Source organism: Burkholderia catarinensis (assembly GCF_001883705.2).
Taxonomy (GTDB): domain Bacteria; phylum Pseudomonadota; class Gammaproteobacteria; order Burkholderiales; family Burkholderiaceae; genus Burkholderia; species Burkholderia catarinensis.
Genome location: NZ_MDEQ02000016.1, coordinates 1 through 179,250, shown reverse-complemented (window position 1 = coordinate 179,250; position 179,250 = coordinate 1). Strand labels below are relative to the sequence as shown.

Sequence of the window (179,250 nt, the reverse complement as noted above, 5' to 3'; positions counted from 1 at the left end):
TGTCCTGGCGTACGCCGTCGCCGCGGAAATAGCGCAGGCCGAGGTCGTAGGCGGCCTTCGGCTGGGTCTTCGCGGTTTGCTTGAGCGCGGCGATGCGCGGATCTTCCCGATCTTCCGAATCGCCCCTTTTTTGATAGGAGACCTGATCTTTTTGGCGATCGGAACAACCTGTGTCGTCGCAGATCCGTACCGTGTTGCTGGTGATGGACGGATCCTGCGCGCACGCGGCCAATAGCAACAGCAGCCCCGGTGCGAGTAAACGGCGATACATTGGTACTTTCCTCAAGTTTTATTTGCGCCGTATTGCTTCGAGCCACCCACCCCGTGGGCTCGTACCTGGTTGCGCGCGGCGCGGCGGATACAATCCGCCAACGCCGACACGCAGTCCAAGGCTCTCTCAGGCTCTCTCTTCGAATCGCTCCGTCACTGCTTCATTGATGTCGCTTTTCGCTGTGCCGATACTCGCCGGCATCGATCTCCAAACATGACGCAACAAACAATAGTGACGTGGTGAGCAATAATAATGGAGAAAAATGGCATGTCAAGGCCCTTCGCTCATTCAAAGTTTGCGCGACGCGTCAGTTTTGATATGCTCTTCCTCGCCAAAAACCCCTGGAGACCCCATCGAGATGTCCAACAGCGAACCGGCCAACGTCGATCTGATCACCGCCAACAAGGTGCGCGACCTCCTGAACCGGAACGGCATCCCGCCGCGCAGTCACAACACGACGATCGCGAATGTGCTCGGCCTCAGCTTCTCGGTCGTCACGCGCAAGATGAAAGGCATGATCCCGTGGAACCTGTCGCAGTTGCAGGACATCGCGACGCACTTCGGCGTGCCGCCCGCGATCCTGCTCGACGACAAGGGCGCGCAGCCGGCCGCGGCCGAGATGATCGACGCGACGCTCGTGATCGAATCGCGCCGCTTCCGCTGCCGGGCCGCGATCTCGGCGAAGGCCAGCAGCCAGATCGAAACGGACTTCGTCGCGCTGCAGTGGCAAGGCGAATGGATCATCACGGAACGGCAACATGCGCGCGAGGGCCGCACGTATCCGGTCGACGTCGTCGAGCTGCGCTCGACCCAGCCGAACGTGTATGCGGCGCGGATCGCCGTGGTCGACGATTCGCAGGATGTCGCCGAAACGGTATGTGAATATTTCATCGAAAAAGGCGTGAACGCGATTCCGTACTTCGACGGCGCGACGTTCCGCAAGGCGCTGGAGGTCGAGGATTTCGACGGCTACATCCTCGACTGGATGCTCGGCGACCAGACGGCCGCCGAACTCGTGCGCGGCATCCGTTCGAGCGAGAACAGCGGCGCGCCGATCTTCCTGCTGACCGGCAAGATCTCGACCGGCGAGGCGAGCGAGGACGAAATCGCGCACATCGTGTCGCACTACAACGCGCGCTGCGAAGAAAAACCGGTGCGCCTGCCGATCCTGTTCGCGGAAGTGGCGCGCGAACTGAAGCTCACGCTGCCGGCCGCGGCCGCCGCGAACTGAGACCGGAACGACAACCCGCCATTACAAGACCGAGGGAAAGACATGCGAGTTTCGACCATCTGGGCCAAGAGCCTGCTGACGGCCTGCCTGCTCGGCATGGCCGCCGCGACCTGGGCCGCTTCGTTTACGTTCACCGTCGACGGCAAGATCGACAAAAGCAACCAGCAGGGCAAGACGGCGTACGTCTTTTCCGAGCAGGCGCTGATGGCGCTGCCGCAACATACGATCGTCACGTCGACGAGCTGGACGCCGAAGGCGACCTTCACCGGCCCGCGCCTGTCCGACGTGCTGAAGACCGTCGGCGCGCACGGCACGCAGATCGAGTTCCGCTGCATCGACGAATACACGTTCACGATTCCCGTGTCCGACGCCGACCGATACGGCGTGATCCTCGCGCGGACGATGAACGGCAAGGTGCTCGGCAACGACAACTACGGCCCGCTGTGGATCATGTATCCGCGCGACCAGTATCCCGACGAACTTAAGACGCCGCTCGGCGAAGCCAAGTTCGCGTGGCAGATCATCGGCCTGACCGTGAAGTGAAATGAAGCGCCGGCGATGGAAAAATAGAAAAATCATCCTGGTCCTCGGGTCGCTGTGGATCACGGGGTTCGCCGCGTGGGCGTTCCTGCTGTGGGACCTCCTCGCCACCTCGGTCAACGAGGGCGTGCTCGAAGGGCCGCGCGAAGGCGTGTTCTGGACCGCCGCGCAATACCGGAACGTCTATACGCGGTTCGACCGGCAACTGATTCTTTACGCGACGCACGAGGACGACGACTTCGAACACGTGCAGATGCAGCTCGACAGCCTGTCGGTGTCGTTCGGATTCCTGCAGCGGCCGTCCGAAGTGTCCGAATACTGGCTGCGCATCGCGCGTGCGCGCAACGAGATCGACGCGCTCGGCGAATTCATGACGCGCCTGAAGCACGACGTGCCGTTGCTGCGCGGCGCGCCGAAGAACGCGCAGCAGGTGATCGACGAGGTCAATGCGTACTGGCCGAAGGTCAATGGTCTCGCGAACTACTTCCGCGCGATCGAGATGGCGCAGCGCGATTTCACGTTCCATCAGCTGAAGGAAAAGCAGCACGCGATCCTGATCCTCGGCATCGTGCTCGGCGTGATCCTGTGCGCGCTGTTCCTGCTGCTGTTCTATACGATGCGCACGCGCGACGACCTGCTCGAGCGGCAGGACGCGGCGCTCGACGCGGAACGCAAGGCGTCCGATCGCGCGTTCGAGATGATCGAGGCGAAGAACGCGTTCCTCGGCATGGTCAGCCACGAGCTGCGCACGCCGCTGCAGGCGATCTGCGGGTCGATCGAGATCCTGCTCGCGCGCCCGCAGTCCGACGCGAACCTGAAGACGATCCGGCGGCTGCAGAATTCCGCGCTGTCGCTCGAAGCGCTCGTCAAGGACCTGACCGACTACATCAAGCTGCGCTCGACGAAGCGCCTCGCGGAGCTGGAAGCCGTCGGCATCGCGCCGCTGCTCGCCGAAGTGTTCGAGCCGTTGCGCGAGAAGATCGCGGCCAAGCGGATCGCGGTCGCGCAGCAGGTCGAGCCGCACGACCTCGCGATCCGTTCCGATCGCAAGCTGCTGCGGCAGGTGCTGTCGAACCTGATCGAGAATTCGGTGAAGTACACGCTCGGCGGGTCGATCAACGTGTCGATCACGCTCGCCGACGCGCCGGCCGGCCAGCAGTTGAAGATCGCCGTGCGCGACACGGGCGCCGGCATCGCGAAGCCGCACCTGTCGAAGATCTTCGAGCCGTTCTACCGCGCGAACGACGCGGTCGGGCTGCACGTGGACGGGATCGGCATGGGGCTCGCCGTCGTGCGCGAAATCGTGACGACGCTGCGCGGGCACGTGGACGTGCGCAGCGTGGTCGGCGAAGGCAGCGAATTCGTCGTGACGCTGCCGGTCGAAGTGCCCGACACCGTGACGGCCGGCAATGCGGCGGGCGAAGCGCTCGCGCTGCCGCACGCGGCCGCGCACCGCGACCGGCGCGCGCTGGTGGTCGACGACAACGACAACGCACGCGAAACGCTCGGCGCGATGCTGTCGGCGCTCGGCATCGATGCCGACCTGTGCGGCACCGGGCAGGAAGGCGTCGCGCGCTTCGGCACGGGCCGCTACGACATCGTGGTGCTCGATCTCGAACTGCCGGACCTGAGCGGCTTCGAGGTCGCGCGGCGCATTCGCGCGGTCGCGCAGCCCGACGACGACGGCCGGCATCCGGCCATCCTCGGCGTCAGCGCGTATGAATCCGCGGCGCTGCGCGAAAACAAGCAGGTGTTCGACGAATTCCTGCCGAAGCCCGTCCACCTGCGCGAACTCGGCGCACTCGTCGAGAAGCTGCTCGCGTGAGCCAGGCGCGGCATCGCGCGTTCCCGCTCGCCTTCCCGCTCGTCTTCCCGTCTATTCGCCGATCAGATGCAGCACGATGTCGCGCCGGTGCGCCGCGCGGCGATGCTCGAACAGGTAGATCCCCTGCCAGGTGCCGAGCACCATGCGCCCTTGCTCGACCGGAATCGACAACTGCACCTGCGTAAGCGCCGTGCGCAGATGCGCCGGCATGTCGTCGGCCCCTTCGGTGTCGTGCTCGTAGCGCGTGTCGTCCTCGGGCGCGAGCGTCGCGAAATAGCGTTCGAGATCGCGCCGCACCGACGGATCGGCATTCTCCTGGATCAGCAGCGATGCCGACGTATGGCGGCAGAACACGGTGAGCAGGCCGGTGCGGATCGCCTGCTGGTCGACGAACGCACGCACCTGCGGCGTGAATTCGACGAGGCCGCTGCCGCGTGCGTCGACGCCGATATGCGTGAGTGCCTGTTGCATCGCCGTGACCTCAGGCCAGCGCGGCGAAGCCGTCGGCTTCGATCTGTTTCGCGTCGGCGGGGCGCACGACGCGCGCGACTTCGACGCCGTCGCGCAGGAACACCAGCGTCGGCCACAGTTTCACGCCGAACGAGCGGCCGAGCGGGCGGCCCGGGCCGTCCTCGATCTTCAGGTGCCGCACGGCGGGATGCGCGGAGAACGACGCGACGATATCGGGTTGCGCGCCTGCGCAGATCCCGCACCAGTTCGCGCCGAATTCGATGACGGTGGCACCGCCCAGTGCGTCGACTTCCGCGCGCGTCGGCGCGTTGGCGGTATAGCGTTGCTCGGTGTCCATCAGGCCCTCGTGTGCGTTGGCGGAACGTGGCCGCGCGTGCCCGCGTGGTGCGGCATGCACGGCCTGCGATTTCCCACTGTAGCGGAAAAGCGCGCGCGATGCCGACCGGCCCGTTCCGGCACACATGCCGCCTGCGCGCGCCGGAATGACACGACAAGATCCGGAGTGCCGCGCCGCCACGACAGGATCAGCATGCGGACTGATCCCTCGACGAAGGCCCCGACCATGAACGCTCCGCATTGCATCACCGAACCGAACATCCTCTATTTCGGCACGCCCGTCGTGCTGGTCAGCACGCTGAACGAGAACGGCACGGCCAATCTCGCGCCGATCTCGTCCGCGTTCTGGCTCGGCTGGCGCTGCGTGATCGGCATCGCCGCCAGTTCGCAGACCACCCGCAACCTGCTGCGTACCGGCGAATGCGTGCTAAACCTGCCGTCGTCGGCGCAGGCGCACGCGGTCGACCGGATCGCGCGCACGACGGGCACGTATCCGGTGCCCGACGGCAAGCGCGCGAAAGGCTATGTGTACGAACCCGACAAGTTCGGCACGGCCGGGCTCGCCGAGGCGGCGTCGCAAACCGTGTCGCCGCCGCGCGCGCTCGAATGCCCGGTGCACATGGAGGCGGTCGTCTCGGCCACGCACGGGGTGGGCGAAGAAGCGCCCGACCTGCGCGGCCACATCCGCGTGTTCGAGGTGCGCATCCAGCGCGTGCACGTGCATCCCGACCTGCTGATGGACGGGCACCCGGACCGCATCGATCCGGACAAGTGGTCGCCGCTGATTATGAGCTTTCAGAAGTTCTACGGCCTCGCGCCGCAGCAGGTGCACGCGTCGCGGCTCGCCGAGATTCCCGAGCGCGCGTATCGCAGCCCCGACATCGAGCGCTCGCGCGATGCTGGCGTGCCGGCCGGCGCCGGGCGGTAATGAAACGCGACGGCCGGCCCGATGCGGCTCCCGATTGTTGTCTCCTTCCGCGCGGCGATGCCTGACCTGGCGTGTGCTCTATGGTGTTCACCGATCGACAGGCCAGCGAGGAGCCCGCCGCCGATGGCCGTGAATGGATCGGGTGACGGTTGGCGGCGTCAGCATCGCCGATCCGCACCGGCCATCCTCGGCGCCATCCGGCGGCACCTCGCCGCGAATCGTTGCGTGATGACATAGGACCGGTCCTGACTCGTATGGGACTGGTCCTTTTTTCCTTTCAACGCTCGAGGGCCCGCGGTTTTCCCGCTTTCGCTTGATAAACTCGCCGCTTCATATCATGGCGGAATATATTTAGATGAGCGAAGCAGAACTGCGCGCGCGCAGCGTCGCTCGCGCGGATCGCTCCGGCTCGCACGAACCCGAATCAGGCACTCACACCCTCCAGCGCGGCCTGACCTGGAAAGACGCATTCTGGGTAACGAGCGGCGTGCCGGCAGGCGTGCTGTTCACGATCGGCGGCGTATGCGCGACGATCGGCCAGCCCGCGTGGGCGATCTGGATCGCCGCGATCACGATGGGGCTGATTCAAAGCGCGACTTATGCGGAAATATCGGGACTATTTCCCCATAAATCGGGCGGCGCGTCCGTATATGGCGCGATCGGCTGGGTCCGTTACAGCAAGCTGATTGCCCCGGTTTCCGTGTGGTGCAACTGGCTCGCGTGGTCGCCGATGCTTGCGCTCGGCTGCGGCCTCGCGGCGAGCTATGCGCTCACGAGCCTCTTTCCCGCCGACGCGGCGGTGCTGCACTGGCAGCTCAAGATTGCGGATCTCGGATTCATCAAGCCGGGTCTGTCCCTGCGGATCAATGCGACGTTCATCATCGCGACGATCCTGCTTCTCATCACGTTCAAGCTTCAACATAGCGGTGCATCGAAGGCTGCGCGCACGCAGCGCATTCTCGGCATCGCGTCGCTCACGCCGCTGCTGATCGTCGGCATCGTGCCGTTCGTCACCGGCGACGTGCCGATGTCGAACCTGCTCCCGCTGCTGCCACTCGGTCACGACGCGCACGGCAACCTCACGGCCGGGACGTTCGGCTCGTGGAACGGGCAAGGCGTCACGATGGCGCTCGGCGCGATGTTCATGGCCGGCTGGGCGTCGTACGGTTTCGAGACGGCGGTCTGCTACACGCGCGAATTCCGCGATCCGCGGCGCGATACCGCCAAGGCGATCTTCTGGTCGGGTGCGCTGTGTCTCGTCGTGATGACGCTCGTGCCGCTGGCGTTCCAGGGTGCGCTCGGCGCGCAGGCAATGCTCGATCCGTCGATCCGCGACGGCACCGGCGTGGCGGCCGCGATGGCGAAGATCGTCGGCGGCGGCGCGTGGGTCGCGAATGCGGTCGTCGTGATGCTGATGCTGTCGATCCTGCTGATCGTGATGACGTCGATGATGGGCTCGTCGCGCACGCTGTACCAGGCATCGGTCGACGGCTGGCTGCCGAAGTACCTGTCGCACGTGAACGAGCACGGCTCGCCCACACGCGCGATGTGGACCGATCTCGGCTTCAACCTCGTGTTGCTGATGATGTCGGATTACTTGACGGTGCTGTCGATCTCGAACGTCTGCTACATGCTGTTCGTATTCCTGAATCTTCAGTCGGGCTGGATCCACCGGATGGATCGCGGCAACTGGGATCGGCCGTTCCGCTGCCCGACGTGGCTGCTGGTCGCCGGCGCGATCTGCGGCTACGCGAACCTCGTCTATGCGGGCGCGGGCGCCGATCTCCAGGGCGAAGGCACGCTGCGCAACGGCCTGATCGCGATGCTGCTGATCGTGCCGGTGTTCGTCTATCGCCACTACTGGCAGGATCGTGGCCGGTTCCCGGAGCAGATGCAGCGCGACATGGAACTCGAAGTGCCGAAGCGCGCGATGTGGTTGAACCTGATGCCGTATGCGGCGCTGATCGGCGCCGTGCTGGCAGTCGGCGGCGCACATCATCTGGTCTGGGGACATTGAACGACGACCGGCCGACGGGGCACCACGCATCGTCGGCCGTCTCGCGCCCTCCGGCCGGGAAACGCGCCGCGACAGCGCGGCAAGCGCACTTGAATCAGACCGGTCTGATAGGCCCTGCCGCGCACCGTCCGTAAACTCGGGCGCATGATTGCTCCTATCCGGTCCACCTTCGACGCGATGTGCGATGCCGTCGCGCGTTTCACCCGCCGCCCTTCGTTCCTCCGCAACCTGGACGTCGCGGTGCTCGCGCTCATCGTCGCGAGCGTGCTCGTCGTGATGGCCGATAGCGTGCACGACCTGCACGAACGGTATGGCGATGCCCTCTACGCAGCGGAATGGGCGTTCACGCTGCTGTTCACGCTCGAGTATGCAGTGCGGCTGCTCACCGCGCGCAGGCCGCTGGCCTATGCACGCAGCTTCTTCGGGATCGTCGATCTCGTGTCGGTGCTGCCGACCTATCTCGCGTTCTTCTTCCCCGGCCTGCACGCGCTGATCGACGTGCGCCTGTTGCGACTGCTGCGCGTGTTCCGCATCCTCGGGCTGGCGATCTATCTCGAGGAAGGGCAGATGCTGATCCGCGCGCTCACGCGTGCGCGGCGCAAGATCTTCGTGTTCATCGGCGGGATGTTCGTGCTCGTGGTGATTCTCGGTACGGTGATCTTCCTCGTCGAGGGCCCGGAGAACGGGATCACGAGCATACCGGTAGGCGTCTACTGGGCCGCCGTGACGATGAGCACGACCGGCTACGGCGACCTGACGCCGCATACACCGCTCGGCCGCCTCATCACGTCGTGCGCGATCCTGCTCGGCTACGGCATCATCGCGTTCCCGACCGGCATCATGGGCGCCGAGCTGATCGCGTCGGCGCTGGAGCAGCGGCGCGCGGACGCCGACAAGGAAACACGGTGCTGCCCGCATTGCGGCGCGGCGGTGCCGCCGCCGGCGCATGCCGACATCGACCGGCCGCGACGCCCGGAATAAGACCCTTCCCGTTCAGCGTCATTTCCTGCCGCGCGCCGACAACGCGGGGCGGCATACCGTGGACGCGTCGCAACGCGATGAAGCCTGTGCGGCGCAGGGGATCGCAAGGGTTCAGGCGAAGCCTGATGTAACGCATTGGCCCGGATCTCGGCACGTCGAATCGATGCCGGGCCGCCCCCCTCGACCCGTCACCCCGCCTGCCCGCCGAGCATCTGCACGAACGCCGCCAGCCCCGTCAGCATGATCTGCACGCCCACGCACAGCAGCAGGAACGCCGACACCCGCACCGCCACTTTCGTCCCCTCGCCGCCGAGATAGCGCGCGAGCGTCGTGGCACGGCTGTAGATCTGCCAGATCGCGAACGCGACGAGCGCCGCGACCGCAAGCGACACCACGCCCGACACCAGATAGTCGGCGGCCGTGCGCGCGCGGTTCGCATGCAGCGCGATGCCGGCCGCGATCGAACCGGGGCCGATCGTCAGCGGCACCGTGAGCGGGAAGAACGCGCGCGCCATCAGTTTCTGCAGATCGTCGCCGTGCGTGGCACTGTCGCCGCCCGGCACGTCGGGCGCATTGAGCATCGACCAGCCTGCCACGGCCACCGCGAAGCCGCCGCCGATCCGCAGCGCTTCCATCGAAATCCCGAAGAAGTTCAATACCGGCGCACCGACAAAGAAGATCACGAGCAACGTGAAGAACACGTTCGTCGCGAGCCGTTTCGACAGGATCGCGCGCTCGGCTTCCGTCAGCGATTGCGTGCGTTCGAGAAACACGAACGCCATCCCGAACGGATTGATGATGCCGATCAGGCCCGTGAAGCCAAACAGGATTTCAGGAATCAGGCGGTCGATCTGCATCGCGATCGGGCTCCTCGATAACAGGCAGGGGATGAAGAAAAAAAGCGGCCAGTCGATGAGACCGGCCGCAAAAACGGAGACGACTCGCGGCCCCGCACGACAGGCGTGCCGGGCTGCTGAACTTCGATTGTCGGGGAAGCAGGCGTGTCAGGGAATCGGCCAAGTCCGATTCTGCGGTCGCGACCGGCGATGCGGTGCGCGTGTACGTTGTCGCGCGCAGCCGATCGGTATCGCGGTCTGCATCGTCGACGACAGGAAGGCGCACGGAACAGGAAGCGGCCGGTCTAAACGAGCGGCCGTCGAACAGAGGAGAACCTTCGTTGAATCGGCGCGGCATGCCGCGCGAACGCAACGCATGCCGATGCGCGGCAACAGCGGCCCCGAAGGGGCGCCGCCGGCCGCTTCGGCACGCAGCCGCTCAGTACGCGGTCAGGCGCGTATGGCTCGGCAGGTCGACCGAGAGATCGGTGCCTCCTGCGTCGGATCGGGCGGGTGCGGCGGCCGGTCGCGCGGTCTCGCGCGTCGCCGCCAGCCAGTGCGTGAACTCGGCGGCCGTCATGCCGACGGCTTGGGCCGCGGCCGGCGGCGCCTCGGCGGCACGCGCGGTTTGCACTTGCTTCGTCGCACCGCTGGCCGCGGCGGCTACGCTCGGCGCGGCATGCGCCGCCTTGTCGTGCGGTGCACCGGCCGGCTTCACCGCCGAACGCGTCGCCATCGCAGCCGCCGGCTTGTTCGCCGACGATGCGCGGCGGGCCCGCGGGGCCGCGGAATCCGCCGGCACCACGTTCGTTTCGACCACGACCGCAACCGCCACGGGCGCGCTCGCCGGCGATGCGCTGCCGGCCCGCAACGCCCGCGATGCCGCGGACGCGGTTTCCACCGCGACGACCGCCGCGGACGCCAGTTGCTCGTCCTGCCCCGATGCGCGAGCCGCTTGCGGGGCAGTCGATTCCGTCGGCTTGCCGGCCCTTGGCGTCACCTCCGCCGCGACAACCTCCGCCACCACCGCCGGCGCGACCGAGATCGCCGCCGAGTAGACGGAACCATGCTCCGCCGCATGCTGGCGCTCTTCGAAGAAATGCGTCGCGACGATGCAAGCCGCCCCGAATATCGCGCACGCCATCAACGTCAGCCGCCACTTGCGGCGCAACGGATGCGGCCTGACCCACGCCTGGTTGTCCGAACCGAAATCCCTGGCGCTCACGGCCTTGGCGACGTTCGCGGTTTTCTCGGGCGCGGCGGGCGGCACGCGCCGCGCGCCGTACAGATCAAACACGTTCGGCCGCTGCCGCCGGCTCGCCACGAACGGCCGGCGCCGCCGGCCATACGGCGGCGGCACATCCGAATACGGATGCGCGAGCGGAATCGCGTAATGCCCGGTGATGTCCTGCATGCTCATGATGTCGACGACGCATTGCGCGACATCTGTCGCCGCAATCCGTGCTCCCGTAGTTGATCGAATGGCGTCGAGTATCGCTCCCGGGCCGTGTTCGGTAAATCGGACTGCGTTACATCGAACCGGGGACGCAGTGGGCCCAGTCCTATCGCCGCGCCGATGCATCCGATCGGCCCGGCGTGCGCGGTAGTACGCGTCGACATGCAGCAGCAGCGCGTACGAACCGGCGCGATACGCATCGCCCGACAGCAGCGCGCCGCCCGTTCCGCCCTGCGCATCGACGGTCGCGGTGAGCAGCGCCACGTCGCGCTCGCCGTCGACACGCGACAGGTCGACCCGCATCCCGTCGGCCGCGACGCCATGCAACATTTCGACGATGCGGACCGTCAGGTCCGGCCGCGCGCGCGACGCCGGCCCGGCCGGGCCCGCGACCGCCCACGCGGGCGCCGACGCCAGCGCGCCTCCCGCCAGCGTCGCCGTCGCGAGCACGAGCCTGCGTCGGCCCGTATCGATGACGTCCTTCATCGCTTCCCCCTCCCCGGGCTTGCCCATCGTGCGCGCCGCGAGCGGGCGCTCAGAAGCGGCCGCGCAAGCCGATGAAGACTTCGTTCGACGACAGCTTCGACTTCAGTTGCTCGTCGCGCGCGTTGACGCGGTTCGCGAACGTGTTGAAGCCCGTCTCGACGTTGCCCATGTCGACATAGCGATATCCGAGGTCGATCGAGAAACGCTTGTTGATCGCGTAGCTGACACCCGCGCCGGCCGAGTACGCGAGGTTGGTCTGCGTCTTCGATGCGAAGCGGCGCGTGTCGTTGGTCTGCCAGCCGTCGGCCGACACGATCGCGACGCCGATGCCGAGCGTGCCGTACACGGAGAAGCCGCGGCCGAGGTCGAAGTCCTTGTAACCGTTCAGCATCAGGCGCTGTGCCGACACGTGGAATTCGTTCGCGTTCGCGTCGAACGGCGCCCAGTAGCTGGTGAAGTTGTTGGTGCGCTTGAACACGTATTCGCCTTCCGCGCGCCAGCCGTTGCCGAACTGGTAGCCGAGGCCGAGCGAGCCGGTGAGGTTCGACCCGGTCTCGGGGCCGCCGACGCGGCTCGCGACGCGCGGGCTCGTCAGTTCCATGTTCACCGCGTTGTCGAACGCGCCGACGATACGGCCGGTCGCGTAGTAGCCGGCGTCGCTCACGTCGGATTTTTTCGTTTCCGGTGCGAGCGCATCGGCGAACGCCGTGCCCGAGAACAACAGTGCGAGCGTGGAAGGCAAAGCAAAGCGCTTGATCATGATGAATGCGTGTCCTTGTCGATGAACGTCGAAGAAGCCGTCATCGTAGGAATCGCGCCGCGAACGTTGAACCCGTTCGCCTACGGGTTGCGCCTCCGTAGCGCTACGGAGGCTCTACGACGGCAAGCCGCCCGCGAATGCCGCGTAGTCGCGCACCAGCTCGACGAGCGAGGCCACCTGCAGCTTGTCGAACACGTTCGCGCGATAAGTCTCGACCGTGCGCGGCGACAGCCCGAGCGCGCGCGCGATCTCCTTGTTGCTCCAGCCGCGCACGATGCCGTCGAGCACTTCCCGTTCGCGCGCGCTCAGCGTCGCGACGCGTGCCGCGCGCGCCGGGTCCGCGCAGCCGTGCCCGCCCTGCTCGCGCTGCGCCGCGTGCCGGCGGATCGCCTGCTGGACCGCGTCGATCAGCTCGTCGTCGTCCACCGGCTTGCGCAGGAAATCGAGCGCGCCGCGCTTGAACGCGCGCCGGCACGCATCGACGTTGCCGTGCCCCGTCATCATGATCACCGGCAGGTCGCGCCGCGCGCGCAGTTCGTCGAGCGCGTCGAGCCCGCTCATGGCGGGCATCCGGATGTCCAGCAGCACGCAGCCGAGCGCCGCGTGGCCGGCGTCGGCCAGGAACGCCTGCGCATCCGCGTAGCAACGGGTCGGCAAGCCGACCGTGCGCAGCAGCAGCGCCAGGCCGTCGCGCACGGCTTCGTCGTCGTCGACGATCGCAACGACCGATCCGGCGGGAGCGCAATGAAGCGGTTGGTTCATGCTGCTTCCTCCGCCAGCGGCAACAGCAACGCAGCTTCGACGCCGCCGGACGGCAGGTTGCGCACCGTCAGCGTGCCGTCCTGCCGCTGCGCGAGCGTGTCGCACAGCGGCAGCCCGAGGCCGAGCCCCCGCGCGCGCGTCGTGAAAAACGGTTCGAACAGGTGCGGCAGCGCGTCTTCCGGCACGCCGGGGCCGTTGTCGACGACGCTGAAGCGGTAATGCCGGCCTTCGCGCGCGCCGCCGATGCGGATCTCGCCGCGCGGCGCGCCGGCCAGCGCGTCGCGCGCGTTCTGGATCAGGTTGTGCAGGATCTGCTCGACCGCGATCGGTTCGGCGAACGGCCGCGTGCGCGGCGCCGCGTTGTGCCAGGCAAGCGCGATGTGCTCGCGCGCGCATTCGTCGCGGTACAGGAACAGCAGCACGTTCATCACCGCGTCGGGATCGAGCGCGCGCCGCTCGCCGCCGCACGCGGACGTGACGGCCGCGCGCATCCGGTCGAGGATCGCCGCCGCGCGCTTGGCCTGCGCGACGCTCGTCTGCAGCGCACGGCGCACGCTGTCGCGTTCGGCGGGCTGGTCGAGCAGCCGCTCGGCCGCGCGCGTATGGCTGACGATCGCGGTCAGCGGCTGGTTCAGCTCGTGCGCAAGCCCGGCCGCCATCTCGCCGAACGTGTCGAGCCGGCCGAAGCGGTCGAGCCGCGCCCGCGCATCCTCGCGGCGGCGCGCCTCGCGCAGCCGCCACGCGCCGAGCGCGCCCGCGACGAGCAGCGCCGCGACGGCATTCCACAGCGCGATCGGCAGCCACGGCAGATCGGCGGGCGTCAGCGTGCGCGTCGTGTGCAGCACGAACGCCTGCGGTTGCGCGGGCAGGTGTTTCTCGAGCCGCATCGTCCAGCCCGGCTGCGTGTCGCCGGGTTCGCGTTGCAGCAGGTCGACACGGCGGTCGCGCAGCGCCAGCGCCGCCGACGAAATCGACGCGGGCCAGTCGCCCGGCTGGAACATCCGCCGTGGATCGACGCGCACGGCCCAGCCCGTATCGGCAACGAGCCAGTACGCGGCGGGGCCGTCGAACGCCAGCACGAAGGGCTCCCCGGGCCGCTGCCGGGGCGTCGCCGCGGGCACCGGGCCGCCGCCGGCCTGCCAGCCCGCGCCGCGCCGCCAGTAGGCGAGCCCGTCGAGCTGCGGCATGCGTTCGCGCAGGCTGTCGAGCATGTGCGCGGGCGGCGCCGTCAGCGACGACGCGCCGAGCGTCGCGAGAATCGCCTCGTGCTGCGCGGCCTTCTGGCCGAGCAGGCGGATCGCGATGCTCGAATCCTGAAAGAAGCGGTCGTAGGCGTCGGCGACGGATCGCGACACGACGAACGCGGTGCCGGCCAGGCTGAGGGCGAGCCACGCGGCAAGCGCGACGATGCGGACGGACGGTTTCAAGATCGATGGCAGTACGGAACGATAGGGCGAATGGCATGCGAGGCACCGTGCAACGCGCGAAGCAACGCGGGCCGCGAAGCCAACGGATGGTACGGGCCGGATCGCGCGAAGGCCGGTGCGGCCGCCTGATGCGGCATTGCGGCGACGCGGCCATGCCCGGCCGCCGGCGGGTCATTGTCCGCGCGCGGCGCTGCCCGTGGTCCCATAAGGCCCGCAAAAACAGTAGGCATGGTCCCAAAGATGCGATCGCCGGCCGCATGCGCCGTCTCCCGCACGATCGCCGGCACACCCGGTGCGCGCCGCCGCATTATCGGACTGGGCCGATTCCCTCGCCATCACAAAGCAACGACAATGATTTTGCCGACGTCTGCATGCTTGATGCGGGCTCCGGCTTCCATAGTTGGTTTTGTCCCGCCGCTCCGGCGGGATCTTTTTTTGAGAGATGCCGCCCCGCCCGGCAGATACGCATCGTGGCTGACACGTCCCAACTCTCGATCGCGATCCTGACGATCGATCATCCGTCGCATGGCGTATTCGACGACCGGCTGCGCCGCGCGGGACACGGCTACGATCGCCTCCGGATCGACGACATCCTGAGAAGGGCCGGCTACCGGCCGTCGCGATTCGAGTATCTGCCCGACCTGATGTCGGTCTGCGACACACGTCCGTTCGATCTGTTCGTCGTCCAGTGCGAATCGGCCTGTTGCCGCACCGTCAACGCGATTCGCGCGCTGCGCGAGCGCTTTGCCGATACCGCGCCGATCGTTTCCGTCAGCCAGGTCGATACGCCCGACGCGCAAAGCGCCTGCTTCGCCGCGGGCACCAACGAGCACCTGCCGTACCGGGCGCCGGCCCAGGCGCTGATCACGTCGATCTCGACGTGGCTCAGATGGTCCCATTACCGGACGACGCACCATCGACGCTGGCGGCTCGGCCCGTTCGACTTCGATGAGGCGACGCGCACGATCCGGGTCAGCGGCCGCGAACACGCGCTCACCGAAAAACATTTCCAGATCGCGTCCGTGTTCTTCATGAACATCGGACGGAATCTCGGCCGCATGGATGTCAGCCAGCTCGTCTGGGGTTCGCTCGTCGCAACCACGAGCCGGCGGCTCGATACGCACGTCGCCTATCTGCGCGACCGCCTCGAGCTCGACGGGCGGCACGGCGTGCGGCTGATGACGATATACGGCTTCGGCTACCGGCTCGTCCTGTGCGATCCGGGCGAGACCGTCGACGTCACCTGACGCGGGGTCGCGCCGGCAGCGCGCGGCGCGCGCCGCGCGTGCACGACGGCGGCACCGGCCGGCACGTGACGGAGCCGATAATCCGGCACGCCGGTCGGTTCGCGCCCATGCCGGCTCGCGAGGGGATCAGTCTCCATTATCATGTCGGAACCTTGGGCCCCCTCTCCATTCGTCGATGGACAACCGCGCCGCATCCGACCGATCACGTCCCGCCGCCGGCAGTCCGAGCCCGGACAGTCCGCGCCCGGCACGCATGCAGGTCGGTCGCCATCGGCGCGCGCTGCTGTATGGCGGTGGCATGGCCGTCACCGTCGCGATCCTGCTCGCCAGCGGCCTGATGCTCTATGCGATCGCGAGGGACGCGATCCAGGAGCGCTACACGGCGTTCGCGGTGCGCCATTTCCTCACCCAGTTCGAATTCAAGATGCGCCAGGCGGGCATGGATTCCCTCATCTCGCACGACGAAGGCGTGTGGCACGCGCGTGCGGTCGACCCCGCGCTGGTCGCCGCGCTGGCCCGCGAGCAGGGCCGGCTCGTACTGCGCGGCAACCCGCGCTTCCCGGCGATGCTCGTGCTCGCCGACCTGACGGCCGCGCGCCCCGCCGCCACGTATGCGCGCTATCTGGCGATGGCGAGCGACGCGAGCTACCGCGTCGGCGCGTTCGTCGCGAAGCAGCACACCGACCGGCCCGCGGCCGGTTACGTGTTCAGCCCCGATCGCCGCTTCGCGATGGTCATTCCGGAGCCCGCGCCCGACGCCGTGCCGGCCGCCGCCGCACCCGGCCACGCATCGGCACTGCTCGCGAAAGTCGCGGCCGATATCGAGATGCCCGCGCCACGGCAGTTTTCGTGGCTGGCGCCCGTCTACGATCCGGTCCAGCGGCGCGACGTATTCCGGCTCGTCGGAGCCGCATACGACGACACCGTCCCGCTCGAAGTGATCGTGTCGACCTTGCCGGTCGACGTGCTGCGCGCGCGGCTTGAAACGGACGACCCGGCCAGCGCCGCCGTCATCGTGAACCGGCGCGGAGACGTGCTGCTGCGGGTCGGCGCCGCGGCAAACGACACGGCGGCGGCCGCGACGCTCGCGCGTATCGGGGCGCGCGCCACGGCGCAGCGCAACGGCACGCGGGCCGGCTACGACGAACGGTTGTTCGCGCTGAGCCAGCCCCTCGCTGACACCGACTGGACGCTCGTGCAGGCATTTCCGCTGCGCGTGCTGATCGCCACCCTCGCCGTGCGCGCCGGCCTGTACACCGCCGTCATGCTGGCCGTGATCGCGCTCGTGTGGACGATGCTCGTGCTGTTCGATCGCAAGGTGCTGAAGCCGGACGATGCGCGCACGCGGCGCGTCGTCGAAAGCGAGAACCTGAACCGCACGATCGTGGAGGCCGCGCCGTCCGGCATCGCACTGCTGTCGCTCGCCGACGGCTCGGTGCTGCTGCAGAACGACACGATGCGGGCCTACGACGCACGTGCGGCGGCCGGCCCGTCGCTCGCCGCGCGGATGCTCGGCCGCCTCGATCGCTCGCCGCGCGCGGCCGCCGTGCAGCCGGATCTGCTCGTGTCGCTGCCCACTGCCGAAGGCGATGCGATCGACCTGCTCGTCAATCTCGTCCGCACGCGCTACCACGATGCGGACGTCGTGCTCTGCAACTTCTCGGACATCACGTCGCAGAAGAACATCGAGCGCCAGCTCGACGACGCGCGCCGTGCGGCGGATGCGGCGAACGACGCGAAATCGGCGTTCCTGGCGACGATGAGCCACGAGATCCGCACGCCGCTGAACGCGATTCTCGGCAATCTCGAGCTGATCGGCCGCGAACCGCTCAGCGACACGCAGCGCGAGCGCCTGCAAACGGTCGGGGGCGCGTCGTCGGTGTTGCTCGACCTGATCAACGACATCCTCGACCTGTCGAAGATCGAGGCCGGCCAGATGACGATCGAGGCGATCCCGTTCGATCTCGCCGAAACGATCCGGCAGACCGGCGCGATGTTCGAGCCGCTCGCGACGGCGAAGCGGCTCCAGTTCGACATCGTCGTCGACGATGCGCTCGCGCCGCGCTACGTCGGCGATCCGACCCGCATCCGGCAGATCGCCGCGAACCTGGTCGGCAATGCGCTCAAGTTCACGAACGACGGGGAAGTCACGCTGGAGGTGTACCTGCGCGACGACACGAACCCGGATTCGCCGATCGCGATCGGCGTCAGCGACACGGGCATCGGGATGACCGACGCGCAGCGCGCGGCGCTGTTCCGCCCGTTCACGCAGGCCGATACGTCGATCACGCGCCGCTACGGCGGCACCGGGCTCGGGCTCGCGCTGACGAAGCAGCTCACGCAGATGATGCACGGCACCGTCGACGTGAAGAGCGAGCCGGGGAACGGCAGCACGTTCGTCGTCACGCTGCCGTTGCGCGCGGCGACCGGCGCGGAGATCGCGCAGCACGATGCGACCGACGCGAACGCGGACGCGGACGCCGCGCTGCCGACGCTCGCCGCGCGCGTGCTCGTGGTCGACGATCACCCGGTCAACCGCAAGCTGCAGCAGAACCAGCTCGTCACGCTCGGCTACGACGCCGATTCGGCCGAGGACGGCGCGGCGGCGTTGCGGCGCTGCGCGGACACGCGCTACGACCTCGTGATGACGGATCTCAACATGCCGGGCATGGACGGCTACACGCTCGCGCGCGTGCTGCGCGCGCAGTATCCCGAACTGCCGGTGGTCGCGATCACCGCGCATGCGAGCGCGGCCGAGCATGCGCGCTGCGCGGAAGCCGGGATCGTCGCGGTGCTCGTGAAGCCCGTGCTGCTCGATACGATCGACCGGACCGTGCGGCGCTACGCGCATGCGCTGCCCGCGCAGGCGTCGGTGCGGCGCACGATCACCGACCTGGCAGAAGGCCCGCTGCCGCCGGACGTCCATGCGCTGCTGGAAGACAGCCTCGCGCGCTCGGTCGACGCGATTCGCGCGGCGCTCGCGCAACAGGATATGCCGACGCTGCGCCATGAACTGCATTCGCTGCGCGGCGCGTTCGCGACGATCCACGAGCATCGCGTGGCCGACGCGATCGGCACCCTGCAAGCCGCCGTGCTTGGCGGCGACCTGGCGTCATGCGAGCCGCTGCTGTCCGGCGCGGCAGACCTCGCGCGCGGCGCGCTCCAGCGGCGCGCGGCGAATCCGCCGTCGGCGTGAACACGGCTCGGCCGGCATGTGCCGGCCGGTCCCGCCTGACGCCATGCCGCTTCCCGACCTGGCCCTCTATGCCGCCTCCACGCGCGTAGGACTCGTCCTACGCCGACGCTATCTCGAATCAGCCCTGGACGACTGATTAGGACGAGGCCGATCTTTACCATCCTTTCATGTTTCTGACGAACTGAAAGGAGTAGCAAATGAACAAGTCATATCGCAACATCTGGAACGCGGCGACGAACACGTGGACGGCGGTGGCCGAAACGGCGAAGTCGCATTCGAAGGGCTCGGCGCGCGCAGCGCGTCAGGCAGTGGTCGCGCTTGCGCTGGGCGGCGCGTCGATCGGCGGCGCGTTCGCGGCCGACGCGTGTACGACGGCCGACGGAGCGAGCGGCTCGCTCGATGCGGCGGGCGCATGCCAGGCAGCACCGACCGCAGGCGGCGCCCGATCGATCGGCACGATGGCCGCGATCGACGACACGTACATCAAGTTCAATGGAACTGGGGCCGCCGCGACGGCAGGCCTCAACTCGCTCGCCATTGGTTTAAACGCACAGGGAACGGGCCAGAATGCGACCGCACTCGGCACCAACACCTCCGCAAGCGCGATGAACACCACGGCGATCGGCTCTAATGCATCGGCGACGGGCGCCGCCAGTACGGCGGTCGGCATGAGCGCCTCCGCCACGCAGAGCCATGCGACGGCATTCGGCGTTGGCGCGCAGGCGGTCGGCACGAATTCCCTTGCCGTCGGCGTAAACTCTCGCGCAGCCAATACGGGATCGATCGCCATCGGCGAAGCTGCGGCATCGACTCACGACGGCGCGGTGGCGCTCGGCGCAGGTTCGGCAACGGATCGAACCAACAGCGTGTCGGTCGGGACAGCCACGCAGCAGCGCCAGATCACGAACGTGGCTGCCGGCACGACGAACACCGATGCAGTCAACCTCGGCCAGATGAACACCGCGCTGTCGACGAAGGTCGACGACACGTACGTCAAGGTCCGTACGGGTAGCTATGCCAGTGCAGTCGCGGCACAGGCCGGCGACGGTGCGACCGCAGTCGGAGCGAACGCCAATGCCAATGCCATGTCGGCGGTCGCGATCGGCGGCAATACGACTGCGACCGCGCAGAACACCGTGGCAATCGGCACGCTTGCGAGTGCGATCGCTAAAGAAGCCACCGCAGTGGGTGTGGGTGCCGCGGCGGAAGGAGAGCACTCTTCCGCGTTTGGCCGCGCTGCGCGATCAACTGCCGACAACGCGGTCGCGCTCGGTTACGGATCCGTGGCCGATCGTGCGAATACCGTTTCGGTAGGCACGGCGACGGCGCAGCGCCAGATCACGAACATGGCTGCCGGCACGCAAGCCACCGACGCGGTCAACGTGGCCCAGCTCACGCCCGTCGTGACCGCCCTCGGCGGCGGCGCGGTGATCGACGCAACGACCGGGACGGTGACCGGGCCGACGTACACCCTTACGAACGGCGGCACGCAAACGACCGTCGGCGGCGCGCTCGGCGCCCTCGACGGCGCGCTGACCACCGCCAACGGCAACATCACCAAGAACTCGGGCGACATCACCGCGATCAACACCAAGCTGGGCTCGGTGGTCACGGACGACTACTTCAAGGTCGACACGGCCTCGGGTGCGACGGCCGCAACGGCCGGCACGAGTGCGCTCGCGGTCGGCGCGAACGCGCAAAGCACCGGGACTTTCGCAACCGGCGTCGGCAACAATTCTGTCGCCAGCGGCAACAATAGCGCTGCATTCGGCATGGGCGCCACGGCATCGGCCGGCGCAAGCAGCGCATTCGGTTCGTTCGCTTCCGCGACCGGCTTTCACGCGACGGCCATGGGCGAGGGCGCCAAAGCGTCGGGTTCCGAATCCGTTGCGCTCGGCGTCGGTTCGGTGGCCGACCGCAACAATGCGGTATCAGTCGGCTCGTCGACGCTGCAACGCCAGATCACCAACATGGCCGCCGGCACGCAAGCCACCGACGCCGTCAATGTGGCTCAGCTCACGCCCGTCGTGACCGCCCTCGGCGGCGGCGCGGTGATCGACCTGACGACCGGCGCCGTGACGGGGCCGACGTACGCCCTCGCGAACGGCGGCACGCAAACGACCGTCGGCGGCGCGCTCGGCGCCCTCGACGGCGCGCTGACCACCGCCAACGGCAACATCGCGAAGAACACGTCCGACATCACGACCATCAACAATCAGCTCGGCGATCTCGCAAGCGGCACGATCGGCCTCGTCCAGCAAGCCAAGGCGGGCGACGACCTCACGGTCGGCGCTAACACCGACGGCGCGGCCGTGAACTTCACCGGCACCGCCGGCGACCGCAAGCTGACGGGCGTCGCCGCAGGCACCGTCTCGGCGACGAGCACCGACGCCGTCAACGGCACGCAACTGCACGGCCTGTCGGACAGCGTCGCGTCAGCGATCGGCGGCGGTTCGACGGTCAACGCAGACGGTTCGATCTCCGCGCCAAGCTTCACCGTCGGCGACGGCAACGGCGGCACGACCACGGTCGGCAGCGTCGGCGGTGCGGTGTCAAACCTCGACGGCCGCGTGACGACCAACGAAGGCTCGATCTCGAAGCTCGCCGACCAGATCGGCAGCGGCACGGTGGGCCTCGTCCAGCAGGCTGGCGCAGGTGCGGACCTCACGGTCGGCGCGAGCACCGACGGCACGGCCGTGAACTTCACCGGCACCGCCGGCGACCGCAAGCTCACGGGCGTCGCAGACGGCGACATCGCCGCGGGCAGCAGCGACGCGGTCACGGGCGGCCAGCTCTACACGACGAACCAGGCCGTCGCGCAGAACACGGCGGATATCGCGGACAACCGCACCGAGATCACGAACCTCAACAGCCAGCTCGCGAGCGGCCAGATCGGCCTCGTGCAGCAGGACGCGACGACGGGCGTGATCACGGTGGCCGCGAACACGGGCGGCACGTCGGTGAACTTCGCGGGCACGGCCGGCGCGCGCACGCTGTCGGGGGTCGCGAACGGCGTGAACGACGACGATGCCGTGACGATCGCCCAGCTCAAGGCGACGGGCCTCGTCGACTACACAGGCAAGGAGATCGGCGCCGTCACGTACGACGACATCTCGCTCGACAGCGTGTCGTTCGGCGGGGTGGGCGGCACGACGCTGCGCAACGTCGCGCCGGGCCTGATCGCCGCGGGCAGCATGGACGCGGTGAACGGCGGCCAGCTCCACGCCCTGCAGCAGCAATTCGCCCAGCAGTACGGGCAGTTGAGCGGCCAGATGGACGACCTGACGAACCGCGTCGGCGACCTCGAGACGGGCAGTGGTAATCCCGGCAACGGCGGCGGCGGCGGCGTGAACCCCGGCGCGGGTGGCCCGGGTTCGATCGTGGTCGGCGACGGCTCGGCGTCGGGCGACAACAGCTCGGCCATCGGCCAGGGTGCGGTCGCGTCGGGCGGGAACGGCACGGCGGTCGGCCAGGGTTCGGTCGCATCGGGCGACAACAGCTCGGCGATCGGCCAAGGTGCGGTCGCGTCGGGCGACAACAGCTCGGCGATTGGCCAGGGTTCGAGCGCCACCGGCAGCGGTTCGGTCGCCATCGGCCAGGGCTCGATCGCGGATCGCGACAACGCGGTGTCGGTCGGTTCGGCCGGCCACGAACGGCAGATCACCAACGTCGCGGACGGCACCGCGCCGACCGACGCGGTGAACGTGCGCCAGCTCGACAGCGCGATGCAGTCGGTCGATCAGCGGTTCAGCGACACGAACCGGATGATCAACGACGTGGCCAAGAACGCGTACGCCGGTATTGCGGCCGCGATGGCGATGCCGAACATGACGCCGTCGCAGCCCGGCAAGACGGTCGTCGCGGTCGGCGCCGCGAACTTCAAGAGCGGCTCGGCCGTGGCCGCCGGTGCGACCTACCGGTCGCGCAACGGCAAGTGGCTGATGAACGGTGCGGTGTCCGTGACGTCGGTCGGCGACGCGGGCGTGCGCGGCCAGGTCGGCTACGAGTTCTGACCGGACGGCTCCGCCTCGCGCGGAGCGTCGAACCTGGGCGGGGGAGCGATCCCCCGCCCTTTTTCGGCCGACAGCCAGTGGCGATTCCGAGCGAGTCGCCACCGGCCGTCGGCGCGACGACCCCGCTTCCGGCCTGATTTCCGCCGAAGCCGATCCCGCGCCCACCCTGCAAGCCTGACTGATGCCGGTCGCGCATCGCGTGCCGGCCCCCATCGACATGAAGAGAAACTTCCCCATCCATATCGTGATTGCCGACGACCATCCGGCGGTCGTCATCGGCGCGCGCTACGAACTGTCGGCGTCGAATACGGTGACGGTGGTCGCCAGCGCGCACAACTCGACGGAGCTGATGGAGGCGCTCGCGAATCATCCCTGCGACGTGCTGGTGTCCGACTATGCGATGCCCGGCACCGAATACGGCGATGGCCTCGCGCTGTTCACGACGATCCTGAAGCGCCATCCGAACCTGCGGATCGTCGTGATGACGATGATGGAAAACGCGATCGCGATCCGCGCGCTGATCGATCTCGGCATCGCGTGCATCGTCAGCAAGTCCGACATGACCAACCACCTGACGATGGCCATTCACGCGGCCTATACGAACGGCCGTTACCTGTCGCCGTCGATGGACCGGCTCCTTCGCTCGGTCGGCAGCGTCGGCGGCCGGCCGCTCGCGCCGTCGGCGCGCGAACTCGAGGTGATTCGCCTGTTTGCATCGGGCCTGACCGTCAACGAGATCGCCGAGAAGCTGAGCCGCAGCAAGAAGACCATCAGCACGCAGAAGGGATCCGCGATGCAGAAACTGGGAATCGAGCGCGATGTCGATCTCGTCCGCTACGCGATTTCATGCGGGCTCGTATCCGATTACGGGTACGCGCCGGCGCAACCGGCCGGCGAAAAGGAATAACCAGGAATGACCGCGCCCGGCCGCTTCCGCGGCCGGCGCGCGCGGCGGCATCGTGCATTGCCGCGCCGCAACCTGCGGGAGGCCGGTCAGCCCTGACCGGCGCCCGCCTGCTCTCCTTCCTGATCCGCCACCTTCCCCTCGCTGCCCGATGCGGCGACGATCCCCTGCTCGATCGCATAGCGCAGCAGGTCGATATCCTTTTCCAGCCCGAGCTTCTGCATCGCGCGCGCCTTCTGCGTGCTGATGGTCTTCTTGCTGCGGCTCAGCTTCTCGGCGATCTCGTTGACGGTCATCCCCGACGCATACAGCCGGACGACCTCGATCTCCCGGCTGCTCAGGCTCGGCGCCTGGTCGACGATGCGCGTGCTCGAATGCGCGGACAGCGTGCGCACGATCTTGTCGACCGACGGCGAGTAGTAGGTGCCGCCCGTCGCGGCCGCGTGAATCGCGGGAATCAGGTGATCGATCGTGTCGGACTTGCTGACGATGCAGGCAATGCCGAGCCGCACCAGCGCGCCCACCACGGCCGCGTTGTCGAGCATCGTCAGCACGACGAGCTTCACGTCCGGATAGTTGCGCTGCAGGTAGGAGAACAACGCGATGCCGTCGCCATGCGCGCCGGGCATCGCATAGTCGGACACCAGCACCTGGCACGGCTCGCGGTCGAGCAGCGCAACGAGGTCGGTCGAATTGCCAGCCGTGCCGACCAGCTGGATCGTCGGCACCGACGACAGCCCGTGCTCGACGCCGACGAGCAACGCCGGATGGTCGTCGGCCAATACCACGCGTATCTGATAGCTTCCCATAGTCGTCCGAGTGTCCACCGGATCGCGGGGGCCGGCTGGCCGCCCGCTGGCCGGCAACGGCACAACCGCGCCGTCCCGGATCCTCCGTGGATCGTGATCGTATTTGGGCGCTATCTTCGCACGAAGTCGGGGGTGTCAACCATGCTCGGGCGGGCGCGGCGGGTTTCGGAGCCCGCGCCATGCAAAACGGGCCACCGGCTCGTGTGGAGCGGGTGGCCCGGCAGGTTCGCCCGGCGGGCGACGCGCGGCGCCTGGCCGCCGGTCGCCCGCCTGCCGGCTCGTGGCCGGCAGCGGCATGCTGCGCGATACGGTTATTGCCTGTCCATGCGGATTTCCACGCGGCGGTTCTGCGCGCGGCCGTCCTCGGTCGCGTTGGATGCGACCGGATCGGCGGCGCCCAGCCCCTCGGCAAAGAACGACCTCGCCTGCAGGCCGTTGGAGCGCAGGTAGTTCACCACGGTGCGCGCCCGGGCCGCCGACAGCGTCCGGTTGTGCGCGGCGCCGCCCGTCGAATCGGTAAAGCCCGTGATCGCGACACGGCTGAACTCGACGCCGCGGTTGGCGTCGATGAAGCGGTCGAGGCCGTTGCGCGCCTGGGGCGACAGCACCGCGCTGTCGGTCGCGAAGTTCGCGTCGCCCTGCAGCAGCACGCGACGCTGCACGACCGGCTCGGGTTGCGGTTGCGGTTGTGGCGGCGGCGCGGGTTGCGCGACCGGCTGCGGTTGCGGCTTGCCGCACATGAACGTGATTTCGCGCGGATCCTTCATCGGCGCGTTGCTGCGCACGCGATCGATCATTTCAAGCGGCGTGAAGCCCTGCCCGCGGCAGAACTGCTCCGCCGCGGCCGCACACGCGCCGGCGCTGCCGAGCAGCCCGTCGCAGCTCACGCGGAATACGCGATCCGGCTGGTTCGGCGCCGAGACGGCGCGAATGTCATAGGTGAGCCCTGATTGCGTCGTGCACGCACCGAGCACCATCGCAATGGCGCCGATCGATGCGGCGCGCAGAAACAGTGAAGTCTTGGTCATGATATGGCGTCCGCCCGCGGGCGGACGCTCCGTTTGAATGTGAATGGATGGGATAAACGGGGCAGACCCGGGCGGGGCGATTCGCCCCGCCCGCGCTTTACCACTGATATGACGCACCCACGCCCACGGTATTGCCGCCGCTCGACAGGCCCACGCCGGCCTTCATCTTCAGGTTCTGCGTGATGCGGGCCTCGCCGCCGAACGCCACCGCCTGATAGCCCTTGAAGGTCGCGCCGCCGACGCCGAACGACAGCGTCTTGCCGGGGTCGACGCCCGGGATCATCGTCAGCGCGGTGGCTGCCGCGATACCGGAGTACGCGTTGCGGGACAAATCGTTGACCTGGCCCTGCACCCCGCCGATCGCGCGGTCGAGCTGGCCCTTCGTCGCGCCGTCCGACGCGTTCACGCCGTCGGCGATGTTGACGATCCGGCGGTTGCCTTCGTCGGTGCCGTTACCGAACGACACGGTGTTCGCGTCGGTCGCCACCGAGCCGGAGCCCAGCGCCACCGAGTTCGCACCCGTCGCGCTCGCGCCCTGGCCGATCGCGGCCGCGCCTTCGCCCGAGCTCTTCGCACCCGAGCCGATCGCGACGCCGTTATCCTTCGTCGCGCTCGCGTTCGAGCCGATGACCGTGGCGTTGTTCGCGCCACTGCCGACCGTCGCGCCCGAACCGGCCGCCGTGTTGCCCGTGCCGGCGCCTGCATTGGCAGGCGTCGCGGACGCCGGATCGCCGACGTCGGTACCCGCGAAGTACGGGTTGTCGCCCGAACCGCCGCCACCGCTGCCATTACCCGGGTTCAGCTCCAGCGCGCCGACGCGGCCGCCCAGATCGTCGACGCGATCGTTCAGCGCGCTCAACTGGCCATAGTTCACCGCGTCGTAGGTTTTCACGCCGTCCGCGACGTTGGTCAGCACGACCGGAGCCGCCCCCGTTCCGCCGAGGGTCACCGAGCCGTAGTTCGGCGTGCCGTCCGCGTTCAGGTCGTAACGCACCGCGAGCGAATCGGTCGCACCGTAGGCGGCCGCCGCCTGGATGGCCTTCTCGACCGTCGAATAGCGGTTGCCGTTCACCTCAAACGCCGCATTCGCGAGCTTGCCGTCCGCATCGACCGTCGTGCCGCCGCCAAGCGTCGTCGCCACGCTATCCGCGAGACCGTGCAGTTGCGAACCGTTCACCGCGTCGGTGCTGGTCGCGTTCACCGCGCCGGCCTTCACGTTCGTCAACGTCGTGCCGTTCGTGCCGCCGAGCGTCGCGCGGTCCTTCGTCGCGTCGTCGTACACCACCGCCAGCGACGTCAGGTTGCCCTGGCCGTCGTCGCCGACCAGGCCCGTGCCCTTCAACTGGCCGACGTTCACCGCGTCGTGGCTGTCCACGCCGTCCGCGACGTTCTTCAGCACCACCGGCGCCGTCGCACTCGCACCGCCCAGCGTCACCGAACCGCGGTTCGGCGTGCCGTCCGCGTTCTGGTCGTACGTCACGGCGGCCAGCGTGTTGCCGTTACGGTCGACCAGCCCGCTGTCCGACAGACGATCCTTCAGGTCGGAAATATCGCCCGTGTTGGTCGTCGTGCGGCCATCCAGGTTCGCCAGCGCGTCGCCGACGTTGTGGTAGTCCGTGCCGCCCAGGTTGTACGTCGGCGCGCCGATCGTGCCGTCCGGCTGCACCGCCGCACTGCCGCCGAGCGCGTCGGCGACGCTTTGCGCCGTGCCGTGCAACTGCGAACCGTTGATCGCGTCCGCGCTCGTCGCGCTCACCGCGCCCGCCGCCACGTTGTGGATCGCCACCGGCGTACCCGCGTTGCCCAGCGAGATCGCCGCCTTTTTCGCGTCGTCGTACACCACCGCCAGCGACGTCAGGGCGCCCTGGCCGTTGTCGCCAACCAGGCCCGCATCCTTCAACTGGCCGACGTTCACCGCGTCGTGGTTATCCGTGCCGTCCGCGACGTTCTTCAGCGCCACCGGCGTACCCGCCTTGCCCAGCGACACCGAACCGTAGTTCGGCGTGCCGTCCGCGTTGCGGTCGTACGTCACCGCAGCGATCGACTTCCCGTCGTCGCCGATCAGCCCGGAACCCTTCAGCTGGCTCACGTTCACCGCGTCCATATCCGCCACGCCGGCCTTCACGTTCGACAGGATCGTGCCACCCGTGCCGCCCAGCGACGCGCGACCCTTCGTCGTGTCGTCGTACACCACCGCCAGCGATTCGCCCGTCACCGGATCGATCACGCCGCCCTTCGACAGCGAATCCTCCAGATCACCGACGCGCGTGTTCGTCGCGAACAGCTGCGAACCGTTCACCGCGTCCTTGCTCGTCGACGACAATGCGCCGTCCGCCACGTTGTGGATCGCCACCGGCGCACCCGCGTTGCCCAGCGAGATCGAGCCGTAGTTCGGCGTGCCGTCCGTGTTGCGGTCGTACGTCACCGCCGCGATCGACTTCCCGTCGTCGCCGATCAGCCCGGAGCCCTTCAGCTGGCTCACGTTCACCGCGTCCAGATCCGCCGTGCCGGCCTTCACGTTCGACAGCGTCGTGCCGTTCGCGCCCTTCAGCGTGACCTGCTGCGCACTGGCGTCGTCATAGGCGACCGCCAGCGCATTGCCCGGACCACCCGAATTGTCGGCAACGTACTTCTTCATCTGGCCAACGTTGACCGCATCGGTATCCGTGCCGCCCTCCGCGACGTTCTTCAGCTCCACCAGACCCGTCGCACCCGCACCGCCCAGCGATACCGAACCGTAGTTCGGCGTGCCGTCCGGGTTGCGGTCGTACGTCACCGCTGCGATCGCCTTGCCGTCGCCGCCGATCAGACCGGAGTCCTTCAACTGGCTCACGTTCACCGCGTCCATGTCCGCCACGCCGGCCTTCACGTTCGACAGGATCGTCCCGCCCGTGCCGCCCAGCGACGCGCGACCCTTCGTCGTGTCGTCGTACACCACCGCCAGCGATTCGCCCGTCACCGGATCGATCACCCCGCCCTTCGACAGCGAATCCTCCAGATCACCGACGCGCGTGTTCGTCGTATACAACTGCGAACCGTTCACCGCGTCCTTGCTCGTCGACGACAATGCGCCGTCCGCCACGTTGTGGATCGCCACCGGCGTACCCGCATTGCCCAGCGAGATCGCCGTCTTGTTCGCGTCGTCGTACGTCACCGCCAGCGACGTCAGGTTGCCCTGGCCGTCGTCGCCGACCAGGCCCGTGCCCTTCAACTGGCCGACGTTCACCGCGTCGTGGTTGTCCGCGCCGTCCGCGACGTTCTTCAGCGCCACCGGCGTACCCGCGTTGCCCAGCGACACCGAGCCGTAGTTCGGCGTGCCATCCGTGTTGCGGTCGTACGTCACCGCCGCGATCGCCTTCCCGTCGTCGCCGATCAGCCCGGAGCCCTTCAGCTGGCTCACGTTCACCGCGTCCATGTCCGCCGCGCCGGCCTTCACGTTCGACAGGATCGTCCCGCCCGTGCCGCCCAGCGACGCACGACCCTTCGTCGCATCGTCGTACACCACCGCCAGCGACGTCAGGTTGCCCTGGCCGTCGTCGCCAACCAGACCCGAGTCCTTCAACTGGCCGACGTTCACCGCGTCGTGGTTGTCCGTGCCGTCCGCGACGTTCTTCAGTGCCACCGGCGTACCCGTGTTGCCCAGCGATACCGAGCCGTAGTTCGGCGTGCCGTCCGGGTTACGGTCGTACGTCACCGCCGCGATCGACTTCCCGTCGTCGCCGATCAGCCCGGAGCCCTTCAGCTGGCTCACGTTCACCGCGTCCATGTCCGCCGTGCCGGCCTTCACGTTCGACAACGTCGTGCCGTTCGCGCCGCCCAGCTTCACGCTACCCTTCGTCGCGTCGTCGTACACCACCGCCAGCGACGTCAGGTTGCCCTGGCCGTCGTCGCCGACCAGACCCGCACCCTTCAACTGGCCGACGTTCACCGCGTCGTGGTTGTCCGCTCCGTCCGCAACGTTCTTCAGTGCCACCGGCGTACCCGTATTGCCCAGCGATACCGAACCGTAGTTCGGCGTGCCGTCCGAATTGCGGTCGTACGTCACCGCCGCGATCGCCTTGCCGTCGTCGCCGATCAGGCCGGAGCCCTTCAGCTGGCTCACGTTCACCGCGTCCATGTCCGCCGCGCCGGCCTTCACGTTCGACAGGATCGTCCCGCCCGTGCCGCCCAGCGACGCACGACCCTTCGTCGCATCGTCGTACACCACCGCCAGCGACGTCAGGTTGCCCTGGCCGTCGTCGCCGACCAGACCCGCACCCTTCAACTGGCCGACGTTCACCGCGTCGTGGTTGTCCGCGCCGTCCGCAACGTTCTTCAGTGCCACCGGCGTACCCGTATTGCCCAGCGATACCGAACCGTAGTTCGGCGTGCCGTCCGGGCTACGGTCGTACGTCACCGCCGCGATCGCCTTGCCGTCGTCGCCAATCAGACCGGAGCCCTTCAACTGGCTCACGTTCACCGCGTCCATGTCCGCCGTGCCGGCCTTCACGTTTGACAGCGTCGTGCCGGTCGCGCCGCGCAGGGCCACGACCTCGAGGTTGGGCGAACCGTCCGTATTCGTGCCATACCGCACCGCGAGCGGATCGGTGCCGCCGCCCAGTTGCGCCAACGCGTCGAGCGCCGTCCCCACATCGTGATAGGTCGCGCCGCCGATCGTATAGGTCGGGTTCGTGATGGTGCCGTCCGCACCGACCGCCGCATTGCCGCCGAAGGCCGCGACCGCACTCTTCAACTGGCTGACGTTCACGGCGTCCGTGTCGGCCGTGCCTCGCGCGACGTAAATCATCTGGCGCTGCTGCGCCGCCGAACCGACCGAGATCGAATTCGCCCGGTCGGCGACCGAGCTCGCGCCCAGTGCGACCGAGTTCGGTGCCGCACTCGTCACGTTGGACTGACGGCCGATCGCGATCGAGTTCGTCGCGAGCGCATCGACCTGTGCGGTCGTGCCGAACGCCATGGAATCGGCGGCGTTGGCCCGGGAGGTGTTGCCGAGCGCGAGTGCATTGAGACCCGCGGCGTGCGCGTTGAAGCCCGTGGCCACGGCGTTGTTGCCGCTTGCCACCGTGCCGTTGCCGAGCGCGAGCGCGCTCGTACCCGTCGCCTTGCCGGTGCCGAATGCAACCGCTCCCGTGGCCGTCGCCGACGCGCCCGCGCCGAGCGCGACCGAACCGGAGCCCGACGACACCGACTGCGCGCCGATCGCGATCGCCGTATCGCCGCTCGCGCTGGCTTCCGCGCCGATCGCCACGCCATAGGTGCCCGCACCCACAGATGCGTTGTCCTTGCCGTCGCCTGCGCCGTCCACCTGAACATACGGATCCGTGGAGGCGGTCGTGCCGATCGCGTCCAGACGGTTGTTGACGTCCTGCAGCGCCACTTGCGTCGTCGAGTCGATGCGATTGATGGCTGCCTGCGTGTTCGACGAGGAAACGCCGACGAGGTCGTTCACCTGACCGACGGTTGCCGCGTCGCTGTCGGCCTGGCCGGCCTGAACGTTGGTGATGCGACGCTGCAAGCCGGTCGCGCTGTTACCGACGGAAATCGTCCGAATCTCGTCCGCGACCGAGCCGAGACCAAGCGCCACGGCGTTGAGACCGGTCGCGCGCGCGGCATCGCCCGTGCCGCGGCCGCCGATATACGGGTTGCCGGTCGCGACGGCCTGTTGCACCTGCCCCAGGTTGACTGCGTCGGTCGCCGCAACGGCGTCCGCCACGTTGTGGATCGCCACCGGCGTACCCGTATTGCCCAGCGACACCGAGCCGTAGTTCGGCGTGCCGTCCGCGTTGCGGTCGTACGTCACCGCCGCAATCGCCTTGCCGTCGCCGCCGATCAGCCCGGAACCCTTCAGCTGGCTCACGTTCACCGCGTCCATGTCCGCCACGCCGGCCTTCACGTTCGACAGCGTCGTGCCGTTCGCGCCGCCCAGCTTCGCGCTACCCTTCGTTGTGTCGTCGTACACCACCGCCAGCGATTCGCCCGTCACCGGGTCGATCACGCCGCCCTTCGACAGCGAATCCTCCAGATCACCGACGCGCGTGTTCGTTGCGAACAGCTGCGAGCCGTTCACCGCGTCCTTGCTCGTCGACGACAATGCACCGTCCGCCACGTTGTGGATCGCCACCGGCGTGCTCGCGTTACCCAGCGAGATCGCCGTCTTGTTCGCGTCGTCGTACACCACCGCCAGCGACGTCAGGTTGCCCTGGCCGTTGTCGCCGACCAGACCCGCGTCCTTCAACTGGCCGACGTTCACCGCGTCGTGGTTGTCCGCGCCGTCCGCAACGTTCTTCAGTGCTACTGGCGTACCCGCGTTGCCCAGCGACACCGAGCCGTAGTTCGGCGTGCCGTCCGAATTGCGGTCGTACGTCACCGCCGCGATCGCCTTGCCGTCGTCGCCGACCAGACCGGAACCCTTCAGCTGGCTCACGTTCACCGCGTCCAGATCCGCCACGCCGGCCTTCACGTTCGACAGGATCGTGCCGCCCGTGCCACCCAGCGACGCGCGACCCTTCGTCGTGTCGTCGTACACCACCGCCAGCGATTCGCCCGTCACCGGATCGATCACCCCGCCCTTCGACAGCGAATCCTCCAGATCACCGACGCGCGTGTTCGTCGTATACAACTGCGAACCGTTCACCGCGTCCTTGCTCGTCGACGACAATGCGCCGTCCGCCACGTTGTGGACCGCCACCGGCGTATTCACATCGCCCAGCGACACCGAACCGTAGTTCGGCGTGCCGTCCGGGTTACGGTCGTACGTCACCGCCGCGATCGCCTTGCCGTCGCTGCCGACCAGGCCCGCGTCCTTCAACTGGCCGACGTTCACCGCGTCCATATCCGCCACGCCGGCCTTCACGTTCGACAGCGTCGTGCCGTTCGCGCCGCCCAGGGCCACGACGTCGAGGTTGGGCGAACCGTCCGGATTCGTGCCGTACCGCACCGCGAGCGGATCGGTGCCGCCACCCAGTTGCGCCAGCGCGTCGAGCGCCGTCCCCACATCGCGATAGGTCTTGCCGCCGATCGTGTAGGTCGGGTTCGTGATGGTGCCGTCCGCACCGACCGCCGCATTGCCGCCGAAGGCCGCGATCGTGCCCTTCAGCTGGCTGACGTTGACTGCATCGGTGTTCGCCGTGCCCGCTGCCATGTTCATGATCTGGCGCTGCAGTGTCGACGAGCCGACGGACACCGCATTGTTGCGGTCGGCCACCGAATTGACGCCAAGCGCAACGGATTCGGAACCCGACGCTTTCGCGCTCTGGCCCATCGCCGTCGAGTGAAAGCCGGTCGCGGAAGCGGACGAGCCGAATGCGCTGCTTGCGCCGGCCGATGCCGTGGCGCCCAAGCCGAATGCGGCGCTATTGTTGCCGCTGGCGACAGAATTGTTGCCGACGCCGGTCGCGTAAGTCCCGGTGCTTTGCGCGTTTGCGCCGACCGCGAGCGCACCCGTGCCGGCCGCCGCGGCCGCCGTACCCGAGCTCGTGTCGACCTTGAAGTAGTCGTTCGTGACCATCGACCCCAGTTTATTGTTGATCAGGGTGATGTCGGTCGTGTTCTTCGTGATGTTGCCGTTGGCGGTGGTCAGCGCGCCGTCGAGAGCGCTCAGCGCGCCGCCGACGGTCGTTTGCCTGCCGCCGTTCGTGAGGTTGTACGTCGGCCCCGTCACAGCGCCGGTCGTCGCGTTGATCGCCGCGCCGCCGCCGAGGGCCGTCACGACGGGCGTGAGCTGGGCCACGTTGACCGCGTCGGCGGCTTGCGTGCCGGCAGCCATGTTCGTGATCTGGCGCTGCGATGTCGCCGTGCCTACCGAAACGGTATTCGCACGATCGGCCACAGACCCGTAACCGAGCGCGACCGCGTTGTTGGCAGTCGATCGCGCACCGCGACCAAACGCGGAAGCGTTTGTCGCCTCCGCGGCGGCGCCCACACCCACCGCAACGGTGTCCGTGGCGACCGCACGCGCCAGCGTGCCGATCGCCACGCCGTTCTCCCCGGTCGCAGTCGTGTTGCCGCCGATCGCGACCGCCGACGTTGCATTGGCATTGGCGTTCGCACCGACCGCGGTTGCACTGCCGCCGGCCTGTGCCGCGACTGCGCTGGCATAGGTACCGGTATTGACCTTGATGTACGTGTTGTCGGCCTTCGTCGACAGCGCGGTGTTCATCTGGCCGAGGTTGACCGCATCGGTGTTCGCCGTGCCGGCGGCCACGTTCGTGATCTGGCGCTGCGATGTCGCACTGCCGACCGAAACAGTATTCCCACGATCGGCCACAGACCCGTAACCAAGCGCGACCGCGTTGTTGGCAGTCGATCGCGCAGCTCGGCCAAACGCGGAGGAGTTTGTCGCCTCCGCGGCGGCGCCCACGCCCACCGCGGTGGTCTCCGAGCCAACCGCACGCGCCATCGTGCCGATCGCCACGGCGTTCTGCCCGGTCGCAACCGTGTTGCCGCCGATCGCGACCGCCGACGTTGAATTGGCATTGGCGTTCGCACCGATCGCGGTTGCACTGCCGCCGGCTTGCGCGGCAATGTTCGACGCATACGTACCCGTTTGAATATTTACGAACGGATCGTCCCCGGCCGAAATGGCGGCGTTCAACTGATTGAGGTTGACCGCGTCCGTGCCGGCCGTACCGGCGGCCAGGTTCTGAATGCGGTTGTTCGTCATGCTGACGTTGTTGGAGAAATCAGCCGGTCCAACGAGGTGCAAGCCACTCCCGCCAGTCAGTACGAGGTGGCCGTCCTTGGTCCCGCCGACGCTAGCCAAAGTCGACGGTATCGGTACACCTGCTGTTGAACCGGTCGACTGACTAATATTGGAGAGTCCGAACGATATTTGATGCCCTTGATAAATAGGGTTGTAATCCGTTCGATCGCACCCGACCAAATTGGTGCTCGACCCGTATCCGATTCCCGTTCCGGTGGTCGGCCCGCACAGCGTCAGCGCGCCATTGCCGTTCGCCGCCGTCTGCGCCTCGGCGTCGAACGCAACCACGCCGCCGCCCATACCCGCCATGACCGCGACCGCGGCCGTCACCGACGAACGCATCGTCGAATTCGATTTCGTTCGGCCTCGCGCCGTTTCGGCAGCGGCGGCCCATGTGCCCGTCGTTGCATTCCAGACGGTGCGATATGACTTGTTCATGTTGATTGCCTCTATATGAAGATGGGAGACGAGATTCGAGTTACCTGAGGCAATATATTTTTTATAGTCGTCGCCGGTAATCAGACAGCCAGACGCGTCAAAACTAATTTTGTAAGACTGGTCCGAATATGACGATGCATGACAATCGGGCATGCGCGGCGGGTTCGCTGCTTCTGCTCATCGACGTTCGTTAGAACTGCAAACGACGTGGAATTTTACGAACACACGCGACAAATCCATTCAAATAGGACCCGTCCTAGCGATCTGATTGATCTATTTCGATCTGCCCTACATACTGATGGTCTCGCCATCTCGATAATTGGCCCGTCCCCGAGCTGGCGGCTCATCACCTGCCTGCCCACACGGCTCATGGACGTCGCTACGCGTCCCGGCTCGCACGCACCCCGTGTCGATCGCCCCTTTCGCGGCCTCTCGCTTTTTGCACCGACACGACGGTATTCGTCCCATGCCCATCCGACATCTGTTCAAGTCCCCGGCGAACGTCAGCGCGCCGTTCGCGTCGACCGGCGGCGAAGCGCGCGACCTGAGCCTGCTGAACCGCTATCAGCGCTTCACGCTGTATGGCGGCGCCGCCGTCCTGTCGCTCGTCATCCTGTTCGCGACCAGCATCCTGATCGCGGGATCTGTGCGCGACTACGTGTTGAAGCGGCGCGAACTGTTCGCGACGCACAAGGCGCTGGTGCAGCTCGAAATCGACTCGAAGCAGGCCTCGATGCGGCGCGCGATCATCAACGCGGAGCTGCTGTGGAGCAGCCACCCGCATCATTCGCGCAGCCTCTCCGACACGCTCCGTCGCGACGGGCACGTCGTGCTGGCGCCGTTGAACCAGTCGAGCGACATCTTCGTCGCCACGGCGCCGGACGGCGCAAGCGACAGCGACATCGACAAGTACGTGCAGTTGATGGAACGGCTGACGATCTCGGTCGCCGCGGCGGAGCGTCAAACCGGGCAGCCCGTCGCGGGCTACGCGTACAACCCCGCGCGCAACGTGATCGCGATCACGCCGCCGCCGGCGATGCCGTATGCCGACGTGCTGGCCCGGGTGGGCGCGCGCAACACGCACACGCTCATCGACCGCCTCGCGTTCGATGTCGCCGACTGGTCGGACCCGGTCGTCGCGCGCTACTGGCGCGATACGCGGCGCATCGCCTGGGAGGCGCCCACCGTCGATCCGCTGTCGGGCAAGAACACGTTTCTGCTCATCGAGCCGGCCTTCGAAGGGCAGCGGCATTTCATGACGTTCGTGAGCCAGCTCGACGCCGACGTGATCACCGACCGGCTGAAGCAGGCGCCCGAGGATGCGGTCGCGATGCTCGTCGACGAATCGGGCGAGGTCCTGCTGAGCGCCGATCGCACGCGCGCGTCGATCGACGGCGGCGCGCTGATGCGTCATGCGCTCGCCGAAAATGCGTGGCGGCGAGGCTTCGACCGCTTCGACGACAGCTATCTGCACGGCGTCTTCACGATCAGCGACCGGCTTTCCGATTCGGGCTTCGTGATCGTCTACGCGTATTCATGGCGCACGATCGCCATCGCGATCGGGCCGACGATGCTGCGGGAGCTCGGCGTGGCCGGGCTGTTGCTGTCGACGCTGTGGATCCTCGTGATCGCGTTCGACCTGAAAGTGTTCGCGCCGCTGTTCCGCCGTTCGCACCGCGTATTCGAAAGCGAGCATCTCAGCCGCGCGATCATTTCGACCTCGCCGTTCGGCATCGCGCTCGTATCGCTGAAAACACGCGAGGTGCTGCTGCGCAACCGGATGCTCGAGCTGTACGACGGCGCGCCCGGCCATCCGTCGCTGCACGAACGCCTGCTCGCGTGCTACCGCGAATGCGGGAACGGCGCGCCCGTCACGCTCGACGCCGAGCTGCGCGTCGCGCTCGCCGACGGCAGCACGCGCGACCTCGCCGTCAATTTCGTGCGCATGTGCTACGGCGACGACGACACGCTGCTGTGCGGCTTCTCCGACATCACGACGCGGGCCGACACCGAGCGCGCGCTCGACAGCGCGAACCGGGCGAAATCGACGTTTCTCGCGACGATCAGCCACGAGATCCGCACGCCGCTCAACGCGATGCTCGGCAATCTCGAGCTGCTCGACAAGGCGCCGGACGCGCGCCGCGAGAAGTCGCGCCTGCATGCCGTGACGTCGGCCGCGCGCATGCTGCTCGACATGCTGAACAACGTGCTGGACATGACGAAGATCGAAGCCGACCGGATGACGCTCGAGGCGACGAGCTTCCGGATCGACGAGCTGATGCGCGATATCGCGGAGCTGTTCGAGCCGGTGGCCGGCGCGAAGGGCATCGCACTGCGCATCGACGTCGATCCGGCCGCCGCCCGCGCGTATGTCGGCGATCCGCTGCGCGTGCGGCAGATCGTCGTGAACCTCGTCAGCAACGCGATCAAGTTCACCGATCGCGGCGCGGTCGCGCTGTCGGTATCGGCGCCGGCCGCCGATGCGACGCCCGTGACGATCCGCGTCAGCGATTCGGGCATCGGCATGACCGCCGCGCAGCTCGAACACGTGTTCGAGCCGTTCGCGCAGGCCGACGAGTCGATCGCGCGCCGCTTCGGCGGCACCGGCATCGGGCTCTCGCTGAGCCACAAGCTCGCGGAATCGATGGGCGGCGGGATCGCCATCGACAGCGTGCCGGGCGTCGGCTCGACCTTCGTCGTCACGCTGCCGCTGCCGCTCGACCTGCAACCCGGCGCGACGCCGGCGCATGCGGGCGGCAGCGCGCCGAACCCGCGCGTGCTGTTCGTCGACGACAACCCGGTCAACCGCTCGCTCGTCCATGACCAGCTCGACGTGCTCGGCTATCAGGCCGATGTCGCATCGAACGTGGCGGAAGCGCTCGACCTCGTCGAGCGCCACGACTACGCGCTGGTGATGACCGATCTCAACATGCCGGGCCTCGACGGCTATGCGTTCGCGCGCGTGCTGCGCGAGCGCGGCCGCGCGCAGCCGATCCTCGCGGTGACGGCCCATGCGGAGCCGGGCGAGCTGCGCCTCGCGCGGGAAGCGGGCATCGACGAGATCGTCACGAAACCGACTTCGCTGAAGTCGCTCGAACTGGCGATCACGAAATACACGAACCCGTGGCGGCCGCCGCAGCCGCACGCGCCGGCGCGCGCGCAAGGCGCGTTGCCGAAGGACCTGCATCGGGTGCTCGCCGACGCGACGCAACGCTCGAACGCCACCATCGCCCGTGCGCTGCACGACGGCGATCTCAAGACCGTGCGCTCGGAGATCCACAGCATGCGCGGCGCGTTTGCGATGATCGGCGAGCGCGAGCTGTCCGGCCTCTGTGCAGCGATGGAAGCGCTGGCGCTGGCCGGCGACGCGGCGGCGTTCGCGCGCGAGTTCGATCGCTATCGGCGCGATGCGAACGAGACCCTCGCGCGGCGAGCCGCGACCGAATCGAAGCCGCCAGCCGGTCTGACGTCCGGAACCTCCGCCACGAATGCTTGAGTCGCCGGCATCGGCGCGATACCTCGGCTGACGATCACGCCGATCGAGGAAGCGGCCTGCGACCATGGCGGGCAAGACGGATTGCCCGTCGTCGATTCCGCGACAGGTTTGACGCAATACCGGCAGTCGGTGGGAAAGGATCCGGATAGCGCCGGTTCGTGCCGATCGCGCGCCCCGACGGCACGAACCCGTGCCGTCGGGTTTCGATGTATCCAGGTAATCAGCTACCTGCCCCGTCATTGGGCCACGGCACCGATATCCGGCGCTGCCGCGCCCATCCCGGCACTTGCGATTCAGATCCGAACAGGAATGATCCGCGATATCGACGCGGAAACGGGTGGAGGCGGTGTTTGCCCGTCCTGGACGAGCAGCAGACAAGTCGATGACTCGCAATAACCACCCTCAAGGCACCGACAACGTGCGGCCGGCCCCGGGTTTCGACGATGCCCCGGAACTGTCGGCCAGGACGGCGCTCGCGCTCAAGCTCGACGCGCCGATCGACCCACGCGGCCTGAGCCAGACCGAGGCAGCGGCGATCACGGGCATGACACATGCCGAAGGTGTCCCAGGTGCGCCGCTACAAGCGCCGAAACATTTCGCTGGAGCGATTGATGCAGCCGCTGGTGTCGCTCGGCCAGCATGTGGAAATGTGGCTCGGCCTGCGCGACGCACACGCCCGGCAGGCGTTGCGGTTGCGGCCGGATCTTGATCGGCCATCCTGACGATGGCTCGCGGAAAGTAGTGTGTGGCAGCCGGAGCCTGCTCGACGCTCGCATGAGGCAGCGTTAGGAGTAGCGCTATCGAATAGCATGACTACGACCGGGCCCAGCGGTCGCCGCCGGGCGGCTTCGGCGCCACACCCATTCAGATTATCGGGATCCGTCGCCTTATCCAATCGGACTGGACTGATTCCGCATGCGCGGCCCGCTCTCGCATGCCGACCATAAAAAAAGCCGCTGCCGTCATCGACGGCAGCGGCTGACACGGCGATTCCCCGAATCCGCCGCGTGTCCCGGGGCACGCATTTATTGCTGAATCGCCGCCTGCGACGCGAGCTTCTCGACCAGCGCCGTCATCGCGCGCTGTTGCGCCTGCGCTTCGAGCTGCTGGCGCAGCACGTTCTTCGCGGCGTCGAAACTCGGCACGACGGTCGGCCGCTTTTCGTCGAGCTTCACGAACGCAAAGGCGTTGCCGAGCTGGATCGGCCCCGTGACGGCACCCGGCTGCAACGACGTGATCGCCTGCGCGAGCGGCATCGGCAGCTCCGCCGTATTGCCTTCGGCGAGCGGCGTGCGCAGTTCGGTCCATTGCGCGACGCCGCCGTTCGCGGTCGTGTTGTACTTCTTCGCGACGGCGTCGAACGCGACACCCTGCTTCAGTTCCGCCGCCGCCGCATTCGCGGCCGCCGCGCCGGCCACGGCCACCACTTCGGCACGGTATTCGAACTGCGCGGCATTCTTCACGATCGCGTCGTAGCGTTCCTTGACCTGCGCGTCGGTCACCGGCTGCGGGCGCACCGAATCGCGCAGGTACAGCGCCGATGCGGCTTCCGTGCGCGCCCGCATCGCCACGCGGATCGCTTCGGGGCGCTCGCCGTAGTTCGCCTTGTCGGCCGCCTGCCCGACCAGTTGGCGCACGATCAGGTCGCGCTTGACCTGGGCGCGCAGCGTCGGCGAATCGGCCTGGCCGGTTGCCTTGACGATCTCGTCGACCTCGGCACGCGGAATCGGTACGTTGTTCACGACCGCCTCGACGCCCGCCGGTAGCGGCGCCTCCGTTTTCGTGCCTGCGGCGCGTGCGAGCGGCGCGCCGCAGGCACACGCGAGTGCGATCAGGGTGTAAATGAGTGGGATGCGATGGTTCTTCATGACGATGTCCTTCATCGATGGGTGGATAGGCCGCACGCGGTGGCGGCAAGGGAGAAAACAGTGTCACGGCCGTGAGCAGCCGAAGGCGTCGGCACGCGATCCGCGGACAGGCGTGAATGCCCTGCGCCCGCATAAGGCAGCGTTGTCCCAACGATCGACCGGAGCGGTCGAGATGCGACCGGGCCCACCGGTCGCCGCAAGGCATTCACGCATGTTGGCCCGCCCCGTGTCGCGCGCGCCGAGTCGGCCACACAGGCAAAAAAAGGCGCTGCCCGAAACCGGGCAGCGCACCCAACGAAGCCAAGCTTCGGATACGAGGTATCGGGCGGACACCATGCGACCACCCGACCGATGCATTGTCGGAGGTCGAACAGGGCCCCCGCAATCAGCCTGGTCCTATTCCGCATGAATCGCGTCGCGGCCGTGACCGATATGGTGTCTTTCAGCAGATGATGCGCATGACTCATCGTCGGTACTCGGGATCGGGTGGAATGACTCGTATTAGAGTGGCGCGCGACATCGACCTCCATCAGACATGTCCTACTTGCACGGCGCTATCCGCCTAAATCGGACTGGGCCCACACGCAAGCCCTCCGATGCAGCGAATCAGACGCGCCGACCGCCCGCCGCCATGCCATTCGCGCCCTCTCCAGGCGTCGGCCGCGATTGCCGATTTGACATTTCCTGACCACGTCGGCCGGCCGTCCTATCGGAATGAGGCCCAGTCCGACACGCGGCACGGAACGATTGCCCTTCGTCCGATAGTGCGGCATCGGCATCACTCATAGACTCGTCGTACTCCCGAATACACCACGCGCCGCTTCAATCCTCCGCGCGTCGGCAACGATGGAATCGATATGAAATCAAGACATGCACCGGGACGCGAACTCGCCGTATGCGCGGTCGACGTGGGCGTCATCGTCGTGATCGCGGCACTCGTACATCACGGCGCGCTCCTGGATCCCGCCACGCTTCGGATCGAACTGATCCTGATCGGCGTCAGTGCGCTGCTCGCGGCGTTCCTGCTGCGGCTGGCGGCCATGGGGATCGATGGCCGCCCGCGCCCCGCCACGCGTTACGCGCTGCGCACGCTCGCGCTGTGGCTCGTCGTTCAAGGCTTCGTTTTCCTGAAGATGCTCGCGGTGACGAGCGTCACGATGATGCTGCTGACCTGGTACTTCGACTGGACGATCGGCGTGGCGGTCGCGCTCGTGGTCTTCCGGGTCGTGCTGAGCGTCATGCGCCGCCGCAGCCTGCGCGCGCCGGCCACGCCGGTCGGTGTCGCGATCGTCGGCAGCGGCGAGCGGATCGCACGAATCGTCGAATCGCTCGGCACGGCCGGCGCACCGCGCTACCGGATCGTCGGCGCGTATCGCACGACCGGCCCCGCGGCGACACTCGGTGACGGTGCGTCCGTCGCGACCGACCTCGCATCGTTCGCCGCCATTGCCCGCGGCACGCGCGCGGACGAGATCTGGATCGCGCTGTCGCTCGACGACGACGCAACCATCACGCGCGTGATCGACGAATTCCGCAACGACTTCGTCGAGCTGCGCCTGATGCCCGACATCAGCAGGCATGCGCTGTTCGGCAGTCATGTCGAGGAAATTCTCGGCGAACCGGCGATTTCGCTCGCCGCGCCGCCGCTGTCGCGCGGCGCGCGGTTCGTCAAGGCGATCTTCGACCGCACGTTCGCGGCCGCCGTGCTGATCGTGCTGATGCCGCTGCTGCTTGCGATCGCCGTGGCGATCAAGCTGACGTCGCCGGGCCCCGTGCTGTTCACGCAGCAGCGGCGCGGCGCGGACGGCCGCACCTTCGACATCTACAAGTTCCGTTCGATGCGGGCGCATGCCGAACAGCCCGGCACGGTCGTCCAGGCCATGCGCAACGACCCGCGCGTGACCAAGGTCGGCGCGTTCCTGCGCCGCACCAGCCTCGACGAGTTGCCGCAGTTCATCAACGTGCTGTTCGGCGACATGTCGGTGGTCGGCCCGCGCCCGCATGCGGTGGAACACGATGCGCAGTACCGCACGATCGTCGACGGCTATATCCACCGTTACCGGATCAAGCCCGGCATCACCGGGTGGGCGCAGGTGAACGGCCTGCGCGGCGCGACCGAACGGCTCGAGAGCATGCAGTCGCGCGTCGAGTACGACCTGTACTACCTGCGCAACTGGTCGTTCGCGCTCGACCTGCGAATCATCGGCGCGACGGTGTTCAAGGGGATCGTGCATCCCAACGCTTACTGAGCGGCCCGGCCGTTCAGCGCGGCGGCGTCACGCCGCCGCTTTCCGATTGACTTCGGCGCGGCTCTGTCCCGACGGGCCCGCCGCATGCCGCCGCATCGCCATGCGCGGCGCTACTGGAAGGAACCCATGAGCATTCCGATCGCATCGGCGGCCCCGCGCCGCCGCGGTGCGCTCGCGCTCGTTCTGACGGCCTGCGTCTGGCTGTCCGGATGCGCGCTCGCGCCCGGCATGAAAATGAACACGTCGTATCTCGGCTGGCTCGCGGATGAGCATGCCGACACGCTCGCATCCGCGCCGGCGGCCGGCGCCGGGTCGAACGACGCGCCCGCCGCACAACCGGCTCGCGTCGACGGCGGCATCGTCGCGGCCCAATCCGCATCGCCTGCATCCGCCGCGATGCCGCCGATCATCCCGGTCGATCCCGCGCTGATCGCACGCTTGCGCGCGGCACGCGACGCCGCGACCGCGTCGCTGGAACAACCCGCCGCGCCGCGCGCGCCGTCCTACCGGATCGGCCCGGGCGACGTACTGCAGATCACGGTCTGGGATCACCCCGAACTCGCCGCCGCGCAGGGTGGCGCATCGCAAACGCCGCCGCGCGCGGCGGACCCGGTAGCAGGGTTCGTCGTCGACGATCGCGGCAACCTGACGTTCCCGTACGCGGGCTCGATGAAGGTCGCGGGCCTGACTGCCGCCGACGCACAGGCGCGCGTGAAGCGGGCGCTCGGATCGGTCTATCGCGATCCGCAGGTCACGCTGCGCGTCGCCTCGTTCCGTTCGCAGCAGGTGATGGTCGACGGCGAGGTGCATACGCCGGGCGCGCTGCCCGTCAATGACGTGCCGATGACGCTCGCCAGCGCGATCGCGCGCGCGGGCGGCTTCACGCCGGCCGCCGACCAGAGCGACGTGACGATCGTGCGCGACGGCACGCCCGTGCGCATCGATCTCGCCCGCCTCATCGAACGCCATCGCGACGTGTCCCGCATCGTGCTGCGCGACGGCGACCTGCTGCGCATCGGCGCGCGCGACGACAACGGCGTCTACGTGATGGGCGAGGTCAATCGCCCGTCGCTCGCGCGGCCGAAGCGCGACGGCCGCCTCACGCTCAGCGACGCGCTGCTGCAGGCCGGCAGCATCAACTCGAACACGGCCGACGCCGCGCAGATGTTCGTGATCCGCGGCGCGCAAGACCGCGCGCCGACGGTGTTCCATCTCGACGCGCGTTCGCCGGTGGCGATGGTGCTCGCGAACCAGTTCGAGCTGGAGCCGAAGGACATCGTCTACGTCGACAGCAACGGCCTCGTCCGCTTCAGCCGCGTGCTGAGCCTGCTGCTGCCGAGCGTCAACACGGGCGTCGCCGCCGGGATCGCCGCGAAATGAGCGCGCGCCCGTTCCTGCTGGCCGTCTGCGAGGGCAACATTTGCCGCAGCCCGCTCGCGGCCGCGCTGCTCGCCGCGCGCCTGCCGCAGGCCGACGTGCGCTCGGCCGGCCTCGCGCCGCTCACGGGCCGCCCGGCCGATCCGCTCGCCGCCGAAATGGCCGAAGCGCGCGGGCTCTCGCTCGACACGCATGTCGCCGGCCCCGCCACCCCGGCCCTGTGCAGCCGGGCCGATCTCATCTTCGTGATGGATCACGCGCAGCGGCGCGCGCTCGAAGCGCGCCATCCGGTCCTGCGCGGCCGCGTGTTCCGCCTCGGCGAGCATGCGCGCGCGCTGGGCGGCCCGCACGCCGGCGTCGACATTCCCGATCCGTATCGCGGCACGCGACACGACTTCATCCATTGCGCGGCGCTGATCGACCTGGCGGTCGAGTGCTGGCTGCCATGCCTCGCGACGCGCTGGCCCGCCGCCGCGCCCGCCCTCTCCGTCCTGCCATGAACAACCTCTCTTCCCCCGAACGCGAGATCGACCTGGTCGGCGTGCTCGACGTGCTGCGCCACGCGCGCTGGACGATCGCCGCCATCACGGCGGCCTGTATCGCCGCCGGCGCGCTGTATGCGTTCGTCGCGCCGCAAACGTATCAGGCCGACCTGATGATCCAGACCGACGATGCGGCCGATGCCGCGTCGAAGAACCTGCTCGGCGACGCCGCGTCGTTCTTCAACGTCGGCTCGCCGGCCTCGGCCGAGGCGCAGATCCTGTCGTCGCGGCTCGTCGTCACGCGTGCCGTCGAAGACCTGCGCGCCTACATCGTCGCGAAACCGTCGCGCGTGCCCGTGATCGGCGCGTTCGCGGCCCGCTTCAACGACGGCGCGGTGACACCCGGCCTGTTCGGCTTCGGCGGCTACGCATGGGGCCAGGAGCGGATCGACGTCGACCGGTTCGACGTGCCGGCGCGTGCCGAGGGCGACACGTTCCACGTCGTGCGGCTCGACGAGACGCGCTACCGGCTCACAGGCGCCGACCTGAAGGCCGACGCGATCGGCACCGTCGGCCGCGAGGAAACCTTCGCGACGCGCTACGGCCCGCTGCAGATCGAGGTCACGGGCTTCGACGCGCTGCCCGGCACGCGCTTCGCGCTGATCCGGCAATCGCGCGCGGAAACGATCGACACGCTGCGCACCGCGCTCGACGTGCAGGAGAAGGTCAAGCAATCGGGCGTGCTCGTCGCGTCGCTGCGCGGCAACGATCCGGCCGAGATCAGCGCGACGCTCAACGCGATCGCGAACCGCTACATCGAGCAGAACATCGGGCGCCGCTCGACCGAAGCGGAACAATCGCTGAGCTTCCTGAACGGGCAGTTGCCGATCGTCAAGCAGCAGCTCGAACGCGCGGAAACGCGTTATTCGGAGCTGCGCAGCCGCACCGGCTCGATCGATCTCCCCGAGGAAGGCAAGGTCGCGCTCCAGCAAGGCGCCGAGCTGCAGACGCGCATGCTCGAACTGCGGCAGAAGCACGACGAGCTGTCGCGCCGCTTCATGCCGACCCATCCCGACATGGCCGCGCTCGACGCGCAACTGGCGACGCTGAAGCGCCAGCAAGGCTCGCTCGACACGCGCATCGCCCGCCTGCCCGCCCAGCAAAGCGAGGAAGTCCGCGCGCAGCTCGACGTGAAGGTCAACACCGACCTGTACACCGCGCTGCTGAACAACATCCAGCAGCTCGAACTCGTGCAGGCCGGCAGGACGGCCAGCGTGCGCGTGGTGGATGCCGCCGTCGCGCCCGCCGATCCCGTGCGGCCGAACCGGCCGGTCGTGATCGCGGCCGCCGCGCTGGCCGGTCTCGCGCTCGGCGTGCTCGCCGCGTTCGCGCGGGAACTGCTGTACGGCGGCCTGACCGCCGTCGACGAAATCGAACGCCATGCGTCGTTGCCGGTGCGCGCGGTGCTGCCTGCCGCCACGCGCCAGCGCAAGCTGATGCGCGCGGTCGACCGGCACGACCCGGGCCTGCACGTGCTCGCCTACGACGATCCCTACGAACCCGCGATCGAAGGGCTGCGCAGCCTGCAGACCGCGCTCCACTTCTCGCTCGCGGATGTCGCGCATCCGCTGGTGCTGGTCTCGGGCCCCGCGCCCGGCACCGGCAAGTCGTTCGTGTCGGTCAACCTCGCCGCCGTGCACGCGTCGGGCGGCCGCCGCGTGCTGCTGATCGACGGTGACCTGCGCAAGGGCTACCTGCACCAGTATTTCGGCCTCGAGCGCGGGCCCGGCTTCGCCGAACTGCTCGACGGCAGCATGCACGCCGACGACGTCGTGCATCGCGGCGTCGCGCCGAACCTCGACGTCCTGCCGACCGGCGCACTGCCGGCCGCGCCGACCGCGCTGCTGCAACAGCCGCGGGTGGGCGCGCTGCTCGCGCAACTGCGCGAACGCTACGACCTCGTGATCATCGACTCGGCGCCGCTGCTCGCGGCCACCGACGCCACCTGGCTCGACACGTACGCGGACACGACGCTGCTCGTCGCACGCGCGGGATCGACGCGGGCCGGCGACCTGGTCGAATCCGCCAAGCGGCTGCCGCAGCGGCCCGACGGGAAGCTCGGCGTCGTGCTCAACGGGCTCGACCCGCGCTCGGGCGCGTCCGCGTTCGGCTCGAAGTTCGGCGGCTATCGCTACGAAGCGTATCGCTATGTCTGCGAGACGCGCTGCGCCCATCTCGACCGCCTGCGTGCGGCACTTCGACGCCTGCTGAAGAGGTCCTCATGAGCGACATCGACATCCTCCCGCCGCAAGCGGATCTCACCGCGCCCCGCGATGCCTCGAACCGGACGATGCCTGCGGCGCGCGCCGCCGCGCCGCTGCGCGTCGCGCTCGTCGTCGAGGCGGCCGGCGGCGGCGTCGCCGTGCATCTGACCGACCTGATCGCGGGGCTGCGCGCGCGCTCGAACGTCGAGATTCACCTGATCGCGCCGCTCGGCGAGCGCTTCGACGACGCGATGCTGGCCGGCGCCGCCGGCCAGTGCGATGGATTCCACCGGCTGCCGCTGCGGCGCGAAGTGGGCCTGCACGACCTGCGCGGCGCGCTCGCGTTGCGCAGGCTGCTGCGCCGGCTGCGGCCCGACATCGTGCACAGCCACAGCTCGAAGGCCGGCGCGCTCGCGCGGCTCTGCCAGGGGCCGTGGAAACAGGTCTATACGCCGCATGCGGTCTATACGCTGAACCCGACGCTGTCGCCCGCGAAACGCATGTTCTACGGCAGCATCGAGCGCGTGCTCGGCAATGCATGCTCCGACGCCGTCATCGCGGTGTCGCAGGACGAAGCCGATCACCTGCATGCGCTCGGCATCGCGCGCCAGCGGATCCGGCTCGTCGAGAACGGCGTGACGCCGCCGCGCCTGCTCGCCGGCCGCGCGGCACGCGCCGCGCTCGGGCTGGCGGAAAACACGTTCGTCGTGGGCTTCGTCGGCCGCTTCGATCATCAGAAGGGCGTCGACCGCCTCGTGCGCGTCGCGCGCCTGCTTGACCGGCGTTACGGCAACCGCCTGCAGGTCGTCGCGATCGGGTCCGGCGATTTCGGCCGGGCGGCGGGCGACGAAGCGCGCGACCTGCCCATGAACCTGCATGTCGCGGGCCGCGTCGACGACGCGCGCCGCTACTTCTCCGCGTTCGACCTGCTCGCGCTGCCGAGCCGCTACGAAGGCTTTCCGTACGTATGCCTCGAAGCCGTCGCCGCGCACGTGCCGATGGTCGCGACGCAAGTCTCCGGCGCGACCGAGCTGATCGCCGGGCATCGCGTGGGCCTGACCGTGCCGAATCACGACGATCCCACCGCGTTCGCCGCGATGGTCGGCCGGCTGGTCGACCATCCGGCCGCCTACGGGTTGATGCGCGAGCAATGCACGCGCGCTTACCCGCATTTCTCGGCGGACGCGATGGTCGATCGCACGCTCGCCGTCTATCGCGACCTTCTCAAGGAACACGCATGATGAATCGCCCCGTTCATGTGGCGCTGCTGCACGCGTACAGCGCGCGCAATTCCGGCGACGGGCTGCTCGTCGAGCTGTCGGTCGCGCTGTTGCGCGACGCATTCGGCGCCGATACGCGGGTTTCGGTCGTCGCCGCCGATCCCGCATCGTTCCCCGGTCATGCCGACGTACGGCCCGCCCCCGTGCTCGCCGCCGGCGGCGCCGGGCGGCTGATCGGCGCGGCGATGGCGGCGCTGCCCGTCGGCGCCAATCCGGCGCTCGCGGATCTGCGCGCGCTGCTGCGCGACGCCGACCTGATCGTCGGCGTCGGCGGCGGCTACCTGCGCGCGCGCAACGCCGTCGAAGCGCTCAAGCTCGAAGCCGGGCATCTGGTGCAGATGCGCACGGCCCGCGCGGCGCGCAAGCCGGCCGTCTATCTGCCGCAGAGCATCGGCCCGGCGGCCGGCAATCCGGTGCTGGCCGGCCATCTGACGTCGCTGCTCGCGGGCTTCGCCACCGTGTTCGTGCGCGACGACCGCTCGGCCGCGTTTCTCGCCGCGAACACGAACACGCGACGCGCGCCCGATCTCGCGGTGCTCGAATTCGGCCGGCAGGCGACCGGCCTGCGTGATCGCGCGCGCTCGGCCGCTGCGACGCCCGCGCACGTCGCGCTCGTGCTGCGCCAGCCGCCCGCATGGAACGACGCGCAACGCGCCCGCTATCACGCGCAGACCGACGCGCTGATCGAGCGCATCGGCACGTTCTGCCGCGTCACGTTCGCGGTGCAGAGCACCGGGCGCGGCAACGACGATGCGGCGTACTACCGCGAACGCGGGCTCGACGCCGCCCGCTCGCTGAAGGACGTGCTCGCCAACGACACGCCCGACGCCGTGGTGTCGGTGCGCCTGCACGGCGCGCTCGAGGCGATCCTGCACGGCGTGCCCGCGTATCACCTCAGCTACGAGCGCAAGGGATTCGGCGCGTACGCCGATCTCGGCGTCGGCCACTGGGTCGCGAACGCGGCCGATTTCGACGCGAACGCCGTGTGCGACACGCTGTTCGCCCCCAATGCGCTGAGCCGTTTCTGGATGCAGGCCGAAACCGGCCTCGCACGGCGAGGACACGCGCGCGAGCAGATCGTCGACGCGCTGCGGGCCGCGCTCGCCGACGGGGTGTCGCGATGAACGCGGCCTGGTCCCGGCTGCTGTTGCGCGTCGGCGCGCTCGGCCTCAAGTTCGTGCTGACGATCGTCGTCGCACGCACGCTCGGATTCGACTCGGTGGCCGTGTACGGCTTCGCGCTCGCGGTGTCGGTCGTCGCGTCGAAGGTGCTCGGGCTCGGCTTCAGCACCGAAATCAACCGCCGGCTGGCCGGCCCCGATCCGCGCGACGCGATCCGCACCTGCGTGCGCGTGTCCGTGCTGTATGCCGGCGCGTATGTGCTGCTGTGCGGCGTGGCCGCGCTGCCGCTCGACGCGTTCGGCGCGTCGCGCATCGGCGCGCTGCCCGACATGCCACTCGTGCTCGTCGCGCTCGTCGCCTGCGCCGAACATGCGGCGCTCGAAGTCAACACGTGGCTGTTCTCGCTGCACCGCACGCGCGCCGCATCGTGGCTGCTGTTCGTGCGGACCGGCGCGTGGGCCGGCGTCGCGATCGCCGCGCTGACGGCCGGCGCGATCGATTCGATCGACGGGCTGTTCGCGATCTGGCTCGCGGCCGATGCGTGCGTCGTCGCGCTCGGCTGTGCGCTGATCGCGCATGCCGCGCACCGGTTGCCGGCGATGCCGGCGCTGTCGGCGACGCGCGCGCGGCTCGCGACGGTCTGGCGCGACGGCGCGCCGTTCTTCGTCGCGCTGCTGCTGCTGTCGGTGCTGCAGTATCTCGAACGCTTCGTCGCGTCCGCGCTGCTCGACGCCGATACGCTCGGCCGCTACGTGTTCGTCTGGTCGATCGCGAACGCGATCCAGACGATCGCCTCGGCGACCGTCGCGGCGGTGGCCGCGCCGCGCCTGGTGCGCGCGCTCGACTGCGCGCGCGGCGCGGCGCCGGCGTTCCGTGCCGAGCTCGCGCATGCGCTGCGCGCATCGTTCGCGCTGACCGGCGCCGCCGCGCTCGCGATCGCCGTGCTGCACCCGTGGATCTTCCGCGTCGCGCAGGCGGGCACCGCCGCGCCGATGCCGTCGGGCGCCGTCCTCGCGATCCTGCTGCTGTCGTTCGTGCTGCGCGCGGTCGCCGACGTGCTGTGGGCCGCGGCGGTCGCGTTGCGGGCGGGGCGCGTGGTCGCCTGCGTGATGGCCGCGCTGACGCTCGCCTGCGTGCCGATGTCGATCGCGCTCGTGCACGACCAGCGCGCGCTCGGCGCGGCCGTCGCGCATCTGGCCGCCAGCATCGCGGTCGCCGCATGGCTCGCGTGGATCGTCACGTCGCGCCTGCCTGCCGCACGCGGCGCACGCACCGGAGCCGGCCGTGCTGCATAACGCGATCCGCCGGGCGATCGGAAGCGGCCCGCTGCTGAGCCGCGGCCTGCGCGACGCCATCGCGGCGCTCGTCGCGCTGCTGTATGTCGGCGTCTACGCGAACGCGCGCACGTTCCTGCCGGAATTCATCTTCCGCGACGCGGACAAGATCCAGACGCAGATCGGCGGCGGCTCGACCTACGACGGCTCGTCGTTCGATGCGGTCGGCAAGCTCTATCAGGCGCTCGGCGGCGCGGGAACCGCGCTGTTCGTCGTCACGCTGGGCGTCGTCACGATCTGGATCGCGCTGCGCGAAACGCGGCGGCTCGGCGAACTGATCGCCTATCTCGCGCTGATCGCGCCGTGCCTGTTCTTCAACCTGTTCGTCGCCAGCAAGGACACGCTCGTCGTCGCGATGGCGCTCGCCGTGCTCGCCGTCGCGCGCGTGCGCGGCACGGTCTGGCCGATGCTGATCGCGGTCGCGCTGTATCTCGGCTATGCGGCGACGATCCGCAGCTACTTCGTGCTGATCCTCGCGATCGCGCTGGCGGCGTGGGTGTTTCGTCGCGCTTCGATGCTGCCGAGGCTGGCCGGCGCGCTGCTTCTCGTCGCCGTGCTCGTCGCGCTGCCGAATGCCGTCTACACGCTGCTTCAGCAGCCGCGCGACCTTGCCGTCGACTACCTCGTCTATTCGTCGCCGTTCGGTGCGCGCACCAGCTTCTACAATCCGTTCCCGCCCGATTCGTTCATCCACTTCGCGGGCAACTACGCGTACTCGCTCGTGCGGCTGAACCTGCCGGTGCTGTTCTCGTTCGATCCGAAGGGATTCGCGATGCAGGCGCTGATCGCGCTGTTCCTGGGCGCCGCGTGGCGGCGCGTGCCGCCGCAGCGGACCGGCGCGGATGCCGCCACCCCTTCGCGCCACGGCGAACTGCTGGCCTGCCTGCTGCTCGGGCACGTCGCCGTGTCGATGCTGTTCGAGCCCGATCTCGGCAGCTACTTGCGGCACCTGTCGAGCGTCGCGCCGTTCGCGGTCGTGCTGTGGTCGATCCGGACGCGCCGGCCGGCCGCCTGATTACCGCTCGGCCGGCGCGGCGCGCAGCGACGCGCGAACCGCGTCGAGCGCGGGTTTCGGCGAACGGTCGGCATGCACGAGCCCGTAGCTGCGCTGCGCGGCGTCGTTCGCATGCGCGGTATCCGCCCATTCGTACACCGATATCAGCGGCGTTCCCGACTCTCCCCGCGCGTCGAGCAATGCGCGCAGACGCCGCGCCTGGCGTGGCTCGCCGCCTGCGCCCACCGACGCCGCGCCGTCTTCGGTGACGATCGCCGGCAGGCGGTAACGCGTTTCGATATCCTGCGCCGCCGCGCGCATCTGCGCAGGCGTCATGCCGTAAGCGTGGTACGACACGGCGTCGAGGCAATCCGGCGGCGCGGCGTGCATGCCTGCCAGCAGACGGTCGGGCACGCTGTCAGGCAACGGCGGACGCGCGAACCCGAAGCCGACGATCGGCGTCGCCGGCCGCCGGCCGGCCAGGCGCCGGCACAGTCCGTCCGCGAACGGCGGGAACGTGCGTGTCACGTCGCCGGTCGGCCAGTAACGGCTCAGGTCGGGTTCGTTCCACAGTTCGACGGCCGCCAGGTCAGGGCCGTATTGCGCGGCAAGCTGCACGACGGTATCGGCGAGCCGGGCGCCGGCGGCGGCGAGCGTCGACGTCGCCGCGTTTGCATCGCCTTTCACGGCTCCCCGCCCGACCGGCGCGAGCGTGCGCACGGTGAGCAGCACCGGCAAGTGTGCCGACCGGGCCGCCTCGAATGCATCGTCGAGCTGGCTGCGGTAGGCCGCGCGGTCGAGGCGATCGGTCCACACGCCGAAGCGGACGAAGTCGAATCCGGTCTGCCGGATCTGCCGTGCGTCGTCGGGGGTGAACGACTGGATCTTCACCTGCACGCCCACGCGCGGCTTGTCGTGCGAAGCCCCGGGCCAGCGGGCACGGTCGGCGGCATCGGCCGACGGGAGGGCCGCGCAAGCCAGCGCGGCGGCAAGGAGCAGGGATGGCATCCGGGACATGGGCATTGGCGATTCGGCGGTCGCGGCAGGCGAATGGAAGGAGGAGGCAGGCGATGCGCGCCGCCTCGTCGGGAAACGATGGCAGGTTGGCCGATGGCAAGCGTGGATCGACAGCCACCGGGGCTTTGGCTTTGGCTTTGGCTTTGGCTTTGGCTGCGGCTGCGGCTGCGGCTGCGGCTGCGGCTGCGGCTGCGGCTGCGGCTGCGGCTGCGGCTGCGGCTGCGGCTGCGGCTGCGGCTGTTCATTGTTGCAGAGCGATGCCGGCGTCGCTATCGGACCTGTCCGAATGCTTCATCCGTTCCCCTGCGGGCGCATCGCCGCCAGGCCAGCCGCATCGTTCCGCCCCGAACGCATGGACCTGGGCGGATGTCGCGCTCGCGCGCCGACTATCCGGGTGCCGCGCGAGCCGCAAAATCAGCCCTGTCCGATAGGCAGTGGCCAGCCCGGCCGATATTCTTCATGGGTGCGGCGCCGGTGGAGCCCTATTCATGTCGGAGTGAGTTGGTCATCCTCTCCGCCGGTTGCCGCACCCCTTCTGTTATGGACCGGTTTCGGTGTGGGCGTTCGGTGGTGGTCGGTGGGCGCGGCCACGACAGACAAAGTGAGTGTTGAAACGCAAACGCTGCCATATGCGAACGCCGAGCGTCCGCTCCGAAACCGGGCCACCCCCAATTACCTTCAGTCGGCAACGGCTTTCGACAGCCAGCGCTTGGCCGTTCTGTTCCGCTCGACGAACCGACGAATGCCCCCTTGCCCCGGACTGCGCCGCTTCGATTTCGTCCGCGCGGCATCGCATGAAATGGCGGCAATGTCGGTAACGGCCGAGCCGGCAATATCGGCAGCGGCGAGCGCGGCGGCACGTTCAATCTTCCGCCCGACATCAAGTTCGGCGTCACCACGCTCGTGAACGCGGCGAGCGAGCAGACGATCGACGTCTACATCGACGACAACCCGAAACCGGCCGCCACGTTCAAGGGCGCCGGCACGCAGAACGAGAACCTGAACACGCAGGTCCTCAACTCCCGCAAGGGGCGCATGCGCATCATCGTGACGGCCAACGGCAAGCCGCCGTGGCTCGGCTCGCGCCAGGTCGACCTCGTCAAGAAAGCGTACTTCGGAATCGTCGGACCGGAAGACGGCACCGACGACGATTACAACGACGGCATCGTGCTCCCGAACTGGCCGCCCGGCTAAAGCATCACGCGGCTCGTGGCGGACACGTTCCGGATCGCCCGGCCCCATGGCCCCGGCGATCCGGATGTACGCCCATCAGAAATTGACTGTCGCAGTTACCCACGTCTGTCCGCTGGCCGGCCGCTGGCCGGCCGGCGCGCCGGCCCGGAATGCGTGCGATACGTCGACGCGTGCGCGAGCCTTGTACTGGTATGAAGCCCCCACGCCATAGCCGCGCGCGTTCCAGGTGTTGTCCGCGCCAGCGAGCGCACGCGACTTGTTGATCTGACCGCGGCCGGCGTCCACGAACACGCGCGCCGAAAGGCCCGGCACGGCTGCAATCTGCTGCGTCAGATCGACCGACGCCACCGCGCCCTGATCGACGCTCGGCGCGTCGTAGCCATACGCGCGCACCGCATTCGGTCCACCGAGCGACATCTGTTCCGACGGATCGAGATGCCGGTTCGCGAACTGCGCACTCATCCGCGCCCGGACATTGGCGCCGAGCCACAGCGTCTGCGTGAAATCGGCGGAGCCACCCCACTTCACGAACGGCCCCTGCGTGGACGGATCGCCCAGCCCGACCTCGAGCTGCCTCACATCGCCCGCATCGACCGAGAGCGCATACTGCAATCCGTTCGGCCGCCCTTTCCAGTCGTCGAAATGCGAGCCGTTCAGCGTGATGCTCGCCACGTTCGAGCGGCGGCGAAACGCGTAGGAGAAAAAGGAATCCTTCAGCAGCTTCCGGTTGTAGGCGACACCCACGCTCAGATCGTCCCTGGACGTCGATATCAACGGATGCCTGACATACGCGCCGACGACGTCCGCATAGCCGTCGCCGAGATCCTGCAAGGGCCCGCCCAGCGCGTACTGGACCCGAGAGTACTGCACGCCGCCGCGCGTTCCCGCGCCGCCCAGCGGGACGTCGTACGATGCGAGGCCGATCCACGTCTTGCCGTGCGCGCCGTCCCGATCCTGAAGCGCGGAGGGCGCGTTGTACGCCAGCACGCGCGCACGGTCCCCGATGCCCAACGGGCTGTTCGCCGTCACTTGCGCGCCGACCCGGTAGCGTCCGGTGCTCGGCGATCCGCCGTTGTCGGCGATCACCGCCGCTTCGATCGCCGGTTCAGGCGCGACGTCGAGCACCACGCGCGTGCCGCCTTCCGTTTCGCCTTGCGTCAGCATCGGCGTCACCGCGGCGACGCCGGGCAGCGCGCGCGCGATCTGCGCAGCTTGCTGCAGGTCGTTCAGGTCCGGCCGTGTGATCGGCAGCAGCGCGGCCCCGCTCTTTCCCGCCCCCGGCACGACGCGTTCGAGCGTCGCATTCGACACGCGCGAACGATTGTTCAGTTCGATGCTTTCGACATGCCCGCGCACGATCCTGAAACGCACGACGCCGTTGCTCGCATCCTGTTCCGGCAGGACAGCGAAAACCAGCAGGCCGAGATGCCTGCGCAGCAGCGCGTTGAGCTGCAGCCGCACCGCGGTGATCTGTTCGAACGTCAGATCGCGGCCTGCCGCGCCCGCGAACAGGCGCGCGACCTCGCCGTCGAGCGGTTCGCCCAGCGGCTCGTTCAACTCGAAGCGTTTGACGTGCAGCATCGCCGTGCCGCTTCCGGCGGCGCTCGTGCGCGTGTCGACGACGGTATCGTCGGGACTGCCTGACTGGCGCGCGGTATCGACGTCAGGAGACAACAACGACTGGTTCTGCTGCAGCAGCTGGCCCGCGTTCGCGGGCGGCGGCAGCGCCTGCCCCTCCGCGCGGGCGGCGGCAAACAGAAGCAATGCGGATGCAGAGATGCGCGCCATCGCCGCGTCCGGGTGACGGCCAGCAGTTGACCTCGATTTCATGATGAGTTCCGCCAACAAGCGGCCGCAAGTCAGGCGCGAAAGCCCTGTTGCGGCTTCCGGGCATGCGGCCCTTCGAGAGATTCGGGATTCGACGCCGCATGCCTGCGCTGCGGCGGAAACGACAGCGGGTGCGCGGCGCGATGCCGGGCATCCGCCGGATGACGCGTTCGCGGCGCAAGCCGCGACGGGTAACGCATGACGCCGGCGCGGGGCAAGCGTACCCACCGCCTGCCCCGCGTACGAAACCACGCCTGCGCCAGCCTCACGGATACGATTCCATGCGGCCGGCCGTGCGACTTATCGCGACGTGCCGATATTGCTCATCGACAATTTTCCGGACGTGGTCAGCGGCCCGTCCTGCACGTACACGGCGCCGTTGCCGACACCCTGCACGGTCGTGTCGCCGTTGATCCTCGCGCCGGTCGACGCGATCGTCACCCGCCGGCCGGCCAGCGTCACGCCGTAGTCCGGGCCGGCGTTGCGCGTACCCAGCACCGCGCCCGACAGGTTCAGATCGCCCGTGCTGGCCAGACGAATGTTCTGTCCGGTGATCCGGCCACGGATATTGACGATGCCGCCCTGGTCCCCGTCCGCGTTGCGGCCGCTGATCAGCACATCGCCGCTGCTCAGCCCGTTCGCCGACCGGCCGGCGATCGACCGGTTGATCGCATCGATCTGGCCGCGGTTGCGCGCGATTTCCGCATCGGCCGCGCCGGACGCGTACGCCTGCAAGCTCGCATGGCCGTTGTTGGCCGTGATCCAGCCGTCGTTCACCACCAGCGCATGGTCGGTCGCCGACGTCACGTCGAGCTGGTTCAGGCTGCCGTCCGCATTCAGCGACATCGTTGCACCGCCACCCGCCGCCAGCGCGACGTTGCCGTTGCCGCTCGTGATGCGGCCCGACGCCAGGTTCGACGCCTCGCGGCCGATCAGCGCCACACCCGTCCTCGTCGCGATCGTACCTTCGTTACGCACGACGCCGCGCGTGGCCGGATCCATGCTGAAGCGCATCGTGCGCTTCTGCATGAAGTCGTCGTCCGACGTGTTCGCCGCCGCGAGCGTCACGCTGTTCGCATTGATCGTCGCGTCCTTGCCCACCACGATGCCGTCCGGATTCAGCACGTAGACGCGGCCGTTCGCGTTCAGCGCACCATCGATCGACGTGACCTTGCCGGACGCCACGCGGTTGAGCACCGCCGCATTCGCATTCGGTTGCCGGAAGTTGATGCTCTCGTCGCGTGCGATGTCGAAATCCTTCCAGTTCACAACCAGGCGGTCGGTCGACTGCGTGACGTTGGTTGCCTTGCCGTCCTGCGCGATGGCGCCCGCGCCCGCGACGATCGAGCCGCCACGGCCCGGCTGCTCCGGCTTGACCGGCACGATCGTCGCGCCGTGCGCCTGCCCCGGCGCGTAGTCGCCCGCGGCGTGGCGGAATTGGCCCTTGGCGAGATCCTCCCCCTCCCTGCCTTCATACCCGGACGGCGCGTGGACCGTGCCGTTGAGCACGACCCGCCCTCGACTGCTGATGTCCAAATTTCTGACGCCGCGCAGGATGCCGTTTTCGGATTGCTCGACGCCCCGGTCCCCATAAAGCAGGACGCTCTGTCCGTCGACCCGGCCATCGATGCGAAGCACGCCGCGCGAACCGTCAGCCACCGGTTCCCACGCTACGATGTGCAGGAATCCGCTCCCCGCGACGTCGGGCGTCGCCACCGTACCGGCAATGTTTACGTTCGAGCCAATCAGCCAAGACGCACTGCCGGTTACGTCCACCCGTCCGTCGACGTTCAGGTCGTTGCCAGCAGTCAACCTCGCATCTCGTCCGGCAATCGCGCCGGTTCGGGCGACGGTCAGGTCGCCCCCGGCGGCGAGGGTCGACGCGGCTGCGTTCAGCGAACCCTTCACGTCAAGATTGCGATAGGCATTCGCCGTCAAGGCGGCGCCCGTCGTCACGTTGCCGAGTGCGACGTCCTGCGCGGAAAGATCGACGTTGCCGGTCGCGGACAGTGTCCCCCCGTTCTGAACGATGCTGTCGAACCCCCTGGCGCTCATGGAGCCGCCGGTCACGCCCAGGTCGCCCTGCTGGAGATAAGCCGCCTTCTCACCCGCCCCGGTTACCTGCAGGCTGCCCTCGGATGTGGCGCCGTGCGCCGATACCGTGACCTGATTGCCTCTCACGGTCGTGCCAGGCGAGAGTTGCGTGGCGTCTGCGGCGGTGCTCAATGCCGCTCCGTCGAGCGTCAGGCCACCGGAACTGTCGATTGCAATGTTGCGTGCACCGATCTTGCCGCCGACATTGACGTCGGCACTCGCCGGCGTGTCGCCGCTGGCGCGAAGCGTCACGGTACCCGCGCGCCACTCGGAGTTCGATCCCGATGCACCACCCAGCCCCTTGAGCGACCGCGCTTCGACGATGCCGGTATTGCGCACGACTTCGGTGCGCAATGCATCGATCGTTTGCCCTTCGAGCCGCACCGCGCCGTTGCTGGTGGACAGGCGCCCGTCATTGGCCGCCGATGCGCCCGCCGCGCCCGTGTCGACGTAGACCTGCTCCATGCTGCCGTCCGGAGCGAGTTGCAGCATTACCTTGCCGCCGGCCGTGAGCGCGACGTTGCCGTTGCGAGCCGTCACGACGCCGCTCGCGCCGTTGACGACACGCGCACCCGCCAGCAGCGCGCCGGTCTCCGTCGTGATCTTGCCGTCGTTGCGCACGGTGCCCGTCTTGCCATCGGCGTTCTGCAGCGTCAGCAGCCGATTCGACATGAAGTCGCTGTCCGACACGTCGGCCGCGGACAGCACCACGCTGTTCGCATTGATCGTCGCGCCCTGGCCCACCACGATGCCGTTCGGGTTCACCACGAACACGCGTCCGTTCGCGTTCAGCGCGCCCTGGATCGACGTCATGTCGCCCGACTGCACGCGGTTCAGGATCGCGGCATTGGCGTTCGGTTGCGCGATGTTGACCGTCTCGCGCCTGGCGATGTCGAAGTTCTTCCAGTTGACGATCAACTTCGACGACGTCTGGTCGATCTGCGTTTTCGCGCCGTTCTGCGTGATGTTGCCCGTGCCCGCCGCGATCGCGCCGCCCTGGACCGCATACGCATGGCCGGCTGCGATCAGCGGCACCAGCATCGCCAGCGGCTTCAGCACGCATCGAGGGGCGTGCCTTGCACTTGATTGACAGGACTGCTTCGAATTCATTTTCACTCTTCCTGAATTGACCGAATTCCGCGGGCGCCGATACTCTCGTTGCATCGGATCAAAAAACCGAACGGGTCCGGAATCGCGGCGCACGCGATATAGCAACCGATGCAAGCGCCTGATGCTAGGTACTCGCTTGCGGCACGTCTATCGGACCAGGCTGATTCGGTGAAGACGGCGCGGCTTTTCAGCATTCACGCCACAACGCGCGGAGCGTCGATCGCGACGCGACAGGGGCCAGGCCCGTGCCGGCGGCTCATGAGGGCCGGCCCGATCTCCGCATCGCCTATCGCAATACCCGGGCGGCTTCGTGATCAGCCGACGCAAGCTCATGCGGTTCGCTCCGGTCGTGAATACCGCGATAAGGCATCCGATAATTTGCAACCCGCAAGCGGAAATCGTCTTCGACCTGGACCACGTCTCAGCCACGTATGGCCGCGACGCGATCGACAGGGTGCGAGTGGATCAGGGCGATCAACGACGACATCCTGTCCCGAGCCCGTCAGTCGAATGGAAGGTTCCGGCAAGCCATTGGCGCACGGCCGCGTCTGCCGAGCGCAGTCCGATCGGATAACATACGGCCGCCATGCCATTCATCGAACCGACGGAGTGTTTTCAGTGATTCAACCGACCCAAGTATTCAAGGACAACCTCGCGCAACTGCCGGCCATCGACGGCATCGCGCGCATCGATCTCGTCGGCGCGAACGGCGACGTGGTCGCGACCATCGAAAACCAGCCGGGCAAGCAGGGCTCGCTCGCCGTGTACAACTACCTGAAGCAGGCCTTCGGCACGCTCGACGCGAAGGCCGCCGAGCACGGCCTCGCGGTGTTCGCCGAACATACGGCCGACGCGCGCAACCGTCCGGGCGCGCATCCCAACGTCGATCGTCTGCTGGCGATCGTCGCCGGCGGCGAAGCGCTGCGGATCGACGTCGTCGCGAACGGCTGAACCGCCGGCGCACGCGCGCGGAAACCCGCGATCGTCGCGTCCGTATCCCTCTCCCCGGAGACCGCCCGCGTGTCCCGCTCGATTGCCCTGCTTGTTGCCCGCCGTGTCGCTTCCGTCGCTGCGATCGCGGCCGTTGCCTGTGTCGCGCTCGGCGGCACGGCATCGGCCGAGACGCTGTCTACGGCCTCCGATATCACCGGCGCGTCGCTGGTTCCGCTCGGCGTGCTGCCGCACTCGCCGGAGAACGGTTCGCTCGACCCGTTTTGCGCGCGATATCGCGCGAAGACGACCACCGCGGCCGGCCGTGAAGTCGCGAAGCTCGACTGGGTCGTGACGTCCGAGGCGCCGCTCGGCCGCTACACGGTCGTCACGTTCGCGAGCGGATTCCAGCCCGGCACGAGCGCGATCTGTTTCGCGCGTAACGGCAACGTCGGCGTGTTCGACGGCACGACGCTGGTCGCGCTCGGCTATACCGCGCGCAAGGCTGGCTGGCAGCTCGGCTCGGCCGATCGGCTGGAAAGCGGCGCGCTGCTGATCTGGGGCGGCGACGGCCCGGCGCCGCCCGTCGGCGAGTTGCACAAAGAGCATGGCGGCCTGCGCCTGGCCCGGGTCGCCGCCGAAAGCACTCACTGCCACGGCCGCGCGGTCGTGCCCAACGTGTACGGCAAGCCGCTCGACGCGGCGCGCAGGATCCTGATCGCGCATGGCTGGCAACCGCTGCGTCCGCGTGAAAAGCCGGACGCGATGGACGGCGCGGCGACGCTCGCGAAGCACGGCATCATCGAAGCCGAAGCGTGCTCCGGCACCGGCATGGGGTATTGCGCGCTGCGCTACCGGAGCGCGGCCGGCGTGCTCGGCGTGACGACGGCTGGCGGCGAGCCGGACAAGCCGTCGGCGAACACCGTGATCGACTATCAGGTTGCCTGCCGCAAGCCCTGAGCGGTGCGGCGGACGCGCACGCATGCTGCGGCCTGCACCGTGCCGAAGGCAGGACGCATGCGTCGGCGATCGGCTCCGCCGGACCGTCGGATCATCGTCCGTTCGGTCGATTGACCGACCTCGCGCGCCCGCCTAAACTGACCTCCCTTTACGTCGCGCCGACCAAGGGACTGCCATGATCGACCTCTCCACGCTCGCGCTGTTCTCCGGCGCGTGTCTCGCGCTGACCGTCACGCCGGGCCCCGACATGCTGCTGATCGCGTCCCGCAGCGTGAGCCAGGGCCGGCGCGCTGGCTTCGCCACGCTCGCGGGCATTCAGGCCGGCACTTACTGCCACGCGGTTGCGGCCGCGCTCGGGCTGTCGCAGCTCTTCGTCGCGGTGCCGCTCGCGTATGACGCCGTGCGCTTCGCGGGCGCCGCCTATCTGCTGTATCTCGCGTGGAAGACGTTCCGTTCGGAGGCGACCGCGCTGTCGCCCGTCGCGTCGCAGCGTCGCCACTCAACTGCGACGATCTTCCGCCAGGGCCTGACGACGAACCTGCTGAACCCGAAGATGGCGCTGTTCGTGCTCGCGCTGTTTCCGCAGTTCGTGCGGCCCGAGCACGGTTCGATCGCCGTGCAGATCCTCGTGCTCGCGACGGTGCTCAACCTGATCGGGATCGTTGTCAACGGCGCGGTCATTCTTTCCGCGAGCCGGTTGAGCCAGCGGATCGGCGCGCGCCGCCGCCCGTCGAAGCTGCCGCAGTATCTGCTCGGCACGGTGTTCGTGGGGCTGGCGGCACGGCTTGCGGTGGCGGGGCGGCAGTAATCGTGAACCGGTCGGGAACCCGCGCCGGCGCAATCGAATCAATGAGGTTCGAGATGGCAACCTATGACGCACTGCGCGAACGCGCATTGTCCGACCCCAAGGTGCGCGCCGAATACGAACGACTGAACCGCGCGGCATTCGCGTCACTCGATGCGATGCTGGCTGCGCGGCGAGCGGCCGGCATGCCGCTGGCCGATATCGCGGAAGGCACGGAACCGAACGCGCCCGCCGTCGAGTGACTCCGGCCCGCGTGGGTGGCGAGCCGGCATTCGCCATCGCCCGATACGCGGCTCAAGCAGGCGAAGCCCGGCGCCACGCGGTTCGTCATCTCGTTTGCCCGCGTCAGGCTCTGTCCGGATCGTCACCTTCGGACACGTTTTCAACGTGCTCACGCGTATCCGCCACGACCCGCAACGCCTCGCTATCGAGCAGGCTCGCCGGCGTCACCGTGCGGCGCCGCCACGGAATCCGGCCGAAATACCAGATCTTCCAGAAGCCGAGCGGATGATCGGGATTCCGGCGCAGCAGCATGTCGAAGGTCTCGACGTCGCCGAGCACGATCCGCGTCGCGTCGCTCACGACTTCGCGCACGAAACGCGAGCAGAACTGCCGGCGCGACGCGAGATTGAAGCCCGTGTCGTAGACCACGCCGATCCGGCGCATCGTCGCGTCGACGAGCCGGCGGCGCTGCGCGGCATCGAGCGGCTGCTTCAGCCGCGCGATCACGCATGCGCCGCGATCGGAGCGCGCGAGAAACCGCGACATCGTCGTGACGCGCGACAGCGGAAACGTGCTCTCCGCGACGAGCGCCTCGCCGCCGCGCTCGCCGACGACGATCCCGACGTGATTCGTCCACGAGCGCGTCGCGCTCGCTACTTCGAGAAACGGCCGCACGGTCACGCGGATGAAGACGATATCGCCGATCTCCGGTTCGACCGGCAACGGCATGTCATGCGGTTCGGCAGGACCGACGGAGAAGAGGTGCCGCCCGCCCGCGCCGGGCGAGCGGATCAGGAGCGGCTGGCGGCCGGTGTTGGCAATCATGTGGACCTCGCGCGAGTGGGCATGGCGCGAGCATGTCAGCCGCCGCCGCGCACCGCATCCGCGGCGTGCGCGAGGGTGCGAATCCGGGCCGCCGGGTGGCGGATTTCGATACCGGCGTAAAGCGTGACGCTAAAGTGCGACGCGCGATACCGAGCGCTCAGCGCGTCGCGCCCAGCGCCACGCGCAGCCGCTCCATCAGCTGCGTGTAATGCCGCAGCACGTCGTCTCTGGGCACGACATTCGCGGTCGCGAAACGCTCGGACCACGCCGGCTTCCATTGATACGAACCGTGCACGCTGCGGTCGCCGTCGGGCGCCTGGATCAGCGAGCGGATCCGCGCATCGCGGCCCGGGCCCGTGTGCATGTCGAACAGCGCGTGGATGTACGTGTGATACGCGTCGTACACGTCATCGTCGAACAGGTAGCGATAGATGTGGAACGTGCGGTCGAGCTCGCGCTTCGCCCGGATCACGTCGTCCGGCGAGATGTCCTTCCAGTAGCCGATCCACGTATAGAAGCACAGCAGCGCATTGAGCTGCGGCGCGACCGCGTCGTACAGCGCGAGGCGCTTCTCGATCAGCCGCTGGTTGGTCCACAGCACGAGTTCGAGCCGCTTCAGCCGGCGCGCGACGAGCCAGCCGAGACACGCGACCGACAGCGGCGTCAGCACGCCGAGCACGAGCTTGACGATTTCCAGCGAATTCCAAGGCGTGTTGAATGGCTGCATGAATGGCCCGACAAGAAGAAACGCATTCGCGCCGGCGCGCTCCGGCGCACAGCGCCGCTTGCCCGATCGCGTCGACATTGACCGTTAGTTGCTTGCGCATCGAATGCCGGACGACGGCACCGGCAGAACGTTCGAAGCGGCGTGATGCGTCAGTTTATCGGTTGATTGTCACCGGGCCGTGACCGTTCGTCGACCCTTCGCCGCGCGCTCGCGCTACGTCGGCAGCGCCGACGTGAGCTTGACCTTCTGCATCGGAATGTCGGTCTTCACGCTCAGCACGCCCGGAATGCGCGTGAGGTATTCCATCTGGAAGCGCCGGTAATCGTCGATGTCGGCCGCGACGACGCGCAGCAGGAAATCGCAGTCGCCGGCCATCAGATGGCATTCGACGACTTCCGGCATCTGCTGGACGGCCTCGGCGAAGCGGTTCACCGATTCCGCATCCTGCCCCTTCAGCCACACGCGCGTGAAGATGGTCAGCCCCTTGCCGACTTTCGCGGGATTCAGCACGGCCACGTATTTCTCGATCACGCCGGCTTCCTCGAGGAGCCGCACGCGCCGCAGGCACGGCGACGGCGACAGCCCGACCTCGTGCGCGAGCTCCACGTTCTGCATGCGGCCGTCGCGCTGGAGCGCGCTCAGAATCCGGCGATCGATGGCGTCAAGTTTCATTGGCATCAAATTCCAAAAAAAATTCATATCACGCGTTCAATGCCAAATTCTGAGAAAAATCTGGCCACAACGCAACCCGATTCGAGTCAAAAAAGCAGACAATCCCTCCCCCCGAAGGAGGAGTAATGAGCAGTAGCGTTTCAACGTCGTCCGGGCTTCGCGACAAGCCCGCCCATGTCGCCGAGATGGGTCGCGGGTTGCGCGCGGCGCTGCCCGTCATGCTGGGTTTCGTGCCGTTCGCGCTCGTGCTGGGCGCGCAGGCCGCGCAGAAAGGGCTGAGCCTGTTCGAGGTGCCGATGATGACGGGCCTGAACTTCGGCGGCGGGTCCGAATTCGCGGCGATCCATCTGTGGACGTCGCCGCCGCACATCGCGCTGATCGTCGCGATGTCGTTCCTCGTGAATTCGCGCCACATCCTGATGGGCGCGGCGTTCGAGCCATATATCCGGCGCCTGCCGCGCCGCCGCGCGTTCGTCGCGCTGTTCTTCATGTGCGACGAGAGCTGGGCGATGTCGCTCGCCGATGCGCGCTCGCGCTCGGCCACGCACATCAGCGTGCCCTATTACGCGGGCATCTGCGCGGGGCTTTACCTGACGTGGATCTCGATGACCACGCTCGGCGCGGCGGTCGGCCCGACGATCGGCAACGTCGAGCAATACGGCTTCGACATGGCGTTCACGGCCGTGTTTCTGGTGCTGCTGCGCGGGATGTGGAAAGGGATGCGCGCGAGCCGCCCGTGGTTCGTGAGCCTCGTCGTCGCGGCGGCCACGCACCTGGCCGTGCCCGGCGCTTGGTACGTCGCGGCCGGCGCCTGCTCGGGGCTGATCGCCGCGCTGCTGTGGGAGCCGCGCGATGCCTGACTTTCCGGATTTCAGCACGGTCGCGACGATCGTGCTGATGGCGTCGACGACCTATCTGTCGCGCATCCTCGGCTACGTGCTGCTGCGCAACCGCACGCTGAGCCCGCGGATGGCCTCGGTGATGGAGAACGTGCCCGGCTGCGTGCTGATCTCGGTGATCGCGCCGGCCTTCGTGTCGACGCGCCCGGCCGACCTGCTCGCGCTCGCCGTCACGCTGGTCGCGGCGACGCGCCTGTCGATCCTGCCGACCGTCATCGTCGGCGTCGTGTCGGCCGGCCTGCTGCGGCACCTGCTCGGCTAAGCGGTTCCGGCCCGCCGCCCCTGCGGGACCTGCAACGACGAACGGGCGCGCGATGCGCCCGTTTTCGCATCCGCGCCGACCGGCACCGACCCGCACCGACCGGGTGACACGACGATCCTCACGCCGGGATGCTAGCCTTGTGGCTTGCGCCACGCTGCCCCCCCTCTGATTGCCCATCTCCGCGAGGATCGTCCCGATGCAAGAAACCCGCCCGCTGTTCGACCGCGTCCTGCTCACCAACGACGACGGATTCGACGCCCCCGGCCTTGACGTGCTCGAACAGGTCGCCACGCAACTGGCGCGCGAGGTGTGGATCGTCGCGTCGGCGGAAGACCAGAGCGGCACGTCGCATTCGCTGAGCCTGCACGAACCGCTGCGCGTGCATCGCAAGGGCGAACGCCGTTTCGCGGTGCGCGGCACGCCCGGCGATTGCGTCGCGATCGCGGTCAGCCACCTGATGAAGGACGCACGGCCCGACGTCGTGCTGTCCGGCGTGAATCGCGGCGCGAACCTCGGCACCGAAACGGTGTTTTCCGGCACGGTCGGCGCCGCGATGACGAGCATGCTCGTCGGCGTGCCGGCCATCGCGCTGAGCCAGGCGTTCACCGATCGCAACGCGGTGCCGTGGAACACGGCGCTCGCGCATGCGCCGGACGTCATTCGCCGGCTCGCCGCCGCCGGCTGGGACAGCGACGCGTGCCTGAACGTGAATTTCCCGCCGTGCCCGGCGCAGGACGTGCGCGGGCTGAAGGCGACGAACCAGGGCGCCGGCACGCTGCAGGGCATCGAGATCGTGTCGGGGCGCGACCCGCGCGACATCGAGTATCACTGGCTGAAGCTAGAACGCGCGCCGCACGACGACGAGGCAGATTCGGAAACGGTCGCGCTGGGCGAAGGGTATGTCGCCGTCACGCCGCTGAAGTTCGAACGCACGCACGATCAGGCACTCGCGCGGCTACGGTCGAGCCTCGGCTGATCGCGCAATCCGGAACGCGGCCCCGGCAGGTGCGCGCGCGATGCCTGCGCGCCGCGGCCCGGCTGCCTCGCCGCGCCTCACCGCATCACGTCAGGTTCAATCCGCCGTCGAGCATCATGATCTCGCCCGTCATGTAATCGGACGCGACGAGCATCGCGACCGTCTGCGCGATATCGTCCGGCGCCGCCGCGCGACGCATCGGCGCGCGCTCGCGCCAGAGCTGCTGCGCGTCCGTCCAGTCGGCGGTCAGCGGCGTATCGACCAGCCCCGGCGCGACCGCATTGACGCGAATCGCCGGCGCGAGCGTGCGCGCCAGCAGCCGCGTCGTGTGATTGAGCGCGGCCTTCGCCGCCGCATACGGGATCGACGCGCCCTTCGGCCGCACGCCCGCATGCGAGCTGACGTTCACGACGCATCCGGCCCGCCCGTGCGACGCCGCATCGCGCAGCGCGGCCTCGGCTTCGGCAACGAGCCGGAACGGCGCGATCACGTTGATCTCGTGCATCTCGCGCCACACGTCGGGCGTGGCCGCCGCGAGATCGTCATGCGGAATCACGCGGCTGACGCCCGCATTGTTGACCAGCACGTCAAGCCGCCCGTGCACGGCAACCGCTTCGCGGATCAGTCGCACACGTTCGGCATCGTCGGCGAGATCGGCCTGCACGTAAGCCGCGCCGAGTTCGCGCGCCATCGCACGCCCGGTGTCGGCCGACTGGCGCGAATGCAGGATCACCGCATAGCCGTCGGCCGTCAGGCGGCGCGCGACGGCCGCGCCGATCCCCGACGTCGAGCCGGTGACGAGCGCGACCGGCCGGTGCAGGCGCGACGCGCGCGGCTCGGCGACGGTTTCGGTGTCGGGTTCCGTTTCAGGAATCGGGGCAGGTATCGGCGGGAGCGGCGCGTCCATATCGGGGAATCCTGTCAGTGGCGTTCCCGCATCATAAGCGCGACGACGCACCCGGACACGAACATCACGACGGCCGCCGCAAGGATGGCATCGGCGAAGCCCCAGCGGTCGAATGAAGCGAGGCGGCCCGCGTCGAAGCGGGCCGCTTGCTGCTACTTGCCGGCCAATGCCTGCGACGCCACGAACGCGCTGTTGGGATCCTGGCCGTTCCACTGGCCGACCCATGCGTCGTTCGGCGTCGAACCCATCACGAAGTCGAGCGTGCCGCCGGCCTTCATCTCGTCATAGGTGACGTACGGCCGGTGCAGCGGCGTGCCGTTCAGGCTAACCGACTGCACGTAGCGATTGACCGGCGACGGCGCCCCGCCGCCCGCCATATGCGCGGTCACCTTGAAGCGCCGCGTCGCGCCGAACCGCAACGCACCGCTTGCCCCGCTTCCCGACGCGACCGGGATGTCGATCGTCGCTTCCTCGAACAGCGGCGTGCCGAGATAGAACACGCCGCCCACCGGATTCAGCGAATAGATGCCGAGCGCGGACAGCACGTACCACGCGGAAAGCTGCCCGCAATCGTCATTGCCAGGAATCGCCGCATCGCGCACGCGCCGCGGATCGGCCAGCGCGGCCTTCAGGCTGTCGCCGCTCAGCAACGCGCGATCGCCGGCCGTCAGCGTCAGCGAGTACATGTCGTCCATCACCGTGCGCACGCGGTCCTGCGTCTTCGACGGCATGCCCGCGACGTCGTACAGGTACGGCAGATGGTTCGCCGGCTCGTTCCCCGCGAAGAACTGGCCGCTGCGGCCGGTCAGGTCCGGAAAGCCCTGGTTATTGAGGAAGGTCAGCGGGTTGGCCGGATCGAACGTGCGGTCGAGCTGCGCGATGAACTGGCTTTTCCCGCCGAGCAGCGCAACGAGGCCCGGGAAATCGTGGAAGATATTCCACGTATCGACCCACGAATTCGATTCGGAGAAATCCGTCTTCTCGGCGGCCGTCGGATCGAAGCCGGGCACCCAGTTGCCCTGCGAGTCCTTCGGCTGCGCGAACTTCCAGCCGTTGTTCGGCACCGGGTTGAACACGTTCCGGTAGTTCTGGCTGCGTTGCAGGTAGGGCCGGTAGTCGGTTGCGCTCTTGCCGGCCGCCTTGCCGACCGCGGCCGTCGCCCAGTCGTCGAACGCATAGTCCTGCGTGGTCGACACCGATGCGTTGTCGCCGGCGTACACGTAACCGCGCTGACGATACTGGTCGAAGCCGTGCGCGCTTGCGCCCTGCGTGGTCGTCAACGCGGTCCAGATGTCGTCGAGGCCCGCGCTCGTCAGATGCTTCAGGTACGCATCCGCGATCAGCGGGATCGACGGGTGGCCGGCCATCGTGAAGGTTTCGGTTTGCGCCAGCGGCCACACCGGCAGTTCGCCCTTGCCGTTCTGCCTGAACTGCGTCAGCAGCGACTTCACCCAGCCGTCGACGCGCTCGGGCTGCACCAGCGTCATCAACGGCGATTCGGCGCGGAAGGTGTCCCACAGCGAGAACGTCGACGAATAGTCGAAGCCCGGATTCGCATGCTTGCTCGTGGTCGGCGGCGACGTCGTGCCGTCGTTGGTCGAATCCGTGCCGACGTAGCTGCCGTCCGCATTGTTGTAGACGGTCGGCGCGAGCATCGTGCGGTACAGCGACGTGTAGAACATCGTCCGCTGGTCGGCACTGCCGCCCTTGATCCGGATCCGGTCGAGCGCGGCACTCCACACGCGCTCGGCCGCACCGCGCACCTGGTCGAACGACTTCGCGCCGACTTCCGACGCGAGATTGGCCTGCGCATCCGCGATGCTCGACGGCGAGATGCCGACCTTCACCGTGACCGCGCCGCCGTCGCTGCCGTCGGCGAACGTGAGGTATGCCTTGAAGCCGTCCGCGCTGAACGCGACGTGCTTCGTGTCGAACGGCTTCGAGAACCGCGCGACGAAATACGTCGGCTTGTTGTTCGCCCAGTTGTTCGTGAACGCCCAGCCGGCGATCGTCTGCGCGTCGATGACCTGGATCCTGCCGCTCGCGGTCGAGCCGCCGATCGGGTTGTCGATGCTTACGATCATGCTGCGCTTCTGCGTCGCCGCGCTCGGGAAATACGTGTAGCGATGCACGCCCGCGTGCGTGGTGGCCGTCATCTCCGCGAGGATCTTCGCGCCCTGCACGTTCCACGGCGTGTTGCCGCTGCCGACCGGCGACATCTTCACGCGGTAGTAGCCGGGGCTCGCGGTTTCGTCGTCGTGGCTGAACGACGCGTTGTAGGTGATCGACGCATCGGCGGCGACCTTCGCCAGCGTCGCGTTGTCGACCGGCGCGAGCGTCGGCAGGAACCGCACTTCGCCGCCCGAGCCGATGCCGGTGCCCGACAGGTGCGTGTGCGTGAAGCCGGTGATGAACGGATCGTCGTACTGGTAGCCCGACGTGCGATCCCAGTTCCACGGCAGCGTGTGCGCGCCGCCGGTCGTGTCCGGCCCGAGCTGCACCATCCCGAACGGCACGGTCGCGCCCGGGTACACGTGGCCGTGACCGCGCACGCCGCTGCTCCAGTCCGCGTTGATGTCGAGATTCGCCGTGCCAATCATCGGATCGACGCTGCGCAGCGCCGACCGCTTGCCCGAGTTGCCGTTCTCTGCCGGGTCGTTCTGGTTGCCCTGGTCGTTCTGGCTGCCCTGCGCGTTCGACACCTGCGCGAGCACGCTCGCGTCCGTCGCAGACTGATCGCCCCCGCACCCCGACAACACGGCAACGCACCCGATACCCACCACATGACGTAGCTTCATCCGTTCGTCCCTCCCTCTCTCTGCGTCGATCCTGTTGGCAAGAACCGCTCGTTGATTTTCCGGACGATTACGGCGCGCTGGCCGCCTGCGGAAACGACGGCATCGCGGACGCATCGGTGCCCCACGTCGCGGCGCTCGCGTCGGCCGTCATCGCATACGACAGCTTCCCGCCCTTCGCGATGTGCTCGAGCGGCAGCCATGCACCCGGCCACGGTGTGCCGTTCAGCTTCAGCGACTTGACGTAGAACGAAGCGGTATCACCCGAACCGGCGCCCGGCGCGACGATGTGCAGCAGACGGTAGCTGCCGTCCTTCTGCCCGACGCGCACGGCGATCCTCTCGAACTGCGGGCTCGACAGCGCCACGCCGCTCACGCCCGGCACGACCGGGTAGAGCCCGAGCGCGGCCCATACGTACCAGCCCGAGATCGCGCCGAGATCGTCGTTGCCGGGCAGCCCGGCCGCGCCGGTGCCGAACTCGTTCGCGAGCGATGCGTGCAGCACCTGCTGCGTATGCGACGGCGCGCCGGCCCACGCATAGACCCACGGCACGGCCATCGTCACTTCGTTGCCGACGTAGAAATACGGCTGCACGGTGCCGATGTTCAGGTGCGTGAAGAACGTATCGAGCCGCTTGACGACCGGCGCGGCGCCGCCTGCCTGCGCCACCACGCCGGCGAGATCGTGCGGCACGTACCACGTGTATTGCTCGGAATTGCCTTCCATGAAGCCCGAGCCGTCGGTGACCCACGCGCCGGCCGACGTCTTCGGCTGGATCGCGCGCTGATCGAACAGATTCCGCCAGTTGCCGCTCGACTTCAGCAGCGTGCCGGCGGTCGCCGTATCGCCGAGTGCCGTCGCGAAGCGCGACACCGCGAAATCGCTCAGCGCGTATTCGAGCGTGTTGGATGCGGTCTGGTTGTCGCCGTTGCCCGACGACGGCACGTAGCCGAGCCGGTCGTAATCCGCGCGGCTGCCCATTACCGGCGTGCCGGCACACGCGGCGCCCGGCGCGGTGCTGCTCTTCATGATCGACAGGGCGGCCTGCGTGTCGAAATTCGTCGCGCCGAACGCATGCGCGCTCGCGACGATGATCGAACCCGCATCGCCGGGCATCACGGCCGTCTCCGTATTGAAGTACGCCCAGCGCGGGAACGCACCGCACGCCTTCGCATCGAGCACGAGCGACTGCACGATGTCGCTGGTGCGCACCGGATCGAGCAGCGCCTGGAGCTGCATGAACGAGCGGTCGATGTCCCAGCCGGAGAAGTTCGCGTACATCGTGCGGCCCTGGTCGACCTGACGCGTCGGCGCGGCCGATGTGCCGTTCGACGCGTAGAAGTCCGGATACTGGCCGTTCACGTCGTTGAACACGTTCGGGTGCAGCGACGCGTGATACAGCGCGGTGTAGAACTTGGTCTTGTCGGCGTCGATGCCGCCTGTCACCTGAATCGCGTTCAGGCGCGCGTTCCATGCGGCGCTTGCCGCGCCGCGCACCTTGTCGAAGCGCCAGTTCCGGTTGCCTTGCGCATCGGCATCCGGATTCTCGGCGCGCAGGTTCGCCTTCGCGTTCGCTTCGCTGACGAACGAGATCCCGAGCTTCATCATCACGTCCGGGTGCTTGCGGTCGACATTGAACGTCAGCGTGACGGGGCGGTTGTTTGCGAGCGTCGGCTTCGCCGCGAACGGCTGGCTGAATTCCGCGTAGTAGTACACGGGCACCGCATGCCCGGCCCAGCAGAATCCGCCGCCCGCGATCGTGCCCGACAATGCGCGGTCGCCGGCCTGGCTGATCGTGTCGCTCGTCGTGCCTTGCGCGCGATTGTTCAGCACGGTCGGATCGATCGCGATCGTCGCCTGCTGGCCCGGCGCGAGCGCCGGATACGTGAAGCGTGCGAAGCCCGTGCGTACCGTCGTCGTCAGCTCGGCCTTGATGCCGTTGCCGAGCGTGACGCCGTAGTAGCCGGCCTGCGCGGTTTCGTTTGCATGGCTGAAGCTGGCCGGCGTGCCGGCGTCGCCGGGCGCGAGCTGCGGCATCACGTTCAGGTAGCCGCCGTTCGCCCAGCAGCCCGTGCCGCTCAGGTGCAGGATGCTGAATGCGTTGATCGACGTGTCGCCGTACCAGTAGCCGCCGGAGAAGCCGGAGCCGTCGCCTTTGCGGCTGTCGTATTGCGCGGTGGGCGTCATCGGGCTCCATTGCATCATCCCGAACGGGACCGTCGGCCCCGGGAACGTGCCGCCGCCGAGACCCGAGCCGACCGGGTCGGCCGGCTGGTCGGTGGCGTAGTCGGTGCCGATCAGCGGATTGACGTACTGGACGACGCGGATGTCGGCGTTTTTCTTCGACGCTTCGTTGTCTTTGCTGTTGTCATTGCCGTTGCTGTTGTCATTGCCGTTGCTGTTGTCGTTGCCGCCGCTGCCGTTTTCGCTGCCTTGCGGCTGCGCGGACGCCGACATGTTTGCGGCCGCCGCCGACGGCGAATCCGAATCGCCGCCGCATGAAGTCACGGCAACGCACAGCGCCAGCAGCGCCGCTCCCAACCCCCAGTTCCTCGACATCGCCTGTCTCCGTATCGCTCTTGAATCAAGCTGTTGGTTCGAACTACTGAGCTTTAAATCAGGAATCTTTTCGTGACTTGTCGCCTGCCCGGCCAATCGGTCGAAAATGCCGGGCGCGGGTATTTATTTCCGCATTCGGATACCTGGAAAAGGACGCACCGGCAGGTCGAAATACCAGCGCCCAGGAACGGACAATGGGCACAAGCGTGCCCAAATAAACGCGATTTCTCTACCCCGTGTTTTTACGAATTTTTATTTTGTTTATCTAAACGCGAGGTGATTGATTCTGTTTTTATGCGGGATTTGGCGTCGCAGTTCAGGGGCAGCTCAGGGTCAACTGCATGAGACGCTCCTCCAACGGTACGAGAGCAGTCCATGCCGGCTAAAGTACTGACGAGAAGCAGATTCAACCTTTGGGCCGTAGCCAATGATGTATTAACCAGAACACAAAGCCCGCCACCGCACCCAGGCCCAGGAACGCCAAGAACCCCAAAGCGGCCGACAAATCGGCCTTGAAAAGATCGTCATCCCAGATGGAGGTGTAAATCAAATAGGTGGCAACCCACGTCAATAACCCAGTAATGCTGCCACACAGGCACGATGAAATCAGGGAAACGCGCCAGTATTTCACTACCAGCAGGTATTGTGGAATCGCAAACGCTGCCGTGCCGAAGTACGCGATTGGAATGGAGTATTTCAGTGACCAAGGATCGTCGGTGAAATACGACCACAGCAGACCGGGCACAAGGGCCGAGAGAGCAAAGGCGAGAAAAGGTATCTGACGCATCGGTGTAAGCAGCCGTTCGCTGCGGAAAATCTATTGAAGTCAGGCTCGTTCCGTCCACGGATCAAGAATCACACTCGATCGCGTTTGCGGCCATCCCCAGCTCGACACGCGGCTATCACTCAAAAGCCGGCGGATGTCACGCCGCCCGATCATAAAGCGCTCAGCCTTATCACATCGACTTCGGTTGGTACGTTCGTCGCGCTCTCGATTTCGCGTTTGTGATCCGATTCAGGTTCGTGCAATCGCGACACCACTTGCCCTTGTTCTTGACGTTGTCGAAGTTGGCATTGCCATGCTTGTCAGGTGAGGCTCGAGCAATTAAGCCACGTATCCCTTTCCTGAATACGGCCAGCTAAGGCCACTCCGCCGATGCAATCCCACATCGATGCATTTCATCCCGGAGCTTTCGTGCAATTGGCCATTACGGCTGCTTCGGCAAATCGACAAACTCCTCGAGCTCCCCGGCCACGTAAAGCCGCTTGCCGATTCTCGGGTATTCGCACACGTCGTGTTCGAGCCGCTGCCCGGCGACGAGCAGTTCCAGCGGCACGTCGCCCGTGTTCTGCAGCGTGTGCGCTTCGCCGCCGCGCGCGAAGCCGAGGAAATCGCCGGGCCCGACTTCGTAAGGGCGTTCGCCGATCGTGACCGTGCCCGTGCCGGACAGCACGTACACGCATTCTTCTTCGTACAGGTGCCGGTGATACTCGGCCGATTCGTGACCGGGCATCAACGTGAGCAGGTGGACGCCGAATTGCGTCAGGCCGGTCAGGTCGCTGAGTTGTCGCTTGAGACGGACGGCATTGGGATTCAGCGAATGCACCGCGCGCGTCGGTTCCATCTTCGCGATATCGGCGGCCTTCAGCAGTTCCCGGGGAGGCGTGGTCGGCATGGGGACTCTCGTTGGCATGAATGCATCGGTTGAACGCGCCGCCCGGGCCGGTGCGACGCGCGTGCCGCGCCATTGTCCGACATTTTCACGCGCGAGGACACAGCGGCCCCTGCTGCTAGCGCGCGCAATCGGCCAGCAGGTTCGCGAGCACGGATGCGCGTTGGGCGTCGCCGCTGCTCAGCGCACGGGCACGCCGCGCAGCGCCGTCAGCAACGCGACGAGGCGATCGATGTGCACGTCTTCCGTGCGCCACGACGACACGCTGATCCGGAACGCCGGCCGGCCCTGCCACACGGTCGAGCCGAACCATACGTCGCCCGACGCCTGCGCGGCTTCGAGGATCGCGGCGGTCTCGTCGTCGGTGCCGGCGCGCACGAGCACCTGGTTCAGCACGACGCGGTTCAGCACGTCGTAGCCGGCCGCACGCAGCGCGTCGGCGACACGCGCCGCCTGCGCGCAATGCCGCTCGACCATCGTGGCCACGCCGGCGCGGCCGAGCGAGCGCAGCGCGGCCCACACCGGAATGCCGCGCGCGCGCCGCGAGAATTCGAGATTCAGGTTCTTCTGCGCGTCCTGCGCGCCGCTCAGGTAGACGGCGTCGCTGTTCATCGCGGTCGCGAGCGCGGCCGCGTCGCGGCAGATCACCATCGCGCCGTCGTACGGCGTATTGAGCCACTTGTGGCCGTCGGTGGTCCAGCTGTCCGCGCCGTCGATGCCGTCCGTCAGCGCGCGCTTCGACGACGCACGGGCCCACAGGCCGAACGCGCCGTCCACATGCACCCACGCGCCGGCCGCCTTCGCGGGCGGAATCAGCGCCGCGAACGGATCGAATTCGCCGGTGTTCACCTCGCCGGCCTGCACGCAGAGGATCGTCATGTCGTCGAGCGGCGGCAACTGCGCCGGGTCGATGCGGCCGTACGTGTCGACCGGCGCGACGATGACGCGCTTCATCCCGAAGCCGAGCACGCGCAACGCCTTCTTCACCGTGATGTGCGCAAGCGCGGAGATCACGACCTTCACCTCGGGCGCGCCGATCAGGCCGTCCTCGTCGACGTCCCAGCCGTGGCGCGCGAGCAGCGCGCGCCGCGCGGCCACCAGCGCGACCAGCGTGCAGGCCGTCGCGCTCGTGCCGAAGCCGACCGCGCTGCCTTCGGGCAACGCGAGCGCGTCGACGACCCAGCGCGCGGCCTGGCGCTCGATCGTGGCGGCCACCGGCGAGTTCGCATACGACGACGCGCACTGGTCCCACGCGAGCATCAGCCGCTCGGCCGCCGCCGCGGCCGGCAGCGTCGCGCCGATCACGAAGCCGAAGTAGTTCGGGCCGTTCGACGCGACGGTCGCGGGCGTGCCGTGCTCGTCGAGCAGGCGCAGCACGTCGTCGGCCGGGCGGCCCGCATCGGGCAGCGGCTCGTCGAACGCGGCAAGGCCGGCCAGCGCGGCCGCATCGGGAAACACGCGCCGTTCGTCCGTCGCGGCCAGATACGCGTGCGCGCGCCGGTCGGCGTCGGCCAGCAGTGCAAGTTCGTCCATGTCGGTTGCCTCGGTGGGAGTCAGAGTTGCGAGAGATCGCGGCCGAGCCGCTGCAGCGCGCCGTCGATCCGCTTGTAGTACGTGAACTTGCCGACGCGAGTGGCCTGCACGAGCCCGGCATCCGCGAGGATGCGCATGTGGCGCGTGGTCGTGGCCGGCGCGATGCCGAGCTTCTCGGTGATGTACGTGCAGCACACGCCAAGCTCGTCGAAATCGCCGTGCGGCTGCGGCGGAAAATGCTTGCGCGGCTGCTTGAGCCAGCGCATCACGGCCAGACGGCTTTCGTTGGCCAGTGCGCTGATGCGAGTGACGTCGTTCATGGGATGCGGGTTCGTTTGACGTTTTGAATATTAGCTAAATGACGAAATGTGGGCAATCGGTTTGAAGCCCGATTTCAGCCTGTGATGCCGCGCGCAGGATCACTGCGCCGGCATGCAATGCGATCGCGGCAAGACCGATGCCGCTGCGTTTCACCGGCGGCGTGGGCAACGGCCCTTCACGCCCCCGCCAGCGCCTGCGCCAACCGCTCGATCAGCGCCCGCACCCGCCGCGGCTGCACGGCGCTGCCCGGATAGACGATCTGCAAATCGACGTCGCCCGGCGAGAACGCGCCGAGGACCTCGACGAGCGCACCGGACCCCAGATCCCGTTCGACGTCGACCAGCGACTTCAGCGCGACGCCATGCCCCGCGACGCACCACGCGCGCACCAGCGCTCCATCGTTGGCCACGCGCCGGCCGCGCACCATCACGCGCTTCAGTTCGCCGTCGATGCTGAACGGCCATTCGGCATACAGGTCCGGCCCGAAACGCATCACGATGCAGTCGTGCGCGGCGAGTTCGTCCGGATGCCGCGGCGTGCCGTTGGCGGCGAGATACGCGGGCGACGCGCACACCACGCGCCGCGCACGGCCGAGCGAACGGCTGCGCAGCGAACTGTCGGCAAGCGTGCCGCGGCGGATCGCGAAATCGAGCCCCTGCCCGACGAGATCGACGTAGCCGTCGCCGAGATGCAGATCGACCGTGACGCCCGGATGCTCGGCCAGGAACGCGTCGACGACCGGCACGACACGCTCGCGCCCGAGATCGGCCGGCGCGCTCAGGCGCACCGGGCCCGACAGCGTCTGCACGCCGAGCCGCACGCGGCTTTCCAGTTCGCCGGCTTCGGCCAGCAGGCGCCGCGCACCCGCGACGAGCGTGCGGCCCTCGTCGGTCAGGCTGATCGCGCGGGTCGTGCGCGTCAGCAGCGCCGCGCCGTAGTAGCTCTCCAGCGCGGCAAGCCGCTCGGACACGGTGGCCGGCGACAGCCCGACCTCGCGGCCCGCCGCGGCCAGCCCGCCCTTCTCCACGATGCGCAGGAACAGCGCCAGATTGTCGAGCAGCATTGTTCGCCTCTTCCGAAGGATATTTTCGAAGTCTGCCTAATTATCCGAAATATCCGCAAGCGATACAGTGAAGTTCGATGCCTGCCCACGCGGCCGCCTCGTGCGCTTCGACCACTCAAAGGAAACACACCATGGAATACCGTACGCTCGGCCGTTCCGGCCTCAAGGTTCCCGTCCTGAGCTTCGGCGCGGGCACGTTCGGCGGCACCGGCCCGCTGTTCGGCGCGTGGGGCAACACGGGCGTCGACGAGGCGCGCCGCCTGGTCGACATCTGCCTTGAAGCCGGCGTCAACCTGTTCGACACGGCCGACGTGTATTCGGACGGCGAATCCGAGCGCGTGCTCGGCGCCGCGATCAACGGGCGGCGCGACCAGGTGCTGATCTCGACGAAGACGGGCCTGCCGACCGGCGACGGCCCGAACGATGCGGGCACGTCGCGCGCGCGGCTCGTGCGCGCCGTCGACGATGCGCTGCGCCGCCTCGACACCGACTACATCGACCTGCTGCAGCTGCACGCGTTCGACGCGGGTACGCCGGTGGAGGAAGTGATGTCGACGCTCGACGATCTCGTGCGCGCGGGCAAGCTGCGCTATATCGGCGTGTCGAACTTCGCCGGCTGGCAGATCATGAAATCGCTCGCGGCGGCCGACCGGCACGGCTGGTCGCGTTACGTGGCGAACCAGGTCTACTACTCGCTGGTCGGCCGCGACTACGAGTGGGACCTGATGCCGCTCGGCGCCGACCAGGGTCTCGGCGCGCTCGTCTGGAGCCCGCTCGGCTGGGGCCGGCTCACCGGCAAGATCCGCCGCGGCGCGCCGCTGCCCGAAGGCAGCCGCCTGCATGAAACGGCCAGCTACGGGCCGCCGGTCGACGACGAGCGCCTGTACGACGTGGTCGATGCGCTCGACGCGATCGCGGAGGAAACCGGCAAGACCGTGCCGCAGATCGCGCTGAACTGGCTGCTGCAGCGGCCGACCGTGTCGTCGGTGATCATCGGTGCGCGCAACGAGGAACAGTTGCGGCAGAACCTCGGCGCGGTCGGCTGGGCGCTGACCGATGCGCAAATCGCGAAGCTCGACGCGGCGAGCGCGGTGGAAGCGCCGTATCCGTACTTCCCGTATCGCCGGCAGGCGGCGTTCGCGCGGCTCAATCCGCCGCTGCGGGGGTGATGCAAGGAGCGCGCGCAAGCGTTACCGTGAAACGGAGATGCGCTCTATCAACGAGCCGATCCGCTTCCCTGTTTGAGAGGGGTGGTTTGCTCGCTCAATCCCACGGGTTCACGATAGCCACGCCGGTTTCGACAAAATCGGCGACATTGCGCGTCACGACGGTCATGCCATGCACGAGCGCCGTCGCGGCAATGAGCGCGTCCCGCTCGGATCGCCGATCCGGCACATGGAGCCGCGCACATCGTTGAGCGACGGCTGTATCAACCGGCAGCACGCGACCCGCGAATTCCGGAAGGACATGCCCGTCAAGCCATGCCCGGAGAAGCGCGCCCTGGATCGCGTCCCGGCGTTCGATCTGCAAGACGCCTGTCTCCAGTTCCATGATTGTGATTGCCGAAACAAAAAGCGTTGGCGCGTCGACGGTTGAACTCCAAGCGGCCAGGTTCCTGTCCGCCTTGCCCGTTCGCACCTTCCGGAGTTCCGAAACGACATTGGTATCGAGAACGAACATCATTAAAAATCAACCTGCTTGATACCGATATCCACGCGCGGAGGGTCAAACTCAATGTCCTCGACACCGGGCATGGCCAACGAGTCGGCAATGTTGCGCCGCTGCTGCGTGAGACGCTGGTATTCCTCGAAACTCAACAGCACATGGGCAGGCCTGCCGCGATCTGTAATGAACACCGGGCCATCCTTTGCTGCCTTCTTCGCCTTGGTCACGTCCTGGTTGAGTTCGCGACTCGAAAGAGTTGTGATGGTCATCATGAACTCCTCAAATCCATTAATGTAGGTATGTTACTACAATAAATGGGGTTGCGCGACGTCGGCCGCCCCGGCGGATCCGGCCCTCCGTCTGGAGCCCGCTCGGCTGGGGCCCGCTCGCCAGCAAGATCCGGCGCAATGCGCTGCTGCCCGCAGGCAGCCGTCTGCACGAGACGGCATCAAACCGGCACGCGCGCATTGCCGAGCCGCACGACCTTGTCGGTCGGCCCGATGACCGAGCGCCGGTGCGTGATCGCGATCACCGTGACGTCGCGGGCCAGCAGCCGCACATGCTCCATGATGTCGTGCTCGGTGGCTTCGTCGAGCGCGGCGCTCGCCTCGTCGAGAAACAGCACGGTCGGATTGCCGTACAGCGCGCGGGCGATCGCGATGCGCTGGCGCTCGCCGCCGGAAAGCTTCAGCCCTCGCTCGCCCACCGTCGTGCGGAACCCGTCCGGCAACCCGTCGATGAACGGCAGGATCGCGGCTTTCGCGGCCGCGTCGCGCAGGCGCTGCGCGTCGCGCGGCCGGCCGAGCAGGATGTTGTCCTCCAGGCTTTCGTTCAGCAGCACGACGTCCTGCGGCACGACGGCTACCGCGCCGTACCAGTCGGCGCGATCGATCGTCGCGAGATCGACGCCGTCGACCAAAATGCGCCCGGCGCTCGGCTCGATCGATTTCAGCGCAAGCTTGAAAACCGTGGATTTTCCCGCGCCGGTTTCGCCGACGAGGAACGTGATGCCATCGCGCCCGGCCACGAATTCGACGTCGCGCACACCGCGCCCGTTGCCGTACGCATAGCCGACACGCTCGAACACGATGCGCCCGTCCCGCGGCGCAAATGCCGGCGCGTGCGACACCTGCCGCTCCTCGGGCGCCGTCCACAGCACCGCGAACGGCACGAGCGCCGCGCGGGAGCGCACACTCTCGTCGATCGAGCGCGCGATCATTTCGAACGGCAGGTTCAGTTGCAACAGCAGCGTGTTGAACAGCACGATATCGCCGATCGACAGCGCGCCCACCGCATGACGCGGCAACAGCAGCCAGAACGTCACCGAGAACTGGATCGCGAGGCCGAAACCCAGCAGCGCAAGAAAGCCGATACGCTGCATCACGTATGCGCGCCAGTTGTCGCGCACGGCTTGCGCTTTCTCCGAGAAACGCTCGCTCATCCAGCGGTGGCTGCCGAAATGCCGGAGCGTTTCCATCGCGGTGATCGCGCCGCCGACGAACCTCGCATTTTCCTGCCCGGCCTCGATCGCGCGATCGAGGAACGCCCGCGAGCGCCGCGCGGAAACGATCGCGATCGTCACCGCGATCGCGCCGTATGCAGCGGTGATCGCCACCACCTCGAGATTGATCAGCGCGCCGAGCGTGACGAGCGCGAGCACGATCTGCAGCGTGCCGGGGATCAGTTCCATCAGCGCAAGCTGCACAAGCACCGACAGCGCCCGGCTCCCGCGCGCGTTCGCGTTCTGGATTTCCGCCGGATTGTGTTCGGCGAAGAAGGCCGTGGTCTTCTTCAGGATGCGCTCGAAAAAGCGCGTGCTGGTGATGAATCCCAGATTCTCGGAACTCATGAAGGCAAGATACTGCACCACGCGCTGCAGCGCGCCGGACAGGCCCAGCAGCACCGCGTAGAGCAGGAAGCCCGGGATCAGCGCGTGGAGCGCGCCGCGCTGCGACAGCGCGTCGATCAGGCGTGAGAACAGGTAGGGCGCGGCAACAGCGGTTGCGCTCGACAGGACGACGACCGCCATGACTGCCAGCAACATCAGGCGATCAGCTTTCCAGTAGGCCCGCAGGACCTCGGTGATCGGATGCAACGCTCGGGATTCGTTCATGGCACGATGAACCGGGCACGGTACGCCCCGGGTGGCGGCAACGGGCGAAAAAGTCTAACAGAGTGAAAGGGAACCGGTTGCGACGTTCGGGCTGCACGGCGGCCGCTCCGCGCAGCCGTCCGCGTGGCACCAGAAAGCGCGGGCGCCGTGGGCCTACCCATCGCGCCGCGAATTTCCTATCGTTGTCGGCTGCATCGTTTCCGGCCCGGCCGGCAACGCGCCCGCTCCTCGAAAGGCTCGCGAACATGAACGTTACCGACATCGGCCTGACCGTACGCGCGGTCCGGGAAGACGATTACGACCAGTGGCTGCCGCTGTGGGACGGCTACAACCGCTTCTATGGCCGCTTCGACGACACCGCGCTGCCAACGCATATCACGCAGCTCACGTGGTCGCGCTTCTTCGACGGCTACGAGCCCGTGCATGCACTCGTCGGGGAGCGCGACGGCAAGCTCGTCGGGCTCGTGCATTTCCTGTATCACCGCAGCACGACGCACGCCGGGCCGACCTGCTACCTGCAGGACCTGTTCACGCTCGACAGCGAGCGCGGCAAGGGCGTCGGCCGCGCGCTGATCGAGGCCGTGTACGACGCCGCGCGCCGGCATCGCGCCGAACGCGTGTACTGGCAGACGCACGAGACGAATCACACGGCGATGCGGCTTTACGACACCGTCGCGGAAAAACCGGGGGCCGTGATGTACCGGAAGGTGCTGCCGCGGTGAGCGCGGCGGGTCGGGCGTTCAACGCATCAGTCGCCATGCCCCAAGGAGACGGTGGCACGCGCAACCACTACTTCAAGCAAGCGTCCTTCCCGAATTGATTCGCACGATCGAACGGCATGATTCATCCAGGCAATGATCGTCCTGGCAAATCTGGTAGCCCTGGGGATACAAAATCTTCCGTTTCTTCAATCTTTGTAGCCCCAGGGCCACAGTCTCGTACGCCTGCAGCGGCAGCGACCAGCCCGCGAAGTGCATCGACAGCCCGTCGCGTGTTTCGACGTCGTCGGAATGCTCACGCCTGAAATAGCTGCCCTTCAGCACGAACGGCGCATCGGGTTGCGGCCCGGCGAAGCCGCCGCGATCGCGGAGCTGAAGCGGCGAACGGCATGAGCGCGTTGCGACGCAGCCGGCGATTTCCGTTTCCAGCCACGAAGTTCTACAGTTACGGGAAATAACCCGCGTCGCCGCGCATCGCCCCCGCTCGACGATGCGCACCCGATTCCGAGGAAAGCCCATGCCGAGCATCCTGGCCGCTCCCGCCAATCTCCCCCCGAGCCCCGTCGCGGCGGAAACACGCATGGTGCACGACGTTGCGACGCTGAAGCCGTCCGACTACCGTTCGGCGGACGGTGCGTCGTGGGTCATCTCCACCATCACGCCCGCTGCGGACAGCGGCGCGAACGTGACCGGCACGACGTATTTCGACACCGCGAAAGGCCAGACCGTCCCGGTGCCCGACGCGCGCCGCCGCTATGCGAATCGCGGCACGTGGCAGGTCGTCGCGAGTTCGAGCCCTGCCGTGCCCGCGACGGGCCGCTACGACTGGCTGACGCTCGCGTGGCTGCCGATCAACCGGCGGCCGCTGCCGCAAACACCCGAGCACCTGTATTCGCCGTTCATTCGCGGCGGCACGATCGTGTATCGGTGGAATCCGGCGGCGGAAGGCGGTGAACAGTTCGGCAACGTGCGGATGATCTTTCCGGAATGGACACAGCAGGTGGCGGATGCGTTGCGGTCTGCACCGCCCGCTTTGCCGGACGGCGCGTCGCCTTCCTCACCGGCGCTCGATCGGCTGAAAGCGGACACGAACCCGATGGCCGCCGTGCTCGACTTCGGCGATGCGCTGCGCGAAGAGCCGGTGGAGCGGATCGTCGCGCGACTGCCTGCGTTGCTGCAGGTGAAGGACCTGCACGAACTGTCGGCCATCGTGTTCCTGTGCCTGTCCGGTTCGCGCGCCGAAGACCGGCCGCGCTTCGCCGAAGCGATCAACGGATCGATCGCGTCAACCGACGACAATGCGCGCCTGCTCGCGATCGCGTACGGCGCGTTCGCGGCCGGCCGGGCGCGGCCTTATCCGTTCAACGATGCGGGGCAGACGGCGCGCATCAACGACGTGTTCGGTGCGTTGAAGCGGCGTACGTCGGCGCTCAATGTGCCGGTTGCGCAAGGTTCGCCGTGGTATGAGTTCTTTACCGCGTATCGGCTCGGCGGAGCGGCGTCGGGCAACGGCCAGTGACGACGCCGCGCGCCCGCCGCGCAGACGAGCAGCGCAAGCTGGACATGGCGGCCCGTGGACGCAGTCGTGGCGGTTCCGCCGGGAGGCACGGCTTCGAGTGCCGCGTCATGGTTCGTCATGTGTCTCCTCCATCCGGTGATTCCCGCCGGCTGTCGGCCGGCGTCGTGCAATGCGCGAGTGAATGCCCGGTGCTCGCATCTGGCAGCGGTCCTATTCCGTTGAATCAGCCGACATGGATCGGTTTGCGGCCGCGCCCACCGACCGCCACAAGGCATTCACGCCCGCACGCACGACGATAAAAAGTCGGCCGCCCGGGGTACGGCCGTCAAGGAGAGATCCCTGTACGAGATACCGGCGGACACCACTCCGGACCGGTATGCCCATTGTTGATCTGAATGCGCGTCAAACTCCATCGTTCAGGGTGTGGAAGGATAGCGTGGACGCCGTAGGCGTCCTTTCCGGCGGCTAGTGCGGCGTTTTCTGCCGTTCGATGTATTGGCGAACGATTTCGATAGGCGCTCCGCCGCAGCATCCGGCAGAGTAAGACGGAGACCACAGCGCATCGTCCTATAACTTCTTGCGAATGCCGGGGTAGCGTTTCTGCCGGATCATGCGACTCGAGATGCCCTTGAGGCGGTTCACCAACGACGACACGGAAACCTTGGGCGGGTAGTTCACCAGCAGGCGGACATGATCGTCTTTTCAATCGAACTCCACCCGTTCGGATTCGAAGTCCCGACAGATGCTGGCGAAGATGCCGCGCATGTCGTTCGGAATTTCCCTGGTGAACACGTCGCGTCGGTATTGGGCCACGAAGACCCAATGCACGTGCATCAGAAAGACGCAATGGCGACCGAGTCGAATGGCTTGACTCTCACTTGTAGGGCAAACATACAATGGCCCGATGCAACGACTCCAGGCTTTCAAGTTCGAACTGATGCCAAACGGCGAGCAGCAGCGCAATATGCGCCGCTTCGCCGGTGCGTGCCGGTTCGTTTTCAACCAGGCGCTGGCGTTGCAGAAGGAGAACTACGAGGCGTGCGGTAAGTTCATCGGGTACGTTGCGATGGCAAAGCACCTGACGGCATGGCGCAACGGCACGAAAACGCCCTGGCTCAAAGATGCCCCGGTGCATCCGCTCCAACATGCACTCAAGGATCTGGAGCGCGCGTACAGGAACTTCTTCGCCAAGCGTGCGGCGTTCCCGCGCTTCAAGAAGAAGGGGCACGGCGACAGCTTCCGCTACCCCGACTCGAAGCAGATCAAGCTCGATCAGGTCAACAATCGCATCTTTCTGCCCAAGCTCGGCTGGCTCCGTTATCGCAACAGCCGGAATGTGCTGGGCGAAGTGCGCAATGCCACCGTGTCGCGAAACGCAGGCAAATGGTTCGTGTCGATCCAGAGCGCGCGTGAAGTCGAGCAGCCGGTGCCGCAGGCAACCAGCGCGATTGGCATCGATATGGGCATCGCACGGTTTGCCACCATGAGCGACGGCAGCTTTCTCGCGCCGCTCAACAGCTTCAGGCGGCACGAGGCCAAGCTGCGCGGCGCACAGCGGGAGATGAGCCGCAAGGTCAAGTTCAGCCGCAACTGGAAGAAGGCCAAGGCCCGCATCCAGCGTATCCATGCCCGCATCGGCAATGCCCGCCGCGACTATCTGCACAAAGCCTCGACCACGATCAGCCAAAACCACGCGATGGTGTGCATCGAAGACTTGCAGGTACGCAATATGTCGAGGTCGGCGGCAGGCAGCCCCGATGCGCCGGGCAAAAACGTTCGGGCCAAGTCCGGTCTGAACAAAGCCATTCTCGATCAGGGGTGGTTCGAATTTCGTCGCCAGCTGGACTACAAGCTGGGGTGGAACGGCAGCTGGCTCGTCGCCGTGCCGCCGGCGAATACGAGCCGAACGTGCCCGGCCTGCGAATCGGTGAACGCCGAGAACCGGCAGACGCAGGCCGCATTCCGCTGTGTCGGGTGCGGGCATGAGGACCATGCCGATGTGGTCGGCGCGATCAACATACTGGCGCGGGGACACCGCGTTGCAGCCTGTGGAGAGCCGGTGCAGTCGGGCCGCTCCGTGAAACAGGAACCCGCCGAGGCGATCTAAGACAAGCATCATCGTTTCAGACGCGGTAGGAATCCACCGCCTTCGGGCGCGGGAGGATGTCAAGAACGCTTTTTCTTTGACCATCGGACCAGTCTGATTCGCAGCCCATCCGTGTGACAATCACGTAGTCCTGAAGCAACCGAACCCGTCGAATCCGCAACACGCCGTTACGTTCGCGACGGGAACCCGCATGCAGCACCGCTGGTCGAAACGCCGCCCGACCGTCGACAGGCTTCATCGCCGCGACGGACCATCCCGTCTCATGCCGCGCTCGATCACGCCTTACCCTTTCCTTTCATGCTGAGCATTGGCCCCTTCTCGATCCGCGTCGTCGCGGTAGCCGTCGCCGCGCTGCTGGCGTGGCTCGTTGCCCGTTTCATCCAGCGCCGCCCGCCGGACGGCCACCACAAGACCGCATCGAGCCTGATCCTCGACGCGCTGCTGCTCGGGTTGATCGCCGCGCGTATCGGCTATGTCGCGCAATGGTGGCCGGAATATGCGGCCGCGCCGCGCTCGATCGTCGCGCTCGGCGACGGCGGCTTCGACTGGCGCATCGGCGTCGCGGCCGCACTGGTGTTCGCCGGCTGGCGGCTGCGCCGGCTGCCCGCGCTGCGTCGCCCGGTGCTCGCCGGCATCGTCGCGGGCCTCGGCGCGTGGGGCATCGCGCAAGGCACGCTGACGACGCTGCAGCATGCCGCGCCGCCGCTCGCCGCGATGCAGCTCGAAGCGCTCGATTCAACGCCCGTGCTGCCGGCGAGCTTCGCCGGCAAGCCGGTCGTCGTGAACCTGTGGGCGACGTGGTGCCCGCCGTGCCGCCGGGAAATGCCGATCCTCGAACAGGCGCAGCGCGACCTTCCGGACATCACGGTGCTGATGCTCAACCAGGGTGAAAACGCGCAGGCCGTACGCGCGTTCCTCGAACAGCAGGGCCTGCGCTTCGATCACGTGCTGCTCGATCCTTCGCTGCACGCGATGCATGCGTACGGTTCGCGCGGGCTGCCGACCACGCTGTTCTTCAATGCAAAAGGCGAACTCGTCGAGTCGCACATGGGCGAGCTGACCGCCGCGCGACTGAAGGACGCCGTCGCGCAACGCTTCGGCCGGTAACGCGGGCGGCGGACGGAAAGCGGCGCAACGCCGCTTCGTCACATGCGCGCCGATACGGCGCCCGGTCCGCTCGCGGATCGACATACGCCGCATCCCTCTACGGTCGTCACGGCTTGAAAGAGCACGCACACCCGCATCATCGCCGCCGTCCCAAATCCGATTCGGCCATGGCCGCGATGCGTGGCGTCGATCGTCGACGGTAGCGACGTTGCAATCAGATCAGTCGCGATCCTCGGTCGCGTATGCGCGCGATCGCCGTGCAAGTGACCGGCACTTCACCACGGACCGCCGGGGCCACCGCGCCGAAGCACGTCAGATGCTGCGTTGATTGACGCGCTTCGACAATTCTTCCGCGCTTTCCTTTCGCTCGCTATACCGGTCGACCAGATAAGGCCCGATATCCCGCGTCAACAACGTGAACTTGACCAGTTCTTCCAGCACGTCCACCACGCGATCGAAATAAGCCGACGGCTTCATCCGCCCCGCTTCGTCGAATTCCGCGAACGCCTTGGCCACCGACGACTGGTTCGGAATGGTCAGCATGCGCATCCAGCGCCCGAGCACGCGCATCTGGTTCACCGCATTGAACGATTGCGAGCCGCCGCTGACCTGCATGACCGCGAGCGTTTTTCCCTGCGTCGGGCGAACCGCACCCATCGACAGCGGAATCCAGTCGATCTGTGATTTCATGATGCCGGTCATCGCGCCATGCCGTTCCGGCGAGCACCACACCATGCCTTCCGACCATTGCACGAGCTCGCGCAACTCGACCACCTTCGGATGGCTCTCCGGCGCATCGTCGGGCAGCGGCAGGCCGCTCGGATTGAACACGCGCACCTCGGCGCCCATCGCCGTGAGCAGGCGCTCGGCTTCCTCGGTCAGCAGCCGGCTGAACGAACGCTCGCGCAGCGAGCCGTACAGGAGCAGGAACCGGGGTGGATGGGTCGACGGCGACGCCGGGCGCAACTGGCTGGCGTCCGGCACGCGGAACGATTCGGCGTCGAGTTGAGGGAGGTCGTTCAGGCGGTCAGACATGCGCGCCCTCCGCGTCGATGGTTCGTTCGCCGTTCGGGCGGCGATGATGTGCGACGTTGGTCATGTGTGCGTTTTCCTGTTTGCTCAAGCCCGTTCGTACCAGCCTTTGGACCGGTTCACGATGCGCACCACCAGCAGCATGACCGGCACTTCGATCAGCACACCGACGACGGTGGCCAGTGCCGCGCCGGAATGGAAACCGAACAGGCTGATCGCGGCCGCGACCGCCAGCTCGAAGAAATTGGATGCGCCGATCAGCGCCGACGGGCACGCGACGTTGTGTTTCTCGCCCACGGCACGATTGAGCCAGTAAGCGAGCGCGGAATTGAAGAACACCTGGATCAGGATCGGCACCGCGAGCAGCGCGATCACCAGCGGCTGCCTGAGGATCGCTTCGCCCTGGAACGCGAACAGCAACACGAGCGTGGCCAGCAGCGCGGCGATCGACCACGGGCCGATCTTCGCCATCGCGGCGTCGAACGCCGCCGGCCCCTTCGCGAGCAGCCGCTTGCGCCAGAGCTGCGCGAGGATCACCGGAATGACGATATAGAGCACGACCGACGTGAGCAGCGTCGCCCACGGCACCGTGATCGCCGACATGCCGAGCAGCAGCCCGACCAGCGGCGCGAACGCGATCACCATGATGCTGTCGTTCAGCGCGACTTGCGACAGCGTGAACAGCGGATCGCCGCCGGTCAGCCGGCTCCATACGAACACCATTGCCGTGCACGGCGCGGCGGCCAGCAGGATCAGGCCGGCGATGTAGCTGTCGAGCTGGTCCGCCGGCAGCATCGGCGCGAACAGATGCCGGATGAACAGCCAGCCGAGGAACGCCATCGAGAACGGCTTGACGAGCCAGTTCACGACGAGCGTGACGCCGATGCCTTTCACATGCTGACGCACTTCATGCAGCGCACCGAAATCGACCTTGACGAGCATCGGGATGATCATCACCCAGATCAGCAGCCCGACCGGCAGATTGACCTGTGCATATTCCATCCGGCCGATCTGCTGGAACAGGCCGGGCAGCACCTGACCGAGCGCGATGCCGGCGACGATGCACAGCGCGACCCAGACGGTCAGATAGCGTTCGAAGAAGTTGATCGCGGGCTTGGCAACGGCCTTTCGAGGCGGGATGAGGTTCGACGTATTCATGGGGCAGGGCCGGTATTGAAGACGCAGGCGGCATGCTGGCTCGGGCGCGCCGCCATGCGAGTGCTCAGTTTCGCGAGATGCCGGTGAGCGCCGCCTGGAGTTCGGCGTTGTCCATGCTGTCGACGGGCAGCGCCAGCAACTGCAGCATCCGGTACCCGATCGCCTGGCGCGTGAGTTCGAAGGCGAGCCGCTTGCCGTCGTCGCCGCCTGCCGCATTCGACGGATCCGCGTAACCCCAGTGCACTTTGACGGGACTGCCGGGCCAGTACGGGCAGGTTTCCGCCGCCGCGCTGTCGCATACCGTGACGACGATGCGCATTTCAGGTGCGCCCGCGCCGACGAATTCGTCCCAGCTTTTGCTGCGATAGCCGCTGACGTCGACGCCGGCGTTCGTCAGTGCTTCCAGCGCGAACGGATTGAGCCGGCCGCTCGGCGCGCTGCCGGCGCTGTACGCGCGCACGTCCTTGCCGAGCGTCGCGGCCCAGTGATTGAGCATGCCTTCGGCCAGCACGCTGCGTGCCGAGTTGTGGGTGCAGAGGATCAGGACGTGGGTGGTCATGGGAGAAGAGCGTGGATACGCTTCACGATTGCCGCGAATCCGGCGTCGAACAGGCCGACACGGGCGAACACGGATGACCGCCGCAGCAGTTCTCCGTGAGATACGCCAGCAGGCCGTTCATCGTCGGGAAGTTCGCGCAGTAGAAAACGAAGCGGCCTTCCTGCCGGCTCGTGACGAGCTGCGCATGGGCCAGTTCCTTCAAGTGGAACGAGAGCGAGGACGGCGGCACGTCCAGCAGCGTGGCAATCTGGCCGGCCGGCAAGCCCGACGGCCCTGCCTGCACCAGCGCGCGAAACACGGCGAGCCGGGATTCGTGCGCGAGTGCCGACAGCGCGGCGATGGTCTGGGTCATTTCCATTATTCGATAATAGTCGAAATATCGAATTTTGAAAAGCGGCTTCGATGGGAGACCGTTCGTGAAGCGCCGCCGTTCGATGCCGGACGGGTATCCGCTGCGACGTGGCGCGCCGCTGGCGCGACACGCGCCGCATCGAGCAGCAGGCGTCGACAGTCGATCCGCTCACCAGCAAGACCGTGTTCCGTCTCGTCGAACCGGCCTTCGACGGCCAGCGGCACGTCATGACTTTCGTGAGCGACCTCGACGTCGACGTAATCGCCGACCTGAAGGCTGCGCGCACCGAGATTCACAGCATGCGTGGCGCGTTCGCGATGCTCGGCGAGCACGAGATATCGGGCCTCTGTGCGTCGATGGAAGCGCTCGCGCTGGCGGGAAATGCGGCGGCGTTCGCGCGTGAGTTCGAACGCTACCGATACTGCGCGAATGAAATCCTCGTGCGGCGTGCGGCCGACGAATCGAAGCAATCGGCCGACACGCTTTCTGACATATCGGCATTGAAGCGATGATGCGACCAGCGAGCGCAATTGCCCGGGAATCGTTGAGCAGCAAGCATGCAAGACATCGGCCTGATGGCCAGTGTCGATGAAAACGCACCAAACCAGCACCTCACATCGGCCAATCTCGGCTAGAGTGGTTGCACGTTTTCGCGTGGAAGGTCAGGTCATTTCGATATGCTAAGCATGTCACGGGATGAAGACCGAAATCCGCTGCGTAAACGAGCGCGGCCCGCAGATGTAGGAGCACCTGCGGGCCGCTGACCACAACCAACTCACTCCAGGAGTTAGCCATGGCTGACGCGAATCATATCTCACCGGTTCGTTTCCAAGATTGTTTCGTCGACACTCAAACGTCTATTCAAACTCGTCGCATCATTCCGCATCTCAGGCTCACCGACATGGCGCCACCGGTCCTTCACCTGTGGATGAAGCTGTCCGGCCGGTGGATCGAGGCGGCGGGTTTCGAACCCGAGCAGCGCTTGCAGATCGAGGTGACGCACAAGCGGCTGGTGATCACGCCGATCGAAGAAGGGGGCGGCGATCATTTCGGGAACGACGGATGCCCCGACGACGTTCGTGCAACGGGGCAGCAACGGCCGCAGTTCTCGGTGATCACGGGAGACGCACAATGAATCGCAACCACTCACGTCAACGCCCCGACAACCCGCCGGCCGACCTGGACTTCGACGATGCCGGCGCACTGTCGGCCAAGTCCACGCTCGTGCTGAAGCTCAATGCGCTGATCGTCTCGCGCGGCCTGACCGAAGACGAGGCTGCGGCGCTCACGGAAATGGCCCGGCCTGTGGTCACCCCCGAGCAGCGCGACAGGCTCCGGAACGTTTCGTTGGAGCTGTTGATGCGGACGCTGGCATCGCTTGGCCAGCATGTGGAAATCGTCGTGCGACCTGCGGGGCAATCGCATTCAGCAGGTATCACGGTTTCGGTCTGACGGCTGGCCCAAAGGCCACCGCCAAAAGGCGTTCACGTCCGGCATCGCAACGCTTCAGCCGGACGTGGAACAGATTGATACACGGTAGTCAGTCGTGCTTGTCCACGACGGGCAAGCACGAGAAAGGAGGCGAATCGCAATGGTCAACAAGACGGACATTCACCCGATTCGAACCGAGGCTGATTACGAGGCCGCCCTGAAGGCGGTATCAGCGCTCGTCGATCTGGATCCGGCGCCAGGCACGCCGCAGGGTGACGAACTGGAGATTCTGGCGATTCTGGTCGAGCGCTATGAGGCCGAGCACTCCCCGACGAAGCGTATGGAGGACGGAAGCGCGTCGGCGCTCGCATGAGGCAGCGTTAGGAGTAGATGCTTCAAACACATAGCATGACTACGGCCGGGCCCAGCGGCCGCCGCCGAAACGGTTCCGGCGCCACACATCATCAATTTTACGTGGCCAATTGTCACAGCCAATCAGACCAGGCTGATTCTCTAGTGCATCGTACGCGGCCCTAACGGCCAGATCGGCTAACAAGCGAGCGGTGTCCTCATCGGTATTCCGGACCGGTACATACCGATCCTCGTTCGTATCTCCAGCGTAAGCCGTAGTTACTACCAAGTCTTCATTTTAAAGAGTCGCCCTTTTTCGTCCTCGTCATGCAACGTCACGACGATTTCGCCGGCAGCAAACACGGGCGTTTCATCACCGACGCGCGCAGGCAGATCCGAGTCGATCAGCGTAATGATCGGTTGCAGGCCGAGATCGGCGTACCGTCGGACCACCGTCAACAGATTCTCCTTCTTCCGATCGTCCAACGTCTCGAACACGCCATCGTGATAGACGAAACGCGGGAACTTGTCGTCCAGATGCGCACGCAGGACGGCCAGATCAAACGCGATGCACAGTAGCTTCCGATAGGTATGACCGAGGTCCGCACTGGTTGCATTGCCGGATTCGTCGAGAATTTCCGCCTTGAATTCCAGATGACCTTGTTGGTTCGGCGATACGCTCAGCAACGCCTTTCGGCTGATGACCTCCTCGACGATCTCGCTGAAGAACAGCCGGATCGACGAAAAGAGACTACTTTGATCCGAGTTCTGCTTCTCAACATCGGCTTCGATCTGTGTCTGCAAGTGGCTGAGTTCGTCAGTCAGGGCCCGAATCTCAGTTCGCAGTTCCTGCAGGCGATGGAGAAAGCCTCGCTGTCGCTCCAACGAAGTGATGTCGGCTCGCAGCGTCACCATCTCGCCCGAGACTTGCTTGTACTTGCCGAAAACATCCGTATCGCTCAGAAAGGACAACATTTCCGAACGCTTCTTACCCAATGCACTCAGATCGGCATTGACACGCTTCAGTTCAGCTTCGACTTCGGAGTGCTCTTCCTGCAGATACCCCCGGCGCTCATCCGTGATCGCTCGGTTAAATGCGATCAACTGCTGGAAATCCTTCTTGATTTGTCCCTTGAAGAGAACGCCAGCCTCCGCGAACAAGCGCTCGGCCTCGTCCGGATTGAACAGGATCTGATCCTCCTCCAGCGAGGCGAGGATTTTCTTTTGGTTCTGATTGAGCGAATAGCGTCGTGCATTAAGCGCTGCGATGCGCTCGTCGACGTCATCAACCAACTGCTTGGTGCGATCCTTGTCCTGCGCGCGGAAGTCAAAGGCGTCGAGCAGCTTTTGCTTCTTTTCCGCCTCCTTCTGTTTCAGCAGCAAGATGCCTTCTATCTTGCTGATGTCCTCGATGGATCCACCAAGTTCGGTCTTGATGGTCTGCGCAGTTGCTTGCTTTTCAGCGAGTTGGTCTTCCTTCTGGTAGTGCAGCGCAATCAGTTGTGCATTAAAACCGAGGACGTGCGCCAAGAACGGCTTCCAGTCCGAATGAGCTGCCGCGAATTTTCGCAAGTGAAACACGTCACGGAAATCATCCTGAGAACGCAGCAAATAGCCCAAGCCTTTGCGAAATCCCCATGGCTTGAGCGCCCGCCAGTCAAGCAGTCCATCCAACAAATCGCGTGCCCGGTCGAAGGGCACATCCTGGTGATCCCAGTCCGCCAGTTGCAAGCCAGACAAGTCCTGATGCCCCGCCTCATGACGCTTGAAACTGATCTTCGTTGCTTCCTCGACCCCGCGCCGGATCGTCACAAATGAAGCGTCCTCCAACTGAATCTCAAGGAAGAAGATGAACGTCTGAAACAGTTCGAGGTGCTTGAAGAGAAAAAATTTGGGATCACGCTTTGCCAGGAAGCCGAAATCAAGCAGCCTGCCGAGCGTGGTTTTACCAAGGTTGTGAGTGTCCTTGTTGCGGTTTTCCGGCAGACGGATTTCGGCCACAACGACATTCAAGCCCTGGACAAAATCCACGGGCTCGAACAGATCCGGCTGGTTGGAATAGACTCTAGACAGCTTCATTGGGCCCCACATATTCGATGGCGTCCGTCTTCGGGCGATACTCGATCAAGCCCATGAGGTAAAGGAAGTTCAGAGCTGGCAGGAACAACACATCACCACCAGCAACGCTCTTCTTAACGAACTTTCGCAGCACATCATATTCGTCCAGGCGACGCGTCTTCAGCCGCGCCAGTAGCAACAACGCGACATTGACAATCGTGCGGTCAGGATGCGAGTGTTTCGTCGGCCTCAGCATCGCCCACCTCCCCGATGTCGCAGTGCCAGTACATGTAGAACAACACGGCGCGCGTCAAGCGCTTGTGAGCATGCTGCTTCAATATCGGATCTCGGTTGAATAGCAGATCGACAAGGTGCTCCATCACTGCGTCGAACGTCTGATAGTCCTTGCGTTTGGCGATGATCTTGAGCTGGAATTCATCGACCACCGACTCGTACATACGCAATAGGTCGAGATTTTCCGGCGCCGCCAAGAATGCCCCTATCTGCGCAGTCTCCTTGAGATACTTGCGCCGCAACACTTTCGCGTATTCGGCACTCATGTTGTTGAGCAAGTTCTTCTGCTCGTAGTCTACGCGTGCGGTCGGCGGATCATCGAGCACGGACGTGACGCCATCCATCTGACTCGCCAGAGCTTGCACTACCTCAGCCAAGTCATCGGGGCTGACAATTAGTGGTGAATCGACCGGATCAAGATCGGCTTCATTCGCCACGTCCGGAAAGCGCTTCAACCAGAGTTCCAGTTGCTCCACGCCGCAGAGATAAATCGACGAAATCGGAATATCGCATTGCTCGGCAATGTGATCTCGTATCTCCGCTTCGGCGTTCCCGGCCAGGCGTCGATTGCCGAACAGCATATAGTGATCGAGTTGCTTGGCCGCACGCAGTTTCTTGATACGAGGAATCTCCTTGCCGAGCACCGTGTTCTCAGTCGACTTGCTGAAGAAGTCAGTCTCGGAGAAGCTGCGGTTGTAGCCATTAGTGTGCTTGGCTTGGATAATGGTCGTGCCGTTCCACGGGGCCGCCCTGCTAGGATGGAGCTCCGCAACCCCAACAAACTTGGCATCGCGTCCCCCGTCCGGTCCTTTTGCAAAACCTTGCACGGAGATGCCGAGCAAGCGCTGACATAGAAGCACGATCAAAAGCTCGAACTGGTCGTCGCTAAGGTCTTCGTATGAGAACTTCATCGCATCCTCACGTCAAATTGCGACCGTAATACCCGCCCCGTGCGCACGCCGGGCTGGTTGCACGACAATCTCCACACGTTGGTCGAGCGATACCAGCGCTTGCATCAGCCTTTCAAGCGAAATATTTTGAAGCTTGTAGTGACGAACCTGAGAGACCTTCGGCTGAGTCATGCCTGTAATGGCCGCTGCCTCGGTTTGACTTAGCCCACGTTGATCAATCAATTCATTGAGCTTGAGCGCAAGTGCTGCCTTCGCCGATAGTTCGTCCGCATCGTCGAAGTCAAGATCGCTCAGCACGTTGTCTGTGCTCCGCGGACTAGTTTTGCGATTCATCACATTCTCCCGCCCATTGCGTAACAGATGAGCACAATCGCCGGCTACTTCGCGATCAATTCCACGCCGAATTGCAGTGCAGCGGCTCCAAAGCCAGACGGTTTCACAGGCGCACATTATACCTGTTCGGATATATATCGCAATCGAGAGATCAGGCTTCGCGCTCTCCGATAGCCCACTTTGAAGTCACAAAAAAGCCGCTGCCATCCGAAACGGCAGCGGCTGACCAGACGGATCACCCCGATCCTCCATCGTCCTGAACACACGCTTACTGCTGAATCGTCGCCTGCGACACGAGCTTCTCCACCAGTGCGGCCATCGCCCGCTGGTCTGCCTGCGCTTCGAGCTGCTGACGCGGCACGTTCTTCGATGCGTCGAAACTCGGCACGACGGTCGGCCGCTTCTGATCGAGCTTCACGAACGCGAATGCGTTGCCGGTCTACCGTTGATGCGCGACGCCAGCCTCAGGGCTCGCGGGCTGCACGCCGGCACCGGCGACAACAACGACAACGCCGGCCGTGCGGCCACGGCCGACACCGCCCCGCTTACGCGACCGCCTTCACCGCGTGCTGCACGTCGAAAAACGTCGCCTGCGCCGCTTCGTCCGCGCGCGCATACGCGCGGTTGACGCCGCTGATCACCGCGCGGATCGACGCGGTCGTCAAGTTCGCGTCGATGCCCACGCCAAAAGCGCTGCCGCGCACGCCCGTGCCAGCCAGCTCGGCGATCGCGATCGCCTTCGCATCGGCGCCCTGCGACAGCGCGCGCTCCTCGTAGTGCTGGATCCGCAGCGGCGTGCGCAACGCATGCATCAGCGCGTCGAGCGGGCCGTTGCCTTCGCCGCGCAGCACGCGGCGCTCTCCGTGCACGTCGGCGGTCAGCATGATCGTCTCGCGGCCGTCGCGCTCGGACAGCTCGTGGCCGACGTAGCGCAGCGGCGCATCGCCCTCCACGTATTCCTGCTGGAACAGCGACCAGATCTGCGCGCTCGTCACCTCGTGCCCGCTGTCGTCGGTCAGGCGCTGCACGGCCGCGCTGAAGTCCACCTGCAGGCGACGCGGCAGCGCGACGCCATAGCCCTGTTCCAGCAGGTACGCGATGCCGCCCTTGCCCGACTGGCTGTTCACGCGAATGATCGAATCGTACGTGCGGCCGAGATCGCTCGGATCGATCGGCAGGTACGGCATTTCCCATACGGCGTCGGGGCGCTGCACCGCAAAGCCCTTCTTGATCGCATCCTGGTGCGAGCCGGAGAACGCGGTAAACACCAGGTCGCCGACATACGGATGACGCGGATGAATCGGCAATTGCGTGCACTCTTCGAACGTACGCGCGACTTCGTTGATCTGCGAGAAATCGAGGCCCGGATCGACGCCTTGCGTGTACAGGTTCAGCGCGAGCGTCACGAGATCGACGTTGCCGGTGCGCTCGCCGTTGCCGAACAGGCAGCCCTCGATCCGGTCCGCGCCGGCCATCACCGCGAGCTCGGCCGCCGCGACCGCGGTGCCGCGGTCGTTGTGCGGATGCACGGACAGGATCAGCGCATCGCGGCGCGCGAGGTTGCGGTGCATCCATTCGATCTGGTCCGCGTAGAAGTTCGGCGTGCCGACTTCGACGGTCGCCGGCAGGTTCACGATCGCCTTGCGCTCGGGCGTCGGCTGCCAGACGTCGAACACGGCGTCGCACACTTCCTTCGCGAAGTCGAGCTCGGTCGCCGTGAAGGTTTCGGGGCTGTATTGCAGCGTGAACTGCGTATCGGTCGCAGCGTCGGCGAAGCGCTTGATCGTGCGCGCGGCGTTCACCGCGAGCTGCTTCACGCCGTCGCGGTCGAGGCCGAACACGATCTTGCGGAATTCCGGCGCGGTCGCGTTGTACAGGTGCACGATCGCGCGCTTCGCGCCGCGCAGCGAGTCGAAGGTGCGCTCGATCAGGTCGTCGCGCGCCTGCGTGAGCACCTCGATCGTCACGTCGTCGGGAATGTGGCCGCCTTCGATCAGTTCGCGCACGAAATTGAAATCGGTCTCGGACGCCGACGGAAACGCGACCTCGATCTCCTTGAAACCGATCGCGACCAGCGTCTTGAACATCCGCATCTTGCGCGCGGCATCCATCGGTTCGAACAGCGCCTGGTTGCCGTCGCGCAGGTCGGTGCTCATCCAGATCGGCGCGTGCGTGATCGTGCGCGACGGCCACGCGCGGTTCGGCAGGTTGACGGGCGTGAACGGTCGGTACTTCGTCGCGGGGTTCTTCAGCATCATGATTTCGGTCCTCGGTCGGTTTGTCGGGAAATCGCGGCGCGGCGGCCATCAGCAGCAGGGGCCGGCTGCGCGCGCAGCGGTGAAAGCGAAAAAAAACGGCACAACGGCAAAGCGGTACGGCGAACGACAGCCTTGGCGGTTGAGCGACCGGGACGGAGCGGAGCGATACGGAAGAAGGACGAACTCAGGCGCCGGTCGATAACCGGGGCCAGGTCGATGATGCGGGGGAAATCTGGCGCTTCAGGAAAGAAGCAGATGGAAAGCGCGCAGCCGCAGACCCAGCCCGGAAGAACGGGCTAGTAGTCGTAGCGAGAAGAGGGGCTGGGCGGCTTGCATGGCTGGAATCAGATCACAGGGTGGCCGGGGCTGTCAACGGGGAGCGAATGGCGTGCACACGAATCGCGCGGTTGGGGTACGTTCAGAATCAGCCGTGTCCGATAGGCGGTGGCCCGCCCCGTCGATATGCTTCACGGGTGCGGCGCCGGTGGGGCCCTATTCATGTTCGGAGTGAGTCGGTCAACACGCTTCGCCGGTCGCCGCACCCCTCCCTTTTTCAATCGGGTTTCGGTGTGGGCGTTCGACGGTGGCCGGTGGGCGCGGCCACGACAGAGATGCTGATGTTGAAACGACACGCTGCCATATGCGAACGCCGAGCGCCTGCTCCAAAGCCCGATTGCCCCCGCCTCCCCCGATCCGACTGCGCGACCGCGCATCATTCAGAAAAACGATACGCACGTCGATATAATTTCCCGAATATATCGGAACACCTCCCATTAAACACATTTCATTAAATCGATTAACCTTGGTTTTCGATTTGCTGAACAATAGCCATTCCTCGGCGAATATTTTTTTTATTTATTTTTCGGCATGCTCGATACGTCGCGTTTCAAACAGCAAACGTTTGCGCGACAAGGCTCGAAGCCTTATCCAACAATCCTCAGGAGGCAAGCATGGCCGACTCTCAAACGTCATCCAATCGCGCCGGTGAGTTTTCGATTCCGCCGAATACCGATTTCCGCGCGATTTTCTTCGCGAATGCCGCCGAGCAACAGCACATCAAACTGTTTATCGGCGACAGCAAGGAACCCGCCGCGTATCACAAGCTGACGACGCGCGACGGCCCGCGTGAAACCACGCTGAATTCCGGCAACGGCAAGCTCCGCTTCGAGGTGTCGGTGAACGGCAAGACGTCGGCCACCGACGCGCGCCTCGCGCCGATCAACGGCAAGAAATCGGACGGCTCGCCGTACACGGTCAACTTCGGGATCGTCGTGTCGGAAGACGGTCACGACAGCGACTACAACGACGGCATCGTCGTGCTCCAGTGGCCGATCGGCTGACCTGACGCGCGATTGACGACCGACCACCGCCGGCCGGCCGCCTCTGCGCCGGCCGGCGGGTCTGTGCGTCGTCCAGCGGCCCCTCACGCCGCACCCCAACCGAAAACCGCCTTACCACCGGAGACTTCCATGCCGCTCCTTTCGGCTTCGATCACCAGCGCGCCCGTCGTGACGTCGGAGACCTACGTCGACATCCCGGGCCTGTATATCGATATCGCCAAAGCAGAGATTCGAGACGGGAAACTGCAGGTCATCCTCAACGTGCCGACGCCTTACGCGACCGGCAACAACTTCCCCGGCATCTACTTCGCGATCGCGACCAATAAAGGTCTGGTCGCGGACGGCTGCTTCACGTATTCGTCGAAGGTGCCTGAAAGTACCGGGCGCATGCCGTTCACGCTCGTCGCGACGATCGACGTCGGCAGCGGCGTCACGTTCGTGAAGGGCCAGTGGAAAAGCGTGCGCGGCAGCGCGATGCATATCGATTCGTACGCGAGCCTTTCCGCGATCGGCGACACGGCTTCTCAATCGTCGTCGCAGTCCGGTGGAAGCGGGGAAACCGGTGCGGGCAGCGGCACCGGCAACATCGGCGGCGGCGAACGCGACGGCACGTTCAACCTGCCGCCGAACATCAAGTTCGGCGTGACCGCGCTCACCAACGCGACGCACGACCAGACGATCGACATCTACATCGACGACAACCCGCAACCGGCCGCCACGTTCAAGGGCGCCGGCGCGCAGGACGAGAACCTGGGCACGAAGGTGCTCGACTCCGGCAAGGGGCGCGTGCGCGTGATCGTGACGGCGAACGGCAAACCGTCGCGGCTCGGCTCGCGACAGGTCGACATCTTCAAGAAGTCGTATTTCGGGATCATCGGATCGGAAGACGGCACCGACGACGACTACAACGACGGCATCGTGTTCCTGAACTGGCCGTTGGGCTGAGCACGGCGATGCGCGGCGCGGCAGGGTTTGCGCGCCGCTGTCGAACCCGCAATGGCGACGGGGCCCACCCCACATTGCGGATCGCTCGAGCAGTCCTTTGCTGTCCCATGCTTTGCTCCGCGCGCGACACGGCGACATCCGTTCACCGGCCGCGCGCTGCGAGACCTTCCATCAAGACGAGGACGACATGTCACAACCCTTTACCCATGACGATCTGTACGCGCTGCTGCAACTCGCCGGCAACGACGCAACCGCCGTGCAGGCCAACGGCGATCAGGCGGTGCTCGACCGGATGCGTCAGTTCATGACCACGCAGCTCGTGGAAAAGCTGCCGCAGTACGATGTGTTCGTCGACATCGCGACCATCCCGTACAGCTTCGACGTCGGCAGCTGGCAGAACAAGGTGAAGACCGATGCGGCGGGCGCAGTCGTCGCCTGCACGGTGACGTGGGCCGGCGCGCCTGGCGTGCTGCCCGGAGCCGCGGCGAAGTTCGGCGTTGGTGCCGTGGTCAATTACTTCTCGAAAGCGACACCGCAACCGCAGCCCACGACGCCGGATACCACGACGACCGGCGGCGGCGAACGCGACGGCGTCTTCAACCTGCCGCCGAACATCGCGTTCGGCGTGACGGCACTGGTCAATTCGTCGGCGCAGCAGACGATCGAGGTCTATGTCGACGACAACACGAAACCGGCCGCGACGTTCCAGGGCGCCGGCACGCAGGACGCGAACCTGAACACGCAGGTCGTGAACTCGGGCAAGGGGAAGGTTCGCGTGGTCGTCACGGCGAACGGCAAGCCGTCGAAGATCGGCTCGCGCCAGGTCGACATCTTCAAGAAGACCTACTTCGGGCTGGTCGGGTCGGAAGATGGGACGGACGGGGATTACAACGACGGCATCGCGATCCTGAACTGGCCGCTGGGCTGATCGCCCGCGCCGACTGACGGGCCACGCCGAATCGCCGCACCCATCGGTGTCGCGATTCGGTGTCGATCCGGTGCGGGGCCACCTGTTTTCCCTGATACAGATTCAGCCTCGTCCGATATGCGCGTACGCGAGCCGCCGCTATGATCGTCGTGCGCGGTCGTTCGATGGTGGCCGGTGGGCGCGGCCACTTTTCCTGCATCAACGAAGGCTCCGCACAAGCTCCGCGTGCATCGCTTGCCGATGTCAGCAGACGCTGCCTGATGCGAACATCGAGCGCCCGCGCCCGAGCCGTCCTCCTCGTCGAAACCCGCCGTGCGAATGCGCCGCCGATCCGCGCGGCGCCGCCGCCATCCGGTTCGCGCTGCCCCGCCAGCCCGGCCCCGCAAGAACGATCAAATGCCCCCGCCGCCGATACCATATAGTCTGCCCGACACCCTCATTGGCACGCTATGAATCCGGTTGGAAAAGCACTCTGGTTTATCGAAACCGAGCTGGACAGGGAACTGACACTCGACAGGATTTCCGCTGATTGCGACATGACGCGCTTCGGCTTTTCGCGCATTTTCTCGATGAATACCGGGTGGCCGGTGATGCGCTATGTCCGGTCGAGGCGGCTGACGCGTGCGGCGCGCGCATTGGCGCAAGGCGCGCCGGACATCCTGCACGTGGCACTCGATGCCGGCTATGGCTCCCATGAGGCGTTTACGCGCGCCTTCCGCGATCTCTTCGGCATAACGCCGGAGGAAGTGCGGGCACGGCGCACCCTCGACGGGTTGTATCTTGTGGAGCCCTTGCGCATGAAAGAGCTGAAAATCATCGCCGTTACGCCGTCACGCTTCGAAGTCGCCGGAAAGCGGCTGATCGCGGGCATGAGCGACCGCTATACCTTTGAAACCAACGAAGGGATTCCGGCACTCTGGCAGGCCTTTATCCCGTATATCGGCAACCTCCCCGGCCAGGTCGGCGACGGGACTTATGGCGTGTGCTGCAACCCGGATGCGGACGGCAGCTTTGAATATATCGCGGGCGTGGAGGTCACGAGTCGCGACCGGTTGCCCGCGCCATTTCGTTGCGTCGAACTTGAACCGCAACGTTATGCGGTCTTCGAACACGGCGGGCACATCTCCACACTTCACCAGACCTTCTACAGCATCTGGAACGGCTGGCTGCCGACGTCGGGATTCAACGCGGTGGACGCGCCCGAGTTCGAGCGCTACAGCGGCGACTACGATCCGGTGACGGGCACCGGCGTGCTTGAAATCTGGTTGCCTGTCGAACAAGCTGCGTGAGTGGCCCGCACCGATCGGCCGCGACGACGCGCGCCACGGCCGATCTTTCAACGTATCGTCACCGTCGACATCACCACGCCCACCGCACGCCCGCATTCCCGGTAATCAACAGTCAGCCGGCAGGCGACGCGGCAGGCTTCGACATCGCGACCGGCTGCGACCACGCGGCCGAGGCCAGCTGCGTGCGCGCGGCATGTGCCACGCGGTTGAACACCACTCGCCGCTCGCCCTTCAGCTTCGCCGCCCTGGCTGCCTGCACCAGCTCGACCGGATCGACGAGGCGGGCATGTCGCCGCACCTCGAAATGCAGATGCGGGCCCGTCGCGGTCCCCGTACTGCCGACGGCACCGACGCGCTGGCCGCGAGCAACCCGCGCACCGGTGCGCAGCGTCGGCTCGAATGCCGACAGGTGCGCGTAGTACGACGCATAGCCGCCGTCATGGCGAATCACCACATACTTGCCGTAGCCGCGCGGCTCGGTGCCGATGAACGTCACGACGCCGCGCTCCGACGCGTGGACCGCACGCCCCGACGGTGCGGCGAGATCGACGCCGGAATGCACGTGACGCGCGCCGGTTACCGGGTGCACGCGCGCACCGAACTTCGAGCTGATCCGCGTCGCGGCGACCGGCATCGCAAACCGGGAGCCGGCGAGCGGCACGCCGTCGAGGTCGTAATAGGCGCCCGGCGAGCCCGCCTCGGGCGCGAACCACACACCCGCGACGTGCTGGCCGCGAAAGCGGATGTCGAGCGCCGTCACGCGCACGCCGCCCGGCAGTGTCGCACTGTCGTCCGGTTCGAATGCCACGCGGAAGGTGTCGCCGGTCGCGCCGCGCTGCTTCGGATCGATGCGCCCGGCCAGCATGCGGGTGATCTGCGCCGCGACGCCGCGCGGCAGTTCGGCGCGCGCCAGCGACGCTTGCAGGCTGCCGGCAATCGCGCCGGCGCGCGTGCCGCGATCCGGCTGCGCGAGCATGAACGGCTCGGCCGATGCCAGATCGACGGGACGCCGCTCAAACGCCGGCTGCGCCCCCATCGCGGGCAACGGCGATGCAATGCCGTAGTCGAACCGCGTCGCGTAGCCGCGTTCGATCGCGCCGCGCGCCGCGTCGCACAGCACGCGGTACGCCACGCAGGCGCCGAAGCGCGCAGCGGTGGCATCACGATCGGCGCCGGCCGGCACGTACGACGCGGGCCCCGCGTGCATGACCGATGCATTCAGGCCGCCCCACGTCGTCCGGGCAGAATTGAAAAAAGGCACGTCGACAAGGTCTGCCGTTTCCGCCGTCACGGGCGCGAACGGCGCGGCGTCGTGAAACGCGTGCGCGGCCGCACCCTGTGCGCCGGCCGCGCAGGCCGCCGCGACAACACCGCGCAGCAGCGCGCGGCGAAGCGGGAAACAGTGAACGCCGCGCTGAGCGGGTTGACCTTGTTCGCGTGCGAGACGGAAACGCAGGTCTAACCGCATGACGTCGTCACTCGCTATCTATCAATGAAAAATCGGGAGAGAACCGGGTATCGCGGAAGAACGATCGTCGCGACCCGGCAACTAGAAACCGAGTGTATCGGCATGCTTGAAACGGCTAAATAGGACCAATCCTATTTGGTCGCATCTTCCATTAGTACCAGTACTAAATCGATGCACTCCGCCCCCATGCATTCGCGCGAACCAGCGTGTGCCGTGTACAGTCGAACGCTGCCGGCGCGTGACGCGCCGCGCACTGTTTCTTCAAACCGGAATCCCGTCATGTTTCTCGATCACCTTCACCCGGAACGCTGGACGTTCCTGTGGAACGCGCTGTCCACTCTCTCCATCAAGCTGTGCGCCGGCCTTGCGCTGCTCGTCGCCGGCTGGTGGCTGTCGAAACGCATCGGCAACTGGCTGAACCGGCTGCTCTCGAACAAGGAGCGCGTCGACGACACGCTGCGGCCGATCCTCTGCGACGTCGCCGTGTGGGGCATCCGCATCGTCGCGATCGTCGGCGCGCTGTCGCAGCTCGGCATCGAAACCGCGAGCATCGTCGCGGTGCTCGGCGCGGCCGGCCTCGCGATCGGGCTCGCGCTGCAGGGCACGATGCAGAACATCGCGGCCGGCATCATGCTGTTGCTGCTGCGGCCGTTCAAGGTCGGCGACTACATCGACGGCGGCACGGGCGTCGCGGGCACCGTCGAGGAAGTCGGGCTCTTCATGACGCGGCTGACGAAGCCGGACGGCATCTGCGAATACGTGCCGAACAGCGCGCTGTGGGGCAGCTCGATCCGCAACTACACGCGCAACCCGACGCGCCGCCTCGATCTCGAAGTGGAAGTGTCGGTACACGACGATATCGATCGTGCGCTCGACGCGCTGCGCGCGCTGGCCGTGGCCGATCCCGACGTGCTGCAGGATCCCGCGCCGGACGTGATGGTGATGCGCTTCGACGACAGCACGGCCGTCGCGAACATGCGCGTGTGGACCCGCACCGACCAGTTCTGGGCGATGCGCTGGCGCCTCGCGCGCCAGGTGCGCAAGACGCTTGCCGATGCCGACTGCGCGCTGCCGATCCGCACGCGCGAGCTGCACATCGTGCACGACGCGGAACGTCGCACGGACAGCGTGCGCGTCCGGCAGATGTAACCGCGCGGCGGAGGGCGGACCGGTTTCCCGCCCGGTCCGCCCTCGAATCAGACCCGTCTGATTCACTGCGCGCCTTCACCTCGCGACAATGGCCGTGCTGGACGAAGCGGTCATCTCGTCCGGCATCCAGTAGTGAATCTCTCCGTTCCTTGCCGCCCTTCGCGGGCGGCTTTTTTTGCCCGTCTTTGCTCATCGATTCGACGCGCGGGCATGCAATCAGGAAACCATCATGAAAGAACGCGCCACCGTCCTCTGCCGACGCGGCGACCGGATCCTTCTGGTCGCCCGGTTGAATGCCCGCTGGGCGCTGCCCGGCGGCAAGCCGCAGCGCGGCGAATCGCTGCGCGACGCCGCGCGCCGCGAGCTGCTCGAGGAAACCGGGCTCGCGTGCGGCAATGCCCGCCATCTGTTCCGGATCGCGGGCCCGCACAAGCTGCATCACGTGTTTCTCGCCGACATCGATCCGGATGCGATCGCGCGACCCGCGCACGAGATCGCGCATTGCGCGTGGATCGACCGTGAATCGCTCGGGTCGCTGCATTGCAGCCAGCCGACACCGCTCATCGTCGAGCTCGCGTTCGACTGGCTGCGGCAGCCGCGCCTCGTGCCGGGCGTGGTCGGCCACGACGTGTTCGCCGGTATCGCGGCCTGAAGTCCGCGCGTGCGGTTCGCGCGCGATACCGGTTCGCGGCCCTGCGTTACATCCTGACGATATCGAGCAGCGCCTTCCTGCCGCTCTTGTACGTGAACACCGAGATCGCACCGTGCTTCAGGTCGCCCTGCGGCGTGAAGCCGGTTTCGCCGATCACGCCGCGATAGTCGGTGGCCGGCATCGCGGCCAGCACCTTCGCCGGGTCCGTCGAATTCGCGCGCTTCATCGCGTCGACGATGATATTGACCGCGTCGTACGAGAACGGCGCATACACCTGCATCGGCTGGTGGTAACGCGCTTCGTAGCGCTTCGCGAACGCCGCGCCGCCCGGCATCTTCTCGAGCGCGATACCGGCTTCCGAGCACACGACGTTGTCGGATGCCGGGCCCGCGAGCTTCGGCAGGTCGGTCGAGCACACGCCGTCGCCGGCGAGGATCTTCGCGCGCATGCCGAGCTGGCGCGCCTGCTTCGCGAGCGGGCCGCCCGTCGCATCCATCCCGCCGTACATGATCGCGTCCGGGTTCTCGCCCTTGATCTTCGTCAGGATCGCGCGGAAGTCGATCGCCTTGTCGTTGGTCGCGTCGCGCGATACGACCTTCATGCCGGCCGATTTCGCGGCCTTCTCGAACTCGGTCGCGAGGCCCTGCCCGTACGCGGTCGAATCGTCGACCACGGCCACCGTCCTGATCCCCATGTGCTTCGCCGCATACATCGCGAGCGCCGGCCCCTGCTGCGCGTCGGTCGCGACGACGCGATAGGTCGTCTTGAAGCCCTGCTGCGTGTACGTCGGGTTGGTCGCGGCCTGCGAGATCTGCACGACGCCGCCGTCGCGATAGACGCGTGACGCCGGAATCGACGTACCCGAGTTGTGATGGCCGACGACGCCGACGACCTTGTCGTCGACGAGCCGCTGCGCGACCTGCGTCGCGGTGCGCGGATCGCCCGCGTCGTCCTGCGCGTCGAGCTGCAGCGTGATCTTCCTGCCGCCGATCACGAGCCCCTTCGCATTGATTTCCTCGACCGCGAGCCGCGCGCCATTCTCGCTGTCCTTGCCGAGGTGCGCGATCGCGCCGGTCAGCGGCGCGACGTGCCCGATGCGCACGATCTCGTCCGCGTGCGCGGGCCATGCGGACAGCGCGCACGTCAGTGCGGCCGCGGTGGCGAATGCCGTCTTGTGATGCCGATTCATGCTTGTCTCCTTCCTTGTCGCGCTTCGTTCGGGTCCAGATCCGTCGTGCGTCGAAGGTCGCGCATACGCTTCACGCACGCCCTTCGAATCCCAGCAATACGTTCACCGCGTTGATGCCGATCTCGTCGACCATGTAGCCGCCTTCCATCACGAACAGCGTCGGCAGGCCCAGGCGCGCGAGCGCCTCGCCGATGCGCAGGTAGTCGGGCGAGCGCAGCCGGAAATGGCTGATCGGGTCGTGCTCGAAGGTATCCACGCCGAGCGACACGACGAGCAGGTCGGGCGCATGCGCGGCGATCGCGGCCGTCGCATGGCCGAGCGCCGTTGCGTAGGTGTCCCACTGCGTGCCCTTCGGCAGCGGCAGGTTCAGGTTGAAGCCTGCGCCCGCGCCGATGCCGCGCTCGTCCGCATAGCCGGAGAAGTACGGATACGACACCGGCGGCTCGCCGTGGATCGACGCGAACAACACGTCCGCGCGGTCGTAGAAGATGTCCTGCGTGCCGTTGCCGTGATGGAAATCGACGTCGAGCACCGCGACGCGCGCGGCGCCCCGCGCGATGCCGTGCTGCGCGGCGATCGCCGCGTTGTTCAGGTAGCAGTAGCCGCCCATGTATTCGCGTCCTGCGTGATGGCCGGGCGGGCGGCACAGCGCGAAGGCCGCGCGCGCGCCGCCGTTCGACAGCAGGTCGGCGCCGGTGAGCGCCGAGTTCGCGCTCGCGCTCACGGCATCCCACGTGCCGGCGTTGATCGGCGCGCCGGCGTCCATCGCGTAGAAGCCGAGCTTGCCGTCGATGAACGCGGGCGGCGTCGCGGCGGCGGGCATCGCGCGCACCGGCCACACGAGCGGCAGCGCCTGGCACGTGCGGCCGGTCGCGGTCCATTCGTCCCATGCGCCGGCGAGGAAATCGACGTAGCGTGCGCTGTGCGCGCCGGCGTAGCTGGCGCGGTCGAACGCGCGCGGCGCGATCACGTCGCCGAGGCCGGCGGCACGCACCTGCGCGAGCACCGTTTCGGCGCGAAGGGGGGTTTCGAATGAATCGGTGATCGCGCCGTCCTTCAGTTCGACGCCGCGATGCAGGTGGTGATCGCTGCTGTAGACCGTGAGCATGGTTGACCGTGGCGGTGAGGGCAATGAGGGAGGGATGACAACAGTCTATTGACGCCGGCCGGCAATAACTTTGCTTTCCACCTCTTCGTTTCGTACAATTTTGAGAAATCTGTCTACGGAACACCGGATATGAGCAAAAATCGCGCTTCGGCTGAACTCGACGGCGTCGATCGCGCGATGCTCCGCCTGCTGCAGGAGGACGGCGCGCTGTCGAACGCGACGCTCGGCGAGAAGCTGTCGCTGAGCGTCACGCCGTGCTGGCGCCGCCGCAAGCGGCTCGAGGACGAGCGCGTGATCACCGGCTACCAGGCGAACCTCGACCGGCGCGCGCTCGGCATGAACGTGTTCGCGTTCGTGCAGGTGACGTTCAACATGCATTCGGACCAGGATTCGGATCACTTCGAGGACGTGATGCGGCGTCACGACGAAGTGACGTCGTGCCACAAGATCACCGGCGCGGCCGATTACCTCCTGCAGGTCGTCGCGGCCGATCTCGATGCGTATGCGGAATTCGTCGAGCGCGTGTTGCGCAAGCAGCCGGGCGTGTCGTCGATCCAGTCGAGCCTGGCGTTGCGCGAAGTGAAGTTCTCGTCGCGCGTGCCGGTGCCAGACGCGTGATCGTTGATGTTTTCATGCGCCCGCGCACGGGCATCCGCTGTCGATCGTCATCCCATGGAGCGCTACCCTATGAAACGCCTGCTACCTTCCGCGTCGCTTGCCGCCGCGATCGCCTGCGCATTTGCATTGAGCGCCTGCGCGGCGCAATCCTCCGCACCGGCCGCTGCGTCGACGCCCGCCGAACCTTCCGCGCCGGCCGCCCCGCCGATGGTCGGCGGCGATCGCGACGCGCACGGCTGCATCGGCTCGGCCGGCTATTCGTGGTGCGAACAGACCCAGCAATGCGAACGCACGTGGGAACTCGCGAAGCAGAAGGGTTTCGCGAATTCGGCGCAAACGTACGAGCAGTTCTGCCACAACGATTTCGCGAAGTGACGTGACGTGACGGAACGCGCTCATGTCGCGGCGCGATGCCGCGACATGACGCCCGCGAAATTCCGTTCCGATCCCACTCGGTTATCCCCATCTTTCCCGGTTCCGGCAACCATCGTTCCGGAAACCCGGACACGCAAAAAACCCCACAAAAACAACGGCATTTTTCGTTTGCGACACAGCAAACGAGTTCGGTTATATTACGCGCCCCTTGCCACCCCGCTCCCACGAAACGCGCCGCGCGCGGCCTCTTTCAACGCAGCCTGAAGCGCCGTCCGCGCAGGCTTGCCGCAAGGGCCCGGGCGCCTGGCACGCCACCGCGAGGCAGGCGATTGCCTGCCCGCCGGAAGCCGGTCCGAAGGTGTCCTTCACGACGGTTTCGCGTGCGCAAATGCAACGGCGTGCAGCGTCGATCCGGAATTCCGGATTCGCGGTCCGGATCTCCGGATACGTGTTTCGCCGCGGTCGAAACGCACGCCGGGCGGCTTGGCAAACCGATGCATCCAAGTTGAAGAAGGATCTGCTGTGATCAAAACGTTACGGGTAATACTGTCGGCGCTCGCGTTGTGCGTCGCCGCGTCGTCCGCGCACGCGGCCGATACGAAGAAGGTCGACGTCCTGCTGGTGGGCGGCGGAATCATGAGCTCGACGCTCGGCGTCTGGCTGCACGAGCTTCAGCCTGACTGGTCGATGACGATGGTCGAGCGCCTCGACGGCGTCGCGCTGGAAAGCTCGAACGGCTGGAACAACGCCGGCACCGGCCACTCGGCGCTCGCCGAACTCAACTACACGCCGGAGAAGGCGGACGGCAAGATCGACATCTCGAAGGCCGTCGAGATCAACGAGTCGTTCCAGATCTCGCGCCAGTTCTGGGCGTGGCAGGTCAGGCAGGGCGTGCTGAAGAACCCGCACTCGTTCATCAACTCGACGCCGCACATGAGCTTCGTGTGGGGCGACGACAACGTCCGCTTCCTGAAGAAGCGCTACGACGCGCTGCAGGCGAGCCCGCTGTTCCGCGGGATGCAGTATTCGGAAGACTACGACCAGATCAAGCAGTGGGTGCCGCTGATGATGGAAGGCCGCGACCGCAACCAGAAGGTCGCGGCAACGTGGACGCCGATCGGCACCGACGTGAACTTCGGCGAGATCACGCGCCAGTTCGTCGGCTACCTGAAGACGCAGCCGAATTTCACGCTGTCGCTGTCGAGCGAAGTGCGCGAGATCACGCGCAACGCCGACGGCACGTGGCACGTGTCGTGGGTCAAGCTGCATTCGGATGAACCGCCGCAGGCCGTCGACGCGAAGTTCGTGTTCATCGGCGCGGGCGGCGGCGCGCTGCACCTGCTGCAGGCGTCGGGCATCCCCGAGGCGAAGGACTACGGCGCATTCCCGGTCGGCGGCTCGTTCCTCGTGACCGACAACCCCGACGTCGTGAAGCAGCATCTCGCGAAGGCCTACGGCAAGGCATCGGTCGGCTCGCCGCCGATGTCGGTGCCGCACCTCGACACGCGGATCATCGACGGCAAGAAGATCATCCTGTTCGGGCCGTTCGCGACGTTCTCGACCAAGTTCCTGAAGAACGGCTCGTACTTCGACCTCGCGAAGAGCACCAACCTGCACAACGTCGCGCCGATGATGCGCGTGGGCGTCGACGAATTCCCGCTGGTCCAGTACCTGGCCGGCCAGTTGATGCTGTCCGACGACGACCGCTTCAACGCGCTGAAGGAATACTTCCCGAATGCGAAGAAGGAAGACTGGCGCCTGTGGCAGGCCGGCCAGCGCGTGCAGATCATCAAGCGCGACCCGGTGAAGGGCGGCGTGCTGAAGCTCGGCACCGAGATCGTCAGCTCGCAGGACGGCAGCATCGCGGGCCTGCTCGGCGCATCGCCGGGCGCGTCGACAGCCGCGCCGATCATGCTGAGCATGATGAAGAAGGTGTTCAAGGACAAGGTCGCGACGCCCGAGTGGCAGCAGAAGATCCGCCAGATCGTGCCAAGCTACGGCACGAAGCTGAACGACAGCCCGGCGAAGGTCGTCGAGGAATGGACCTATACGAGCGACGTGCTGCAGCTCTCGCCGCCGCCGAAGATCGACGTCAGTGTGCCGTCGCAGGCCGCCGGCAGCGCGCCGGCCCGCCCGGCCAAGGCATCGGCCGACATGGCGCTGTAACGCATCGCACGCTGTTCCCCGCACGGCACGGCCGCCCTCCGGGGCGGCCGTTTTTCATGGCGCGCACCGGCGGCGGCTCCCAGCCGGTCGCCGGCTTCCGCTAGAATTGCGGCACGCGCGACCCCGTCGCCGCCCGATCCATCATCCGCATCGACGCAGTCCAAACGGCCGCCGGTGCGGCCCGCGCCCGAACCGCGCGAGCGCCGCACACCGTTGCCGCGCCCGCCCGGGCGCGCCATCAACCGAATTCAGCTGGAGAAAGACCGTGTTTACCTGCAGAAACCAGAGCTGCGGCACGCAGTGGGAGACGTCCGACGTCGTCATCAAGGACGAGGGCCAGGGGCTGCTGTTCCGCTGCCCGCTGTGCGGCGCGCGCAACTATCTCGAGCGCTTCGACGCCGAAGACGGCACGATCGTCTACGAGCAGATGGCAGGCCGCCCTTACCTCGGAGACGACCCGGCATGACCCAACCGACCGCAACGCCCTTCAGCGTACTGCCGCTGACGCCCGCCACGCTCGCCAACCTGACGCAGCTCGGCTATGTCGACATGACGCCGATCCAGGCCGCAAGCCTGCCGATCGCGCTGGCCGGCCAGGACCTGATCGCGCAGGCGAAGACGGGCAGCGGCAAGACCGCCGCGTTCTCGCTCGCGCTGCTGGCGCGCCTCGACGCGCGCCGCTTCGACGTGCAGGCGATGATCCTGTGCCCGACCCGCGAACTCGCCGACCAGGTCACGCAGGAAGTGCGCCGCCTCGCGCGCGCCGAGGAGAACGTGAAGGTGCTGACGCTGTGCGGCGGCACGCCGATGCGCCCGCAGACGCAGAGCCTCGAGCACGGCGCGCATATCGTCGTCGGCACGCCGGGCCGCATCATGGATCACCTCGATCGCGGCACCCTGAAGCTCGACGCGCTGAACACGCTCGTGCTCGACGAAGCCGACCGGATGCTCGACATGGGCTTTTTCGACGACATCGCGAAGGTCGCGCGGATGTGCCCGCCGACGCGCCAGACGCTGCTGTTCTCCGCGACCTATCCGGACGGCATCGTGAAGCTGAGCCAGCAGTTCCTGCGCAACCCGAAGGAAGTGAAGCTCGCGGAGCGTCACGACGACAGCAAGATCCGCCAGCGCTTCTATGAAGTGACCGAGAACGAGCGGCTGCATGCAGTGGGCCAGTTGCTGAACCACTACCGGCCGGTGAGCACGATCGCGTTCTGCAACACGAAGCAGCAGTGCCGCGACCTGCTCGACGTGCTGCACGCGCAAGGTTTCCATGCGCTCGCGCTGCACGGCGAGCTCGACCAGCGCGAGCGCGACCAGGTGCTGATCCAGTTCGCGAACCGCAGCTGCTCGGTGCTGGTGGCGACCGACGTCGCGGCGCGCGGGCTCGACATCGCGCAGCTCGAAGCGGTGATCAACGTCGACGTGACGCCCGACCCCGAAGTGCACGTGCACCGCATCGGCCGCACGGGCCGCGCGGATCAGGACGGCTGGGCGCTCAGCCTCGCGAGCATGGACGAGATGGGCCGCGTCGGCGGGATCGAGCAGGCGCAGAAGCGCGAGGTCGAATGGCATCCGCTCGCCGAGCTGAAACCGGCCGGCGACGACACGCTGCTGCCGCCGATGGAAACGCTGCAGATTCTCGGCGGGCGCAAGGACAAGATCCGCCCGGGCGACGTGCTCGGCGCGCTGACCGGCGACGCGGGGTTCGACGGCAAGCAGATCGGCAAGATCAACGTGACCGAGTTCTCGACCTATGTCGCGATCGAGCGCGGCGTCGCGCACGACGCGCTGCGCAAGCTCAATGCGGGGAAGATCAAGGGCAAGCGGGTCAAGGTCCGGTTGATGGACGAAGAAGAGTAACGGGAAGCGGCGCGGACGGTCGCACCGTTCCGCGCCACCCGCACGCGCCCGCACTACCGGCGCATCACGCCAGTTCCGGATACCCGTGCGCGGCGGCGTCCCGCGCAAACCGGGCAATCGTGTCGTAATCGCGCGGCGACAGCCGTTCGAATCCCCTCAGCCGCAGCACGCGCGCCCGTTCCGTATCGGCTGCGACCGCGATGTCCAGCGCATCCTGCAATGCAGCGACCTGCGTTTCTTCCAGTGCCCGCGATGCGATGAACGGCAGCCCCGGCGCGGACGCCGTCATGCCGATGATCCGAATCTCCTCCAGCAACCCGGGCAGCGCGTCGCGCACATACGCAAACGTCACGCAGTCGATCGCCGCGCAATCGGCCTCGCCTGAAGCCAGCGCGCGCAGCACGTTCAGGTGCGAGCCGAGCGGCGTCACCGATCCGAAGAAGTGGCCGTCGTGCGCATGCGGCGCGACCGCGTGCCGGAAGGCATTCATCCCGCTGTGTGAATCGGCACCGTTGAATGCGGCACGCAGCCCGCGACAGGCGGGGAGCGTCGTCGCGCCGCCCGCATGCGCGCGTGCCGACACGACCAGCACGCTGCTGTAATGCGCGCCGTGGCAGCCTTCCACGTCGAAAGCGGGCGTCGCGATCAATCGCACGACGTCGCGCAAGCCGAGCATCCGGTACGGGTAGCCGCAGGTCTGCGACAGCAGCAGATCGTCGCGCCGCCACAGCGCGTGCAGGTCGTCGAACGGTTCGCCGGGAAGCACGACATCGGCAGGCCCGCCCGCGTTCGCGAACGCGTCGAGCGCGTCGCGCAGCAGCGCGCGCCACAGTGCGGCGTGGCGCGGCGTCACGTTGTACATCGGCAGTTGTGCGATCCATTGGCTCATGCGGGCATTCTACGCATCGGCGGCGCCCCCGAAGCTTATCGGCCGCACGGCGATAAGCAAATGCGAATCGATTGGTTGGCCGCGCCGCGACCGCCGGGTACCGTTCGAATGCCTGCCGGCGTCGCCATCGCGCGATGCCGGGCAGGCCGACCGTGATCCGCGAGACACCTGCGCACCCGGGCCGAGCGCTCCGGTTCAACCGCTCGTTCCCCGCATTGCCCGATCCATCCCGCCTCAACGCCATGGCCGAATACTTCGACGTCGACCACGCGCGCGCGATTGCCGCGCTCGACGCCCGCTTCACCGCCCGCACCGAGTGGCCGACCTGGTTGCTGGTCGTCGCGATCTACGGCGGCTGGCTCGCCGTGCTGCTGCTCGTGCGTGCGGGAAACCTGTCGCTCGCGGCCGCGACGCCGCCGCTGATCCTGCTCGGCGCGTGGCACCTGTCGCTGCAGCACGAGCTGCTGCACGGCCATCCGACGCGTTCCGCCTTCGTGAACAAGCTGCTCGGCTATCCGCCGCTGACGATCTGGTATCCGTACACGCTGTATCGCGACACGCATCTCGAGCATCATCGCGACGAAGACCTGACCGTGCCCGGCGTCGATCCGGAAACGAACTACGTCACGCGCGAACGCTGGGCGCGGCTGCCGCGCTGGCGCCGCGTGCTGACGGTCGCACGCAAGACCTTCGTCGGACGAATCGTCGTCGGGCCGCCGCTCGCCATCGCCGCGACGTGCGCCGGTGCGTTCGCCGCGTTCCGGCGCGGCGACTTCCGTCATCTGCCGATGTGGGCGACGCACGTCGCCTGCGCGGCCGCGCTGCTCGCGTGGCTGCAACGGGCGATCGGCGTGCCGTGGTGGTACTACCTGCTGGCGGTCACATGGCCCGCGCTGTCGCTCGCGATGATCCGCTCGCTCTTCGAGCATCGCGCCGCGCGGCATCCGAAGGCGCGCATCGCGATCAACGAAGCCGGCTTCGCGATGCGGCTGCTGTACCTGAACAACAACTATCACCTCGTTCATCACGACCTGCCGAAGCTGCCGTGGTACGACCTGCCGCGCGCGTACCGGATGCGCCGCGACGCGTACGCGGAGAAATGCGGCGGCTTCGTGATCCGCGGCGGGTATCGCGAGCTGCTGGCGCGCCATGCATGGACGCCGACCGATGCGCCCGTGCATCCGTTCGATCAGGGAACCGCATCGTTGTCGACGGGAAGCGGCGTGAAGGTGGCGGTGGTCGACAAGGTGCTGCAGATCAGCACGTGACGCTCGACGGCGCCACGCTTCGTCGTGAAAGCGCCGGATTCAGCGACGCAGGCGACACGCCGCGCGGCGGCCCATTCGCCCGCCCGCCGCATATTGCTTACGAAAAGCCGACAACGCAGATCGTCGCCGGCGAATTGCCAATTGGGTCGGCAATGCCCAGAATGGCGGCTCATCCGGGGCCTCCAACAACCATTCGCCCCGGCTCTGCCTCACGGCCGCGCGCCGCACTCCCGACGACGATGCAATCGAACACCCCGCCCGGCGCGATCCGCACGATCGGCAACGACTGGTCCGTTTCCGCGATCACGGCCGGCTTTCTCGCGGTACTGATTTCCTACGCGGGCCCGCTCGCGATCTTCTTCCAGGCTTCGCAGGCGGCCCACGCGTCCACCGCGATGGTGTCGTCGTGGGTCTGGGCGATCTCGATCGGCGCGGGCGTATCGGGCCTGTTCGCGAGCTGGAAGCTGAAGGTGCCGGTCGTTACCGCATGGTCGGCGCCCGGCACCGCGCTGCTCGTCGGCCTGTTTCCGCAACTGACGCTCAACCAGGCCGTCGGCGCGTACATCACGGCCGCGCTGATCATCCTGCTGATCGGCGTGACCGGTTATTTCGACCGGCTCGTGCGCCACATTCCGCGCGGCATCGCGTGCGGGATGATGGCCGGCATCCTGCTGCCGTTCGGCACGCACGCGTTCGCCGCCGCATCGGAGCAGCCCACGCTCGCGTTCGGGATGATCGCGGCCTACGTGATCTTCAAGCGCCTGCTGCCGCGCTACAGCATCGTGCTCGTGCTGCTGACCGGCGCCGCGCTCGCGACGCTGCTCGGGATGACGCATCTCGGCAACGTGTCGCCGGGCATCGCGCGGCCGATCTTCATCGCGCCCGAATGGACGCTCGGCACGACGCTCAGCCTCGCGCTGCCGCTCGTCGTCGTCAGCCTCACCGGCCAGTTCCTGCCGGGGATGACGATCCTGCGCGTGTCCGGCTATCACACGAGCGCGCGACCGATCATCACCGCGACCAGCGTGATGTCGCTGGTCGTCGCGTGCTTCGGCGGGATCACGATCGTCGTCGCGGCGATCACCGCGGCGCTCTGCACCGGCAAGGACGCACACGAGGATCCGGACCGGCGCTACATCGCCGGGCTCGCGAACGGTGCGTTCTACCTGGTCGGCGGCCTCTTCGCGGGCACGATCGTCACGGTGTTCTTCGCATTGCCGAAGGCGTTCGTCGCGATCCTCGCGGGGCTCGCGCTGATCGGCGCGATCGGCGCGAACATGCACGGGATCTTCGAGGACGAGAACCACCGCGAGGCGTCGGTGATCACGTTCCTCGCGACCGCGTCGGGGATGACGTGGCTCGGGCTCGGCTCCGCGTTCTGGGGAATCGTGATCGGATCGCTGTCGTATGCGGTGCTGAACAAGGTGCGGCGGCCGGCATGACGCGCATCGTGCGCATCATGCGCATCGCGCGCCGCCGCTTCAATCAGCGCGCGTGCCGGCGCACCAGTTGCGCGAGCGCATCCGCCAGCGTCGTCGTGCCGTAAAGCCGCTCCGACACGCCGGCCTCGACGTCGATCTGTCCGGCGTTGTGCACGTCGTAGAGATCGACGATCAGTTGAGCATGGCGTTCGCTGAGCCCGGCGCGCAGCAGCGTCGCGCTCCACGTGTCGCGCGGCAGTTCATGCGCGACGATCGCGCGGCCGGCCGCCGCGCCGAGCGACTCCGCGATCGCCGTCACGCTCGCCCGCTGCGGCCCTTCGACGCTGACGATGCGCGGCGCGTTGCCGCCTTCGGGCGCATCGAGCAGCAGCCGCGCCGCGACGACGCCCACATCGGGCGCCCAGACCGTCGGAAATACCTTGCCGACCGGATGGTGGAAGCTCGGCAGCACGCCGGTGCCGAGCGCGACCGGCAGGATGCGCGTCCAGTTCTGCAGGTGCTCGGCCGAACGCAGCAGCGTCAGTTGCGTCGGGATCGTCTTAAGCCGTTCCTCGAGGCGGTGAAAGAGGCGGGTGATGCCCGTATTGCCGTCGCGCTCCGCGCCGTAGTCCGACAGTGCGAGCAGCGCCGGCGGCGCGTTCGCGGCGAGCGCGGCGGTCGCGACGTCGATCGTCCGCGCCATCGTCGCAGCCGGATCGGGGTCGGCGACGGGCACCGGGCACAGCATCTGCACGGCCTGCGCACCGTCGATCGCGGCGGCGATCGCGCGCTCGTCCGTCAGCTCCGCGATCGCGACATCGCAGCCGAGCTGCGCGAAACGTTCACGATGGCGTGCGTCGCGCAGCACCACGCGCACGGGATGGCCTGCGTTGCGCAAGGTCGTCACGGTCGACAGGCCGACGTTGCCGGATGCGCCGAAGATCACGAACACGATTCGCTCCTTGGGGGATGAAGGTGATGTGATTGTCGGGTTGCGCGACAGGCCCGGCGCGCACGGAGGGATGAATCGAGCAGGAAAGGATGACGGATTGGATGGCGGCTGCCATGCGCGTTGTCCGATGCGTCGTCTCACGCTTCGAATCGTACGGTCTTGCCGATGACGAGCGACAACACGCCCGTGATGGATGAGCCGCTCACGCCCAGCGCGTTGCGCATCAGCAGGCCCGCGGGAAACGGGGAAACGGGGAGGCGGTTTCCGGATGACGGTGAACGCGGCAATTGTCCAACAGCCTGCTGGACGATTGCCCCGGGATCAGACGCGCCATCCCGGATCCGGCACGGCGCTACCGCTTCGTTATGCCGCGCTCCCGCCGCCCTCGCCGTCATAAGCCAGCCGCAGCCCGCCCCGCGCCCCCGATCGCGCAATCTCCGTCGGCGTCGCGCCGAGCACGCGGTTCATCCAGTTCGCCATGTGGCTCTGATGCGCAAACCCGGCTTCCAGCGCGATCTGGCTGATACTGAGCCGGCCTTCGAGCAACAACACCTTCGCGCGCTCGACCCGCCGCCGCACGACGTACTGGTGCACGGGCATTCCGAGCGTTTCGCGGAACAGCACCTTGAAATGGGGCACGCTGATCGACACGAGCGCCGCGAGTTCGGCCAGCGTCATGCGCCGGTCGAGGTTCGCTTCGACATAGTCGATCACGCGCGCCGCCGCCTTCGGCGCGAGCGTGCGCCGGCGCTCGCGGAACGCCGGCTGGCCGTCGACCAGCCGCGCGACGAGCGCCGTGCACAGGCTTTCCGCATAGAGCGGATCCGACGCGTCGTCCGCTTCGAGCTCGGCGGCCATCGCCCACGCGATGTACTGCAGGCGCGGGTCGCGCACCTGCAGCCGGCGGCGGATCTGCGCCTGCGACGGCTTCAGTTCGAGTTGCTCGACGGTCCGCCGCACGAACGTGTCACTGAGCGCGATGTGCAGGATCCGGCAGTCAGCGCTGTCGGTCCACTGGCCGGGCAGGCCGGCCGGAATCACGTCGACGTCGCCGTGCGCCTGGATGCGCGACACGCGTTCGCCGTCGCACACGCAATCCGCGCGAACGGGCGCGCCGATATGCACGCCGATGCGGTGATGCTCGGCTGCCGGAATCCGGTACGTGCCCGCGCGGATCTCCAGCAGTGACGCGCCAAAGCCGTGCCAGCCGAGCCCGCGGCTCGAGCGCAGGCTGACCGGGACGCCGTTGTCCGTCGGCGCGGCAAGAATCGCATCGCTCATTGATTGTCTCCACCAGATGATCGGGTGCCGAACGCGCATTGTGACGCGTTTCGGGCCGGCGTGCCGGACCTGCGGAGGGGCGCCCGGCCGGAACAGAAAAAGATCATCCGTTCCTGCTCGGGACGATCCTTGCATGCGCGCCGGCGTGCGCCGCACCGCTTACGATCGCTCCATCCGACACCTACGGAGACCGTCATGCCCCATTACTGTTTGCGACGCGCGGCGTTCACCGCGTCATCGCCGTCCGCCGCCACCCGCGCTTCGTCCGGCCCCTGCGCCCGCAACGATCGGACTGCCCTCGCCGCCTGGTGCCTGCGCCTCGTCGGCTGGTATCGGCTCGAACGGCTGCTCGCGTCGATTCCCGACAGCAACGACGACTTCGGGCCCGTCTGACCGGCCGGCCGGCGTCATCGCCTACTTGCGCCGCCGCTCGTGCGGTGCCGCCGTCGCGCCGTCGATCACCGGCGCGCCCTGCTTGATCAGGAAATCGCGGAACAGCCCCGTTACCTGCGAGATTCGCCGGTCGGCGAGCGTGACCACATACCATTCGCGCTCGATCGGGTTGCCGGGGAACGGCAGTTGCCCGAGCAGCCCCGTGCGCAGTTCGAGTGCACACGCGTGCAACGACAGGAACGCGATGCCGAGCCCGGCTTCGGCCATCTGCTTGATGGCCTCGTTGCTCGACAATTCGGACCCCACATGGAAACGGTAGCCGGCCGTCTTGAACAAACTCTCGACCGTCGAGCGCGTGCCTGCGCCGCGTTCGCGCACGAGCAGGTGCGCGGATTCGAGATCCTTCAGCGCGACCCGCTTGCGCTGCATCAGCGGATGGCCGGGCGCCGCGACGAACACCATCGGATGCTTCGCGAACTCAACCGCATGCGTGCGCAACTCCTTCGGCGCGCTGCCCATCACCGCGAGATCGATTTCATGCGTCGCGAGCATGCGGATGATGTCGTCGCGGTTGCCGACCTTGAAATACGTCTTCACATGCGGACGCGTCGCGGTGAATTTGACGAGCAGCGGCGGAATCAGGTACTCCGCCGTCGTGATCGCGCCGATCCGCAGCGTGCCGCCGAGGTCGCCCGTCAGCGCGGCCACTTCGTCGCCGGCCTCGCTCCACAGATGCAGGATCTCGCGCGCATAGCGCGACACGATCTCGCCGGCCGCGGTCAGCTGCACGCCGCGCCCCACCCGCTGCAGCAGCGCGGCGCCCACGGCCTCCTCGAGCAGCCGAACCTGCAGCGAAACGGCCGGCTGCGTCAGGTTCAGTTCCTCGGCCGCCCGCGACACGCTGCCGAGCCGCGCAATCATGTCCAGCGCCTTCAGCTGCCGGAACGTCGCGGTCTTACCTATAAGTGAATACATATGAGTCGCTTATAAACATTAAATTGTTCGAGTGGGTTCGAAACTATATCGTCGGTTCCTGAGCAATGTCATCCGAATCGTCATCAGCGGGAGCCCAACATGGACAACACCACGCCCAACCTTGCAACGGACCGCGCACCGCGCATGCCGCGCATCGTGATCGTCGGCGGCGGCGCCGGCGGCCTGCAGCTCGCCGCGCGTCTCGGCGATACGGTCGGACGCCGCGGGCAAGCCGAAGTCGTGCTCGTCGACCGCTACCCGACGCACTTCTGGAAGCCGCTGCTGCACGAAGCCGCATCGGGCCATCGCGACCCGGCGTCCCATACGATCGAATACGCGGCGCAGGCCAAGCGCCACGGCTTCCGCTTCGTGCAGGGCGCGCTGCAACGGGTCGACCGCGCGGCGCGCACGGCGACGATCGCGGCCGTGCAGGACGCGGACGGCACGGAAATCCTGCCGCAGCGCGAACGCGGCTATGACGATCTCGTGCTCGCGGTCGGCAGCGTGACGAACTTCTTCAACGTGCCGGGCGCGGCGCGCCATGCGCTGCCGCTTGAAAACCTCGACCAGGCCGAGGATTTCCGCCGCAAGTTTCTCGCGGCGTGCACGAAGGCGAATCACGTGGCCGAGCAGCAACCGGCGCGGCGCGCGGCGCCGATCTGCATCAACGTGATCGGCGCGGGCGCGACGGGCGTCGAGCTGGCCGCCGCGCTGCGGCACGCGATCCAGCAACTGACGACGTACCGCTTCAAGTCGCTGGTGTCCGCACGCGACGTGTACATCCGGCTGATCGAGGGCGGCCCGCGCATCCTGCCGGCGCTCGACGCACGGCTGTCCGGCAAGATGCACGCGCAGCTTCGCGTGCTGAACGTCGACGTGCTGACCGATACACGCGTGGCGGAAGTGGGCGCGGATGCCGTGACGACCGCGACGGGCGAACGGCTCGCGAGCGACATCACGATCTGGGCGGCCGGCGTCGCGGGGCCCGCGATCCTGCGGGAAATCGGCGACATCGCGCTCAATCGGTCGAACCAGGTGATCGTGACCGACACGCTGCAGACGCCGGACGATCCACACGTGTATGCGTTCGGCGACTGCGCCGCGTGCCCGTCGGCCGGCGCGAGCGGCTTCCTGCCGCCGCGCGCGCAGGTCGCGCACCAGCAGGCCGTGTATCTGGTCAACGCATTCGCGCGCCGCGTCGCCGGCAAGCCGGTGGCCGGCTTCACGTTCCGCGACGCGGGCACCGTCGTGTCGCTCGGGCAAGCCGGCGCCGTGTACCAGGCCGACCTCGGCGTGCGTTCGCGCTCGCTGATCGTCGACGGGCTCGCCGCGATCGGCCTGTACAAGTTCCTGTATCGCAAGCACCTGTTCAGCGTGGTCGGCGCGAAGCGCACGCTGTTCCAGTCGCTGAGCCACTGGCTGCAAAGCCGCTACCAGCCGTCGATCAAGCTGCACTGATCGCGCCTGCTCGCACGCGGCATCGCAGGACGGCATATCGGGCGGTCATCGCTCGATATGCCGTTTTTTCATATGCACACCCCCGGGGCATTCGCGGCGTGCGCGAGTCTGGTGCATCACATTGAACGCCGTCGATACGATGCAATTCGCGCGGACAATGTCGCGCGATACGCATCCCGCGCCCACGCTGGCTCGCCACCCAATTCATTAGCCAAATCGTATGAGTCGAATAAAAATATTAATTGGTTGCGTTTTCCGGATCGACGCTAAGGTGTGTGGCATTCCCGTCGGCGAACGGATCATCACGTCTCTGAAGAGGAATCACCGTGGTTATCGAAGCCATCGTCACCCGTCTCGACGCTGCATTCGCGCAAATTGAAGCGACACCGGATTCGCACGAATCGCGCCATCAGCGCGATGCGATCATCCAGTGGCTGGACCAGGCGTCGGAAGAAGGATATCGACTCGGTCTCGTCACGACGCTGCCGGCCGCACGGCTCAGCGACATGTTCGAAGGCCAGTTCGGCCGCGCGAACCTTGACCGCTTCTCGGTCGTCGTCACGGACGCCAGTCAACAGGACTCCGGATCAAATCAGCATCCTTTCGACGTCGCGCTGCAGGCGCTCGGCGTGCCGCCCGAACGCGCGGTGGCGATTGCGAGCAGCGAACCGGAGCGCCGCGAAGCCGAGCATTTCGGCCTGTCGCGCTGCGTGAGCATCACCGACACGGTGCGATCGATCGCATTGGCTGGCGTGCACTAAATATACGGTTGTCGCGAAGACGTCGTCGTGCAGCCACCTGCGTGGCTGCACACGCGCCCGACTCCGCCCGATACCCCCGCATCGAACCATCAATATCGCCGCCTCCCAAGTAGCTAGCTCACCAGCATGCGCGGATCGCCCGCCTCGGGGCGATGCGCCGATCTTTTCCGGAAGGCGACAGTTCGATGGAGCGCCCGCTGCAACCGATAACGGAGCCCCGGGAGGCTCGCACGTCGAGTACAACATGCCCGGCGGGGCCTGCCTCGACTCTTTACCTTGAACCGGCTGCTACCGTGTCGCGTCCGGTTTATCGTTCTCCGAGAAAAACCACCCAAAGTGATCTTTTTTCTTCCTAGCCAAACCCTTGTTGGCTTGGCTCCGGTTTAAAAAGAGTGCATTTTGAGCACCATGAGTGCTCAAAATTCCGGAAAATTGAACTCACTGTTGATCGATCTGGACGACACGAGCCTGGTGTCGAGTCGCTGGCTGCGTGCTCACGATTACTCCAACAGCCTCGTCGCGCGCTATGTGCGCAGCGGCTGGTTGGTATCGCCGGCGCGCGGCATCTACATGCGCAAGGGCGGACGCCTGCAGTGGGATGGCGTGGTTCGCAGCCTGCAGGTCAGGATCAGTGATATGACGCGGCGCGCGGGTCACGCAAGCCGCGCGCCCGAATGCCCGCCGGCAGCCTGCGCGGGCAGCAAGCGTCGCGCGCGGCTGAGCGCGGAACGCAGCCGCGTCGTCGCCGAACTCGCGCCCGCCCGCGCGGTCGAACGAGCATCGCCGGAGAGCCTTCATGAAACGCGTTGCCACTGCCGCTGTACTGACCCTGCTTGCCGCCGTCACCTTGCCGGCAGTCGCCGGCGCAACATCCGGCGCCGCCGCGCCGGTTCCGGTTCAAGCGCACGCGAAAAATTGCGTCCCGTCCCGGGACGCCACGCATGACGCGCGCGCGCCGTCGAAGGCGCCGCCGATCCGCGTATGCGTCGGCGATTCGAATACGCAACTGAACCTGCCGTGGTTCCTGACCGATGTCCTCACCGCGGTGGACACGCACCAGTCGGCCGGCGATCTGCTTCACAAGATGCGCAACGATTTCTGAATCGCGGCCGGCGCGACGCGCCGGCACCGCATCGTTCATTCGGCATCAAACCGCTTTTAAGCACCTGCATGAAAGCACCGGCGAGACCGGACCGCATCGCGGGGCCCGGCAATGCGATCCGGCAGCGCCGGCAATTCCTGTCGTTCAGCTTTCGCAGCGGCCCGTGTCCGCCGCCGATCGTGTTGTGGCGCGGCGTACCGCGCGATGCGACCGCCCGCGCCGCCGGCAGATCGACGAAACGGCATCTCGCGAAAATATTTCCTGTTGAGACACAATCACAAAATTTCACCAATTGTTGAATAACAATATTTCGCAATCACTCGTCACATCTTATACTTGCCGCGCACCATCCTCGTGCCAAGAGACGGTGTCTTTTGTCCCGGCCGCACACTCGTGCGGTCGGGGGTTTTTTCGGTGTGCTACGTCCATAAACATGCGATACATGCGCATATTTATAGAGGAAAGCTTCCGGAATGAACGGCCGATCGCGACGAAGCCGCCACAGATGCCCGTCGCGACCGTAGAATCGATTGGCATCGCGATACCGGCACGCGAGCCGTGTATTGCCCGAATCAGGCATGCCGTATGCGCGCCGTTTGCGCATTGACGGTTCGACTTGCCTGTCCATGCGCACAACACCAAAGGCGACCGGGAATGTCGGCGTTTACGCCAGGCTCGAAGCCAGTTTTCCAGCGCAGCGGCGCATGGCCGCGGGTCGTCTTTTTCGTCGCCGTAATCGTTTGCGTGCTCGTGCCTGCATTCGCGCTCGCACTTGCCGACCGCCATGCGCGCGATACCGTCACCACGCATGAACGCGTCGTCGCGAACGACATCGTGGCATCGGTGGACCGCATCCTGGACGGTGCTCGCCTGCGACATTCGGACGAGCTGACCGCGCTCGTCGGGCGGCCATGCACGACAGTATTCCGGACGCTGGCCGAGATCGGCACGCGTCTGCGCTACCTGCGCGCCGTCGCGCTGGTGAACGGCGGCCGCGTCACGTGCTCGTCGGCGCTGGGGGCAATCGACCTGCCGCTCGACGCGTACACGCGCGAGCCGGAACCGGGATCGATGCGCGTCACGCTGCTGCGCCAGACGCCGTTTCAGCACGGTATTCCGGTGCTGTCCGTGTTTCGCGCCACCGCGCCCGGCGCGGGTGTGCTCTACCTGATCGAGGGTGACTACGTGGCCGACGCGCTTGCGCACGGCGCCCGCGACGGCACGGAAGCCGCGACGCTGTCGGTCGCGGGCTCGGGCCGTCTCGACCAGCACGGAAAGTTTGCGCCGGAAGCGGGCGCGGGCCCCGCAGGCGGCAGCACGATCGCGTCGCACCGCTGGCCGTTCACGGTGTCGGTTGCCGCATCGGCGCACTACGCGTCGCAGGTCCGGCGCCACGATCAGCTGATCTGCATGACGATCGTGCTGCTGGCGGATGGCCTCGTGATGGCCGCCTACCTGCTGGCGATGGCACCGCGGCGGCTGTTGCGGAAGGCCGTTCGCCACGCACTCAGGCACAACGAGTTCCATGTCGTGTACCAGCCGATCGTCGATGTGCAGACGCGCAGGACCGTCGGCGTCGAGGCGCTGCTGCGCTGGCACCATCCGAAATGGGGGGCCATCAGCCCGGCCGTGTTCATCCCGCAGGTGGAATCGAGCACGGTTCTGCCGAAGGTCACCGAATTCGTGCTGCGGACGGCCGTGTCCGAACTGTCCGCACTGACGCCGTCCGCGCCGCTGCGCATCGCCGTAAACATCGCGCCGAAGGATCTCGAGCGCGCGCGGTTCGTGTCCGTCGTCGAGGAGGCGATCCGCTCGCTGCCGCCCGGCTTTACGTTGGTGCTCGAAGTCACCGAGCGCATCCTGCTCGAAAAGAACGCGCGAACCACCGCGATCTTTCATGCGCTGAGGTCGAAAGGCGCGAAGTTCGCGATCGACGATTTCGGCACGCATCACAGCAATCTCGACATGCTGTCGCGCTTTCCGTTCGACTACGTGAAAATCGATCGTCAGTTCGTCGCGCAACTGAACGGCGGCGGCGCGGGGCTGATCGAGGGAATCGCGGCCGTCGCGCATCACTACGACCTGAAGATCATCGCGGAGGGCGTGGAGACCGAAGCGCAACACCACGCGCTGCATGCGGCCGGGATTCAGTATGCGCAGGGCTACCTGTATCAGCGGCCGCAGCCCGTGGAGCATTTGAAGCGCGATTTCGCGCGGGTGCCGGCGTAGCGGCGTACCCGCACGCTCAATCCTGCACGACCGGCGCCGGTTCGACGCCGGCCGCTTCCGGACGATGCCCGAGCCGCGCGGAAATGGCCTGCCCGGCTTCCGTCAGCAGTACGACATAATGCGCCTTCGTGTCCGTATCGCAACGCATCGTCGGAAACGACAGCGACAGCCCCGCGACGACACGATCGAAACGGTCGAACATGGGCACCGCGAGACACGGCAGGCCGTCTTCCTGCGCGACGTAGCCGAGCGCCTTGAGCGCCTGCAAGAAACGATGGACCGTCGTCTTCGACATGCCGAGCTGTTGCGACCGTTCGCTGATGCCGATCTCGCGGCAATCGCCGAGCGCGGCGAGGATCAGACCTGCTCTCGAAGGTAACGGATGCACTTCATCCGCAGACTCAACCGGTCCACCGGGACGTCCTGTGGGGAAAGCGTCTCCGCCAATGCGGCGGCGTCGACCGGACGGGCCGACTTCGCTATCTGAAGAGAAGCATGGCCGATCCAGACGCGATCGCGCCACTCGCATTTCGCGCGATGGATAACCAGCCAGCCTTGCAGCGATTCGACGAGTTGAAACGGCGATAGCCACTCGCGAGTCTGCCTTCGCGTGACGAGTTGCAGCACAACAAGGAAATAGAGCAAATCCACGTACTTGGTCGCGACGCGCATGCTTCATCTTTTTGGTTGTCGATGCTCGCGAGTGTGCCGGCGTCAGCTCATCCCTGGACGCTGAGCGCCTTCTCTAACGCGGCAATCAATTTGAACGCATCGTCACGTCCGATTAAAAAACCGCGGCTGGTGTACTCGCATCCGAACGCATAGAAGCTCGGCAGCAGCGTCACCATGTCCTTCTGCAGATCGAAATCGACTTCGCATTTCGTCAGCGGGAAAAACGGGGGCTCCTCGGCCGGGATGTTGTACACGGTGTTCTCCTAGTACATTTTGCGGGGCGGCATCAGGCGCTTCGTACGCAGGCGCTGCCTGGCAACGGCGCTCGCCTTTTTCCGCTTGCGTTCCGTCGTGGGCTTTTCATAGCCGGTGCGACTGCGCAACTCCCGAATCAGCCCGGTTTTCTCGATGCCTCGCCGGAATCGCCGCAGCGCGACATCGATGGGTTCGTTGACCTTCAGTGTGATTGTTGTCATGGTGATCCTGTTTGCGAACGTTTGAATGAAAAACTAGCCGAGCCGCGTCATGACGGCACTCGCTATCTCGTCCGACTCGAATTCCGAATATCCGGCTCCGATCGACAGTGCGCGTACCGCCACGAACATTTGCAGCTCCTGCTGATGGCACCGCGCTGAATCGGCCATTCCGGCGGGCAAGGCGGCGCCGGCCCAGGTGACCTCGCGCCGGCTGATCAAGCCGAGCAGTTCGTCGATGATCATTTTGTCCTCCGAATTACCAAGACATTGCGTTGCCTTGACGCATCACGTCAGAGCGCGCCGAAAAAGAAGCCCTGCTTTTCGCGATTGTCGTCGATCATGCTCTCCGCATAGCGCAGCGAAGCACGACGCGCGTCGCCGGCGCTCCCAAACGGAGAGTTGTCGTGCAGCCTGAAAGTCTGGCTGCGCGTCAGCGTATCGCCGCGAAGGCAAATCTTGACTGCCGCGTCGAAACCGGCATCGTAGTTGTGCGGGCTGCCATCCAGCGCCGGCACGTGAGGGTAAATCAGTGGATAAATCTCGAATCCACGGTAGACATGCATGCTCATGACAAGCTCCTGGCGTTCGGCCACGACGAATCGCATGGGCGAACACAGCCGGCCAGTATCTCCGTAGCGGGGCGGGCCGGTGGGGTGAAGGGGACAACGTTGCAGCGCGGAGGAGGGGCGATGCAGCAAGCGGGTAGATGGAGGGGCGAGCGACCGAAGTACCACGGCCGCCCGAATTAATCCATCATACGCGCATCGTTTGTTGGGCGCCCAACTTATTCCGGATCGCGCGCAGCAACGCACGACGATGCCGACAGACACACGATGCCGGGTTGCGAAGTATCGGGCGGTGACACCGTCGCGTTGTCCGTACGATGACGACCACGATTCGGCCAGCGCCGCACGGATCGCTTTCCCGGCGAAGCGGCCGCAGGCCGCCCCTCGTCATGCAGCCTGATTCCGCTTGCTATTGCGGAGCCGGCGTGCCCTTTTTCGGACGCGATTTCGTGACAGAGAGCGGCTTGGGCGGCACCCAGTTCAATGCCGTGCCGAGCCTGGGCAGCATCATCGCCTGCTTGGCACGCGGCGGCGCCTTGTTGCTGCGAGACTGACTTTGGGTCATGCGGGTTCTCCTGCTGCACCGCTTGCACGATCCGATGAGCGTGGCTCGTCCGATCACGCACGCGCGGTAGAACACACGCGCTGCGAAGGGGGTTGGGGCAGATGCCTGCACGCAGGTTCGACGTGCCGATGCGAAACGGATGGCCCTGTCGGGCCTGCATCGAGACGTGTGGCGCCTGCGATAGCGTGGGTCGCGCACGAAGAGCGGCGGTTAGGTGCCGCTCCGCGAACGAGGCTGACGGCTCAGGGCGATTACAGCGGGGTAATGTTCGACGCCTGCAGGCCCTTGGGGCCGCTCTTTGTCTCGTAGCTGACTTTCTGGCCTTCGGCGAGCGTCTTGAAGCCGTCGCCGCCGCGAATCTCGGAGAAGTGTGCGAACAGATCGTCGCCGCCGCTATCGGGCGTGATGAAGCCGAAGCCCTTGCTGTCGTTGAACCACTTGACGGTACCGGTATCCATGTTAGATCTCCTGAAAATGGAAGAGCGTATGCGCGCCTATCGGGCGCGAGAAAAGAATCAAGGAGGGAGAGGACAACGAATACCGCAGGCCGCGGTCGATGATGAGCAGCAATCGCGCTTCTTGAATACTTCACCCACCGACACTACGCGCCATCACCAGGTGTGTCAAGCGCTTTCGACCCTGGGGCAGAGCGCGCGGCCGTCGTCCGGCCCCCGCTGATCGCCGATCGGACTGGATGGGTGCTCGTCGGCCATGGCCATCCCGGCGACACATCAGAGGGTTGCCAGCAAACGCAACTGATGCTCGGTCTCGGTTCCATTGATCAACGCAAAGAACCCGGTCTCCCGACGCTCGACCACCGAAAAACCCTCGGCGGCGGAGAAGACATTCCAAGCGACGTCATCGACATGCGCGAAGCTTCCGCGCGTTCGCGCAAACGCCCGCAACAGCGGGCTCGCTTCGCGGCGGAGCACCAGGCGGTCCGCATTCAATACATAGGGTGGCCAGCCGGCACGAAGGACGAGGTAGCAGGGAATGGAGCTGAGATCGATTTTCATGGCGGCGCGGTTTCTTCCGGATCCGGTTCGTGCAAGCCTGGCACTGCCTGCCTCAAAGTCAACGACGCTTCGCGATGCCATCCTTGGGCATCGCCTCCCCTGCACGGCCCGACGTCCGGACGATGTCGTCCCTGAATGCGAGGACTGCTTTCTGGAACCGGCGACAAGGCTAGCCCCACTATACGCGCTGCCACCGTGACACACACCTCGCTGAAACACCAAGGCCTGTTCCGGCGGCGGGAGTTCGCCCGAAATTTCGCTATACAACCGTATGGAACGGCGTACGATCAAACCGTCGGATGACCGGTGACCGATTCCGGCGCACCGCTCGGCATACCCCCTGGATGCGGTGGGCCTCTCACCGTGACCGAGCGTCCGGGCACCAGTGAATGGTGCCGACGCTCCCCTCTTGTCCCGCCTCTTGAGCGTGGCTCCGAAGGCATTCCGGAGCAACGGGCTTCCCCCTCCACCCATCGGCGGCACGTCATTCGCCGGCCTGCGCGTGACCCTCGCCGCGAGGTCGATACGGATGATTTTCCGATGTTCGTATCCGGTCGCGCGCCACACCGCGAAAACGGTACGGCAGGTCGTGAATCCAGTCAGGAAGCGTGCCGGCTCATCGCACTTCCAAATGTCTGACGCTTTCTTGCGCTGCTCCCGCGACAGCCTGGCTCGCGGCAACCCGACAGGGAGGAACCCATGTTCCTGAATTCGACACGGTTCCAAATCGATCCGACACCTCGCAGGGCAGACGGAGAGTTCATCGCGCATGTGAGGATCACCACGACCCTTCTGGATGGAGACGAGGAGGAAGTACACGCCAGCGGCGACCTGGCCGGCTTCGATGCACGTGATGACGCGGTTGCATACGCGACAAAATGGGCCGAACGATGGCTGACCGCCCAGTTTGGTTGAACAGGACGACCCGCTCCTGCTGCGCCGGCAGCCACGCGCGGCGCATACGGACCCGACGCGCAAGCGTATCGTGCGAGCGGGCCGCCCTCCCCGTCCCCGCAAGCGGATCGGCGTCTTCATTGCGGCGAGTCGCGCCATTGATCGCCTTCGATCATCGATATGACGTGAAGTCCGCGGCTGTTATCTGATCCAACCCGGTGCCCGATACACGTCTCCCCATTGCCGACGAACGGCAATGATCTCGTCCGCCAGAAGGACGAGGTCCTCCATCCCGGCCCGGCTCGTGATCGATCTCGGCAAGCGGCGCTGCCCCGCCAGCGCGCATGACGACCCGGTCTGCCGCTCGCGTCGCTTCGCGCACGGCCTGGCGAGCGGATCCCCCGCGCAAGCGCTAAAATCCGCCGCCTGGGCATCCACGACGAGCAAGCGTTTTGACGGAGTTCGAGCAGGGTTTCATCCTCACCCGCCACTGGCGGGACACCGCGACCGGCATCGAGATCGAGTTCTGGCTGGCAACCGAACACGGTCCGCGCCGCGTGCGGTTGCGCCCGCAGGAAGCCGTCGCGTTCATTCCGGCCGAACAGCAGGCGCTCGCCGAACGCACGCTGGCCGGCGAGCGCGACGCCGAACTGCGCCCGCTCGCGCTGCGCGACTTCCGGCAGCGCCCGGTCGTCGGCCTCTATTGCCGGCGCTACCGCCACCTGTCCGGGCTCCAGAAGCGCCTCGCGGCGGCCGGCGTCGATGTCTACGAAGCCGACGTGCAGCCGCCCGACCGCTACGCAATGGAGCGCTTCATCACGGCGTGCGTGCAGTTTCGCGGCGAGCCCGGCAGCGACGGCACGCTGACCGGCGGCGAGCTGAAAGCCGCGACCGGCTACCGCCCGGCGCTGCGTTGCGTGTCGCTCGACATCGAAACCAGCGTCCACGGCGAGCTGTATTCGATCGCGCTCGAAGGCTGCGGGCAACGGCAGGTCTACATGCTCGGCCCGCCGAACGGCGACGACAGCGGCGACCCGGGCGCCGTCGACTTCCGCCTCGACTACTGCGACAGCCGGCCCGCGATGCTCGCGCGGCTCAACGACTGGTTCGACGAACACGATCCCGATGCGGTGATCGGCTGGAACCTCGTGCAGTTCGACCTGCGCATCCTGCACGCGCACGCGGAGCAATACGGCGTGCCGCTGAAGCTCGGGCGCGGCGGCAGCGTGCTCGACTGGCGCGCGCACGGCCAGCAGCCCGACCACTTCTTCGCGGGCGCGGCCGGCCGGCTGATCCTCGACGGCATCGACATGCTGAAATCCGCGACGTGGACGTTCCCGTCGTTCAGCCTCGAATACGTGTCGCAATCGCTGCTCGGCGAAGGCAAGTCGATCGACAATCCGTACCAGCGGATGGACGAGATCCAGCGCCGCTTCGATCACGACAAGCCGGCGCTCGCGCGCTACAACCTGAAGGACTGCGAACTCGTCACGCGCATCTTCGACAAGGCCGACCTGCTGTCATTCGCGCTCGAACGCGCGAGCGTCACGGGCCTGGCGGCCGATCGCACCGGCGGGTCGGTCGCGGCGTTCACGCACCTGTACCTGCCGCGCATGCACCGGCTCGGCTATGTCGCGCCGAACCTCGGCGACGTGACGGGGCAGAACAGCCCCGGCGGCTTCGTGATGGATTCGCGGCCCGGGCTGTACGACTCGGTGCTCGTGTTCGACTACAAGAGCCTCTATCCGTCGATCATCCGCACGTTCCTGATCGATCCGGTCGGGCTGATCGAAGGGCTCGCGAACCCCGGCGACGACGCATCGGTGCCCGGCTTTCTCGGCGCGCGCTTCTCGCGCACCGCGCACTGCCTGCCCGACATCGTGCGCCGCGTGTCGGAAGGCCGCGACGACGCGAAGCGGCAGCGCAACGCGCCGTTGTCGCAGGCGCTGAAGATCATCATGAATTCGTTCTACGGCGTGCTGGGCTCGACAGGCTGCCGGTTCTTCGACCCGCGTCTCGCGTCGTCGATCACGATGCGCGGCCATGAAATCATGCACCGCACGCGCGAGCTGATCGAAGCTCAGGGATACGAAGTGATTTACGGCGATACCGATTCGACGTTCGTGTGGCTCGGTCGCGCCCACGACGACGACGAAGCCGGCGCCAAGGGCCGCGCGCTCGTCGAGCGCGTGAACCGCTGGTGGCAGGCGCACCTGCGCGAACACTTCGGGCTCGAGAGTGCGCTGGAGCTGCAATACGAGCGGCATTACCGCCGGTTCCTGATGCCGACCGTGCGCGGCGCGGAGGAAGGCAGCAAGAAGCGTTACGCGGGCCTCGCGGCGGCGGCGGGCGGCGGCGAGGACCTCGTCTTCAAGGGGCTCGAAACGGTGCGCACCGACTGGACGCCGCTCGCGCAGCAGTTCCAGCGCGAGCTGTACCGGCGCGTGTTCATGCGCGAGCCGTACCAGGATTTCATTCGCGACACCGTGCGGCGCACGCTGGCCGGCGAATTCGACGACCAGCTCGTCTACCGCAAGCGCGTGCGGCGGCCGCTGCGCGAGTACGAGCGCAACGTGCCGCCGCACGTGCGCGCGGCGCGGATCGCCGACGAGTTCAACCACGCGCAGGGCCGGCCGCTGCAGTATCAGCGCGGCGGCTGGATCAGCTACGTGATGACGACAGCCGGCCCCGAGCCGCTCGAGACGATGCGCTCGCCGATCGACTACGCGTTCTACCTGAGCCGCCAGCTCCAGCCCGTCGCCGATGCGATCCTGCCGTTCCTGCGCGACGATTTCGAACGCGTGATCTCCGGGCAGGGGCAGTTGTTTCAGTAATACGCGCGGATCGCACCGCTTCACGAACGGCATCCCGTCGCCGCCCTTCCTGTCCCGGCGCCACATGCGCCCCCGTTCGTCCGGCCGCTGTAACCCTCTGACCTTTCCTCCCGCCGACCACGCGTAGCCGTCACCAGCCCCGCGTCGCACTTCCTTTCCCCGCTCGCCCCCAGGCGCCGCCCATGGCCCGATGCCGCGCCCCGTCGCGCTCGCCCCGGGGAAAACCCGACTCCCCACAGGACAAGTTCTCGTTGACACGCAGATTTTTGCCCCTCTAATATGCACACAACGCTGCACACAACAAAACACACATCATTGTGTGGAACAACGGCAGGCATGCGGGTTTACCCATATCAAGTGAGGACACCATGAATCGACTGTCTCGTTTTTCCCGTCAAATCGCCGCATGCACCGTGGCGGCTGCATCGCTGTTCGCCGCCACCGCATCGCACGCCGCCGGGCCCGACGCCTGGGCCGCCGTGAAGAAGGCAGGCGTGCTGCGCTGCGGCGCCGCGGTCGCGCCGCCGTACGTGATGCGCGACCCGAAGACAGGCGCCTACAGCGGCTTCTTCTCGGACCTGTGCCGCGATTTCGGGCAAAACGTGCTGAAGGTCAAGGTCGAATTCGTCGACACGAGCTGGGACAACATCGTGGCCGGCCTGCAATCGGACAAATGGGACCTGTCGCTCGCGCTGAACGACACGCCCGAGCGCGAGAAGGCCGTCGCCTTCTCCGCGCCGGCGACCGATTACAACGTCTCGTTCGTCTACAACAAGAACAACCCGAAGGTTCCGAAGAACCTCCGCGCGATCGCCGACATCGACAAGCCGAACGTGACGGTCGCCGTGATGTCCGGCACGTCGCAAGACAAGGCGATTTCGGCCGAACTGAAACAGGCGCGGATCATGCGGCTGCCCGGCAACGACGAGACGCGCCTGTCGCTGATCTCAAAGCGCGCCGACCTGCTCGCGGACGCGAACATCACCAACATGCTGTTGACGGAAGCGCACCCGGAATGGGCGGCCAGCTTCAATCCGGCGCCGCCGCTCGCGCAGCAGGAAGTGGCGTTCGGCCTGCGCAAGGACACGCCGAAGGCCGACCTCGACGTGCTCAACGGCTATCTCGTGCAGCAGGTCAAATCCGGCGCGGTGAACCGTCTGATCAAGACTTCCGTGCAAGCCATGCTCACCCCCGGCAAGTAAGCGCCGACCGCGCAGAGGAGCCCGGCGGATCGTCGACGGGTTTCGATTTTCCGATTCGCACCTTGCGCGCCGACGTCGGGCGCCACTGGAGGGAAAGCCATGTTCTCGCCTCACACGACGGCCGCCAGGTCGACCCTGCATCCCCTTTCGACCACGCGCTTCGCCGCGTCCGCGCCGGCCGGCGATTTCGTGCGCCTGCGCGACGTGCACAAGGCGTACGGCCCGAACCTCGTCGTCATGGACGGCATGAGCCTCGACATGCGCGCCGACGACCGGCTCGTCATCATCGGCCCGAGCGGCAGCGGCAAGAGTTCGCTGCTGCGCGTGATGATGGGGCTGGAAGGCATCCAGCGCGGCGAGATCGCGTTCCAGGGCGCGTCGTATATCCGCGGCGGCGACGCGCGCGGCGGCCGGCGCATCGACGCGAAGCTGCAGAAGCAGGTCGGCATGGTGTTCCAGCACTACACGCTGTTTCCGCACCTGTCGGTGCTCGGCAACCTGATTCTCGCGCCCGTCAGGGTCGGCGGGCTGTCGAAAGCGGAGGCCACCGAGCGTGCGCGCACGTATCTCGCGCGCCTCGGGCTGGAAAGCAAGCTGCATGCGTATCCGAGCCAGCTCTCCGGCGGCCAGAAGCAGCGCGTGGCGATCGCGCGCGCGCTGATGCTCGAACCGAAGCTGATGCTGTTCGACGAAGTGACGTCCGCGCTCGATCCGGAAATGGTCGTCGAGGTACAGAACGTGATGCTGCAGCTCGCCGAACAGAAGATGGCGATGATCATCGTCACGCACGACATGCACTTCGCACGCGACATCGCCACGCGCGTCGTGTTCTGCGCGAACGGGAAGATCGTCGAGGAAGGTGCGCCGGACCAGATCTTCAGGTGTCCGAAGGAAGCGCGCACGCGGGAATTCCTCGAGAAAGTCCTGCATCTCGACTGAGGCCGAAGCCATGAACTACCACTTCGATTTCAGCTTCCTCGCGGGCAGCCTCGGCGCGCTGCTCGACGGCCTGAAGGTCACCGTCGTGCTCGCCGTGGCCGCGAACGCGATGGGCCTCGTGCTCGGCTTCGTGCTTTGCCTGCTCGCGATGAGCCGCTGGGCGCTCGTGCGCTGGCCCGCCCGGCTCTTCATCGAATTCTTCCGCTGCACGCCGGCGCTGCTGCAGATCATCTGGTTCTTCTACTGCATCCCGATGATGGTCGACGTGTTCATCGACCCGATCGCGATGGGCGTGCTCGCCCTTGGCCTGAACCTGACCGCGTTCAATGCGGAGGCGTATCGCGCCGGCGTGCAGGCGGTGCCGAAGGAACATCTCGATGCCGCGGTGGCGCTGGGCCTGCGGCCGTGGCAACGCACGATCTTCGTCGTGCTGCCGCAGGCGCTGCGCGGCGCGATGCCGGTGCTGCTGACCAACGGCATCGGCAGCCTGCAGCAAAGCGCGCTGGTCGCGATCGTCGCGGTGGCCGACCTGATGTACGTCGCGAAGAGCATCGCGACCGAAGCCTACCGGCCGCTCGAAACGTACTCGGTGGTCGCGCTCGTGTATTTCGCGCTGTCGCTGCCGATCGCGAAACTCGTCCACGTCATCGAGCGCCGCCAGGACGTCGCCGTCCAGCGCTGAGGAGCCCGTCGTGAATCTCGATTTTTCCGTCGTCTGGCCGTACTGGCTCGTGCTCGCGAAAGGCCTCGGGCTGACGCTCGCCTTCACCGTCACGTGCGCGATCGTCGGCAGCCTGCTCGGTTTCGTGCTGAGCCTGCTGCGGATGTCGCCGTCGCGCTGGCAGCGCGGGCCGATCGTGGCCTTCGTCGAATTCTTCCGCGGCACGCCGCTGCTGATCCAGCTTTTCTGGGTGTTCTTCTGCTTCCCGGTCGTGCTGCGGCTGCCGATTCCGCCGTACCTGTCGGTGCTGATCTCGCTGACGCTGTACATGGCCGCGATCACGAGCGAGACGTTTCGCGGTTCGCTGAAATCGATCGCCGGCGAACAGCACGACGCGTGCATCGCGCTCAGCCTGTCGCCGCACGTGAAGATCGTCTACGTGATCTTTCCGCAGGCGCTGCTGCGCGCGATTCCGCCGCTGCTGTCGAACGTCGTGAGCCTGTTCAAGGAAAGCGCGCTCATTTCGTCGGTGGGCGTCGCCGACCTGATGTTCGTCGGGCAGAACGTGTCGAACAGCACCGCGCGGCCCGTCGAGTTCCTCACCACGGTCGCCGTCATCTATTTCCTCGTCGCCTTTCCGCTGACCCGCCTGGTCGGCGTAGTGGAGTCCAGGATGCTCAGGCGCTATGCCTATTAACTCGCAACTCTCGTCAAGCCGGAGAAATCTCATGCAACTGAAAGGCATTCTGCCCGCACTCGTGACGCCGTTCGATGCATCGGGCGCGGTCGACCACGATACGCTCGCGTCGATCCTCGAATATCAGCTCGCCGCGGGCGTCAGCGGTTTCGTGCCGCTGGGTTCGACGGGCGAGTACTACGCGCTCGCGAACGACGAGCGCCGCGCGGTGATGAAGACCGTGCGCGAAGTGGTCGGCAACCGGGGCACGCTGATTGCCGGCGCGAACGGCTCGTCGACGCGCGAAGTGATCGAGCAGGTCCGCCAGGCGCGCGACGCCGGCTACACGAACATCCTGATCGCGCCGCCGTATTACGCGCTGCCGTCGCAGGACGAGCTGACCGGGCACTACGACGCGATTCTCGCCGCGGTGACCGACGTGAACGTGATCCTGTACAACTATCCGGTGCGCACGAACGTCGAGGTCGGCTTCGGCGTGCTCGACGCGTTCAAGGATCACCCGCGCGTGATCGGCATCAAGGAAAGCAGCGGCAACCTGCTGCGCGCGATCGAGATCGGCGGCAAATATCGCGAGCACTATCAGCTGTCGTGCGGCTCCGACGACCAGGCGCTCGACTTCTTCCTGTGGGGCGCGACGAGCTGGATCTGCGGGCCCGCGAACTGCTTCGCGAAACAGGTCGTGAGCTTCTACGACAAATTCTCGGCCGGCGACATCGCAGGCGCGCAGAATGTGATGCGTTCGCTGTTCCCGGTGATGGCGAGCATGGAGTCGGGCAAGTTTATCCAGAAGGTCAAGTACGGCTGCGAACTGGCCGGCTTCAAGGTCGGCAACGCGCGCATGCCCCTGCAGCCGCTGACCGACCACGAGAAAGCGGAGTTCCGCGCGATCTTCGAGGCGTCGCAAGCGTAATGCGCACCCGTACCGGCGCCGCGCGGCGCCGGTACGTCGACCGAGGGCATCCCAACATGACGATTCACAGCTTTACCTGTATCGAAGGCCATACCGAAGGCATGCCGGTGCGCATGGTGATCGACGGCGCGCCGACGCTGCAGGGCGCGACGATGAATGCGCGCCGCGAGGATTTCGTCGCGCATCACGACTGGATTCGCCGCACGCTGATGCTGGAGCCGCGCGGCCACGCCCACATGTCGGGCACGATCTTCTATCCACCCGTGAGCGACAACGCCGATTTCAGCCTGCTGTTCATCGAGACGTCGGGCTGCCTGCCGATGTGCGGCCATGCGACGATCGGCTCGATCGCGTTCGCGATCGAGGAGCGCCTCGTCGTGCCGCAGCAGCCGGGCACGGTCACCGTCGACGTGCCGGCGGGGCAGATCGTCGCGCGCTACGAGACGACCGGCGAGCGCGTGACGTCGGTGCGCTTCACCAACGTGCCGAGCTTCCTGCTCGCACGCGACGTCGAGATCGCCATTCCGGCCCTCGGCACGCTGGCCGTCGATGTCGCGTACGGCGGAAACTTCTATCCGATCGTCGAGGTTCAGCCGAACTTCCCCGGTTGCGAACACTTCACGCCGGACCAACTGCTCGCGTGGGGCCGCGACGTGCAGCGTGCGGTCAACGATGCGATCGACGTCGTGCATCCCGACCACCCGGCCATTCACGGCGTCCGGCACTGCATGTGGACCGGCAAGCCGATCGCGGACGACGCGCACGGGCGTGCGGTGGTGATCGCCGGCGACAGTCTCGTCGACCGTTCGCCGTGCGGCACCGGCAGCTCGGCACGCGTCGCGCAGCGCTTCGCGCGCGGCCGGCTGAAAGCGGGCGACGCGTATTGCCACGAAAGCCTGATCGGCAGCCGCTTCATCGGCCGCGTGGAAGCGCTCGCGCGCCTCGACAGCGGGCTCGACGCCGTGCGGCCGAGCATCGAAGGGCGCGCATGGGTCACCGGGCGCGCGCAGTATCGCGTCGACTCGTCCCAGCCGTATGCGCACGGCTTCAGCCTGCAGGAGTTCGTCAATTGAACGCGCTTCCGCGAGAACATGCGCCCGCGGCGCCCGGCGTCGCACGTCACGAAACGGCGGTCGTGATCGGCGGCGGGATCGTCGGCGTGTGCTGCGCGCTCTATCTTCAGCGCGACGGGTACGACGTCACGCTGATCGATCCGGCCGCCCCCGGTGACAGCACCGCGAAATGGAGCTGCGGGCAGATGGCGGTCAGCGAGGTCATCCCGCTGTCGAAGCCGGGCATCCTGATGAAGGTGCCGCGCTGGCTGATGGACCAGCAGGGGCCGCTTGCGCTGCGGCCCGGCGCACTGCCCGGCATCCTGCCGTGGTTCTTCCGCTTCGTCGCGTCGGCCCGCCACGCGAAGATCGTGTCGATCGCGCAGGCGATAGCCACGCTGACGCACGACGTGTATCCCGACTATGCGCCGCTGCTCGACGCATGCGGCGACCGGGCGCTGCTGGGCCAGCGGCCGGTGCTCGAGGTATTCGACGATCCGGTCGGCATCGCCCACGAGCAACCGCATCTGGACCTGCGACAGTCGCTCGGATTCGAATCGCGGCGGCTGACGGCCGCGGACATCGGCGATCTCGAACCGGCGCTCGCCGGCCGGTTCCGGCACGGGCTGCTGTTTCCCGACTGGCGCGCGGTCAGCGATACCGAAGGCTTCATCGCGGCGCTGACGGCCAGCTTCGAGGCACAGGGCGGGCGCCGTATCCGCGCGAACGCCGCACGCATCGACGAGGCATCCGGACGCGCGACGGGCGTGACGCTCGCCAACGGCGAGCGCCTCGCGGCCGATCATGTCGTCGTCGCGGCCGGCACCGGTTCGCGGCAGTTCTTCGGCCAGCTCGGCGTGCGCGTGCCGCTCGAGGGCATCGCCGGCTACCAGGCGCTGCTCGCCGACCCGGGCGTCGAATTCCGTCACTCCGTGATTTACGCGGACGGCGGCTTCTGCTTCAGCCCGATGACGCGCGGCCTGCAGATCGGCGGCACCATCGAGTTCGCGGGCCGCGATGCCGCGCCGAACTTCCGGCGCGCGGACATCATCCTGGAAAAAGCCAGGCGCATCCTGCCCGAGCTGCGGACCGCGCGCGTCGAATACGGCGTCGGCTATCGGCCGTTCCTGCCCGACACGAAACCGGTGATCGACCGCTCGAAACGGCTGCCCAACACCTACATGGCATTCGGCCATGGCCAGCTCGGCCTCACGCTCGGCGCGACGACCGGCCGCCTGATCGGCGACCTCGTCGCCGGCCGGCCGACGCGGCAGGACCTGTCGCCGTTCAGCGCCTATCGCTTCGCCTGACCTTCCTTCGAGACCCTTCATGCAATCCTACGAACGACTTTTCATCGACGGCCGCTGGGTGGCGCCCGTTCGCGGCCAGACCTTCGACACGCTCGACCCGAGCGACGAAACCGTGATCGCGAAGGTGGCGGCCGCCACCGCCGAAGACATCGACCTCGCGGTCAACGCCGCGCGTCGCGCCTTCGACGCAGGCCCGTGGCCGCGCATGACCGGCGCCGCGCGCGCCGCGGTGCTGCGCGCGATCGCCCAGGGCATCCGCGATCGCCTGCCCGAGCTGGCCGAACTCGAAGTGAGCGACAACGGCAAGCCGCTGCCCGAAGCGCTGTGGGATCTCGGCGATGCCGCCGGCTGCTTCGACTTCTACGCGGGGCTTGCCGAACAACTGGACGGCAACGCCGAAACGCCCGTGCCGCTGGCCGACGAGCGCTTCAGCACGGTCGTGCGCAGGGAGCCGATCGGCGTGGCCGGCGCGATCATCCCGTGGAATTTTCCGCTGCTGATGGCCGCGTGGAAGGTTGCGCCCGCGCTCGCGGCCGGCTGCACGATGGTGCTCAAGCCGTCCGAGCTGACGCCGCTCACCGCGCTGGAGCTGGCCGGCATCGCCGACGCGGCCGGGCTGCCGGCCGGCGTGCTGAACGTCGTGACGGGCCTCGGCGCGGACGCCGGCGCACCGCTCGCCGAGCATCCGGGCATCGACAAGCTCGCGTTCACCGGCAGCGTGCCGACCGGCAGCCGGATCATGCAGACCGCCGCGCGCGACATCAAGAACGTCAGCCTCGAACTCGGCGGCAAGTCGCCGTTCATCGTGTTCGGCGACAGCGATCTCGAGGCGGCCGTCGAATGGATCCTGTTCGGCATCTTCTGGAACCAGGGCGAGGTGTGTTCGGCCACGTCGCGCGTGCTCGTCGAGCGCTCGCTGTACGCGCCGCTCGTCGAGCGGCTCGCGCAGGAAGCGCGCAAAATCAGGATCGGCAACGGCCGCGACGAAGGCGTACTGCTCGGCCCGCTGGTCGGCCGCGGCCAGTACGACAAGGTGCTGGCGGCCATCGCACGCGGCCGCGAAGAAGGCGCGCGGCTCGTGACGGGCGGCGGCCGGCCCGCGCATCTCGAACGCGGCTACTTCATCGAGCCGGCCGTGTTCGCCGACGTGCCGGAACAGAGCTGGATCTGGCGCGAGGAGATTTTCGGGCCGGTCGTTTGCGTGCGGCCGTTCGATACGGAAGACGAAGCGATCCGGTCGGCCAACGATTCGCGCTTCGGTCTCGCGGCAGCCGTGATGTCGGCCGACCTGCCGCGCTGCGAGCGCGTCGCCCGTGCGATGCGCGCGGGCATCGTGTGGATCAACTGCTCGCAGCCGACGTTCACGGAGGCGCCGTGGGGCGGCTACAAGCAGAGCGGGATCGGACGCGAACTCGGCGAGTGGGGGCTGAACAACTACCTCGAGATCAAGCAGATCACGCGCTACGACAGCGACAAGCCGTGGGGCTGGTACATCAAGTGAGAAGGTGAATCGATCATGCGCTGGAACAAAACGCTGCAGCTCGTCGACGTGCATTGCGAGGGCGAAATCGGCAAGGTGATCACCGGCGGCGTCCTCGACGTGCCGGGCAAGACCATGCTCGACAAGATGAACCATATCAACGAGACCGACGACAGTTTGCGGCGCCTGGTCGTGCTCGAGCCGCGCGGCTGCCTGCAGATGTCGGTCAACCTGCTGCTGCCGCCGACGCGGCCGGAAGCGCAGGCGGGTTTCATCGTGCTGCAGGCCGACAAGGCGCATCCGATGTCGGGCAGCAACTGCATCTGCGTCGTGACCGCGCTGCTCGAACTCGGGATGGTGCCGATGCAGGAGCCCGAAACCACGGTAGTGCTCGACACGCCGGCCGGGCTCGTCACCGCGCGGGCCGCATGCCGCGACGGCCGCTGCGTCGGCGTATCGCTCGACATGGTGCCGTCGTTCGTCGAACACCTCGACGTCGACGTGCACACGGAGGAATTCGGCACGATCAAGGCCGATATCGCGTTCGGCGGCGTGTACTACGCACTCGTCGACGTCGACCAGATCGGGCTCGACATCGCGCCGGGCAACGCGCGGCAGCTCGCGACGCACGGCGTGCGGCTCAAGGCAATCATCAACCGGCAGGTCGCCGTGCGGCATCCGCTGTTCCCGGAGATCAACGAAGTCGCGTACGTGATGTTCCGCAACCGTGTCGACGACACGGTGTACCAGACCTGCACGACGCTGCCGCCCGGCCGGGTCGACCGGTCGCCGTGCGGGACCGGCAGCTCGGCCAACCTGGCGACGCTCGCGGCCCGCGGGCGCGTACAGGTCGGCGATCGCCTCACGTCGCGCTCCACGATCGGCGGGGAATTCCGCGTCGAACTGCTGGGTACGACCGAAGTGGGCGGCCGGCCGGCCGTACTGCCGCGCGTGACCGGGCGCGCGTGGGTGTTCGGGTTCCAGCAGCTCGGCGTCGATCCCGACGATCCGCTCGCCGCGGGGTTCATGCTGAGCGACACGTGGGGCGAAGGATTCGGGCCGTCAGCGACGTCAGGCACGTGAGGACGCGATGCTAAACTCGAGAGCGCGCCCGGCGACCCGGGCCGATTACAGGAAGGATGGCGAGATGAGCAAAGAGACCGTTGAAACCGAAGGTGGCGGTCGCCGGCACGGCGGACGGTATGTGTATGAGGAATTGCGCAAGCAGATCCTGACGCTCAAGCTGAAACCCGGCGTGCAGCTCGACGAAATCTCGCTGGCCGCGCAGTTCGGCCTGTCGCGTTCGCCGGTGCGCGACGCGATCGCGCGGCTGAGCAGCGAGGGGCTCGTCACGATCCTGCCGAACCGGACGACCCTCGTCACGCCGTTCGAGATCGAGGAATTCCCGAAATACATCTCGGCGCTCGACCTGATCCAGCGCGCGGTCACGCGGCTCGCGGCCACGCAGCGCTCCGAAGCCGACCTCGCGAAAATCCGCAAGGCCGACGACATCTACATGGAGGCGGTCGACAGCGGCGACTTCCAGGCGATGTCGGAGACCAACAAGGCGCTCCACATGGCGATCGCGCACGCCGCGAACAACCCGTACTTCGTCGGCTACTACGAACGGCTGCTGGGCGAAGGGCAGCGCCTGCTTCATCTGCATTTCGACTTCACGGTCAGTTCGCCCACGGCGGCCAAGCTCGGCCGCGACCACGACGAACTGATCGATGCGATCGCGCGACGCGACGCCGATGCCGCCGAACGGGCCGCGCACGAGCACACGATGCTGTTCCAGAAGCGCTTCCTCGACTACATGAAGCAGAACATGACGGAATCGATGGCGGTGCTGTAACGCATCGGCATCGGCATCGGTGCCTGCGTCGATGCAGCGACGACGCGGGCACGAAGCCGGAGGCCGGCGGGCGCCGTCCATCCAGCTAAAATACCGGCCTGCCGCGCCTCCCGCCGCGGCCGGAGGACATCCACCATGACCGCACGCCGCGGAGCCGCGGTCGCCATCGCGCCCGGCCACGAGACAGCCAGCCTGTCGAAAGCCCAGAAAGCATTCAATACGCTCGTCAAGCAGATCGAGAAGCGGCGCGAACGTCTCGGTGCTTGGGACGCCGTGATGCCGGCCTTCCAGAAGAAATTCGTCGACGGGCTGTTGCCGCTCGAACAGGAATCGACCGCACTGCGGATCAGATTGCTCAATCAGCTCGACGACGCTTTCCTGCAAAAAGGATTGAGCAAGGCCGAGCAACGCACGCTGTCCGGGCTGATCGCCGACATGGCGCGCGACCTGCTCGACGTCAGCGACGACGCGGCGTTGAAAGTCATCTACAGCCGGCACAGCGCACCGGACCACGACAGCAACGCAGCACCTGCCGATCTCGGGCAGATGAAGCCGGAACCGGAACCGATGCCCGGCGCCGAACCGGCGGACGATCCCGACACGCTGTCGCCCGACGAACTCATGGAGCGCATGCAGGCCGAACTGGACGAACAGTTCAAACGGGACATGGCCGACCACGAGGCCCGCGAGGCACAGCGTGCCAAGCGCAAGAAAGCGCCCCGGCAATCGGCCGCGCAGGCGCGGCTCGAAGCCGAGCAGGCCGAATCGAGCCGGTCGATCCGCGACGTCTATCGCAAGCTTGCCAGCGCGCTGCACCCCGATCGCGAAACCGATCCGCGGGAACAGGAACGCAAGACCGTGCTGATGCAGCGGGTCAACCACGCTTATGCGAAGGGCAATCTGCTGCAACTGCTGGAGTTGCAACTGGAGATCGAACAGATCGACCGGCACGCAATCAACGGCCTCGGCGAAGATCGGCTGACGCGCTACAACGGCATCCTGGAGGAACAGCTGCGCGAACTGGATCAGGAGATCCTGCACGTCGAGAACGGTTTCCGGCGGACTTACGGGATCGCGCCGTCCGTCAAGCTCGCGCCCGATACCGTCGTCCGCATGCTCACGCGCGACATTGCCGGCATGCAGCGCAGCATCCACGACCTGAACGCGGCGCTGCGCGAATTCGACGATCCGGGCAAGGTCAAGGACTGGCTGAAAGACGTGAAGCGTCGGCAGGCATCTTCCCGCTTTGACGACAATCCGTACTAGGTCCGGTCGCCCACCCCGCAGGACGTCGGGCGCGTATCCGGTCTGACGCAGCCGGCGTCAGGCTGCCTCGACCGGCGAGCGTCGCCGCTCCTCGACCATCGATGCGATCAGCGCCGCCAGATCGGCGGTCGACGGATCGTGCATTCCGGACGAGAGATGCAGTTCGAGATCGGCGGGCGGCAGCGGCGGCAACCCGTCGTTCGCGTCGAGCACCCGCCAGTTGGCGGGCAACGTGCAACGGTCGATGATGGTTACCGCCGCGCGGTGATTGACCGCAATCCGGATCCCCGTGGGGCTCTGGCTCGTATAGACGATATGACACGGCCGATCGATATCGGCGAGCGCCGCGAGCCCGCGCTGCCGGTAACAACAGGTTTCGGGAAACAGCGCGAGCGGTACCGAGGCTTGCGGGTCGAGCTGAAAATCCCGATGCGCGGCCCACACGACCGGCTCACTGCCGAGCGGGTGACCACCGGGACGCGGCCCGTGCCGGACGACGAGCGCGAGGTCGAGCTCGCCCGCATTCAGGCGGTCGAGCAGTTCGAGCGACATCCGGCAATGGATGTGCGGCTGCACGCCGGGCCGCAATTCATGGAAGCGCTTCAGCAAATCCGGCAGCCAAAGCTCCGCGTAATCCTCAGGCAATCCGAAACGAATGACACGCTGCGACGAACTGCTTCGATTCAGTGCGGCAATCGCCTCGCTCTGGACCTGAATGATCCGGCGCGCGTGAATCAGGAAATTCTCGCCGTCGCGCGACAACGCGAGCCGGCGGCCGCCGCGCAGGACGAGGGGCGTATCGAGCCGCTCCTCGAGCGTGCGGATCCGCAGACTGATCGTCGATTGCGTCCGGTGCAACAGCCTCGCAGCGGACGTGAAGCCGCCCGTATCCACCACCGCGACAAACGCGCGAATCAATTCCGGATCCAGCGAGCTGAGTTTCGACCAATCGGGTCCGCTGATAGGGGCCATCGAAATTACTCGTTTTCAAAAAGAATTTGACGTCCGAAAGATGGCGGTGAGCGAGCCGATTATTGATGAAAATAATTCCGCTCACAACTTTCGCCGATCCGGCACGGCCCGACTCGCCCGGCGCCATGGAGCCCGTATCGCGCGGCCTCGTCCACCCTATCGAAAACGAGATTCGCACATGATCCCCTCACTATTTTTCCATTGGCTTTTCCGCCCGATCCTCCGTCGCGCCGGCCGCTTGCTGCCCCGGCTGCTTCTGCTCACCGGCCTGATCGCCGGCGCCCATCCCGCCACCGCCGCCGACGACCGCGCGATCACGATCGGCGTGAACAACTGGGCCGAAAATATCGCGGTTGCGAACCTGTGGAAGGCACTGCTCGCGCAAAAAGGCTATACGGTCTCGCTGCGACCGGGCGACAAGGCGATCATTTACAGCGCTGTCGCGCAAGGCAAGCTCGACCTCACGTTCGAAGTCTGGCTGCCGTCGGCGGATGCCGCCCCCTATGACAGCGTGAAATCGCGGGTCGAAAAGATCGGGCCCTGGTTTCCGCGCGCGCAGCTGGGCCTCGCCGTGCCGGACTATGTCGACGTCGACAGCGTCGACCAGTTGAATGCACGCGCCGCGCAGTTCCAGCACGACGGCAAGCCGATGATCTTCGGCATCGAACCGGGCAGCGGCCTGATGAAACTGACGGCCCAGGCGCGCACCGCGTACGGGCTCGACTACACGGTGCTGCCGTCATCCGAGGCCGCGATGCTGCTTGCGCTCGAACGGGCAGCAAAGCGTCGCGAGCCGATCGTGGTCACGCTGTGGAATCCGCACTGGGTCTGGGCGAAGTATCCGATGCACTACCTGAAGGACCCGAAGCAGGTGTTCGGGCAGCCCGATGCGATCTACGCGATCGCGACCGCCGGATTCGGCCGCGCGCATCCGGATCTCGCGCACTGGCTCGGTGCGTGGAAGATGGACGACCAGACGCTCGGCTCGCTGATGAACGACATTCGCGCGGAGGGCGATGCCGACCCGCAGAAGGGCGTCGCACGCTGGATCGCGGCAAACCGCGAGCGCGTCGACGCATGGCTGCGCTAGGTGCCGAACCGAGCAACCGTGCGCGCCTGCCGCGGCCGCCGCACGGCGTGCCTGCCGGCGTATTCATTGACGGTTCCGCTTGGGCAATCGGAATAACTCGTTTCCTGAAACATTCTGGTTGACGAAAGATGATCGATATCCGCGGCAAGCATCCCGCGCCGCGACCGTGCCGACGCATTTCCCTTCCTGGAGTCAAAACATGACCGTCAACCTGCCGCTTGCCGATGCCGAATGTGTGGACCTCGGCGACATCGTCGATACCGACCGCTATCCGCTGCACACCCCGGATCATCCCCGGATGCGCGAGTTGATAGCGGCCTGCCGCGAAGAACTCGCGGGCCACGGCAGCGCCGTACTGCACGATTTCCTGCGGCCGGCCGCCCTCGAACTGGCTCGCGTCGAGGGCCGCGCCCTGGCGGCGAAGACGTTCTACTCGCACCGCAAGGTCAATGCGTATTTCACGACCGACGATCCGTCGCTGCCGGCCGACGATCCTCGCCGCGTGTTCATGGATCGCACCAGCGGCTTCGTCACGCGCGACGTCATTCCGGCCGACGCAATCATTCATCGCCTGTACGTCGCCCAGTCGATGAAATCCTTCATCGCCGCATGCCTCGGCGAGGCTCGCGTATGGGAGTACGCGGATCCGTACGCCGGCCTCGTGCAAAACGTGCTGCCGCCCGGCACGGAGCAGCCGTGGCACTACGACACGAACGAATTCATCGTGTCGATGATGACCCAGCAACCGGCCGCCGGCGGCGACTTCGAGTACTGCCCCGGGATTCGCTCGCCGGAAGGCGAGAACTACCACGAGGTCGGGCGCGTCGTGCGCGGCGAGACACGCGAGCCGGTCCGCGTGATCACGTTGCGCCCGGGAGATCTGCAACTGTTCAAGGGCCGCTTCTCGCTGCATCGCGTCGCGCGAGTCGAGGGCGAGCGCGAGCGTCACACGGCGATCTTCGCGTACTCGAAGAAGCCCGGCGTGATCGGCCGCCTCGAGCGCACACGCCAGTTGTACGGCCGTGTCTCGGAAATGCATCTCGAGGCCGAGCAACGGCTCGTCCGCGCCGACGGCCTGGTCGACTGACCCGTCATGCTCCGCCCGATTCCATTCGAAACCCGATTCCCGATACCCGATACCATGTCCATCCTCAGACCGACCCACCGTCCGGAAGATTGCGAACCGACCGCCGACGAGATCGCACAGATCCAGCGGGACCGGCTCGCCGCGGTTCGCCGCGAACTGAAGAAGCGCGACCTGAGCGCCGCCGTCCTGTTCGACCCGACCCACATGCGCTATGCGACGGGGTCGCGCAACATGCAGGTGTACTCGATGCGCAATCCGGCGCGATACCTGTTCGTGCCGGCCGAAGGCAAGGTCGTGCTGTTCGAGTACGCCGGCTGCGAGTTTCTTGCCGACGGGCTCGACACGGTCGACGAGGTTCGTCCGGCGACCGCTATTTCGTACTACTTCTGTGACGACATGCTTCGTCAGGTTACCGAACGATGGGCGGACGAAATCGACGCGCTCGTTCGCTCATCGGGCGGCGGCAAGCGCATCGCGATCGAAAGCGCGACATCCGCGGCCGCGTTCGCACTTCAGGCGCGCGGCTACGAGATCTCCGATGCACAGGAGCCGCTCGAGCGCGCACGCGCAATCAAGGTGCCGAACGAAATCAAGATGATCCGCGCGTCGCTGCGCGCGGCGGAAGCGGGTGTACGCAAGCTCGAGGCCGCGCTCGTGCCGGGCATCAGCGAAAACGAACTGTGGTCGCATCTTCATCAACACGTGATCGCAACGGACGGCGACTACGTGGAGACCCGGCTGATCAGTTCGGGGCCGCGCACGAACCCGTGGTTCCAGGAGAGCAGCCCGCGCAAGATCCAGGCGGGCGAGCTGGTCGGGCTTGATACCGACGTTGTCGGCCGGTTCGGCTACTACGCGGATTTTTCCCGCACGTTCCTGTGCGGCGATGGCCCGGCGACCGACGCACAGAAGAACCTCTACCGGCTCGCGTACGATCAGATCCACGCCAACATGGAAAACGTGAAGGCCGGCACGACGTTTCAGGAATTCATCGCGAAAGCATGGAAAATCCCGCAGCCGTATCGCGCGCGCCGTTATTTCGCACTCGCGCACGGCGTCGGGATGACGGGCGAGTATCCCTATATCGTCCATCGCGAGGATAACGATGCAAAGGGCTATGACGGCGTGATCGAGCCCGGCATGACGCTGTGCATCGAGAGCTACATCGGTCACGAAGCCGGTGGCGAGGGCGTGAAACTCGAAGAGCAGGTGTACGTGCGTGACGACGGGCAGGTCGAGCTGTTGTCCGACTATCCGTTCGAAGCGCGCCTGCTCGCGTAGCAGCGGCAAGCCCGCTGCCGCCGCTACGCCGCGCCCGCCGGCGAACGATCGGGCGCGACGCGCGTCCGGTACGGCACGCGGGTGCCGATGGCGATATCGAAAAGCACGTGACGCAGGCGCGGCCCGCCTGCATCACCGCGGCTCGCCCATCCCGCCCATCAGCGTCATCAGCTGCTCGCGCAGCCACCGGCTGCCCTGGTCCTGGTCGGCGCTGCGATGCCAGTAACAGAAGTATTCGAGGCCCGGCATCTCGAACGGCAGTTCGAGGATGCGCGCCGGATAGCGCTGCAGCAGCCGCAGCGGCGCCGTCAGCGCGAGATCGCCGCGCATCGCGATCAGCGGCGCGACCATGTAGTGCTGCACGCGCATCTGGATATTGCGGCGCAGCCCCAGGCGCGTCAGCTCCGCGTCGACGTGCCCGCTGCCCTTGCGGCGGCTCGACACGTGGATGTGCCCCATCGACAGGTAGTCATCCATGGTCAGCGTGTCGCCCTTGAACGGGTGATCGTCGCGGATCATGCACGCGTAGCGGTCGCGCACGAGCAGCGCCTGGTGCAGATGCGGATCGCCGATCAGCGGCGCGTCGATAGCGATGTCGACCGAGCCGTTCGCGAGCGCGGTCGCGACTTCGCGGCGGTCCATCGTATAGCTGCGCACGTGCATGCCGGGCGCATGCGTTTGCAGCAGTTCGCCGAGCGCGGGCAGCAGCAGCGCTTCGGTCAGGTCGCTCATGCTCATCCGGAACACGCGCGTCGACGACGCCGGATCGAACACGTCGCCTTCGTGCGCGCTCGAATCGAGCAGTTGCATCGCCTCGCGCACGCGGCCGACGATGTTCTCGGCCATCGGCGTCGGCATCATGCCGGCCGGCGTGCTGACGAACAGCGGATCGTTCAGGGTCTTGCGCAGCCGCGCGAGCGCGTTGCTGACGGCCGGCTGCGTGAGGTTCAGCACCTCGGCCGCCCGCGTCAGGTTGCGCTTGGTGTAGATCGCGTCGAATACGACGAACAGGTTCAGGTCAATCTTCGAAAGGCGCATCGCCGGATCTCCTTGCCGGCATGTTACGGCGTGCGCCATCTGTTCGTCCATGGCCCCGCGCATCGCGGCGCGACGCTCAGCCGCGCGGCGGCGGCGTCAGGTACGCGGCCGTCGAGCCCGGCTCGCCGCTCTTGATCTCCATCCGTGCGATCGCCTGCAGGTGCACCTCGTCCGGGCCGTCGGCGAAGCGCAGCGCGCGGCCCCAGGTCCACAGGTCGGCGAGCGGCGTATCGGGGCTCAACCCCGCCGCGCCGAACACCTGCATCGCACGGTCGCACACGTCCGTATAGACGGTCGGCACGAGCGCCTTGATCATCGAGATTTCCTTGCGCGCCGCCTTCGCGCCGACCTTGTCGATCATCCATGCGGCCTTCAGCACGAGCAGGCGCGCCTGGTCGATCTCGATGCGCGAACGCGCGATCCATTCGCCGACCGTGCCGTGCCGGTTCAGCTGCTTGCCGAACGCGACACGCGACTGTGCGCGGTCGATCATCAATTCCAGCGCAAGCTCGGCCGCGCCGATCGAACGCATGCAGTGGTGGATGCGGCCCGGCCCGAGGCGCGCCTGCGCGAGCGCGAAGCCGCTGCCTTCCTCGCCGAGCAGGTTGCGCGCCGGCACGCGCACGTTGTCGAACGTGATCTCGCAGTGCCCTTCCGGCGCGTAGTGATTGACCACCGTGATGTTGCGTACGATCGTCACGCCCGGCGTGTCGCGCGGCACGAGGATCATGCTCTGCTGCTGGTGCGACTCGGCGTCGGGATCGGTCTTGCCCATCACGATGAGGATCTTGCAGTTCGGATGCGCGGCGTTCGTGATGAACCACTTGCGGCCGTTGATCACGTACTCGTCGCCCGCGCGCTCGATGCGCGTCGTGATGTTGGTCGCATCCGACGACGCCACGTCGGGCTCCGTCATCGCGAACGCCGAACGGATCTCGCCGCGCAGCAGCGGCAGCAGCCACTGTTCGCGCTGCTCCGGCGTCGCAAACATGTGCAGCAGTTCCATGTTGCCGGTGTCCGGCGCGTTGCAGTTGAACACTTCCGACGCCCAGCCCACGCGCCCCATGATCTCGGCGAGCGGCGCGTATTCGAGGTTCGTCAGGCCCGTGCCGGGCTCGTCGTCCTTCAGGTGCGGCAGGAACAGGTTCCACAGCCCTTCGGCCTTCGCGCGCTCTTTCAGCTCCTCCATGAACGACACGGGATACTGGCCCGCGTGCACTTCGTCGTTCCACTGGCGGATGCGCGGCACGATGTGCGCGTCCATGAACGCTTGCACGCGTTCGCGCAGCGCTTCCACTTTCGGGGTGTAGCCAAAGTCCATGATCGACTCCTCGAGATTCCGTGTTCGGTTCGGTCAGAAGGCCGAGACACCGCCGTCGACGGCGACGGCCTGCCCGGTCAGATAAGTGTTTTCCTTCGCGCACAGCGTCAGCATCGTCGCGACGATTTCGTCGGGCCGGCCGAGCCGCTTCATCGGCGAGCCCTGCGCGAGAAAGTCCTGGCGGTCGCCGATATCGCTGTCGGTGACCATCGGCGTCGTGCTGTAGAACGGGCACACCGCGTTCACGCGAATGCCGTGGCGCGCGTATTCGAGCGCGGCCGTCTTCGTGAGCCCGACCACCGCATGCTTCGACGCCGCGTACGCGGCCAGCTTCGGCGCGCCGCCGAGCCCAGCCATCGACGCGACGTTCAGGATCACGCCTTCGCGCTGCGCGAGCATCTGGCGGATCTGGTGCTTCATCCCGAAGAACACGCCTTTCGCGTTCACCGCGAAGCTCAGGTCGAGATCGGCTTCGTCGGTGTCGATCAGCGCCTTCATCGGCGGCGCGATGCCCGCATTGTTGATGCCGACGTCGAGCCGCCCGAAGCGCGCGGCGGCCGCATGCACCAGCGATGCCACTTCAGCTTCGATGCGCACGTCGCAGCGCTGCGCGATCACGTCGGCGCCGGCCGCGCGCAGCGGCGCGGCCACGCGCTCGAGCGCTTCGCCGTTCAGGTCGCCGAGCGCGAGCCGCGCGCCCATCGCGGCCAGCTCGCTCGCGAGCAACGCGCCGAAGCCGCTCGCGGCGCCGGTGATCATCACGGCCTGCCCGGTGTAGCTGTCGAGTTTCATCGCGCGCTCAGATCGTCAGGCCGCCGTCGACGACGATGCATTCGCCGTTCGTGTAGCTCGCCGCGTCCGACACGAGATACAACACGGTGCCGGCCATTTCGCGCGGCTCCGCGTGGCGGCGCAGCGGGATCTTCGCCATCCAGGTCTCGTAGATATCCTGGTCGGCGAACAGCGCGCCCGCGAACTTCGTCTTCGTGAGGCCCGGCAGCAGCGCGTTCACGCGGATGCCGAGCGGCCCGCATTCCTTCGCGAACGCCTTCGTCATGTTGACGACGGCCGCCTTCGTGATCGAATAGATGCCCTGCCGGTCGCCCGGCTGCAGCGCGTTCACCGACGCCGTGTTGACGATCGCGCCGCCGCCGTGCGTCTTCATCAGCTTACCGGCCTCGACCGACATGAAGAAGTAGCCGCGGATGTTCACGTCGACGGTCTTTTCATACGCGGCGAGATCGGTATCGAGGATGTGCCCGAAATACGGGTTCGCGGCCGCGTTGTTCACGAGGATGTCGAGCCGGCCGTGCTTGCCGCGGATGTGCTCGAACGTCGCGGCGATGTCTTCGAGCCGTCCGACGTGACAGGCCAGCGCTTCGGCGCGGCCGCCTGCCGCGACGATCGCGTCCGCGACCGCCCGGCAGTCGTCGAGCTTGCGGCTCGACACGATCACGTGCGCGCCCTGCTCCGCGAGCAGCTTCGCGATTTCCTCGCCGATGCCGCGGCTCGCGCCCGTGACCAGTGCGATCTTGCCCGTCAGGTCGAACAGATTCGTTGCCATGTTGCTGTGCTCCTCCATGTTGTAGGTTGTCGTGCCGCCGCTCAGCGATGCGCGTCGATCACGCCGACGGCCAGCTCGGCCAGCCGGCCGGTCATCGCGCCGACGCGCAGCGCTTGCTCGCTCGATGCATTGCCCTGCAGCGCGCGCGCCTTCACGCCCTGCGCGATCGCGGCAAGCCGGAAGAAACTGAACGCGAGATAGAAATGCCAGTCGCGGATCGGCTCGATGCCGCGCAGTTCGCAATAGCGCGCGACGATCGCCGCTTCGTCCGGCACGCCGAGTTCGGCGCGATCCTGGCCCGCGAGGCCGCGCACCTGCCCGCCGGACGGCAGCCGCAGGCACATGCAGAAATACGCGAGATCGGCGAGCGGGTTGCCGAGCGTCGACAGCTCCCAGTCGAGCACGGCCTGCACGCGATAGTCGTCGCACGCGAACATCAGGTTGTCGATCCGGAAATCGCCGTGGACCAGCGCCGGGCGGCCCGTGTCCTCGGGGCACGCCTTCGGCAGCCAGTCGATCAGCGTCTCCATCGCGTCGAGGCGCTCCGTTTCGGCCGCGCGATACTGCTTCGTCCACACGCCGATCTGACGCTCGAAGTAGTTGCCGGGGCGGCCGTAGTCGGCGAGGCCCACCGCGTCCACATCGACGTCGTGCAGCGCGGCCATCGTGCGCAGCACGGCGTCGTAGCACGTCGCACGATCGGCCTTCGGCAGTTCCGGCAGCGCGGGATCCCAGAAGATCCGGCCATCCTCGAAGCTCATCACGTAGAACAGGCTGCCGATCACGTCGCGGTCTTCGCAGAGGTGATACGGCCGCGCGACCGGCACCGCGGTGCCCGACAGCGCGGTGAGCACGCGGAATTCACGGTCGACCGCGTGCGCGGATTTCAGCAGTTCGCCCGGCGGCTGGCGGCGCAGCACATAGCGGCCGCTCTTCGCGCGCAGCAGGAAAGTCGGATTCGACTGGCCGCCGGCAAACTTCTCCATATCGAGCGGGCCTTCGAAGCCCGGCACGTGCGCTTCCAGATAGCGCGTGAGGCGGGCTGCGTCGAGGGGCTGGGAAGGGTTCGTCATCGTCGCGATCGTTCGTGGGGTCAGCCGTAGGTTCGCAGTGCGTGCCGTTCGGGATCCTCCAGATGCGGGATGCCGTTGAACGACGCGAGGTGGAACGCTTCGGCGTTGAAGAAAAACTGCGAAAGACTGCTGTTGCGGATCTGCAGGTTCAGCGCGATCGCGCTCGACGGCGGCGCCGCGAGCACCTGCTGCACGGTGACCGCGATCGGGCCGCCGGAGCTCACCGCGAGCACGCGCTGGCTGCCGCCGTGGCGGATCGCGGCGCGCGCGTCGGAAACGCGTTGCTGGAAGTGCGCCCAGGTTTCGGGTGCCGACTCGCCGAGCTTGTCTGCCGACCAAAGGTGCAGCACCTGCCGCAGCGCGCGGAAGTGTTCCTTCATCGAGCCGGCCGCGAGGCGGGCGATTTCCGGATAGTCGTGCGCGGCGGCCGCGAACAGCCCGTGGAAGTCGTATTCGTTCAGGCCCGGGTGGCGGTCGACCGGCGCGCCTTCGCGGCCCATCCCGCGCAGGATCGCGTCGACCGTCTGCGCATGCCGGGTCATCGTGCCGCAGACCACGCGGTCGAACGTCAGGCCCTGACGCGCGAAGTATTCGCCAAGCCACACGCCCTGCTGCTCGCCAGCGGCGGACAGCCGGTCGTAGTCGTCCGTGCCGAATGACGCCTGCCCGTGCCGTACCAGAAAAAGTTCAGCCATCGCGTGCCCGCCAGATCAGAAGGATTCAGCATAGCCAGCGCGGATGCATTTTTGAAATTTATTTCCTGAATCGGCCGGTATTCATCGTGTGAATTTATTCCCGCTTCGCGCGGCTGCGTTGCCGGGCGACCGCCCGGCGGCACGCAAATTGCGACATCCGGCATCGTCATGTCGACCACGTTCCAGGAGGGATGCCATGCTCGGTACGATCCTAATCATCATATTGATCCTGATGCTCATCGGTGCATTTCCTGCATGGCCGCACAGTCGAAGCTGGGGCTATTGGCCGTCGGGCTCGGTCGGGCTGATCGTCATCATCGTCGTGATACTGGTGTTGCTGGGGCACATCTGAACCTGCGGCACGAAAGCCGGCCGTGAAGCCGCCGCGCCGATCGGGGCGGGCGGACATGCACGCGCCGCCGAAACGCCACAATGCACGGCGCGCAGCCCCCGACAGGCCCCGGTCGTTCACGCCGGGGCCTGTCGTCATTGCGTCCTGACGCCTGCGCTCCTCCGGCCTGCCCGGTTCCGCTGCAGGCCGCACGCGCGCTGCGAAGCCGGGGCGCCGGCTGTTGCAACCCCTGTTGCAACCCGTTAGCGACCGGCTTCGGCCTCCCGCCTGAAGCCCGAATGACCGTACCAGGTCAATCTGGTCGCCCCTGCCGCGAGCGGCAGGCTGATCGCCCGCGGCGAGGTGATCAGGCGCGCGCTGATCGTGACCCAGGCGGAAGTCTTCGCCGTCAGCGGTGACAAGTTCACGCCGTCACGCGCGCGGTTCGCGCCCGACCTGTTCGAGCGGCGGGCTGAACCCGAGCACCGTGTACGCCATGGCGGACACCGTCCCTTTCCCCGCCGCGCCCCGCACGACCACTGCGCGCACGGCGCCGGCCCGGTCGAATTTCAGGCGGGTACCGACGGTCGCGTTGCGCAGCGCCTCCAGCTCCTCGATCCGCGCGATCGCCAGCTTGCGCACCGCGCCGGACACGTACACCGGCAGGAACACCAACGCGATGAAGATCGACACCGCGTCCTTCGATACGCTGTCCAGCACCGGCTGACCCGACATCACGAGCGACAGCGACGTCGCGGCGACGAAGATCGCGAGCACGGTCGCGCCCACGCCGAGCGACGAGAACCGCTCGGCCGCCTTCTTCATGCGTGCCTTCACGAGCGCGCGCGTGGTCGCGGACGGCACCAGCCATTCGCGCTGCGCGCCGTAGAACCCGGCGATGCCGAGGAACAGCGTCGCGACGGCGCTGATGCCGATGCTGGTGTACAGCGCATCGAAGATCATGCAGATGAATTCGAGCACGAACACGATCACCGGCGGCCACAGCAGCAGACGGAACGAATAGCCGTCGCGGCCATGCCCCTGGATCCACCGTCTCACCAGCGGCAGCTGCCAGAAGCGGCTCTCCCGGTGGAGCGAAAGTTCTTCGTTGTCGGTCAATTCTTCACCTGTGGCGCTCCGTTGCGTCGGGTACGGCCGATGTGGCTGATGCGGCTGAAACAGGAATGAATACCTGGGGTTATCGATTGATCCCAAAGATTCATTAGACAGTGTCTGCGCCGCCGCGCGATGCTGGCCCCGCCAGTGAACGCGGCGTCATTGCAACGCCGCGCACGAGAATGGAGTGAGACACATGCCTAACGACCACCGTCAACGGCGCCACACGCTGTGGCTGCTGTGCGCGCTTTCGTTCATCCTCTACGTCGACCGCGTCAACCTCGCGACCGCGGCCGGCGCGATCAAGGCCGAGCTCGGGCTGTCGAATACCGAACTTGGCGTCGCATTTTCCGCGTTCGCGTATTCGTATGCAATCTGCCAGATCGGCGGCGGCTGGATCGCCGACCGCTTCGGCGCGCGCATCACGCTGATCGGCTGCGGGCTGATCTGGGTCGTCTCGACCTTCACGACCGGGCTCGTGCACAGCCTCGGGCTGCTGTTCGCCGCACGCCTGCTGCTCGGCATCGGCGAAGGCGCGACGCTGCCCGCCCAGGCCCGCGCGATCACGCACTGGTTCCCGCGCGAGCGGCGCGGCGTCGTGCAGGGCTTCACGCATTCGTTCTCGCGGCTCGGCAACGCGGTCACGCCGCCGATCGTCGCCGCACTGATGACGTGGCTGTCGTGGCGCGCGGCGTTCTTCGTGATCGGCGCGGTGACGCTGGTGTGGCTCGCGTGGTGGATCGTCGGCTTCCGCGAGCATCCGATCGGCGACGACGCCGACGGCCGCACGCGCGCCGCCCGCCCCGCGCCGCCGGCCGGCCCGACGCCGTGGGGGCCGCTGTTCCGCCGGATGGCGCCGACGATCTTCGTGTACTTCTGCTACGGCTGGACCGCGTGGCTGTTCTTCACGTGGCTGCCGACGTTCTTCCTGAACGGCCAGGGCCTGAACCTGAAATCGACCGCGCTGTTCGCGTCCGGCGTGTTCTTCGCGGGTGTGGTCGGCGATACGCTCGGCGGCTGGCTGTGCGACCGGATCTACCGGAAGACCGGCAACCTCGCGCTGTCGCGCCAGAGCGTGATCGTCGCGAGCTTCGTCGGCGCGCTCGCCTGCCTGCTGCCGCTCGCGATCGTGCATTCGACGGCCGGCATCGCGCTGTGCCTGTCGGGGTCGTTCCTGTGCCTCGAACTGACGATCGGGCCGATCTGGGCCGTGCCGAGCGACATCGCGCCGACCCACGCCGGCATCGCGAGCGGGATGATGAACGCGGGCTCCGCGATCTCGGGGATCCTGTCGCCGATCCTGTTCGGCTATCTCGTCGACCGCACGGGCAGCTGGACCGTGCCGTTCATCGGCTCGGTCGCGATGCTGCTGATCGGCATCGTCGCCGCGCTGCGGATCCGGCCGGAGCGCACACTCGCGGAATCGATGCCGACGCTCGCCGACGCGCCCGCCGCGCCGTCGGCACGCTGAAGCGGTTCGCCACGGTTTCGCCTGCCTCGCCCGTCTCGCCGGCGTCGCCATCACGCTTCACCACGTTCCGCGATGCCGGCGCAACGCGCCGTTACGCGGCGCCGTCATCTCCGGCCCCGTCCCCGTGAAACAGCGCGAGAAACTGCTGCGCGGGGATGCTGAGCGGCCGGTCGCGCCGCACGAGGCTGCCGTACGACGGCAGCTTCTGTTCGAGCGCGTAATCGATGATCGCGACGAGCCCGTGCTCCGCGTTGCGCCGCGCAACCGTCAGCGGAATCACGCCGAGCATGTGCGACCGGTCGACGAGGTTCATCGTCGTCAGGATCGACCCCGTTTCGACGAGCCCGCGCGGCATCGGCTGGTGACGCGCGCGAAACTCGCGCTCGACGACCTCGCGCGCCGGGCTGCCGGCCGGCTGCAGGATCCACGTGTAATCGAGCAGCGCATCGAATTCGACCGGCCCGGCGCCCGCGAGCGGATGGTCGCGGCCCACGATGATCGCGAGCGCCTCGTCGTCCACCACGCGGAAGTCGCAATCGGTGCCGACATGGCGCCCGATCACCACCTCGAGCACGCCTTCGCGAAGCTGCGGCATCAGCCGGTCGCTCGTATCCACCGCGATGTCGATCGCGAGCAGCGGATAACGCGCCTTCAACTGCACCAGCGCCTCGGTGAGCCGCCCCGGCGACGCCGCCATGATGCTGCCGATCGCCAGCCGCCCCGCGCTGCCGAGCTGCAGCTCGCCGAGCTCGCGGTTCAGCGCCTCCATGCTGCCGCGGATCCCGCGGAAATAGCCGAGCACGCGCTCGCCGGCCGGATTCAGCACGAGCCCGCGCCCGACGCGATCGAACAGCCGCTGGCCGAGCGCGCTCTCCAGCTCGGCCAGCATCTTGGTCGCGGCCGGCTGCGTGAGGCCCATCTGCTCGGCCGCGGCGCGCAGCGTCGAGCATTCGTCCACGGCCAGCAACAGCGCGATCTGCCGCATGCGCAGCCGGTTCAGCAACTGCGGGGTCGAGTCTCGTCGGTCGATCGAGCCCATGTTTGATTACTCCAGGTTATCGATTCATCAAGAGTTTTCAATTTACCGACTCATTCCGTCTACCTAGCATCAACCCCATACACGAACGGCCACGCGCCGCCACCGGAGACGCAGCATGAACACCCCATCGACCGCCCCCCTGCCCGTCGTCGCGCTGACGCTCGGCGACCCCGCCGGCATCGGCGCCGAACTGATCGCGAAACTGCTCGCACGCCCCGACGCGACGTCCCGCGCGAATCTCGTGCTGATCGGCGATCGCTGGCTGTGGGAAGCTGGCCAGCGTGTCGCCGGCGTCACGGTCGACGTGGAACCCGTCGCGTCGCTCGCCGCCGTGCGCGGCCGGCCGTCGACCGCGCGCGCCGCGTTCGTCGAAGTCGACACCGTCGATCCGGCCGACGTCACGGTCGGGCGGCCCGGCGCGGCCGGCGGCCGCTCGACGCTCGTCGTGCTCGACCGCTGCCTCGACGCGGCACTCGCCGGCGACATCGACGCGATCTGCTTCGCGCCGCTGAACAAGTACGCGATGAAGCTCGGCGGGCTGAAGCACGACGACGAATTGCACCACTTTGCCGAGGCGCTCGGCGTGACCGGCTACTTCTGCGAATTCAACACGCTTGGCGAACTGTGGACGGCCCGCATCTCGTCGCATATCCCGCTGAAGGACGCGGCCGGCTGCCTGAGCATCGAGCGGATCGAGCAGGCGTCCGAACTGATCTACCGGTCGCTGCTCGCGAACGGCGTCGCGACGCCGAAGGTGGCGATCGCCGCGTTCAACCCGCACGGCGGCGACGGCGGCAGTTGCGGCCGCGAGGAAGTCGACATCATCGAGCCGGCGGTACGCCAGCTGCAGGCGCGCGACTGGCCGACCGACGCGCCGTTCCACGGCCCGTTCCCCGCCGACACGATCTTCCTGAAGGCGCAGGCCGGCGACTACCAGGCGATCGTCACGATGTACCACGACCAGGGGCAGATCGCGATCAAGCTGCTCGGCTTCTCGCGCGGCGTGACCGTGCAGGGCGGGCTGCCCGTGCCGATCACGACGCCCGCGCACGGCACCGCGTACGACATCGCGGGCCGCGGCACGGCCGACGTCGGCGCCACCTGGCAGGCGCTGCAGATCGCATGCCGGATGGGCGCCGCGCGCCGCACCCCCGCTGTTTCGGCGTGACACCCGCCGCCTTCTACACACGACAACATCGATTCCTGGAGACACCATCATGAAAATCCGTTCCGTACGCGCACGCGTATTCCAGTGGAAAGGCAAGACCGTCCCACCGCAGGGCAACTTCTGCTCGAACGCGATGGACCTGCTGTACGCGCCGCAGGAAACGATGAGCACGTTCCGCTTCCATGCGTGGACGGTCGTCGAGGTCGAGACCGACGACGGCATCGTCGGCCTCGGCAACGTCGCGCTCGCGCCGCACGTCGCGAAGGTGATCATCGACCAGTACCTCGCGCCGCTCGTGATCGGCCAGGACCCGTGGGACTACGAATACCTGAACCAGCGGATGTATCGCGCGACCCACGCATGGGGCCGCAAGGGCATCGGCATGGCCGCGATCTCGGCGGTCGACATCGCGATCTGGGACATCCTCGGCAAGAGCGTCGGCAAGCCCGTATTCAAGCTGCTCGGCGGCCGCACCAAGGAAAAGATCCCCTGCTACTACTCGAAGCTCTACCGCACCGACCTGAAAGAGATGCAGGACGAGGCGCAGCGCTATCTGAAGGAAGGCTTCCGCGCGTTCAAGATGCGCTTCGGCTACGGGCCCGCGCACGGGCAGCAGGGCGTGATGGAAAACCTCAAGTCGGTCGCGGCGATCCGCGAGGTGATCGGCTACGACAACGACCTGATGCTCGAGTGCTACATGGGCTGGAATCTCGAGTACGCGAAGCGCATCCTGCCGAAGCTCGAGAAATACCAGCCGCGCTGGCTGGAAGAACCGGTAATCGCCGACGACATCGACGGCTATGCGGAGCTGAACCAGCTCACGCGCATCCCGATCTCCGGCGGCGAGCACGAATTCTCGCTGTACGGCTTCAAGCAACTGCTCGATCGCAAGGCCGTGTCGGTCGTCCAGTACGACACGAACCGCGTCGGCGGGATCACGATGGCGCACAAGATCAACGCGCTGTGCGAGGCGTACAGCGTGCCGGTGATTCCGCATGCGGGCCAGATGCACAACTATCACCTGACGATGAGCACGCTCGCGTCGCCGATGAGCGAGTACTTCCCGATGTTCGACGTCGAGGTCGGCAACGAGCTGTTCTATTACATCTTCGACGGCGAGCCGGTGGCCGACAACGGCTTCGTGCAACTGCGCGACGACGTGCCCGGTCTCGGCCTCACGCTGAAGACCGAATTCCTCGACCAGTTCGACATCGTCGAGTGAGGCCCGCCATGAACGCACGCTACCAGGGCGTCTTTCCGGTCGCGCCGACGATCTTCGACGCGTATGGCGCGCTCGATCTCGACGGCCAGCGCCGCTGCGTCGACTTCATGATCGATGCCGGTTCGCAGGGCCTCTGCATTCACGCGAACTACTCGGAGCAATTCGCGCTCGGCGACGACGAACGCGACCTGATCACCCGCACGACGCTCGAGCATGTCGCGGGCCGCGTGCCGGTGATCGTCACGACGTCGCACTTCAGCGCGCGGATCTGCGCGGAGCGCAACCGGCGCGCGCAGGCGCTCGGCGCGGCGATGGTGATGGTGATGCCGCCGTACCACGGCGCGACGTTCCGCGTGCCCGAAGCGCAGGTGCGCGCGTTCTTCGCCGAAGCGGCCGACGGGCTGCGCATTCCGCTGATGATCCAGGACGCGCCCGCGAGCGGCGTCACGCTGTCCGCGCCGTTTCTGGCGACGCTCGCGCGCGAGATCGACGCCGTGTCGTACTTCAAGATCGAGACGGCCGGCGCCGCGTCGAAGCTGCGCGAGCTGATCGCGCTCGGCGGCGACGCGATCGAGGGGCCGTGGGACGGCGAGGAAGGCATCACGCTGCTCGCCGATCTCGATGCCGGCGCGACCGGCGCGATGACGGGCGGCGGCTATCCGGACGGGATTCGCCGGATCACCGACGCGTATTTCGCCGGGCGCCGCGACGAAGCGTGCGAGCAGTACGCGCGCTGGCTGCCGCTGATCAACTACGAGAACCGCCAGTCAGGCTTCCTGACCGCGAAGGCGCTGATGCGGGAAGGCGGCGTGATCGCGTGCGACAAGCCGCGCTCGCCGTGGCCGGAACTGCATCCGCAGGTACGCGCGGGGTTGCTCGACACGGCGCGGCGGCTCGATCCGCTCGTGCTGCGCTGGGGGCGCTAGACATCGGCTTACCCAGCGGTTCATGCGTGCAACGCCGCGGGCGTTGCGCATCGGCGGCCGGTGCGATGCCGGCGCGTCACGGCGTGACAGCGGTCCATCAGAAGACCGCCGCCGCCACCACCAAGATCGGAGACATCATGACCCTGTTGACCCCGGCCACCCCGGCATTCGAAGCCGGCGAAGCCATTCCGCGCCGCCGCTGGCTGCGCGTGATTCCGCCGCTGCTGCTCGCCTGCATCATTTCGTACATGGACCGCGTGAACATCGCGTTCGCGATGCCCGGCGGGATGAACGCCGATCTCGGCATGGACGCGACGATGGCCGGCCTCGCCGGCGGCATCTTCTTCTTCGGCTACCTGTTCCTGCAGATTCCCGGCGGCCGGCGCGCGGCGCTCGGCAGCGGCAAGACCTTCATCGCGTGGTCGCTCGTGAGCTGGGCCGTGCTGTCGGTGCTGACCGGGCTCGTCACGCATACCTGGCAACTGCTGACGCTGCGCTTCCTGCTCGGCGTGGCCGAGGGCGGGATGCTGCCCGTCGTGCTCACGATGGTGAGCCACTGGTTTCCCGACCGCGAACGCGGCCGCGCGAATGCGATGGTCATCATGTTCGTGCCGCTCGCCGGCATGATCACCGCGCCGCTGTCCGGCTTCATCCTTGCCGCGTACGACTGGCATCACCTGTTCTTCAGCGCGGGCGCGCTGTCGCTGCTGTGCCTGGTCGTGTGGATGCTGTTCGCCGACGACGGCCCGGAGACCGCGCGCTGGGTGTCGCCGCGCGAGAAGGCGTACATCCTCGATGCGCTGCGCGACGAGCAGGAGCGCAAGCGCGCGGCCGGCACGCCGGCCGCCGCGTCGTTCGGCGAGCTGCTGCGCAACCCGACGATCTGGCTGCTCATCGCGATCAACTTCTGCTATCAGGTCGGCATCTACGGCTATACGATGTGGTTGCCGACCCTGCTGAAAAACCTCACGCACGGCGGGATGGGCAAGGTCGGCCTGCTCGCGATGCTGCCGTATGTCGCGATGGTGGTCGGGATGATCGTCACGTCGTATTTGTCAGACCGAACCGGCAAGCGACGCCTGTTCGTGCTGCTGCCGCTGGTCGGCTTCGCCGCGTGCCTCGCGCTGTCGGTGCTCACGCACGGGTCGACGGCCGTATCGTTCGCGTTCCTGATCGGCTGCGGCTTCTTCCTGCAGGCGGCCGCCGGCGTGTTCTGGGCGATTCCGCCGAAGCTCTGCAGCGTCGAGACGGCCGGCAGCGCGCGCGGCCTGATCAACGCGCTCGGCAATCTCGGCGGCTTCTGCGGCCCGTATGCGGTCGGCGTGCTGACCCAGCACGTGAGCGCGGCGGCCGGCGTGCTCAGCCTCGCGGTCACGCTCGCGGTGGCCGGCCTGCTCGCGCTGACGCTGCCGAAGCGCTGCGAGGACTGATGCCCGATACGCGGGATAGCGAACCCAATAACGGAGACACACCATGAACGACATCCTGCTGCTGGTGCAGAAATGCGCCCACACCTTCAGCTTCTACGACCTCGACACGAAAACCGCGCTCAAGCACGTCGTGCTGCCGAACTTCCCGCACGAGTTCACCGTCGACGTGAACGAGCGCTATGCGTATGTCGGCATCTTCGGGATCGAGACCGCGTGGTCGCGCGGCCATGAAGGCGATCACCGGATCGCCGAGATCGACTTGGTCGAGCGCACGCACACGCGCATGCTCGACCTGTGGCCGTACTACCGGCCGCACGGGATGGCCTGCGACCGCGACGGCCGGCTGTATGCGATGAGCGAGGCGCACGACATGCTGCTCGTGTTCGACGAGCCGACCCGGCAGCCGGTGCCGAACATGGCCGTGCCGTCCGGCGGCGTGAAGACGCACCTCGTCACGCTCACACGCGACGCGAGCCGCGCGTATGGCGTGCACCTGCTGTCGAATACCGTCACGCAATTCCATCCGCGCGACGCGACGGTCGCGCCGCGCGCGGTGATGCCCGGCCCGCGCCCCGAAGGTAACGCGCTGTCGGGCGACGAGCGCACGCTGTTCGTCGCGAATCGCGGCGACGATACGCTGGTCGAGATCGATACCGAAACGATGACCTGCGGCCGCCGCGTGAAGACGCGCAGCGATCCGAACCGCATCTACCGGACGAGCGCGCCGGACGGCCGCGACCTGTTGCTGCTGACCAATTCGGGCGAACGGTCGATCTCCGTGTTCGATGCGCGCCAGCTCGAGGAGATCGAACGCATCGTGCTGCCCGCGAACCCGACCGCGCTGTCGTTCCATCCGTCGCGGCGCGTCGCGTACGTGTCGTTCCAGGACGACTACGTGCGCGAACTCGATCTCGATACGTGGCGTTTCGTCGGTGCACTGGCGACGCTGCGCGAGCCCGATGCGTCGTACGTGCTCGCCGGAGCGCGCTGACATGCACGACGGACCGCCGCCCGACGGCATGCCGGACGCGCTCGTCGATGCGCATCACCACCTGTGGCGGCTCGATGCGGGCGCGCATTATCCGTGGCTGCAGACGCAATACGATCCGGCGCGCTTCATGTTCGGCGACTACGCGGCGCTGTGCCGCGATTTCGACGTGGACGATTTCCGGCACGCGGCGCAACCCGCGCCGATCGTCGCCAGCGTGCACGTCGAGGCCGAGCGCGCGCGCGACGAGGCGCTGGCGGAAACGCGCTGGCTGCACGAGGTCGCGGCCGCGCACGGGCTGCCGTCGGCGGTCGTCGCGTGGGTCGACCTGCTGGCGGGCGACGCGGACGAACGGCTCGCCGAGCAGGCCGCGTGGCCGCTCGTGCGCGGCGTGCGCTTCAAGCCGCGCACCGCGGCCGCGCCGGATGCGCCCGTCGACGGGCCGGGCACGCTGCGCGATCCGCGCTGGCCGGCCGCGCTGGAGCGGCTCGCCGCGCACGGCCTGTGCTGGGATCTGCGCGTGCCGTTCTGGCATCTCGGCTGCGCGGCCGCGCTGCTCGCCGATGCCCCAGATGTGGACGTCGTGCTCGAACACGCGGGGCTGCCGTGGGATCGCTCGGACGCGGGGCTCGCGCGCTGGCGCCACGGCATGGAAGCGCTCGCGGCATCGCCGCGCGTGGTCGTGAAAATCTCCGAACTCGGCTTGCGCGATGCCGTGTGGAACGACGCGGACAACGCGCGGATCATCCGCGACACGATCGCGATCTTCGGCCCGGAACGCTGCCTGTTCGCCAGCAATTTCCCGGTGGCCGGCCTGCGCGTGTCCTATCCCGTGCTGCTGCGCACGTTCGCCCGCGCGATGGCGCACCTCGACGGCGCGGCGCGCCGTGCGATCTGGCATGACAACGCGCTGCGGGTGTACCGGATCGCGCTCGACGCGCCGCAGCAGCGGCCGGCCCGCGGATAACGCCGCCTTACGCTTCCTTCCTCCTCCTGCCGATCGGGCGCCGCTCCGCGCTGCGTCCCGACCACCACATTTTGTGCATCGCACGACCGATCGTGAGCAAAAAGTATCGGTTCGCGAATTCTTTTGATGTGGTGATCGCATCGCCCCCGTCACACCATTCGCGCGTGAACGTGCTTGACCCGGCCCTTGGGGTCGCCCTTATGCTATCCGCAACGAATCGACCGCAGAGAGAGGTGACGGATGGCCAGGTCCACGCCCCGTTTGAACGCATCGGCGGCCGCCGCACGCCTCGGCGTGTCGATCAAGGCGCTGCGGCTGTACGAGCGGCACGGCCTTGTCTCGCCGGAGCGCACGCCGGCCGGCTACCGTGCGTATGGCCCGGACGATCTCGCTCGCGCGGCCGGCATCGCGGCGCTGCGTGCACTTGGCCTCAGTCTCGCGCAGGTGGCGCGCGTGCTTGACGGCGACGCGCGCAGCCTCAGCGACGCGTTGGCGGCCCATGAAGCGACGCTCGAGCGCGGCATTCAGGATCTCGCGCGCAAGGTCGACAAGGTTCGCGGAATTCGCGCCGATCTCGCGCGCGGCCGGATGCCCGACGACGGGGAATTGACGCAACTGCTCGACCCGGCGGCTACCGCCGTCGCGTTCAGCCTGCCGTGGCCGTGGGGCGGCGAGTGGTTCGAGTGTCGCGACATCCGGCCGCTGAACTACATCATCGGCTCGCTGGGAAGCGGCAAGACGCGGCTGGCGCTTCGGCTCGCCGACGCGCTGCCCGGCGCGGTATTCGTGGGCCTCGATCGACTGGAGAACGACGGCGCGGCGGCACGCGATTCATTGCACGCCGATCCTGCGCTGAAGTCGCGCGTCGACCGCGCATCGGCCTCGCTCGCCGACCAAGGCGCGACACCGTCGGCAGCGCTGACCGCGCTGCTTGTCAGCCTCGAAGCGGAACGCCCGCGCGCGCTGGTCATCGACATGATCGAACAGGATCTCGACCGGCGTACGCAACAGGCATTGATTGCGTATCTTCGCGAACGCGCCGCCGCCGGCATGCGGCCGCTGTTCCTGCTGACGCGCTCGTCGGCGATCCTCGATCTGGCGGCGGTCGGCCCCGACGAAACCCTCCTCCTGTGCCCGGCCAATCACAGCCCGCCTTCACGCGTGGCGCCGTACCCGGGGGCGCCCGGCTACGAAACCGTGGCCACGTGCCTGGCGTCACCCGAGATCCGCGAGCGGCTCGCCCGCCGGCCGGAAGCGTCGTGATCCGCCGTCAGGATGTCGGTCGCACCATCCTGCGCGCCATCGCCGGGCTCACCGCATGCACCGGATCGAAGCCGAAAAATTCGAGCACGTGCCGCGCGACGTCGTCGCGATCGTTGTCTGCGCAGATCATGTGATAGCTGTTCTCCAGCACGATCCCGCGCACATCGGGCATCTTCTCCAGCAGGAAATCGGCCGAGCGCAGGCTCGTCAGTTCGTCCTCGCGCGCATGCAGCACGAGCGTCGGGCACGGCGTGCCGGCCGCCGCGTCGAGCGCCCAGTCGCGCATCCGGTCGACCTGCCGCACGCATGCGAGCGGCACCCACGCATAATGGAAGCTGTCCTGCCGCTCGAACTTCTTCTTCACGATCGCGCGGATCGTCGCGTTCTTGATGCCGAACGGCTCGCCTTCCTCGACGCGCATCCGCTCCGCGACGCCCGGCACGCGGTACAGCACGTGCCGCAGCGACCGGTACCACGGCGTCGACCAGCCGTCGAGGAACACCGGCGCGGCCAGCAACGCGAGCCGCCCGCGCGCATGCTGCACGCGGTGGCACAGCAGCAGCGCGACCAGCGCGCCCATGCACATGCCCGCGACATGCAGCGTGTCGTACTCGCTTTCCAGCGCACGATATTGTTCGGTCACCGCGTCGAGCCACGCCTCCGCGCGCACGCCGACCAGATCCTCGGGGCGCGTGCCGTGCCCCGGCAGCGTGATCATGTGCGTATCGGCGCCCGCGCGCCGCATCGCCTTGTGCAGCGAACCGAGATCGGATTGCGTGCCGCCGAGGCCGTGGATCAGCAGGACGCCCGTGCGGCCCGTCACGACGCGTGCCCGCTCATTCGTCCGCCGGCCACACGCGTTCGATCTGCCAAACGCCCGCGACCACCGTCACGTCGACGTTCGAATCGAGCAGCGGCGCGCCGTGATCGGTGATCGTCTGCGTGCCGCCGTCGCGCCGCAGGATGCGCAGCGACAGCGATGCGCGATCCTCGCCGGCGATCTCCGCATTCCAGTAGTCGCTCAGCGCGTCGCGGTCGCCCGGCTGAACGCGTTCGAGCACGAGCGGCACGCTCGCGATCTGCGCGGCATCGACGCCGACGCCGAACACGCGCTCGACGTCGCCGCTCCACTCGATCCGGCCCGACTCCGGATCGAGCACGTACGCGATCTGGCCGGCGCTCGCGAGCGCGAGCTCCATGTTGTTCTGCAGCACCGCCGCATGCTCGTGCACGCGTTCGCGTGTCGTCTTCAGCGTGCTCACCGTCAGTACCAGCAGCGACGCGACCGCCAGATAGAGCTGCGCTTCGAGCAGCGCACTGCCGTAGTGCTCGTGGAACGACGAGAACGGGCCGTCGCCCTGCGCGGTCTGCGCGATCACGATCAGCGCGAGCACCAGCACCGACGACGAGCCCGTTCGGCCGCCGAGCAGCAGCGTGACAGCAACCGTCAGGAACAGCGGGACATACGTGAGCGCGAAGCCGGCGCCCGTGCCGAATTTCCGCGCCGTGTCGCCGTCGAAGATCACGAGCGCGACGAGCGCGAGCAGCACGAACGCGACGATGCCGAGCACCAGGTCGAAGCGCTCGTGGTCGCCCGAGCGGTGCGCGCGAAAGCGCGACCACGACGCGAGCACCGGCGTGACCAGCAGCACGCCGACGAAATCGGCCGCGGCCCACACCGACCACACGTCGAAGAACGGCGCGCCCTTGACCGCCGTGTACCACGCCGCGCCGCCGATCGCGCCGACGACACCCGCGATCAGCCCGGCGAGGATCACCGAGCGCAGGAAGTACAGCCCTTCGAGGGAAAAGCGCACGCGCTGCACGAGCCACACCGCAAGCGCGGCCGCGCCAACCTCGTCGACCGTGAACAGCACCGCGTTGACCAGGCTGCCGTGTTCGATGCCGGTCAGCGCGAGTTGGGCGACGAGGAACGCGCCGGCCAGCGTCGGCCATTCGCGCACCGGCCGCAGCATGAACGCGCCGACCGTCACCCCGGCCGGCAGCCAGATGTAGCCCGTCAACCGGACGGGGCCGTTGAACTCGTGCGAGATGTAGCCGGTCGCGAGATACAGCGCCGCCCAGAGCAGCGCGGCGACGAGGCCCGGCCGCGATCGTTTGGTGTCCATCGAGGATTCCTGTGTGCTGCGCCGTGCGGGCGAGCGCGCCGCCGCGTCGGAAGCGGCCGGCGCGCCTGCGGCCGGCAGGTGCGCGATGTGCGAATGATATGCGGACGGGGCAGGCGGCGGAACACCGGGAGCCGGAAGCGCGTTTTGGCCGCCGACGCACCCGCAAGCCGGCGATTGTGACCGGGAAAGTACCGGAAAAGTTCGTTGTTTGCCGGGCACTCCCGGGACACGTCCGAGAGTCGTCTTGGCCGGACGGCCAAAGTCGCGCGCAGCCGGTCGATCGCGCTTAACATGCAAGGTATCCGAAAGAATTCCTTTCGGGTATCGTCCACGTCTCCAGCCAACATTCCGTATGACCACACGCAATGGAAACAGTAGCGGCTCGACCGATAGCGGCCCCGTTGACGCCATGAGCCGGTTTCGCGTCACTTACGACGGGCCCGCGCTCGAATCTTCCGAAATGGACGTGCGCGAACTCGCGCCCGCGCTGCTGGCGATCGGGGATTTGCTCGACACGTCCACCCGCGCGCTGTGCGGCGATCGGGTTCGGCCGCAGGTGAACGTGCGCGGCAGCTTCAAGACCGGCAGCTTCGGCATCGACTTCACGCTCGCGACCTCGCTGCTTGGCCGCATGCGCGACATGCTGAGCGGCAACGAAGGCACGGCGCTCGCCAATGCGGTCACGATCCTCACCGCGCTCGGCATCGCCGCGCCCGGCGCGAGGAAGGGACTCTTCGCCGTCCTCAAATGGCTGCGCGGGCGCCCGATCCAGCAGGTGCGGATGCAGGACCATACCGCGGTACTGCACGTCGACGGCGAGCAACTCGAGATCGACCTGCCCGTCCTCACCCTGCTGCGCGACGTCGGCGTTCGCAACGCCACCGCGCAAGTGCTTGCGCCGCTCGCGCGCGAAGGCATCATGATCTTTGCGGCCGGCACCGATACGGACGTGTTCGAGACGGTCGCCCGCAACGAGATCGCGTGGTTTCACGCACCCGAACAAGCCGACGCGCTCATTCTCGACGAGCATCGAAAGATGGCGTTCTCGATCGTGTCGCTCGCGTTCAAGGACGACAACAAGTGGCGGCTGTACGACGGCGCGTCGACGATTCACGCGGCGATCACGGATACCGGCTTCCTGTCGCGCGTGAACAACAGCCAGATCCGCTTCGGCAAGGGTGACGTGCTCGTCTGCAATGTCCGTATGCAGCAGTGGCAAACCTCGGACGGCGCAAAAACCGAATACGAGGTAACGGATGTGCTCGAGCATCGTCCGGCCGGCCTGCAGATTCAGTTGCCCGGCCTTTGACCGGCTTCCCGCAATCCGCAATCATTCGCTGCGGGGTTCGACCTTTCCGTCGACCGTCCCGAATGAACGAGTCCGCACCATGACATACGCGATCAGCCTGCGCACGGCGTCCGCCGCCGACCTGCCCTTCCTGCTGACCCTCCGTCAGCTCACGATGACCGAGCACTTGCAACGCGTTGGCGAGCCGACCGACGACGAAGCGCACGACCGGCGCATCCGCGCGAACTTCGAAAACGCGATGATCGTCTGCGAAGGCGCCGCCGCCATCGGCTTGCTGAAGGTGACGCGCGCCGCCTGCGAGTGGCACGTTCACCAGATCCAGATCCTCCCCGCGCACCAGGGCCGGGGCATCGGCGAGGCCGTGCTGAACGAATTGCTGACCGATGCGGCACGCGAGAACGTGCCCGTATCGCTCAGCGTGCTGCACGGCAACCCGGCGCGGCGGCTCTACGAACGGCTCGGCTTTCGCATCGAGTCGGAAACCGAAACGAGCGCGAGCATGATCTGGCGCGCGTGACGCCCGGCGTTTCGACGGCACCGCATTTCCATTACTGCGTGATCTTCGCGTCCTTCAGCAAATTGCCGATCATCTGCGCGCTCGCCTTCTCGACCGCGATCGCCTGAAGTTGCTGCTGAAGCCCCGGCTTCGCGCTCTCGAAGCCCGGCACCTGAGTCGGCCGCTTCGCATCCAGCTTCACGATGGCCCGCACGCCATCGACCGGAATCGAATCCTTCGTCACCGCACCGACCGTCAGTTTCTCGAGCGCCTGCGCGACCGGCAGCGGCAAGCCGGCCGTCTTGCCTTCCGCCGCCGGCGTGTTGAAACTCACCCACGGCAGCTCGCCGCCGGTATCGCGGCTCGGCGCCATGCTGTACTGGCGCGCCAGCCCGTCGAACGACTTGCCCGACTTCAGCTCGCTCAGCACCGTCGCGGCCGTCAGCGGATCCTTGACGACGATCACGCGCGGCTTGTACTCGTTCTTGCCGAGCGCCGCGACCAGTTCGTCGTAGCGCGCCTTGACCTGCTCGTCGGTCACCGGCTCGGGCTTCACGTTGTCGCGCAGGTAAAGCTGCACCTCGGCATTCGCTTTCGCCTGCTGCACCGCTGCCTTGACCTCGGGCTTGTCCGCGTAATTGGCCTTCTCGGCGGCCTGCTGGACCAGCACGCGCGTGATCAGCTGATTCTTGATCGCCTGGCGGATCTGCGGCGAGTCGGGCTGCCCGGACGCGCGCAGCATCGTATCGACGTCGGCCTGCGTGATCGGCGTACCGTTGACGGTCGCGACGGTTGTCGCCGTCTGTGCATGGACAGCACCGCTCAGCGCGCCGGCCAGCGCGGCAATCAGCAACAGGCGGTTCGGTGTCGTTTTCATCTTCATCATTTCGTCGCTTCAGGCTTAAAAACGCGGCATGGGGTGGCCGCGCCGGTTCGCCGGCGCTGCAGCGCGCCTGCGCAACCGTTCAATCGATCCGGTTCATCGTGCACGCACCGGCAGCATCGGCCGGTGCCGCTGTCATTGTGCACGGAACCGCATTTCCGCGTTGGGAGGTTGGGGAAGGCCGCACAAGGCGGCGCGGCGCGCGTTGCGCGCGCCGTTCATGACCCACGCGTGGCGCGGCAATCCCGCGAAAACGCTTCGAATACCGTCATGGCTTCGCGGGCGCGGCCGCCGGCCGCTGCAACCGACGGCCGCGCCGTCGTCAAGGCGTCCACCGGTACACGGTGATGCTGTTCCCCTTCACGTTGTTCTTCATCACCACATACTCGCCGTTCGACCGGCGGTACGCGCGGATGCTGTACATCGCATCGATCGCGCTGCTGGTATCCACGGTCGCGGGGCTCGCGTTGACCAGCGTGGTGTCGAGATTGCCGGTGGTGAGGTTGAACGCGTCGACGTTCGGCCACAGCGGCCCGCTGCTGCTGAACCAGTAGCCGACGAACAGATGGTTGCCGACCGCGTCGATCGATTTCGCGCCGCTGTGCGGCAGCGTGATCACCGGGTCGGGCTTCGTCGTGTTGCCCGCGCTCCAGCCGTGATACACCTCGATGCGCGTGCCGATCGACGTCCAGTCATTGCTCCCGAGCGCGCCCTGCGCGAGCACCATCGTGTCGCTGTCCGCGAGATAGACGATGCGCGTCAGCGGCTGGATGCTGGCGGGCACGCGGGTCGCGACGCCCGGCCCCCACGACGGCTTGCCGCTCGCGTCGAAGCCGGTCAGCGGGTAGTGGGTAATCGCACCGGTCTTGTCGAGGCCGGCCCACACGCCGCCCTGGCTGTCGATGCTGAAGCCACTCGTCACGCGCTGCGTCGTGTTGAACGCGGGGCCCGGAATCGATCCGTCCGGAATCGCGATGTAGCCGTTCGCCGCGTTGAAATGGAAGAAGTAGAAAACCGGCGGGTTCTGGCCGGCCGCGACGAGGATCCGGTTCGCGCCGACCGACGCGAGCAGCCCGAAATGTTCGTCGCGCTGCGTGTCGCTCATGTTGATGCGCGGGTCCGACGGATACGTGAACGGATCGACGGTGTTCGCAACGAACGTGCCGCCCGCGCTGCCGCTGTACACGTGCGTGCCGCCGTAGAACAGCGCGCCGTCCGTCGCCGGGTCCGGTGCGGCGATGCCTTCGAAGTTCAGCGACTGCAGCGTCCAGCGCAGGCTCCCGGCGCTGCTGTACGCATGAATGTCGGTCGCGCCGTTGCGGCCGAGATCCCAGCTGCCGCCCCACGGGTTGTTGAGCACATAGAGATTGCCGCCGGTGTCCTTGCCGATCCCGGCGATGCGCGTGAAGCGCTGCGCGCCGACCTGCCCCTTGATGCCCGTCGTCGTGTCGAGATAGCCGCCGCGCACGCCGAACGTGCCGGCCAGCGCGGGCCGGCCCGCCACCGTGTAGCGCTTGATGTTCTGGTCGGGGCCTTCGTCGCCCGCCAGGAGCTGCCCGGCCGCCGCATCGAAATACAGCGCCGACGGCTGCGACCCGGCCGGCATCCGGATCGTGTTCAGCAACGCGCCGGCCGGGCTGAAGCCGACGATCGAGCCGGCGCGCTTCTGCGCGACCCACACGTTGCCCGCGCCATCCACCGCGAGCGCACCCGGCGCCGATACGTTGATGTCCCGCTGCCACACGCCGTCGGTGGTGAACACGCGCACGCGATTGCCGTAGAAGTCGCTTGCGTAGAGCAGCGAGCCGGCCGTCGCGAGCCCGGTGACGACGTCGATGCGCGGCTGGTTGGTCGCCGCGCTGACCTGGATGACCCGGTCGCGATACTTCGTCGCGCGGTTGTAGCGCCCCACCGCGCCGCTGCCATACGTCTTGCCCGGCTGCAGCGCGACGAACAGCGAGGTCGCATTGCCCGTGATCGCGCTGCCCTGGAACTCGGAATGCGTGCCGATCGATCCGGCGCTCTTGCCGTTCTGGTAGATCGCGACGCCGCCTTCATCCTCGTCCCACATCGAGGCCGTGTAGATCACGCCTTCGGGCGCGACCCACATCGAACGCGCGACGTTGCCGACGTGGGCCGCGAGCGTGCCGTACGTGTTCGCCAGCCAGTCGGTGGTGTTGCGTGCGTGCACGGCCGGCGCAATCGCGGCGATCGCCGCGGCAAGCAGTGCAGCCTGAATTCGTTTTCCGGCGACCATGACGGATACTCTCCTGAATGGAATGGTGCAAAACATTCACATGAGGGGGTGGGCCGGCCAGATGGCTTGAAATCCGCGATGCGTAAATTCTTCCCCTGAATCATCTGGCGCAGTCGGTATTACGTACGGCATGCCTTCGATAATGAGCAGAGCGAGAATAGCGTTATATAAATCGAAAAAAATTGCGAAGCGCCCGCTGACAGACGGCGTAGCTGCGCGACAGTGAATGTTCGCTTATGCACCGGATCGGGAATCGGGAAAATCCGGCTTGCGTCTGCGGGAATATCGCCGCTTGTTCACGGACACGACATATTGAAACCGCGAATGCGTTGTCCCGAGGATCAAAAAAAGCCGCCGAATGCAATGCGAAGTCATTGCACCAAACAAATCGCCGGCCTGAATCCGTTTCGAATCCAGGCCGGCGAAGGTCATGGGCTACGGCGCAGGCAACGCGCGGTCGCCGCCGCGTTGCCGCGCATCATGCCGATGCCGATGTCTCCGGCACCTTCACCTGCGTGACGCGCCCTCCGTCCGAATCGTCGTCGCGCGGCTCGTCGAGCTGCCCTTCCCACTTCGCGACCACGGCGGCCGCGATCGAGTTGCCGACGGCGTTGGTGGCCGAGCGCCCCATGTCGAGGAACATGTCGACGCCCATGATCAGCAGCAGCCCCGCTTCCGGCATGTTGAACTGGTTGAGCGTCGCCGCGATCACGACCAGCGAGGCGCGCGGCACGCCCGCCATCCCCTTCGACGTCACCATCAGCATCAGCAGCATCGTGATCTGCGTACCCAGCGGCAGATGGATGCCATACACCTGCGCGATGAACAGCACCGCGAACGTGCAGTACATCATCGAGCCGTCGAGGTTGAACGAATACCCGATCGGCAGCACGAAGCTCGAGATCTTGCGGTTCACGCCGAAGCGGTCGAGCGTCCAGCAGCTTCGGATACGCGGCCTCGGAGCTCGCCGTCGCGAACGACAGCAGGAACGGCTCGCGGATCAGCCGGATCAGCGTGAACGCGCGCTTGCCGAGGAACGCCACGCCGGCGAGCGTCAGCACGCTCCACAGCAGCGCCAGCGCCAGATAGAAGCTCGCCATGAACTTCGCGAACGTGAGCAGGATGCCGAGCCCTTCCGTCGTGATCGTCGACGCCAGCGCCGCGAACACGGCGACAGGCGCGAACCACATCACCGCGCCCGTCACTTTCAGCATCACCTGCGCGAGATCGTCGATCACGCCGGTCAGGCGCTTGCCCGATTCGCCGAGCGCGGACAGCGCGGTGCCGAAGAAGATCGAGAACACGACGATCTGCAGGATTTCGTTGTTCGCCATCGCCTCGGCGATCGATTTCGGCACCAGGTGCACCACGAAATCCTTCAGCGTGAAGGCGCCCGTCTTCAGGTTGAGAGCCGCGTCGGACGCCGGCAGCGGCAGGCTCAGGTGGCTGCCCGGCTGCAGGAGCGTCGCGGTCAGCAAGCCCAGCAGCAACGACGTGAACGACGCGATGAAGAACCAGCCGAACGCCTTGACGCCGACGCGGCCCACCGCGCTGCCGTCGCCCATCTGCGCAATGCCGACGGTCAGCGTCGCGAATACCAGCGGCGCGATGATCATCTTGATCAGTCGCAGGAACACGTCGGACAGCAACGACACGTAGCCGGCGACTTCCTTCGCCATCTTCGGGTCGGGAAACGCGCTATGGCATGCGTAACCCACGGCGATACCAAGAATCATCGCGACGACGATGTACTTGGTAATGTTGTGTTTCTTCTTCATTAGTAATCCGAATTACAAAGCGTGTGTTTCCAACGGCTGTCAAATCATTCGCGTCCGGCTGCGAATCGGAACCCGCGCCGCCATGCGTGCGGCAAGTCCGCTCTTGGCGGTCGCCATGGCGGACAGGGGACGCATTCTAACGCAAATGGCGCGCAGGCTTTCAAATCTGAAAGCCGATGCGGTTGATCTTCGTCCGGATATCGCCGGAAAGGTCGGTCTTGTCGCGATCCGGCCCGCCTCTCGCCCGGCCGGCGGCGGCGCCATGCCGGAGTAGTCGCCGTTCATGAACCGGCGACAGGAAGCCGAGTCGCCCGGCTTCCCCTCCCCCGGCCGCATCACACGACACGACGACACGGTGGAACGATCGCGACACATTCTCACAAAGATGCGCAGAGCTCGACACTACAACACGTAATGTATATGTAATATTTCGAAACGATTCGCGTTGCCACCATGCCCGGGCGTCGATGCGCAACCACGGGCCGGAAACGCGGCCCCGTGTTCGAGTCATTGCTCCCAACAGGTTGAGTCGTTCATTTTCTCTGCAGTCCTTTTCAAATGAATGATCGAGGAAAAGCGGCATCGTGATGAACATTCTGTACACCAACTTCCACGGCGACTACGGCGGCGGCCAGGACACCTACGTCCGCGATCTCGCCGCCGCGATGAGCCGGCATCACCGCGTGACCGTCGCGTCGCCGGAGGGGAGCCGCCTGTCGCGACTGTTGAACGACAGCCCCGATGTGGCCATCTTCGACATGGAATTCAAACCGCGCTGGAACCGGCTGTACCAGGAAATCGTCCGGCTGCGCCGGCGGATCGTCGCCGAGCGCTTCGACGTCATCCATGTCAACGGGTCCGCCGATCACCGGCAGGTGATGCTCGCGCTGCTCGGGTGCCGGTATCGGCCCGCGGTCGTGCTGACCAAGCACAACACCTATCGCGCCGACAGCTTCGGCAACCTGCTGCGCGCGCGGCTTGCGACCGACCACACCATCGCGGTCAGCGACTATGTCGCGAGCATGCTCGCGCTCCAGTCGCCGTACGGGCAAGTCACGGTCGTCAAGCACGGCGTGCGCCGGCAGGCCGCACAACGACTGGCGAGCGACGAGATCCGCCGCCGCAAGGTGGCCCTGTTCGGACTATCCGGCGCGGACGCGATCGTGCTGGGCAGCAGCGCCGGCACCGCGCCGGAAAAAGGCTGGATGGATCTGATCGCGGCGCTGGGCCGCCTGCCGGAACACGAACGCGAGCGATTTCGCGTGCTGCTGGTCGGCGCGGAGCCGTCCGGCGAGCAACGCGAGCAGATCGCGCGGCACGGCATGGCGTCGCGCACCGCTTTCACGGGGCGGCTCGACGACGTCTGCGCACCGTTCTCGATCATCGACGTGTCGTTCGTGCTGTCGTACCACGAGAGCCTGTCGTACGCGTGCCGCGAAGCGATGTCGCTCGGCTGCCCCGCGATCGTGACGCGCGTGGGCGGGCTGCCCGAGAACGTCGAGCCGGGTGTGGACGGATGGGTCGTCCCGCCGCGCGAGCCCGAAGCGATCGAGGCGATCCTGCGCGCGATCGTGCAGGAGCCCGGCTGCGTCCGTGCGATGGGACGCAGCGCACGGCTGAAAGGCAAGCGCGAATTCTCGTTCGACAAATTCGTCGAGGCGACCTTGTCCGTCTATCAGAAATCGGTTCGACACAACCCCTATCGCTGGGTGACATCCCTGAGATCCACGAAATGGCAATGAATATCTGGAAGAAGTACTGGGACCTGCGCACGCAGGAGTGTCCGTGCGACGTGCACTTCGTCGAATGGCTGGAATCCGTGCGCCTCAACGGCATCCGAATCTATCACTTCGGCACCGGCGGCCACCACCATGTCGGCGTCGAATGCGCGCGGCCGCACCTGAACAACACCGTGTTCGGCGTGACGGCGTCGCCGAAGGAATACAAGTCGTATGTCGATCTCGTCACGCGGCAGCCGGAAGTCAGCAAGACCTACCTGGCCTATTTCGGCGACATCTATACGAGCAATTCGGACCTGCTGCCGGCGTTCGACGTCGTCACGCTGTTTCACCTGTGCGAATTCCGCGACGACACGAACAGCCGCTACGGCGCGAAGACCGACGCGGAAGTGCTCGACCTGTTCGCCCGCCATACCGCACGCGAGGGCCACCTCGTGTTCTACAAGGGCTCGTCGGCCTACCGGAAGGCCGAGCCGATCATCGATCAGTGGGCGGCGAATGCCGATTTCACCGAGGTCGGCGAGTTCAAGACCCTGCGGATTTTCCGCAAGGCCGCGTAATCCTCCGTTCCTGCGACCCGCCGATGCTGCTGTCCCCCACGCGCTATCCGATCCTGATGTATCACCAGATACGCCCGCTGCCGCCGCCGCCCGACCGGCTGCGCAGCCTGAGCGTCGCGCCCGATGCGTTCCGCCGCCAGATGACGCTGTTCAGGCGGCTCGGCTACCGCGGCGTGAGCGTGCGCGAACTGCAGCCGTATCTGCGCGGCGAGCGCAGCGGCAAGGTCTTCGGCATTTCGTTCGACGACGGCTTTCTCAACGTGCTGACGCATGCGATGCCCGTGCTGGACGCGTTCGGCTTCACCGCGACCTGCTACTTCGTCGCCGGCCGGTTCGGCGGCGAGAACGACTGGGATGCGAGCGCCGATACCGCACGCTCGCCGCTGATGACGTACGAGGACATGCTCGCGTGGCGCGATCACGGCCATGAAATCGGTTCGCATACGCTCGATCATGTCGCGCTGTCGTACCTGCCGGCGCACGTGTCGGACCTTCAGGTAACCGAATCGAAGCGGCGGCTCGAAGCGTTGAGCGGCCAGCGCGTCGAATCGTTCTGTTATCCGTACGGCGATCTGGATGCGCGTGTGCGCGACCAGGTCGCGGACGCCGGTTACGGCAATGCGACGACGACCCGGCGCGGTTGCGCCGATGCGTCCGACGATCCGTTCCTGTTGCCGCGGATTCCGGTGGCGGGCGGCGTCGGGGCCGTCAGGCTGTGGTTCAAGTGCGTGAAGGGACGAATTCGGGCGCGTGGATAGTGTGCGCAACCGTCCCGGGTCGCGGAACATCGCCGGCCCGCCACATGGCGCCAAAAGTTAACTTGTAGAGTTATCGACACATTAGTAGCATTCGCTACATGGATGCTATTTCGACCTGGTCGCTCCTCGTTCTGACCCTTCCAACAGAAAACGCGACGGCCCGCATGCGGTTCTGGCGCGCGCTCAAGGCGAAGGGCTGCGCGGTGCTGCGCGACGGCATCTACCTGCTTCCGCACACCGACGAGCGCGAGGGCATGCTGCGCGAACTCGCGGATGCGATCGCCGAAAGCGGGGGCACGGCGCACCTGCTGCGCGCACCCAGTCTTGACGTGTCGCAGGAACAGGAATTCCGGGCGCTGTTCGATCGCGGCGACGACTACGCGACCTTCATGCGAGCGCTCACCGACGCACGCAAGACATTGGCCGCACAGTCCGCCACCGAGCTCACCCGCCTGCTGCGTCGCCTGCGCAAGGATTTCGACGCGATTCGCGCGATCGACTATTTCCCGGGCGACTCGGCAACCCGCGCCGAAGTTGCGCTGCGGGATTTCGTCGCACGGGTCGACACCGTGCTGTCGCCGGGTGAACCGCACGCCGCGGATCGCGCCATCCGCCCGCTGGCGATCGACGCGTATCAAGGGCGCACGTGGGCGACGCGGCAGCGGATGTGGGTCGATCGGGTCGCCAGCGCCTGGCTGATTCGCCGGTTCATCGATGCACGCGCCCGCTTCATCTGGCTCGCGTCGCCGGCGGCGTGCCCGGCCGACGCGCTCGGCTTCGACTTCGACGGCGCGACGTTCACGCACGTCGGCGAGCGCGTGACGTTCGAGGTACTGCTGGCCAGTTTCGGGCTCGACACGGACCCGGCGCTGATACGGCTCGGCGAGATCGTGCACGCGCTCGACGTGGGCGGTCCTGCCGCGCCTGAAGCGGTCGGCTTCGAGGCCGTGATGGCCGGCACGCGCCAGCGCGCGGAGAACGACGACCAGTTGCTCGAACAGATGGGCGCCGTGCTCGACGCGCTGTACGCGCATTTCGCGTCGGACGGCAAAAACGGAACCGAGGCCAGATCATGACCGCCCCCCTCGCCGCGACCGAACCAGCCTATTCGCTCCGCGAACTGGTCGCTTACATGCTGCGTCTCGGCACGTTCGGTTTCGGCGGGCCGGTCGCGCTCGCGGGCTACATGCGTCGCGACCTGGTGGAGCGGCGCGGCTGGATCACGGAGGCCGATTACAAGGAAGGGCTCACGCTGGCGCAGCTCGCGCCGGGGCCGATGGCGGCCCAGCTCGCGATCTACCTCGGCTTCGTCCACTACCGCGTTCCCGGCGCGACGCTCGTCGGTATTGCGTTCGTGCTGCCGTCGTTCCTGATGGTGCTCGCACTCGGGTTCGCCTATGCGCACTTCGGCGGGTTGTCATGGATGCAGGCCGTCTTCTATGGCGTCGGCGCCGCGGTGGTCGGCATCATCGCGATGAGCGCGTACAAGCTCACGACGAAAACCGTCGGCCACGACAAGCTGCTCTGGGCGATCTTCCTGACGCTTGCCGCGGTGACCTTCGTCACGGAATCGGAAGTCGCGTGGCTGTTCGTCGTCGCCGGTCTGATCGGCTGGCTGTGGCGCGCCCCGCCGAAGTGGCTGCGCCGGGGTGGGCTGAATGCGGTTGCCGCCGCCAACCTGCCGGCGGCCAGCGGCATGCTGAGCGGCCTCGACCTGCCGCAGCTCGTCCAGATCGGCGCGTTCTTCATGAAGGCGGGCGCGTTCGTGTTCGGCTCCGGACTCGCGATCGTACCGTTCCTCTATGGCGGCGTCGTCACCGAACATCACTGGCTGAACGACAAACAGTTCGTCGACGCCGTCGCGGTCGCGATGATCACGCCCGGCCCGGTCGTGATCACCGTCGGATTCATCGGCTATCTGGTCGCGGGCTTCCCGGGCGCACTCGTCGCCGCGCTCGGCACCTTTCTGCCTTGCTACCTGTTCACCATCGTGCCGGCGCCCTACGTCAAGAAATACGGTCACCGGGCCGACGTCAAGGCGTTCGTCGACGGCATCACGGCGGCGGCCGTCGGTGCGATCACGGGCTCCGTCCTCGTCATCGCGAAACGCTCGATCGTCGATATCCCGACCGCCGCGATTGCCGTCGCGACCGTTCTGCTGTTGTGGCGCTTCAAGAAGCTCCAGGAACCGGTGATCGTCGCCGCCGCGGCACTCGTCGGGCTGGCGGCCTACCCGTTGCTCCATCGTTGATCGGGCATCGCGGTTCGCGCTTTCGGATCGGCGTGCCGGCGCTGTCCGCCGGCCCGCGAACATCAGTTGACCTGCAACTGGCCGCCGCGGCCGAGGCCGCCCTTCACGTCCTGCGCCTTGTAGCTGCGCAGCGCGACGACCACCTTGTTGTACGCGTCGATGAACGCGACCACCGTCGCCTTGCCTTCCGGCGTCGACGAGAAACCGGCGAGCGCCCCGCCCACGCCGCCGCCGAACCCGCCCAGCGCCGCGCCGTAGTTGGTCGCCGTCGAGCTGCCTTCCGACGCCGCGATCTGCACCGCCGAGCGCACGTCGAACAGCGTCAGCGTCACGACCGACGCCTTCGCCTGCAAGTGGCCCGCCACCG

At 66.9% G+C, this 179,250-nt stretch carries 153 protein-coding genes and 9 pseudogenes; 88 read left to right on the top strand and 74 right to left on the bottom strand.

What is annotated here, in order from left to right; translation table 11 throughout:
• Window positions 1–271: SEL1-like repeat protein (locus tag BFF94_RS25270; RefSeq protein WP_219139984.1), on the bottom strand; the 271-nt coding region annotated here is incomplete at its 3' end.
• A 358-nt stretch (window positions 272–629) separates the two neighbouring features.
• Between BFF94_RS25270 and BFF94_RS25265 the strand changes: the two genes are divergently transcribed.
• Genes BFF94_RS25265 through atsR form a run of 3 tightly spaced genes read left to right on the top strand, consistent with a single transcriptional unit; the run spans window position 630 to window position 3,867 of the window.
• The gene (locus BFF94_RS25265; RefSeq protein WP_128846255.1) at window positions 630–1,502 is read left to right on the top strand and encodes a response regulator; all 873 of its coding nucleotides are present in this window, start codon (window positions 630–632) and stop codon (window positions 1,500–1,502) included.
• A 42-nt stretch (window positions 1,503–1,544) separates the two neighbouring features.
• Window positions 1,545–2,045 (top strand): putative pterin-binding protein, encoded by a 501-nt coding sequence (locus tag BFF94_RS25260; RefSeq protein WP_128846258.1) that lies wholly within the window; start codon window positions 1,545–1,547, stop codon window positions 2,043–2,045.
• 1 nt (window position 2,046) lies between these two features.
• Window positions 2,047–3,867, top strand: coding sequence for a hybrid sensor histidine kinase/response regulator AtsR (gene atsR, locus BFF94_RS25255; protein WP_219139983.1), 1,821 nt, complete (start codon window positions 2,047–2,049; stop codon window positions 3,865–3,867).
• 51 nt (window positions 3,868–3,918) lie between these two features.
• Here atsR and BFF94_RS25250 read toward each other — a convergent pair whose 3' ends face one another.
• Both BFF94_RS25250 and BFF94_RS25245 read right to left on the bottom strand, forming a co-directional pair.
• Entirely contained in the window at window positions 3,919–4,338 is a 420-nt protein-coding gene (locus BFF94_RS25250; protein WP_128846261.1) for a secondary thiamine-phosphate synthase enzyme YjbQ, read from the bottom strand.
• A gap of 10 nt (window positions 4,339–4,348) precedes the next feature.
• The gene (locus tag BFF94_RS25245; RefSeq protein WP_128846264.1) at window positions 4,349–4,675 is read right to left on the bottom strand and encodes a thioredoxin family protein; all 327 of its coding nucleotides are present in this window, start codon (window positions 4,673–4,675) and stop codon (window positions 4,349–4,351) included.
• A 225-nt stretch (window positions 4,676–4,900) separates the two neighbouring features.
• On the opposite strand from BFF94_RS25245, the gene BFF94_RS25240 reads away from it, so the two are divergent.
• From BFF94_RS25240 to BFF94_RS25230, 3 genes are all read left to right on the top strand, one after another.
• Entirely contained in the window at window positions 4,901–5,602 is a 702-nt protein-coding gene (locus BFF94_RS25240) for a flavin reductase family protein (RefSeq protein ID WP_128846267.1), read from the top strand.
• A 355-nt stretch (window positions 5,603–5,957) separates the two neighbouring features.
• Complete coding sequence (locus BFF94_RS25235) at window positions 5,958–7,619, top strand: trimethylamine N-oxide permease (protein ID WP_219139982.1); 1,662 nt, start codon at window positions 5,958–5,960, stop codon at window positions 7,617–7,619.
• 144 nt (window positions 7,620–7,763) lie between these two features.
• On the top strand, window positions 7,764–8,600 hold the full coding sequence (locus BFF94_RS25230) for an ion transporter (RefSeq protein ID WP_219139981.1): 837 nt from the start codon (window positions 7,764–7,766) through the stop codon (window positions 8,598–8,600).
• 188 nt (window positions 8,601–8,788) lie between these two features.
• Here the strand turns inward: BFF94_RS25230 and BFF94_RS25225 are convergent, their stop codons facing one another.
• From BFF94_RS25225 to BFF94_RS25205, 5 genes are all read right to left on the bottom strand, one after another.
• The gene (locus tag BFF94_RS25225; protein ID WP_128846613.1) at window positions 8,789–9,457 is read right to left on the bottom strand and encodes a MarC family protein; all 669 of its coding nucleotides are present in this window, start codon (window positions 9,455–9,457) and stop codon (window positions 8,789–8,791) included.
• 418 nt (window positions 9,458–9,875) lie between these two features.
• Complete coding sequence (locus tag BFF94_RS25220) at window positions 9,876–11,378, bottom strand: hydroxyisourate hydrolase (RefSeq protein WP_246637404.1); 1,503 nt, start codon at window positions 11,376–11,378, stop codon at window positions 9,876–9,878.
• Between the two features lie 49 nt (window positions 11,379–11,427).
• Window positions 11,428–12,138 (bottom strand): outer membrane protein, encoded by a 711-nt coding sequence (locus BFF94_RS25215; protein WP_128848739.1) that lies wholly within the window; start codon window positions 12,136–12,138, stop codon window positions 11,428–11,430.
• A 114-nt stretch (window positions 12,139–12,252) separates the two neighbouring features.
• Complete coding sequence (locus BFF94_RS25210) at window positions 12,253–12,900, bottom strand: response regulator transcription factor (protein ID WP_128848736.1); 648 nt, start codon at window positions 12,898–12,900, stop codon at window positions 12,253–12,255.
• On the bottom strand, window positions 12,897–14,327 hold the full coding sequence (locus BFF94_RS25205; protein ID WP_219139980.1) for a sensor histidine kinase: 1,431 nt from the start codon (window positions 14,325–14,327) through the stop codon (window positions 12,897–12,899). The genes BFF94_RS25210 and BFF94_RS25205 overlap by 4 nt, the downstream gene beginning before the upstream one ends.
• A gap of 470 nt (window positions 14,328–14,797) precedes the next feature.
• Between BFF94_RS25205 and BFF94_RS25200 the strand changes: the two genes are divergently transcribed.
• From BFF94_RS25200 to BFF94_RS25185, 4 genes are all read left to right on the top strand, one after another.
• Entirely contained in the window at window positions 14,798–15,574 is a 777-nt protein-coding gene (locus BFF94_RS25200; protein WP_246637403.1) for a winged helix-turn-helix domain-containing protein, read from the top strand.
• Between the two features lie 253 nt (window positions 15,575–15,827).
• Window positions 15,828–18,770 (top strand): hybrid sensor histidine kinase/response regulator, encoded by a 2,943-nt coding sequence (locus BFF94_RS25195; RefSeq protein ID WP_246637402.1) that lies wholly within the window; start codon window positions 15,828–15,830, stop codon window positions 18,768–18,770.
• Between the two features lie 197 nt (window positions 18,771–18,967).
• Window positions 18,968–22,783, top strand: a complete 3,816-nt coding sequence (locus BFF94_RS25190) for a YadA family autotransporter adhesin (RefSeq protein ID WP_219139978.1) — start codon at window positions 18,968–18,970, stop codon at window positions 22,781–22,783.
• A 217-nt stretch (window positions 22,784–23,000) separates the two neighbouring features.
• Window positions 23,001–23,690: a response regulator gene (locus BFF94_RS25185; RefSeq protein WP_128841683.1), complete on the top strand. Its 690-nt coding sequence runs from the start codon at window positions 23,001–23,003 to the stop codon at window positions 23,688–23,690.
• An 86-nt stretch (window positions 23,691–23,776) separates the two neighbouring features.
• Here BFF94_RS25185 and BFF94_RS25180 read toward each other — a convergent pair whose 3' ends face one another.
• The 3 genes from BFF94_RS25180 to BFF94_RS25170 all read right to left on the bottom strand — a co-directional run bounded on the left by BFF94_RS25180 (window position 23,777) and on the right by BFF94_RS25170 (window position 34,663).
• Window positions 23,777–24,496, bottom strand: a complete 720-nt coding sequence (locus BFF94_RS25180; protein WP_128841684.1) for a LuxR C-terminal-related transcriptional regulator — start codon at window positions 24,494–24,496, stop codon at window positions 23,777–23,779.
• Window positions 24,497–24,807: 311 nt separating this feature from the next.
• Window positions 24,808–25,524, bottom strand: a complete 717-nt coding sequence (locus BFF94_RS25175; RefSeq protein WP_128848308.1) for an OmpA family protein — start codon at window positions 25,522–25,524, stop codon at window positions 24,808–24,810.
• A 97-nt stretch (window positions 25,525–25,621) separates the two neighbouring features.
• Window positions 25,622–34,663, bottom strand: coding sequence for a YadA-like family protein (locus BFF94_RS25170; RefSeq protein WP_219139977.1), 9,042 nt, complete (start codon window positions 34,661–34,663; stop codon window positions 25,622–25,624).
• A 466-nt stretch (window positions 34,664–35,129) separates the two neighbouring features.
• Between BFF94_RS25170 and BFF94_RS25165 the strand changes: the two genes are divergently transcribed.
• Together BFF94_RS25165 and BFF94_RS25160 are read left to right on the top strand one after the other, a co-directional pair.
• Window positions 35,130–38,159 carry a sensor histidine kinase gene (locus BFF94_RS25165; RefSeq protein WP_128843219.1) on the top strand — a complete coding sequence of 1,010 codons (3,030 nt, stop codon included), beginning with the start codon at window positions 35,130–35,132 and terminating at the stop codon, window positions 38,157–38,159.
• Between the two features lie 382 nt (window positions 38,160–38,541).
• A pseudogene (locus BFF94_RS25160) lies at window positions 38,542–38,868 on the top strand (helix-turn-helix domain-containing protein).
• A gap of 316 nt (window positions 38,869–39,184) precedes the next feature.
• Here BFF94_RS25160 and BFF94_RS25155 read toward each other — a convergent pair.
• Complete coding sequence (locus BFF94_RS25155) at window positions 39,185–40,027, bottom strand: peptidylprolyl isomerase (protein WP_128843218.1); 843 nt, start codon at window positions 40,025–40,027, stop codon at window positions 39,185–39,187.
• An 857-nt stretch (window positions 40,028–40,884) separates the two neighbouring features.
• Between BFF94_RS25155 and BFF94_RS25150 the strand changes: the two genes are divergently transcribed.
• The 8 genes from BFF94_RS25150 (at window position 40,885) to BFF94_RS25115 (ending at window position 51,149) form a co-directional block, all read left to right on the top strand.
• Window positions 40,885–42,276 carry an undecaprenyl-phosphate glucose phosphotransferase gene (locus tag BFF94_RS25150; protein WP_128843217.1) on the top strand — a complete coding sequence of 464 codons (1,392 nt, stop codon included), beginning with the start codon at window positions 40,885–40,887 and terminating at the stop codon, window positions 42,274–42,276.
• A gap of 126 nt (window positions 42,277–42,402) precedes the next feature.
• Entirely contained in the window at window positions 42,403–43,656 is a 1,254-nt protein-coding gene (locus tag BFF94_RS25145; protein WP_164497734.1) for a polysaccharide biosynthesis/export family protein, read from the top strand.
• Window positions 43,653–44,153 (top strand): low molecular weight protein-tyrosine-phosphatase, encoded by a 501-nt coding sequence (locus BFF94_RS25140; protein ID WP_219139976.1) that lies wholly within the window; start codon window positions 43,653–43,655, stop codon window positions 44,151–44,153. Before BFF94_RS25145 ends, BFF94_RS25140 begins: the two co-directional genes overlap by 4 nt.
• Window positions 44,150–46,420, top strand: a complete 2,271-nt coding sequence (locus BFF94_RS25135; RefSeq protein ID WP_128848421.1) for a polysaccharide biosynthesis tyrosine autokinase — start codon at window positions 44,150–44,152, stop codon at window positions 46,418–46,420. Before BFF94_RS25140 ends, BFF94_RS25135 begins: the two co-directional genes overlap by 4 nt.
• On the top strand, window positions 46,417–47,640 hold the full coding sequence (locus BFF94_RS25130; protein WP_219139975.1) for a glycosyltransferase family 4 protein: 1,224 nt from the start codon (window positions 46,417–46,419) through the stop codon (window positions 47,638–47,640). Before BFF94_RS25135 ends, BFF94_RS25130 begins: the two co-directional genes overlap by 4 nt.
• Window positions 47,637–48,803 (top strand): polysaccharide pyruvyl transferase family protein, encoded by a 1,167-nt coding sequence (locus BFF94_RS25125; RefSeq protein ID WP_308286056.1) that lies wholly within the window; start codon window positions 47,637–47,639, stop codon window positions 48,801–48,803. Before BFF94_RS25130 ends, BFF94_RS25125 begins: the two co-directional genes overlap by 4 nt.
• Window positions 48,800–50,095 carry a lipopolysaccharide biosynthesis protein gene (locus tag BFF94_RS25120; RefSeq protein ID WP_219139974.1) on the top strand — a complete coding sequence of 432 codons (1,296 nt, stop codon included), beginning with the start codon at window positions 48,800–48,802 and terminating at the stop codon, window positions 50,093–50,095. Before BFF94_RS25125 ends, BFF94_RS25120 begins: the two co-directional genes overlap by 4 nt.
• A complete protein-coding gene (locus BFF94_RS25115; protein ID WP_246637401.1) occupies window positions 50,085–51,149 on the top strand; it encodes a hypothetical protein in 1,065 nt (354 codons plus the stop codon). The genes BFF94_RS25120 and BFF94_RS25115 overlap by 11 nt, the downstream gene beginning before the upstream one ends.
• Here the strand turns inward: BFF94_RS25115 and BFF94_RS25110 are convergent, their stop codons facing one another.
• On the bottom strand, window positions 51,150–52,136 hold the full coding sequence (locus tag BFF94_RS25110) for a glycoside hydrolase family 5 protein (protein WP_246637400.1): 987 nt from the start codon (window positions 52,134–52,136) through the stop codon (window positions 51,150–51,152).
• Window positions 52,137–52,982: 846 nt separating this feature from the next.
• Between BFF94_RS25110 and BFF94_RS25105 the strand changes: the two are divergent.
• A pseudogene (locus BFF94_RS25105) lies at window positions 52,983–53,339 on the top strand (fucose-binding lectin II); the annotation flags it as partial.
• Between the two features lie 75 nt (window positions 53,340–53,414).
• Here the strand turns inward: BFF94_RS25105 and BFF94_RS25100 are convergent.
• A complete protein-coding gene (locus BFF94_RS25100) occupies window positions 53,415–55,169 on the bottom strand; it encodes a ShlB/FhaC/HecB family hemolysin secretion/activation protein (RefSeq protein WP_128846743.1) in 1,755 nt (584 codons plus the stop codon).
• Window positions 55,170–55,466: 297 nt separating this feature from the next.
• Window positions 55,467–58,319: a two-partner secretion domain-containing protein gene (locus tag BFF94_RS25095; protein WP_158062058.1), complete on the bottom strand. Its 2,853-nt coding sequence runs from the start codon at window positions 58,317–58,319 to the stop codon at window positions 55,467–55,469.
• 436 nt (window positions 58,320–58,755) lie between these two features.
• Between BFF94_RS25095 and BFF94_RS38485 the strand changes: the two are divergent.
• The 5 genes and pseudogenes from BFF94_RS38485 to BFF94_RS25070 form a co-directional block, all read left to right on the top strand.
• A pseudogene (locus BFF94_RS38485) lies at window positions 58,756–58,878 on the top strand (ISL3 family transposase); the annotation flags it as partial.
• 110 nt (window positions 58,879–58,988) lie between these two features.
• Window positions 58,989–59,321: a DUF2322 family protein gene (locus BFF94_RS25085; protein ID WP_128846734.1), complete on the top strand. Its 333-nt coding sequence runs from the start codon at window positions 58,989–58,991 to the stop codon at window positions 59,319–59,321.
• Between the two features lie 69 nt (window positions 59,322–59,390).
• On the top strand, window positions 59,391–60,260 hold the full coding sequence (locus BFF94_RS25080; RefSeq protein WP_128846731.1) for a protein kinase family protein: 870 nt from the start codon (window positions 59,391–59,393) through the stop codon (window positions 60,258–60,260).
• Between the two features lie 175 nt (window positions 60,261–60,435).
• Window positions 60,436–61,068: a LysE family translocator gene (locus BFF94_RS25075; RefSeq protein ID WP_128846729.1), complete on the top strand. Its 633-nt coding sequence runs from the start codon at window positions 60,436–60,438 to the stop codon at window positions 61,066–61,068.
• A 53-nt stretch (window positions 61,069–61,121) separates the two neighbouring features.
• Window positions 61,122–61,307 carry a DNA-binding protein gene (locus tag BFF94_RS25070; RefSeq protein WP_128846726.1) on the top strand — a complete coding sequence of 62 codons (186 nt, stop codon included), beginning with the start codon at window positions 61,122–61,124 and terminating at the stop codon, window positions 61,305–61,307.
• Between the two features lie 103 nt (window positions 61,308–61,410).
• On the opposite strand, the gene BFF94_RS25065 is transcribed toward BFF94_RS25070, so the two are convergent.
• The 3 genes from BFF94_RS25065 to BFF94_RS25055 all read right to left on the bottom strand — a co-directional run bounded on the left by BFF94_RS25065 (window position 61,411) and on the right by BFF94_RS25055 (window position 63,511).
• Window positions 61,411–62,112 carry a YebB family permuted papain-like enzyme gene (locus BFF94_RS25065; RefSeq protein WP_128846724.1) on the bottom strand — a complete coding sequence of 234 codons (702 nt, stop codon included), beginning with the start codon at window positions 62,110–62,112 and terminating at the stop codon, window positions 61,411–61,413.
• A 157-nt stretch (window positions 62,113–62,269) separates the two neighbouring features.
• A complete protein-coding gene (locus BFF94_RS25060; protein ID WP_128846722.1) occupies window positions 62,270–62,839 on the bottom strand; it encodes a hypothetical protein in 570 nt (189 codons plus the stop codon).
• Window positions 62,840–63,052: 213 nt separating this feature from the next.
• On the bottom strand, window positions 63,053–63,511 hold the full coding sequence (locus BFF94_RS25055; protein ID WP_006486309.1) for an Lrp/AsnC family transcriptional regulator: 459 nt from the start codon (window positions 63,509–63,511) through the stop codon (window positions 63,053–63,055).
• 125 nt (window positions 63,512–63,636) lie between these two features.
• Here BFF94_RS25055 and BFF94_RS25050 point away from each other — a divergent pair, with 125 nt between their 5' ends.
• The 3 genes from BFF94_RS25050 to surE all read left to right on the top strand — a co-directional run bounded on the left by BFF94_RS25050 (window position 63,637) and on the right by surE (window position 65,648).
• Window positions 63,637–64,371, top strand: a complete 735-nt coding sequence (locus BFF94_RS25050) for an AzlC family ABC transporter permease (protein ID WP_128846719.1) — start codon at window positions 63,637–63,639, stop codon at window positions 64,369–64,371.
• Window positions 64,364–64,672: an AzlD family protein gene (locus tag BFF94_RS25045; protein WP_128846716.1), complete on the top strand. Its 309-nt coding sequence runs from the start codon at window positions 64,364–64,366 to the stop codon at window positions 64,670–64,672. Before BFF94_RS25050 ends, BFF94_RS25045 begins: the two co-directional genes overlap by 8 nt.
• A 196-nt stretch (window positions 64,673–64,868) precedes the next feature.
• On the top strand, window positions 64,869–65,648 hold the full coding sequence (surE, locus tag BFF94_RS25040) for a 5'/3'-nucleotidase SurE (protein WP_128846713.1): 780 nt from the start codon (window positions 64,869–64,871) through the stop codon (window positions 65,646–65,648).
• An 85-nt stretch (window positions 65,649–65,733) separates the two neighbouring features.
• Here the strand turns inward: surE and BFF94_RS25035 are convergent, their stop codons facing one another.
• The 8 genes from BFF94_RS25035 to BFF94_RS25000 all read right to left on the bottom strand — a co-directional run bounded on the left by BFF94_RS25035 (window position 65,734) and on the right by BFF94_RS25000 (window position 76,500).
• Window positions 65,734–66,555 (bottom strand): SDR family NAD(P)-dependent oxidoreductase, encoded by an 822-nt coding sequence (locus BFF94_RS25035; protein ID WP_219139972.1) that lies wholly within the window; start codon window positions 66,553–66,555, stop codon window positions 65,734–65,736.
• Between the two features lie 152 nt (window positions 66,556–66,707).
• A complete protein-coding gene (locus BFF94_RS25030; protein ID WP_128846707.1) occupies window positions 66,708–69,353 on the bottom strand; it encodes a GH92 family glycosyl hydrolase in 2,646 nt (881 codons plus the stop codon).
• A 67-nt stretch (window positions 69,354–69,420) separates the two neighbouring features.
• Complete coding sequence (locus tag BFF94_RS25025) at window positions 69,421–71,910, bottom strand: GH92 family glycosyl hydrolase (protein ID WP_128846704.1); 2,490 nt, start codon at window positions 71,908–71,910, stop codon at window positions 69,421–69,423.
• Window positions 71,911–72,316: 406 nt separating this feature from the next.
• Window positions 72,317–72,697: a hypothetical protein gene (locus BFF94_RS25020; protein WP_128846701.1), complete on the bottom strand. Its 381-nt coding sequence runs from the start codon at window positions 72,695–72,697 to the stop codon at window positions 72,317–72,319.
• 421 nt (window positions 72,698–73,118) lie between these two features.
• A complete protein-coding gene (locus BFF94_RS25015; protein ID WP_128846699.1) occupies window positions 73,119–73,586 on the bottom strand; it encodes a cupin domain-containing protein in 468 nt (155 codons plus the stop codon).
• A gap of 177 nt (window positions 73,587–73,763) precedes the next feature.
• Complete coding sequence (locus BFF94_RS25010; RefSeq protein ID WP_219139971.1) at window positions 73,764–75,116, bottom strand: pyridoxal phosphate-dependent decarboxylase family protein; 1,353 nt, start codon at window positions 75,114–75,116, stop codon at window positions 73,764–73,766.
• A gap of 20 nt (window positions 75,117–75,136) precedes the next feature.
• Window positions 75,137–75,436: an ArsR/SmtB family transcription factor gene (locus BFF94_RS25005; protein ID WP_128846696.1), complete on the bottom strand. Its 300-nt coding sequence runs from the start codon at window positions 75,434–75,436 to the stop codon at window positions 75,137–75,139.
• 176 nt (window positions 75,437–75,612) lie between these two features.
• Window positions 75,613–76,500, bottom strand: coding sequence for a LysR family transcriptional regulator (locus BFF94_RS25000; RefSeq protein ID WP_128846694.1), 888 nt, complete (start codon window positions 76,498–76,500; stop codon window positions 75,613–75,615).
• 131 nt (window positions 76,501–76,631) lie between these two features.
• Between BFF94_RS25000 and BFF94_RS24995 the strand changes: the two genes are divergently transcribed.
• Window positions 76,632–77,669: an aldo/keto reductase gene (locus BFF94_RS24995; RefSeq protein WP_219139970.1), complete on the top strand. Its 1,038-nt coding sequence runs from the start codon at window positions 76,632–76,634 to the stop codon at window positions 77,667–77,669.
• A 94-nt stretch (window positions 77,670–77,763) separates the two neighbouring features.
• Here BFF94_RS24995 and BFF94_RS24990 read toward each other — a convergent pair whose 3' ends face one another.
• The 3 genes from BFF94_RS24990 to BFF94_RS24980 form a co-directional block, all read right to left on the bottom strand.
• Window positions 77,764–78,183: a type II toxin-antitoxin system VapC family toxin gene (locus tag BFF94_RS24990; RefSeq protein WP_201260435.1), complete on the bottom strand. Its 420-nt coding sequence runs from the start codon at window positions 78,181–78,183 to the stop codon at window positions 77,764–77,766.
• Window positions 78,183–78,434, bottom strand: a complete 252-nt coding sequence (locus tag BFF94_RS24985) for a type II toxin-antitoxin system Phd/YefM family antitoxin (protein ID WP_128846691.1) — start codon at window positions 78,432–78,434, stop codon at window positions 78,183–78,185. The genes BFF94_RS24990 and BFF94_RS24985 overlap by 1 nt, the downstream gene beginning before the upstream one ends.
• A gap of 179 nt (window positions 78,435–78,613) precedes the next feature.
• Window positions 78,614–80,278 (bottom strand): ABC transporter ATP-binding protein, encoded by a 1,665-nt coding sequence (locus BFF94_RS24980; RefSeq protein WP_128846689.1) that lies wholly within the window; start codon window positions 80,276–80,278, stop codon window positions 78,614–78,616.
• Between the two features lie 245 nt (window positions 80,279–80,523).
• On the opposite strand from BFF94_RS24980, the gene BFF94_RS24975 reads away from it, so the two are divergent.
• Complete coding sequence (locus BFF94_RS24975) at window positions 80,524–81,000, top strand: GNAT family N-acetyltransferase (protein ID WP_128846686.1); 477 nt, start codon at window positions 80,524–80,526, stop codon at window positions 80,998–81,000.
• A 216-nt stretch (window positions 81,001–81,216) separates the two neighbouring features.
• On the opposite strand, the pseudogene BFF94_RS24970 reads toward BFF94_RS24975, so the two are convergent.
• Window positions 81,217–81,366, bottom strand: a pseudogene (locus tag BFF94_RS24970) (class I SAM-dependent methyltransferase); the annotation flags it as partial.
• 148 nt (window positions 81,367–81,514) lie between these two features.
• Between BFF94_RS24970 and BFF94_RS24965 the strand changes: the two are divergent.
• Window positions 81,515–82,516 carry a hypothetical protein gene (locus BFF94_RS24965; RefSeq protein ID WP_128846683.1) on the top strand — a complete coding sequence of 334 codons (1,002 nt, stop codon included), beginning with the start codon at window positions 81,515–81,517 and terminating at the stop codon, window positions 82,514–82,516.
• A gap of 465 nt (window positions 82,517–82,981) precedes the next feature.
• Here BFF94_RS24965 and tnpA read toward each other — a convergent pair.
• Window positions 82,982–83,350, bottom strand: a pseudogene (gene tnpA / locus BFF94_RS24960) (IS200/IS605 family transposase).
• Between the two features lie 70 nt (window positions 83,351–83,420).
• Here tnpA and BFF94_RS24955 point away from each other — a divergent pair.
• The gene (locus BFF94_RS24955; RefSeq protein ID WP_128846681.1) at window positions 83,421–84,623 is read left to right on the top strand and encodes an RNA-guided endonuclease InsQ/TnpB family protein; all 1,203 of its coding nucleotides are present in this window, start codon (window positions 83,421–83,423) and stop codon (window positions 84,621–84,623) included.
• Between the two features lie 297 nt (window positions 84,624–84,920).
• Window positions 84,921–85,730 (top strand): TlpA family protein disulfide reductase, encoded by an 810-nt coding sequence (locus BFF94_RS24950; RefSeq protein WP_219139969.1) that lies wholly within the window; start codon window positions 84,921–84,923, stop codon window positions 85,728–85,730.
• Between the two features lie 312 nt (window positions 85,731–86,042).
• On the opposite strand, the gene arsH is transcribed toward BFF94_RS24950, so the two are convergent.
• The 5 genes from arsH to BFF94_RS38560 all read right to left on the bottom strand — a co-directional run bounded on the left by arsH (window position 86,043) and on the right by BFF94_RS38560 (window position 89,361).
• On the bottom strand, window positions 86,043–86,765 hold the full coding sequence (gene arsH / locus BFF94_RS24945; RefSeq protein WP_128851038.1) for an arsenical resistance protein ArsH: 723 nt from the start codon (window positions 86,763–86,765) through the stop codon (window positions 86,043–86,045).
• Between the two features lie 84 nt (window positions 86,766–86,849).
• Window positions 86,850–87,920: an ACR3 family arsenite efflux transporter gene (gene arsB, locus BFF94_RS24940; protein ID WP_128851036.1), complete on the bottom strand. Its 1,071-nt coding sequence runs from the start codon at window positions 87,918–87,920 to the stop codon at window positions 86,850–86,852.
• Between the two features lie 64 nt (window positions 87,921–87,984).
• Complete coding sequence (locus tag BFF94_RS24935; RefSeq protein WP_128851033.1) at window positions 87,985–88,479, bottom strand: arsenate reductase ArsC; 495 nt, start codon at window positions 88,477–88,479, stop codon at window positions 87,985–87,987.
• 22 nt (window positions 88,480–88,501) lie between these two features.
• Entirely contained in the window at window positions 88,502–88,837 is a 336-nt protein-coding gene (locus BFF94_RS24930) for an ArsR/SmtB family transcription factor (RefSeq protein WP_128851031.1), read from the bottom strand.
• Window positions 88,837–89,361: a hypothetical protein gene (locus tag BFF94_RS38560; RefSeq protein ID WP_443627113.1), complete on the bottom strand. Its 525-nt coding sequence runs from the start codon at window positions 89,359–89,361 to the stop codon at window positions 88,837–88,839. Before BFF94_RS38560 ends, BFF94_RS24930 begins: the two co-directional genes overlap by 1 nt.
• A 263-nt stretch (window positions 89,362–89,624) precedes the next feature.
• On the opposite strand from BFF94_RS38560, the gene BFF94_RS24920 reads away from it, so the two are divergent.
• From BFF94_RS24920 to BFF94_RS24910, 3 genes and pseudogenes are all read left to right on the top strand, one after another.
• Window positions 89,625–89,966 (top strand): SymE family type I addiction module toxin, encoded by a 342-nt coding sequence (locus tag BFF94_RS24920; RefSeq protein ID WP_128851028.1) that lies wholly within the window; start codon window positions 89,625–89,627, stop codon window positions 89,964–89,966.
• The gene (locus BFF94_RS24915; protein WP_128851025.1) at window positions 89,963–90,283 is read left to right on the top strand and encodes a helix-turn-helix domain-containing protein; all 321 of its coding nucleotides are present in this window, start codon (window positions 89,963–89,965) and stop codon (window positions 90,281–90,283) included. The genes BFF94_RS24920 and BFF94_RS24915 overlap by 4 nt, the downstream gene beginning before the upstream one ends.
• A gap of 139 nt (window positions 90,284–90,422) precedes the next feature.
• A pseudogene (locus BFF94_RS24910) lies at window positions 90,423–90,593 on the top strand (transcriptional regulator); the annotation flags it as partial.
• A gap of 302 nt (window positions 90,594–90,895) precedes the next feature.
• On the opposite strand, the gene BFF94_RS24905 reads toward BFF94_RS24910, so the two are convergent.
• The 6 genes from BFF94_RS24905 to leuA all read right to left on the bottom strand — a co-directional run bounded on the left by BFF94_RS24905 (window position 90,896) and on the right by leuA (window position 96,464).
• On the bottom strand, window positions 90,896–92,692 hold the full coding sequence (locus BFF94_RS24905; RefSeq protein WP_128851022.1) for a DUF2326 domain-containing protein: 1,797 nt from the start codon (window positions 92,690–92,692) through the stop codon (window positions 90,896–90,898).
• On the bottom strand, window positions 92,679–92,927 hold the full coding sequence (locus tag BFF94_RS24900) for an ABC-three component system middle component 8 (protein ID WP_128851020.1): 249 nt from the start codon (window positions 92,925–92,927) through the stop codon (window positions 92,679–92,681). Before BFF94_RS24900 ends, BFF94_RS24905 begins: the two co-directional genes overlap by 14 nt.
• Window positions 92,896–93,876, bottom strand: coding sequence for an ABC-three component system protein (locus BFF94_RS24895; RefSeq protein ID WP_128851017.1), 981 nt, complete (start codon window positions 93,874–93,876; stop codon window positions 92,896–92,898). Before BFF94_RS24895 ends, BFF94_RS24900 begins: the two co-directional genes overlap by 32 nt.
• 12 nt (window positions 93,877–93,888) lie before the next feature.
• Complete coding sequence (locus BFF94_RS24890) at window positions 93,889–94,209, bottom strand: helix-turn-helix domain-containing protein (RefSeq protein ID WP_128851015.1); 321 nt, start codon at window positions 94,207–94,209, stop codon at window positions 93,889–93,891.
• Window positions 94,210–94,477: 268 nt separating this feature from the next.
• Window positions 94,478–94,627 carry a hypothetical protein gene (locus BFF94_RS24885; RefSeq protein ID WP_158062163.1) on the bottom strand — a complete coding sequence of 50 codons (150 nt, stop codon included), beginning with the start codon at window positions 94,625–94,627 and terminating at the stop codon, window positions 94,478–94,480.
• Window positions 94,628–94,754: 127 nt separating this feature from the next.
• Entirely contained in the window at window positions 94,755–96,464 is a 1,710-nt protein-coding gene (leuA, locus tag BFF94_RS24880; RefSeq protein WP_201260496.1) for a 2-isopropylmalate synthase, read from the bottom strand.
• A gap of 953 nt (window positions 96,465–97,417) precedes the next feature.
• Here leuA and BFF94_RS24875 point away from each other — a divergent pair.
• From BFF94_RS24875 to BFF94_RS24860, 4 genes are all read left to right on the top strand, one after another.
• Window positions 97,418–97,807, top strand: a complete 390-nt coding sequence (locus BFF94_RS24875; protein WP_128851009.1) for a fucose-binding lectin II — start codon at window positions 97,418–97,420, stop codon at window positions 97,805–97,807.
• Window positions 97,808–97,936: 129 nt separating this feature from the next.
• Window positions 97,937–98,752 (top strand): fucose-binding lectin II, encoded by an 816-nt coding sequence (locus tag BFF94_RS24870; protein WP_128851007.1) that lies wholly within the window; start codon window positions 97,937–97,939, stop codon window positions 98,750–98,752.
• A 187-nt stretch (window positions 98,753–98,939) separates the two neighbouring features.
• Window positions 98,940–99,680, top strand: coding sequence for a fucose-binding lectin II (locus BFF94_RS24865; protein WP_128851004.1), 741 nt, complete (start codon window positions 98,940–98,942; stop codon window positions 99,678–99,680).
• Window positions 99,681–100,129: 449 nt separating this feature from the next.
• Entirely contained in the window at window positions 100,130–100,969 is an 840-nt protein-coding gene (locus tag BFF94_RS24860) for an AraC family transcriptional regulator (RefSeq protein ID WP_128851002.1), read from the top strand.
• A 112-nt stretch (window positions 100,970–101,081) separates the two neighbouring features.
• On the opposite strand, the gene BFF94_RS24855 is transcribed toward BFF94_RS24860, so the two are convergent.
• Window positions 101,082–102,437, bottom strand: a complete 1,356-nt coding sequence (locus BFF94_RS24855) for a M23 family metallopeptidase (RefSeq protein WP_219139968.1) — start codon at window positions 102,435–102,437, stop codon at window positions 101,082–101,084.
• A 279-nt stretch (window positions 102,438–102,716) separates the two neighbouring features.
• Here BFF94_RS24855 and BFF94_RS24850 point away from each other — a divergent pair, with 279 nt between their 5' ends.
• Entirely contained in the window at window positions 102,717–103,586 is an 870-nt protein-coding gene (locus BFF94_RS24850) for a mechanosensitive ion channel family protein (RefSeq protein WP_128851000.1), read from the top strand.
• A 229-nt stretch (window positions 103,587–103,815) separates the two neighbouring features.
• Complete coding sequence (locus BFF94_RS24845) at window positions 103,816–104,238, top strand: NUDIX hydrolase (protein ID WP_128850997.1); 423 nt, start codon at window positions 103,816–103,818, stop codon at window positions 104,236–104,238.
• Between the two features lie 46 nt (window positions 104,239–104,284).
• On the opposite strand, the gene BFF94_RS24840 is transcribed toward BFF94_RS24845, so the two are convergent.
• Window positions 104,285–105,427, bottom strand: a complete 1,143-nt coding sequence (locus tag BFF94_RS24840) for a branched-chain amino acid ABC transporter substrate-binding protein (protein WP_128850994.1) — start codon at window positions 105,425–105,427, stop codon at window positions 104,285–104,287.
• Between the two features lie 70 nt (window positions 105,428–105,497).
• The gene (locus BFF94_RS24835) at window positions 105,498–106,535 is read right to left on the bottom strand and encodes a histone deacetylase family protein (protein ID WP_219139967.1); all 1,038 of its coding nucleotides are present in this window, start codon (window positions 106,533–106,535) and stop codon (window positions 105,498–105,500) included.
• A gap of 129 nt (window positions 106,536–106,664) precedes the next feature.
• On the opposite strand from BFF94_RS24835, the gene BFF94_RS24830 reads away from it, so the two are divergent.
• The 5 genes from BFF94_RS24830 (at window position 106,665) to dbpA (ending at window position 111,557) form a co-directional block, all read left to right on the top strand.
• The gene (locus BFF94_RS24830) at window positions 106,665–107,153 is read left to right on the top strand and encodes an Lrp/AsnC family transcriptional regulator (protein ID WP_128850992.1); all 489 of its coding nucleotides are present in this window, start codon (window positions 106,665–106,667) and stop codon (window positions 107,151–107,153) included.
• Between the two features lie 69 nt (window positions 107,154–107,222).
• On the top strand, window positions 107,223–107,528 hold the full coding sequence (locus BFF94_RS24825) for a hypothetical protein (RefSeq protein WP_128850989.1): 306 nt from the start codon (window positions 107,223–107,225) through the stop codon (window positions 107,526–107,528).
• A 522-nt stretch (window positions 107,529–108,050) separates the two neighbouring features.
• Window positions 108,051–109,694: a malate dehydrogenase (quinone) gene (gene mqo / locus BFF94_RS24820; protein WP_128850986.1), complete on the top strand. Its 1,644-nt coding sequence runs from the start codon at window positions 108,051–108,053 to the stop codon at window positions 109,692–109,694.
• 265 nt (window positions 109,695–109,959) lie between these two features.
• A complete protein-coding gene (locus BFF94_RS24815) occupies window positions 109,960–110,160 on the top strand; it encodes a hypothetical protein (RefSeq protein WP_128850983.1) in 201 nt (66 codons plus the stop codon).
• Entirely contained in the window at window positions 110,157–111,557 is a 1,401-nt protein-coding gene (gene dbpA, locus BFF94_RS24810; protein WP_128850980.1) for an ATP-dependent RNA helicase DbpA, read from the top strand. Before BFF94_RS24815 ends, dbpA begins: the two co-directional genes overlap by 4 nt.
• 64 nt (window positions 111,558–111,621) lie before the next feature.
• Here the strand turns inward: dbpA and BFF94_RS24805 are convergent, their stop codons facing one another.
• Window positions 111,622–112,446, bottom strand: coding sequence for a phosphate/phosphite/phosphonate ABC transporter substrate-binding protein (locus BFF94_RS24805; protein WP_128850977.1), 825 nt, complete (start codon window positions 112,444–112,446; stop codon window positions 111,622–111,624).
• 242 nt (window positions 112,447–112,688) lie between these two features.
• Between BFF94_RS24805 and BFF94_RS24800 the strand changes: the two genes are divergently transcribed.
• Window positions 112,689–113,714, top strand: a complete 1,026-nt coding sequence (locus tag BFF94_RS24800) for a fatty acid desaturase (protein ID WP_128850974.1) — start codon at window positions 112,689–112,691, stop codon at window positions 113,712–113,714.
• Window positions 113,715–113,953: 239 nt separating this feature from the next.
• Window positions 113,954–115,156, top strand: coding sequence for a benzoate/H(+) symporter BenE family transporter (locus BFF94_RS24795; protein WP_128850971.1), 1,203 nt, complete (start codon window positions 113,954–113,956; stop codon window positions 115,154–115,156).
• Window positions 115,157–115,199: 43 nt separating this feature from the next.
• Here the strand turns inward: BFF94_RS24795 and BFF94_RS24790 are convergent, their stop codons facing one another.
• Both BFF94_RS24790 and BFF94_RS24785 read right to left on the bottom strand, forming a co-directional pair.
• Entirely contained in the window at window positions 115,200–116,087 is an 888-nt protein-coding gene (locus BFF94_RS24790; protein ID WP_219139966.1) for an NmrA family NAD(P)-binding protein, read from the bottom strand.
• A gap of 363 nt (window positions 116,088–116,450) precedes the next feature.
• Complete coding sequence (locus BFF94_RS24785; RefSeq protein ID WP_128850969.1) at window positions 116,451–117,368, bottom strand: AraC family transcriptional regulator; 918 nt, start codon at window positions 117,366–117,368, stop codon at window positions 116,451–116,453.
• Window positions 117,369–117,563: 195 nt separating this feature from the next.
• Between BFF94_RS24785 and BFF94_RS24780 the strand changes: the two genes are divergently transcribed.
• Window positions 117,564–117,761: a hypothetical protein gene (locus BFF94_RS24780; RefSeq protein ID WP_128850967.1), complete on the top strand. Its 198-nt coding sequence runs from the start codon at window positions 117,564–117,566 to the stop codon at window positions 117,759–117,761.
• A 21-nt stretch (window positions 117,762–117,782) separates the two neighbouring features.
• Here the strand turns inward: BFF94_RS24780 and BFF94_RS24775 are convergent, their stop codons facing one another.
• On the bottom strand, window positions 117,783–118,736 hold the full coding sequence (locus BFF94_RS24775) for a LysR family transcriptional regulator (RefSeq protein WP_128850964.1): 954 nt from the start codon (window positions 118,734–118,736) through the stop codon (window positions 117,783–117,785).
• A 99-nt stretch (window positions 118,737–118,835) separates the two neighbouring features.
• Here BFF94_RS24775 and BFF94_RS24770 point away from each other — a divergent pair, with 99 nt between their 5' ends.
• The 5 genes and pseudogenes from BFF94_RS24770 (at window position 118,836) to BFF94_RS24755 (ending at window position 124,286) form a co-directional block, all read left to right on the top strand.
• The gene (locus BFF94_RS24770) at window positions 118,836–120,194 is read left to right on the top strand and encodes an NAD(P)/FAD-dependent oxidoreductase (RefSeq protein ID WP_128850962.1); all 1,359 of its coding nucleotides are present in this window, start codon (window positions 118,836–118,838) and stop codon (window positions 120,192–120,194) included.
• A 326-nt stretch (window positions 120,195–120,520) separates the two neighbouring features.
• Complete coding sequence (locus BFF94_RS24765) at window positions 120,521–120,955, top strand: HAD family hydrolase (protein WP_128850959.1); 435 nt, start codon at window positions 120,521–120,523, stop codon at window positions 120,953–120,955.
• Between the two features lie 408 nt (window positions 120,956–121,363).
• Window positions 121,364–121,579 (top strand): annotated as a pseudogene (locus BFF94_RS38580) (AbiEi antitoxin N-terminal domain-containing protein); the annotation flags it as partial.
• 172 nt (window positions 121,580–121,751) lie between these two features.
• The gene (locus BFF94_RS38350) at window positions 121,752–122,057 is read left to right on the top strand and encodes a hypothetical protein (RefSeq protein ID WP_128850956.1); all 306 of its coding nucleotides are present in this window, start codon (window positions 121,752–121,754) and stop codon (window positions 122,055–122,057) included.
• A gap of 654 nt (window positions 122,058–122,711) precedes the next feature.
• On the top strand, window positions 122,712–124,286 hold the full coding sequence (locus tag BFF94_RS24755) for an EAL domain-containing protein (protein WP_128850954.1): 1,575 nt from the start codon (window positions 122,712–122,714) through the stop codon (window positions 124,284–124,286).
• Between the two features lie 16 nt (window positions 124,287–124,302).
• Here the strand turns inward: BFF94_RS24755 and BFF94_RS24750 are convergent, their stop codons facing one another.
• The 9 genes from BFF94_RS24750 to BFF94_RS24715 form a co-directional block, all read right to left on the bottom strand.
• On the bottom strand, window positions 124,303–124,674 hold the full coding sequence (locus BFF94_RS24750) for a helix-turn-helix domain-containing protein (RefSeq protein ID WP_246637399.1): 372 nt from the start codon (window positions 124,672–124,674) through the stop codon (window positions 124,303–124,305).
• The gene (locus tag BFF94_RS37990; protein WP_246637398.1) at window positions 124,644–124,958 is read right to left on the bottom strand and encodes a hypothetical protein; all 315 of its coding nucleotides are present in this window, start codon (window positions 124,956–124,958) and stop codon (window positions 124,644–124,646) included. The genes BFF94_RS24750 and BFF94_RS37990 overlap by 31 nt, the downstream gene beginning before the upstream one ends.
• Before the next feature lie 47 nt (window positions 124,959–125,005).
• Window positions 125,006–125,212 (bottom strand): hypothetical protein, encoded by a 207-nt coding sequence (locus BFF94_RS24745; RefSeq protein WP_128850951.1) that lies wholly within the window; start codon window positions 125,210–125,212, stop codon window positions 125,006–125,008.
• 9 nt (window positions 125,213–125,221) lie between these two features.
• Window positions 125,222–125,434 carry a 30S ribosomal protein S21 gene (gene rpsU, locus BFF94_RS24740; RefSeq protein WP_128850949.1) on the bottom strand — a complete coding sequence of 71 codons (213 nt, stop codon included), beginning with the start codon at window positions 125,432–125,434 and terminating at the stop codon, window positions 125,222–125,224.
• A 33-nt stretch (window positions 125,435–125,467) separates the two neighbouring features.
• A complete protein-coding gene (locus tag BFF94_RS24735; RefSeq protein WP_128850946.1) occupies window positions 125,468–125,677 on the bottom strand; it encodes a hypothetical protein in 210 nt (69 codons plus the stop codon).
• A 47-nt stretch (window positions 125,678–125,724) separates the two neighbouring features.
• The gene (locus BFF94_RS24730; protein WP_128850944.1) at window positions 125,725–126,003 is read right to left on the bottom strand and encodes a hypothetical protein; all 279 of its coding nucleotides are present in this window, start codon (window positions 126,001–126,003) and stop codon (window positions 125,725–125,727) included.
• Between the two features lie 406 nt (window positions 126,004–126,409).
• The gene (locus tag BFF94_RS24725; RefSeq protein WP_164497775.1) at window positions 126,410–126,565 is read right to left on the bottom strand and encodes a hypothetical protein; all 156 of its coding nucleotides are present in this window, start codon (window positions 126,563–126,565) and stop codon (window positions 126,410–126,412) included.
• Window positions 126,566–126,816: 251 nt separating this feature from the next.
• A complete protein-coding gene (locus BFF94_RS24720) occupies window positions 126,817–127,023 on the bottom strand; it encodes a cold-shock protein (RefSeq protein WP_128850941.1) in 207 nt (68 codons plus the stop codon).
• 273 nt (window positions 127,024–127,296) lie between these two features.
• Window positions 127,297–127,581, bottom strand: a complete 285-nt coding sequence (locus BFF94_RS24715) for a hypothetical protein (RefSeq protein WP_128850939.1) — start codon at window positions 127,579–127,581, stop codon at window positions 127,297–127,299.
• A 699-nt stretch (window positions 127,582–128,280) separates the two neighbouring features.
• Between BFF94_RS24715 and BFF94_RS24710 the strand changes: the two genes are divergently transcribed.
• The 13 genes from BFF94_RS24710 (at window position 128,281) to BFF94_RS24650 (ending at window position 142,681) form a co-directional block, all read left to right on the top strand.
• Entirely contained in the window at window positions 128,281–128,496 is a 216-nt protein-coding gene (locus BFF94_RS24710) for a hypothetical protein (protein WP_128850936.1), read from the top strand.
• A 431-nt stretch (window positions 128,497–128,927) separates the two neighbouring features.
• Complete coding sequence (locus BFF94_RS24705) at window positions 128,928–131,309, top strand: DNA polymerase II (RefSeq protein WP_219139965.1); 2,382 nt, start codon at window positions 128,928–128,930, stop codon at window positions 131,307–131,309.
• A 368-nt stretch (window positions 131,310–131,677) separates the two neighbouring features.
• Window positions 131,678–132,511 (top strand): substrate-binding periplasmic protein, encoded by an 834-nt coding sequence (locus BFF94_RS24700; protein ID WP_128850934.1) that lies wholly within the window; start codon window positions 131,678–131,680, stop codon window positions 132,509–132,511.
• 99 nt (window positions 132,512–132,610) lie between these two features.
• Window positions 132,611–133,450, top strand: a complete 840-nt coding sequence (locus tag BFF94_RS24695) for an amino acid ABC transporter ATP-binding protein (protein ID WP_128850931.1) — start codon at window positions 132,611–132,613, stop codon at window positions 133,448–133,450.
• A gap of 10 nt (window positions 133,451–133,460) precedes the next feature.
• Window positions 133,461–134,132: an amino acid ABC transporter permease gene (locus BFF94_RS24690; protein ID WP_128850928.1), complete on the top strand. Its 672-nt coding sequence runs from the start codon at window positions 133,461–133,463 to the stop codon at window positions 134,130–134,132.
• Window positions 134,133–134,142: 10 nt separating this feature from the next.
• A complete protein-coding gene (locus tag BFF94_RS24685) occupies window positions 134,143–134,808 on the top strand; it encodes an amino acid ABC transporter permease (RefSeq protein ID WP_128850925.1) in 666 nt (221 codons plus the stop codon).
• A 31-nt stretch (window positions 134,809–134,839) separates the two neighbouring features.
• Complete coding sequence (locus BFF94_RS24680; RefSeq protein ID WP_128850922.1) at window positions 134,840–135,718, top strand: dihydrodipicolinate synthase family protein; 879 nt, start codon at window positions 134,840–134,842, stop codon at window positions 135,716–135,718.
• Window positions 135,719–135,774: 56 nt separating this feature from the next.
• Window positions 135,775–136,791, top strand: coding sequence for a 4-hydroxyproline epimerase (locus BFF94_RS24675; RefSeq protein ID WP_128850920.1), 1,017 nt, complete (start codon window positions 135,775–135,777; stop codon window positions 136,789–136,791).
• Window positions 136,788–138,080, top strand: a complete 1,293-nt coding sequence (locus tag BFF94_RS24670; protein ID WP_128850917.1) for an NAD(P)/FAD-dependent oxidoreductase — start codon at window positions 136,788–136,790, stop codon at window positions 138,078–138,080. Before BFF94_RS24675 ends, BFF94_RS24670 begins: the two co-directional genes overlap by 4 nt.
• Before the next feature lie 19 nt (window positions 138,081–138,099).
• On the top strand, window positions 138,100–139,581 hold the full coding sequence (locus tag BFF94_RS24665; RefSeq protein WP_219139964.1) for an aldehyde dehydrogenase family protein: 1,482 nt from the start codon (window positions 138,100–138,102) through the stop codon (window positions 139,579–139,581).
• A 15-nt stretch (window positions 139,582–139,596) separates the two neighbouring features.
• Entirely contained in the window at window positions 139,597–140,643 is a 1,047-nt protein-coding gene (locus tag BFF94_RS24660) for a proline racemase family protein (protein ID WP_128850912.1), read from the top strand.
• Window positions 140,644–140,707: 64 nt separating this feature from the next.
• The gene (locus BFF94_RS24655; protein ID WP_201260495.1) at window positions 140,708–141,415 is read left to right on the top strand and encodes a GntR family transcriptional regulator; all 708 of its coding nucleotides are present in this window, start codon (window positions 140,708–140,710) and stop codon (window positions 141,413–141,415) included.
• Window positions 141,416–141,550: 135 nt separating this feature from the next.
• Complete coding sequence (locus BFF94_RS24650; RefSeq protein ID WP_128850909.1) at window positions 141,551–142,681, top strand: J domain-containing protein; 1,131 nt, start codon at window positions 141,551–141,553, stop codon at window positions 142,679–142,681.
• A gap of 57 nt (window positions 142,682–142,738) precedes the next feature.
• Here BFF94_RS24650 and BFF94_RS24645 read toward each other — a convergent pair whose 3' ends face one another.
• Window positions 142,739–143,599 (bottom strand): LysR family transcriptional regulator, encoded by an 861-nt coding sequence (locus tag BFF94_RS24645; protein ID WP_246637397.1) that lies wholly within the window; start codon window positions 143,597–143,599, stop codon window positions 142,739–142,741.
• Here BFF94_RS24645 and BFF94_RS24640 point away from each other — a divergent pair.
• From BFF94_RS24640 to BFF94_RS24630, 3 genes are all read left to right on the top strand, one after another.
• Complete coding sequence (locus BFF94_RS24640; RefSeq protein WP_246637396.1) at window positions 143,556–144,743, top strand: glycine betaine ABC transporter substrate-binding protein; 1,188 nt, start codon at window positions 143,556–143,558, stop codon at window positions 144,741–144,743. The two genes, BFF94_RS24645 and BFF94_RS24640, sit on opposite strands and share 44 nt — an antisense overlap.
• Window positions 144,744–144,942: 199 nt before the next feature.
• Window positions 144,943–145,830, top strand: a complete 888-nt coding sequence (locus tag BFF94_RS24635) for a HalD/BesD family halogenase (RefSeq protein ID WP_128850901.1) — start codon at window positions 144,943–144,945, stop codon at window positions 145,828–145,830.
• Window positions 145,831–145,884: 54 nt separating this feature from the next.
• Entirely contained in the window at window positions 145,885–147,111 is a 1,227-nt protein-coding gene (locus BFF94_RS24630) for a M24 family metallopeptidase (protein WP_128850899.1), read from the top strand.
• 132 nt (window positions 147,112–147,243) lie between these two features.
• Here BFF94_RS24630 and BFF94_RS24625 read toward each other — a convergent pair whose 3' ends face one another.
• The 6 genes from BFF94_RS24625 to BFF94_RS24600 form a co-directional block, all read right to left on the bottom strand.
• Complete coding sequence (locus BFF94_RS24625) at window positions 147,244–148,149, bottom strand: LysR family transcriptional regulator (RefSeq protein ID WP_128850897.1); 906 nt, start codon at window positions 148,147–148,149, stop codon at window positions 147,244–147,246.
• A 76-nt stretch (window positions 148,150–148,225) separates the two neighbouring features.
• The gene (locus BFF94_RS24620) at window positions 148,226–149,470 is read right to left on the bottom strand and encodes an acyl-CoA dehydrogenase family protein (RefSeq protein ID WP_128850894.1); all 1,245 of its coding nucleotides are present in this window, start codon (window positions 149,468–149,470) and stop codon (window positions 148,226–148,228) included.
• 33 nt (window positions 149,471–149,503) lie between these two features.
• Window positions 149,504–150,262: an SDR family NAD(P)-dependent oxidoreductase gene (locus tag BFF94_RS24615; RefSeq protein WP_219139963.1), complete on the bottom strand. Its 759-nt coding sequence runs from the start codon at window positions 150,260–150,262 to the stop codon at window positions 149,504–149,506.
• Between the two features lie 7 nt (window positions 150,263–150,269).
• Window positions 150,270–151,034, bottom strand: a complete 765-nt coding sequence (locus BFF94_RS24610) for an SDR family oxidoreductase (RefSeq protein ID WP_128846825.1) — start codon at window positions 151,032–151,034, stop codon at window positions 150,270–150,272.
• A gap of 41 nt (window positions 151,035–151,075) precedes the next feature.
• Window positions 151,076–152,107 carry a phosphotransferase gene (locus BFF94_RS24605; protein WP_128846822.1) on the bottom strand — a complete coding sequence of 344 codons (1,032 nt, stop codon included), beginning with the start codon at window positions 152,105–152,107 and terminating at the stop codon, window positions 151,076–151,078.
• Window positions 152,108–152,127: 20 nt separating this feature from the next.
• Window positions 152,128–152,802: a histidine phosphatase family protein gene (locus BFF94_RS24600; RefSeq protein WP_128846819.1), complete on the bottom strand. Its 675-nt coding sequence runs from the start codon at window positions 152,800–152,802 to the stop codon at window positions 152,128–152,130.
• Between the two features lie 196 nt (window positions 152,803–152,998).
• Here BFF94_RS24600 and BFF94_RS24595 point away from each other — a divergent pair, with 196 nt between their 5' ends.
• On the top strand, window positions 152,999–153,154 hold the full coding sequence (locus tag BFF94_RS24595; RefSeq protein WP_128846816.1) for a DUF3309 family protein: 156 nt from the start codon (window positions 152,999–153,001) through the stop codon (window positions 153,152–153,154).
• Window positions 153,155–153,565: 411 nt separating this feature from the next.
• Here BFF94_RS24595 and BFF94_RS24590 read toward each other — a convergent pair whose 3' ends face one another.
• Complete coding sequence (locus BFF94_RS24590) at window positions 153,566–154,252, bottom strand: hypothetical protein (RefSeq protein ID WP_128846814.1); 687 nt, start codon at window positions 154,250–154,252, stop codon at window positions 153,566–153,568.
• 193 nt (window positions 154,253–154,445) lie between these two features.
• Between BFF94_RS24590 and BFF94_RS24585 the strand changes: the two genes are divergently transcribed.
• Entirely contained in the window at window positions 154,446–155,720 is a 1,275-nt protein-coding gene (locus BFF94_RS24585; protein ID WP_219139962.1) for an MFS transporter, read from the top strand.
• A gap of 91 nt (window positions 155,721–155,811) precedes the next feature.
• Here the strand turns inward: BFF94_RS24585 and BFF94_RS24580 are convergent, their stop codons facing one another.
• A complete protein-coding gene (locus tag BFF94_RS24580; protein WP_219139961.1) occupies window positions 155,812–156,759 on the bottom strand; it encodes a LysR family transcriptional regulator in 948 nt (315 codons plus the stop codon).
• A 115-nt stretch (window positions 156,760–156,874) separates the two neighbouring features.
• Here BFF94_RS24580 and BFF94_RS24575 point away from each other — a divergent pair, with 115 nt between their 5' ends.
• The 7 genes from BFF94_RS24575 (at window position 156,875) to BFF94_RS24545 (ending at window position 164,723) form a co-directional block, all read left to right on the top strand.
• Complete coding sequence (locus BFF94_RS24575) at window positions 156,875–157,927, top strand: 4-hydroxythreonine-4-phosphate dehydrogenase PdxA (RefSeq protein WP_219139960.1); 1,053 nt, start codon at window positions 156,875–156,877, stop codon at window positions 157,925–157,927.
• A gap of 49 nt (window positions 157,928–157,976) precedes the next feature.
• Window positions 157,977–159,149: an L-rhamnonate dehydratase gene (locus BFF94_RS24570; protein ID WP_128844507.1), complete on the top strand. Its 1,173-nt coding sequence runs from the start codon at window positions 157,977–157,979 to the stop codon at window positions 159,147–159,149.
• Between the two features lie 8 nt (window positions 159,150–159,157).
• Window positions 159,158–160,075 carry a dihydrodipicolinate synthase family protein gene (locus tag BFF94_RS24565; RefSeq protein ID WP_128844509.1) on the top strand — a complete coding sequence of 306 codons (918 nt, stop codon included), beginning with the start codon at window positions 159,158–159,160 and terminating at the stop codon, window positions 160,073–160,075.
• A 137-nt stretch (window positions 160,076–160,212) separates the two neighbouring features.
• Window positions 160,213–161,505: an MFS transporter gene (locus BFF94_RS24560; protein WP_219139959.1), complete on the top strand. Its 1,293-nt coding sequence runs from the start codon at window positions 160,213–160,215 to the stop codon at window positions 161,503–161,505.
• A gap of 43 nt (window positions 161,506–161,548) precedes the next feature.
• The gene (locus tag BFF94_RS24555) at window positions 161,549–162,496 is read left to right on the top strand and encodes a YncE family protein (RefSeq protein WP_128844512.1); all 948 of its coding nucleotides are present in this window, start codon (window positions 161,549–161,551) and stop codon (window positions 162,494–162,496) included.
• Between the two features lies 1 nt (window position 162,497).
• Window positions 162,498–163,460 (top strand): amidohydrolase family protein, encoded by a 963-nt coding sequence (locus BFF94_RS24550; RefSeq protein ID WP_219139958.1) that lies wholly within the window; start codon window positions 162,498–162,500, stop codon window positions 163,458–163,460.
• Between the two features lie 240 nt (window positions 163,461–163,700).
• Window positions 163,701–164,723 carry a MerR family transcriptional regulator gene (locus BFF94_RS24545; RefSeq protein ID WP_128841957.1) on the top strand — a complete coding sequence of 341 codons (1,023 nt, stop codon included), beginning with the start codon at window positions 163,701–163,703 and terminating at the stop codon, window positions 164,721–164,723.
• A gap of 7 nt (window positions 164,724–164,730) precedes the next feature.
• Here the strand turns inward: BFF94_RS24545 and BFF94_RS24540 are convergent, their stop codons facing one another.
• Complete coding sequence (locus tag BFF94_RS24540) at window positions 164,731–165,546, bottom strand: alpha/beta hydrolase (protein WP_128841956.1); 816 nt, start codon at window positions 165,544–165,546, stop codon at window positions 164,731–164,733.
• A gap of 13 nt (window positions 165,547–165,559) precedes the next feature.
• Window positions 165,560–166,852: an MASE1 domain-containing protein gene (locus tag BFF94_RS24535; protein WP_128841955.1), complete on the bottom strand. Its 1,293-nt coding sequence runs from the start codon at window positions 166,850–166,852 to the stop codon at window positions 165,560–165,562.
• A 352-nt stretch (window positions 166,853–167,204) separates the two neighbouring features.
• Here BFF94_RS24535 and BFF94_RS24530 point away from each other — a divergent pair, with 352 nt between their 5' ends.
• Together BFF94_RS24530 and BFF94_RS24525 are read left to right on the top strand one after the other, a co-directional pair.
• Window positions 167,205–168,161: an LAPAL motif-containing putative phage structural protein gene (locus BFF94_RS24530; RefSeq protein WP_128841959.1), complete on the top strand. Its 957-nt coding sequence runs from the start codon at window positions 167,205–167,207 to the stop codon at window positions 168,159–168,161.
• Between the two features lie 79 nt (window positions 168,162–168,240).
• A complete protein-coding gene (locus BFF94_RS24525) occupies window positions 168,241–168,678 on the top strand; it encodes a GNAT family N-acetyltransferase (protein WP_128841954.1) in 438 nt (145 codons plus the stop codon).
• A 31-nt stretch (window positions 168,679–168,709) separates the two neighbouring features.
• Here the strand turns inward: BFF94_RS24525 and BFF94_RS24520 are convergent, their stop codons facing one another.
• From BFF94_RS24520 to BFF94_RS24505, 4 genes and pseudogenes are all read right to left on the bottom strand, one after another.
• Entirely contained in the window at window positions 168,710–169,540 is an 831-nt protein-coding gene (locus tag BFF94_RS24520) for a peptidylprolyl isomerase (RefSeq protein WP_128841958.1), read from the bottom strand.
• Window positions 169,541–169,862: 322 nt separating this feature from the next.
• Window positions 169,863–171,797 (bottom strand): SMP-30/gluconolactonase/LRE family protein, encoded by a 1,935-nt coding sequence (locus BFF94_RS24515; RefSeq protein ID WP_128841953.1) that lies wholly within the window; start codon window positions 171,795–171,797, stop codon window positions 169,863–169,865.
• Window positions 171,798–172,275: 478 nt separating this feature from the next.
• A pseudogene (locus BFF94_RS24510) lies at window positions 172,276–173,575 on the bottom strand (dicarboxylate/amino acid:cation symporter).
• Window positions 173,576–173,735: 160 nt separating this feature from the next.
• Window positions 173,736–174,170 carry a hypothetical protein gene (locus BFF94_RS24505; RefSeq protein ID WP_128841952.1) on the bottom strand — a complete coding sequence of 145 codons (435 nt, stop codon included), beginning with the start codon at window positions 174,168–174,170 and terminating at the stop codon, window positions 173,736–173,738.
• Between BFF94_RS24505 and BFF94_RS24500 the strand changes: the two genes are divergently transcribed.
• The 5 genes from BFF94_RS24500 to BFF94_RS24480 all read left to right on the top strand — a co-directional run bounded on the left by BFF94_RS24500 (window position 174,163) and on the right by BFF94_RS24480 (window position 178,883).
• The gene (locus BFF94_RS24500; RefSeq protein ID WP_128841951.1) at window positions 174,163–175,317 is read left to right on the top strand and encodes a glycosyltransferase; all 1,155 of its coding nucleotides are present in this window, start codon (window positions 174,163–174,165) and stop codon (window positions 175,315–175,317) included. The genes BFF94_RS24505 and BFF94_RS24500 overlap by 8 nt on opposite strands.
• Window positions 175,314–175,874, top strand: coding sequence for a hypothetical protein (locus BFF94_RS24495; RefSeq protein ID WP_128841950.1), 561 nt, complete (start codon window positions 175,314–175,316; stop codon window positions 175,872–175,874). Before BFF94_RS24500 ends, BFF94_RS24495 begins: the two co-directional genes overlap by 4 nt.
• A gap of 23 nt (window positions 175,875–175,897) precedes the next feature.
• The gene (locus tag BFF94_RS24490) at window positions 175,898–176,632 is read left to right on the top strand and encodes a polysaccharide deacetylase family protein (protein WP_128841949.1); all 735 of its coding nucleotides are present in this window, start codon (window positions 175,898–175,900) and stop codon (window positions 176,630–176,632) included.
• Between the two features lie 98 nt (window positions 176,633–176,730).
• The gene (locus BFF94_RS24485; RefSeq protein WP_162285530.1) at window positions 176,731–177,708 is read left to right on the top strand and encodes a chromate resistance protein ChrB domain-containing protein; all 978 of its coding nucleotides are present in this window, start codon (window positions 176,731–176,733) and stop codon (window positions 177,706–177,708) included.
• Window positions 177,705–178,883 carry a chromate transporter gene (locus BFF94_RS24480; protein WP_128841947.1) on the top strand — a complete coding sequence of 393 codons (1,179 nt, stop codon included), beginning with the start codon at window positions 177,705–177,707 and terminating at the stop codon, window positions 178,881–178,883. The genes BFF94_RS24485 and BFF94_RS24480 overlap by 4 nt, the downstream gene beginning before the upstream one ends.
• A 62-nt stretch (window positions 178,884–178,945) precedes the next feature.
• Here BFF94_RS24480 and BFF94_RS24475 read toward each other — a convergent pair.
• Window positions 178,946–179,250, bottom strand: a pseudogene (locus tag BFF94_RS24475) (hypothetical protein); the annotation flags it as partial.

What these genes read in the sequence shown, in the direction of transcription:
- BFF94_RS25265 (WP_128846255.1), top strand. Translation starts at nt 630, where the DNA reads ATGTCCAACAGCGAACCGGCCAACGTCGATCTGATCACCGCCAACAAG.
- BFF94_RS25260 (WP_128846258.1), top strand. Translation starts at nt 1,545, where the DNA reads ATGCGAGTTTCGACCATCTGGGCCAAGAGCCTGCTGACGGCCTGCCTG.
- atsR (WP_219139983.1), top strand. Translation starts at nt 2,047, where the DNA reads ATGAAGCGCCGGCGATGGAAAAATAGAAAAATCATCCTGGTCCTCGGG.
- BFF94_RS25250 (WP_128846261.1), bottom strand. Translation starts at nt 4,338, where the DNA reads ATGCAACAGGCACTCACGCATATCGGCGTCGACGCACGCGGCAGCGGC.
- BFF94_RS25245 (WP_128846264.1), bottom strand. Translation starts at nt 4,675, where the DNA reads ATGGACACCGAGCAACGCTATACCGCCAACGCGCCGACGCGCGCGGAA.
- BFF94_RS25240 (WP_128846267.1), top strand. Translation starts at nt 4,901, where the DNA reads ATGAACGCTCCGCATTGCATCACCGAACCGAACATCCTCTATTTCGGC.
- BFF94_RS25235 (WP_219139982.1), top strand. Translation starts at nt 5,958, where the DNA reads ATGAGCGAAGCAGAACTGCGCGCGCGCAGCGTCGCTCGCGCGGATCGC.
- BFF94_RS25230 (WP_219139981.1), top strand. Translation starts at nt 7,764, where the DNA reads ATGATTGCTCCTATCCGGTCCACCTTCGACGCGATGTGCGATGCCGTC.
- BFF94_RS25225 (WP_128846613.1), bottom strand. Translation starts at nt 9,457, where the DNA reads ATGCAGATCGACCGCCTGATTCCTGAAATCCTGTTTGGCTTCACGGGC.
- BFF94_RS25220 (WP_246637404.1), bottom strand. Translation starts at nt 11,378, where the DNA reads ATGAAGGACGTCATCGATACGGGCCGACGCAGGCTCGTGCTCGCGACG.
- BFF94_RS25215 (WP_128848739.1), bottom strand. Translation starts at nt 12,138, where the DNA reads ATGATCAAGCGCTTTGCTTTGCCTTCCACGCTCGCACTGTTGTTCTCG.
- BFF94_RS25210 (WP_128848736.1), bottom strand. Translation starts at nt 12,900, where the DNA reads ATGAACCAACCGCTTCATTGCGCTCCCGCCGGATCGGTCGTTGCGATC.
- BFF94_RS25195 (WP_246637402.1), top strand. Translation starts at nt 15,828, where the DNA reads ATGCAGGTCGGTCGCCATCGGCGCGCGCTGCTGTATGGCGGTGGCATG.
- BFF94_RS25190 (WP_219139978.1), top strand. Translation starts at nt 18,968, where the DNA reads ATGAACAAGTCATATCGCAACATCTGGAACGCGGCGACGAACACGTGG.
- BFF94_RS25185 (WP_128841683.1), top strand. Translation starts at nt 23,001, where the DNA reads ATGAAGAGAAACTTCCCCATCCATATCGTGATTGCCGACGACCATCCG.
- BFF94_RS25180 (WP_128841684.1), bottom strand. Translation starts at nt 24,496, where the DNA reads ATGGGAAGCTATCAGATACGCGTGGTATTGGCCGACGACCATCCGGCG.
- BFF94_RS25175 (WP_128848308.1), bottom strand. Translation starts at nt 25,524, where the DNA reads ATGACCAAGACTTCACTGTTTCTGCGCGCCGCATCGATCGGCGCCATT.
- BFF94_RS25170 (WP_219139977.1), bottom strand. Translation starts at nt 34,663, where the DNA reads ATGAACAAGTCATATCGCACCGTCTGGAATGCAACGACGGGCACATGG.
- BFF94_RS25165 (WP_128843219.1), top strand. Translation starts at nt 35,130, where the DNA reads ATGCCCATCCGACATCTGTTCAAGTCCCCGGCGAACGTCAGCGCGCCG.
- BFF94_RS25155 (WP_128843218.1), bottom strand. Translation starts at nt 40,027, where the DNA reads ATGAAGAACCATCGCATCCCACTCATTTACACCCTGATCGCACTCGCG.
- BFF94_RS25150 (WP_128843217.1), top strand. Translation starts at nt 40,885, where the DNA reads ATGAAATCAAGACATGCACCGGGACGCGAACTCGCCGTATGCGCGGTC.
- BFF94_RS25145 (WP_164497734.1), top strand. Translation starts at nt 42,403, where the DNA reads ATGAGCATTCCGATCGCATCGGCGGCCCCGCGCCGCCGCGGTGCGCTC.
- BFF94_RS25140 (WP_219139976.1), top strand. Translation starts at nt 43,653, where the DNA reads ATGAGCGCGCGCCCGTTCCTGCTGGCCGTCTGCGAGGGCAACATTTGC.
- BFF94_RS25135 (WP_128848421.1), top strand. Translation starts at nt 44,150, where the DNA reads ATGAACAACCTCTCTTCCCCCGAACGCGAGATCGACCTGGTCGGCGTG.
- BFF94_RS25130 (WP_219139975.1), top strand. Translation starts at nt 46,417, where the DNA reads ATGAGCGACATCGACATCCTCCCGCCGCAAGCGGATCTCACCGCGCCC.
- BFF94_RS25125 (WP_308286056.1), top strand. Translation starts at nt 47,637, where the DNA reads ATGATGAATCGCCCCGTTCATGTGGCGCTGCTGCACGCGTACAGCGCG.
- BFF94_RS25120 (WP_219139974.1), top strand. Translation starts at nt 48,800, where the DNA reads ATGAACGCGGCCTGGTCCCGGCTGCTGTTGCGCGTCGGCGCGCTCGGC.
- BFF94_RS25110 (WP_246637400.1), bottom strand. Translation starts at nt 52,136, where the DNA reads ATGCCATCCCTGCTCCTTGCCGCCGCGCTGGCTTGCGCGGCCCTCCCG.
- BFF94_RS25100 (WP_128846743.1), bottom strand. Translation starts at nt 55,169, where the DNA reads ATGAAATCGAGGTCAACTGCTGGCCGTCACCCGGACGCGGCGATGGCG.
- BFF94_RS25075 (WP_128846729.1), top strand. Translation starts at nt 60,436, where the DNA reads ATGATCGACCTCTCCACGCTCGCGCTGTTCTCCGGCGCGTGTCTCGCG.
- BFF94_RS25070 (WP_128846726.1), top strand. Translation starts at nt 61,122, where the DNA reads ATGGCAACCTATGACGCACTGCGCGAACGCGCATTGTCCGACCCCAAG.
- BFF94_RS25065 (WP_128846724.1), bottom strand. Translation starts at nt 62,112, where the DNA reads ATGATTGCCAACACCGGCCGCCAGCCGCTCCTGATCCGCTCGCCCGGC.
- BFF94_RS25060 (WP_128846722.1), bottom strand. Translation starts at nt 62,839, where the DNA reads ATGCAGCCATTCAACACGCCTTGGAATTCGCTGGAAATCGTCAAGCTC.
- BFF94_RS25055 (WP_006486309.1), bottom strand. Translation starts at nt 63,511, where the DNA reads ATGAAACTTGACGCCATCGATCGCCGGATTCTGAGCGCGCTCCAGCGC.
- BFF94_RS25050 (WP_128846719.1), top strand. Translation starts at nt 63,637, where the DNA reads ATGAGCAGTAGCGTTTCAACGTCGTCCGGGCTTCGCGACAAGCCCGCC.
- BFF94_RS25045 (WP_128846716.1), top strand. Translation starts at nt 64,364, where the DNA reads ATGCCTGACTTTCCGGATTTCAGCACGGTCGCGACGATCGTGCTGATG.
- surE (WP_128846713.1), top strand. Translation starts at nt 64,869, where the DNA reads ATGCAAGAAACCCGCCCGCTGTTCGACCGCGTCCTGCTCACCAACGAC.
- BFF94_RS25035 (WP_219139972.1), bottom strand. Translation starts at nt 66,555, where the DNA reads ATGGACGCGCCGCTCCCGCCGATACCTGCCCCGATTCCTGAAACGGAA.
- BFF94_RS25030 (WP_128846707.1), bottom strand. Translation starts at nt 69,353, where the DNA reads ATGAAGCTACGTCATGTGGTGGGTATCGGGTGCGTTGCCGTGTTGTCG.
- BFF94_RS25025 (WP_128846704.1), bottom strand. Translation starts at nt 71,910, where the DNA reads ATGTCGAGGAACTGGGGGTTGGGAGCGGCGCTGCTGGCGCTGTGCGTT.
- BFF94_RS25020 (WP_128846701.1), bottom strand. Translation starts at nt 72,697, where the DNA reads ATGCGTCAGATACCTTTTCTCGCCTTTGCTCTCTCGGCCCTTGTGCCC.
- BFF94_RS25015 (WP_128846699.1), bottom strand. Translation starts at nt 73,586, where the DNA reads ATGCCGACCACGCCTCCCCGGGAACTGCTGAAGGCCGCCGATATCGCG.
- BFF94_RS25010 (WP_219139971.1), bottom strand. Translation starts at nt 75,116, where the DNA reads ATGGACGAACTTGCACTGCTGGCCGACGCCGACCGGCGCGCGCACGCG.
- BFF94_RS25005 (WP_128846696.1), bottom strand. Translation starts at nt 75,436, where the DNA reads ATGAACGACGTCACTCGCATCAGCGCACTGGCCAACGAAAGCCGTCTG.
- BFF94_RS25000 (WP_128846694.1), bottom strand. Translation starts at nt 76,500, where the DNA reads ATGCTGCTCGACAATCTGGCGCTGTTCCTGCGCATCGTGGAGAAGGGC.
- BFF94_RS24995 (WP_219139970.1), top strand. Translation starts at nt 76,632, where the DNA reads ATGGAATACCGTACGCTCGGCCGTTCCGGCCTCAAGGTTCCCGTCCTG.
- BFF94_RS24990 (WP_201260435.1), bottom strand. Translation starts at nt 78,183, where the DNA reads ATGATGTTCGTTCTCGATACCAATGTCGTTTCGGAACTCCGGAAGGTG.
- BFF94_RS24985 (WP_128846691.1), bottom strand. Translation starts at nt 78,434, where the DNA reads ATGACCATCACAACTCTTTCGAGTCGCGAACTCAACCAGGACGTGACC.
- BFF94_RS24980 (WP_128846689.1), bottom strand. Translation starts at nt 80,278, where the DNA reads ATGAACGAATCCCGAGCGTTGCATCCGATCACCGAGGTCCTGCGGGCC.
- BFF94_RS24975 (WP_128846686.1), top strand. Translation starts at nt 80,524, where the DNA reads ATGAACGTTACCGACATCGGCCTGACCGTACGCGCGGTCCGGGAAGAC.
- BFF94_RS24965 (WP_128846683.1), top strand. Translation starts at nt 81,515, where the DNA reads ATGCCGAGCATCCTGGCCGCTCCCGCCAATCTCCCCCCGAGCCCCGTC.
- BFF94_RS24955 (WP_128846681.1), top strand. Translation starts at nt 83,421, where the DNA reads ATGCAACGACTCCAGGCTTTCAAGTTCGAACTGATGCCAAACGGCGAG.
- BFF94_RS24950 (WP_219139969.1), top strand. Translation starts at nt 84,921, where the DNA reads ATGCTGAGCATTGGCCCCTTCTCGATCCGCGTCGTCGCGGTAGCCGTC.
- arsH (WP_128851038.1), bottom strand. Translation starts at nt 86,765, where the DNA reads ATGTCTGACCGCCTGAACGACCTCCCTCAACTCGACGCCGAATCGTTC.
- arsB (WP_128851036.1), bottom strand. Translation starts at nt 87,920, where the DNA reads ATGAATACGTCGAACCTCATCCCGCCTCGAAAGGCCGTTGCCAAGCCC.
- BFF94_RS24935 (WP_128851033.1), bottom strand. Translation starts at nt 88,479, where the DNA reads ATGACCACCCACGTCCTGATCCTCTGCACCCACAACTCGGCACGCAGC.
- BFF94_RS24930 (WP_128851031.1), bottom strand. Translation starts at nt 88,837, where the DNA reads ATGGAAATGACCCAGACCATCGCCGCGCTGTCGGCACTCGCGCACGAA.
- BFF94_RS24920 (WP_128851028.1), top strand. Translation starts at nt 89,625, where the DNA reads ATGGCTGACGCGAATCATATCTCACCGGTTCGTTTCCAAGATTGTTTC.
- BFF94_RS24915 (WP_128851025.1), top strand. Translation starts at nt 89,963, where the DNA reads ATGAATCGCAACCACTCACGTCAACGCCCCGACAACCCGCCGGCCGAC.
- BFF94_RS24905 (WP_128851022.1), bottom strand. Translation starts at nt 92,692, where the DNA reads ATGAAGCTGTCTAGAGTCTATTCCAACCAGCCGGATCTGTTCGAGCCC.
- BFF94_RS24900 (WP_128851020.1), bottom strand. Translation starts at nt 92,927, where the DNA reads ATGCTGAGGCCGACGAAACACTCGCATCCTGACCGCACGATTGTCAAT.
- BFF94_RS24895 (WP_128851017.1), bottom strand. Translation starts at nt 93,876, where the DNA reads ATGAAGTTCTCATACGAAGACCTTAGCGACGACCAGTTCGAGCTTTTG.
- BFF94_RS24890 (WP_128851015.1), bottom strand. Translation starts at nt 94,209, where the DNA reads ATGAATCGCAAAACTAGTCCGCGGAGCACAGACAACGTGCTGAGCGAT.
- leuA (WP_201260496.1), bottom strand. Translation starts at nt 96,464, where the DNA reads ATGCTGAAGAACCCCGCGACGAAGTACCGACCGTTCACGCCCGTCAAC.
- BFF94_RS24875 (WP_128851009.1), top strand. Translation starts at nt 97,418, where the DNA reads ATGGCCGACTCTCAAACGTCATCCAATCGCGCCGGTGAGTTTTCGATT.
- BFF94_RS24870 (WP_128851007.1), top strand. Translation starts at nt 97,937, where the DNA reads ATGCCGCTCCTTTCGGCTTCGATCACCAGCGCGCCCGTCGTGACGTCG.
- BFF94_RS24865 (WP_128851004.1), top strand. Translation starts at nt 98,940, where the DNA reads ATGTCACAACCCTTTACCCATGACGATCTGTACGCGCTGCTGCAACTC.
- BFF94_RS24860 (WP_128851002.1), top strand. Translation starts at nt 100,130, where the DNA reads ATGAATCCGGTTGGAAAAGCACTCTGGTTTATCGAAACCGAGCTGGAC.
- BFF94_RS24855 (WP_219139968.1), bottom strand. Translation starts at nt 102,437, where the DNA reads ATGCGGTTAGACCTGCGTTTCCGTCTCGCACGCGAACAAGGTCAACCC.
- BFF94_RS24850 (WP_128851000.1), top strand. Translation starts at nt 102,717, where the DNA reads ATGTTTCTCGATCACCTTCACCCGGAACGCTGGACGTTCCTGTGGAAC.
- BFF94_RS24845 (WP_128850997.1), top strand. Translation starts at nt 103,816, where the DNA reads ATGAAAGAACGCGCCACCGTCCTCTGCCGACGCGGCGACCGGATCCTT.
- BFF94_RS24840 (WP_128850994.1), bottom strand. Translation starts at nt 105,427, where the DNA reads ATGAATCGGCATCACAAGACGGCATTCGCCACCGCGGCCGCACTGACG.
- BFF94_RS24835 (WP_219139967.1), bottom strand. Translation starts at nt 106,535, where the DNA reads ATGCTCACGGTCTACAGCAGCGATCACCACCTGCATCGCGGCGTCGAA.
- BFF94_RS24830 (WP_128850992.1), top strand. Translation starts at nt 106,665, where the DNA reads ATGAGCAAAAATCGCGCTTCGGCTGAACTCGACGGCGTCGATCGCGCG.
- BFF94_RS24825 (WP_128850989.1), top strand. Translation starts at nt 107,223, where the DNA reads ATGAAACGCCTGCTACCTTCCGCGTCGCTTGCCGCCGCGATCGCCTGC.
- dbpA (WP_128850980.1), top strand. Translation starts at nt 110,157, where the DNA reads ATGACCCAACCGACCGCAACGCCCTTCAGCGTACTGCCGCTGACGCCC.
- BFF94_RS24805 (WP_128850977.1), bottom strand. Translation starts at nt 112,446, where the DNA reads ATGAGCCAATGGATCGCACAACTGCCGATGTACAACGTGACGCCGCGC.
- BFF94_RS24800 (WP_128850974.1), top strand. Translation starts at nt 112,689, where the DNA reads ATGGCCGAATACTTCGACGTCGACCACGCGCGCGCGATTGCCGCGCTC.
- BFF94_RS24795 (WP_128850971.1), top strand. Translation starts at nt 113,954, where the DNA reads ATGCAATCGAACACCCCGCCCGGCGCGATCCGCACGATCGGCAACGAC.
- BFF94_RS24785 (WP_128850969.1), bottom strand. Translation starts at nt 117,368, where the DNA reads ATGAGCGATGCGATTCTTGCCGCGCCGACGGACAACGGCGTCCCGGTC.
- BFF94_RS24780 (WP_128850967.1), top strand. Translation starts at nt 117,564, where the DNA reads ATGCCCCATTACTGTTTGCGACGCGCGGCGTTCACCGCGTCATCGCCG.
- BFF94_RS24775 (WP_128850964.1), bottom strand. Translation starts at nt 118,736, where the DNA reads ATGTATTCACTTATAGGTAAGACCGCGACGTTCCGGCAGCTGAAGGCG.
- BFF94_RS24770 (WP_128850962.1), top strand. Translation starts at nt 118,836, where the DNA reads ATGGACAACACCACGCCCAACCTTGCAACGGACCGCGCACCGCGCATG.
- BFF94_RS38350 (WP_128850956.1), top strand. Translation starts at nt 121,752, where the DNA reads ATGAAACGCGTTGCCACTGCCGCTGTACTGACCCTGCTTGCCGCCGTC.
- BFF94_RS24755 (WP_128850954.1), top strand. Translation starts at nt 122,712, where the DNA reads ATGTCGGCGTTTACGCCAGGCTCGAAGCCAGTTTTCCAGCGCAGCGGC.
- BFF94_RS37990 (WP_246637398.1), bottom strand. Translation starts at nt 124,958, where the DNA reads ATGCGCGTCGCGACCAAGTACGTGGATTTGCTCTATTTCCTTGTTGTG.
- rpsU (WP_128850949.1), bottom strand. Translation starts at nt 125,434, where the DNA reads ATGACAACAATCACACTGAAGGTCAACGAACCCATCGATGTCGCGCTG.
- BFF94_RS24735 (WP_128850946.1), bottom strand. Translation starts at nt 125,677, where the DNA reads ATGATCATCGACGAACTGCTCGGCTTGATCAGCCGGCGCGAGGTCACC.
- BFF94_RS24730 (WP_128850944.1), bottom strand. Translation starts at nt 126,003, where the DNA reads ATGAGCATGCATGTCTACCGTGGATTCGAGATTTATCCACTGATTTAC.
- BFF94_RS24725 (WP_164497775.1), bottom strand. Translation starts at nt 126,565, where the DNA reads ATGACCCAAAGTCAGTCTCGCAGCAACAAGGCGCCGCCGCGTGCCAAG.
- BFF94_RS24720 (WP_128850941.1), bottom strand. Translation starts at nt 127,023, where the DNA reads ATGGATACCGGTACCGTCAAGTGGTTCAACGACAGCAAGGGCTTCGGC.
- BFF94_RS24715 (WP_128850939.1), bottom strand. Translation starts at nt 127,581, where the DNA reads ATGAAAATCGATCTCAGCTCCATTCCCTGCTACCTCGTCCTTCGTGCC.
- BFF94_RS24710 (WP_128850936.1), top strand. Translation starts at nt 128,281, where the DNA reads ATGTTCCTGAATTCGACACGGTTCCAAATCGATCCGACACCTCGCAGG.
- BFF94_RS24700 (WP_128850934.1), top strand. Translation starts at nt 131,678, where the DNA reads ATGAATCGACTGTCTCGTTTTTCCCGTCAAATCGCCGCATGCACCGTG.
- BFF94_RS24695 (WP_128850931.1), top strand. Translation starts at nt 132,611, where the DNA reads ATGTTCTCGCCTCACACGACGGCCGCCAGGTCGACCCTGCATCCCCTT.
- BFF94_RS24690 (WP_128850928.1), top strand. Translation starts at nt 133,461, where the DNA reads ATGAACTACCACTTCGATTTCAGCTTCCTCGCGGGCAGCCTCGGCGCG.
- BFF94_RS24680 (WP_128850922.1), top strand. Translation starts at nt 134,840, where the DNA reads ATGCAACTGAAAGGCATTCTGCCCGCACTCGTGACGCCGTTCGATGCA.
- BFF94_RS24675 (WP_128850920.1), top strand. Translation starts at nt 135,775, where the DNA reads ATGACGATTCACAGCTTTACCTGTATCGAAGGCCATACCGAAGGCATG.
- BFF94_RS24665 (WP_219139964.1), top strand. Translation starts at nt 138,100, where the DNA reads ATGCAATCCTACGAACGACTTTTCATCGACGGCCGCTGGGTGGCGCCC.
- BFF94_RS24660 (WP_128850912.1), top strand. Translation starts at nt 139,597, where the DNA reads ATGCGCTGGAACAAAACGCTGCAGCTCGTCGACGTGCATTGCGAGGGC.
- BFF94_RS24655 (WP_201260495.1), top strand. Translation starts at nt 140,708, where the DNA reads ATGAGCAAAGAGACCGTTGAAACCGAAGGTGGCGGTCGCCGGCACGGC.
- BFF94_RS24650 (WP_128850909.1), top strand. Translation starts at nt 141,551, where the DNA reads ATGACCGCACGCCGCGGAGCCGCGGTCGCCATCGCGCCCGGCCACGAG.
- BFF94_RS24635 (WP_128850901.1), top strand. Translation starts at nt 144,943, where the DNA reads ATGACCGTCAACCTGCCGCTTGCCGATGCCGAATGTGTGGACCTCGGC.
- BFF94_RS24630 (WP_128850899.1), top strand. Translation starts at nt 145,885, where the DNA reads ATGTCCATCCTCAGACCGACCCACCGTCCGGAAGATTGCGAACCGACC.
- BFF94_RS24625 (WP_128850897.1), bottom strand. Translation starts at nt 148,149, where the DNA reads ATGCGCCTTTCGAAGATTGACCTGAACCTGTTCGTCGTATTCGACGCG.
- BFF94_RS24620 (WP_128850894.1), bottom strand. Translation starts at nt 149,470, where the DNA reads ATGGACTTTGGCTACACCCCGAAAGTGGAAGCGCTGCGCGAACGCGTG.
- BFF94_RS24615 (WP_219139963.1), bottom strand. Translation starts at nt 150,262, where the DNA reads ATGAAACTCGACAGCTACACCGGGCAGGCCGTGATGATCACCGGCGCC.
- BFF94_RS24610 (WP_128846825.1), bottom strand. Translation starts at nt 151,034, where the DNA reads ATGGCAACGAATCTGTTCGACCTGACGGGCAAGATCGCACTGGTCACG.
- BFF94_RS24605 (WP_128846822.1), bottom strand. Translation starts at nt 152,107, where the DNA reads ATGACGAACCCTTCCCAGCCCCTCGACGCAGCCCGCCTCACGCGCTAT.
- BFF94_RS24600 (WP_128846819.1), bottom strand. Translation starts at nt 152,802, where the DNA reads ATGGCTGAACTTTTTCTGGTACGGCACGGGCAGGCGTCATTCGGCACG.
- BFF94_RS24595 (WP_128846816.1), top strand. Translation starts at nt 152,999, where the DNA reads ATGCTCGGTACGATCCTAATCATCATATTGATCCTGATGCTCATCGGT.
- BFF94_RS24585 (WP_219139962.1), top strand. Translation starts at nt 154,446, where the DNA reads ATGCCTAACGACCACCGTCAACGGCGCCACACGCTGTGGCTGCTGTGC.
- BFF94_RS24580 (WP_219139961.1), bottom strand. Translation starts at nt 156,759, where the DNA reads ATGGGCTCGATCGACCGACGAGACTCGACCCCGCAGTTGCTGAACCGG.
- BFF94_RS24575 (WP_219139960.1), top strand. Translation starts at nt 156,875, where the DNA reads ATGAACACCCCATCGACCGCCCCCCTGCCCGTCGTCGCGCTGACGCTC.
- BFF94_RS24570 (WP_128844507.1), top strand. Translation starts at nt 157,977, where the DNA reads ATGAAAATCCGTTCCGTACGCGCACGCGTATTCCAGTGGAAAGGCAAG.
- BFF94_RS24565 (WP_128844509.1), top strand. Translation starts at nt 159,158, where the DNA reads ATGAACGCACGCTACCAGGGCGTCTTTCCGGTCGCGCCGACGATCTTC.
- BFF94_RS24560 (WP_219139959.1), top strand. Translation starts at nt 160,213, where the DNA reads ATGACCCTGTTGACCCCGGCCACCCCGGCATTCGAAGCCGGCGAAGCC.
- BFF94_RS24555 (WP_128844512.1), top strand. Translation starts at nt 161,549, where the DNA reads ATGAACGACATCCTGCTGCTGGTGCAGAAATGCGCCCACACCTTCAGC.
- BFF94_RS24550 (WP_219139958.1), top strand. Translation starts at nt 162,498, where the DNA reads ATGCACGACGGACCGCCGCCCGACGGCATGCCGGACGCGCTCGTCGAT.
- BFF94_RS24545 (WP_128841957.1), top strand. Translation starts at nt 163,701, where the DNA reads ATGGCCAGGTCCACGCCCCGTTTGAACGCATCGGCGGCCGCCGCACGC.
- BFF94_RS24535 (WP_128841955.1), bottom strand. Translation starts at nt 166,852, where the DNA reads ATGGACACCAAACGATCGCGGCCGGGCCTCGTCGCCGCGCTGCTCTGG.
- BFF94_RS24530 (WP_128841959.1), top strand. Translation starts at nt 167,205, where the DNA reads ATGACCACACGCAATGGAAACAGTAGCGGCTCGACCGATAGCGGCCCC.
- BFF94_RS24525 (WP_128841954.1), top strand. Translation starts at nt 168,241, where the DNA reads ATGACATACGCGATCAGCCTGCGCACGGCGTCCGCCGCCGACCTGCCC.
- BFF94_RS24520 (WP_128841958.1), bottom strand. Translation starts at nt 169,540, where the DNA reads ATGAAGATGAAAACGACACCGAACCGCCTGTTGCTGATTGCCGCGCTG.
- BFF94_RS24515 (WP_128841953.1), bottom strand. Translation starts at nt 171,797, where the DNA reads ATGGTCGCCGGAAAACGAATTCAGGCTGCACTGCTTGCCGCGGCGATC.
- BFF94_RS24500 (WP_128841951.1), top strand. Translation starts at nt 174,163, where the DNA reads ATGAACATTCTGTACACCAACTTCCACGGCGACTACGGCGGCGGCCAG.
- BFF94_RS24505 (WP_128841952.1), bottom strand. Translation starts at nt 174,170, where the DNA reads ATGTTCATCACGATGCCGCTTTTCCTCGATCATTCATTTGAAAAGGAC.
- BFF94_RS24495 (WP_128841950.1), top strand. Translation starts at nt 175,314, where the DNA reads ATGAATATCTGGAAGAAGTACTGGGACCTGCGCACGCAGGAGTGTCCG.
- BFF94_RS24490 (WP_128841949.1), top strand. Translation starts at nt 175,898, where the DNA reads ATGCTGCTGTCCCCCACGCGCTATCCGATCCTGATGTATCACCAGATA.
- BFF94_RS24485 (WP_162285530.1), top strand. Translation starts at nt 176,731, where the DNA reads ATGGATGCTATTTCGACCTGGTCGCTCCTCGTTCTGACCCTTCCAACA.
- BFF94_RS24480 (WP_128841947.1), top strand. Translation starts at nt 177,705, where the DNA reads ATGACCGCCCCCCTCGCCGCGACCGAACCAGCCTATTCGCTCCGCGAA.